This is a genomic window from Gilliamella sp. B3172, from assembly GCF_026536465.1.
In the GTDB taxonomy this organism is placed as follows: domain Bacteria; phylum Pseudomonadota; class Gammaproteobacteria; order Enterobacterales; family Orbaceae; genus Gilliamella.
Genome location: NZ_JAFNOA010000004.1, coordinates 1 through 179709, shown reverse-complemented (window position 1 = coordinate 179709; position 179709 = coordinate 1). Strand labels below are relative to the sequence as shown.

General features: G+C 37.7%; 166 protein-coding genes. 111 read left to right on the top strand and 55 right to left on the bottom strand.

The window, feature by feature from the left end:
• A partial coding sequence (locus tag J3U37_RS06910; protein WP_267373968.1) for a filamentous hemagglutinin N-terminal domain-containing protein occupies positions 1 to 4059 on the bottom strand: 4059 nt, incomplete at its 3' end.
• Between the two features lie 88 nt (positions 4060 to 4147).
• Positions 4148 to 5848: a ShlB/FhaC/HecB family hemolysin secretion/activation protein gene (locus J3U37_RS06905; protein WP_267373966.1), complete on the bottom strand. Its 1701-nt coding sequence runs from the start codon at positions 5846 to 5848 to the stop codon at positions 4148 to 4150.
• A 278-nt stretch (positions 5849 to 6126) separates the two neighbouring features.
• On the opposite strand from J3U37_RS06905, the gene suhB reads away from it, so the two are divergent.
• Positions 6127 to 6930: an inositol-1-monophosphatase gene (gene suhB / locus J3U37_RS06900; protein WP_267373964.1), complete on the top strand. Its 804-nt coding sequence runs from the start codon at positions 6127 to 6129 to the stop codon at positions 6928 to 6930.
• Positions 6931 to 7032: 102 nt separating this feature from the next.
• On the opposite strand, the gene J3U37_RS06895 is transcribed toward suhB, so the two are convergent.
• Positions 7033 to 7359 carry a winged helix-turn-helix transcriptional regulator gene (locus J3U37_RS06895; protein WP_220219606.1) on the bottom strand — a complete coding sequence of 109 codons (327 nt, stop codon included), beginning with the start codon at positions 7357 to 7359 and terminating at the stop codon, positions 7033 to 7035.
• A gap of 323 nt (positions 7360 to 7682) precedes the next feature.
• Between J3U37_RS06895 and J3U37_RS06890 the strand changes: the two genes are divergently transcribed.
• Positions 7683 to 9872, top strand: a complete 2190-nt coding sequence (locus J3U37_RS06890; RefSeq protein WP_267373962.1) for a heavy metal translocating P-type ATPase — start codon at positions 7683 to 7685, stop codon at positions 9870 to 9872.
• Between the two features lie 81 nt (positions 9873 to 9953).
• Here the strand turns inward: J3U37_RS06890 and tilS are convergent, their stop codons facing one another.
• Together tilS and metC are read right to left on the bottom strand one after the other, a co-directional pair.
• Entirely contained in the window at positions 9954 to 11243 is a 1290-nt protein-coding gene (tilS, locus tag J3U37_RS06885) for a tRNA lysidine(34) synthetase TilS (RefSeq protein WP_416379993.1), read from the bottom strand.
• A gap of 64 nt (positions 11244 to 11307) precedes the next feature.
• Positions 11308 to 12525: a cystathionine beta-lyase gene (gene metC, locus J3U37_RS06880; protein ID WP_267328960.1), complete on the bottom strand. Its 1218-nt coding sequence runs from the start codon at positions 12523 to 12525 to the stop codon at positions 11308 to 11310.
• Between the two features lie 97 nt (positions 12526 to 12622).
• Between metC and J3U37_RS06875 the strand changes: the two genes are divergently transcribed.
• Positions 12623 to 13240 (top strand): 4'-phosphopantetheinyl transferase family protein, encoded by a 618-nt coding sequence (locus J3U37_RS06875; protein ID WP_267373958.1) that lies wholly within the window; start codon positions 12623 to 12625, stop codon positions 13238 to 13240.
• A gap of 71 nt (positions 13241 to 13311) precedes the next feature.
• On the opposite strand, the gene J3U37_RS06870 is transcribed toward J3U37_RS06875, so the two are convergent.
• Entirely contained in the window at positions 13312 to 14085 is a 774-nt protein-coding gene (locus tag J3U37_RS06870; RefSeq protein ID WP_267373956.1) for a tyrosine-protein phosphatase, read from the bottom strand.
• 101 nt (positions 14086 to 14186) lie between these two features.
• Between J3U37_RS06870 and pepB the strand changes: the two genes are divergently transcribed.
• From pepB to J3U37_RS06840, 6 genes are all read left to right on the top strand, one after another.
• Positions 14187 to 15467: an aminopeptidase PepB gene (gene pepB, locus J3U37_RS06865; RefSeq protein WP_267373954.1), complete on the top strand. Its 1281-nt coding sequence runs from the start codon at positions 14187 to 14189 to the stop codon at positions 15465 to 15467.
• Positions 15468 to 15643: 176 nt separating this feature from the next.
• Positions 15644 to 17977 carry an SEL1-like repeat protein gene (locus J3U37_RS06860; RefSeq protein ID WP_267373952.1) on the top strand — a complete coding sequence of 778 codons (2334 nt, stop codon included), beginning with the start codon at positions 15644 to 15646 and terminating at the stop codon, positions 17975 to 17977.
• A gap of 333 nt (positions 17978 to 18310) precedes the next feature.
• Positions 18311 to 18916: a tetratricopeptide repeat protein gene (locus J3U37_RS06855; RefSeq protein WP_267373950.1), complete on the top strand. Its 606-nt coding sequence runs from the start codon at positions 18311 to 18313 to the stop codon at positions 18914 to 18916.
• A gap of 329 nt (positions 18917 to 19245) precedes the next feature.
• Positions 19246 to 20091, top strand: a complete 846-nt coding sequence (locus J3U37_RS06850) for a tetratricopeptide repeat protein (RefSeq protein WP_267373948.1) — start codon at positions 19246 to 19248, stop codon at positions 20089 to 20091.
• Positions 20092 to 20421: 330 nt separating this feature from the next.
• Positions 20422 to 21573 (top strand): SEL1-like repeat protein, encoded by a 1152-nt coding sequence (locus J3U37_RS06845; protein WP_267373946.1) that lies wholly within the window; start codon positions 20422 to 20424, stop codon positions 21571 to 21573.
• Positions 21574 to 21908: 335 nt separating this feature from the next.
• Positions 21909 to 24878, top strand: coding sequence for a tetratricopeptide repeat protein (locus J3U37_RS06840; protein ID WP_267373943.1), 2970 nt, complete (start codon positions 21909 to 21911; stop codon positions 24876 to 24878).
• Between the two features lie 94 nt (positions 24879 to 24972).
• Here J3U37_RS06840 and J3U37_RS06835 read toward each other — a convergent pair whose 3' ends face one another.
• A complete protein-coding gene (locus J3U37_RS06835) occupies positions 24973 to 25536 on the bottom strand; it encodes a peptidylprolyl isomerase (protein ID WP_220218623.1) in 564 nt (187 codons plus the stop codon).
• 954 nt (positions 25537 to 26490) lie between these two features.
• Here J3U37_RS06835 and J3U37_RS06830 point away from each other — a divergent pair.
• The 3 genes from J3U37_RS06830 to robA all read left to right on the top strand — a co-directional run bounded on the left by J3U37_RS06830 (position 26491) and on the right by robA (position 28848).
• Entirely contained in the window at positions 26491 to 27162 is a 672-nt protein-coding gene (locus tag J3U37_RS06830) for a phosphoribosyltransferase family protein (protein WP_267373941.1), read from the top strand.
• A 101-nt stretch (positions 27163 to 27263) separates the two neighbouring features.
• The gene (gene nfuA, locus J3U37_RS06825) at positions 27264 to 27845 is read left to right on the top strand and encodes a Fe-S biogenesis protein NfuA (protein ID WP_267329599.1); all 582 of its coding nucleotides are present in this window, start codon (positions 27264 to 27266) and stop codon (positions 27843 to 27845) included.
• Positions 27846 to 27930: 85 nt separating this feature from the next.
• Entirely contained in the window at positions 27931 to 28848 is a 918-nt protein-coding gene (robA, locus tag J3U37_RS06820) for an MDR efflux pump AcrAB transcriptional activator RobA (protein WP_220218625.1), read from the top strand.
• A 38-nt stretch (positions 28849 to 28886) separates the two neighbouring features.
• On the opposite strand, the gene trpR is transcribed toward robA, so the two are convergent.
• On the bottom strand, positions 28887 to 29177 hold the full coding sequence (gene trpR / locus J3U37_RS06815; protein ID WP_267373939.1) for a trp operon repressor: 291 nt from the start codon (positions 29175 to 29177) through the stop codon (positions 28887 to 28889).
• An 11-nt stretch (positions 29178 to 29188) separates the two neighbouring features.
• Entirely contained in the window at positions 29189 to 31129 is a 1941-nt protein-coding gene (gene sltY / locus J3U37_RS06810) for a murein transglycosylase (protein WP_267373936.1), read from the bottom strand.
• Between the two features lie 163 nt (positions 31130 to 31292).
• Here sltY and iscR point away from each other — a divergent pair, with 163 nt between their 5' ends.
• From iscR to J3U37_RS06630, 36 genes are all read left to right on the top strand, one after another.
• The gene (gene iscR, locus J3U37_RS06805; RefSeq protein WP_220218628.1) at positions 31293 to 31748 is read left to right on the top strand and encodes a Fe-S cluster assembly transcriptional regulator IscR; all 456 of its coding nucleotides are present in this window, start codon (positions 31293 to 31295) and stop codon (positions 31746 to 31748) included.
• Between the two features lie 45 nt (positions 31749 to 31793).
• The gene (locus J3U37_RS06800; RefSeq protein WP_267373933.1) at positions 31794 to 33008 is read left to right on the top strand and encodes an IscS subfamily cysteine desulfurase; all 1215 of its coding nucleotides are present in this window, start codon (positions 31794 to 31796) and stop codon (positions 33006 to 33008) included.
• Between the two features lie 15 nt (positions 33009 to 33023).
• Complete coding sequence (gene iscU / locus J3U37_RS06795) at positions 33024 to 33410, top strand: Fe-S cluster assembly scaffold IscU (protein WP_220218630.1); 387 nt, start codon at positions 33024 to 33026, stop codon at positions 33408 to 33410.
• Positions 33410 to 33733, top strand: a complete 324-nt coding sequence (gene iscA, locus J3U37_RS06790) for an iron-sulfur cluster assembly protein IscA (RefSeq protein WP_267329601.1) — start codon at positions 33410 to 33412, stop codon at positions 33731 to 33733. Before iscU ends, iscA begins: the two co-directional genes overlap by 1 nt.
• 14 nt (positions 33734 to 33747) lie before the next feature.
• Positions 33748 to 34266: a Fe-S protein assembly co-chaperone HscB gene (hscB, locus tag J3U37_RS06785; protein WP_267329602.1), complete on the top strand. Its 519-nt coding sequence runs from the start codon at positions 33748 to 33750 to the stop codon at positions 34264 to 34266.
• A gap of 37 nt (positions 34267 to 34303) precedes the next feature.
• Complete coding sequence (hscA, locus tag J3U37_RS06780; protein WP_267373931.1) at positions 34304 to 36163, top strand: Fe-S protein assembly chaperone HscA; 1860 nt, start codon at positions 34304 to 34306, stop codon at positions 36161 to 36163.
• A 14-nt stretch (positions 36164 to 36177) separates the two neighbouring features.
• Positions 36178 to 36516: an ISC system 2Fe-2S type ferredoxin gene (fdx, locus tag J3U37_RS06775; protein WP_220218634.1), complete on the top strand. Its 339-nt coding sequence runs from the start codon at positions 36178 to 36180 to the stop codon at positions 36514 to 36516.
• 652 nt (positions 36517 to 37168) lie between these two features.
• A complete protein-coding gene (gene rpsJ, locus J3U37_RS06770) occupies positions 37169 to 37480 on the top strand; it encodes a 30S ribosomal protein S10 (protein ID WP_006120582.1) in 312 nt (103 codons plus the stop codon).
• A 31-nt stretch (positions 37481 to 37511) separates the two neighbouring features.
• Positions 37512 to 38138, top strand: coding sequence for a 50S ribosomal protein L3 (rplC, locus tag J3U37_RS06765; RefSeq protein WP_065567159.1), 627 nt, complete (start codon positions 37512 to 37514; stop codon positions 38136 to 38138).
• Positions 38139 to 38154: 16 nt separating this feature from the next.
• Positions 38155 to 38757, top strand: a complete 603-nt coding sequence (rplD, locus tag J3U37_RS06760) for a 50S ribosomal protein L4 (RefSeq protein ID WP_220218635.1) — start codon at positions 38155 to 38157, stop codon at positions 38755 to 38757.
• Positions 38754 to 39056, top strand: coding sequence for a 50S ribosomal protein L23 (gene rplW, locus J3U37_RS06755; protein ID WP_034885052.1), 303 nt, complete (start codon positions 38754 to 38756; stop codon positions 39054 to 39056). Before rplD ends, rplW begins: the two co-directional genes overlap by 4 nt.
• An 18-nt stretch (positions 39057 to 39074) precedes the next feature.
• Positions 39075 to 39899 carry a 50S ribosomal protein L2 gene (rplB, locus tag J3U37_RS06750; RefSeq protein WP_065561019.1) on the top strand — a complete coding sequence of 275 codons (825 nt, stop codon included), beginning with the start codon at positions 39075 to 39077 and terminating at the stop codon, positions 39897 to 39899.
• A 19-nt stretch (positions 39900 to 39918) separates the two neighbouring features.
• Positions 39919 to 40197 carry a 30S ribosomal protein S19 gene (gene rpsS, locus J3U37_RS06745; RefSeq protein ID WP_024496505.1) on the top strand — a complete coding sequence of 93 codons (279 nt, stop codon included), beginning with the start codon at positions 39919 to 39921 and terminating at the stop codon, positions 40195 to 40197.
• 13 nt (positions 40198 to 40210) lie between these two features.
• On the top strand, positions 40211 to 40543 hold the full coding sequence (gene rplV, locus J3U37_RS06740; RefSeq protein ID WP_034884235.1) for a 50S ribosomal protein L22: 333 nt from the start codon (positions 40211 to 40213) through the stop codon (positions 40541 to 40543).
• Between the two features lie 14 nt (positions 40544 to 40557).
• Positions 40558 to 41295 carry a 30S ribosomal protein S3 gene (gene rpsC, locus J3U37_RS06735; protein WP_065562942.1) on the top strand — a complete coding sequence of 246 codons (738 nt, stop codon included), beginning with the start codon at positions 40558 to 40560 and terminating at the stop codon, positions 41293 to 41295.
• 12 nt (positions 41296 to 41307) lie between these two features.
• A complete protein-coding gene (gene rplP / locus J3U37_RS06730) occupies positions 41308 to 41718 on the top strand; it encodes a 50S ribosomal protein L16 (protein ID WP_025314389.1) in 411 nt (136 codons plus the stop codon).
• The gene (gene rpmC, locus J3U37_RS06725; protein ID WP_034902373.1) at positions 41719 to 41910 is read left to right on the top strand and encodes a 50S ribosomal protein L29; all 192 of its coding nucleotides are present in this window, start codon (positions 41719 to 41721) and stop codon (positions 41908 to 41910) included.
• Position 41911: 1 nt separating this feature from the next.
• Entirely contained in the window at positions 41912 to 42172 is a 261-nt protein-coding gene (gene rpsQ, locus J3U37_RS06720; RefSeq protein ID WP_220218636.1) for a 30S ribosomal protein S17, read from the top strand.
• A gap of 195 nt (positions 42173 to 42367) precedes the next feature.
• Positions 42368 to 42739: a 50S ribosomal protein L14 gene (rplN, locus tag J3U37_RS06715; protein ID WP_025314392.1), complete on the top strand. Its 372-nt coding sequence runs from the start codon at positions 42368 to 42370 to the stop codon at positions 42737 to 42739.
• Between the two features lie 10 nt (positions 42740 to 42749).
• Positions 42750 to 43064: a 50S ribosomal protein L24 gene (gene rplX / locus J3U37_RS06710; RefSeq protein ID WP_220218637.1), complete on the top strand. Its 315-nt coding sequence runs from the start codon at positions 42750 to 42752 to the stop codon at positions 43062 to 43064.
• A gap of 17 nt (positions 43065 to 43081) precedes the next feature.
• A complete protein-coding gene (rplE, locus tag J3U37_RS06705; protein WP_025314394.1) occupies positions 43082 to 43621 on the top strand; it encodes a 50S ribosomal protein L5 in 540 nt (179 codons plus the stop codon).
• An 11-nt stretch (positions 43622 to 43632) separates the two neighbouring features.
• On the top strand, positions 43633 to 43938 hold the full coding sequence (gene rpsN, locus J3U37_RS06700; RefSeq protein ID WP_065634459.1) for a 30S ribosomal protein S14: 306 nt from the start codon (positions 43633 to 43635) through the stop codon (positions 43936 to 43938).
• A gap of 17 nt (positions 43939 to 43955) precedes the next feature.
• A complete protein-coding gene (rpsH, locus tag J3U37_RS06695; protein ID WP_267329604.1) occupies positions 43956 to 44348 on the top strand; it encodes a 30S ribosomal protein S8 in 393 nt (130 codons plus the stop codon).
• Between the two features lie 11 nt (positions 44349 to 44359).
• Positions 44360 to 44893 (top strand): 50S ribosomal protein L6, encoded by a 534-nt coding sequence (gene rplF / locus J3U37_RS06690; protein ID WP_220218639.1) that lies wholly within the window; start codon positions 44360 to 44362, stop codon positions 44891 to 44893.
• Positions 44894 to 44902: 9 nt separating this feature from the next.
• Positions 44903 to 45256, top strand: coding sequence for a 50S ribosomal protein L18 (gene rplR / locus J3U37_RS06685; RefSeq protein WP_025314398.1), 354 nt, complete (start codon positions 44903 to 44905; stop codon positions 45254 to 45256).
• Between the two features lie 14 nt (positions 45257 to 45270).
• Positions 45271 to 45771, top strand: coding sequence for a 30S ribosomal protein S5 (gene rpsE / locus J3U37_RS06680; RefSeq protein ID WP_025314399.1), 501 nt, complete (start codon positions 45271 to 45273; stop codon positions 45769 to 45771).
• Between the two features lie 6 nt (positions 45772 to 45777).
• Positions 45778 to 45957 (top strand): 50S ribosomal protein L30, encoded by a 180-nt coding sequence (rpmD, locus tag J3U37_RS06675; protein ID WP_025314400.1) that lies wholly within the window; start codon positions 45778 to 45780, stop codon positions 45955 to 45957.
• A 5-nt stretch (positions 45958 to 45962) separates the two neighbouring features.
• Complete coding sequence (rplO, locus tag J3U37_RS06670; protein ID WP_160403070.1) at positions 45963 to 46397, top strand: 50S ribosomal protein L15; 435 nt, start codon at positions 45963 to 45965, stop codon at positions 46395 to 46397.
• An 8-nt stretch (positions 46398 to 46405) separates the two neighbouring features.
• Positions 46406 to 47746: a preprotein translocase subunit SecY gene (gene secY, locus J3U37_RS06665; protein WP_220218640.1), complete on the top strand. Its 1341-nt coding sequence runs from the start codon at positions 46406 to 46408 to the stop codon at positions 47744 to 47746.
• Positions 47747 to 47772: 26 nt separating this feature from the next.
• The gene (rpmJ, locus tag J3U37_RS06660) at positions 47773 to 47886 is read left to right on the top strand and encodes a 50S ribosomal protein L36 (protein ID WP_025314403.1); all 114 of its coding nucleotides are present in this window, start codon (positions 47773 to 47775) and stop codon (positions 47884 to 47886) included.
• A 169-nt stretch (positions 47887 to 48055) separates the two neighbouring features.
• A complete protein-coding gene (rpsM, locus tag J3U37_RS06655; protein ID WP_220218641.1) occupies positions 48056 to 48412 on the top strand; it encodes a 30S ribosomal protein S13 in 357 nt (118 codons plus the stop codon).
• Between the two features lie 15 nt (positions 48413 to 48427).
• Complete coding sequence (rpsK, locus tag J3U37_RS06650; protein ID WP_025314405.1) at positions 48428 to 48817, top strand: 30S ribosomal protein S11; 390 nt, start codon at positions 48428 to 48430, stop codon at positions 48815 to 48817.
• 43 nt (positions 48818 to 48860) lie between these two features.
• Positions 48861 to 49481, top strand: a complete 621-nt coding sequence (rpsD, locus tag J3U37_RS06645; RefSeq protein ID WP_065577881.1) for a 30S ribosomal protein S4 — start codon at positions 48861 to 48863, stop codon at positions 49479 to 49481.
• 25 nt (positions 49482 to 49506) lie between these two features.
• The gene (locus tag J3U37_RS06640; protein WP_220218642.1) at positions 49507 to 50496 is read left to right on the top strand and encodes a DNA-directed RNA polymerase subunit alpha; all 990 of its coding nucleotides are present in this window, start codon (positions 49507 to 49509) and stop codon (positions 50494 to 50496) included.
• Positions 50497 to 50525: 29 nt separating this feature from the next.
• Positions 50526 to 50912, top strand: a complete 387-nt coding sequence (gene rplQ / locus J3U37_RS06635; RefSeq protein WP_065558593.1) for a 50S ribosomal protein L17 — start codon at positions 50526 to 50528, stop codon at positions 50910 to 50912.
• Between the two features lie 221 nt (positions 50913 to 51133).
• A complete protein-coding gene (locus tag J3U37_RS06630) occupies positions 51134 to 51937 on the top strand; it encodes a DMT family transporter (protein ID WP_267373929.1) in 804 nt (267 codons plus the stop codon).
• A gap of 182 nt (positions 51938 to 52119) precedes the next feature.
• Here the strand turns inward: J3U37_RS06630 and J3U37_RS06625 are convergent, their stop codons facing one another.
• The 4 genes from J3U37_RS06625 to fabI all read right to left on the bottom strand — a co-directional run bounded on the left by J3U37_RS06625 (position 52120) and on the right by fabI (position 55078).
• Positions 52120 to 52323: a SlyX family protein gene (locus J3U37_RS06625; RefSeq protein ID WP_220218644.1), complete on the bottom strand. Its 204-nt coding sequence runs from the start codon at positions 52321 to 52323 to the stop codon at positions 52120 to 52122.
• A 57-nt stretch (positions 52324 to 52380) separates the two neighbouring features.
• Complete coding sequence (radC, locus tag J3U37_RS06620) at positions 52381 to 53049, bottom strand: RadC family protein (RefSeq protein ID WP_220218645.1); 669 nt, start codon at positions 53047 to 53049, stop codon at positions 52381 to 52383.
• 373 nt (positions 53050 to 53422) lie between these two features.
• Positions 53423 to 53989 (bottom strand): peptidylprolyl isomerase, encoded by a 567-nt coding sequence (slyD, locus tag J3U37_RS06615; RefSeq protein WP_267373926.1) that lies wholly within the window; start codon positions 53987 to 53989, stop codon positions 53423 to 53425.
• Positions 53990 to 54289: 300 nt separating this feature from the next.
• A complete protein-coding gene (gene fabI, locus J3U37_RS06610; RefSeq protein ID WP_220218647.1) occupies positions 54290 to 55078 on the bottom strand; it encodes an enoyl-ACP reductase FabI in 789 nt (262 codons plus the stop codon).
• A 195-nt stretch (positions 55079 to 55273) separates the two neighbouring features.
• Between fabI and tehB the strand changes: the two genes are divergently transcribed.
• On the top strand, positions 55274 to 56134 hold the full coding sequence (tehB, locus tag J3U37_RS06605) for an SAM-dependent methyltransferase TehB (RefSeq protein ID WP_267373923.1): 861 nt from the start codon (positions 55274 to 55276) through the stop codon (positions 56132 to 56134).
• A gap of 48 nt (positions 56135 to 56182) precedes the next feature.
• Here the strand turns inward: tehB and fmt are convergent, their stop codons facing one another.
• The gene (gene fmt, locus J3U37_RS06600; protein ID WP_267373921.1) at positions 56183 to 57139 is read right to left on the bottom strand and encodes a methionyl-tRNA formyltransferase; all 957 of its coding nucleotides are present in this window, start codon (positions 57137 to 57139) and stop codon (positions 56183 to 56185) included.
• Between the two features lie 1679 nt (positions 57140 to 58818).
• Entirely contained in the window at positions 58819 to 60660 is a 1842-nt protein-coding gene (locus tag J3U37_RS06595) for an SLC13 family permease (RefSeq protein ID WP_416379992.1), read from the bottom strand.
• A gap of 288 nt (positions 60661 to 60948) precedes the next feature.
• Between J3U37_RS06595 and J3U37_RS06590 the strand changes: the two genes are divergently transcribed.
• A complete protein-coding gene (locus J3U37_RS06590) occupies positions 60949 to 62670 on the top strand; it encodes a thiamine pyrophosphate-dependent enzyme (protein ID WP_220218651.1) in 1722 nt (573 codons plus the stop codon).
• A 111-nt stretch (positions 62671 to 62781) separates the two neighbouring features.
• On the opposite strand, the gene edd is transcribed toward J3U37_RS06590, so the two are convergent.
• Positions 62782 to 64587 carry a phosphogluconate dehydratase gene (gene edd, locus J3U37_RS06585; protein WP_267373915.1) on the bottom strand — a complete coding sequence of 602 codons (1806 nt, stop codon included), beginning with the start codon at positions 64585 to 64587 and terminating at the stop codon, positions 62782 to 62784.
• 46 nt (positions 64588 to 64633) lie between these two features.
• Positions 64634 to 65164 carry a gluconokinase gene (gene gntK, locus J3U37_RS06580; protein ID WP_220218653.1) on the bottom strand — a complete coding sequence of 177 codons (531 nt, stop codon included), beginning with the start codon at positions 65162 to 65164 and terminating at the stop codon, positions 64634 to 64636.
• A gap of 292 nt (positions 65165 to 65456) precedes the next feature.
• Between gntK and gatA the strand changes: the two genes are divergently transcribed.
• From gatA to J3U37_RS06540, 8 genes are all read left to right on the top strand, one after another.
• Positions 65457 to 65909, top strand: coding sequence for a PTS galactitol transporter subunit IIA (gene gatA, locus J3U37_RS06575; RefSeq protein WP_267373912.1), 453 nt, complete (start codon positions 65457 to 65459; stop codon positions 65907 to 65909).
• Positions 65910 to 65926: 17 nt separating this feature from the next.
• Positions 65927 to 66211, top strand: a complete 285-nt coding sequence (gatB, locus tag J3U37_RS06570; RefSeq protein WP_065734968.1) for a PTS galactitol transporter subunit IIB — start codon at positions 65927 to 65929, stop codon at positions 66209 to 66211.
• 4 nt (positions 66212 to 66215) lie between these two features.
• Complete coding sequence (locus J3U37_RS06565; RefSeq protein WP_267373910.1) at positions 66216 to 67601, top strand: PTS galactitol transporter subunit IIC; 1386 nt, start codon at positions 66216 to 66218, stop codon at positions 67599 to 67601.
• A gap of 96 nt (positions 67602 to 67697) precedes the next feature.
• The gene (locus tag J3U37_RS06560; RefSeq protein WP_267373907.1) at positions 67698 to 68741 is read left to right on the top strand and encodes an alcohol dehydrogenase catalytic domain-containing protein; all 1044 of its coding nucleotides are present in this window, start codon (positions 67698 to 67700) and stop codon (positions 68739 to 68741) included.
• Between the two features lie 93 nt (positions 68742 to 68834).
• Positions 68835 to 69608: a DeoR/GlpR family DNA-binding transcription regulator gene (locus tag J3U37_RS06555; protein WP_065734965.1), complete on the top strand. Its 774-nt coding sequence runs from the start codon at positions 68835 to 68837 to the stop codon at positions 69606 to 69608.
• A 203-nt stretch (positions 69609 to 69811) separates the two neighbouring features.
• Positions 69812 to 70750: a tagatose-6-phosphate kinase gene (lacC, locus tag J3U37_RS06550; protein ID WP_267373904.1), complete on the top strand. Its 939-nt coding sequence runs from the start codon at positions 69812 to 69814 to the stop codon at positions 70748 to 70750.
• A 26-nt stretch (positions 70751 to 70776) separates the two neighbouring features.
• Positions 70777 to 71631, top strand: coding sequence for a tagatose bisphosphate family class II aldolase (locus J3U37_RS06545; RefSeq protein ID WP_267373902.1), 855 nt, complete (start codon positions 70777 to 70779; stop codon positions 71629 to 71631).
• Between the two features lies 1 nt (position 71632).
• Positions 71633 to 72295 carry an HAD-IA family hydrolase gene (locus J3U37_RS06540; RefSeq protein ID WP_267373900.1) on the top strand — a complete coding sequence of 221 codons (663 nt, stop codon included), beginning with the start codon at positions 71633 to 71635 and terminating at the stop codon, positions 72293 to 72295.
• 141 nt (positions 72296 to 72436) lie between these two features.
• Here the strand turns inward: J3U37_RS06540 and agp are convergent, their stop codons facing one another.
• The 11 genes from agp to J3U37_RS06485 form a co-directional block, all read right to left on the bottom strand.
• On the bottom strand, positions 72437 to 73696 hold the full coding sequence (agp, locus tag J3U37_RS06535) for a bifunctional glucose-1-phosphatase/inositol phosphatase (RefSeq protein WP_267373897.1): 1260 nt from the start codon (positions 73694 to 73696) through the stop codon (positions 72437 to 72439).
• A gap of 113 nt (positions 73697 to 73809) precedes the next feature.
• The gene (nagA, locus tag J3U37_RS06530) at positions 73810 to 74967 is read right to left on the bottom strand and encodes an N-acetylglucosamine-6-phosphate deacetylase (RefSeq protein WP_267373895.1); all 1158 of its coding nucleotides are present in this window, start codon (positions 74965 to 74967) and stop codon (positions 73810 to 73812) included.
• Positions 74957 to 75394: a PTS galactosamine/N-acetylgalactosamine transporter subunit IIA gene (gene agaF / locus J3U37_RS06525; RefSeq protein ID WP_220218663.1), complete on the bottom strand. Its 438-nt coding sequence runs from the start codon at positions 75392 to 75394 to the stop codon at positions 74957 to 74959. Before agaF ends, nagA begins: the two co-directional genes overlap by 11 nt.
• Positions 75395 to 75404: 10 nt before the next feature.
• Complete coding sequence (locus J3U37_RS06520) at positions 75405 to 76301, bottom strand: PTS system mannose/fructose/sorbose family transporter subunit IID (protein WP_220218664.1); 897 nt, start codon at positions 76299 to 76301, stop codon at positions 75405 to 75407.
• On the bottom strand, positions 76291 to 77073 hold the full coding sequence (gene agaW / locus J3U37_RS06515) for a PTS N-acetylgalactosamine transporter subunit IIC (RefSeq protein ID WP_220218665.1): 783 nt from the start codon (positions 77071 to 77073) through the stop codon (positions 76291 to 76293). Before agaW ends, J3U37_RS06520 begins: the two co-directional genes overlap by 11 nt.
• Positions 77074 to 77088: 15 nt before the next feature.
• Positions 77089 to 77577: a PTS N-acetylgalactosamine transporter subunit IIB gene (gene agaV, locus J3U37_RS06510; RefSeq protein WP_267329619.1), complete on the bottom strand. Its 489-nt coding sequence runs from the start codon at positions 77575 to 77577 to the stop codon at positions 77089 to 77091.
• 45 nt (positions 77578 to 77622) lie between these two features.
• Entirely contained in the window at positions 77623 to 78789 is a 1167-nt protein-coding gene (locus J3U37_RS06505) for an SIS domain-containing protein (protein ID WP_267373893.1), read from the bottom strand.
• Between the two features lie 49 nt (positions 78790 to 78838).
• Positions 78839 to 79621 (bottom strand): transcriptional repressor AgaR, encoded by a 783-nt coding sequence (agaR, locus tag J3U37_RS06500; RefSeq protein WP_220218668.1) that lies wholly within the window; start codon positions 79619 to 79621, stop codon positions 78839 to 78841.
• A 431-nt stretch (positions 79622 to 80052) separates the two neighbouring features.
• Positions 80053 to 81222 (bottom strand): ABC transporter permease, encoded by a 1170-nt coding sequence (locus J3U37_RS06495; RefSeq protein ID WP_220218669.1) that lies wholly within the window; start codon positions 81220 to 81222, stop codon positions 80053 to 80055.
• Positions 81219 to 82331, bottom strand: coding sequence for an HlyD family secretion protein (locus J3U37_RS06490; protein ID WP_220218670.1), 1113 nt, complete (start codon positions 82329 to 82331; stop codon positions 81219 to 81221). Before J3U37_RS06490 ends, J3U37_RS06495 begins: the two co-directional genes overlap by 4 nt.
• Positions 82332 to 82407: 76 nt before the next feature.
• The gene (locus J3U37_RS06485) at positions 82408 to 82905 is read right to left on the bottom strand and encodes a MarR family winged helix-turn-helix transcriptional regulator (RefSeq protein ID WP_220218671.1); all 498 of its coding nucleotides are present in this window, start codon (positions 82903 to 82905) and stop codon (positions 82408 to 82410) included.
• A 559-nt stretch (positions 82906 to 83464) separates the two neighbouring features.
• Here J3U37_RS06485 and nirB point away from each other — a divergent pair.
• From nirB to cysG, 4 genes are read left to right on the top strand one after another with little or no spacing between them, the layout of a single operon-like run.
• Entirely contained in the window at positions 83465 to 85990 is a 2526-nt protein-coding gene (nirB, locus tag J3U37_RS06480; RefSeq protein WP_267373891.1) for a nitrite reductase large subunit NirB, read from the top strand.
• 1 nt (position 85991) lies between these two features.
• Positions 85992 to 86327 (top strand): nitrite reductase small subunit NirD, encoded by a 336-nt coding sequence (gene nirD, locus J3U37_RS06475; RefSeq protein WP_267336167.1) that lies wholly within the window; start codon positions 85992 to 85994, stop codon positions 86325 to 86327.
• A gap of 25 nt (positions 86328 to 86352) precedes the next feature.
• Entirely contained in the window at positions 86353 to 87126 is a 774-nt protein-coding gene (gene nirC, locus J3U37_RS06470) for a nitrite transporter NirC (protein WP_267329625.1), read from the top strand.
• A 10-nt stretch (positions 87127 to 87136) separates the two neighbouring features.
• Positions 87137 to 88510, top strand: coding sequence for a siroheme synthase CysG (cysG, locus tag J3U37_RS06465; RefSeq protein WP_267373889.1), 1374 nt, complete (start codon positions 87137 to 87139; stop codon positions 88508 to 88510).
• A 142-nt stretch (positions 88511 to 88652) separates the two neighbouring features.
• Here the strand turns inward: cysG and narL are convergent, their stop codons facing one another.
• Both narL and narX read right to left on the bottom strand, forming a co-directional pair.
• Positions 88653 to 89306 (bottom strand): two-component system response regulator NarL, encoded by a 654-nt coding sequence (gene narL, locus J3U37_RS06460; protein WP_220218676.1) that lies wholly within the window; start codon positions 89304 to 89306, stop codon positions 88653 to 88655.
• A 4-nt stretch (positions 89307 to 89310) separates the two neighbouring features.
• The gene (gene narX / locus J3U37_RS06455) at positions 89311 to 91134 is read right to left on the bottom strand and encodes a nitrate/nitrite two-component system sensor histidine kinase NarX (protein WP_267373886.1); all 1824 of its coding nucleotides are present in this window, start codon (positions 91132 to 91134) and stop codon (positions 89311 to 89313) included.
• A 214-nt stretch (positions 91135 to 91348) separates the two neighbouring features.
• Between narX and rplU the strand changes: the two genes are divergently transcribed.
• From rplU to cgtA, 4 genes are all read left to right on the top strand, one after another.
• The gene (gene rplU / locus J3U37_RS06450) at positions 91349 to 91657 is read left to right on the top strand and encodes a 50S ribosomal protein L21 (RefSeq protein WP_220218678.1); all 309 of its coding nucleotides are present in this window, start codon (positions 91349 to 91351) and stop codon (positions 91655 to 91657) included.
• 15 nt (positions 91658 to 91672) lie between these two features.
• The gene (rpmA, locus tag J3U37_RS06445) at positions 91673 to 91933 is read left to right on the top strand and encodes a 50S ribosomal protein L27 (RefSeq protein ID WP_025314437.1); all 261 of its coding nucleotides are present in this window, start codon (positions 91673 to 91675) and stop codon (positions 91931 to 91933) included.
• Positions 91934 to 92019: 86 nt separating this feature from the next.
• Positions 92020 to 92985, top strand: coding sequence for a DMT family transporter (locus J3U37_RS06440; protein ID WP_220218679.1), 966 nt, complete (start codon positions 92020 to 92022; stop codon positions 92983 to 92985).
• On the top strand, positions 92985 to 94154 hold the full coding sequence (cgtA, locus tag J3U37_RS06435) for an Obg family GTPase CgtA (protein WP_267329628.1): 1170 nt from the start codon (positions 92985 to 92987) through the stop codon (positions 94152 to 94154). Before J3U37_RS06440 ends, cgtA begins: the two co-directional genes overlap by 1 nt.
• Positions 94155 to 94728: 574 nt before the next feature.
• Here cgtA and smrB read toward each other — a convergent pair.
• Positions 94729 to 95259 (bottom strand): endonuclease SmrB, encoded by a 531-nt coding sequence (gene smrB / locus J3U37_RS06430; RefSeq protein ID WP_220218681.1) that lies wholly within the window; start codon positions 95257 to 95259, stop codon positions 94729 to 94731.
• Between the two features lie 6 nt (positions 95260 to 95265).
• The gene (gene nth, locus J3U37_RS06425) at positions 95266 to 95904 is read right to left on the bottom strand and encodes an endonuclease III (RefSeq protein WP_255556188.1); all 639 of its coding nucleotides are present in this window, start codon (positions 95902 to 95904) and stop codon (positions 95266 to 95268) included.
• Between the two features lie 259 nt (positions 95905 to 96163).
• On the opposite strand from nth, the gene putP reads away from it, so the two are divergent.
• The 11 genes from putP to adk all read left to right on the top strand — a co-directional run bounded on the left by putP (position 96164) and on the right by adk (position 107218).
• Positions 96164 to 97657 carry a sodium/proline symporter PutP gene (gene putP, locus J3U37_RS06420; protein WP_416379991.1) on the top strand — a complete coding sequence of 498 codons (1494 nt, stop codon included), beginning with the start codon at positions 96164 to 96166 and terminating at the stop codon, positions 97655 to 97657.
• 50 nt (positions 97658 to 97707) lie between these two features.
• The gene (gene tyrS, locus J3U37_RS06415; protein ID WP_267336164.1) at positions 97708 to 98979 is read left to right on the top strand and encodes a tyrosine--tRNA ligase; all 1272 of its coding nucleotides are present in this window, start codon (positions 97708 to 97710) and stop codon (positions 98977 to 98979) included.
• A gap of 4 nt (positions 98980 to 98983) precedes the next feature.
• Positions 98984 to 99850 carry a pyridoxal kinase PdxY gene (gene pdxY, locus J3U37_RS06410; protein ID WP_267373882.1) on the top strand — a complete coding sequence of 289 codons (867 nt, stop codon included), beginning with the start codon at positions 98984 to 98986 and terminating at the stop codon, positions 99848 to 99850.
• 59 nt (positions 99851 to 99909) lie between these two features.
• Entirely contained in the window at positions 99910 to 100350 is a 441-nt protein-coding gene (locus tag J3U37_RS06405; protein ID WP_220218685.1) for a helix-turn-helix domain-containing protein, read from the top strand.
• 86 nt (positions 100351 to 100436) lie between these two features.
• Positions 100437 to 101546, top strand: coding sequence for a flavodoxin-dependent (E)-4-hydroxy-3-methylbut-2-enyl-diphosphate synthase (ispG, locus tag J3U37_RS06400; protein WP_220218686.1), 1110 nt, complete (start codon positions 100437 to 100439; stop codon positions 101544 to 101546).
• Between the two features lie 24 nt (positions 101547 to 101570).
• On the top strand, positions 101571 to 102848 hold the full coding sequence (hisS, locus tag J3U37_RS06395) for a histidine--tRNA ligase (RefSeq protein WP_267329633.1): 1278 nt from the start codon (positions 101571 to 101573) through the stop codon (positions 102846 to 102848).
• Between the two features lie 23 nt (positions 102849 to 102871).
• Positions 102872 to 103576, top strand: a complete 705-nt coding sequence (locus tag J3U37_RS06390; protein WP_220218688.1) for a YfgM family protein — start codon at positions 102872 to 102874, stop codon at positions 103574 to 103576.
• Between the two features lie 46 nt (positions 103577 to 103622).
• Complete coding sequence (gene bamB, locus J3U37_RS06385; protein WP_267373880.1) at positions 103623 to 104795, top strand: outer membrane protein assembly factor BamB; 1173 nt, start codon at positions 103623 to 103625, stop codon at positions 104793 to 104795.
• A gap of 18 nt (positions 104796 to 104813) precedes the next feature.
• The gene (der, locus tag J3U37_RS06380; RefSeq protein ID WP_267329635.1) at positions 104814 to 106280 is read left to right on the top strand and encodes a ribosome biogenesis GTPase Der; all 1467 of its coding nucleotides are present in this window, start codon (positions 104814 to 104816) and stop codon (positions 106278 to 106280) included.
• Positions 106281 to 106283: 3 nt separating this feature from the next.
• Positions 106284 to 106535 (top strand): zinc-ribbon domain-containing protein, encoded by a 252-nt coding sequence (locus J3U37_RS06375; protein WP_220218691.1) that lies wholly within the window; start codon positions 106284 to 106286, stop codon positions 106533 to 106535.
• Between the two features lie 38 nt (positions 106536 to 106573).
• A complete protein-coding gene (gene adk, locus J3U37_RS06370; RefSeq protein WP_220218692.1) occupies positions 106574 to 107218 on the top strand; it encodes an adenylate kinase in 645 nt (214 codons plus the stop codon).
• Between the two features lie 60 nt (positions 107219 to 107278).
• Here the strand turns inward: adk and J3U37_RS06365 are convergent, their stop codons facing one another.
• Together J3U37_RS06365 and ybeD are read right to left on the bottom strand one after the other, a co-directional pair.
• The gene (locus J3U37_RS06365; RefSeq protein ID WP_220218693.1) at positions 107279 to 108556 is read right to left on the bottom strand and encodes a bifunctional O-acetylhomoserine aminocarboxypropyltransferase/cysteine synthase; all 1278 of its coding nucleotides are present in this window, start codon (positions 108554 to 108556) and stop codon (positions 107279 to 107281) included.
• A gap of 66 nt (positions 108557 to 108622) precedes the next feature.
• The gene (ybeD, locus tag J3U37_RS06360) at positions 108623 to 108892 is read right to left on the bottom strand and encodes a DUF493 family protein YbeD (protein ID WP_294954205.1); all 270 of its coding nucleotides are present in this window, start codon (positions 108890 to 108892) and stop codon (positions 108623 to 108625) included.
• Between the two features lie 198 nt (positions 108893 to 109090).
• Between ybeD and gss the strand changes: the two genes are divergently transcribed.
• The 9 genes from gss (at position 109091) to J3U37_RS06315 (ending at position 121706) form a co-directional block, all read left to right on the top strand.
• Positions 109091 to 110986 (top strand): bifunctional glutathionylspermidine amidase/synthase, encoded by a 1896-nt coding sequence (gene gss / locus J3U37_RS06355; RefSeq protein ID WP_220218695.1) that lies wholly within the window; start codon positions 109091 to 109093, stop codon positions 110984 to 110986.
• Positions 110987 to 111123: 137 nt separating this feature from the next.
• Positions 111124 to 111948, top strand: coding sequence for a virulence factor SrfC family protein (locus J3U37_RS06350; RefSeq protein ID WP_267373878.1), 825 nt, complete (start codon positions 111124 to 111126; stop codon positions 111946 to 111948).
• A gap of 111 nt (positions 111949 to 112059) precedes the next feature.
• On the top strand, positions 112060 to 115044 hold the full coding sequence (locus tag J3U37_RS06345) for a hypothetical protein (protein WP_267373876.1): 2985 nt from the start codon (positions 112060 to 112062) through the stop codon (positions 115042 to 115044).
• Between the two features lie 12 nt (positions 115045 to 115056).
• Entirely contained in the window at positions 115057 to 117012 is a 1956-nt protein-coding gene (locus J3U37_RS06340; RefSeq protein ID WP_267373873.1) for a vWA domain-containing protein, read from the top strand.
• 1 nt (position 117013) lies between these two features.
• Positions 117014 to 117730: an ABC transporter ATP-binding protein gene (locus J3U37_RS06335; protein WP_267373871.1), complete on the top strand. Its 717-nt coding sequence runs from the start codon at positions 117014 to 117016 to the stop codon at positions 117728 to 117730.
• Positions 117731 to 117732: 2 nt separating this feature from the next.
• Positions 117733 to 118956, top strand: coding sequence for an ABC transporter permease (locus J3U37_RS06330; protein WP_267373868.1), 1224 nt, complete (start codon positions 117733 to 117735; stop codon positions 118954 to 118956).
• Entirely contained in the window at positions 118913 to 120532 is a 1620-nt protein-coding gene (locus tag J3U37_RS06325) for an SUMF1/EgtB/PvdO family nonheme iron enzyme (RefSeq protein ID WP_267336156.1), read from the top strand. The genes J3U37_RS06330 and J3U37_RS06325 overlap by 44 nt, the downstream gene beginning before the upstream one ends.
• Complete coding sequence (locus J3U37_RS06320) at positions 120529 to 121218, top strand: hypothetical protein (protein WP_220218702.1); 690 nt, start codon at positions 120529 to 120531, stop codon at positions 121216 to 121218. Before J3U37_RS06325 ends, J3U37_RS06320 begins: the two co-directional genes overlap by 4 nt.
• Positions 121219 to 121220: 2 nt before the next feature.
• A complete protein-coding gene (locus J3U37_RS06315; protein ID WP_220218703.1) occupies positions 121221 to 121706 on the top strand; it encodes a hypothetical protein in 486 nt (161 codons plus the stop codon).
• A 421-nt stretch (positions 121707 to 122127) separates the two neighbouring features.
• Here J3U37_RS06315 and gyrB read toward each other — a convergent pair whose 3' ends face one another.
• From gyrB to J3U37_RS06280, 7 genes are all read right to left on the bottom strand, one after another.
• Positions 122128 to 124539 (bottom strand): DNA topoisomerase (ATP-hydrolyzing) subunit B, encoded by a 2412-nt coding sequence (gyrB, locus tag J3U37_RS06310; RefSeq protein WP_220218705.1) that lies wholly within the window; start codon positions 124537 to 124539, stop codon positions 122128 to 122130.
• Between the two features lie 42 nt (positions 124540 to 124581).
• Entirely contained in the window at positions 124582 to 125655 is a 1074-nt protein-coding gene (gene recF, locus J3U37_RS06305) for a DNA replication/repair protein RecF (RefSeq protein WP_220218706.1), read from the bottom strand.
• Positions 125656 to 125705: 50 nt separating this feature from the next.
• Positions 125706 to 126809 carry a DNA polymerase III subunit beta gene (gene dnaN, locus J3U37_RS06300; protein WP_220218707.1) on the bottom strand — a complete coding sequence of 368 codons (1104 nt, stop codon included), beginning with the start codon at positions 126807 to 126809 and terminating at the stop codon, positions 125706 to 125708.
• A gap of 14 nt (positions 126810 to 126823) precedes the next feature.
• The gene (gene dnaA, locus J3U37_RS06295) at positions 126824 to 128179 is read right to left on the bottom strand and encodes a chromosomal replication initiator protein DnaA (protein WP_220218708.1); all 1356 of its coding nucleotides are present in this window, start codon (positions 128177 to 128179) and stop codon (positions 126824 to 126826) included.
• A 160-nt stretch (positions 128180 to 128339) separates the two neighbouring features.
• Complete coding sequence (gene ompA / locus J3U37_RS06290) at positions 128340 to 129440, bottom strand: porin OmpA (protein ID WP_220218709.1); 1101 nt, start codon at positions 129438 to 129440, stop codon at positions 128340 to 128342.
• Between the two features lie 151 nt (positions 129441 to 129591).
• Positions 129592 to 130500: a recombination-associated protein RdgC gene (locus J3U37_RS06285; protein WP_267336154.1), complete on the bottom strand. Its 909-nt coding sequence runs from the start codon at positions 130498 to 130500 to the stop codon at positions 129592 to 129594.
• Between the two features lie 125 nt (positions 130501 to 130625).
• Positions 130626 to 131390 (bottom strand): MipA/OmpV family protein, encoded by a 765-nt coding sequence (locus J3U37_RS06280; protein WP_220218711.1) that lies wholly within the window; start codon positions 131388 to 131390, stop codon positions 130626 to 130628.
• A gap of 156 nt (positions 131391 to 131546) precedes the next feature.
• Between J3U37_RS06280 and J3U37_RS06275 the strand changes: the two genes are divergently transcribed.
• The 3 genes from J3U37_RS06275 (at position 131547) to J3U37_RS06265 (ending at position 134942) form a co-directional block, all read left to right on the top strand.
• Positions 131547 to 132956 carry an aspartate aminotransferase family protein gene (locus tag J3U37_RS06275; protein ID WP_220218712.1) on the top strand — a complete coding sequence of 470 codons (1410 nt, stop codon included), beginning with the start codon at positions 131547 to 131549 and terminating at the stop codon, positions 132954 to 132956.
• 70 nt (positions 132957 to 133026) lie between these two features.
• A complete protein-coding gene (locus J3U37_RS06270) occupies positions 133027 to 134076 on the top strand; it encodes a GNAT family N-acetyltransferase (RefSeq protein ID WP_267373865.1) in 1050 nt (349 codons plus the stop codon).
• Positions 134073 to 134942: an arginase family protein gene (locus J3U37_RS06265; RefSeq protein ID WP_220218714.1), complete on the top strand. Its 870-nt coding sequence runs from the start codon at positions 134073 to 134075 to the stop codon at positions 134940 to 134942. Before J3U37_RS06270 ends, J3U37_RS06265 begins: the two co-directional genes overlap by 4 nt.
• A 77-nt stretch (positions 134943 to 135019) precedes the next feature.
• Here the strand turns inward: J3U37_RS06265 and J3U37_RS06260 are convergent, their stop codons facing one another.
• The 4 genes from J3U37_RS06260 to J3U37_RS06245 are packed head-to-tail and all read right to left on the bottom strand — an operon-like array spanning position 135020 to position 137354.
• Entirely contained in the window at positions 135020 to 135421 is a 402-nt protein-coding gene (locus J3U37_RS06260; protein ID WP_267336151.1) for a DMT family transporter, read from the bottom strand.
• Between the two features lies 1 nt (position 135422).
• A complete protein-coding gene (locus J3U37_RS06255; RefSeq protein ID WP_267373862.1) occupies positions 135423 to 135779 on the bottom strand; it encodes an EamA family transporter in 357 nt (118 codons plus the stop codon).
• Entirely contained in the window at positions 135779 to 136612 is an 834-nt protein-coding gene (locus J3U37_RS06250) for an alpha/beta hydrolase (RefSeq protein ID WP_267373860.1), read from the bottom strand. The genes J3U37_RS06255 and J3U37_RS06250 overlap by 1 nt, the downstream gene beginning before the upstream one ends.
• Positions 136613 to 136625: 13 nt before the next feature.
• A complete protein-coding gene (locus J3U37_RS06245) occupies positions 136626 to 137354 on the bottom strand; it encodes an MtnX-like HAD-IB family phosphatase (protein WP_267373858.1) in 729 nt (242 codons plus the stop codon).
• Positions 137355 to 137513: 159 nt separating this feature from the next.
• On the opposite strand from J3U37_RS06245, the gene J3U37_RS06240 reads away from it, so the two are divergent.
• From J3U37_RS06240 to glnS, 3 genes are all read left to right on the top strand, one after another.
• Positions 137514 to 138242 carry a winged helix-turn-helix domain-containing protein gene (locus J3U37_RS06240; RefSeq protein ID WP_220218719.1) on the top strand — a complete coding sequence of 243 codons (729 nt, stop codon included), beginning with the start codon at positions 137514 to 137516 and terminating at the stop codon, positions 138240 to 138242.
• Positions 138239 to 139582 (top strand): ATP-binding protein, encoded by a 1344-nt coding sequence (locus J3U37_RS06235; RefSeq protein WP_267373855.1) that lies wholly within the window; start codon positions 138239 to 138241, stop codon positions 139580 to 139582. Before J3U37_RS06240 ends, J3U37_RS06235 begins: the two co-directional genes overlap by 4 nt.
• Before the next feature lie 477 nt (positions 139583 to 140059).
• Positions 140060 to 141736 carry a glutamine--tRNA ligase gene (gene glnS, locus J3U37_RS06230; RefSeq protein WP_220218721.1) on the top strand — a complete coding sequence of 559 codons (1677 nt, stop codon included), beginning with the start codon at positions 140060 to 140062 and terminating at the stop codon, positions 141734 to 141736.
• Between the two features lie 210 nt (positions 141737 to 141946).
• On the opposite strand, the gene J3U37_RS06225 is transcribed toward glnS, so the two are convergent.
• Complete coding sequence (locus J3U37_RS06225) at positions 141947 to 144664, bottom strand: DUF2339 domain-containing protein (RefSeq protein ID WP_267373853.1); 2718 nt, start codon at positions 144662 to 144664, stop codon at positions 141947 to 141949.
• 363 nt (positions 144665 to 145027) lie between these two features.
• Between J3U37_RS06225 and purL the strand changes: the two genes are divergently transcribed.
• On the top strand, positions 145028 to 148930 hold the full coding sequence (purL, locus tag J3U37_RS06220; protein WP_267373850.1) for a phosphoribosylformylglycinamidine synthase: 3903 nt from the start codon (positions 145028 to 145030) through the stop codon (positions 148928 to 148930).
• A 51-nt stretch (positions 148931 to 148981) separates the two neighbouring features.
• Here the strand turns inward: purL and J3U37_RS06215 are convergent, their stop codons facing one another.
• The gene (locus J3U37_RS06215; protein WP_220218724.1) at positions 148982 to 150067 is read right to left on the bottom strand and encodes a 3-deoxy-7-phosphoheptulonate synthase; all 1086 of its coding nucleotides are present in this window, start codon (positions 150065 to 150067) and stop codon (positions 148982 to 148984) included.
• 328 nt (positions 150068 to 150395) lie between these two features.
• On the opposite strand from J3U37_RS06215, the gene J3U37_RS06210 reads away from it, so the two are divergent.
• Positions 150396 to 151316, top strand: coding sequence for an FAD:protein FMN transferase (locus J3U37_RS06210; protein ID WP_267373847.1), 921 nt, complete (start codon positions 150396 to 150398; stop codon positions 151314 to 151316).
• Between the two features lie 16 nt (positions 151317 to 151332).
• Here the strand turns inward: J3U37_RS06210 and J3U37_RS06205 are convergent, their stop codons facing one another.
• Entirely contained in the window at positions 151333 to 152289 is a 957-nt protein-coding gene (locus tag J3U37_RS06205) for a LysR family transcriptional regulator (RefSeq protein WP_267329479.1), read from the bottom strand.
• A gap of 243 nt (positions 152290 to 152532) precedes the next feature.
• Between J3U37_RS06205 and J3U37_RS06200 the strand changes: the two genes are divergently transcribed.
• Genes J3U37_RS06200 through J3U37_RS06190 form a run of 3 tightly spaced genes read left to right on the top strand, consistent with a single transcriptional unit; the run spans position 152533 to position 156810 of the window.
• A complete protein-coding gene (locus J3U37_RS06200) occupies positions 152533 to 153159 on the top strand; it encodes an NADPH-dependent FMN reductase (RefSeq protein ID WP_220218727.1) in 627 nt (208 codons plus the stop codon).
• The gene (locus J3U37_RS06195; protein WP_324170098.1) at positions 153156 to 155612 is read left to right on the top strand and encodes a flavocytochrome c; all 2457 of its coding nucleotides are present in this window, start codon (positions 153156 to 153158) and stop codon (positions 155610 to 155612) included. The genes J3U37_RS06200 and J3U37_RS06195 overlap by 4 nt, the downstream gene beginning before the upstream one ends.
• Positions 155596 to 156810, top strand: coding sequence for an OFA family MFS transporter (locus tag J3U37_RS06190; RefSeq protein WP_220218729.1), 1215 nt, complete (start codon positions 155596 to 155598; stop codon positions 156808 to 156810). The genes J3U37_RS06195 and J3U37_RS06190 overlap by 17 nt, the downstream gene beginning before the upstream one ends.
• Before the next feature lie 93 nt (positions 156811 to 156903).
• Here the strand turns inward: J3U37_RS06190 and aroB are convergent, their stop codons facing one another.
• Positions 156904 to 157983 carry a 3-dehydroquinate synthase gene (gene aroB / locus J3U37_RS06185; RefSeq protein ID WP_267329480.1) on the bottom strand — a complete coding sequence of 360 codons (1080 nt, stop codon included), beginning with the start codon at positions 157981 to 157983 and terminating at the stop codon, positions 156904 to 156906.
• An 87-nt stretch (positions 157984 to 158070) separates the two neighbouring features.
• Here aroB and J3U37_RS06180 point away from each other — a divergent pair, with 87 nt between their 5' ends.
• Positions 158071 to 159705: an NAD+ synthase gene (locus tag J3U37_RS06180; RefSeq protein ID WP_416379990.1), complete on the top strand. Its 1635-nt coding sequence runs from the start codon at positions 158071 to 158073 to the stop codon at positions 159703 to 159705.
• A gap of 21 nt (positions 159706 to 159726) precedes the next feature.
• Positions 159727 to 160065, top strand: a complete 339-nt coding sequence (gene glnB / locus J3U37_RS06175) for a nitrogen regulatory protein P-II (RefSeq protein ID WP_065586186.1) — start codon at positions 159727 to 159729, stop codon at positions 160063 to 160065.
• Between the two features lies 1 nt (position 160066).
• Here glnB and J3U37_RS06170 read toward each other — a convergent pair whose 3' ends face one another.
• On the bottom strand, positions 160067 to 160711 hold the full coding sequence (locus tag J3U37_RS06170; protein ID WP_220218732.1) for a hypothetical protein: 645 nt from the start codon (positions 160709 to 160711) through the stop codon (positions 160067 to 160069).
• 317 nt (positions 160712 to 161028) lie between these two features.
• On the opposite strand from J3U37_RS06170, the gene J3U37_RS06165 reads away from it, so the two are divergent.
• Complete coding sequence (locus J3U37_RS06165) at positions 161029 to 161637, top strand: TfoX/Sxy family protein (RefSeq protein ID WP_220218733.1); 609 nt, start codon at positions 161029 to 161031, stop codon at positions 161635 to 161637.
• Positions 161638 to 161756: 119 nt separating this feature from the next.
• Here J3U37_RS06165 and rhlB read toward each other — a convergent pair whose 3' ends face one another.
• Positions 161757 to 162983 carry an ATP-dependent RNA helicase RhlB gene (gene rhlB, locus J3U37_RS06160; RefSeq protein WP_220218734.1) on the bottom strand — a complete coding sequence of 409 codons (1227 nt, stop codon included), beginning with the start codon at positions 162981 to 162983 and terminating at the stop codon, positions 161757 to 161759.
• A gap of 159 nt (positions 162984 to 163142) precedes the next feature.
• On the opposite strand from rhlB, the gene trxA reads away from it, so the two are divergent.
• The 5 genes from trxA (at position 163143) to nrdG (ending at position 169695) form a co-directional block, all read left to right on the top strand.
• Positions 163143 to 163469, top strand: a complete 327-nt coding sequence (gene trxA, locus J3U37_RS06155) for a thioredoxin TrxA (protein ID WP_220218735.1) — start codon at positions 163143 to 163145, stop codon at positions 163467 to 163469.
• Between the two features lie 358 nt (positions 163470 to 163827).
• The gene (gene rho, locus J3U37_RS06150; protein WP_220218736.1) at positions 163828 to 165090 is read left to right on the top strand and encodes a transcription termination factor Rho; all 1263 of its coding nucleotides are present in this window, start codon (positions 163828 to 163830) and stop codon (positions 165088 to 165090) included.
• A gap of 182 nt (positions 165091 to 165272) precedes the next feature.
• On the top strand, positions 165273 to 166688 hold the full coding sequence (gene gndA, locus J3U37_RS06145) for an NADP-dependent phosphogluconate dehydrogenase (protein WP_267329483.1): 1416 nt from the start codon (positions 165273 to 165275) through the stop codon (positions 166686 to 166688).
• Positions 166689 to 167068: 380 nt separating this feature from the next.
• Positions 167069 to 169204: an anaerobic ribonucleoside-triphosphate reductase gene (nrdD, locus tag J3U37_RS06140; protein WP_220218738.1), complete on the top strand. Its 2136-nt coding sequence runs from the start codon at positions 167069 to 167071 to the stop codon at positions 169202 to 169204.
• 17 nt (positions 169205 to 169221) lie between these two features.
• Complete coding sequence (gene nrdG, locus J3U37_RS06135; RefSeq protein ID WP_267329484.1) at positions 169222 to 169695, top strand: anaerobic ribonucleoside-triphosphate reductase-activating protein; 474 nt, start codon at positions 169222 to 169224, stop codon at positions 169693 to 169695.
• 2 nt (positions 169696 to 169697) lie between these two features.
• On the opposite strand, the gene can is transcribed toward nrdG, so the two are convergent.
• The 4 genes from can to J3U37_RS06115 all read right to left on the bottom strand — a co-directional run bounded on the left by can (position 169698) and on the right by J3U37_RS06115 (position 172922).
• Positions 169698 to 170360: a carbonate dehydratase gene (gene can / locus J3U37_RS06130; RefSeq protein ID WP_220218740.1), complete on the bottom strand. Its 663-nt coding sequence runs from the start codon at positions 170358 to 170360 to the stop codon at positions 169698 to 169700.
• A gap of 63 nt (positions 170361 to 170423) precedes the next feature.
• Positions 170424 to 171485, bottom strand: coding sequence for an FAD-binding protein (locus J3U37_RS06125; protein WP_220218741.1), 1062 nt, complete (start codon positions 171483 to 171485; stop codon positions 170424 to 170426).
• A 178-nt stretch (positions 171486 to 171663) separates the two neighbouring features.
• Positions 171664 to 172707: a CobW family GTP-binding protein gene (locus tag J3U37_RS06120; protein WP_267373841.1), complete on the bottom strand. Its 1044-nt coding sequence runs from the start codon at positions 172705 to 172707 to the stop codon at positions 171664 to 171666.
• A 17-nt stretch (positions 172708 to 172724) separates the two neighbouring features.
• A complete protein-coding gene (locus J3U37_RS06115; RefSeq protein WP_220218743.1) occupies positions 172725 to 172922 on the bottom strand; it encodes a YbdD/YjiX family protein in 198 nt (65 codons plus the stop codon).
• Between the two features lie 293 nt (positions 172923 to 173215).
• Here J3U37_RS06115 and murA point away from each other — a divergent pair, with 293 nt between their 5' ends.
• The 6 genes from murA (at position 173216) to J3U37_RS06085 (ending at position 178769) form a co-directional block, all read left to right on the top strand.
• Positions 173216 to 174469, top strand: coding sequence for a UDP-N-acetylglucosamine 1-carboxyvinyltransferase (gene murA, locus J3U37_RS06110; RefSeq protein ID WP_220218744.1), 1254 nt, complete (start codon positions 173216 to 173218; stop codon positions 174467 to 174469).
• A gap of 52 nt (positions 174470 to 174521) precedes the next feature.
• Positions 174522 to 175097, top strand: a complete 576-nt coding sequence (locus J3U37_RS06105) for a DJ-1 family glyoxalase III (RefSeq protein ID WP_267336142.1) — start codon at positions 174522 to 174524, stop codon at positions 175095 to 175097.
• A gap of 7 nt (positions 175098 to 175104) precedes the next feature.
• On the top strand, positions 175105 to 176001 hold the full coding sequence (locus tag J3U37_RS06100) for a cation diffusion facilitator family transporter (RefSeq protein WP_220218746.1): 897 nt from the start codon (positions 175105 to 175107) through the stop codon (positions 175999 to 176001).
• A gap of 92 nt (positions 176002 to 176093) precedes the next feature.
• Positions 176094 to 177056 (top strand): 6-phosphofructokinase, encoded by a 963-nt coding sequence (gene pfkA / locus J3U37_RS06095; RefSeq protein WP_220218747.1) that lies wholly within the window; start codon positions 176094 to 176096, stop codon positions 177054 to 177056.
• A gap of 238 nt (positions 177057 to 177294) precedes the next feature.
• Positions 177295 to 177546, top strand: coding sequence for a GNAT family N-acetyltransferase (locus J3U37_RS06090; protein ID WP_267329489.1), 252 nt, complete (start codon positions 177295 to 177297; stop codon positions 177544 to 177546).
• A 152-nt stretch (positions 177547 to 177698) separates the two neighbouring features.
• Entirely contained in the window at positions 177699 to 178769 is a 1071-nt protein-coding gene (locus tag J3U37_RS06085) for an acyltransferase (protein WP_267373838.1), read from the top strand.
• Positions 178770 to 179709 lie beyond the last annotated feature (940 nt).

Here is a 179709-nt window from a genome sequence, read left to right as displayed (position 1 = left end):
ATTTAATGAAGCGAGTTTAATGGCGCCACTGGCGGTCAGCTCAGCAAAACGGTTGTTGATACCATTAGCAACATCGAAAGTAATAGTGTTTTCCGACACCACATTGGCTGACTCATTATCAAGCGTTGCCGCATTAATATCGATATTGCCTTTGGCTTGTAAATCAGCTTGTTGGTTATTGATTTGATTGGTTTGAATCGATATCGCTTTATCCGCAACTAATTTGGCATTTTGGTTGGCAATGTCGTCAGCCTTAATGGTCAAATCGCCTTGCGTTAATATTTTTGCTTGTTGGTTATTGAGTGTTTGGCTTTCAATATTGGTACCGTTTTTACCGGAAAGCAGTAAGGCGGACTGATTGTCAAATTGATCGGCTTTGACCGCAATTTCTGTTTGCGATTGTAATGTTGCATTAGCATTATTCAGTGCTTTGGTGGCTATTTTTATGGCCGCATTCGCCACTAAAGTCGCATTAGCGTTGTTAAACGCCTGATTATTGATCGTTATTGCATTATCGGCTTTAAACACGGCGTCTTGATTATTGAGTTTAGTTGAATCAACGGTAATTGATTGACCGCTAAATAATTTAGCCTCGGCATTCTCGACGGTTTGTGCCTCGATCGTAATATTGTCTTTAGCACTCAACGCCGCTTGATCATTATTCAGTTGCTGGCTGTGAATAGTTATGGATTGATCTGAAACAAGTTGAGCCCCTGAGTTATCAAATTGGTTAGCGTTAATGTTGATATTCTGCTTCGCCTGCCATTTAGCCTGGTTATTAATCAGCGTTGAGGCGTCAACATCGATATTGCCTTGTGCGCCAATTTCACTTTCCGTGGTATTGATTTGCTCAGCGCGAATTTGCATATTTTTTTCAGCAACCAGTTGGGCATTTTGTAACGCTAAAACGTGCTGTGTATTAATTTGCATATTGCCTTTACTACCAAGCGAGGCTTGATTGAGTGAGGCGTTTTCACTGTTGATAGTGAAATCACCTTCAGAAACATACTGCGCAAGGTCACTGCTAAGTTGCTTGCTTTTAATCTCAATGCCTTGTTTAGCCTGAATCACACTCGATCTATTATCCATAACATCGCTGGTTAGATTAATGATGCCATGACTGGATAATTGCGCTTTTTGATTATCTAACTGGTTGGATTTTAGGGTAATAGATTGCACACCCCAAAGTCGAGCAGCGCTGTTGATGATGTTATTGGCATGAATATCGATACCTGCCGTTTGGGCAATGAATATACCGGCATTATTGTTAACGTTTCCGGTTGCATTAATACTAATTTTACTTGCCTGAATTCGCGCTTTTGTGTTGTCGAGATCCTGGGTATTTATGGCCAGATTTTTGAAAGATATTAAGGTTGCTTCACGGTTATCTAACTGCTCACTGTCAATAGTCAGGTCTTTTTCAGCCTGAATATTGGTGTATTGGTTATTAAAGTATTTGGCGAATATTGCAACATGACCGCCACTGATCCATTTGCCGTCCTGGTTATTGAGTTCGGTCGTGTTGATCGTCATGCCATTTATGGCATAAAGCGTTGAATGATGGGTGTTGGCTTGCGCCGCTGTCAGATTTAGTTGTTGGTTAGCGTACAATTGACCACGGTTGAATGATGCCAGCTTTAAAGCTTTAATGGATAGATCTTTGGCCGCTCTGATAACCGCATCGTCAGCCTCAATGGTCGTGGCGTCCAAATTGATTTGACCGTTGGATAAAAACTCACTTTTGGTTAAGTTCTGTTGCTGACCGCTAACGTTAATATCGTCCTTAGCACTGACAGAAGCATCGGTTAAATCAATTTTCTCACTGTCTAATGCAATGATGCCTTCGGAATAAAGAGTTGCCCCTTTGGCACTCAATTGCTTTTCCGCATCTAATGTTATGTTAGTATACCCATATAAATAACTGTTGTTGGTCGATAACTGCCGGGCAGAGAGTAATAAGCCATTATTGGCGATCAATTTAGCATTATCATTGTTGATTTTTTCAGAATAAACCATGATTGATTTATCTGATAAAATTGTACCAAATTGGTTGTTAAATAATTGATAAGCTGAAATGTGAATGTTGCCGGTACCTTGCAATTTACCCTTTTCATTAAACAGGCTATCACCAACCAGACTGATTTCCCGGTCGCTGACTAAGGTGGCGCCTTGATTATTTAAGCGATTAAAGTAGTAATTAATCGGCCCATTCGATCGGATAAAGCTTGAAGCGTTTTCGATGGTATTGGCTTCAACATAGATATCTTGCCCGGCTTGTATATTGGCTTCTTGCGTGGATAACGTTTGTGCGGTAATTGCTAATGATTGCTCAGTAACAGCCTGTAAATTATCCATAATGGCGTTATTTGCCGATAGTGAAATTTCCCCTTTAGCACTTAAGTTACCCGATTGCATCTGCACATCATTGGCCTGGATATCAATGGCACTGTTAGTGTTAAGGTCTGCTGCTTGCGCTTTTATTTGATCTGCTTTTAAGGTGATAGACTCTTGCGCTAACAGTTGGCTATGGTCGGCGGTGAGCTTATTGGTTTGTATTTCAATCCCTTGTTTAGCTTGCACTGTGGCGTTATCAATATCGATTTGTTGGTTATTTGATAACTGTAATTGTTGCTCTGTCTGAATTTTTGCCGAATTGAGAGAAATATTCTCTTCACCGGTCAAATGCAGCTTATTGGCATAAGTTTGACTGTTGTTCAGATTCAGATTGTTCTTTGCATTGAGCGATAGTGTCTGGCCGGCACTGTTTTTACCGTTGAAATTGATGTCATTTGCGGTGCCGGAAATATTACCTTTATTATGGATCAGTTTTCCTTGCTCATTAATGCCGGCGGCAACTCGACTTGCCTCAGTGCTGTCGATTTTTTTGGCATTTAAGGTAATATCATGTTGAGCGATGATTGCCCCTTCATTGGTGATCGCATTTTGACTATTTAATTTAATATTTTGTTTACTGTAGATCTGACGGCGATTAGTGATATCTTGTTGACTGTTTAAGGTGATATCTTTCTGCGCTTGTAATGTACCGGTATTAATAATTTTTCCGTCTGCACGAATCACGATATTATCTGAGCTTGCGCCAAGTTCGCCGGCATTGTGTACCCCAACGCCTTTTTCGGTACCAATCATGTTGATTTGACCGGCATACATGCCGCCAAATTGTGAAACATCGATCGATACTTCGGGTTTATCTTCGGTATGAGTCCCGTCTAACGCAGTAACGTTTTTGGTATCACGGCTGACTTGATTTTTACCGGTGATAACATTGGCTTCATTTGCCCATACCGCAGCATTAATCGATACTGAGCGGGCAATTAAATCGGTATAGCTTTGCGTTGAGCCATCGAGCCCTTTACCGGTGACATTAATATGTCCTTGTTCAACCCGGTAACCGGTTAATTCACCATTATCGATAGTCGGGGTACCGGTGGTTAAGGTGCCTCGATTCGCATTAATAAAGCCACAGCCATTACAGGTAATACCTGAAGGGTTAGCGATAATCACTTGCGCTTTTTGGCCGGCAACTTCAATCACGCCATTTAGTTGGCTTGGATTACGTGAATTGACTTCATTTAAGATAATTTTAGCCGGACCGGTTGTTTTTAAGTTTTCATTACCTTGAACATAACCGCCAATCTGGGTTTGATTGATTTTGCTGCTGTTGTTTAAAATTACCCCTTGCTGTGAGACATCAAATTGGGTGTATTTATTGTGTGAAAGACCTTTATTATTCGGCGTTTGTATATTAATTTGGGTGACACCATTTGCCGCCGAGATCACTTGCGGTTGCTGATTTTTATTTGCCTGATTATCAACAACAATATTATTACCATAGGCTGGTGAGATGATAGATACAAAGCCTAACGAGATAGATACGAATAAGCTTATCGGTTGCAATGCAAATAAACAGGATTTGAATAATGATTGTTTATCTTCTTTATTGGCTTTTTCATGACCATTAGGCGTTTTAGCAATATCGGCGACAACCATTTGGATACCGCGTTTTTTATTAAAAATGACTCGATATAGGTGCTTATTCATTTTTTAATTCCTTCATTCCATTCTGTTTATTACTTATTTCCATGTATAACTGGTCGGGTATACGATGTGTAATTCACGCAATACTCAGTTAATAATTCCAATTGATATTAAAGCCTAACGTCAATGGATTGGTTTTAAATCCTTTCGGTTTGCGAATTGGCTTACCGGCAAAGACGTCATAATAGAATCCATAATTATTGCCTCGTACACCAACAACGCCACCGGTTAAATGTCGGCCAAGCAGGTACTCACTTTTGGTACCGGATACTTCACCGGTATCAATACCCAGATAAGGCTCGTGATTAAGCGGTGCTTGCCAGGCAAACTCATTACGTAAATACCAGCCTCGATCGGCTTTCAAGGTAAGCTCGCCATCAAAACCGCGTACACTCCAACGCCCGCCGATTGAAAACTGTTCAGGCGAGGTTAAATCGCCGCCTCGGGTATATTGCCCCTGATAATCTAATCGGTAGCGAAACGGCTGCTCAGCCAAACTAAACGGCACATTGGCTGAAAAATTCACTAAGAAGATCTCTGACAGGGGACTGCCGCTATTTTCCGGGCTTTTCTCTTCCGGTGCTTTTTTAGCATTAAACCAACGTACACCTTTTTGATACGTTATACCCGCATCTAACGTGATATCTTTAATATAGTGTCGATGCTGTAAACCCAATTGCCAATGTGTGGTTTTGCGCTGTTGAACTTCAAGCTCCGTATTATTGATATAGTTATGCGATTGGCGCAGTGAAAGGCCATAGCTTAAGGTGGTTTTTTGTGACTCATTACGGTGAATAACGCGGCTAAGTTGGATATTGGCATTACGGCTGCGCCCACTGTACTGATAATTGACATTTTGCCCGGCTACAGTTTGATGATATTTATTACCGGATAATGATGTATTGAGCGTCCAATAGCCGAAAGGTACCGAATAGGACAATAAAAAGTTACGGGAGCCGTATTCGCCTTTTCCGTTTAAATCATGTCCTATTGATCCATAAAACGAATCACTCAATGATAATAGATTGTCCAGATATAACGTGGCACCGCCCTGATCACGACCGGTAGCTTTGGTGCCCGAGTCATCAATCGATAACCCTAATCGCCACATTTTTGTCTGCTTGCGACTAATCATAATATCGCTTTCACCCGGCTTATCACCCGGGACTAATTGCATTTGCGTGCTGACTGTTGGTATGCGCTGAAGATTTTCAAGCCCTTGCTCGATATCACGTAAATTTAAGATTTTCCCTTCTCTTGCCGGCATCGCGGTGTAAAGTTGCGCATATTTATCACTGTCATCGGTGTAACGTATATGTCTCACTTTACCTTCAACCAGGAGTAATTTTAACACCCCTTGTGTTAAATCCTGCTCCGGCACAACCACTCTTGTTGTAATATAGCCATAACTGACTAAGCGATCTTGAATGGCGCTCATTAAAATGTTCACCCCTTTAGCGCCTAAACAGCGATGCTCTGCTTGTTGGGCAAGCTTGTTTAAAGGAACAAACCAGGGTAATTTATCACGCTCAAGCAATTGAACCTGATCAATATTGAAACACAAAGACTCTTGCGGAAAATTTAACTCGTTGATACTGGTTGTCGGCGGAAGCAAATGAATATCGGGAGCAGTGGTATTTAATGATTCTTCTAAAGCCTTTTGGCGCTCTTGTTGATGAATCAGTTGCATATCACCCAACTGCTGCGTAGCAGGCAATTGAGCTAATGTTATGGGTGATGTTAATACGATTGTTACAGCCGCAATACAGCTATGTTTAAATAAAAAATCCATATAAAATCAAAATCTAATAAAAATCCTTTTTTGAAATATTAACATATGACTAATAAATAGTCTATTTAAAAACGATAAGTGTTTTTGGGTAAAAAGAGATAAGTTATCGGTTCGGTATAAATGTACTCAATGGGTTAAGCTAAGGTAAATTAAATATCAATCTCAACATAGACTGGCAAAGATAGGGCAAAAGCTTTATACTAGACATAATTTTGTGTATGGCAAAGACCATACTTATTTTTACCCCGTTCTTTAACATCATCAATTGGAAGAAAATTATGCATCCGATGCTTAATATTGCTATTCGTGCTGCGCGTAAAGCAGGTAATGTTGCCATTAAGGCTTATGAAAACCCGAGTTCAATCGAAATTAACACTAAAGGTGCTAATGATTTTGCAACTAATGCAGATCGAGCGGCTGAAGCTTTGATTATTGAAACAATTAAAAAAGCTTATCCAGATCATACTATTATTGCTGAAGAAAGCGGCCTTGCTAAAGGTAATGATGCCGATACGCAGTGGGTAATCGATCCAATTGATGGTACCACCAATTTTATTAAAAATATTCCCCATTTTGCGGTGTCTATTGCTGCTCGAGTGAAAGGTAAAACCGAAGTGGCGGTTGTCTATAATCCAATGAGTAACGAGCTATTTACTGCGGCACGTGGTAAAGGTGCGCAGCTTAATGGCTACCGAATTCGTGTTAGTAATGCTAAAGATTTAGAAGGAAGCGTACTGGTAACAGCTTTTCCATTTAAAGCAAAGCAATACAGCGATAGCTATTTTGCAGTACTACAAAAATTATTTACCAAATGTGGTGATTTTCGTCGTAGTGGGTCAGCGGCACTAGATTTGGCTTATGTGGCAGCGGGTCGTTTAGATGGCTTTTTTGAAATCGGTTTAAAACCATGGGATATTGCCGCAGGCGAGTTAATTTTACGTGAAGCTGGTGGCGTTATTACCGATTTTGCCGGCGGAAATAACTACATGGTATCGGGCAATATTGTTGCCGGTAATCCACGTGTTGTGAAAGATTTGCTGGTTTCTACCCAAAACGATTGGCCGGAAAACTTACGAGGCTAATGCTTATTAGAACAGAGTGATAATGCTCTGTTCTTTTTGGTTGCGGCTGTGTATTTTGCTTTAGCAATAATAAGAAATGCCTACATAGTACCAATCAATTATTTATCTTTTTTGTTTGGCTGGCATTGGCTCCATTGAGCAATTAACATTCAATCCTTGATTGTTTAAGCAGTGACTACCCCATTTATACATAGCTTGCAGTACCGGTTGAATACTTTCACCAAATGCGGTTAAGGAATATTCGACTTTCGGTGGCACAACCGGGAAAACTTTTCGATTAATTAGCTGATGCGATTCAAGTTCACGTAATTGCGCCGTTAGCATTTTTGGCGTGGCGCAAGGGATTTGTTTACGCAGTTGCGAAAACCTTAATGTTTTGTTTGTCATCAGTTGCCATAAAATCAAAGCTTTATATTTTCCACCAATCATATTTAAGGTTGTTTCGACCGGGCAACAGATAGTTGATTGCGAATGCGGTTCGCGTTCATCGATTTTAGCTATAGGATTGTTCACGTTAATGTCTTAACAGTATCTTTTTGGATAGTATATATCAAAAAAGTGCATTCTTGTTAATACTACAATTAGTATTAAAATGGCTATCAATACAACCTGTAAAAATAAGATCTTTTGGATAAATAAGATATATTTGGTTTTAGATAGATTATTTATATTATAACGATAGCGTCAAATAAAACGGTTTCTTAGTGAATATAATAAATCAAAACAACACTAATTATTGAAGGATGCGTCAAATGAAAACAGTTGAATATCAATTTTTTGTTGAAGATATGAGTTGCGCATCATGCGTCAGCCGAGTTGAAAAAGCATTAAAAAAAATTGATGGTGTAATCGCTGCCAGTGTCAATCTTGCCACCGAAAAAGCAAACGTGACTGCCAATGCCAATGTTAAATTAGAAACGCTAATGTCGGCGGTGGATAAAGCCGGTTATCATGCGGTGGAAATTACCGATCAACAAACACACGCCAAAGATGAAGAGAAACAAGCGTCACTTTGGCCGATTGTGTTATCGGTTATTTTGGCTATTCCATTTGTTGTGCCGATGCTACTTGAGCCGTTTAATATTCATTTGATGATGCCAGCATGGTTACAACTTGTGCTGGCTTCGATTGTTCAATTTGGTCTGGGGGCTAAATTCTATCGTAGTGCTTTTAAGGCACTAAAAGCGTTAACGGGTAATATGGATTTATTAGTGGCAATGGGTACCAGTGCAGCTTATGGTTTGTCGCTATATCAACTGATTAATGGCGATTATGATCATCTCTATTTTGAATCATCAGTTGTAATTATTACCCTGATTTTGTTTGGTAAATGGCTCGAGTCAAGAGCAAAACACCAAACCACCCAAGCGATTGAAGCGCTTTCCGCCTTAAGGCCTGAGCTAGCGTTAGTTAAACGAGGCGATCAACAAGTAAGTTTACCGATCAATCAAGTGAAGGTGGATGATATAGTTATTATCAAACCCGGTGAGCGTATTGCGGTTGACGGTATTGTTATTGAAGGTGCTTCGAGCTGTGATGAATCGATGTTGACCGGGGAAAGTTTACCGGTAAATAAAACGGTTAATAGTACAGTTACCGGCGGCACCATTAATGGTGAAGGGTTATTGTTAGTCAAAACCACAGCGGTTGAAGCCGACTCGACCCTGGCAAAAATTATTCAAATGGTTGAATCTGCGCAAGCTAAAAAAGCGCCAATTCAACGCATTGTTGATCGTATTAGTGCAATCTTTGTGCCGGTCATTTTGATTATCGCTTTAATTACCTTATTGGCATGGGGCGTGATGTATCATGATTGGCAACAAGCATTACTGCATGCTGTTGCCGTATTAGTTATTGCTTGCCCGTGTGCTTTAGGTTTAGCCACGCCAACAGCGATCATGGTTGGAACAGGCGTGGCTGCTCGACAAGGTATTTTAATTAAAGATGCTGAAGCCTTAGAAACATTGCACAATATTAATACCGTCGCATTCGATAAAACCGGCACATTAACCCTAGGTAAACCTGAACTGGTCGAAATGGATGTAATTGGCACTGAGACGCCCGATCAAATCTTATCGCTTGCGGCATCTATGCAAGCGGGCAGTGAGCACCCATTAGCTAAAGCTATCTTGTCTAAAGCAAAACAGTACGATTATGCTCAAAATATTACCTCTGTCACCGGATCGGGCGTCATGGCAACCATTGATAATACCGAATATTATTTAGGTAGTTTACGCTGGATGAAGTCATTAAATGCCTATTTTGTTGATATGGATGATAAAATCAGTGAGCTTACTGCGAAAGGTTATACCATCTCATTTTTAGCTAAGCAACAATCTGAAAATAGTGTAGCGATACTGGCTTTATTTGGTTTTGCTGATGTGATAAAACCCGAAGCCAAAAATGCTATTGATGCACTACATCAATTACATGTTAATACCGTTATGCTAACCGGTGATAATCAACAAGCTGCAAATTCGGTAGGTCAGCAGTTAGGCTTAGATAAAGTTATTGCAGAAGTGTTACCACAGGACAAAGCTAATTATATCTATCAATTACAAAAAGAGAGTCATACTAATACCAATAATCGAGTAGCAATGGTTGGCGACGGTATTAATGATGCTCCCGCTTTGGCAGCCGCTGATATTGGTATAGCAATGGGAACGGGGACCGATGTGGCAATGCATGCAGCAAGTATTACCTTAATGCGTGGTAATTTGTATCTTATTGCTGATGCGATTGATATTTCCCGCCGAACTTATAATAAGATCAAACAAAACCTATTTTGGGCGTTTTTTTATAACTTAATTGGTATTCCATTAGCCGCATTGGGCTTTTTAAATCCAATGATAGCCGGCGCTGCTATGGCATTAAGTAGTGTCAGTGTTGTCACCAATGCTTTATTACTTAAACGCTGGAAGGCAAGGGCAGAAACTAAGTAAGCGAATGGTTAGTTATAAGTTAGGGGCAATTATGCCCCTTATTGATTACGTTTCTGCTTGAGTTGCTTAAAAGCATTTTATTTATTCGGTCACACTAAAATTAATTTGCGATCCTTTGCCTTGCTCAGTGACAAACACGCCAACGGCACAAATAAGTTGTTCGTTATAGAAAATCAAAGGCGTACGTGTGCGCATCCATGGTGGGATCTGGTGTTCTTGCCATATTTTTTTGATCGCTCTTGACCCTTGCCGATTAACTATTTGCAATCGACCTTGCGCATGAAAACGTACGGTAACTGCCTCGTCGGCTTGAGGTAGGCGACAATTTAAATCGTGCTGGTAATGAGATTGTAACTGACCGATATTATCCGGTAACACTAAAGGCGAAGTGAGATCCCAATTGATGACTAAGTGTTCAGTATCATCATACAGTGGCAACAGATAAAGTTGATTTTGATAACGGCGAATTTGTTTGTTATGCAAAACAAATTTTGGATTAGCATCTTCCTTTGCTTCAACGACCGTTTGCCAAATTAATGCCAGCTGTTTTTGACTCGGCATCATTATGCCTTGTTGTCGAAACCACATGCGCAAAATCGCATTGCGTTTATATTCTGAATAATTGATTAACGGCGACAAACGTAGCTGACCTTGCGTTGTCAATAGTTGGTGAAAATCGTTATCTAACAGCTCGTTAATTAACGCTTCTTGTTGTTGGCAAAGTGAAGCACTTCGGGCAACCATTTGAGAAAACTGTGGCCAGCGCTGATTGATAAGTGGTAACACCTTTAATCGTAGAAAGTTACGGTCATAATGGTCATCTTGATTGCTTTCATCTTCTATCCAAGTTAATTGATGCCTGTTGGCGTACGCTTCGATTTGTTGGCGTGAGATCGTCAATAATGGTCTAAGATGCCTGTTGCTTTCAACCGGCATTGCCGATAAACCGGCTGGTCCGCTGCCCCGTTTTAGCGCTAACAAAAAAGTTTCGCATTGGTCATCAAGATGCTGGGCTGTGCATAGCATCTGATCGCTTTTTAGGTGACGATAAATTGCTTGATAACGAGCATTTCGAGCTTGCTGTTCAATATTACCCGCCATAGGGTCGAGCCGAACTTTTTCAATAATGAGCGGTACTTGCCATATTTGGCACTGCTGTTGGCAATGCCTTGCCCAGCTATCGGCATTTTGACTTAAGCCATGATGAATATAAATTGCGCTGAGTTGTAAGTCTGGTCGTTGCTGTTGTTTCAATTGGGTAAGCGCATGTAATAGCACCGTTGAATCCACACCACCACTGTAAGCAACCAGTAGCGATTGACGATTTTTGATATGATCAAAAATCGCCTGTTCAATGCTTTGATCAATCATCGTTTGGCTTTGATTTTTCATTGTTATTTAATCACACTAAGCTTTTAATCATACTAAATTTTGATCATATTAAGCTTTGTAGGGCATTTGCTTTATTTTTATTTAACTTAATTCGGTCTAAACCAGCGGATAGATCAGCAATTAAATCATCGGGATCTTCAAGCCCAATATGTAACCGAATGAGTGTTCCGTCAAAGCTGACTCCAGAAACCGGTCGGATTTTGGCTAGCTCTTCGGGTTGATTGGCTAAAATTAATGACTCAAACCCACCCCATGAATAAGCCATTGAAAAATGGGTTAAATTATCTAAAAAGTCGGAAAGCTGTACATCATTTAAATGGTCGTTTAGCACAAATGAAAATAAACCACTTGCACCGGTAAAGTCACGGGCAAAAAATTCATGTCCTTTGCAACTTGTTAAGGCAGGGTGATTAACGGTCGCGACTTTAGGATGAGCCGCCAGCCATTTTGCTACTTTTAAGCCACTTTCATGATGTTGTTTAAGTCTGACTGCTAAAGTGCGTAAACCTCGTGCTGCCATATAAGCGGTATCTGCATCACACATTTGTCCCATTAAATAAGAGCGTTCTCGCAATCTATCCCAGCATCGCTCATTAGCAACAGCAGTGCCGAGCATCGCATCGGAGTGACCAATTAAATATTTAGTGCCTGCTTGAATTGAGATATCAATATCATGATCTAACGCTTTAAATAGCACGCCAGCAGCCCAGGTATTATCCATTATAATGACTATTTGCGGATTAATGTTCCTGATTGCTTTCACAATAGCGGGCACATCATGAATTTCCATCGTAATTGAGCTTGGCGACTCTAAAAACACCACTTTAGTATTTGGTTTGATGTGGTTTGTGATATAACGACCAACTAAAGGTGAAAAGTAATCGGTTTCAACACCTAAATCTTTTAAAATATGATTACAAAACTCTTGAGTCGGTTCGTAACTGGCTTCAGATACCAAAATATGGTCGCCGGTTTTTACAAAAGCCAAAATCGCATTGGCAATGGCTGCTGCACCACACGGGTAAAGGTAACATCCTGCACCACCTTCAATTTCAGTCAAGGCATCTTGCAGCGAGAAATGGGTTAATGTACCTCGACGTCCATAAAAGAGTGCGCCATTAGTGCGATTTTCGGTCGCTTCTTTTTTGGCTGCAATAGAGTCAAATACTAACGATGAGGCTCGTTGGATAACCGGATTTACTGCACCTTGAGTATAGCGTTTTTTGCGACCAGCATTGACTAATTTGGTTTGTAATGACATGACGTATCCTTGCTATCTGATAAATTTTAATAACAATTAGCATAGCATGCTGTTAAAATAGTAAAAAATAATTTTTATCAATACTGGCTTTTCAATCATGCTAATTGTCCAACTTGCCAATCTCAATAGCGTGGCAATTAACTATTCGTTGTTATCTGAGCAAATTATTAATGATGCTAATAAAATGAATGAGCGACGTAAAAAACAGTTTTTAGCCTGTCGTTCCATACTAGCCAGTTTGCTCAATCAATATTGTCAGATCGCAACTTTGCCAACAATGATAATTGGCGATAATGCTCGCCCCTGTTTTTTAGATTCTAATCTGCCGGATTTTAATATTAGTCACAGTCAAGACAGCGTGGCTGTGGCGATTTCATTAACCGGTAAAGTTGGGTTAGATATCGAAGTGGCACGTCCACGAAAAAATTATCAGAAGGTAGCAAAAAATTTTTTTGCTGATACTGAATGTCAATGGATGCGCACACAACAAGATGAACTATCCGCTTTTTGGCAACTTTGGACGTTAAAAGAGTCGGCCTTAAAGCTCTATGCCAAAGGGGTGTGGCAAATGAAATCGGTAAAAATTGATCTGGCTAACAAGATGATTAGCGCACCTTTTAGCGGTCACTTTTATTATCAATATCAGCAGGTGGGTGATATTCATCTTGCGGTCAATTGCGATAAGCCGATTACTCATTTTGTGTTAAACACGTGATTAACTTGATGACTTACCGGATAAATTCTAACAAATCATCTCAATCAAATGAGTAAACAGGCTATTAAGCTTTAAACAAGATAGATATTTTGCAATATTTCTCTGTTTTTTTGGTCGAGATCATACTCTTGCGCTAACCAGTTATCGATAGTGTTATAACGCTCTTTAATAGCCGTAATTGCAGCGCTTAAATACTCTTTTTTGGTAGCAAAGATCGCTTTTTGCTTTTCAAACTCTTCCGGTGTTAATTGGCTTTTTTGTTGGTTAAGCGTCTGTTCTCGAAACGTTTGTAAGCACTGTTCAGTGAGTAAGTAATCTTGCATAACCACCTCTTCACTAACGCCTAAAGCAAATAAAACTAATGCCACACCGATGCCTGTTCTGTCTTTGCCAACTGCACAATGTTGGACTAACGGTCTACCATTGGCTTTAAATAGTGTTGAAATAAATGTCTGATAAGCAAGATTATTAAACGGTAAAAGCTGATAAAGTTTAAGCATAAACTCATGAGGGGAATATTTTTTTAACACCGTGATATCGTTTTTTAGATCACTGGTTAAACTTGCGGTAATTTCGTTATTTAATGGATTGGCCGGTACATTAATATAATGACTATCAGCCCATAAATTATCAGGGTGGCGATCGATTTCATGTTGATCACGATAATCTAAAACATAATGTAACTTTAATTCGTCAGACAAGAATTTTTTTTCATCCTCTGTGAGGCGAGAAAATTCCCCTGCCCGATATAACATGCCAGAGCGAACTTGCCGCCCATCTTTGGTTTTAATGCCGCCTAAATCACGAAAATTGATGCCATTTTTAATAGGTATAACCGATGTCATTGCTGTTCCTTATTTATGCTTAACTTCGCTTGCTATATTAACATGTTTCTGATTAGAATTAAGCCATTGTTTTTGCTTTATTACTTATCGAGGTGCTTATTATGTCTACATTATCTATTTTACTTTCTGATCAAGTTGCGCAACCACAGTGGGGTAAAGATGCGCTACTGAGCTATTGCCAAGAGTCTATTACTATTCACTATAAAACTGAACATCGCTTAGGTGCAATTCAACGGGCAGGGCGTAAACTTGATAATCAAGGCATTAACTCGATTAAACTCAGTGGAAGTGGCTGGGATTTAGAATCTTGCTGGCATTTTTGGTTAGGTTATCGTAATGCTAAAAATAATAATAAAGTGAGTTGGCCAAAACTTAGTACTGAAGATAAACAAGAACTCAAACACCGCCTAGCCATTATTGATTGGTGCCGTGATATTGTTAACCAACCAGCTGAAACATTAAGTCCACTTGAATTAGCCACCCAAAGCGCCAAATTAATTAGCACTTATTCATCTGATATTAAATACAATATTATCACAGGCGAAGCATTAAAAACGCATGATTATATGGGTATTTATACTGTGGGGAAAGGATCGGATAGGCCGGCGGCACTACTTGAACTTGACTATAACCCGAGCCAAAACCCAAAAGCGCCTATCGTTGCTTGTTTAGTTGGTAAAGGTATCACCTTTGATTCGGGGGGCTACAGCCTAAAACCGAGTAGCTTTATGGAGTCGATGCGTGCCGATATGGGTGGTGCAGCTCTGGTTACCAGCGCTTTAGCACTCGCTATTGCACGAGGTGTCAATCATCGTATTAAACTTTACTTATGTTGTGCAGATAACTTAGTCAGTGGTAACGCCTTTAAACTTGGTGATATTATCCGTTATCGCAACGGTAAAACAGTTGAAATTGATAACACCGATGCTGAAGGTCGTTTAGTTTTAGCTGACGGATTAATCAGTGCTGACAAAGATAAACCTCATTATATTATTGATTGTGCAACATTAACCGGCGCTGCAAAAATTGCTGTCGGTAATGACTATCAATCGTTACTCTCGTTTGATGATAAATTAGCTAATGCGCTATTGGTGAGTAGTGAAATCGAGCATGAAGCCTTTTGGCGTTTACCATTAGCGGAGTTTCATCGCTCCCAGTTCCCTTCCTCATTTGCCGATATAGCCAATTCCGGATTACCTAATACGGCTGGCGCCAGCACGGCAGCGGCATTTTTGTCATATTTTATTAAAAATTATAAACAAAACTGGCTGCACATCGACTGTTCAGCAACATTCCGTAAAAGCGCTAGCGCATTGTGGGCAACGGGAGCAACGGGTATTGGTGTAAGAACCATTGCTAACCTATTAAGTACTTTAAAATAAATGATTGATATTTCAAGTCAATTTATTATCAAGTTAGCTTATATTAGGAGATTATTAACTGCTTATCGAAGCATTATTGATTTGCAAAAGGCTTTTATTAATGTCTTTTGCATTTTACTCGTTTGCTAGCAAAAAAATAAGTAAATTATTATATTTCAGTGGGTTAAGGAAGAATCATGAAGAAAACACTATTTGTTGTATTAACAGCATTATTATCGACGACGGCTTACGCTAATCATTGTGCTACTTTTTTTGAACAAAAAGATTTTGAACAAGCGTTATTTGCTTGTAACACTGAGGCTGAGCAGGGAGATAGACAAGCTCAGTATAATTTAGGAACGATGTATTATCGAGGTCTCGGCGTTGAAGAAAATAACGAACAAGCGCTCTATTGGTATAAAAAAGCAGCTGAACAAGGGTTTAGTAAAGCGCAATTTGAATTAGGGGTTTGGTATGATCTAGGTGAAGTTGTCGAAGTCGATAAAGAAAAAGCGCTATATTGGTATAAAAAATCGGCTGAACAAGGGTTTAATAAGGCACAATATAATTTAGGGATTTTATATAACGAAGGTGGCGGTGTCGAAGTCGATAAAGAAAAAGCAGTATATTGGTATAAAAAAGCAGCTGAACAAGGGCTTAGTAAGGCGCAATATAATTTGGGACTTATGTATGAGCAAGGTGACGGCATCGAAGTCGATAAAGAAAAAGCATTCTATTGGTATAGCCAAGCTGCTGAACAAGGGTTAGACAAAGCGCAATATAATTTAGCGATTATATATAAAGAAGGAGACGGCGTCGAAGTCGATAAAGAAAAAGCGCTATATTGGTATAAAAAAGCGGCTGAACAAGGGTTTACTAAAGCACAATATAACCTAGGGCTTATGTATGACCAAGGTGATGTGGTCAAAGCCAATACAGAAAAAGCGCTATATTGGTATACTCAAGCCGCTGAACGAGGGTTCAGTGAGGCGCAACATAATTTAGGGGTTATGTATGACGAAGGTGAGGGCGTCAAAGTCGATAAAGAAAAAGCATTCTATTGGTATAGTCAAGCCGCTGAACAAGGGTTAGATAAGTCGCAATATAATTTAGGGCTTATGTATGACCATGGAGAGGGCGTCAAGGAAGATAGAGAAAAAGCATTCTATTGGTATAGTCAAGCCGCTGAACAAGGGTTTGCTCAAGCGCAACATTATTTAGGGATTATGTATGCTGAAGGTGAAGGTGTCAAAGTCGATAAAGAAAAAGCGCTCTATTGGTATACTCAAGCCGCAGAACAAGGCGTTGGTGACGCACAATTTAATTTAGGCGTTATGTATGACGAAGGTCAAGGTGTCGAAGTCGATAAAGAAAAAGCGTTATATTGGTATACTCAAGCCGCAGAACTAGGGGTTGTTGACGCACAATTTAATTTAGGCGTTATGTATGACGAAGGTGAAGGTGTCGAAGTTGATAAAGAAAAAGCATTCCATTGGTATAGCCAAGCTGCTGAACAAGGGTATGATAAAGCGCAATATAATTTAGGGAATATGTATAACCAAGGAAAGGGAGTCAAAGCCGATAAAGAAAAAGCATTCTATTGGTATAAAAAAGCAGCTGAACAAGGATTTAGTAGGGCGCAATATAATTTAGGGCTCATGTATGACGAAGGTGTAGGCGTCAAAGTCAATAAAGAAAAAGCGTTCTATTGGTATACTAAAGCCGCTGAACAAGGCCATATAAATGGCCAGTATAACTTAGCACTTCTGTATGACGAAGGTGAGGGCGTCAAAGTCAATAAAGAAAAAGCGCTATATTGGTTTACTAAAGCTGCTGAACAAGGGGATGGTGATGCGCAATTTAGTATTGGGATTATGTATGCCGATGGTGAAGGTGTCAAAGTTGATAAAGAAAAAGCGCTATATTGGTATACTAAAGCTGCAGAACAAGGGGTTGGTGACGCACAATTTAATTTAGGCGTTATGTATGACGATGGTGATGGTATCAAAGTTAATAAAGAAAAAGCGCTCTATTGGTATACTAAAGCCGCAGAACAAGGCATTGATGATGCGCAATATAATTTAGGATTGATGTATTACGAAGGTGACGGTGTCAAAGTCAATAAAGAAAAAGCGCTAAATTGGTTTACTAAAGCTGCAGAACAAGATGTTGATGACGCACAATATTATCTAGGGATTATGTATGCCCAAGGTGACGGCGTCGAAGAAAACAGAGAAAAAGCGCTATACTGGTTAACTAAAGCTGCGGAACAAGGTGTTGATGATGCTCAATATAATTTGGGGGTTATGTATGACGAAGGTTTTGGTGTCGAAGTTAACAAAGAAAAAGCAGTATATTGGTATACTAAAGCTGCTGAACAAGGCGTTGGTTGGGCGCAAAATAATTTAGGAGTAATGTATCAGCAAGGTGAGGGCGTTAAAAAAAATATAGCGTTAGCCAAAAAATATTTTAAACAAGCTTGTTCACTCGGTTTAAAAGAAGGTTGTGATAGTTATAATTCCATGAAGTAAATATCATTAAGCAATATAGAAGAGTCAATTTATACTTAAAGAGCTGTCTTATATATTAAGGCAGTTCTTTTTTTATACAGCCTAAAAATGTCATTTATTCTGTTAACACAATCATTTTTTTGATATAAATTGGCATAACAGTGATATTTTGACACGGCTCAATAAATTTGGTTGGCGTGTTAACCATTTATCAACGCCATAACCCAATACCGATAAGCCATTTAAAAGTACATTGTTAACGAGTAATAGAGAGTAAGCCTATTTTTGAACTTTTCTTGTCAGTAGGCAAACTTAAAAAATTATTTTTATTTTTTAGTGGTTTAAGGAAAACTTATGAAAAAAATACTATTTGTTGTATTAACTGCATTATTATCGACAACAGCTTACGCTAATAATTGCATTACTTATTTAAAACAAGCAGCTTTAGATAAAGCTTTAGTTGCTTGTAACACTGAGGCAGAGCAGGGAGATAAAGATGCTCAATATAACTTAGCACTTATGTATGACGAAGGTGAGGGTGTTAAAGAAAGTAAAGAAAAAGCGATCTATTGGTATACTAAAGCCGCAGAACAAGGTGTTGGTGACGCACAATATAATTTAGCGGTTATTTATGATGAAGGTGAGGGTGTTGAAGAAAGTAAAGAAAAAGCGATCTATTGGTATACTAAAGCCGCAGAACAAGGTGTTGGTGATGCGCAATATAATTTAGGGCTTATGTATGACGAAGGTGATGGAGTCGACGTCAATAAAGAAAAAGCGTTCTATTGGTATACTAAAGCCGCAGAACAAGGGGGGCGTGAGGCGCAAAATAATTTAGGAGTACTGTATCAGCAAGGTGAGGGTGTTAAAAAAGATATAGCGTTAGCCAAAAAATATTTTAAACAAGCTTGTTCGCTTGGTTTAAAAGAAGGTTGTAAAAATTATAATTCCATGAAGTAAACATCATTAATCAATATAGAAGAGTCAATTTATGCTAAAAGAACTGTCTTATATTAAGGCAGTTCTTTTTTTATACCGCCTCAAAATGTCATTTATTCTGTTAACACAATTACTTTTTTGTTATAAATTGGCTCAACAGTGACACTTTGATGCGACCCAATAAGTTAGGGTGGTGTGTTAACCATTTTATCAACCATATAACCCGATACCGATAAGCGATTTAAAAGTACATTGTTAACAAGTAATAGATAGTAAACGTATTTTTGTTCTTTTCTTGCTAGCAGGCAAAATAAAAAAATTATTATATTTTAGGAATTTAAGGAAAACTAATGAAAAAAGTACTATTTGTTGTATTAACAGCATTATTATCGACGACGGCTTACGCTAATGATTGCATTATTGATTTTGTTCTAGAAAAATTTGATAAAGCTTTCATTGCTTGTAACACTGAGGCTGAGCAGGGAGATAGCAGAGCTCAGTTTTACTTAGCCCTTCTGTATGGCGAAGGTAAGGGAGTCGAAGTTAATAAAGAAAAAGCGCTCTATTGGTACACTCAAGCAGCGGAACAGGGGCATGATAGTGCGCAATATCATTTAGCACGTATATATGAATCAGGAGACGGTGTCGAAGTCAATAAAGAACAAGCGCTAAATTGGTATACTCAAGCGGCAAAAGTAGGGTATGTTTTGCCGCAATTAGAGTTAGTATATATGTATGACCAGGGTAAGGGTATCGAAGTCAATAAAGAAAAAGCACGATATTGGTACTCTCAAGCTAAAGCACAGGTAAAAGATAATTTGGCTGGCGTGCAACATCATTTAGCACGTATATATGACGAAGGTAAAGATGCTGTCAAAGTCGTCAAAGTTAATAAAGAAAAAGCGTTCTATTGGTATACAAAAGCAGCAATACGAGGGAATGAGTATGCGCAATATGATTTAGCGCGTATGTATGATAAAGGTGATGGTGTCGAAGCCAATAAAGAGGAAGCGCTCTATTGGTATACAAAAGCAGCAGATTGGGAAAATACTGATGCAATGTATAGATTAGGTATTATGTATTATGAAGGTGATGGTGTTGAAAAAAATAGCAAGTTAGCTAGTAAGTATTTTGAACAAGCTTGTTATCTAAAATTTAAAGAAAGTTGTGATATCCTTTATAAAGAAATGGAATAAACATTATTCATAAATCACGCAAAAATAGAAATCTGCTAAAAGAACTGCTTTACATATTAAAGCAGTTCTTTTTTTATACAACCTCAAAATGTCATTTATTCTGTTAACACAATTACTTTTTTGATATAAATTGGCTCAACAGTGACACTTTGATGCGATCCAAAGTTAGAGTGGTGTGTTAACCCTTTTATCAACCCTATAACCCGATACCGATAAGCGATTTAAAAGTACATTGTTAACAAGTAATAGATAGTAAACGTATTTTTGTTCTTTTCTTGCCTGCAGGCAAAATAAAAAAATTATTATATTTTAGGAGTTTAAGGAAAACTAATGAAAAAAGTACTATTTGTTGTATTAACAGCATTATTATCGACGACAGCTTACGCTAAAAAGTGCGATATTCTATTTTATCAAGATGATAAAGTTGTAATTTCTTGTAAATTGGGGGCTGAAGAGCTAGATAAGAAAAATCAGCTATTTATAGAGCGTATGTATGACAGAAGCGACGGTGTCGAAGCCAATGCAGAAAACTCGCTCTATTGGTACACAAAAGCAGCGGAAGACGGATTTGTTGAGGCGCAATATGATTTAGCATCTATGTATGACAAAGGAGACGGTACCGAAATTAATAAAGAAAAAGCGTTATATTGGTACACAAAAGCAGCGGAACACGGATTAGTTGAGGCGCAATATGGTTTATCACGCATGTATGAATTAGGAGATGGTGTCGAAGCCAATAAAGAAAAAGTGCTCTATTGGCGCACAAAAGCAGCTGAAAAAGGGCATATTTCGGCGCAATTAGAATTAGCATATATGTATGACCGAGGTGATGGTGTCGAAGTCAATAAAGAAAAAGCACTCAAATGGTACACTAAAGCTCAAGCAGAGAAAGAACTGTTTGATATAGCGCTTTATCCTTTAGCAGATATGTATTCCAAAGGTAATGGTGTCAAAGTCAATAAAGATAAAGCGCTCTATTGGTACACTCAAGCAGCGGAAAAAGGGCTTGATTATGCGCAATATCATTTAGCACGTATGTATGACAAAGGTGATGGTGTCGAAGCCAGTAAAGAAAAAGCGCTCTATTGGTATACAAAAGCAGCAAAACAAGGGCATGATTATGCGCAATTAGAGTTAGCATATATGTATGACCAAGGTGATGGTGTCGAAGTCAATAAAGAAAAAGCACGCTATTGGTACACTAAAGCTCAAGCAGATAAAGAATGGTTTGTGATAAATCAATATAATTTAGCACGTATGTATGACAAAGGTGACGGTGTCGAAATTAATATAGAAAAAGCACTATATTGGTATGAAAAAGCAGCAGATAATAGTAACGCTCAAGCAATACATCAGTTAGGCATTATGTATTATGAAGGTGATGGTGTTGAAAAAAATAGCGAGTTAGCTAAAAAGTATTTTGAACAAGCTTGCGAGCTAAAATTTAAAGAAAGTTGTGAGATCCTTCATAAAGGATTGTAATAAACATTATTCATAAATCACGCAAAAATAGAAATCTGCTAAAAGAACTGCTTTACATATTAAAGCAGTTCTTTTTTTATACCGCCTCAAAATGTCATTTATTCTGTTAACACAATTACTTTTTTGTTATAAATTGGCTCAACAGTGACACTTTGATGCGACCCAATAAGTTAGGGTGGTGTGTTAACCCTTTTATCAACCCTATAACCCGATACCGATAAGCGATTTAAAAGTACATTGTTAACAAGTAATAGATAGTAAACGTATTTTTGTTCTTTTCTTGCCAGCAGACAAAATAAAAAAATTATTATTTTTAAGGAACTTAAGGAAAACTAATGAAAAAAGTACTATTTGTTGTATTAACAGCATTATTATCGACGACAGCTTACGCTAATAATTGCGCTATTTATTTTGATCTAGATAATTTTGATAAAGCTTTTGTTGCTTGTAAACAAGAGGCTGAGCAGGGAGATACCGACGCTATGATTAACTTAGCGCTTATGTATGACCAAGGCGATCCTGTCGGAATCTATCCAGAAAAATCGCTCTATTGGTATACTCAAGCAGCAAAACAAGGACTTGTTGAGGCGCAATATGATTTAGCACGTAAGTATGATAAAGGCGAGGGTGTCGAGGTCAATAAAGAAAAAGCGATATATTGGTTTACACAAGCAGCTGAACAAGGGTCTGATGAGGCGAAAAATTATTTAGGGCTTATTTATTACAAAGAAGACGGTGTCAAAGCCAATAAAGAAAAAGCGGTATATTGGTTCACTAAAGCAATGGATCAAGGGCTTGGTGAAGCGCAATATAATTTAGCACGTATGTATGACAAAGGTGACGGTGTCGAAGTCAATAAAGAAAAAGCGCTAGATTGGTATACTCAAGCAGCGAAAAAAGGAGTTCGTGTTGCGCAATATCATTTAGCACGTATATATGAAGCAGGAGACGGTGTCGAAGTCAATAAAGAACAAGCATTAGATTGGTTGATTCAAGCAGCGGAAGCAGGACTTGGTGATGCGCAATATGATTTAGCACGTATATATGACGAAGCGGACGGTGCCGAAGTCAATAAGGAAAAAGCGCTTTATTGGTACACTCAAATATTATATTCCGGGACTTATGAGCTGCAAAAAGAACTTGGGGTTATTTATGATGAAGGGTACGGTATCAAAAGCAATAAAGAAAAAGCGCTAGATTGGTTAATTAAAGCAGCGAAAGGCGGATTTCGTACAGCGCAATATGATTTAGCATATATGTATGATAGTGGGAAGGGCATTGAAGTCGATAAAGAAAAAGCACTCTATTGGTACACAAAAGCTGCAAAACAAGGGGATGTTATATCGCAATATAACATAGCCAATATGTATTACAAAGGAGACGATGTCGAAGTCAATAAAGAAAAAGCGTTATATTGGTATAGTCAATCGGCTCAACAGGGGGTTAGTGAGGCACAATATAAGTTAGGATTTATGTATGGCCAAGGTGACGGCATCGAAGTTGATAAAGAAAAAGCGTTATATTGGTATACTCAAGCAGCTGAACAAGGGTTTAGTCGGGCGAAATATGATTTAGGACTTATGTATGAGCAAGGTGACGGTATCGAAGTTGATAAAGGAAAAGCGCTATATTGGTATAGTCAAGCGGCTGAACATGGGTTTAGTGAGGCACAATATCATTTAGGATTGATGTATGACGCAGGTCACGGTGTTGAAGTCAATCAAGAAAAAGCGCTCTATTGGTACACCAAAGCAGCGGAAAAAGGGCTTGGTGAAGCGCAATATCATTTAGCACGTATGTATGACAAAGGTGATGGTGTCGAAGCCAATCAAGAAAAAGCGCACTATTGGTACACTCAAGCAGCGAAAAAAGGAAATGTTACGGCGCTCAATTTGCTCATTAAAACAGCGGAAGAAGGGAATGATACGGTACAATATGATTTAGCACGTATGTATGACGAAGGAGACGGTGTCGAAGTCAATAAACAAAAAGCGCTCTATTGGTACACAAAAGCTGCCGAACAAGGGGGTGGTGGTGCACAATATTTTTTAGCACTTATGTATGACAAAGGAGACGGAATCGAAGCCAATGAAGAAAAAGCGATATATTGGTACCTTAGAGCAGCAAAACAGGGATATAGTAGTGAAGAAGGGTATTCAGATCATTTTATAGAACAAAAGCTATCATTGGTCACCCGTTTAGCAGAACAAGGCGATAGTGATGCGCAATATTTTTTAGCATGTATGTATGGAGAAGGAGACGGTGTCAAAGTCAATAAAGAAAAAGCGCGCTATTGGTATACTAAAGCAGCGGAAGCAGGGCTTACTAGTGCGCAATATGATTTAGCTTTTATGTATAGAGCAGGAGATGATATCGAAGCCAATAAAGAAAAAGCGCTCTATTGGTATACAAAAGCAGCGGAAGCAGGATTTGTTCAAGCACAACAAGATTTAGCTTTTATGTATGAAATAGGTAGCGATGTCGAAGTTAATAAAGAAACAGCGTTTTATTGGTACACAAAAGCAGCGGAACAAGGAAATGTTTGGGCGCAATATAAATTAGGGGTTATGTATGACGAAGGTGATGGAGTTGAAGTCAATAAAGAAAAAGCACGCTATTGGTACACAAAAGCTGCAGAACAAGGGGATGGTGGTGCACAATATTTTTTAGCACTTATGTATGACAAAGGTGACGGAATTGAAGCCAATGAAGAAAAAGCGATATATTGGTACCTTAGAGCAGCAAAAAATGGGTTTAGTAATGAGGAAGAGTATTCAGATCATTTTAAAAAACAAAAGCTATTATCGATCACCCGTTTAACAGAGCAAGGGGATATTACGGCGCAATTCCATTTAGCACGTATGTATGACAAAGGTGAAGGCGTCAAAGTCAATAAAGAAAAAGCGCTATATTGGTACACAAAATCAGCAGAACAAGGGCTTGTTCAAGCACAATATCAGTTAGCATATATGTATGACAAAGGTGACGGTGCCGAAGTCAATAAAGAAAAAGCGGCATATTGGTACAATGAAGTTGCGCAAGAAGAGCATACTGTTGCGCAATATGAGTTAGCACGTATGTATGACAAAGGTGACGGTATAAAAGTCGATAAAAACAAAGCACTATTTTGGTATAAAAAATCAATAGATAATGGTAACACTGAAGCAATGTATAATTTAGGCATTATGTATTATAAAGGTGATGGTATTGAAAAAAATAGCGAGTTAGCTAAAAAGTATTTTGAACTAGCTTGTGAGCAAAAACTTAAAAAAAGTTGCGATATTCTTCACAAAGGAATCAAATAAACATTATTCATAAGTCAGGCAAACTTGAAACCTGTTTAAAGAACTGTCTTATATATTAAGGCAGTTCTTTTAATAAAGATAAATTTAAGAAGCTCTATTCTGTTATCACAATTGCTTTTTTAATATAAATTGGATCAACAGGGACATTTTGATGTGGACCAACGCGTTTGGTCGGGGTGTTAACAATTTTATCAACTACATCCATGCCTTTAGTGACCTTGCCAAATACAGCATAACCATATTTTTCCGGCGATTGATAGTTTAAAAAGTCATTGTTTTCAACATTAATAAAAAATTGGCTGGTTGCGCTATCAACGGCATTAGTTCTTGCCATTGCAATAGTACCACGATCGTTTTTCAAACCGTTTTCAGCTTCATTTTTTATCGGTGCATTACCATTTTTGAATTTTAATTGATCATCTGCACCCCCGCCTTGAATCATAAAATGAGGAATGACTCGATGAAAAGTTAAATTTTCATAAAAACCACTGTTGACATAATCAAGAAAGTTTTTAGTGGTAATCGGCGCATGTTCGCTATCTAATTCTATTTCAATGTCACCCATGCTGGTTTGTAATAAAACTTTGGTATCCGCATAACTAAAGGCAGAAAAAAAAGTTATTAGCAATGATATTAATAACACTTTGATTTTATTCATATGTTAATTCCTTAATCCAATATTGTCGGCTGATTATACCGAATATTAGATTATTTGAAATAACAAATTAGAAAAATTAGAAAAAATTTTGTATAGCATCTTCCAGTTTTATTTATTGAAATCTCTAAATTATTTTTTAACGTTATGATGAAACTGTTTTTTAGTTTTTGATATAAAAACGCTGTTTGCTCATTTTTACTAAAACGTATATATTTTCTGAAAGTTTTTGACAAGCATTTTAAGGTTGAGGGAAAACGTTTTGGCTTTAGCCAATAAGGCGATTTTAGAAAATCATAATAACCAGACATTTTTATACTGAAACATATATATTTTCTGAAAGTTTTTGACAAGCATTTTTAGGCTGAGGTAAAACGTTTTGGCTTTAGCCAATAAGGCAATTTTAGAAAATCATAATAAACAGATGTTTTTATACTGAAACGTATATGTTTTCTGAAAGTTTTTGACAAGCATTTTTAGGCTGAGGTAAAACGTTTTGGCTTTAGCCAATAAGGCGATTTTAGAAAATCATAATAACCAGATATTTTTATACTGAAACGTATATATTTTCTGAAAGTTTTTGACAAGCATTTTTAGGCTGAGGTAAAACGTTTTGGCTTTAGCCAATAAGGCGATTTTAGAAAATCATAATAACCAGATATGTTTATACTGAAACGTATATGTTTTCTGAAAGTTTTTGACAAGCATTTTTAGGTTGAGGTAAAACGTTTTGGCTTTAGCCAATAAGGCAATTTTAGAAAATCATAATAAACAGATGTTTTTATACTGAAACGTATATATTTTCTGAAAGTTTTTGACAAGTATTTTTAGGCTGAGGGAAAACGTTTTGGCTCTAGCCAATAAAGCGATTTTAGAAAATCATAATAACCAGATAGGTTTATACTAAAACGTATATATTTTCTGAAAGTTTTTGACAGACAATGACAGGTGGTTTTTATGCGTTGTGTCTTGTGTAATATGCCTTTATTTTTGCCTTTGCATGGTATTTGTAGTCAATGTTTAAAAAATTTACCTAAATTAAATAAAGTCTGCCCCCAATGCGCTTTACCCCATTCACTACCGACGGCCATATGCTATCGTTGTCGGGATAATACACCTTATTGGGATGAGCTAATTGCGGTAACGGAATATTTCGATCCGTTAAAAAAATTGATACATCGTTTAAAGTTTTATCATCAAATTGAATTAAATCAGGCGTTAGCAAGATTGATGCTGTTAGCATGGTATCAAAGACGATTAAATAGTGGTTTGGCTAAACCGGACATCGTTACCTGTGTGCCACTGCATCATATTCGGTACTGGTATCGTGGATTTAATCAAGCGCAATTATTGGCTAAACCCATAGCAAAATGGTTAAGTTGTTATTTTGATCCAGCTCTGTTATCACGTCATCAGTTTGCTCACGATCAAAAAGATTTATCGCTTAAGCAACGACAAAATAATGTGCAAACGCTTTTTACTTGCCGGTCTAGTGTGAGTAATAAATCGATTTTACTTATTGATGATATTGTTACAACAGGCAATACGATTAACGCTATTAGCCAACAATTAAAAAACAGTGGTGCAGCTAAAATTCAAGTGTTGTGTTTGTGTCGTACGATCTTGTAAAATCGAAAACAAGCCCTATAATAACCAAGAAAGTTAGTCAACTATTATGATAAATGGTGCATACGATAGTCGAACGTACAATTGCACCAAAGTGAGGGGTTATGTCAATTATCACTATTTCTGAATCAGCACAACAGCACTTTAAAAAATTGCTTGCCAATCAACCGGAAGGAACGCAAATTCGTGTATTTGTTATCAATCCTGGCACGCCTTCTGCGGAGTGTGGTGTATCATATTGTCCGGCTGATACGATTGAAGATAACGATATTGAAGAAAAGCAAACCGGTTTTTCGGTTTATATTGATGAGCTCAGTGCCCCTTTTTTAGAAGAGACCGTCATTGATTATGTGACCGATGAACTCGGCGCTCAACTCACCTTAAAAGCCCCAAATTCGAAAATGAAAAAAGTGGCAGATGACGCCCCGTTAATTGAACGGGTGAATTATGTGATTCAAGCACAAGTTAATCCTCAGCTAGCTAGTCATGGTGGGCATGTAAGTTTAGTTGAGTTAACCGAAGATAATTATGCCATATTACAATTTGGCGGTGGTTGTAACGGTTGTTCTATGGTTGATTACACCTTAAAAGAAGGGATTGAAAAACAGCTATTAGCTCAATTTCCCGAATTGGCTGGGGTAAAAGATATTACTGAACATCACGCCGGAAGTCATTCTTATTGTTAAAAAAATTTTGATTTAAACCTTGCTTATTGCTGGGATTAAGTCATAATCGGGTGATGTGTGTCAATTCATTTTATGATGGGGTTATATGAATCAAGTTAGTATTATTTCAGATCTTATCGTTTGGATTGAAAAAAATCTGGAGCAACCGTTATCAATTGATCACGTTGCGCAAAAATCAGGTTATTCAAAATGGCATTTACAACGTATGTTTAAAGAGGTAACAGGTCAAGTGCTTGGTACTTACATACGTCACCGTCGGCTTACTTACGCTGCGCTCTCTTTACGTATGACCAGTAAGCCTATTTTAGATATTGCAATGCAGTATCGCTTTGATTCACAACAAACCTTTACCCGTTCTTTTAAAAAGCAATTTAACGAAACACCGGCAAGTTATCGACGCGGTGAATATTGGGATCCAATTGGTTTAACGCCGGCAATTGAGTTAAACAAAGATCAATTAACCCTACCCGAACCGAAATTTGTTAATATGCCTAAGCAGACATTTTGGGGAATTAGCTACAAAAATAACTGTAATTTGAGTCAATTATTAGATGAAGAGAACAAGTTACGAGCGCAGTTCTTCCATAATTATTTATCTCGTTATTCTCATAAAAAAGAGAATTTACCGGATAAAATTTATGCTTTTAGTCGTATTTTAAAAAGCAAAGATAATGCTAATGAGCAAGAGCTACTTTATACCATTGCTTTAGAACATAATAATAATCTTGAGCATATCGAACAAATTGTTAGCGAAGGTGGTTTGTATCTGTGCTTTAAATATATCGGGGCGCCGGAAAACTTTAGTGATTTTATTTCACAAGTTCATTTAGCGGCAATGCCTGCTTTAAAAGTTCGCTTACGTAGTTCAAGTTGTATAATCGAAATTCACCATAATCATCATGATGATAGTGTTCACTCACTAAAGGATATTAAAAGCATGGAGTGTGATTATTGTGTGCCTGTTGTGACCGAGAACGAAGTAAATATCCAACAAAATTTATAACGCCAATTTTGCTGTAGAGCAACCGTGACCGGATGCTTTTAACTGTCTGATTTTAATAAAATATTCTCAAGCCAGGTTTTAAACTCTGGTGTTGCCTCTTTCAGGCTATTTGAGCCTCGGGTCACTGTTGCAATGCCAATTTTTAATTGTTCTTTTAATTGACGCTGATTAATTGAGCCGTCAAGTAGCGAACGAACTATTTTAACGCGTGTGATGAGCGCATCACGCTCATCAGCAGTCATTAATAATTTCAATATATCAAGTGAGTAACCGTCATTAAATGCTTGGTATAATATTTCAACTGTCTGTTTCCATTCTTTAGTTTTCATTGTGTTCACCATTAATAGTGTTTACTAAATTCATTTTCCGTTAAGATTTTACTCTTTTTCTGACCTAAAATTGTTTGGTAAATATAATCATAAACTAATATATTTTTGACATAATTCCGGGTTTCGGTAAAAGGTATACTATCGATAAAGGCGACTGCATCGAGTTTTCCGCCACTTTTACTTAACCATTTTTTAACCCGACTAGGTCCTGCATTGTAAGCAGCAGAAGCTAAAATGCGATTTCTGTCATTTTGCTCATATACTTTATTTAAAAAGTAACTACCTAATAAAACGTTGGTTTGTGGTTCAAATAATTGAGATTGCGAGTAATAAGTCACTGAACTAACTTTTGCCGCAGTCTCCTTAGCAGTGGCTGGCATCAACTGCATTAAACCACTCGCCCCGGCAGGCGATTGAATTGCTGTGTTAAAAGCGCTTTCCTGACGAGTGATCGCTAAAGCATAAGATAACGGAATGGTTTTATCTTTTAAGGCATCTTTATACAGCCCTAAGTACATTATCGGTAAGCGTTCAGTCCAATTATCCCATAGTTTACCGGAAATTGTGGCTAAAATACTTAAATCGCCCCAACCTTTCTGATGAGCATATATGGCTAGATCTAAATAGGCTTTCGCTTGAGTCTCATTTTTTAAGACCGCACGCCATTCGGCAACCGACTCGGACATCATACCTAATAATCTTAACTCTTTTATTCTTTTTACCGCAAGTTGATTGTCGTATTTGCTGTTAAGTGTATTGATTTGAGCAGATGACGGGGTTTTCGATTGATTATTAACAATATAAGGTTTTTTGAGCGTTTGAGCACTTATCATGCCGTAAAAACCACGATTAGTCTTCAATTTTTCTAAAATTTCATGGGCTTGTTTGGTCTCTTTCTTATCTAATAGCACACGCGCTTGCCAATATTGCCAGTCCTCTTTTAATTGATCTTCAGGCGTAAGTTGTGTTAACCAATAGGCTAAATCTTTATAGTTGTTGTCATCGATTGCCTTACGAATGCGTTTTTCAACTAAGGTAGTATCATGACTTTGGGCAATATAATCATCTCGCCATTTTATTTGTTCATCGGTTGCAAGATCACTGAAATAACTATTAGCCAGACTTTTTCGTAGCAGGTTTTGCTCGGTTTGAGACAGTTTTTGCTTTTCAATTAATTGTGGCAATAAAGTTGCCGCTACATTCATATCGGCTTTAGCTAACCGTGGAAAAGTTGCCATAACAATTTTTTTAGTAAACGGACTGGCGCCAATATTTTTAGAAAAGTCTTCTATTTTTCGAGGATTTTCTAATAGGGCTAATAAATGCGTTTTCGTGGTTTGATAAGTTGCATCTAATTGGTTGGCTAAATAACGTGCCAACTTAAGGTTGTTTGCTTCAAACGCAAGTTCGACACGTAATAAAATCATATTTGCGGTGCGTTTTCCACTTTTAGACCAGACATCAAGTAGCGGATCGCAGGCGGAAGGAAGCTCTTTGCCTATCTTCCATAATGATTCGACCGAATCGAGGACGTCTTGTTTATTGTTTAGTTGTAATAATGCATATTGATTTCGGCAAAAGGACGAAGTTGAATCATCTTTGGGAAACGAGATAATCGCTGACCAATCTTTTCGATTGGTTAATTCGGTTAGATATGTTTGAGTGAGCGAAGATGTTAATGGAAAGTTTGGATATTGACGGACAAAATTACTGACTAAATCAGGGCTAACCGTTTTACGATTAAGTTGAAAAAACTGTGCGGCTGCATAAGGGTATAATGGATAGTCTGTTAGTGTATTGAGCAGTTTGAATTGTTCATCATAACTCAGTGTTTGATAGGTATTTTGCCATTTTTTGAAGCTTTCTCTTAACGTGATTTGAGTATTATTTGCCCATACATTATTTGTCACTAATAAACTAACGATCAAGAAACATCGAAATACAAAACTCATTTTCTAACCCCTGCATCAAATTGGAGTGCTAGATTAGCATATTTTGTTATCAATCGTCGATGAAAGAAGCGATAGATTAATTCCCACTAAAATAGTCAACTAAATACTTGACTAAAATTAAAGGAAATATAAAATATTCACATTACACACAGGGGAATGATTAATGAAATTGACATCAAAAGGGCGATATGCGGTAACCGCAATGTTAGATGTGGCATTGCATTCACAATCAGGCCCTGTATCACTCGCTGATATTTCAGAACGTCAGGAAATATCACTATCTTATCTTGAACAACTATTTTCTCGTTTACGTAAAAATGGCTTAGTAACCAGTGTTCGTGGTCCTGGTGGCGGTTACGTTCTCAGCCGTAGCATGGATCAAATCGCCATAAGCTCAATTGTGAAAGCCGTAAATGAAACCGTTCATGCAACAAAATGTCATGGTCAAGATGGGTGTCAAGGCGGTGTAAGATGTTTAACCCACTCTTTATGGAATGACTTAAGCGAGCGCATTGAAGAGTTTTTAACCAGTATCACGCTAAGTGAATTAGTCAACAATAAAGAAGTTAAAGCAGTAGCGAATCGACAAAGTCATATCCAACACGTCACAATTAGTTAAGAACTATTATACAGATATACAGAATTTGTTTTTTGGGAGCAGTTAATGAAATTACCTATTTATATGGATTACGCAGCAACAACGCCTGTTGATCCTAGAGTTGCTGACAAAATGATGCAATATTTAACCTTAGATGGTATTTTTGGTAATCCGGCATCTCGTTCACATAAATTTGGTTGGCAAGCCGAAGAAGCGGTTGATATTGCCCGTAACCAAATTGCCGATCTTATTGGCGCTGATTCACGGGAAATTGTTTTTACCTCTGGGGCAACTGAGGCTGATAATCTGGCTATCAAAGGCGCAGCGCATTTTAATAAAGCCAAAGGTAAACACATCATAACTTGTAAAACTGAACATAAAGCCGTACTTGATACTTGCCGTCAACTTGAGCGAGAAGGGTATGAAGTGACTTATTTAGCCCCGGAATCTGACGGCATACTTGATCTTAATAAGCTTGCACAGGCGATGCGTAGCGATACGACAGTTGTCTCGGTTATGCATGTCAATAATGAAACCGGCGTGATACAAGATATCGAAAAAATCGGTGAAATGTGCCGTGAAAGAGGCATTGTTTTTCATGTTGATGCCACTCAAGCTGTGGGTAAATTACCGATTGATGTATCGAAATTAAAAGTCGATTTAATGTCATTTTCCGGTCATAAAATCTATGGACCAAAAGGCATCGGTGGGCTTTATGTACGACGTAAACCACGGGTACGCATTGAAGCACAAATGCACGGTGGTGGACATGAGCGTGGTATGCGTTCGGGTACATTACCTGTACATCAAATTGTTGGCATGGGCGAAGCCTACCGTATTGCCAAAGAGGAAATGGCAACTGAAATGCCACGATTATTAGCCCTAAAAAATCGGTTATGGAATGGTTTAAAAGATATTGAAGAAGTGTACTTAAATGGCTCTTTAGAGCACAGCGCACCAAATATCTTAAATGTTAGCTTTGCTTATATTGAGGGCGAATCATTAATGATGGCATTAAAAGATTTAGCAGTGTCTTCCGGCTCTGCCTGTACATCGGCAAGCTTAGAGCCTTCTTATGTACTGCGTGCATTAGGACTTAATGATGAGCTTGCCCATAGCTCGATTCGTTTTTCATTAGGACGATTTAGTACAGAAGAAGAAGTTGATTATGTCATTAAATTGATTAAAGACTCTATCGATAAGTTAAGGGATCTTTCCCCACTTTGGGAAATGTTTAAAGATGGTGTTGATTTAACGACAATCAAATGGTCAGCCCATTAAAATTAGGAGTAAATTATGGCATATAGCGAAAAAGTCGTTGATCATTATGAAAACCCTCGTAATGTGGGTTCATTCGATCAAAATGATCCTAATGTTGGTAGTGGTATGGTCGGTGCGCCAGCATGTGGTGATGTAATGCGATTACAAATCAAAGTTAACGATGAAGGCATTATTGAAGATGCTAAATTTAAAACCTATGGTTGTGGTAGTGCGATTGCTTCGAGCTCTTTAGTGACCGAATGGATCAAAGGTAAATCGCTCGATGAAGCGCAAGCGATTAAAAATACCGATATTGCCAAAGAGCTGGCATTGCCCCCGGTTAAAATTCACTGTTCAATTTTAGCCGAAGATGCAATTAAAGCAGCAATTGATGACTATAAAACTAAAAAAGGACAACGTTAATGGCTATTACATTAACTACTAGCGCAGCCAATCGAGTTCAAGCGTTTTTAGCTAATCGTGGAAAAGGCGTTGGGCTCAGACTTGGCATTAAAACATCAGGTTGTTCGGGTATGGCTTATGTTTTAGAGTTTGCCGATACAATTAATGATGATGATAGCGTTTTTGAAGATAAAGATGTAAAAGTCATCGTCGATAAAAAAAGTTTAGTTTACATTGACGGCACCGAACTTGATTTTGTCAAAGAAGGCTTAAACGAAGGCTTTAAATTTAATAATCCTAATGCGCATAACGAATGTGGTTGTGGCGAAAGCTTTAATGTTTAATTGGAGCGATGATTGTGGATAACTATTTTGAGCTGTTTCAATTGCCGATAAGTTTACCTGTCGATATGGCGCATTTAACTGCGCACTATCAGCAGCTACAAAGACAGTATCATCCGGATAATTTTGCTAATGCAACTGATAGCGAAAAAGTGGCAATTATTCAAAAGTCGGCAATGATTAATGATGCTTATCAAACCCTTAAAGATCCAATTAAAGCGGCGCAATATCTGCTGTCTTTACAAGGATTCGATGTGGAAACAGAGCAAAATATTATTCATGATGCTGACTTTTTAATGGAACAATTCACCTTGCGTGAACAGCTTGATGAGATCGAACAGCAGGCGAACTTTGCCCTTTTGGATGATTTTGATGCGCAAATATCAGAGCGAAAGCGAGCGGTCTACCAGCAACTATTGCAACATATAGCAAAGCAAGATTGGCAATTAGCACTGAATCAAATCTATAAAATCCGTTATCTAGCTAGATTGATTGAACACATCGAAAAGTTACAAGAAAAACAATTTCCTTTATAATTTAAGATAAGTCACACATCAATTAGAGATAGATTAAATGGTTTTATTACAGATCAGTGAACCGGGACAAACCCCAGAACCTCATCAGCGCCGCCTTGCGGTCGGCATCGATCTTGGTACAACAAATTCATTAGTGGCAACGGTGCGTAGTGGCAAATCAGAAGTACTGCCCGATCTAGAGGGTGAGGTATTACTCCCTTCGGTTGTTCATTATGGCCTTGATCATGATGATAATATGATTATTACTGTCGGTAAAAATGCCAAAACTAGTGCGACCAGTGATCCGCAAAATACCGTCAGTTCAGTAAAACGGCTAATGGGGCGAAGCGAAGCTGATATTGATGTCTCGCATTTTCCCTATTCCTTTTCATTTACTGAAAATGGCGTGCCTTTATTAAATTTACCCAATATTAAAGTCAATCCAATTCAAGTATCAGCAGAAATTTTAGTTGCGCTGGCTGAGCGAGCTAAGCAGAGCTTACAAGGTGAAATAGACGGTGCGGTCATTACCGTTCCAGCCTACTTTGATGATGCCCAACGACAAGCAACCAAAGATGCGGCTAAATTAGCCGGTTTGCATGTTCTTCGTCTGTTAAATGAGCCAACTGCCGCTGCCATTGCTTATGGTTTGGATTCGGGCAAAGAAGGCGTAATTGCGGTTTATGATTTAGGTGGCGGTACGTTTGATATCTCTATTCTTCGACTACATAAAGGGGTGTTTGAAGTACTGGCTACCGGTGGCGATTCAGCCCTCGGCGGGGATGATTTTGATCGGTTAGTGGCGAATGACATCAAAACGCAGTTAGGTATAGATTCTGCTGATGATCATCGCTTAAACCAGCAAATTCTTAATCAAGCTGTCGAAGCTAAGATAGCCTTAAGCCAGCAAGAGAGTGTGGAATGTCAGATTAATAATCAAACATTAACCATTACCCGAACGCAGTTTGAACAACTCATTGAGCCATTAGTTAAGCGAACTTTAGCCGTTTGTCGACGAGCGTTGAAAGATGCCAATATCGATGCCGATGAGGTGTCAGAAGTGGTGATGGTTGGTGGGTCAACTCGTGTGCCATTAGTCCGTCAACTCGTTGCTAACTATTTTAGGACTGAGCCATTAACCTCAATCGATCCAGATCAGGTGGTGGCAATCGGTGCTGCCATTCAAGCTGATATCTTAGTTGGCAATAAGCCAGATTCTGATATGTTATTGCTTGATGTCATTCCACTGTCTTTAGGGATCGAAACCATGGGGCAGTTGGTTGAAAAAATCATTCCTCGTAATAGCACGATACCTTGCGCACGTGCTCAAGAGTTTACCACTTTTAAAGATGGGCAAACGGCGATGATGATTCATGTGCTACAAGGAGAACGGGAAACGGTTGCCGATTGCCGTTCGCTAGCGCAGTTTACGCTACGTGGGATTCCGCCAATGCCAGCTGGGGGCGCGCATATACGTGTGACGTTTCAAGTTGATGCTGACGGTTTATTAAGCGTCAGCGCCATGGAAAAATCAACCGGGGTTGAAGCAGCCATTCAAGTCAAGCCTTCTTACGGTTTAACCGATAATGAAATTGCTAACATGATTCAAGATTCAATTAGTCATGCCCAAGAAGATAAACAAGCTAGAATGCTTGCTGAACAAAAAGTTGAAGCAGCAAGAGTGCTGGAAACACTACAAAGCGCTTTAGATAAAGATGCTGATTTATTAAGCCCAGCGGAACTGGAACAAATTTTAGCCGCTAAACATCAATTACAACTCGCCAGTGAATCTGACGATCGTTATCACATTCAAGCGCAAATTAAAATTGTTGATAGTGTTACGCAAAACTTTGCGGCTAAACGTATGGACAGATCAATCCGTCATGCATTAACCGGTCACAATGTTAATGATATTTAACTAACGAGATTATTATGCCAAAAATTACTTTTTTACCTAATGCCGATCTTTGCCCGGAGGGAAAAACCGTCGAAGCAGAGGAAGGCGAATCTATATTAGAAGTTGCTTTACGCAATGATATTGAAATTGAGCATGCTTGTGAAATGTCGTGTGCTTGCTCGACTTGTCACTGTATTGTCCGTAAAGGATTTGATTCACTGCAAGAGAGTGATGAACAAGAAGATGATATGCTTGATAAAGCGTGGGGCGTTGAGCCACATAGCCGTCTGAGTTGTCAGGCACGAGTTGCTGATGAAGATTTAGAAGTAGAAATTCCAAGATATAGTCTTAATCACGCCAAAGAAGATCATTAATTCGTCGCCATAGTGGCGACTTTTATCACGCTATATCGGCTATCTTTATTAAGTGTATTCAATCGTTTTTGTGTCGATAATGTGATTCTGGTATTTTCTATCTTGCCTTACTTTTATTTTAGCGTTAATGGCTGACATTGAATATCAGGTATTATCCAAAAAAGATAACCTACTTTACGGGTATGAAGTCAAAATAAGCAGATTGATAAATCACTAAAAGAGCAAAATTTAGCGAGTAACTATTCTATTGACGCTCTCATTAACTATCGAACTATCTAATCTCATCTTGCTAACCTCATCTCGTAAATCTTCGTCCGATGCGCTATCGCAAGTGTCGCCTTAGAAAATTGCCGGTGTTTAGTTTTTGACAACCCAGTTTATTTGCTAAAGATATCTAATTATCGATAAGTTTTGATGAATTACTCCTTGCATTAGTTGATTATTTACGTATAATTGACGCACTTTGTTTGTTGCATTTTCGATAAACAAATGCGTATGACGATATAATCGTATATAAAAATATTGAATTATATCAACAATATTCCCGATTTGGGAATTACGAAAAAGAACGGATTACACTCTCCTGTCAATCGAAACAGGGCAAGAGGAGTAGTCTTTTGTTATAACTTTTAAATAGTGGAGCTCTGGTCTCATGTCGAACCAAAGAATCCGTATCCGGTTAAAAGCGTTTGATCATCGTTTGATTGATCAATCAACTGCTGAAATTGTAGAAACTGCGAAGCGCACAGGTGCGCAAGTTCGTGGTCCTATTCCATTACCGACACGCAAAGAGCGTTTCACAGTATTGATTTCTCCGCACGTAAATAAAGATGCGCGTGATCAATATGAGATTCGTACTCACAAACGTCTAGTTGATATCGTTGAGCCAACTGAAAAAACAGTTGATGCTTTAATGCGCCTAGATCTTGCTGCCGGTGTTGATGTGCAGATCAGTTTAGGTTAATCCTAGGCTGAATGATTGAGAGGTCGAAACAATGATTGGTTTAATCGGTCGTAAAGTAGGAATGACACGAATCTTCACCGAAGAGGGTGTTTCTATTCCTGTCACCGTAGTTGAAGTTCAAAGCAACCGCATTACACAAGTTAAAACACTTGAGAATGACGGTTATCAAGCCATTCAGGTTACTACTGGCAGCAAAAAAGCAAGCCGTGTAAACAAACCTGAAGCAGGTCATTTCGCTAAGGCTGGCGTTGAAGCTGGTCGTGGTCTATGGGAATTCCGTTTTGAAGAAGGCGAATTTACTGTAGGTCAAAGTATTAACGTTGATATTTTCACAGACGTTAAAAAAGTTGATGTTACTGGTACATCTAAAGGTAAAGGTTTTGCTGGCGTAACTAAACGTTGGAATTTCCGTACTCAAGATGCAACACATGGTAACTCTTTGGCACACCGTGGTCATGGCTCTATTGGTCAAAACCAAACTCCGGGTAAAGTGTTCAAAGGTCGTAAAATGGCAGGTCACCTAGGTAATGAACGTGTAACCGTTCAAAACTTAGATATTGTACGTGTTGATGCAGAGCGTAACCTTTTATTAATTAAAGGTGCTGTTCCTGGCGCAATCAATAGTGACGTAATTGTTAAACCGGCAATCAAGGCTTAACGTCGAGGAGATAGAGATGGAATTAGTAGTAAAAGACGCGCAAGCGCTTTCTGTTTCCGAAACTACCTTCGGACGTGAGTTTAATGAAGCGTTAGTTCATCAAGTAGTTGTTGCTTATGCATCTGCTGCTCGTCAAGGCTCACGCGCACAAAAAACTCGTGCAGAAATCGCTGGTTCAGGCAAAAAACCATGGCGTCAAAAAGGCACAGGTCGTGCTCGTTCAGGTTCTATTAAGAGCCCAATTTGGCGTAGTGGTGGTGTAACATTTGCAGCAAAACCACAAGATCATAGCCAAAAAGTTAACCGTAAAATGTATCGTGGTGCATTAAAGAGTATTTTCTCTGAATTAGTGCGTCAAGAGCGTTTAGTTGTAGTTGAAAACTTTACTGTTGAAGCACCTAAGACTAAATTATTAACTCAGAAATTAAATGATATGAACTTAAATGATGTTCTTATTATCTGTTCTGAAGTTGATGAAAATCTTTTCTTAGCAGCACGTAACTTACATAAAGTTGATGTGCGTGATGTGGCAGGTATTGATCCAGTTAGTTTGATTGCATTTGACAAAGTGGTTATCACTGTTGATGCCGTTAAACAAGTAGAGGAGATGTTAGCATGATTCGTGAAGAGCGTCTGCTGAAAGTCCTGCGAGCACCACATGTTTCTGAAAAAGCATCTATTTCAATGGAAAAAACAAATACATTAGTATTGAAAGTTGCTAAAGATGCTACTAAGAGAGAGATTAAAGCCGCAGTTGAACAACTATTTGAAGTTAAAGTAGATGACGTAAATACACTTGTTGTTAAAGGCAAAGTAAAACGTCGTGGTCAACAAATTGGTCGCCGTAGCGACTGGAAAAAAGCTTACGTTACTTTAGCAGAAGGTCAGAATTTAGACCTTGCTGGCGTCGCTGAGTAATTCGGAGGAGTAAGAACAATGGCAGTTGTTAAGTGTAAACCTACATCTCCGGGTCGTCGCCACGTTGTTAAAGTGGTTAACCCAGAGTTGCATAAAGGTAAACCTTATGCACCGTTGCTTGATTCAAAAAGCAAAACTGGTGGTCGCAATAATAATGGTCGTATCACTACCCGTCATATCGGTGGTGGTCATAAACAACATTATCGTATTGTAGACTTTAAGCGTAATAAAGATGGTATTCCAGCAGTTGTTGAACGTTTGGAATATGATCCAAACCGTAGTGCAAATATTGCATTGGTTTTATATAAAGACGGTGAACGTCGTTATATTTTAGCGCCTAAAGGCTTAAAAGCAGGTGATCAGATCCAATCTGGCGTTGATGCAGCGATTAAAACAGGTAACTGTTTACCAATGCGCAACATCCCAGTCGGTTCTACCGTGCATAATATTGAAATGAAACCAGGCAAAGGCGGACAACTTGCTCGCTCTGCTGGTAGTTATGTTCAAATCGTTGCGCGTGATGGTGCATATGTAACATTACGTCTACGTTCAGGTGAAATGCGTAAAGTATTATCTGATTGCCGCGCCACTATTGGTGAAGTTGGTAACTCAGAACATATGCTTCGCGTATTAGGTAAAGCGGGTGCAACGCGTTGGCGTGGTGTTCGTCCTACTGTTCGTGGTACAGCAATGAACCCGGTAGACCATCCACATGGTGGTGGTGAAGGTCGTAACTTTGGTAAACATCCTGTGTCTCCATGGGGTCAAAAAGCCAAAGGATTGAAAACGCGTAGCAACAAACGTACTGATAAGTATATTGTTCGCCGTCGCAATAAGAAATAATTAATATAGAGGATTAGCTATGCCACGTTCTCTCAAGAAGGGTCCTTTTATTGACCTACACTTGCTGAAGAAGGTAGAGAAAGCGGTGGAAAGCGGGGACAAGAAACCAATTCGTACTTGGTCCCGTCGTTCAACGATCTTTCCTAACATGATCGGTTTGACCATCGCTGTCCATAATGGTCGTCAGCACGTTCCAGTTTATGTTTCCGACGAAATGGTTGGTCATAAATTGGGTGAATTCGCGCCGACTCGTACTTATCGCGGCCACGCGGCTGATAAGAAAGCTAAGAAGAAATAAGTAGGAGAAAGAGATGGAAACAATTGCAAAGTACCGCCACGCTCGTTCTTCTGCACAAAAAGTTCGCTTAGTTGCAGATCTTGTTCGCGGTAAGAAAGTGTCTCAGGCACTAGATATTTTAACGTACACCAATAAAAAAGCGGCTGTACTTGTTAAAAAAGTATTAGAGTCTGCTATTGCTAATGCAGAGCATAACGATGGTGCTGATATTGATGATCTGAAAGTTGCGAAAATTTTCGTAGACGAAGGCCCAACCATGAAGCGTATTATGCCTCGTGCAAAAGGTCGTGCAGATCGTATTTTGAAGCGTACGAGTCACATCACCGTGATCGTCTCAGATCGCTAGGCTGGAGAATAGCAATGGGTCAAAAAGTAAATCCAAATGGTATCCGATTAGGCATTGTCAAGCCTTGGACATCTACATGGTATTCGGGTACAAAGACATTCGCTGATAATTTAGAAAGTGATTTTAGAGTGCGAGAATTCTTAAACAAAGAATTAGCACAAGCGTCAATCTCTAAAATTGTAATCGACCGTTCAGCAGAAACTAACGTTCGTATTACTATCCATACTGCTCGTCCGGGTATTGTGATTGGTAAAAAAGGCGAGGACGTTGAAAAATTACGTAATGCCGTAGCTTCTATTGTCAATAAATACAAAGACAAAAGAGAGAAACGTGATGTTGCAGTACAAATTAATATTGCTGAAGTTCGTAAACCTGAACTTGATGCAAAATTAGTTGCTGACAGTATTACCTCTCAGTTAGAACGCCGTGTTATGTTCCGTCGTGCTATGAAACGTGCGGTACAAAACGCAATGAAAGCGGGTGCTAAAGGTATCAAAGTTGAAGTAAGTGGTCGTTTAGGCGGCGCTGAAATCGCTCGTAGTGAATGGTATCGTGAAGGTCGTGTACCTCTACATACTCTACGTGCTGATATCGACTATGGTACATCTGAAGCATTAACTACCTATGGTATTATTGGTGTTAAAGTGTGGATCTTCAAAGGTGAGATCCTTGGTGGTATGGCTGCCGTTGAACAAGCAGAAAAACAACCTGCTGCTCAACCGAAAAAGCAGCGCAAAGGCCGAAAACAATAAGGAGCGTCGCTGATGTTACAACCAAAGCGTACAAAATTCCGTAAAGTGCACAAGGGCCGCAATCGTGGTCTTGCTGTAAGTACTGACGTTAGTTTCGGTACATTCGGTCTTAAGGCTGTGGGTCGTGGTCGTTTGACTGCGCGCCAGATCGAAGCAGCACGTCGTGCAATGACTCGTGCAGTTAAGCGTCAAGGTAAAATCTGGATTCGAGTTTTCCCTGATAAACCAATTACTGAAAAACCACTTGAAGTGCGTATGGGTAAAGGTAAGGGTAACGTTGAATACTGGGTTGCACAGATTCAACCAGGTAAAGTCCTTTATGAAATGGACGGAGTACCGGAAGAAGTTGCTCGTGAAGCATTTGCGTTGGCAGCTGCAAAACTGCCAATTAAAACCACCTTTGTGATTAAGACGGTGATGTAAATGAAAGCAAAAGAGCTACGCGAAAAAAGCGTTGAAGAGTTAAATACTGAACTTCTTAATTTATTACGTGAGCAATTTAACTTACGTATGCAATTAGCTGGGGGTCAGTTAACACAGACTCATATGTTAAAACAAGTGCGTCGTAATATTGCACGTGTTAAAACATTATTAACTGAGAAGGCGGGTGCGTAATATGACTACTGAAGTAAAAATTCGTACTCAGCAAGGTCGTGTTATTAGCGACAAAATGGATAAATCTATTACTGTAGCTATTGAACGTAAAGTGAAGCATCCGTTATATGGTAAGTTCATTAAACGTACGACTAAATTGCATGTACATGATGAAAACAACGAGTGTGGTATTGGTGATACTGTTGAAATTAAAGAGTGTCGTCCATTATCAAAAACCAAATCTTGGACTCTTGTTCGAATCGTTGAAAAAGCAGTTAAATAATCTTTATTGATTAAAAACTGTACATAATATAATAAACGGCCCAACAGCCGTTTATTTTATGCTATCCATTTTATTTGAGTGGTGTTATACTATGCGCCCTCACATATGTGGGTTTTTGGTTGTCTATTCTTATCCATGGTAGTTGAGGTGGATGAAGGTAGATTAGACAATAATTTATTTATACGGAGCATTAAAATGATCCAAGAACAGACTAGGCTAGATGTTGCCGATAACTCTGGCGCACGTAGCGTAATGTGTATCAAGGTTCTCGGTGGATCGCACCGTCGTTATGCAGCGGTAGGTGATATCATCAAAGTTACCATTAAAGAAGCAATTCCACGTGGTAAAGTGAAAAAAGGTGATGTACTTAAAGCTGTTGTCGTGCGCACTAGAAAAGGTGTTCGTCGTCCTGATGGATCTGTCATTCGTTTCGATCGCAATGCTTGTGTTATTTTAAACAATAACAGTGAGCAACCGATTGGTACGCGTATTTTTGGACCGGTCACTCGTGAACTTCGTTCTGAGAAGTTTATGAAGATCATTTCATTAGCACCAGAAGTACTGTAAGGAGCGGGTAATGGCAGCGAAAATCCGTCGAGAAGATGAAGTTATCGTGTTAACCGGTAAAGATAAAGGTAAACGCGGTAAAGTAAGAAGTGTTTTGTCTACTGGTAAAGTGATTGTTGAAGGTATCAATTTGGTGAAAAAACACCAAAAACCTGTACCTGCATTAAATCAAGAAGGTGGAATTGTTGAGAAAGAAGCAGCAATTAATGTTTCTAACGTCGCAATTTTTAACCCGGCTACAGGCAAAGCGGATCGCGTAGGCTTTCGTATTGAAGACGGTAAAAAAGTCCGTTTTTATAAGTCTACTAATGAATTAATCAATTAAGTAATTTGGAGTGTACGATGGCGAAACTGCATGATTACTACAAAGCACAGGTAGTAAATAAACTGCAAGAACAGTTTGGCTACAAATCTGTCATGCAAGTCCCTCGGATCGAAAAGATCACCTTGAATATGGGTGTGGGTGAAGCAATTACTGATAAGAAATTATTAGATAATGCGGTTGCAGATTTAGCAGCAATCAGTGGTCAAAAACCACTTGTCACAAAAGCACGCAAATCAGTTGCTGGTTTTAAAATCCGTCAAGGGTATCCTATTGGTTGTAAAGTCACTTTACGTGGCGAACGTATGTGGGAATTTTTTGAACGTCTAGTTTATATTGCTCTTCCTCGTACTCGAGATTTTCGTGGTTTAAGCGCAAAATCTTTCGATGGTCGTGGTAACTATAGCATGGGTGTTCGTGAACAAATCGTTTTCCCTGAAATCGATTATGATAAAGTTGATCGTGTTCGTGGTTTAGATATTACTATCACCACTACTGCACAATCTGATGAAGAAGGCCGAGCTTTATTATCTGCCTTTAACTTCCCATTTCGTAAGTAAGGTAGGGCATAATGGCTAAACAATCAATGATTGAACGCGATAAGAAACGCGTAAAGCTAGCAGAAAGATATTTTGCAAAGCGTCAAGAATTAAAAGCGATTATCTCTGATCTTAATGCATCAGATGAAGATCGTTGGAATGCAGTGCTTAAATTGCAAACGCTTCCTCGTGATTCTAGTCCATCACGTCAACGTCGTCGTTGTCGTCAAACAGGTCGTCCTCATGGCGTCCTTCGTAAGTTTGGTTTAAGCCGTATTAAGGTCCGTGAATCAGCCATGCGTGGTGAGATTCCAGGTCTTAAAAAGGCAAGTTGGTAATCAGGGGAGTGTTATAGATGAGCATGCAAGATCCTATAGCAGATATGTTGACCCGTATTCGTAACGGTCAAGCTGCGAATAAAGTTGCAGTCACCATGCCTTCCTCTAAGCTAAAAGTGGCAATTGCCAATGTGCTAAAAGAAGAAGGTTATATTGGGGACTTTAAAGTTGTTGGTGACACTAAGCCAGAATTGGAAATCACTTTAAAATATTTCCAAGGTAAAGCTGTAGTAGAAAGTATTAAACGTGTTAGCCGTCCAGGTTTACGTATTTATAAACGTAAAGACGAATTGCCAAAAGTAATGGCTGGACTAGGTATCGCAGTTATTTCTACTTCTAAAGGTGTTATGACTGATCGTGCAGCACGCCAAGCTGGTCTTGGTGGTGAAATTATCTGCTACGTAGCGTAAGGGAGAAAAAAATGTCTCGTGTTGCAAAAGCACCTGTCGTTGTTCCTGCTGGCGTAGAGGTAAAACTCAATGGTCAGGTAATTACGATTAAAGGTAAAAATGGCGAGTTATCTCGTACAATTAATAAAGCTGTTGTAATTAATCAAGAAGAAGGTCAAATTAAATTTGCACCTCGTGAAGGTTTTGCTGATGCTTGGGCTCAAGCAGGTACAGCTCGCGCATTGATTAATGCAATGGTAGTTGGTGTTACTGAAGGTTTTACAAAAAAACTTCAGCTAGTTGGTGTCGGTTATCGTGCACAAGTTAAAGGTAATGCAATTGGTTTATCTCTTGGATATTCACATCCAATTGAACATCAATTACCTGCAGGTGTAACAGCTGAGTGTCCTTCTCAAACTGAAATCGTACTAAAAAGTGCTGATAAACAGTTAATCGGACAAGTAGCAGCAGATATCCGTGCTTATCGTCGTCCTGAACCTTATAAAGGTAAAGGTGTTCGTTACGCAGATGAAGTTGTGCGTACTAAAGAAGCTAAGAAAAAGTAAGGTAACACTATGGATAAGAAATCAGCTCGTATCCGTCGTGCAACTAAAGCGCGTCGTAAGATGCATGAACTACTTGCAACTCGCTTAGTAGTTCACCGTACTCCGCGTCATATTTATGCGCAGATTATCGCACCAAACGGATCAGAAGTACTGGCAGCCGCTTCTACATTAGAAAAAGCTATCAGTGAAAGTTTAAAATACACTGGAAACAAAGATGCAGCAGCAGCAGTTGGTAAAGCAATCGCAGAGCGTGCATTAGCGAAAGATATCAAAGAAGTTTCTTTTGATCGTTCGGGTTTCCAATATCATGGTCGAGTTCAGGCGCTAGCAGATGCTGCTCGCGAAGCTGGCCTACAGTTCTAAGGTAGGAGTTAAAGATGTCAAACATCGAAAAACAAGCTGGTGAACTGCAGGAAAAATTAATCGCAGTTAACCGAGTTTCTAAAACCGTAAAAGGTGGTCGTATTTTTAGTTTTTCTGCACTAACTGTTGTTGGTGACGGTAACGGTCGCGTAGGTTTTGGATATGGTAAAGCACGTGAAGTGCCAGCAGCAATTCAAAAAGCAATGGAAAAAGCACGTCGCAATATGATCAATGTTGCTTTAAATAACGATACTTTACAGCATCCGGTTAAAGGTGCTCACACAGGTTCTCGTGTTTATATGCAACCAGCATCAGAAGGTACCGGTATTATCGCTGGTGGTGCGATGCGTGCAGTATTAGAAGTTGCCGGAGTTCGTAACGTTCTAGCTAAAGCATATGGTTCTACTAACCCAATTAATGTGGTTCGTGCAACAATCGATGGCTTAGAAAATATGAAATCACCTGAAATGGTTGCTGCTAAGCGTGGTAAAACCGTCGAAGAAATTTTGGGGTAATTAGCCATGGCAAAAACAATTAAAATTACACAAACTCGTAGTTCAATTGGTCGCCTTCCGAAGCATAAAGCAACGTTAGTAGGTCTAGGATTACGTCGTATTGGTCATACTGTTGAGCGTGAGGACACTCCTGCTATTCGCGGTATGGTAAACCAAGTTTATTACATGGTTAAAGTTGAGGAGTAATAGTAATGCGTTTAAATACTTTATCTCCTGCTGAAGGTTCAAAGCATGCACCGAAACGTCTAGGTCGAGGAATCGGTTCTGGACTAGGTAAAACTGGTACTCGTGGTGTTAAAGGTCAAAAATCTCGTTCAGGTGGCGGCGTTCGTCGTGGCTTTGAAGGTGGTCAAATGCCTTTATATCGTCGTTTACCAAAATTTGGTTTTACCTCACGTAAAGCTCTAGTTACAGCTCAAGTTCGTCTTTCAGATTTAATGAAAGTCGAAGGTGATATTGTTGACCTAAATAGCTTAAAAGTTGCAAATGTGATCAATTCACAAATCGAATACGCTAAAATCATGTTATCTGGTGAAGTAACTAAACCAGTAACAGTTCGTGGAATTCGAGTAACTAAAGGTGCTAAAGCTGCAATTGAAGCTGCTGGCGGAAAAATTGAGGAATAATTAGAAAGATGGCAAAGCAACCAGGATTAGATTTTCAAAGTACACGAGGTGGTAGTGGTGAGCTTAAAAGACGTTTAATATTTGTGCTTTTAGCGCTTATTGTTTTTCGTCTTGGTTCTTACATTCCCGTTCCTGGTATTGATACTAAAGCGTTATCGGACTTACTGACACAAGCATCAACTAATGGTATTGTGGGTATGTTCAATATGTTCTCTGGTGGTGCTTTAAGCCGTGCTTCAATCTTTGCTTTAGGGATAATGCCTTATATTTCTGCATCAATTATTGTGCAGTTATTAACAGCAATTAGCCCTAAACTAGCAGAATTGAAGAAAGAAGGTGAATCAGGTCGTAAAAAAATTAGTCAGTATACACGTTATGGCACATTAGCTTTAGCGATTGTACAGGCAGTTGGTATTGCGACTGGTTTACCGAATATTCCAGGTTATGGTCACGTGGTGATCAACCCAGGATTTTCTTTCTATTTTATTGCATCGGTTAGCTTAGTTACTGGCACTATGTTTCTTATGTGGTTAGGTGAGCAGATCACAGAACGAGGTGTAGGTAATGGTATCTCTATCATTATCTTTGCTGGTATTGTGGCAGGTCTTCCTCATGCAATATATGAAACAATTGAACAAGCTCGTTCTGGTTCATTGCATCCGATTTTATTATTAGTGGTCGCAGCGTTAGTGGTTGGTGTGACTTATTTTGTTGTCTTTGTCGAACGTGGTCAACGACGTATCGTTGTTAACTATGCGCAACGTCAACAAGGTCGCCGTGTGTATGCCGCACAAAGTACACATTTACCATTAAAAATTAATATGGCAGGGGTTATTCCTGCAATATTTGCTTCAACAATTGTAATGTTACCATCTATGATGGCTTCTTGGTTCCAAGGAAATGGTGAAGGATGGCGATATATTTTTGTTCTTATTGGACAATATTTTTCCCATGATCAACCGTTATACATTATCTTTTTTGCGGTAGCGATTATCTTCTTCTGTTTCTTCTATACGGCATTGGTTTTCAATCCGAGAGAGACAGCAGATCAATTAAAAAAATCAGGTGCATTCATTCCAGGTATCCGTCCGGGTGAACAAACATCTAAGTATATTGACAAAGTAATGACACGTTTAACGCTAATTGGCGCTATCTACATTACTTTTGTATGTTTGGTACCAATGTTTATGACAAGTGCGATGAAAGTTCCTGTCCAATTCGGTGGAACATCTTTATTAATTGTGGTTGTTGTAATCATGGATTTTATGGCACAAGTACAGACTTTAATGATGCCAAATCGTTATGAGTCAGTGTTAAAGAAAGCGAATCTTAAAGGCTACGGCCGATAAGTTAGCCAGAAGTTACGGAGAAAAACATGAAAGTTCGTGCTTCAGTCAAGAAATTATGCAGAAATTGTAAAATCATCAAACGTAATGGCATTGTTCGTGTTATTTGCGTTGAAGGTAAACATAAACAACGTCAAGGTTAATTTATTTAGCTGTAAAGTTGAACTTTTGCATATTTTACTTGCCAAAGTATAGTAAAGCTGGCTAGAATAGCCAGCCTAAATTTATTTGTAAACCCGCTGTTTGAGTATCCTGAAAACGGGCTTTTCAGTATGGTGGGTTTGCTGAACATTAACAATAAAGGAGTGCATAGTGGCCCGTATAGCAGGCATTAACATTCCTGATCAACAACATACAGTAATTGCGTTACAAGCAATTTATGGTATCGGTAATACTCGCGCTAAGACAATTTGTGCTCAAGCGGGTATTCCTGAACATGTTAAGATCAGAGAACTATCTGAAGATCAGATTGAAAAGTTACGTGAAGAAGTCGCTAAATTCACTGTAGAAGGTGATTTACGTCGTGAAGTAACTATGAGTATCAAGCGTTTATTAGACCTTGGTTGTTATCGTGGCATGCGTCATCGTCGTGGACTTCCAGTCCGTGGTCAACGCACTAAGACTAACGCTCGTACCCGTAAGGGACCGCGTAAGCCAATCAAGAAATAATTGAGGTGATAATAAATGGCAAAGACACCTGTTCGTACACGTAAACGTGTTAAAAAGCAAGTTTCTGATGGTATAGCTCATATTCATGCATCATTTAACAATACAATCGTAACTATTACCGATCGTCAAGGTAATGCGTTGGGTTGGGCAACCGCTGGTGGTTCTGGTTTCCGTGGCTCTCGTAAGTCAACTCCGTTCGCAGCTCAAGTAGCCGCAGAGCGTTGTGCAGAAGCCGTAAAAGACTACGGAATTAAGAATCTGGAAGTTATGGTAAAAGGACCTGGTCCTGGTCGTGAGTCAACAATTCGTGCATTAAATGCTGCGGGTTATCGCATCACTAACATTACTGATGTTACTCCGATTCCTCATAACGGTTGTCGTCCACCAAAGAAACGTCGTGTTTAATTTTTATTAAACATCGAATGTTTAGGATTATTGGAGAAAAAAAATGGCAAGATATTTGGGACCAAAGCTCAAATTAAGTCGTCGTGAAGGTACAGATTTATTCCTTAAGTCTGGCGTCCGAGCGGTTGACAGTAAATGTAAGTTAGAACAAGCTCCTGGACAACATGGTGCGCGTAAACCGCGTTTATCAGATTATGGTGTTCAGTTACGTGAAAAACAAAAAGTTAGACGTATTTATGGAATTTTAGAACGTCAATTCCGTAATTACTATAAAAATGCAGCACGCATTAAAGGCAATACTGGTGAAAACCTACTTGCGCTTTTAGAGCGTCGCTTAGATAACGTTGTTTATCGTATGGGATTCGGTGCAACTCGTGCTGAAGCTCGTCAATTAGTTAGTCATAAAGCTGTTCTTGTTAATGGTCACGTTGTTAACATCGCATCTTATCAAGTTTCACCTGAAGATGTGATTAGTGTTCGTGAAAAATCTAAAAAACAAGCACGTATTAAAGCCGCTTTAGAGTTAGCTGAACAACGTGAAAAACCAACATGGTTAGAAGTTGATGCTAGCAAAATGGAAGGCGTATTCAAACGCTTACCAGAACGTTCAGATTTATCTGCTGACATCAACGAACATTTGATCGTCGAACTTTACTCTAAGTAAAGTTTAGCACTTAAGAGAGGACATAATGCAGGGTTCTGTAACAGAGTTTTTAAAACCTCACCTAGTTGATGTTGTTCAATACAGTCAAACTCACGCCAAAGTGACTTTAGAGCCGCTTGAACGTGGTTTTGGCCATACTTTAGGTAATGCACTACGCCGCATTTTATTATCATCAATGCCTGGATATGCAGTGACCGAAGTTGAAATTGACGGTGTTCTGCATGAGTACAGTACTAAAGAAGGCGTTCAAGAAGATGTACTTGATATTCTGCTTAATTTGAAAAAATTAGCAGTGCGTGTACATAATAAAGATGATGTAATGCTAACCTTAAATAAATCAGGTATTGGTGCAGTAACTGCATCGGATATCACTCATGACGGTGATGTTGAAATTGTTAATCCTGATTTAGTAATTTGTCATCTAACTGATGCAAATGCTTCAATTAGTATGCGTATTCGTGTGCAACGAGGACGTGGTTATGTCCCTGCTTCTGCTCGCGTTAAGTCAGAAGATGAAGAGCGACCAATCGGTCGTTTATTAGTCGATGCATGTTATAGTCCTGTCGAGCGCATTGCGTATTCTGTTGATGCCGCTCGTGTGGAACAACGTACCGATTTAGATAAACTGGTTATCGATATGGAAACCAATGGTACTATCGACCCAGAAGAATCTATTCGTCGCGCATCAACTATTTTGGCTGAACAACTTGAAGCTTTCGTTGATTTACGCGATGTACGTCAACCTGAAGTGAAAGAAGATAAACCGGAATTTGATCCAATCCTTCTACGACCAGTAGATGACTTGGAATTAACTGTTCGGTCTGCTAATTGCTTAAAAGCAGAAGCAGTTCATTATATTGGTGATTTAGTACAACGTACTGAAGTTGAGTTACTTAAAACCCCTAATCTTGGTAAGAAATCACTTACTGAAATTAAGGATGTGCTCGCATCTCGTGGTTTATCTTTAGGCATGCGTCTTGAGAACTGGCCACCAGCAAGTATTGTTGAAGACTAAGATAAAATTTATATAAGAAGGATAAAGTTATGCGCCATCGTAAAAGTGGTCGTCAACTGAACCGAAATAGCAGCCATCGTCAAGCAATGTTTCGTAACATGACAAGTTCACTTGTTGAACATGAAATCATCAAAACTACATTGCCTAAAGCAAAAGAGTTGCGTCGTGTTGTTGAACCGTTAATTACGCTAGCCAAAAGCGATAGCGTAGCTAATCGCCGTTTGGCTTTCGCTCGTATCCGTGATAAAGATACAGTGAAAAAATTATTTTCAGATTTAGGCCCACGTTTTGCTACCCGCCCAGGTGGTTATGTACGTATTTTAAAATGTGGTTTCCGTGACGGAGATAATGCCCCAATGGCTTATATCGAATTAGTTGATCGCCCTGCTGTTGAAGCAGAAGCTACAGCTGAATAAGATATTTAACTGTTGTGCAATAAAACCGGCTTAATTGCCGGTTTTTTATCGGATGTTATATCCACAATGGTAATTGAAGCTATTAATACTTATCCTTTTAATATAATTAATTTTGTTCTTAACTAAATTACTTATAATTCACATAACTTTACCCAAAAATATTTACTCAACCAAATAATCGATTTAACATTACAACTCTGCATGATAAACATGATATTTGTATGATAGATCTCAAACGCAATGGTGAATGGATTTTAGTTCTGGTAACCATGTTAGCGGCATTTGGTTGGGTATGCTCTAAACAAGCTATATTAGCAATGCCACCACTGGCATTTATGGCTATCCGCTTTTTATCCGCTTCCATTCTTTTAATCCCCGTATGTTTCTACACGCATCAAGGTATTGCGTTTACCAATATTCCCAAAGCAGTATTTGCCGGCGTTTTACAAGCGACTAATACTATATTTTGGATTTTAGCAATAAGCCTTGGCGGACAACTTGGTGAAGGCTCTTTTATTATGAGCTTGTCAGTATTAATGGCGCCTATTGTCGGTTGGTTGTTCTTTAAAGAAAAACCTTTATCTATCTTTTGGATTTCGTTACCTGTTGCTGTGATTGGGCTAGCTTTTCTGAGTCTATCCAATGGGTGGCAGACGAATATCAATCAACTGTGGTTTTTTACCTCGGCCTTTGCTCAAGCAATATTTTTTATTTTTAACAGCCGTTTTGTACAAAAAATTGCTATTTTGCCACTCATTACCATTCAACTATTTTGTACCGGTTTTTGCTGTCTGATACTTTCTATCTTGTTTGAAACTTGGCCGACTACCGTCAGTTATATAACTGTTGGCTGGATCATCGGTAGTATATTTGTTGCCACTATTCTACGTTGGGCGTTACAGCTTTTAGGGCAAAAATATGTACCGGTGGGTAATGCCGCAATTATTATGATTTTAGAACCTATTTTACCACCATTGCAGGGATTATCATTTATGATGAGCCAATGTCTTGGACTAAGTGGATAGGTTGCTTGCTTATTCTCATTTCATTGCTAATTTATCGTGGATATGTCTTTATCCGCACCCGTCGTTCAAGCTTATACGATGTAGAACAGCGCTCAGATACATCTAAACCTTAAATTGAACTCATTTCACGATGAGATAAATGCTATTGAGTCAGAAAGCCTATTGGTTGATATGAAGGTCATTTAGTAATGGGGTGGTTTAGTCTCTTCTGACAGACTGGCAATATTTGATGTCTGTGCGGCTTGTAGTTTTTGTGATAATAACGTTAATTGCTCTTTTAACTTACTTATATCAGCTTGAAGATGGGTAACCATTTGATTAAGTTCTTCAATGGTGATCTCTTGAAAGGCAACTTTCGTTTCGAGCAATTCTAATTGTTGATTCATAAAATTTTTCATCAATAAGTGGGAAATATCTGATGACATTGTAAGTAAAAAAGGCGATTAAATCCATCCTCGTTGTGCAAAAGAAACGTATTCACCTTTCCCAATGACAATATGATCGATTACCCGAATATCAATTAACTCACAAGCTTGCCCTACCTTTTTTGTGACAATAAGATCAGCTTGACTTGGCGTGGCTATACCAGCCGGATGATTATGCGCTAAAATGATTGCCGCCGCGTTGTGTTGTAATGCTCGTCTAGCCACTTCACGAGGATGCACTTCAACACAATTATAGGTACCGGTAAACATCTCCTCTGAGGTGATAACGTGATTTTGATTATCTAAAAATATCACCATAAAAACTTCTCGATCTTTATTTGCGAGACGACTTGCTAAATAGTGATGCGTTAATGTTGGCGAAGTCAGCGGATTTTCGTTTGTCATTTTCACTTTAAGATAGCGATGAGATAGTTCAACAACTGCTTGTAACTGTGTATAGGTTGCGGTACCTACCCCATGTTTGTGGCAAAAGTCTTTGTGGCTTGCATTCATGAGGTTATAGAACGAGCCAAATTCATTTAACAGTTTTTGTGATAACTCTAAAACTGGTAATTTACGGGTGCCGGTACGTAAAAATATTGCAAGTAGTTCTGCATCACTTAATATTTCAACACCGTATTTTAATAGCTTTTCACGAGGCATTAATGTTGGAACGGGCACTGACATAGCTAATTATTCCAATGGAAAAATTAAATTATTATTAAAAAAATTAGCTAAATAAAGATTGAATGAAAAGGATGCGATTTATTTCACAAAAAGATTAACAATTTTTCTCTTAACAGCCGTTTTTCTGAATTATTTTTCTGAGTCAATTTCTGAATCGTTCTTCTGAATCATTCTTTTGAATCATTCTTTTGAATCATTCTTCTGAATCATTCTTCTGAATCGTTCTTCTGAATCATTCTTCTGAATCATTCTTCTGAATCATTCTTCTGAATCGTTTTTCTGAGTCGTTCTGCTGAATTGTTCTTCTGAGTCGTTTCTTGAAAATAGAAAAAGCGCCAACAGGCGCTTTAAAATAAACTTTCATTAAGATAAATTAGTGACAACCACACCCGCCGTGACCGTCACAGCCGTCACTCTCTTCATCATCATGATCGTGACCGCCACAACCACAACCACCATGATGATCATGTTCGTGACCGTGAGCACCATGAATGTGACCATGGGCGATCTCTTCTTCTGTTGCTTCACGAATGGCTAACACTTCCACATTAAATTTTAAATCTTGACCGGCTAACATGTGATTACCGTCAATGGTAACGGTATCGCCATCAATTGCAGTAATTTCAACCGGAATAGAGCCATGATCGGTATCGGCAAAAAAGCGCATGCCAACTTCAAGCTCATCAACACCGACAAAGACATCACGGGGAACATTTTGCACCAATGCATCATTAAAATCACCGTAAGCGTTGATAAGCTCAACATCGAATTTATCACCCACTTGATGTCCTTCTAACGCTTTTTCAAAATCCGGTAATAAATTGCCTACGCCATGAAGATATTCTAGTGGGGCAACAGCGGTTGCTTCATCGACTAAAACACCGTCTTTAGTGCGAACTTGGTAAGCTAAACTGACTACTGTATTTTTTGCTATTTTCATTTTTTCTCCAACAAACTTGTATTGAGCAAACAGCTATAGATTTTAACGGAAAATAAAGGATAAGTATTCATAATTTTTTTATATAAAACCGATTAATTAAAATATTTAGGCTGATAAATGATAAGTTATGAATTTACCTAAGTAACCAGATGATAGCGTGTAACCACTCAATTAGTTTTTTGATTAAATTTTGTTTGATGATAACAACTATTATTCTGAATAAAAATCAGAAAATAGACCAACAAAAAAAGGCATCAAGATAATTATTGATGCCTTTTTTTATTTTTTTAATAATGCCTATTATTTAAGTTCTAACTCGTTCATTGCGGCGATGCTAAATCCACCGTCAACATGCACAACTTCACCTGTAATGCCGGATGCTAAGTTTGAACATAAAAATGCCGCTGAATTACCAACATCTTCAATTGTAACAGTTCGACGAATTGGCGTAACTGATTCACAATGAGATAGCATTTTTTTGAAATCTTTAATACCTGATGCAGCAAGGGTACGAATTGGGCCGGCAGAGATAGCATTGACACGAACTCCTTCTGGACCCATAGCGTTTGCCATATAACGTACATTTGCTTCTAAAGATGCTTTAGCAAGACCCATTACATTATAATTAGGAATCGCTCGTTCAGCACCAAGATATGAAAGAGTAACTAACGCTGAACCAGGATTCAACATTGAACGGCATGCTTTAGCCATTGCAACAAAACTATAAGAGCTGATATCGTGAGCGATAGCAAATCCTTCACGTGTTACAGCATTAACATAGTCACCGTCTAACTGATCGCCCGGCGCAAAAGCAATTGCATGCACAAAACCATCAAACTTATCCCAAGTTTTTGCCAGTTCGGTAAATAAATTTGTAATGCTTTCATCATGCGCAACATCACAAGGTAAAACGATTTTTGAACCAAAATCAGCAGCAAACTCTTCTACACGGCTTTTTAATTTATCACTTTGATAAGTAAAGGCTAATTCTGCACCTTCACGATGCATAGCTTGTGCAATACCATAAGCAATAGAACGATTACTTGCAACGCCGGTAACGAGTATGCGTTTACCTGTTAAAAATCCCATAAATTATTCCTCTAATGTTTTCACTTGTATCGTCTAGGATAAGTAACGATTATATGTTGATAAAGCCAACTTCGCTACTATAAATTTATTTTTCGTTAATGGGTTTTTAATTTATTGATTCAAACAATTTATTGTTTAATTAATAAATATCCGACTATAATAGTCAACTATTAATTTTCTATAGGCGGTATCACTTTGAATAATTTAATTTGTTATAAAACATTACCTATCTGGAATGCCGATACATTACCCGAGCTTTTTCGTCAAAAGCATAATACTCAAGTTGGTACGTGGGCGAAATTACAGATTATAAAAGGCAGTATCGAATTTGAAATGCTAACTGAACAAGGTGAGATTATCTCAACCCACTATTTTAGTGTTCAACAGCAACCACCGTTTATTTCACCCCAGCAGTGGCACCGCATTGCGAAAGTATCCGATGATTTACAATGCCAATTGGCATTTTACTGTTTACCCGAAGATTACACGCAAAAAAAATATCAAATGACCAAAACCCATTCTGAGGTCATCGCTGCAACAAAAATCATTCCGGCTGGTAAGGCTTTAGACTTAGGATGTGGCGCCGGTCGCAATTCACTTTATTTGCAGTTACTTGGATTTGATGTGACAGCGGTTGATAAATCAGAGTTGAGCATTGATAACTTACAACAGATTATCAGTCAAGATGACCTGAAACACATTAAAGCAATGGTTTATGATATCAATCAAGCCAATTTACAAGGTGAATATGATTTTATCGTTTCAACGGTTGTTATGATGTTTTTACAACCGGATAGCATTCCGGCGATTATTGAAAATATGCAAAAAATCACCAAATCGGGCGGCTATAATTTAATTGTTAGCGCTATGTCTACGGCTGATTATCCTTGCCCTGTAGGATTTTCTTTTACCTTTAAAGAAGACCAATTACGGCAATATTATCAAGATTGGGAAATATTGAAGTATAACGAAGATGTCGGGCAATTGCATAAAACCGATATTGATGGAAACCGTATTAAATTGCGATTTGCAACATTATTAGCGAAAAAACGATAACAATTACAGGATATATCATCCTGTAATTGCCATATTGATAAGTGACGTTTAGTTGAGCTTTTCGCCAACAGTAAACCACGCTTTGCGAGAGTTTAGCAGATCTTGAGCAGCCATTGGTTTTTTACCGGCTGGCTGTAACAGTGTCATATTTAATGCGCCGTCACTGGTGGCGACGCATATGCCTGTTTTATCCGCTTGTAAAATAGTGCCAGCTGGTTTGTTGTGTGAAGTGGCAATCACTAGAGCTTGCCATACTTTAACCGTCTCGCCGTTAACTTCAAAATAACTGACCGGCCATGGATTAAACGCTCGTATGCAGCGTTCGAGCTGTTGAGCTGATAAATTCCAATCCAGTTTAGCTTCTTGTTTTGATAACTTTTGCGCATAAGTGGCTTGTGATTCATCTTGTTTTTCGGGTTGAATTTTCCCTTCACGGATTAATGTCAAGGTTTCAAGCAACCCTTGCGGACCTAATTTTGCCAACTTATCATATAATGAAGCGCTGGTATCGGTTGCTTCAATCGGGCATGCCAATTTATACAACATATCACCCGTATCAAGCCCGGCATCCATTTGCATAATGGTAATACCTGTTTGGGTATCGCCTGCCCAACAAGCTCGTTGGATAGGTGCCGCGCCACGCCACCTTGGTAACAAAGATCCATGTACATTTAAGCAACCTAATTTTGGCATATTAAGCACCGCTTGTGGCAAAATAAGTCCATAAGCCACAACAATCATAATATCTGCATTAAGCTGTTGTATTAATTTCTGATTTTCTTCGGTTTTCAGTGTTGCCGGTTGATAAACAGCAAGATTATGTTCAATCGCTAATTGTTTTACCGGGCTTGCCGTTAATTTATTTCCTCGACCAGCCGGGCGATCAGGTTGAGTAAAAACCGCTATCACATTGTAGTTAGCCTCAATCAGCGCCTTTAAATGGGTGGCGGCAAATTCCGGTGTTCCGGCAAAAATGATATTAAGTGGTTTAGTGGCATTAGGCATAAGTATCATATCCATCATCGAAAAAATTACAGCGATTATACTGGAAATTTAAGTCAGAATCTTTAATTTAAAAAATAGCTTGATTAACCAGATAAGCCGTTATGGCATAAACTGACTATCATTTTAAAAAACGAAAGATTATCCGTTTTTATACTGAAACGTATACATTTTCTGAAACTTCTTGACAAGATTTTCTGGCTTTATAAAAAGCCAATTTAAATCTTATCTGTTTTAATTAAGCCGTTTAACGGGATTTTTCTTTATCGGTTTTCGTTATGAGATTTCGTCCTTATCGCTTTATAAAAATTAAAGATTATAGTTTTATACTTAAACGTATGCATTTACTGAAACTTCTTGACAAGAATTTTCTGGCTTTATAAAAAGCTAATTTAAGTCTTGTCTGTTTTAATTAAGCCGTTTAACGGGATTGATCTTTGTTGGTTTTTGGTATGAGATTGCATCCTTATCTTTCTTTAACAAAGATTATAGTTTTATACTTAACCGTATACATTTTCTGAAACTTTTTGACAAGAATTTCTGGCTTTATAAAAAGCCAATTTAAGCCTTATCTTTTAATTAAGCTGTTTAATGGGATTGATCTTTGTTGGTTTTTGGTATGAGATTGCATCCTTATCTTTCTTTAACAAAGATTATAGTTTTATACTTAACCGTATACATTTTCTGAAACTTTTTGACAAGAATTTTCTGGCTTTATAAAAAGCTAATTTAAGTCTTATCTGTTTTTATTAAGCCGTTTAACGGAATTTATCTTTGTTGGTTTTTGGTATGAGATTTCGTCCTTATCTTTCTTTAACAAAGATTATAGTTTTATACTTAAACGTATGCATTTTCTGAAACTTCTTGGCAAGAATTTTCTGGCTTTATAAAAAGCTAATTTAAGTCTTGTCTGTTTTAATTAAGCCGTTTAACGGGATTGATCTTTGTTGGTTTTTGGTATGAGATTGCATCCTTATCTTTCTTTAACAAAGATTATAGTTTTATACTTAAACGTATACATTTTCTGAAACTTCTTGACAAGAATTTCTGGCTTTATAAAAAGCTAATTTAAGTCTTACTTGTTTTAGTCAAGCCGTTGAACGGAATTTATCTTTGTTAGTTTTCGGTATGAGATTGCATCCTTATCTTTTTTAAAATTAAAGATTATATTTTTTACTTAAACGTATATATTTTCTGAAACTTCTTGACAAGAATTTCTGACTTTGTAAAAAGCCAATTTAAGTCTTATCTGTTTTAATTAAGCTGTTTAACGGGACTGATCTTTGTTAGTTTTGGTATGAGATTTCGTCCTATCGCTTTATAAAAATTAAAGATTATATTTTTTACTTAAACGTATACATTTTCTGAAACTTCTTGACAAGAATTTCTGGCTTTATAAAAAGCTAATTTAAGTTTTACTTGTTTTAATCAAGCCGTTGAACGGAATTTATCTTTGTTAGTTTTCGGTATGAGATTGCATCCTTATCTCTTTTTAAAAAAGATTATAGTTTTATACTTAAACGTATATATTTTCTGAAACTTCTTGACAAGATTTTTTTATTTTATAAAAGCCAACTGGCGCCAAAGCTTGGTTAGATTGGTTTAACTTTCAGCGCTCGTTGATGATATGTGCCTTAAGCCGTTCCCAAACAGGGGGATTTTAAGCAAAATCCCCAATGAGACTAAAACGGGAAGAATACCGGTACTAAAGCAATATTGACCGCCATGACTAAGAAAGTTAACGGTACGCCCACTTTAACAAAGTCGCCAAAACTGTATCCACCAGGGGCGACAACCATTGTTTTGATTGGCGAGGAGACCGGTGTAATAAATGATGCTGATGTTGCTATCGCAACTGTCATGGCAAATGGATAAGGCGAGTAACCAAATTTTATAGCCAGATCAATGGCGATAGGCGCAATTAAAATGGCGGTTGCTGTGTTGGAGATAAATAATCCGACTGTTGAACACAGTAAGAAGATAAATGTCAGCACCATATAAGGGCCAAACGATTTTAGGTGAATCTCTAACCATGCTGATATAAGTGATATACCACCGGTTTTATTTAACGCGACGGCAAAAGGCATCATACCGATGATTAAAATCAGTGTTGGCCAGTGTATGGATTTATAGGCATTGGCCATATCAATACAGCGAGTTGCGCCCATTAATAAACATGCAATTAGCGCAGCAACCACATTTGGCACAATGCCGGTCACCATTAATATGATCATAATCGCCAGATTGATTAAAGCCGCATAAGCTTGTGAACTGGCTGGCGCAACATCATCAATATCAGAAGGGTAATCCAATACAACAAAATCGCTGGTACGAGTTTGCAGTTTTTGAATTGATCCCCAATCACCACACACCAATAAGGTGTCGCTCATTTCTAAGCGTTCCTGAAATAAGTTGTTGGTTTCAACCGGTGCATGGTTGCGCCAAATACCGATAACGGTGAGAAAATATTTTCCTCTAAAATCAATTTCGTTAAGGGTTTTGCCGCACAGTGATGATTCAGGTAACAGTGCCACTTCAGCCATGCCGACCTCTTTAACCTGTTCGGAAAAGTATTCACCGCGTAAAACTTTAGGCTCAAGATTATTGGTGTTTAAAAATGTTCGGTAATCGGCTTCAGAGTGTGACATATCGAGTAATAAAATATCGTTTTCGCGAAATTCGGTCGATCCGTTAACCGGAATTAAGACCTTTTGAAATTTTCGCCAACGCTCAACCCCAATCACATTGACCCCATGCTCACTACGCAAATGGAGTCCGTCAATTGTGCGACCAACAAAAGGCGAGCCGGCTAATATTTGCGCCCGATGTGCCCGGCCAATTAATTTGTAATCTCGAATTAAATCGGTAATTCTTCGTCTTTGTGGTTGGGTATTAGTTGGGATCACTTGTTCTGAGGTGAGTAACCAATTTCGGGTCAATAAACAGTAAATCACTCCGACGACTAAAACACCTAAACCGATAGGGGTGATTGAGAAAAAGCCAAATTCCGTTAAATTTGCCCGGCTCAGTTCACTATTGACCACCAAATTAGGTGCAGTCGCTACCAGCGTCATCATGCCACTAATTAAGGCGGCAATACATAATGGCATCATTAATTTTTTAACATGGATGCCGGTATGATTGGCAATACTAATTGCAACCGGAATAAAAATCGCCACAACGCCTGTTGAGCTCATTATTGACCCAAGTAACGCAGCGCCCAGCATAATAAAGGTAATAATCCGAATATCATTTTTACCGGATACTTTTAAAATATATTCGCTCATTTTAAAAGATATGCCCGTTCGAACAAGGCTTTCACCAATAACAAACAGTAATGCAATTAAAATAATATTGGGGTCACTAAAGCCGGATAAGGCTTCGGCAGGCGTTAATACACCAGTTGTTGTGATAGCGGCAATAGTCAATAATGCAATTATATCCATTCTCAGTTTACTAAATGAAAACATCAAAATGGCAATAAATAGCAAAAGACAAACAGTGATTAATGGGTAATATTCGATGATATAATTAGGCAAAAATGCAGTGATAGATGTTAAAAAATTTTGCCCGGATGACAAATGTTCCACGAAAAGTAGCTCTATAATGTCGAATGGATTTTAGACATAATACCTTGATTTATTGTAATAGGGAATATACCTCAATAAAGTTTATGATGTTTTAATTAGCAAAATAATGACATTTTTAACATTTTTTGCTTTTTTTCATTTCTCCTATTTGCTTTGGTTAAAGTTGGGTATAATTTAATCAATTTGAGTCATCCCATTAATAAGTCATCTTTAGGAGACAATATGTCATCAAAAAAAACAGTAGCCCAAATTATCGTTGATGTGCTTACTGAAGCAGGGGTTAAAAATTGCTATGGTATTGTGGGTGATACATTAAACCAAATTACTAATGCGATTAAAAAAAGTGATATTCAGTGGGTACATGTTCGGCATGAAGAGGTTGGTGCTTTTGCGGCGGGGGCAGAGGCTTATTTAACCGATCAAATCACTGCCTGTGCCGGTTCATGTGGTCCGGGGAGTTTACATTTTATCAATGGCATTTACGAAGCTCAGCGTAACAAAGTGCCGGTAATTTTATTAGCCAGCCAACTGGTCACATCCCAGCAAAATAACGATTTTCCGCAGGAAGTTGACTTTGAGGCGGTTTATAAAAATTGTTCGGTATTTTGTCAGGAAATTAGTGATCCAACTCAAGCAAGACAAATCACCACTGCGGCCATTCAAGCGGCGATTAATCAACGTGGGGTGGCTGTTTTAGTTATTCCGTATAATATTAGTTTAGAAAAAGTGGAAGATAACAGCGGGCATAAGATCTACCACCCTAAACCGATTATTCGCCCGTCAGATAGAGAGCTTGCGCAAATTGCGGAAGTGTTGAACAAACATGATAAAGTTGCGATCTTCGCCGGACAAGGTGTGCATGAAGCGCATGATGAGCTTATTGGGCTGGCAGAAAAATTAAAATCGCCGATTATACATACCTCAAGAGCGAAAGATTTTGTCGAATATAACAACCCGTATAATGTCGGTATGACAGGTATGTTTGGCGTTGAGTCAGGTGCAACAGCGATTAAAGAGTGTGATGTACTTTTAATGATAGGGGTTGATTTTGCCTGGTCACAATTTTATCCCGATAATGCAATACTCATTCAAGTTGATATTGATGCAACACATCTTGGTCGCCGTCATCCGGTAAATATTGGGGTGGTTGGTAGCAGTCAACCAACGTTAGCGGCCTTAACGCCTTTAATCGATGAAAAACACGATGCGGCATTTTTAGAAAGATGCCGTGAGTTATATGTAAAATCGATGGCGAAATTAAATAAAAAATCGATTGCGTCAAAATCGACCATACATCCTCAATATTTAACTGAATTAGTTGATAAATATGCTTCTGATGATGCGGTACTATGCGCTGATGTCGGATCGCCAATGGTTTGGGCTAGCCGACATTTTAATACCAATGGTAAAAGGCGCACGGTGATTAGCTTGAAACATGGCACCATGGCCAATGCGATGCCGCAGGCTTTAGGGGTACAAAAAGCGTTTCCTAATCGTCAAGTTATCACCTTATCCGGCGACGGCGGGATTAGTATGTTAATGGGCGATCTGTTAACCACCATTCAAGAAAATCTACCGATTAAAGTTATTGTATTAAATAATGGTTCCCTTAATTTTGTTGAACTGGAACAAAAATCCGAAGGGCTGGTTGACCACTATACTGATTTGAAAAATCCCGACTTTGCTAAAGTGGCCGCTGCCATGGGCTTATTCTCGATTAGTGTTGATCGTTCTGATTTATTAGAAGCGGCGGTGCAATCATTCTTATCGCATCCAGGGCCGGCGCTATTAGATGTTAAAACCAGCGCCAATGAATTAGTTATGCCACCAGAGATCAAAGCCTCACAAGTTATGGGTATGGCGCTTTACAGTGTCAAAGCTTCATTGAGTGGTAAAATGGGGGATGTGGTGCACTTATTGGTCGATAATTTCATTAAAAAATAACGTTTAAGATTCTATTATCGCTAATTTTGATTAACCATTATTGCTGTTAGTGATGTTCAGTCGCAACCTTGAAAAAAAGACTCTGCCGCTTTATGCGGCAGAATAATTGCTTTAAAAGCTAACAGCGCCTTGTTCAGCTGAGGTTAAATTTTCACGAAGAACAGTAAATAGCTCCCGCCCATAACCTTGATGAGAATCACGCAAATCAAATGGATCAGGTTGCCGCTTAGCAAGCTCGGCTTCATCGACCAGTAGCGTAAGCTCACCGGTTAGCCCATTGACTCGAATCTTGTCGCCCGGTTGCACTTTACTTAACATTCCACCGTCATAAGCTTCCGGCGTTACATGGATTGCTGCTGGGACTTTACCGGAAGCGCCGGATAATCGACCGTCGGTGACCAGTGCCACTTTATAACCCCGATCTTGCAGTACACCAAGCGGGGTGATCAGTTTGTGCAGTTCCGGCATACCAATGGCTTTGGGTCCTTGAAAGCGCACTACAACGACACAATCTTTATTTAACTTTCCGGCTTTATACTGCGCATCTAAATCATATTGGCTGTTAAAAATAACCGCAGGTGCTTCAATAATTTGATGCTCAGCGGCAACCGCTGACGTTTTCATAATTGCTCGTCCTAGATTACCGGACAGCACTTTTAAGCCACCATGCGAGTGGAACGGTTTTTTAATGGAGGCAATCACTGATTCATCTAATGATTGCGTTAGTCCTTCACGAAATACCAGTTTGCCATTTTCTAAAATTGGCTCTTTGGTATACCGGCTAAGACCACGGCCGACTACTGTTTCAACATCTTCATGGAGTAAACCGCCAGCTAATAGCTCTCTAACTAATAATGCCGTGCCGCCCGCTGCTTGAAAATAATTGATATCGGCCGGCCCGTTTGGATAGATACGGCAAAGTAATGGAACGACCGTTGATAGATCGGAGATATCATCCCAATTAATCATAATCCCAGCCGCTTTTGCCATAGCGACAATATGCATGGTTAAATTGGTCGAGCCACCGGTGGCTAATAGCGCAACTAAGCCATTAACAATCACTTTTTCATCAACCATTTTACCAACAGGCAGATAGTGACCGGATTGGTGAGTAAGGCGAGTTATCTGTTTAGCAGCGGCGTTAGTCAGCTCCGTTCTTAATGCCATTTGAGGATGAACAAATGCCGCCCCCGGCAAATGTAATCCCATTAACTCAATAACCATTTGATTACTATTGGCTGTGCCATAAAAGGTACATGTGCCACTGGTATGATAAGAGGCTGACTCAGATTCTAACAGATCTTCACGCGATGCTTTCCCTTCCGAATAAAGCTGACGAATGCGAACTTTTTCTTTATTTGATAGTCCTGACGGCATCGGTCCGGCTGGAATAAAAATTGCCGGTAAGTGACCAAATGTTAAAGCCCCAACCAATAAACCTGGTACGATTTTATCGCAGATCCCTAAATACAATGCTCCGTCAAACATGTTATGTGACAGCCCGACAGCAACCGACATGGCAATCACATCTCGACTCATTAAAGACAGTTCCATGCCCGGTTCGCCTTGCGTTACCCCATCACACATAGCCGGCACACCCCCAGCCATTTGCCCAACTGCGCCGGCTTGGTGCAGTGCTTTACGTATTTGCTCCGGATAAAACTCATAGGGTTTATGTGCTGAGAGCATATCGTTATAGGCACTAATAATACCAATATTACTTTTTAAAATATTTTTTAAATCGTTTTTTTCATCCGCACAGCAGGCGGCAAAACCATGCGCCAGATTGCTACATGGCAATTTGGCTCTGTTTACGTTATGTTGCATCGCCTGCTCAATTTTTTGCAAATAAGCTTCACGAGAAGCTTTCGATCGTTCAATAATACGTTGTGTTACAGCTTCAACGGTAGGATTCACATTAACCTCTTGGACTATCTTTATTCTTGTTATTAATTTTTATATGTTACTGACCTTGGCAAATTGAACAAATCACTTGTTCAGTATCGTTAACCACCCCGTCTAATGATTGTTCGATATTGACTGTGTAAACATCTTTCTCATCTTGATCGGGCTCTTCGAGCGTATCAAATTGTGATTGCAACATGCCGGCTTTTTGATAATGCCCTTTACGCTCAGCAAGTCGCTTAGCAATCACATCAAAACTGCCTTTTAGATAGATAAAATGAACATTTTCATTTTCGCCACGAATAATGTCCCGATATTGTCGTTTCAAGGATGAACAGATAATTAACGACACATCATTAACATTACTCATCGCAAAGGCGGCATTACTGATTAGTTCAAGCCATGGCATACGGTCTTGATCATTTAACGGCGTACCGCTGCGCATTTTTAAGATATTGGCTTTCGGATGTAAAAAATCACCGTCTAAAAAAGCGGCGTCAAGATTATAGGCTACTTGTTTGGCAACTGCGGATTTACCACTACCCGATACCCCCATTAAAACAAAAACATGTTTATTATTTTTCGTCATTACTTGTCCTTAATTTGCCCCATGTTGTTACGGGTAACATTTTGACATTTTAATCCGTTATTGCAATTCAAAAAAGTTGATTTTGTGATCTGGATCATACTTTGTTTTGGGTAAAGGTTTTTATCCCGATTTGGGATCTTAACTTTATTTTAAAAAATAGATTTCGATCACAAAAATATAAAATCCTATTTGTTTTTTATTTCGAAAGTATTTAATCTTTCGATATTGTTTTTGTTTTCGAAAGTAATAACCTAAAACGTAATATCAAAAAGATAAAAAATGGAGAGTAAATATGAATAAATGTCAGCTTCTTTTCGAAGACAATCTTAAATTTGACAATGAGTTAGCCTTACTGACTTATTTAAGTCAACAGTTACAAGAAAAAGGGATTGTCAAACAGAGCCATTTGAAAGCTTTACTTGATCGGGAAGCATTATATCCAACCGGTATTTTGCTCGATGGCTATGCAGTGGCGATTCCACATTGTGAAGCTGAGCATGCTAACAGTCCTGCGATTTTTATTCTTCGCACCCAATCTCCGGTTTCATTTCAACGTGCAGATGACGATGGCACCGTTGATGTTTCATTGATTATTTCATTGGTAGTGACTTCACCGGCTGATCAACTATCACTGTTAAAAGCACTTTTTACCCATTTACAAGATAAAGAATTTTATCACTTTTTATTAAATCGCTCGCAAGAAGAAGTGGCTGAACGTTTTAATGAAGTGATATTTAATCAATAAGTTGTTTAGGAGGCATTATGAAAAAAAAGATTATTGTTGCATGTGGTGGCGCTGTTGCGACGTCAACTTTAGCAGCAGAAGAGATAAAAGAGCTATGTAATGAAAATAATATTGAGCTCGATTTAGTGCAGTGTCGTATTAATGAAATTAATACCTTTATTGATGATGTCGACCTGATCTGTACGACGGCAAAAATGGATCAAACATTTGGCGATATTCCGATTGTGCATGGTATGCCTTTTGTGTCTGGCGTTGGAATTGAGCAGTTAAAAGCAAAAATATTGTCTATTTTAAAAGGATGAACCTATGTTTACTGAAATTATGCAGTACATCTTAGATTTGGGACCGTCTGTAATGCTACCCATTGTGATTATTCTGTTTTCACTTTCGCTAAGAATGAAAATTGGTGATGCATTAAAAGCTGGGATTCATATTGGGATTGGCTTTGTCGGTATTGGTTTGGTGGTTGGCTTATTAACCAGCTCAGTTGGGCCGGCAGCTCAAGCTATGGCAGAAAGATTTGATATCAGTTTGAATGTTGTCGATGTTGGTTGGCCTGGTGCTGCCCCTATGACGTGGGCATCGCAAATTGCGCTAGTTGCCATTCCCATTGCCATTGCAGTAAACATTGCCATGTTACTTTTAAGATTAACCCGTGTTGTTAATGTTGATATTTGGAACATTTGGCATATGACCTTCAGCGGGGCGCTGGTTTATATTGCAACCGGCTCTTACTGGCTAGGTATTGCTGGCGTGATTGTACATGCAATTATCGCTTATAAATTGGGGGATTGGTTTGCTAAAGATACCAAAGATTTTTTTGAGCTTGACGGCATTGCTGTGCCACATGGTACGTCGGCTTATTGTGGACCGATAGCGGTATTTGTCGATACGGTGATTGAAAAAATACCCGGCATTAGAAAGATTAATTTCAATGCGGTCGATATGCAAAAAAGATTTGGCGCATTTGGTGAGCCCGTCACAGTTGGTTTATTTATGGGTATTTTATTAGGCGTATTAGCCGGTTATGGGGTGAAACAGACTTTACAACTTGCGATTCAAACCGCAGCGGTCATGCTATTAATGCCAAGAGTGATTAAACCTATTATGGACGGTTTAACCCCAATATCTAAACAAGCGCGTAAACATCTGCAATCAAAATTTGGTGGGCAAAACTTCCTTATCGGCTTAGATCCGGCACTATTATTGGGTCATTCAACCGTTGTTTCTGCCAGCTTAATTTTTATCCCATTAAGTATTTTTATTGCCATTGTGCTGCCCGGTAATGAAGTGCTTCCTTTTGGTGACTTAGCAACTATCGGCTTTTTTATCGCAATGGGTGTGGCGATTCATCAAGGCAATCTGTTTAGGATTATTATTTCCGGTTCAATCATTATTGCTATTACCTTATGGATTGCCACGCAAATGGTGCCATTAACCACTCAGCTTGCCGTCAATGCCGGTACCATTACTGCCGGTAATGGCATCTCGGTTGGCGCAATGGATCAAGGTGGTTCGCCAATTACCTATATCTTAGTTCAACTGGTTAATTTAAAACAACCGATCGGGTTTGCCTGCATTGGTCTCTTTTACCTGTTTTGCCTATTTTTGACCTGGCAACGCGCGCAAAAATACAAATTGTTATTAAAACAGCAACAGGTAGAAAGTGCTAATGGCGCGAACAAATCATAAAAATAGTAATTTTTAAAATCCAATTAGCAACGTTCACTGTCAAACCAGTGAACGTTAAAACAGCAACCTATTTAATTATTAACATAGGAAAATAATATGAAAGCAGTCGTTGTTAATGATGAGGGGACTTTATCTGTAGAAGATATTGAGATGCCCAAAATCACTTCACCAGATCAAATTCTGGTGAAAGTGGCGTATTGTGGGTTATGCGGTTCTGATATTCCACGTATTTTTCATCATGGTGCACATTTTTACCCAATCACACTTGGTCATGAATTTAGTGGCACGGTTGTCGAAATGGGCAGCGATGTGACAGAGTTTGAGATTGGTGATCTGATCTCTTGTGTACCTTTATTGCCTTGTTTTAAATGTGATGAGTGTCAAAAACATTACTATTCACTTTGTAAACACTACACCTTCGTTGGTTCAAGAATTACCGGCGGATTGGCACAGTATATCGTCATAAATAAGAAAAATGCCTTTAAGTTACCGAAAAGTGTTAGCCCTATTGAAGGGGCATTTTTTGAGCCAATGACTGTTGGGATGCATGCACTATTATTGGCTGACGGTTGTCAAAATAAAAATGTAGTGATTGTTGGCGGCGGTACCATTGGTTTGCTTGCTATGCAGTGTGCCAAAGCGATGGGCGCTAAATTTGTTGCGGTATTAGATATTAATCAAGAGCGCTTAGATCTGGCTAAAAAACTAGGTGCTGATGCGGTTTATCACTCAAAAAATATGACAGCTTCGGCGATCTATGAAGCACTGATGCCACATCGATTTGATCAGGTGGTATTAGAAACCGCCGGCACACCAGCGACAGTAAGCTTAGCCATTGAAATAGCTGGCGCTAGAGCCAAAGTCGGTTTGATTGGCACATTGCATCATGATGTGACCCTTTCAGAAAAAACGTTCGGAATGATTTTACGCAAAGAGCTTGAGATTTTAGGTAGCTGGATGAATTACTCTGCACCATGGCCTGGCAAAGAGTGGCAACTCGTTAGTCAGTTTTTTGTTGACGGTAAAATCAGGTTAGATGAGCTAATTGCAGGGGTGGGTGATTTTAATGAATTTACTCAACAAGTTAGTGCATTAAACGGTCATCCAATGAACGGTAAAATTTTATTAAATTGCATTTAATTATCTGATTTAGATCAGCTATTAAAAATGAGCGCTTATCTTTTGATTTTGTTTGTTATACACTGCTGAAGAATTTTCGAAAAAGGAAATATTATGAATGCAAGTGAAAGACGTCAACAAATAGTCGAACTTATTAATGCGAAAGGAACTGTTTTGGTTAGTGATTTATCAGGACAATATGATGTTTCGGAAGTGACAATCAGAACAGATCTTCGTTTGCTGGAAAAACAAGGTGTTTTGACTCGATTCCATGGCGGGGCAACCAAAATCATGAGTAAAGGCGATTTAAAATCATTTAAAGAATTGCAATTAGAAGAACGTTATCAGCGTTTTATAGAGGCTAAAAAACGTATTGCAATTGAAGCAGTTAAACATGTCAAAGAGGGTGATACCATTATTTTAGATAGTGGTAGTACTACAATGTTGATAGCTGAAGAGTTAGTAAAACTCAAGCATATCACTGTCATTACCAACAGCCTTACTTCTGCATTTATTTTGTCGGACAACAGTGACATTATGTTATTTATGTGTGGTGGTACGCTGAGGCATAAGACTCGTTCTTTTCATGGAAAAATTGCTGAGCAATCGTTAGACGGCATTTCTGCTGATATTTTGTTTGTTGGTGCAGATGGAATAGATGCAAAAAGAGGAATAACAACGTTTAACGAAGGCTACACTATCAGTAGTGTGATGGCTAATGCGGCAAGGCAGGTTATTGCAGTTTTAGATTCATCAAAATTTGGACGAAATGGCATTAATATCGTATTACCACTTAATAAACTAAGTACCATTATTACCGATACTGATGTCGATAACAGTTATAAACAACAATTTGAAGAAAAAGGCATTGATTTTATAGCTGTTTAAATTCTGACTGGTGATTGTGTATCTTTTTGAATAAAGCTTAAAAGATTTTTTAGCTAAATAGTTGATTTTATATAGTTAACGTAATAATGACAATGGATTGTTGTTGGCTATTTTGTTGATTAATATTATTAAACTAATTTAATTGTTTAAGCTTGTTATTTCTCCCAACGATATGATTTTGCAATCAATATGTAGGCGAGAATATGATATTAACAATTACCATGAATCCTTCTGTGGATATCTCTTATCCACTTAATACACTCCATATTAATGACATTAATCGTGTTACAAATGTTAAAAAAACCGCCGGTGGTAAAGGGCTAAATGTCACACGAGGTGTGAAGTTTTCCGGCATCGAGGTGTTAGCTTCCGGTATTGTTGGTGGTACAACAGGAGAATATATACAAAAACAGTTAGATAGTGACAATATCCACTACCATTTTTATGTTACCAAGCATGAATCACGAAATTGTATTGCAATACTACATGAAGGCAATCAAACCGAAATTCTCGAATCCGGGCCAACACTCGGACAAAAAGAGGTGGAAGCCTTTTTAGCGCACTATCAAACGTTAATGGACAAAGCCAAAGTGATGACCATTTCCGGATCGCTGCCACAAGGTTTTCCGGTTGATTTTTATGCCACATTAATTCAAATCGCCAATAAAAAGGGCATTCCTATTTTGCTAGATTCCTCCGGCAAGATGTTATTAGCTACGCTGGTGTCTGAACATAAACCTTACTTAATTAAGCCGAATAAAGATGAATTACAACAAATAATTCAAATGGATATTGATGTAAATGATACGGCTTCATTGATTAAGGCGGTTGATCATCCACTGCTAAATGCAATCCCTTACATCATTATTTCACTGGGTAAAAATGGTGCTTTTGCGCGTTGTCATCAGCAATATTATCAAGTTTCAATCCCTAAAATTAATGTTGTCAATCCGGTTGGATCTGGCGATGTAACGTTAGCGGGACTTGCGGTAAGTATCCATGAAAACGAATCGATAGAAACCATGCTCAAACGGGCGATGACAATGGGCATGTTAAATGCCATGGAATCGCAAACCGGGTTTGTGAATATGCACAATTATGATGATTATTTTCAACAAGTTATTGTTAACCAAATTTATTAAATATCAAGATTAATTCAGGAGTTATTATGTATCTTATTTCAAGTCAAGAGATGTTAAAAAAAGCGCAACGTGAAAATTATGCTGTTCCGGCATTTAATATTCATAACCTTGAAACAATTCAAGTTGTGATTGATACCGCAAAACAGTTGCAGTCGCCGGTTATATTAGCCGCCACCCCCGGCACTTATCGTTATGCCGGCACAGAGTATTTAATCAATATTTGTAAAACAGCAGCCCAAATTAAGCATTTCCCGTTTGCTTTGCATCTTGATCACCATGAAGATGTCGATGATATCCAAGCCAAAATTGCCGGCGGCATTCGCTCAATTATGATCGATGCTTCACATCATCCCTTTGAAGAAAATATTGACATTGTGCGTAAAATGGTCGAATTTAGTCATAAATTTAATGCCAGTGTTGAAGCTGAATTAGGGCGTCTGGGCGGGCAAGAAGACGATCTTATCGTGGATGATAAAGACAGTGCCTTTACCGATCCGGATGCGGCAAGGGAATATGTCGAGCGAACAGGCATCGATTCTTTAGCGGTGGCAATTGGATCGGCTCATGGTATGTATAAAGGTGAGCCTAAATTGGATTTTGATCGATTAGCCAAAATACGCGATAAAGTTGCGATTCCATTGGTGTTGCATGGCGCTTCGGGAATACCTGAAGCAATGGTGAAAAAATCGATTTCATTAGGTATCTGTAAAGTGAATGTGGCAACTGAATTAAAAATTGCTTTTTCAGATGCGTTGAAACAATACTTTCAAGCGCAACCGGATGCTAACGACCCAAGGCACTACATGCAACCAGCTAAACTGGCAATGGCGAAAATTGTGGAAGATAAAATCCGTATTTGTGGAAGTGCAGGTAAATTATAATATGAAAGCTAAAGGTATTTTGTTTGATTTAGATGGAACTTTGGTGAACTCTCTACCGGCAGTTGAACGCTGCTGGTTGAAATTTGCTCAGCGGCATCATTTAGATGCCACTCAGGTATTAACAACCATTCATGGGCGTAAAGCTATCGATAATATTAAGCTGTTTTTACCTGATCAGCCCGCTAGTTTGATTGAGCAAGAATATCATTGGATGGAGCAATTAGAGTCAAATGATGTACAAGGGATTGATGAAATACCGGGCGCAAGCGATTTTCTGCAGCTATTATCATCAATGAATATCCCTTGGGGGATTGTTACTTCCGGCACTAAAATTGTGGCTGAAGCAAGATTTAGTTTGCTACAGGTTACCAAACCGGCGGTATTTATCACCGGCGAAATGGTGGTTAACACCAAACCAGCGCCGGACGGCTATTTGCAAGGCGCAAAACTATTAGGTTTAGCTGCCAGTTCGTGTATTGTTTTTGAAGATTCCGCTGCGGGCATTGAGTCAGCAAATAAGGCTAATTGTCAGGTGATTGGTGTTAATACGTCTAATTTGATTAATCATCATGCCCAGCTAAATATCGATAACTTTAATGATCTGATTGTTGAAAAAATCATAGGTAGCGATCAATTCATTATTAATAAAAAAACGTTTTGCTAATAAGATAATCCCCGGCGGTGTTACCTGCTTTTGCTCCACACAAGCGCAATTGATTTAACCGTCTTTAGATTGAAAGTATACGAAAGATTGAAAGTATACAAAATTTAGCTAAATTTATGCATACTTTCAACTCGTTAAAGGTTATTGCGTTGCCTTACTCATCGCTTGTTTAAAGGTTGAAAAAGCACAAAAGCCCAGCGTGTTAATTGGGCAATTCTCCATTTCCAACGTCACCTTATGTGGTGGGTTTTGTCGGTTTAATTCGGTTAAATGACGAATTTGATCGGTGGATTGATAAAAATATTCAATTTTCATCATCGCTTCACCAGTTTGATTGTTACGCCATTTCTGAAAGACAACCTTGCCACCGATAGGCGTTGTTTCAAACTGATCGGCAAGCTGATAAGGTTTAATTTTTATGGTTGAAAATAGTGAGGCGACATTAGAATCATGGCCTACAAGTAAAGTGAATTTTGGTTTATTTTCATTTTCGCTAAACGACTGATTGATGTACTTCACTAACTTTGTGGCAACTTGCTTAGCGACAACCGGTGAACCAAATAGTACCGTGTTGTAATTTTCTTTTATGGCAACCAACTGTTCAAATTGTTGATTACTTTTTATTTTACCCCATGCAACATCTTGCAAAGGGGCGCCTTCATAGTATTGTAGAATAAACGCATCAGCAATCGATGTGCCTGTGCGTAATGGTCCGGTGATACCCGGCTCTTTTCCTTTTTCAATGATGAGCTTAGTGGGTAAAGTCGAAAAATCACACTGTTTATCGGTAAGGCAATTTTGCGATTGTGAATAATTTAGAATATCTGACATGTCTTGATAGGCATGAGCCAATTTGTTATTTAAACCTTTCACACCGTCACTGTCGGCAATGTTATTAATGGCATTAATCGCCGATTGTTTAAATTCAGCGCTATCATCGCTAATCACCGGGAAAAATAGCGGATCCATTGTGCCTAAGGTTTCTTTATGCACAACAGGCACGGTGCAGCCAGGAAAGGCACCAACCGCAAAATATTGTCCGGTTGCGATAGTGCGTTGTAAGCTATTGGTATAGATATATACATCGTTTTGGTCAGGGCAATCTTTTGGATCTAATAACTTATTATCGGCTAACCATTGACTAAAATAATGACCAAAATAGCTCTCTAACACCCCACCACGAGTGGTGAGGTAACTTGCCGGGGTATCCCACTGTGGCCACTGATTAGGGGTGACTTTGCCCAAAGTGCTATTGGGACTGGCTAAGGGGGCTCGTAAACCATGACGGCTAAAAACGACCACTTGTTCCAACGTGTAATGATTCAGTGTTTCTAATGCTTGAGTTGAAAAAGATAAAATACACGTTAAAGCTAACACGCCTTTTAATCGTATTTTTTTCATATGCTCTCCTTTGACTGGTATAACATGTTGTAATTGATGAGGTTCATAACTGCTGACCATTAATCAATACGTTTAATTCCTTTTATTTAAGCTTTGCTGTGCATCGGGTTTGGTCATTGATATTGGCTTTTAAATTGCTCGGTTTGATAGACAAAATTGCCATTTACCATGGTTGCAGTAACTTGATTTTGTTCATTAAGCAGGACTAAATTAGCCACTTTATTGACCGCAATAGTACCTAACTGATTATCAATGCCTAATGCTTTTGCCGGATAATGGCTACCATGGAGCCAAGCTTGCTCAAAGGTAATACGGGTAAAGTTGGCAAGATTATTCACCGCCCGATCGAGCGTTAAGGTACTGCCAGCTAAACTACCGTCTTGAGTTCGCACTACATCGTTTTCCATGTGCACGGGTAATTGACCTAAATAGTAATCGCCGTTTGGCATTCCGGTTGCTCGCATGGCGTCGGTAATTAATAGCAGATTGTGGCCGCAGCACTTATGTGCAATGCTAACCGCTGCCGGATGCACATGATGACCGTCAACAATGATTTCGGTTTGGCAATTATCAATGCTCAGTGCCGCACCGACCACACCCGGATTACGGTGATGCAAAGCGGACATGCCGTTATAGCAATGTACAACACCACTGGCACCGGCTAAAAGTGCCGCTTTAGTTGTTTCATAATCGGCATTAGTGTGACCAATCATGACTCGGATATTTTGACTACATAACCATTTAATAATCGGTAAGGCGCTTGGGTATTCCGGCGCCAGCGCAATACATTTTAGTGTGCCGTCAGCTAACTTAAGCCACTTTTCAATAAGTTCACGGTCGGGGGCTTGTAAAAGTTCTTCCGGATGTGCGCCTTTATGAACGGCATTAAAGAAAGGACCTTCTAAATAAGAACCTAGTATGGTGGCGCCAGCGACTCCCTGTTTAATACTCTCTTTGACTTGAACTAACGCCGCTTCAATCTTTTCATGGCTTTCTGTCACTGTTGTCGCCAAAAATGCACCGACGCCGTGGCTGGCTAAAAATGAGCTAATGGTATTAAGTGATTGATGAGTGGCGTCCATTGTATCGGCACCCATTACGCCATGAATATGGGTATCAATCAGTGCCGGCATAAGTTTGAATTGATTGGGACAGGGCGTGTCACTTGGCTTGATATCGATAATTTTGCCATCTTTGATGTCAACGATAGCATTATCAAGCCAACCAACAGGTGTAAACACTTGCTTAGCATGGATTTGTTTAAATTCCATCCGTACGCTCCTTATTTGTTAGCGATTTTTTTTGATGTTCATGCCATAAGCTGGTGACCGTATTTTTACCGTTTTCAATGGTATGGTGGCGGAGTGTGGGTAAATCCAGCTCATCACGCCGAAGTAATACTTCAAGTAATAGTGGCATATTAATACCACTGACAACTTCAATATTATTATATTGATAACTTATCGTTGCTGCCAGCCTAAATGGCGAGCCACCAACAATATCTGTTAAAAATATCACACCTTCGCCACTATCACAAAGTGTTAACGCGCTATTTAATTGTTGTTCTAACTGTTCGCTACTCATACCGTCGGGAAAATTGACGGCAATAAATTGTGGTTGTTCACCAATAATTTGGCAAGCCGCTTGATAAAGTCCGGTAGCAAAGCTACCGTGACCTGTTAAAATTACACCTATCATTTATCCCCCCTTATAAAAAGCCCACTAATTTACCTACCACCCCGATAATCACGGTTAAACCAATTAATTTGACGGGCGAAAAGTTACGCTTCATCAAGCTGTAAACCGCTAGCGTAAAGCCTAGTGGTAATAGATTTGGCATCAATTTATCTAACACTTCAGCTTGCAGTGCAATATGGGCTTGACCGGCGTTAATTTCTAACGGTGTGGTGAGATGTACATACGACGCCACTAATGCGCCAATTACCGTCATACCAACAATTGAAGCAGCATGTGAAATGCGTTTGGTATGGGTTTTTAATAAAGGCAATGCGCTGGTACCTGCATGATAGCCATAATGTGCAAGACCAAAACGTAAACCAAAATGGACGATATTGAACATTAATAGAAAAATGATGGGTCCAAACAAACTGCCCTCTAAGGCCAACGACGCACCAATGCCGGCACATATCGGCAGTAATGTTAACCAAAACAGAGCATCACCAATACCGCCTAATGGCCCCATTAAGGCAACTTTTACCGCTCGTATGGTTGAAATGTTTTCTTTACCTCGTTCCATTGCCAGCACTAAGCCGGATAAAAAAGTGGCATCGAAAGGGTGAACATTAATAAACTCCATATGCATGTGCATAGCGTTTTTTAAATCATCTTTATTTTTATGGATTTTGCGCAGCGCCGGTAAGATAGTATAAAGCCAGCCCCCTGCTTGCATACGTTCGTAGTTAAAAGAGGCCTGAAGTGCCAGTGATCGAAACGCCATACGGTTGATATCACCTTTAGTTAATATCACATCCTGACTTTGATCGATGTAAGTATCGGACGTGCCTTTACTTGTTGCTAATGCTTGTGCCATACGTTTTTCTGCTTTTTCGGCCATTTTTTTATCTTCATCATGGTTAAATTCCATCTTCCACCTCCATTGCATTTGTGTTTTCTGACGGGGTATTGTCATTGTTATTTCGGCTACCATTATAAAAATCAATCATGGCAATGGCTAAAGCGCCTAAGGCAATAGCCAAAATCGGTAAGTTAAGATATGTCACACCTAAAAAGCCGAGAATAAAGTAGGCAACATATGTTTTTTTCATCATTATTTTCATTAACATGGCAAAACCGATCGCAGGCATCATTCCGCCAGCAACGCTTAAGCCGTCGAGTAGCCATTTAGGGGATTTTTCAACTAATGCGGTTGCCGCATCGGCGCCGAAATAGATCGGCAAAAATGCCACAATAAAATAGAAACAAAATAGAATAATCATGCCTAAGTAGTTAACCCATTCAATTCCTTTGAAATTGAGTTTATCGACAAAGCGATCACATTTATGCATCATCGGCGAATAGATAGTAAATAAAATGGTGATACAACCTTGTACCGCAATGGCAAATGGTACGGCAATACCAATGGCAACTTTAGGATCGGCATCAGTTAAAATGGCAAAAGTGGTACCAATCACGCCACCGATTACCACATTGGGCGGTTGAGCGCCTGCTAAAGGTACCATTCCCATCCATACCAGTTCGAGTGATCCCCCAACATATAAGCCGGTTTGGATATCGCCTAATATCAGACCAACTAATGGACCAATCACGATTGGTCTGTGTAAGTGAGTGAGTCCGTCAAATAGGTCGACACCTGCAATACCGGCGAGTAATCCAATTAACAATGCATCGAATAACATAGTTTGCTCCCTGTCTTAAGTTAGATTAAGTAAATCAGTAATGTTTTCGCCTGTTTCATCAGGTACACGACGAATTTCGCAGGTGACGCCTAGTTGCGTCAGCGCTTTAAAAGCGGCGATATCATCGTCATCAACTGATACCGTTTTGTGAATTTGCTTTTTTCCCTCCGAAAAGTGCATATTGCCGACATTGACAAATTTGATAGGTACTCCACCTTGAACCAGTGTTAATACGTCTTGCGGGGTTTTACAAACAATAAATATTTTTTGCCGTTCTGCGGCTTTGCCAATAATGTCGATTGTTTTTTGTAAGGTGAAATATCGGGTTTGGATTCCTTGTGAGATAACCATATCCATTAGGCTTTGTTGAACCGGATCTTGCGCTGCGCTGTCATTGGCAACTAGTAGTAGATTAGCGCCTAGCGCATTGACCCAAGTCACACCAACTTGACCATGCACTAAACGATTATCAATACGTGTCATAAGAATATTAGGTGTGCTCATATGTTTTTATATCCTTTTGTTGATTTGTTAAACCGATTAAATTGCTTATTTTTGATTAAACGGATAAATATGTACGCCTTTTACAACCCGATTTACTTCGCCTGTTGGGCAAGGATTATCTGGGGTTAATTCAAACTTTAGTGATTTTTCAAAGGCTAACATTTGTGCAAAAAGCAGATACGGGAACATCAACCAACAATCCGCCAATGGGCAATCGATTACCTGCATCTGTTTGTCTGAACTAGGTTGACCACTGAGGGCTATCACATCCATAGCAATCTTGTCATGTACTAGCTCATTGAATAAATCGTTATCATATTGACGAATGTAAGGATCGTTAGAGAAAAAGCAGACCACTAAACTGCTCGAATCAACCATAAATTTAGGACCATGGCGTAACCCTAGTATTGAATCAAAGCGGCTGGCTATTTTGCCGGCGGTTAATTCTAAAATCTTTAAAGCTGATTCTTGTGCTACACCGGTAAAGCAACTACTGCCAACATAAATCACTCGCTCATGTGGTTGTTGTGCAAGTTGTTTGGTAATCGGTTGCCAGGTTAAAATTTTATCTTCACAGATGTTGGCAATGGTTGTAACTGTCTTACAAGCATCGTCATGGTCAATATCGCCAAGTAGTAATAACGTGGCTAACATCATGCTGCTGATACTTGACGTCATGGCAAAACCTAAATCATGTGATCCTTCAGGCATAATAAATTGCAATATACGTTTAGGGTCGTTTTTTTCATGCGCGTAATCGGTTAGTGCGCAGGTTGGATTACAGGTTAAAAATAGGTGATAGCAATCTGATACTAATTGATCGGCTAATTTTACCGTTGCGATACTTTCCGGACTGTTACCGGAGCGGGCAAAAGATACCACTAATGTTTTTTTATTCGGTGATAAATATTGCAAAGGATCAGCAACAATTTCAGTTGTGCCATATGCACGGACATTACGCTTTGTATGCTCTCTTAACCAAGGTGCCAGCGCAACGCCACCAAAAGCAGAGGAGCCGGCACCTGTTAGAATGATTTCCAGATCGGGATCGGCAAGTAATGGCTGTAAAAATGCGTTTAACTGCTCGTGTTGTTGGGTAATGATTTCTAATAAGTCCCGCCAAATTTGGGGTTGTTGGCAAATCTCTTTAGCGGTATTTTCTGCGCCATGTTTTGTGAGCCAATCTAATGAGTAATCTAAATATTTTTGCATGTTCTTTATCCTATTTATTAAGTGTTTATCTGGTTAAAAAAGAGGCTGTTTATATATCTGCAATAACAACATTAATGCCTAAAGTATGTAATTGCGTTAAGTATTCTTTGGGGATTTTTGAGTCAGTGACCAGTGTTTCAATTGGGTTAATCTTTTCAATCATACAAAAGCTTTTACGACCAAATTTGCTTGAGTCGGTGACAGCGATAATTTGCCCCGAAACCTGACACATGACACGGTTAACCGATGCTTCACCAAAATTAGGTGTGGTAATGCCGGCGCTTAAATCAAATCCGTCAACACCTAAAAAGAGTTTATTGAAGTGGTACATTTTTAATTGCTGTTCAACGGTAGGTCCCGAAATGGAGTAAGCATTTTTGCGAATATTGCCGCCGGCAATAATTACTTCAATATCGGTATTAGTTGATAAGTCGTAGGCAATATTAATGGCATTAGTAAAGACAATAAGATTTTGTTTTTGGCGTAAATAGGGCACCATCGCCGCTGTCGTTGAGCCTGAGTCGAGGATAATTCGATCGCCGTCGTGCACCATTGCTGCCGCTTTTTGAGCGATTTTGTTTTTAATGGTTGAATTAATGCGACTTTTATCCAATAAAGGGCGATCGAAAGCAAAAGTTTTGTTTAGCATTGCGCCACCGTAGGAGCGTAATACACAACCTTTTTGCTCTAAGTAACGCAGGTCATTGCGAATGGTGACAGTTGAAACGTTAAATAATTTACTGAGTTTGTTAACTGTTACTGTGTTTTTTTTACCGAGGAGGTGAATAATTTTTTCTCGTCGTTGTAGTGCGTTAATTATTTCATTATTCATATAATTCTTAATTTGTTTTCATTGTGTTATTCGATTTAAACATACGAAAAGGATCGAAAAACGATAAATAAGTCACAAAACTCATTTTGTTAAAAAAGAACAGAAAATGCTTTCGTTTGAAATGAATTGAAAGGGGGAAAGGTGCCCTTTAGCGGCAGGGAAAGGTAATATTGCTTCGATAATTCAATCAATTAAGTCAAAATTATTGACGATAAGAAAAATATTTTAGAATGATAAAAATAAGGCTAATTTCATTTTGAAGTGTGATGAACATCACAAAATGAGCAATTAATACCCAATAAACTTAAAGGCTTTGAGCTGTTTACCCAAATATTGAAGCTATTTTTAGTGTAAAAACTAAAAAGAAAACAGAGAAAAAAAAGAAAGTTATTGAAACCCTAGGGTGTTTCAATAACTTATGTTTGAATAGATTAATTTAATTGCGCTTGCTCTGCTGGTTTTTTTACCCGTTCAACCACTAACATCACCACAAAAGCAATCACAGTTAAATAGATAATGTACATACCATAAGTTGCTAGCATATCAACCAATGATCGCCCTCGCATGGCAAAATCGCGGAAGAATCGAAATAACCAGACTAAAGGAAATGCATGGCTGACATAGTAAGTCCAAATTGGCATTATGCCGACCGCCATGGTTGAACCGCCCATAATAAATCCTGGTGGTACTAGGAAAATCATCCGGCTGGCACCTTCGCCCGGGTTATTGGTTGTCCAAGATAGGAGTAAGCCTAGCCAACCGAAAGCCAGTCCGGTCATAAAGATACTCGGAACAAATGCAAAATAGTTACCGTCAAAACGCAATTGCCCAAAAATCACCAGCACTGCGGTAATTAAGGTTAATCCTGTTGTATAAAAAAGTGCGTAGGGGATCGTTCTTGCTAAGAGTGATACAAACCCTCGTTCTAATGCCATTTCCCACATGCCGGTAACTTTTAGTCGACCAACAATCATCAGTGAAGTTAATCCATAAGTCAGTGATGAGAAAAAGTACACAAAGTAGATAATAGTTGATATTGTTGATGAACTGGCTGGGTTAAACATATACCGTGTTTTAAGTTGCATTGGCGATAAGGTCGCTTCAGTAGCTTCACGTCCTAATCCTAATGCGGCAACTTTACCGACACTCAGTTCGGCACCTAATTCTGGGATATATTCATTAAGGCTTTGTAATACTTTAGCGTTTTGCGCATCATTAGTATCATCGGCAAAATAACCTAAACGAACAGTTTGATCACCTCGTTTAAGGCTTTTTTCTAAACCTTTAGGAATGTATAACACGCCTAAATTACGATCATGCGAAACTAAGGTAATTGGGTTTACCGGTGAGCGAATAACTTCGGACACTTCAATGTAAGGCGAAGTATTTACTTTACTAATTAGTTCGGTTGAATAGTTCGAACCGTCAAGATCAATAACGGCAATTTTGCCTTCAAATACAGCGCCGTGACTCAGTACTATTGAGAAAACCAGCGCAACAATTGCCGCTAAGCCAATGGCAACTTTATAGTAAGGTATAAAATGGCCTGACAACATTGCGTCAAGCTCTTCAAGAATAGATTTAATGATGTTTTGCATCATTGATCGACCTCAAGTGTCATTCCGGTTAATAGATGTGGAATAGATTCCATATAAATTCTGACTTGGTAAGAAGTTAAATCCGCTTGCCCTCGTTCCCGTGTCATACGGAGATCAGCGAAAGACGGTGCGGCAGTTGCAAAACGAACTTTACCTTTTACTTCTTTATCAAGTGCAATAACATTGGCTTTTACCATGGTGCCGGGTTGATAATCGTTGACCATTTTTTCATTAACATAAATGTCGATATATTTTCGATCGGTTTCTAACAATACCGCTGGCGCACCATTTGGTACCATTTCGCCATCTTCAAACATCAGTTTTAAAACTTTACCGTCTTCCGGAGCAGTTAAAGTAAGACGTTTATAATTGATTTGTAACTGTTCTAATTCTGTTTCAGCTTGAGCCAGTTGTGCTTTGAGTTGAGCTAACTGATTTTGGCGATTTTGCAGTTTTTGTCTGGCAATGGTGATTGATTGTAAAGTCATACCGGTTGCATCTTGTGTTTGTTCAAACTGGCTAACTTGCTCCGGTGTTGCACCAATCATCAGTGTTGATAGCTGGCTTTTAATTTGCAACACTTGCATTTTTGATGCGGTATAAGCATTGCTGACATTATCGAGTTGTGATTGCGATGTGTTACCGCCCTTACGCATTTGCATGTAACGGTTATACTCAATGCGATTTAAATTTTCTGTCGATTTTGCCGCTTCTAAATTGGCTTTAACCTCTTCAATTTTACGCCATGTTGATAACTCATTTAGGTTAGTTTCATTTTCGGTGATTTCAATGGCGGCTTGCTCTTGAGCAACCATTGCCTTTTGGCTGTCAACTTGTGCTTGAAGACGGTTAATAGCTAATTTTGTATCGACATCTTCGAGTTGCATTAAAAGATCACCCTTTTTCACTATTTGTGACTCTTGCACGTAACGTTTAATGAGTTTTCCGCCCACATTTTGAAAGGCAATGTTAATCTCATCAGCAGTTAATACGCCAGATTTGATGCTTTTGGCAACAGTTACAGCGTCGTTTCGTGAGCCTAAAAAGATTAAGAATGATGCAAAAGTTAATATTAATAAAAATATAACTGGGATTTTGATATTTTTTTTCATATATAGCTTATTTTCCATTTATTTAGTCAGCTAAGTATTTAAGTAAAGTAAGATGACTTTATGTTAATAAAGTCAGTTATTTTCGTAATAATTTACGTAACATCAATATTAAAGATTCTTGTTCTTGTGGATTTAAAACCTGAGCAAAAGCACGAATCGATTTTAGGTGATTGGGTAATGCATTTTGAATTAATGTTATGCCTGCTTGTGTTAATGTAATTAAACGTGACCGACCATCTTCATCATTTTTTGTCATGGATATAAGTGGGTTGGTTGCTGCTAGCATTCGTTTAACCATTACCGATACTGTTGCTGGTGTCACTCCTATACGTAATGCAAGATCGCTTGCACAAGTTTCACCTTCGGAAAACAGTGACATTAATAAGGCAAACTTGCCTTCAGAAACATCATAATCTTTAGCAAGTTGTGCATAAATATTAGATCGTATTAAATCAGCTGTGGTAATCAAGCTTAAAACGAGATCGACGCCTGAAACATCGACAATTTCATCATTAAATCTTTGAGCTCGTGCTAAGGTTTCACGAGACGGAAGTACTCTAGACTTGTAATTCAATTATCACTACTCAATTTATTTAGTCGGCTAATTATACTATTTTAATCTCAATTGGCAACAAAATTTGTTGTTTTTTAACTTAAAATGGTGTTAATCAATCTCCTGATAATTTATTAGCGATTGTATTGATAATTAAGGTTTTTATGACATCACTTGTAACGTGATTAAGTGCTTACTTTGCTATTTTGGTCAGCCTTATAGTTGACTATATTTAATTAATAACCGGGAACTTTCTTCATCGTTAAACCAGCAACTTTTTAATCTGATCATGCTTAAATCATAGACTGTTATCTTTCATGACAAGTAGTACTTAGTAAGTATATTAATGCTGATTTTTTGATTGGTGATTATTGATAACAAAATCGAGTGCAATATCAACCTAACCAAATTCGATAAAGTCATGAAGCCGTTATCTGTAATTCTTTGTTTTAAATATTGTTCTGTGGATTACTACTAAAGTGGTAATCCTTGAGGGTAATTATATTCTTGTCAAAGTCACATACAATAGCTATCAGTAATAAATTAAATAATTGAATTAAAATAAAATTGGAGCATTTGTATGAGTAAAACCAATCTCGTTATCATTGGTAATGGGATGGTTGGGCACCGCTTTATCGAGGAGTTAGTTGGTAAATCGTTGTCTGATCAGTTCAATATTACTATCTTTTGTGAAGAGCCTCGCCTTGCTTATGACCGTGTGCATCTTTCTTCTTATTTTTCTGACTATACCGCTGAAGCACTTTCACTTGTTCGAGCTGGACTTTATGAAGAAAACAATATCAATGTACTACTTAATGAGCGCGCTATCTTAATTAATCGTCAACGTAAAGAGGTTCACTCACAAACCGGTCGTATTGTTTCTTATGATAAGTTAATAATTGCAACGGGATCTTATCCTTGGGTTCCACCTATTGAAGGGGCAAATGGTTTTGATTGTTTTGTTTATCGAACAATAGAAGACCTTGATGCTATCGCCGAATGTGCTAAGCGTAGTAAGTCGGGCGCCGTTGTTGGTGGGGGCTTACTTGGGCTAGAGGCTGCCGGAGCGCTTAAAAATTTAGGTGTTGCAACGCATGTTGTTGAATTTGCGCCGGTATTAATGGCTGAACAACTTGATGTTATGGGAGGTGAGCAACTACGTCGTAAAATCGAGGAAATGGGTGTTGGCGTTCATACCTGTAAAAATACACAAGAAATTGTGCATACGCCGTCCGGTAAGATTATGCAATTTGCTGATGGCTCTGCACTGGAAGTCGATTTTATCGTGTTTTCAACCGGCATCAGACCAAATGATCAACTGGCTAAAGATTGTCAGCTTGAGATTGGTCAACGAGGTGGCATTGTTGTTAATGATAATTGCCAAACCTCAGATCCGGATATTTACGCTATTGGTGAGTGCGCATGCTGGCAAGGTAAGGTGTTTGGTTTAGTGGCGCCCGGCTATAAAATGGCTGGGGTCGCACTTGCCCATTTAATCGGTGAGCAAAGCCAATTTAACGGTGCTGATATGAGCGCTAAATTGAAATTAATGGGTGTTGATGTTGGTAGCATTGGTGATGCTAAAGGTAAAACACCTGACAGCCGAAGTTATGTGTACTTAGATGAAAATGCACCTGTTTATAAAAAGCTGGTGGTTAGCGGTGATAATAAAAGATTATTGGGTGCGGTGTTAGTCGGTGATACGGCAGATTACAGTAATTTATTACAGTTAATGTTAAATGAAATGGATCTTCCTGAGCATCCCGATACCTTAATTTTACCTGCTTATGCAGGGGCTAAACCTGCCATGGGGGTTGAGGCATTGCCAGATACGGCACAAATTTGCTCATGTTTTGATGTCACCAAAGCAAAAATTATCGATGCGATTCATGCTGGTTGTCATACGGTTGCAGCAATCAAGGCTGAAACCAAAGCCGGTACAGGTTGCGGTGGTTGTATTCCATTAGTGACTCAGCTATTAAACTCAGAATTAGCTAAACAAGGTATCGAAGTCAGTCATGCTTTATGTGAGCATTTCAAATATTCTCGGCAAGAGTTATACCATTTGATTCGTGTTGAAGGGTTAAAATCGTTTAATGAAGTGATTAAAAAACATGGTAGTGGTTATGGTTGCGAAGTGTGTAAGCCAACCATTGGTTCACTACTGGCTTCTTGTTGGAATGATTATATCCTCAAACAAAATTTAATCCCGTTGCAAGATAGTAATGATATCTTTTTGGGTAATATTCAAAAAAATGGAACTTACTCGGTTATTCCTCGTAGTGCCGGTGGTGAAATCACACCAGAAGGCTTGATTGCTGTTGGTCAAATTGCCAAAAAATATCATCTCTATTCAAAAATAACTGGCTCACAGCGTATTGGACTGTTTGGCGCCCAAAAAGATGATTTGCCAGCTATTTGGAAAGAGTTAATCGATGCCGGTTTTGAAAGTGGTTATGCTTATGCTAAAGCACTTAGAATGGCTAAAACGTGTGTTGGTAGCACTTGGTGTCGCTATGGTGTAGGTGATAGTGTCGGTTTGGGTGTTGAACTGGAAAATCGCTATAAAGGTATCCGTGCACCGCATAAATTTAAACTTGGTGTTTCCGGCTGTACCCGTGAATGCGCTGAAGCGCAAGGTAAAGATATTGGTGTTATCGCAACGGAGAAGGGTTGGAATCTTTATGTCTGTGGTAACGGCGGTATGAAGCCACGACATGCTGATTTGCTTGCCGCTGATTTGGATAAGCAAACTTTAATTCAATATCTTGACCGTTTTATTATATTCTATATTCGTACTGCGGATAAATTACAGCGAACATCTGTGTGGCTGGAGAATTTAGACGGCGGAATTGATTATTTACGAAGTGTCATTATTGATAATAAGCTTGGTATTAATGACGAGCTTGAAAAAGAGATGACACGATTACGCAAGTTAACGGTTTGTGAATGGAAACAGACCGTTGAGCATCAAGAGAATCAACAACGATTTAGCCATTTTATTAATAGTAATCAGCGTGATGATAACGTGCAATTTATCGCAGAACGAGAACAACATCGCCCGGCGACAGCAGCAGAACGTAAAGCAATGTTAGAGGAGCAATAATATGAGTCAATGGATAACCATTTGTAAACTTGATGACATTTTACCTGAAACAGGGGTGTGTGCACTGGTTGGCAATGAGCATGTGGCCATTTTTCGCCCTTATGATACCGCTGAACTTTATGCTATCAGTAATATCGATCCTTTTGCCGAAGCAAGTGTATTATCGCGAGGCATTATTGGACAGCATGAAAATGAGTTGTATGTTGCAAGCCCATTAAAAAAACAGCGTTTTCGTTTGAAAGATGGCTATTGCATCGATGATGCTAAATACTCAATTGCACATTATCAAGTCAAAGTGAATGCAGACGGTTTTGTTGAAGTTAAATCGTCTTGTTAAAACAGTTTTTAAGGTTTAGATAGTTATGTATACCGAAACAATTAATAAATGTGCTACTAATGCAGCACGTATTGTTCGTTTAGCCAAAACTAATCCATTTGGGTTTTGGTTAAGTTCTGCTATGGCGGGCGCTTATGTTGGTCTTGGCATTATTTTAATTTTCACATTAGGCAATTTGCTCGATCCTTCGTTAAGACCGTTAGTTATGGGTGCAACATTTGGTATCGCCTTAACTTTAGTTGTTATCGCCGGGTCAGAGTTGTTTACTGGTCACACCATGTTTTTAACTTTTGGTGTTAAATGTAACAAGATCACAAATAAGCAAATGTGGCTTGTTTTACCGCAGACGTGGTTAGCTAATTTATTGGGATCTATTTTTGTAGCCGCATTATATTTTTATGCCTCAACACCATTATTATCAGTCAATACCAGCTTAGTGCATAGCGCTGCACTGGCTAAAACAATGGCACCGGCAAGTGCGCTATTTTTTCGTGGCATTTTGTGTAACTGGTTAGTGTGTTTAGCTATTTGGATGGCAAATCGTGTCGAAGGGTCAGCCAAATTTATTGCCATTTGGTGGTGTTTACTTGCTTTTATTGCTTGTGGTTATGAACATTCCGTTGCCAATATGACGTTGTTTTCACTTTCATGGTTTGGTGATCATAGTGAAGCTTATAATTTAGTGGGTATCGGTCATAATTTACTTTGGGTCTCGCTGGGTAATATTGTTTCCGGTGCGGTCTTTATGGGATTAGGATACTGGTATTCAACGCCTAAAACAGAGCGACCAAAAGGATAACAGCGCCATTATGGATTATTTACCACTATTTTGTAAGTTAGAAAACCGTGAATGTCTGTTAGTTGGTGGTGGTGAAATTGCCGAGCGAAAAGCTCGGCTATTACTTGAAGCGGGTGCAAAGTTAACGGTTAATGCGCTTGAATTTAATGAGCAATTTTTATGCTGGCAAAAACAGAATCAGTTGGTACTTGAGCAAGGCGAATTTAATGCCCAATTGCTGGATAATAAATGGTTGGTTATAGCAGCAACAAATTGTCAGCAGACAAATCAAGCGGTCAGTTTAGCGGCGGAAAATCGCCGTATCTTTTGTAATGTAGTTGATTCGCCGAAAGATGCCAGCTTTATTATGCCTTCTATTATTGATCGTTCGCCGATTATGGTTGCCGTATCTTCTGCCGGGCATGCACCGGTTTTAGCTCGTTTATTACGAGAAAAACTTGAATCGATTTTACCCCAGCATTTAGGTAAATTAGCGCAATATGCAGGTTATTTACGTAATAAAGCCAAACAGACTTATAAAACACTGACTGAGCGTCGCCGTTTTTGGGAGAAGCTTTTTACTCATGATCGGTTAGCGCAAGCCATTGCCAATAATGATTCACAGCAGGTTGAAAAGTTAACCAATGAGCTATTTGAACTTTCGCTTGATGATCGGGGCGAAGTTGTTTTAGTCGGTGCAGGTCCGGGTGATGCAGGGTTATTGACATTAAAAGGATTACAGCAGATCCAACAAGCTGATATTATTGTTTATGACCGTTTAGTCTCCGATGAGATACTGAATCTGGCAAGGCGTGATGCTCAACGGATATTTGTGGGTAAGCGGGCAGGGTATCACTGCGTTCCTCAAGAACAGATCAATCAGATCTTATTAGAACAAGCGCAAAAAGGTTTGCGGGTGGTTCGGTTAAAAGGGGGCGATCCGTTTATCTTTGGTCGTGGTGGGGAAGAACTTGAAACCTTATTTAATGCAAATATTCCATTTTCTGTCGTGCCCGGTATTACCGCTGCTTCGGGATGCTCAGCTTATAGCGGTATTCCATTGACTCACCGTAATTATGCACATAGTGTTCGTTTAATTACCGGACATTTAAAAGATGGTAGTCATCTTGATTGGCAAAGTTTAGCGGCGGAAAAGCAGACGTTAGTCTTTTATATGGGACTTTCACAAGCGCAAAATATTAGTCAGCAATTAATTCAGCATGGCATGAATGAGCAAACGCCGGTAGCAATTGTTGAGGAAGGTACCAGCACCAAACAGAAAGTGGTAGCAGGTTTGCTTTGTGATTTAGCCTCATTGGCTTTACAAGCCCGTAGTCCAAGTTTAATCATTGTCGGGCCAGTTGTTGCGCTGCGAGAAAAACTCAATTGGTTTTCAAATCATTAATTTAAGCCGGCAAGGCTACTTTACAAAATGGTGGTCTTGCCGGTTATCTAAACGTTAGCCGTTTAATAGCATCATTCAATAGGTAACGGCCTTTAAAAGCTTCAATTGAGTTCAGTATAATCAATTATCTTCAATTAATGCATTACTCTTTGCTCTGTAAATACCATACGGTCATTTCCATGCGTGATTTGAAATTTAATTTCTTAAAAATACTTTTTACATGAACTTTTACGGTACTTTCCACTATATCCAAATCTTTTGCGATCAATTTGTTAGATAGACCTTGCACCAGTAGATTAAATATCTCATGTTCTCTTGGTGTGAGTAACTTTACATCATGAATTTGTTTGGTCTGTGGCTTTGTGCTTTGGCGCATATAATTGATAATTATGTGCGAAATGGCTTCATCCATAATAACTTTTCCCTCCGCAATATCTTTTAAAGCGTTGAGAAAGTCTTCTGGCTCCATATCTTTCAATAAATAACCGTCAGCACCATTTTTAAGGGCGGATATAATATCTTCTTTGTCATCTGATACGGTAAACATGATGATCCGGCTTGAGATGTTTTTTTCACGTAAATAACGTAAAATTTCTAAACCACTCATACCATGAATATTGATATCTAATAAAATAATTTCCGGTTCAAGTTTTTCCGCTAATTTAATCCCTTCAGTACCTAATCCTGTTTCACCTACAACTTCAAAGTGGTTAACAGTATTAATTAATTGCTTTACGCCATTTCTTAACATAGGGTGATCGTCGATTAGCAGTATTGAACTTTTTATCTGCTCCATTTGGTTACTCTTCTATTGTCTTAAATGGAATGGTGTTGTTGGCTTTAAATTTTATCATAACTTGCGTACCTTGTTGTGGTTGACTATTGATGATCAAATTGCCATTAAGTATTTCAGCTCTATCACGCATTATCACCATACCATAATGGTTGTCTTGTTTTACATTGTTTTGTATACCAATGCCGTTATCAGCAATGCTTAAGGTAATAATTTGAAGGTCATCAATTGTTAAATCAATGATGACTTGCGTCGCTTTTGCATGTTTGTAGACATTATTGAGCGCTTCACGAAGAAATTGCAATAAATGAAAAGCATGTTTACTTTGGATAATGTTGAGCGGTAATTGATATTTGAGTTGAATATTAAATTTTAGCTTTTGATTAAATTCTTCTATTAACTCCATTAAACTGGCATAAAAGCCTGTCTGGTTAAGGCGTAACCGGAAAGAGGTGATCAACTCTCTTAATTGCGAATAGGTGATATTGACCTCTTTACGCATGGTAGCCAATAGATCAATGCTATTTTGTGAAGCCAGATCCGATTGCATTTGTAAACAACTTAGGTGTATTTTTAGACAAGAAAGGGATTGAGCTATCGAGTCATGTAATTCTCTAGCCATTGCTGAGCGCTCTTTCATTAATAGATACTGTTTTTGTTGTTCTATCTGCCTATCGAGCATTATGGCTGTTGTCATCTGCTCAATTAACCCGGTAATTAGATTTTCTTGCTCGTCACTTAGGGTTACCTCTAGTGGTTGACTGGCAAATAAAACGCCGAGCTTTTCTCCATTATCTTGTAGGTACCAATAACGTTGAAAACCATTTTTTGGATAAGGTTTCGAAGGAATTAAGCAAGCATGGCAATGGGGATTTTGGCAATAAGGCAATTTTTGCTCATTATCATAACTGATCTGTTGATAGTGTTCAGGGTCTTTTGATTCATAAAAGCGAATCTGGAATTGGGTAAGTGGAACTAACTCTTCTAATTGGCGCAGTATGATTAAAAAACGTTCACATAATGGTTCTGATGTGTGGAGTTGTTTGGTTGCTTGATATTGAAACGAAATGATTTTATTGGTTTGTTGTAATTCGGCTGTTTTTTCGGCTACTCGCTCTTCGAGTAATAAGTATTGCGATTCAATTTGCTCAGACATATTGTTTAATGCCAAACCCAATAAATCAAATTCGTTTTTTCTTGATCTAATAGTAAAACGTTCACTGAAATTGTGTTTGGAAATAGCTTCGGCCATATTAATAAGTTTACGCCAAGGGTTGAGAAGATAACGGCGTAAATAGTAACATTGTGCGATAAGAAATATCGCTATAATAATGATAAACAGTTGTTGTAAGCGGAAAATATATTGAATTTGATTTTCAGTTTTCTGATCTATTTTATTTACTAACTCATTAGTTTGTAGGACAAATTGTTCAATATCCTCTCTGATTGCATCCATTTGTTGGGCTTGATGTATTTTGGGTTTTATTGAGCTTGCCCATTTGTGTTGTAACTGTTCAAATTCACTTGATAAGTGATATTGTTTAAAAAGAGTCGAGTGTTGTTTTTCGCTGGTAATATCATTAAATATATCTAAGCGATAATTATCTTGTTGGCTTAATGGGATCATCGATAATAGCTGATAGCTTTTCATGCGAATTAGCCCTAATTGATTAATTAGGTAAGCACTACCTTTGGTATCATTAGCAACTTGAATGGAGATGGATAATGCGATTAACGCAATTATCCCGAGAAAAAACATCCATAATGAGAAGCGATTAATTGTCGAGGCGTGATAATTGGTCTTTTTTTTGGGTATTTTGCCGCTTGACATCTTATAAATAAATTACCAAGTAAATAATGATTTATCATATTGTAACGCTAAAACGGTATGTCTCAGATCTTTTTTATAACTTTTTGCGATCTTTTAGTAAACAGAGCTTGCAACAAGAATAAATTTTGCGTAAAATTCACGCCCTATAAGATTAATCAATGCAGACAAATATGTACAATCAAGTAATGGTCTGTTTTTTATTGCGGAGTTGAGTATGTACGCAGTTTTCCAAAGTGGTGGCAAACAACACCGAGTCAGCGAAGGACAAGTCGTTCGCTTGGAAAAAATTGAAGTCGAAACTGGTTCTGAAATCGTTTTCGATAAAGTTTTAATGGTAGCAAATGGTGAAGACATCAAAGTTGGTGCTCCGTTTGTTGAAGGTGCAACAATTAAAGCAGAGATTGTTGAACACGGTCGTGGTGACAAAGTGAAAATCGTTAAATTTCGTCGTCGTAAACACTATCGTAAACAACAAGGTCACCGTCAGTGGTTCACTGATGTGAAGATCACTGCAATCGCTTAATAGGAGTATCGAACAATGGCACATAAGAAGGCTGGTGGTTCATCACGTAATGGTCGTGATTCCCAAAGTAAACGTTTAGGTGTTAAACGTTATGGTAGTCAAGAAGTTCTTGCTGGAAATATCTTAGTTCGTCAACGTGGAACTCAATTCCACCCAGGCACAAACGTAGGTTGTGGTCGTGACCATACACTATTTGCCTTAATCGATGGACAAGTAAAATTCGAAGTTAAAGGACCAAAAAACCGTCGTTATGTTAGTGTAATTGCTAACAGCTAATTAAAAGCGGTTCAAAAGTTTATAGAAGCCTCACAGTTATTGTGGGGCTTTTTTCATTTCTTGAATTTTATATAATATTACCCATTATGATAACACCACAAAATGTCAAATTAGGTTTTGCATTAGCAATGTTAACCGCTGTTATGTGGGGCATTGTGCCAATTGCAATGAAATATGCTTTAGTGGTTGTCGATCCGTTAACCTTAGCATGGTCGAGATTGGCTATTTCAGCTGTTGGCATCACAATATGGCTGGCATATAAAAAACAGTTCCCTAATTTAGCGATGTTTAAAAAACGTCGTCGTTTTGTCTTATTGATGATTGCCGGATTTGGTTTGCTCGGCAATTTTGCTTTATTTGCCAGTGCAGTTCAGTACCTTTCTGCGACAACGGCTCAAGTTGTGGGGCAAATGGGCATTGTGGTATTTATGATTTCAAGTGCTTTTGTTTTTAAAGAAAGATTAAGACCAACCCAGATCATTGGGATTTTGGTATTATTAATTGGGTTAGTACTATTTTTTAATAAAAATATTGCAGATCTGTTTTCAAACATGTCTACCTATGGCATTGGCGTTTGGCTAGGGTTGCTTGCTTCGGTCTCTTGGGCATGTTATGCGCTTGCGCAAAAAGTATTATTGCGAAAATTACGGGCAGAACAGTTATTATGGTTGATTTATTTGATCTGTACGGTCGGTCTATTACCGTTCACCTCTCCAACCAAATTGGCTAATGCTGATGCTACTCAGCTATTTGCTATTGTATTTTGTGGTTTAAATACCATTATTGCTTATGGTGCATTAGTGATGGCAATGGAGCGTTGGCAGGCGGCGCAAGTGAGTGCGATAACAACATTAACACCACTGTTTGCGTTAATCTTTTCGGATTTGTTTGCCTTAATTTGGCCGGAAAAGTTTGCAATGCAATATTTAAATATTTTAGGTTATATTGGCGCATTATCGGTTGTAGCTGGTGCTATGTTTGCAACTATTGGGCATTATATATGGCACCCAAGAAAAGGTTTGCTAATTAACCGCAACAAAGAGGATAAATAATGAAATTTGTTGATGAAGCATCAATCCGAGTTGAAGCCGGTGATGGCGGAAATGGTTGTGTCGGTTTTCGTCGTGAAAAGTATATTCCAAAAGGTGGACCAGATGGTGGTGACGGTGGCGACGGTGGTGATGTATTTTTTATCGCAGATGAGAATCTCAACACATTAGTTGATTTTCAGTTTGAAAAAAACTACCGTGCAGAGCGTGGTCAAAATGGGCAAGGCTCAGATTGTACTGGTAAGCGTGGTAAAGATATTACTGTTAAAGTTCCGGTTGGAACAAGGATCACTGACAAATATACTGGTGAGATCATTGGTGATTTAACGCATCACCAACAAAAGGTTTTAGTTGCTAAAGGTGGTTTCCATGGGCTTGGCAATGCACGGTTTAAATCATCGGTTAATCGAGCACCTAGACAAAAAACCGACGGAACTCCCGGTGAAAAACGTGATGTATTATTAGAACTGTTATTACTTGCTGATGTAGGAATGTTAGGATTACCAAATGCGGGTAAATCTACCTTTATTCGTTCCGTATCGGCCGCTAAGCCGAAAGTTGCCGATTATCCTTTTACCACGTTAGTGCCGAGTTTAGGTGTGGTGAGAATGGATAACGAGCAAAGTTTTGTGGTTGCTGATATTCCCGGCTTAATTGAAGGTGCATCAGACGGCGCTGGGCTTGGTATTCGTTTTTTAAAACACTTAGAACGCTGTAGGGTTTTAGTTCATCTAATTGATATTGCTCCAATTGATGAATCAGATCCAATTGAAAATGCTAAAGTTATTATTCAAGAACTTCACCAATATAGTGAAAAATTAGCCAATAAACCACGCTGGTTAGTATTTAATAAAATGGATGTATTGGGTGAAGAAGAAAGCGCCAAACGTGCAGCGGAAATTGCAAAAGCACTCGATTGGAATGATAAATATTATGTGATTTCAGCGGTTAATCATGAAGGTGTAAAAGCTTTATGTTGGGATCTCATGGATTACATGAATGCGCATCCTCGTGAAGCAGAAGAAGCAGAAACGGCAGCAGAAAAAGTGGAATTTATGTGGGATGATTATCATCAACAGGCTATGGATGATGCTTTTGATGATGACGATGATGATTTCGATGACTGGGATGAAAGCGACGAAGAAGGCGTTGAATTCATTTACCAAAAATAATAAAGCGGTATTTATCGCGGCTATCTCATTTGTAATTAAAAATAATAATTTCTACAATGCAGGGTAACTTACCCTGCACTTATTTTAATTTATTTTCATAGAATCAATTCGTTAGTATTTCCATGCCGTTTAATTAGACCGGTCTATCTTCTTTATTTGGAAAAAATCAAAAAAACTACTTGCTTTTATTAATGAGAATGATTATCATTCAATTGTACTTTGTTAGAGAGTTGAAAGACTTCTGAAAAAGTATGACATTGCTCACATTGCTTCCAATGTTTGCCAGCCTAGCCAACTATGCTGGCTTTTTTATTTTGTGTGAGGAGTCAATCCCATTTTTATTTATTGGGCTCCACTATAGAGTGATCTACTTACTTCAAGCAAAGCGCAAACAGCTTCAATCTAAACATATCTTTATTTATTCGTATGGTAGGCTTCAATATAATCTCTTACCTTCACTAAAATAGTATCGAATTCAGCACATAGATAATAAAAAGACATGAATTACACAGATAAACATGATTTGGTTCAGTAAAGCTTTATATGATAAGGTTGATACTATTCAGGTTTATTTCTACTCATTGATAACATCAAATAAAATGAGTAATGCGGCACTCCCACCAAATTCTTTCGGTGCTTGATGAAAACAGATAATGTTAGGATGTTGTGCTAACCACATCGGAGTCTGTTTTTTCAGAATATTTTTGCCATGCCCATACATAATACAAGCACATTGTGCTTTTTCGCGTAAACAGGCCGCGATGAGTGCGGCTATTTCTTTTTTCGCCTCTTTCTGAGTTAGTCCATGCAGATCTAAAAAGAATTCTGGCTCATAAAATCCCCGACGTAATTGTTTAATCTCATAAGGATCAGCATTTTCACGACTGTAGCGAATAGGATCTTGTTGTAACAGTGGCTGATAATTATCAGAAAAATAAAACTCAGCATTTATTTTTGCTAATTGCTGTTTTTGTGTTTCAATCACTTTTTGGGTGCGTTTTTGTGGTTTATGAATCACGGTGTCTTGTTTTATTTTTTTGGTATTACCAATACTACTTTTAAACAAGCTTAGATCTTCATCACTTAAATTAAATTTATCAGACATTGGTTATCACTCTGGGTAAACTTTTTGTTTAAATTCACATAAATCTTCAATAACACAAGCCCCGCAACGAGGTTTCCGGGCAATGCAGGTATAACGCCCATGCAAAATTAACCAGTGGTGACAGTTAATTTTATATTTTTCGGGGACAACTTTTAATAATTTTTCTTCAACAGCTTCAACGGTTTTTCCGGGCGCAAAACCAGTACGATTACTTACCCGAAAGATATGGGTATCAACCGCTATAGTTGGCCAACCAAAAGCTGTGTTTAAAACTACGTTGGCGGTTTTTCTGCCTACACCCGGTAGCGAAATAAGCGCATTAAAATTCTCCGGTACTTCGCTTTGATATCTTTCAATTAATATCTGACAGGTTTTAATAATGTTTTCTGCCTTGCTATTATACAGTCCAATTGTGCGTATGTACTGTTTAAGCTTCTCAACCCCAAGTGCTAAAATTTGTTCAGGTGTGTTAGCAACAGCAAATAAAGGCTTAGTCGCTTTATTAACGCTCACATCGGTTGCTTGCGCTGAAAGCACAACCGCAATAAGTAATTCAAAAGGGGTTTGATATACCAGTTCGGTTGTTGGATCTTTAATGTGTTGTTTTAACTTTTCTAAAATCTGAATGCGAGTTGATTGTTTCACGTAATAATTATATATAAGAAAGATTATTCGTTATTATATACTTTAATTTTGGTATTATCTTTAGATTAAACTGAGTTTTTATATTGATATATTCTATCAAAAATATCGTGCGTATTTATAGAAGCGCTGTGTAGTGATTTGATTAAGGTGATTTTTCCTTTTTTGTTGTTGAACATCTCTCGATTGCCTGCTTTTTAGCAAGGGGTTTTTGTGATAAGCTAGTCAACCATTTTTTAATTTCATAAATACAAGGTTTGTTATAAAAATGTCGTTACCAATGATTGTCACCTTTGCTGTGTACATTTTAGGAATGATTGCGATTGGTTTTTTTGCGTTTCGTGCAACGCGTAACTTTGGTGATTATATATTGGGCGGACGTCGTATTGGTAGTGTTGTGACAGCGCTTTCTGCAGGTGCTTCCGACATGAGTGGTTGGTTATTAATGGGACTGCCGGGTGCCGTTTTTTTATTTGGTATTTCGCAAAGTTGGATTGCAATAGGTCTAATTATTGGGGCGTACCTTAATTGGCTACTTATTGCCGGTCGGCTACGAGTTTTTACTGAGATCAATCACAACTCTTTAACTTTACCTGATTATTTTGCTCGTCGATTTGATGATAAAAGTACGTTGTTACGGATTATTTCGGCAGTCATTATTCTTATCTTTTTTACTATTTATTGCGCTTCTGGCGTGGTTGCTGGTGCAAAATTGTTCGAAAGTACCTTTGGTATGAGTTACGGCTGGGCAATGTTAGCTGGAGCCGGCGCTACCATAGCTTATACGTTTATCGGTGGTTTTTTAGCTGTTAGCTGGACAGATACCATTCAAGCTAGTTTGATGATGTTTGCACTTATTCTGACGCCGATTATGGTTATGGTCAATGCCGGTGGATTTACCGATGCAATGGCTAATATCAAATCGCTTAATCCTGATTATACTAACATATTTGCCCATATGGATTTTATTGCTATTGTTTCATTATTAGGTTGGGGGTTAGGCTATTTTGGGCAACCACATATTTTAGCTAGATTTATGGCGGCAGATTCGCATGAGGTGATGAAAAATGCTCGTCGAATCAGTATGACATGGATGATTTTATGTTTAGCTGGTGCAATAACGGTTGGATTTTTTGGTATTGCCTTTTTTGCTAATAATCCTGATCTGGCTTATTTAATTAATAATGGTAAGCATGAACGAATTTTTATTGAGTTATCTAAACTACTGTTTAACCCTTGGATTGCAGGCATCTTACTTGCTGCTATTTTAGCCGCAGTGATGAGCACCTTAAGTTGCCAACTCTTAGTTTGCTCAAGTGCTTTAACGGAAGATTTTTATCGTGCATTTTTTAGACCACAAGCTAAGCAACGTGAATTGGTTTGGGTTGGTCGCATTATGGTATTAATTGTTTCTGTTATTGCGATTTTACTTGCCATTAATCCTAACAATAGTGTACTTGATTTAGTAAGCCATGCTTGGGCTGGCTTTGGTGCGGCTTTTGGACCTATTGTGGTTTTTTCAGTATTTTGGTCTCGTATGACCCGAAATGGTGCACTAGCTGGCATGGTGGTTGGTGCGATAACCGTTTTACTATGGATCAATTTTAATTGGTTCAATCTCTATTCACTTATTCCCGGATTTTTATTTGCTTCAATCGCTATTGTGATTTTTAGTTTATGTGATAAAAAACCTAACGAAATAGTGGAAGATCATTTTAAACAAGCGTATAAACGTTATCATAACAAAACTGAGTAAATCTTACTTTAGTAGAATATCATTGTAACAAAATTTAATAGGTAAAAATCATGACAAAAAATGTGATCAAACAACTACAAGAGCGTGGACTGATTGCTCAGCTTACTGATGAAAAAGCACTAATAGAACAAGTCGAACAAAATCCTATTGCGCTTTATTGTGGTTTTGATCCAACGGCTGATAGTTTGCATCTTGGTCATTTAGTTCCATTACTTTGTTTAAAACGTTTTCAACTGGCCGGGCATAAGCCTGTGGCTCTAGTTGGTGGCGCAACTGGTTTGATTGGCGATCCTAGCTTTAAAGCTGTTGAACGAAAACTCAATACCGAACAAACAGTTGTTGAATGGAGTGAGAAAATCAAACAACAAGTATCGCCATTTTTAGATTTTAATTGTGGTGAAAATGCCGCAATTGTAGCTAACAACTATGATTGGTTTAGTGGCATGAATGTATTGACTTTTTTGCGTGATATTGGCAAATATTTTTCGGTTAATGCGATGATTAATAAAGAATCAGTTAAGCAACGTATTGACCGTGACGAAGTGGGTATTTCATTTACAGAATTTTCTTATAGCTTGCTGCAAGCTTATGATTTTGCTTGTTTAAATCAATCGCAAAATGTTGTTTTGCAAATCGGTGGTTCTGACCAGTGGGGGAATATTACCGCAGGTATTGATTTAACCCGACGATTACATCAAAAACAAGTTTATGGTTTAACTGTACCGTTGATTACTAAGTCTGACGGGACTAAATTCGGTAAAACTGAAAGTGGTGCGGTGTGGCTTGATCCTAAGAAAACCAGTCCTTATAAATTCTATCAATTTTGGATTAATACTGCTGATGCTGATGTTTATCGATTCTTGAAATTCTTTACTTTCATGCCATTGAATGAAATAGATGAATTAGAACAAGAAGATAAAAATAGTGGCGTTGCGCCAAGAGCTCAATATGTACTTGCCGAACAAGTTACCCGTTTAGTTCATGGGGAAGAAGGGCTTATTGCTGCTAAACGAATCACCGAAAGTCTATTTTCCGGTAAATTGACCGACTTGTCCGAGGCTGATTTTGAACAATTAGCGCAAGACGGTATGCCAACTTTAGCGGTGAGTGATGAAATTGATTTACAACAAGCAATTGTTAATGCTGAGTTTGCCCCTTCCAGAGGTCAAGCAAGAACAATGATTGAATCAAATGCTATTTCGATTAATGGTGAGCGTAATGCAACAACGGATTATCGATTCGCTGATAGTGATAAACTTTTTAACCGTTATACTTTACTTCGTCGTGGTAAGAAATATTACTGCTTATTAATTTGGAATTAATTTTATGAAAAATATATTATCGATTCAGTCACATGTGGTATTTGGTCATGCTGGAAATAGTGCCGCCGTCTTCCCGATGCGTCGATTGGGCGTGAATGTTTGGCCTTTAAATACAGTACAATTTTCTAATCATACTCAATATCGTCAATGGACTGGAACGGTAATGCCTGCATCTCATCTAACTGAGATTGTTGATGGAATTAATGCAATTGATGAATTAAAGCATTGTGATGCGATCCTAAGTGGTTATATGGGATCGCCTGAGCAGGGTAATGCAATTATTGAAATTGTAAAAAAAGTAAAAGCAGTTAACCCTAATGCACTTTATCTATGTGATCCTGTTATGGGGCACCCTGAAAAAGGCTGTTTTGTCGCCCCAGGGGTCGCTGAATTTTTATGTAATAGCGCTTTACCAATGGCCGATATGATGGCGCCTAATATATTAGAGCTTGAGGAGCTAAATGGTAAGCAGCAAATCAAAAATGTTGATGAAGCGGTTGTTGCCTGTCGTGAACTTTGTAAAAAAGGACCGAAAGCTATTTTAGTAAAACACTTAAGTCGAGCCGGTTATCGTAAAGATCGTTTTGAAATGCTTTTAGTGACTGAGCAAGACGTATGGCATATTGAACGCCCATTAGTTGATTTTGGTGAAAGACAACCAGTTGGTGTCGGTGATATGACAAGTGGCTTGTTTTTAGCCAATATTTTGCTTGGAAAATCACTGGTTGAAGCTTTAGAACATACTACATCAGCTGTATATGCAGTTATGCTAGAAACGTTGAAACGAGAGGCGTATGAATTACAATTAGTGGCTGCCCAAAATGAAATTGAAACACCAAATCAATGGTTCAAAGCGAAAAGAATTGATTAATTTTGTAAATATGTAAAAATATAGAAAATTTACGGATACAGTATTAAACGAGGGGATTAATGGAAGACAATATTTCATTGGGTAAGATTCTTTCCAATTCAAGAGATAATTTAGGATTAACTCAAGAAGATATTGCCAATAAACTTCATGTACGTAAGGCGGTTGTATCAGAAATTGAAAACGACCAGCTTGTTCATGCCCCTTTTGTTTTTGTTAAAGGTTATATTCGTGCTTATGCTGAAATTGTTGGTTTGCCAAATGAAGAGTATCAACCTTATCTTGAAGATTTGAAAAAACAGTATTCATCTCAGAAGATTGCTGAGCTTGTTCCGAAAGATAAAAAAACAAAAGGTAGTAGTAAAGTTCTATTTGCCTTCTTATTTATTTTCTTATGTGCGTTAGGTGCCACACTTTATTTTGTGACTAAGCAAGATAAAAGTAATCTTGTTGAAGTTAGCCATTATATTTCCCCACCAACATCAGATCGTGTTAACAGTTAGCAAATTTTCTTAATCTCATACAGACATTTGCTGTAATTCTTGTTAAGATTGCCAGCTAGTTATTTTGTAATATGATTAGGCAGGTTATGAGTCATCACGATTCACCAATTAACAGAAGAGAATCAACCCGAATTTATGTCGGCAATGTTCCTATTGGTGGCGGTGCGCCTATTGCTGTTCAGTCCATGACCAATACGCGTACAACTGATGTTGAAAAAACAGTTGCTCAAATTCAAGCGCTTGAGCGTGTTGGTGTTGATATTGTTCGTGTTTCAATACCGACAATGGATGCAGCTGAAGCATTCAAATTTATAAAACAACAAGCAAAAGTACCACTTATTGCCGATATACATTTTGATTATCGTATTGCTTTAAAAGTAGCTGAATATGGGGTTGATTGTTTAAGGATTAATCCCGGAAATATCGGTAATGAATCAAGGATTCGAACGGTTGTTGATTGTGCTAAAGATAAAAATATCCCAATACGTATTGGGGTAAATTCGGGCTCATTAGAAAAAGATATTCAAGAGAAATATGGTGAACCAACACCGCAAGCTATTGTTGAGTCAGCTATGCGCCATGTTGAGATACTGGACAAATTAAACTTTGATCAGTTTAAAGTAAGTGTTAAAGCATCAGATGTTTTTACTGCGGTTGATTCATATCGCTTGCTTGCAAAACAAATCAAGCAACCATTACATTTAGGGATAACTGAAGCTGGTGGTGTGCGCAGTGGTGCGGTAAAATCTGCAATAGGATTAGGGTTGTTGTTAGCTCAAGGCATTGGTGATACGTTGCGTGTTTCGTTAGCAGCGGATCCAACCGAAGAAGTAAAAGTTGGTTTTGATATTTTAAAATCGTTACGTATCCGCTCTCGTGGTATTAATTTTATTGCTTGTCCAACCTGTTCAAGGCAAGAGTTTGATGTCATTAATACGGTAAATATTCTAGAGCAACGTTTAGAAGATATTATTACGCCAATGGATGTATCAATTATTGGTTGTGTGGTCAATGGTCCAGGCGAAGCATTAGCTTCGACTATGGGTGTTGCTGGTGGTCATAATAAAAGTGGTTTTTATGAAGACGGCGTTCGTATTGGTCGTATCGATAACGAGCAAATGATCGATGAGTTAGAAGCCAAAATACGAGCAAAAGCATCACTATTAAAAAACAGAATTGCAGCAACTGAACTATAATTTTATTAGATAGCGAATAAATAAATGACAGAGAAAAAAATCCAATCTATACGGGGAATGAACGATTTACTCCCTAGTGATAGTGCGAGTTGGCAACAAATAGAGAAAATTGTAAAAGGTGTTTTAAACAGTTATGGTTATAACGAAATTAGAACGCCAATTGTTGAAGATACTGCACTATTTAAACGCGCTGTCGGCGAAGTGACCGATATTGTCGAAAAAGAGATGTATACTTTCAATGATCGTAATGATGAAAGTATTACTTTGCGCCCAGAGATTACTGCTGGTTGCGTACGTGCCGGTATTGAACATGGTCTATTTTATAATCAAGAGCAGCGTCTTTGGTATTTAGGTCCGGCATTTCGTTATGAAAAACCGCAAAAAGGTCGTTATCGACAGTTTCATCAATTTGGTGTGGAAGTTTTTGGACTTGAAGGACCTAATATTGATGCCGAACTTATCTTATTAACGGCACGTTTTTGGAAAGCGTTAGGTATTGAAAATCATACTTCACTTGAGCTTAATTCAATTGGTTCAGTTGAAGCAAGAGCGAATTACCGAAATGCGTTAGTTAACTTCCTTGAACAACATAAAGATAAATTGGATGAAGACTGTCTGCGTAGAATGTATACTAATCCATTACGTGTTCTCGATTCCAAAAATCCGGTTGTGCAAGAGCTTCTTAATCAAGCGCCGAAACTGTTTGATTATCTAGACGAAGAGTCTAAACAACATTTTGAAGGCTTATGCCGGTTACTGGATAATGCAGGCATAAAATACAATATTAATCAAAGATTAGTTCGTGGCTTGGACTATTATAATCGTACCGTGTTTGAATGGGTCACCAGTAGTTTAGGTGCACAAGGTACGGTTTGCGGTGGTGGTCGTTATGACGGACTTGTTAGCCAGCTCGGTGGACAGCCAACGCCCGCAGTTGGTTTTGCTATGGGGCTTGAGCGTTTGGTTCTACTGGTTCAAGCAGTTAATCCGTCATTAAATCGAGATAATTCGATTGATATTTATATGATATCGTCTGGTGATGAAAATACCATATCTGCTGCGCAGTGTGTTGCTGAGCAATTACGTGACGGATTACCGGAAAGACGCATCGTTACAAATTATGGTAGTAGTAATTTTAAGAAACAATTTGCCAAAGCAGATAAATTAGGTGCTAAAATAGCAGTCATTATTGGTGAAAATGAAATCGCTAACCAGTCAGTGACAATTAAAAATTTACAAACAGGCGAACAAGTTGAAGTAGCACAAAACGATATTGTTCCGACTTGTATGGCGATACTGTAAAGTAAGGGAAATAGGAGAAAAATGTGAGTCATCAATTATCGAGTGAAGAGCAGCTTTCAGAGATAAAAGAGTTTCTTGCTAAAACGTGGAAATTGATAGTTGCGATTATTGTTATTGGACTTTTAGCCTTTTATGGCTGGCAATACTGGCAATCTTACAATTTAGAAAAAATAACGCAATCATCTGACAAGTATGAACAATTAGTTGCTAATTTAGATAATACTAAACCTGAGTCAGTGAATGAATTAGTCGCATTTGCTAAAGATAACACCACTGTTTTTAGTGTGTTTGCTAATTTGCAGGCCGCCAAATTTTATGTTGAAGTACTTAAAGACTATTCGGGTGCCAAAGCATTATTACTTGATGCATTAAAGAAAAATGATTCTGAAACAATTGCTTCAATTATTAATATCCGTATTGCTCGATTAGAGTATCAACTTGAGCAATATCAACAAAGTTTAACAACATTAAATCAAGTCACTGAAGAGAGTTGGGCGCCAGTTGTTAATGATATTCGTGGTGATATATTGGTAAAAATGGCCGATTACACTAATGCGATTGCCGCTTATAATGTGGCATTAACTTCATCACCAATGCCAGGGCTTGAGCAAAGTATTAAAATGAAGTTAAATCAAGTTGAATTTCTAAAAACAAAACAACAAGCTGAACAAGAGGCACAGGCAGCTAAAGAGAAAGCCGAACAGGCGGCTCAGACAGAAAATAAATAACTGAACTAAACAAGAATTAATTCATCCTGGTATAAGGGTCTATACAATGAAGTTATCAAAATATCTTTTTATTAGTGTTTTTATGTTTTCACTTGCTGGATGTTCTTTGTTTGGTGGAGAAGAAGAAGTTGTACAAGTCTCACCTTCACCAGCAGTAAATAATCAATTTTCTATACCACAAGTATGGCGAAACAGTACATCTGGCAATACTCAAATCTATTCATTATTAGGTCCTATAAACTATGATAATGTTGTTTACGCTGCTAGCCGCAGTGGACAAGTTAAAGCGATTGATTTAACCAGTGGCAATACGTTATGGGATGTCAATTTATCGCAAAGTTCTTTTTTCAGTAGCAAAACAGCCTTATTTTCTGGTGGCGTGAGTGCAGATGATAAATATGTTTATGTTGGTAGTGAACGTGCCGTTGTTTATGCTCTAGATCGTAGTAATGGTAAAGTAGTATGGGAAAAAGCGGCTAAAGGTGAAGTTCTTGCTCGCCCGGTATCTACCGATGATAAATTAATCGTCCATACTGCAAATGGCATGTTACAAGCTTTCGATCGTAATACTGGTGATGAATTATGGGATGTGTTACTTGAAGTTCCATTATTAACCTTAAGAGGAAATTCAACACCGACAATTGCACATGGTGCGGCAATTTTTGGTGATGATAATGGACGTGTTAATGCCTATTATGTCAATGACGGAGAAATGATTTGGCAACAACGCATATCAAATCCAACAGGATCGACAGAAATTGCAAAATTAAATGATGTTGATTCTACCCCAGTAGTTGAAGGTAGTCTGGTCTATGCAATTGGTTATAATGGATATGTTGCTGCGCTTGATTTAAGTAATGGACAAGTTGTTTGGCGCAAACAGTTAGGATCGACGCATAGCTTTGTGGTAGACTCTCAAGAATTATTTGTTGTTGACCAAGATGATAATATTCAAGCTGTCTCTAAAGATGGTGGCTCGGTATTATGGACTCAGTCAGCACTTTCACACCGTCAATTGACTGATCCAGTTATTTACCAAGATAATATTGTTGTAGGTGATTTTGAAGGTTACCTGTATTGGTTAAATAAAGAAAATGGTGAAGTTGTCGCTAAAACACAAGTGAGTAGTAGTGGGTTAATATCCCGACCATTAGTTGTTGATAATAAAATAATTGTTCAAGCAAAAAATGGTGATATCTACGCTTTCACAAAAAATTAAGGTTATTAGAGAATAAACATGGTACCTGTAGTAGCACTAGTTGGGCGTCCGAATGTTGGAAAGTCGACTTTATTTAATCGCTTAACTCGAACTCGAGACGCATTAGTCGCTGATTTCCCAGGATTAACACGCGACCGTAAATATGGCCGTGCTGAAATCAAAGGTCATGAATATATTGTCATTGATACTGGTGGTATTGATGGCACAGAAGATGGGGTTGAAAGCTTTATGGCTGAACAATCCCTGCAAGCGATCGAAGAAGCTGATATTGTTCTTTTCTTAGTTGATGCCAGAGCTGGTGCAATGCCTGCTGATCATGCTATTGCTAAGCATCTCCGTTCACGTGAAAAAGCAACTTTTTTAGTCGCTAATAAAATTGATGGCATTGATGCCGATACCGCTATTTCAGATTTTTATGGTTTAGGATTAGGTGAAATTCATCCAATAGCAGCCAGTCATGGTCGTGGTGTAAGTGTCCTAATTGAAACCGCTTTAGATCCTATTTTCCAATTTGCAAATGAACAAGATGATGAGTTTGCAAGTCATGAGCCATTTGATGATGAATCTTTCTCTGATGATGAGCTCAACGATGAAACTCAATCGCTAATTGATCAACCAATTAAAGTGGCGATTGTTGGGCGACCAAACGTTGGTAAGTCAACACTAACCAATCGTATACTTGGTGAAGAAAGGGTTGTCGTATACGACATGCCCGGCACCACTCGAGACAGTATTTATATACCAATGACTCGGGATGAACGTGAGTACATCATGATTGATACGGCGGGTGTACGTAAGCGAGGTAAAGTGACGGAAACGGTTGAAAAGTTTTCAGTGATCAAAACTTTACAAGCTATTGAAGATGCCAATGTCGTTATTTTGGTTATAGATGCCAGAGAAGGGGTATCTGATCAAGACTTATCATTGCTTGGATTCATTATTAATAGTGGGCGCTCACTTGTTATAGCAGTGAATAAGTGGGACGGTTTGTCACAAGATATTAAAGAGCAGGTCAAAGCAACTTTAGATGATAGGTTAGATTTTATTGACTTTGCCCGAGTACACTTTATTTCTGCGCTTCATGGTTCAGGTGTTGGGAATTTATTTGATTCAATTCAAGAGGCATACGATTGTGCAACTCGTCGTGTCAATACTGCACTTTTAACTAAAATTATGCAAATGGCGCAAGACGATCATCAACCTCCTTTAGTTCGAGGTCGTCGAGTTAAGTTGAAATATGCGCATGCTGGTGGCTATAATCCGCCAATTGTTGTGATCCATGGTAATCAAGTTGAAGATTTACCGGATTCCTATAAGCGCTACTTAATGAATTATTTTAGACGTTCATTAAAAATTATGGGGTCGCCAATTCGAATTCAGTTTAAAGAAGGTGCCAACCCATTTGAAGGGCGTAAAAATAGCCTAACAGCGTCGCAACAACGCAAACGACGTCGATTAATGAAACATGTTAGAGGTCGTAAATAATTTATGCCAAAAAAAGTCACAGTTGATAGTGGAAAAGAAGGGTTTTGTCCAAAATGTCATAATAAAATGAGTGTATTATCACCTCAGCATTATGATTGTCCTAGTTGTAAGACGCACTATCTTGAACAGTATATATGTCCAATTTGCCAACAAAATCTACAAATGATTAAAGGCTGTGGCGCAATCAATTACATTTGTCCTACTGACGGTTTAATATCCAGCAGTAAGGTGATATTTCATTATTTACCAGAATAGAACAATCTATTTTTATTAGAGCCATACGAGGTTAGTTTATGCGAATTATTTTATTAGGAGCACCAGGGGCAGGGAAAGGAACCCAAGCACAATTTATTATGAAAAAATATGGCATTCCACAAATTTCAACCGGGGATATGCTACGTGCAGCAGTAAAAGCAGGAACTCCACTGGGATTACAAGCAAAAGAGCTAATGGATGCCGGTAAGCTTGTTACCGATGAACTTGTTATTGCATTAGTAAAAGAGCGCATTGCTGAAAGTGATTGTGTAAATGGCTTTTTATTAGATGGTTTCCCGCGTACTGTACCACAAGCTGACGCTATGAAAGCTGCCGGTATTAATGTTGATTATGTGCTGGAATTTGATGTACCGGATTCAGTTATCATCGATAGAATGAGCGGGCGTCGAATTCATGCGCCTTCAGGTCGTGTTTACCATGTGCGTCACAACCCACCAAAAGTTGAAGATATTGATGATATCACTGGTGAACCATTAACCACCCGAAAAGATGATGATGAAGAGATTGTACGTAAACGTTTAGTTGAATATCATGATTTAACTAAACCACTTATTAACTACTATCAACATGAAGCTAAAGAAGGGCGTACCAAATATTTCCGTGTAGATGGTACTCAACCGGTGGCAGATGTAACCAACGAATTAATTAAAATTTTAGGTTAATTAGTTTTAATTAAAAAAAGCGAGATAGGATAGATTATTTCGCTTTTTTTGTGCTTTGAATTATTTCGCGGCAGTAAGAGCTTGCGCTAGATCGGCAATAATATCATCGATGTGTTCGATGCCAATAGACAAACGAATCATCTCTTGGCTTACGCCAGCTTTATGTAGCTCTTCATCGTTAAGTTGACGATGTGTAGTAGATGCCGGATGACAGGCTAATGATCGGGTGTCGCCAATATTGACTAAGCGAATAATTAACTTCAATGCATCAATGAATTTAGCTCCGGCTTGCTTACCCCCTTTAATACCAAAAGATAAAATACCTGCTGGTAGTCCATTATCCATCTGTTTTAGTGCTAAAGCATGTTCAGCATGATCACTCAAACCGGCATAATTGACCCATTCAACTTGTGGATGAGATTGGAGATACTGTGCAACTTTGAGGCTATTTTGACAATGGCGCTCCATACGTAAAGAAAGCGTTTCAAGCCCTTGCAACAATAAAAATGTATTAAATGGTGAAAGTGCCGCCCCCATATTTCGTAATGGTATCACTCGGCATCGAGCAATATAAGCTGCATCACCAAAAGTTTCGGTATAAGCGACCCCATGATAAGATGGATCAGGTTGGTTAAGCATCGGGTATCTATCACTGTATTTTTTCCATGGAAACTTACCTGAATCCACTATCATGCCACCAAGGCTATTACCGTGCCCACCGATATATTTAGTTAATGAATGGACAACAATATCAGCACCAAATTCAAACGGACGGCAAAGCGCCGGGCTGGCGACAGTATTATCAACAATCAAAGGGATCCCATGACGGTGTGCAATATCTGCAAGAGCTGCTAAGTCAACAAGATTACCCGCTGGATTACCGATACTTTCGCAATATATGGCTTTTGTTTTATCATCAATCTGTTGTTCTAGTGCTTGAAGATCATCATGTGGTGCGAATTTTGTGGTAATACCAAAATTAGGTAAAGTGTGTGCCAGTAAATTATAGGTTCCACCGTATAATTTAGAAACCGATACAATATTTTCACCCGCAAAAGTGATCGCTTGAATGGCATAAGTAATGGCAGCCATGCCCGATGCGACAGCTAGTGCGCCAATGCCTCCTTCAAGGGCAGCTATGCGAGCTTCAAGTACAGCATTCGTGGGATTGGTAATTCGTGTATAAATATTACCCGCAACTTTTAAATCAAATAAATCAGCACCATGCTGAGTATCATCAAAAGCATAAGAGGTTGTTTGATAAATTGGTACCGCAACGGCGTGGGTTGTTGGTTCAGGCGTATAGCCTGCGTGAAGAGCGATCGTTTCTGGTTTCATGGTAGAGCCTCAAAAGTAAAACAATAAGGCTCTATTTTGTGCAAAAAATGATAAAAATGTAAAGCGTTATAAAACCATTCTCACAATATCAATTTCACCTAATTCTTTATATAAATTCTCGACTTGATCAATATGTGTTGCATTAATAGTAATAGAAACTGAATGATAATTACCTTTACTACTTGGTTTTATTGAGGGCGTATAATCACCGGGAGCATGTTTTTGAATCACACTCACTACTTTATCAACAAGTTCAGGTTTTGCTTCTCCCATGACTTTATAAGTAAAAGAGCATGGAAATTCTAATAATTCATTTAATTTGGTCTTTTGTTGCATCATTTTATTATTCTCATTTAATCTAACTGTTTTAATTGGTATTACTAATTATAATAGCTCATATATAGCCTCTTTATTATTCTTCAAGTGATGAGAAATAAACATTTCTTTTTAAAGGTTATAATTTGATCTATGATAATAAAATTCTAACACAGCTTGCTAACTGTGGCTTGCTTTCAATTAAAAAGGTCAAAAAATATGTCATCCCAGTCAACTATTAAAGAGCCTTTTGGAACATTATTAGGTTATGCGCCTGGTGGCGTTGCGATTTATTCATCTGATTATGAAACATTAGATCCTTGCCAATACCCTAATGATGCCTCATTTCGTAGTTATTCCGGTCACGAATATATGGGATACAAGTGGCAATGTGTTGAATTTGCCAGACGGTTTTTATTTCTCAATTATGGTATTGTGTTTACCGATGTAGGTATGGCTCACGAAATTTTCTCCTTGCGTTTTCTTCGCCAAGTTATTAATGAAGCCATCTTACCTTTGCAAGCATTTGCTAACGGTAGCAAAAAAATGCCAGAAGCTGGATCTTTGCTTATATGGGATGATGGTGGCGTGTTTGATAGAACAGGACATGTTGCCATTATTACTGAAGTGTTCGAAGATAAAATCCGCATTGCTGAACAAAATGTAATTCACACACGTTTACCAATTGGCCAACAATGGACACGTGAATTAAAGATGACCGTTAACGATCAAGGTTATTATATTCATGACACCTTTGACGATACCACTATTTTAGGGTGGATGATTCAAACCGAAAAAAACCAACACAGTTTACCTCAACCTAATGTTCCAGCGCCATTACTTGCTATTCATAGTGTACATATTAAAAACAAAGGTCAATTTGATAAGAAGTGGTTAAATGAGCTTGACCCGCTCGAGAGTGCATATGTGCTAGCTGCCGGGCATGCTATTAGCCATGATGACCATTATCGTTACTTCACTATTTCAGAAAGTGCTGAGCAAGAACTTATTCGCGCAACCAATGAACTGCATTTAATGTATTTACATGCTACTGATAAAGTTTTAAAAGATGATAAATTATTACTCAATTTTAATGTACCGGAAATTCTCTGGCCAAGGTTAAGACTCTCTTGGCAACAACGGCGTTATCAAATGATAACCGGTCGTTTAGATTTTTGTATGGATGAACGAGGTTTTAAAGTTTATGAATATAATGCAGACTCTGCATCGTGCCATACTGAAGCCGGGCAAATATTACAAAATTGGGCGATACAAGCTGAACTAAATGTTGGTGTGAATCCAAGTGCTGGCTTGCTCAATTCTTTAGCAAACTGTTGGAAACATAGTGATGCTCAAGCCTTTGTTCATATCATGCAAGATAATGATAGTGAAGAGAATTATCATGCATTATTTATGCAAAAAGCGCTAACGCAAGCTGGTTTTGAGAGTAAAATTTTACGTGGCCTTACTGGTTTAAAATGGGATAAACAAGGTAGATTGGTTGATGATGAAGATCGTCAAGTTACTTGCGTATGGAAAACATGGGCATGGGAAACCGTTTTAGAGCAACTGCGTCAAGAAAGTGAAGCACAAGTTGCCGGATTGCCTATTCGTACTTGGCATCCTGAAAATGCTGTGAGACTAATTGATGTTTTGTTACGTCCCGAAGTATCTGTTTTTGAACCTTTATGGACTGTGATCCCAAGTAATAAAGCGATATTACCTGTGTTATGGTCTTTATTTCCTCATCATCGTTACTTGTTAGAATCAACGTTTGAGCTCAATGATGATCTAATTAAAAAAGGTTATGCTATTAAGCCAATTGCTGGTCGCCGAGGTAGTGATATTGAATTAGTTAGCAGTAAAGAGCAAATCCTTGATAAAACGGTTGGTAAATTTGCTAAGCAAGAGAATATTTATCAAGAACTATGGTGCTTACCAAAAGTTGATGATCGCTATCTACAGGTTTGTACCTTCACTGTTGGAGGACATTATGGTGGCGCCTGCTTGCGCTCCGATCCTTCTTTAGTGATACGAGGTGAAAGTGATATGCAACCATTACGAGTATTAACCGATGAGGAATTTTTAAAACAAGTTGCCAAAAAGAATAATTAAAAATTGATGATATCGATTACATTAATAGTATTTTCTGTTAAACTTAGCTTTAATATATAAAATAATATAATAATCAATAATAATATAATTATTAAAAAATTAATAAGAAATAATACATAGGGAATAGAAAGGAACATATGGCAAGTGCATTGCTCAGAAGTAGTGATATCAAATGTTTCAAAAAGCTAGAACATGATAGAACAGCCTTCTATCTTGTTGGCGTGCAAAATTGTGAAATATTTAAACTAAAAATTGGTAAGCAATATGCCAATGATTTAGCTATTTTGCAAAAAAATGCTATAGTCAATAAGATTGATTGGTACACACCTTCTGATGCAAGTAACAACGATATTGCTTGCAGTTCGGTCAGTGAAAAACTAAAAACCGCTCTTAATATCCTCAATAAATTAAGATTAAAAGTAGATTCTAAATTCTTTTCTCAATCTAAATCATCGCTAACAGTCAAACCCTCCACCCGATTATCAACCCACTCAAAGTTTATAAAATCGCTTTCTTTTATAGTGAAACAACTCATTACTGCTATTGGTAGTCTGAAGATCCAAGCAAATTTAACCCTTGGGCTTTTCAAAAACAATTATACAAGTCGTAAACGTGACGATATGGCGTTCAGACAAGCTGGTACTGTCCATACTTTATTAGCAGATTTTATTGTTTGGTATGTTTTTGTTAAAAATCGAGCAAGTGATAAATTTATAAAAAGATTAAATAATAATAAACCGATTTTTTCTTCACCAAACGGTGAATTTAATATTCAAGTAACGCATTCATTAACCGGATTAAACAATATAACTAGAAATTATCCTCAGAATGCAATATTAAATCGGCTTATTACATTTGTGAATACAAACATAGCACATTATAGAGATTGCGAAATCAATCAAGAAAACAATCACCAATCAGGTAAAATTGTGAATTGTTTCGAGCAGTATCATATTCTTTAAAATAAATAATAAAATTGAAGTAACAACGTCTTTTGAGCGAAAGGCATTTTTCTACTTCATAAATTAAATAAATAAAGCTCATAAATTTTTGAGTATAAGGTAGAGGATATCATGGCATTACGCATTGAATTAATTGGAGATAACCCCGATAGTATTAAGTTTTTAGTACATGAATGGATTGGTAGTTCTGATGTTGAGATACTAATACAACGAGCTCAGGATAACTATTATCTATTGGAACACAATCAATGGGGCCCAGAAGAGTGTTGGCATACAATTGAAAAGATCACACTAGATAATGAACAATTAATAGGTCAAATTGATGAATGGTTGATTGATTCATTATTATCCCAAGAAGGTCAGATTCAATTTTCAATGCAAATCCGTGATAAACAAAATGTAAATTGTGTTTGTGGCGGTGTAATCAATTTTTCAGAAACAGTCAGTCCTTCAACAGCATCGAGTATGCAAGATACATTACCCGACGATGAGCAAGTAGACATGCAACAAGCGTCAGAGTCTGTAAAAGAATCGGCTAGTGAAAATGAATCAGCATTCATTGAAGAGCCGAATATTGATTCTCAAAATGAAACAGTTGCTGAACACGACGAGTCTACATCTGAAGACGAAACGGTACAAGATCCGCAAAAACCTGAAGAAAAGAAAGGACAGAACTTAAAGACTGTTAAGAAAAAAAGCCGTTTGGGAATAATTTTTATTCTATTTTTTATTCTTATGATGTTTGGTGGTGCCGCTTTTGCAACATGGTATTTTATGATCTTCAAAAATGAAACAGAGCAAACGTTGCAAACACAACAAGAGTCGGTAAAACCAGAGCCAAAAGTAGAGCAGAAAAAGCCGGCAGAGTCTGATACGAAGCCAGAGCAGGCGGCATCAGTAAAACCGGAGCCAAAAGTAGAGCAGAAAAAGCCGGTAGAGTCGGATGCCAAGCCAGAGCCGACTGCATCAGTAAAACCGGAGCCAAAAGTAGAGCAGAAAAAGCCGGTAGAGTCGGATGCCAAGCCAGAGCCGACTGCATCAGTAAAACCGGAGCCAAAAGTAGAGCAGAAAAAGCCGGTAGAGTCTGATGCGAAGCCAGAGCAGGCGGCATTAGTAAAACCGGAGCCAAAAGTAGAGCAGAAAAAGCCTGTAGAATCTGATGCGAAGCCAGAGCCTGCGGCATTAGTAAAACCGGAGCCAAAAGTAGAGCAGAAAAAGCCGGTAGAGTCTGATACGAAGCCAGAGTCGACGGTATCAATAAAGCCGGAGCCAAAAGTAGAGCAGAAAAAGCCGGTAGAATCTGATACGAAGCCAGAGCCGACTGCATCAGTAAAACCGGAGCCAAAAGTAGAGCAGAAAAAGCCGGCAGAGTCTGATGCAAAGCCAGAGCAGGCGGCATCAGTAAAACCGGAGCCAAAAGTAGAGCAGAAAAAACCGGTGGAGTCTGATGCCAAGCCAGAGCCGACGGCATCGGTAAAACCGGAGCCAAAAGTAGAGCAGAAAAAAACGGTAGAGTCTGATGCGAAGCCAGAGCCTGCGGCATTAGTAAAACCGGAGCCAAAAGTAGAGCAGAAAAAGCCGGTAGAGTCTGATGCCAAGCCAGAGCCGACGGCGTCGGTAAAACCGGAGCCAAAAGTAGAGCAGAAAAAGCCTATAGAATCTGATGCGAAGCCAGAGCAGGCGGCATTAGTAAAACCGGAGCCAAAAGTAGATCAGAAAAAGCCGGTAGAATCGGATGCGAAGCCAGAGCCGACGGCATCAGTAAAACCGGAGCCAAAAGTAGAGCAGAAGAAACCGGCAGGATCTGATGCGAAGCCAGAGCCGACGGCCTCGGTAAAACCAGAGCCAAAAGTAGAGCAGAAAAAGCCGGCAGAGTCTGATACGAAGCCAGAGCCGACGGCATCAGTAAAACCGGAGCCAAAAGTAGAGCAGAAAAAGCCGGTAGAGTCTGATACGAAGCCAGAGCCGGCGGTATCGGTAAAACCGGAGCCAAAAGTAGAGCAGAAAAAACCGGTAGAGTCTGATGCCAAGCCAGAGCCGACGGCATCGGTAAAACCAGAGCCAAAAGTAGAGCAGAAAAAACCGGTAGAGTCTGATGCCAAGCCAGAGCCGACGGCATTAGTAAAACCGGAGCCAAAAGTAGAGCAGAAAAAGCCGGTAGAGTCTGATGCGAAGCCAGAGCAGGCGGCATCAGTAAAACCGGAGCCAAAGGTAGATCAGAAGAAACCGGTAGAGTCTGATACGAAGCCAGAGCCGACGGCATCAGTAAAACCGGAGCCAAAAGTAGAGCAGAAAAAGCCGGTAGAATCTGATACGAAGCCAGAGCCGACGGCCTCGGTAAAACCAGAGCCAAAAGTAGAGCAGAAGAAACCGGTAGAGTCTGATACGAAGCCAGAGCAGGCGGCATCAGTAAAACCGGAGCCAAAAGTAGAGCAGAAAAAACCGGCAGGATCTGATACGAAGCCAGAGCCGACGGCATCAATAAAACCAGAGCCAAAAGTAGAGCAGAAGAAACCGGCAGGATCTGATACGAAGCCAGAGCCAAAAGTAGAGCAGAAGAAACCGGTAGAGTCTGATACGAAACCAGAGCCGACGAAACCAGTAGCGTCAACGCCAACGGCACCGACGAAACCGGTAGAGCCGACGAAACCAGTAGCGTCAACGTCAACGGCACCGACGAATTCGGTAGAGCCGACGAAACCAGTAGCGTCAACGCCAACAGCACCGACGAAACCGGTAGAACCGGATTCCAAAATCAGCAGTAAATGTAGTTTAAAAAATGCAACAAGTGATGATTTAACGTTTATTCAACAATGTTTACAGACTAAACCCGATATAGATGCAATTATTGAGATAATTACTGAAGCTAAAAATGCAGGAAAATGTAATATTGCGCAGCGTTTATATGCAAATAAGGCGCAAAAAAATACTAAAATTGCTCTGCTGTATGCAAAAGAGTATGACGAAAAATTTTATAAAGCGAATAAATGCTTCAAAGCCGATAAAGAAGCAGCCATTTATTGGTATGAAACATCTTTAATTAATGATCCAAATAGCGAGTTTGTTAAAGATCGTTTATCTCAATTGCAGAAATAGTAAGGAGCAAAAATGAATAAAATAGATATTTCCAAACTCTTTTTTACAATAGGTTTAACGTGTTTACCTCTATTGGGATTTGCAGCAGAGCCACTTAAACAGGCTGGTAAAACAACCTTGTATCAGCGTGTGTTAAGTACGCCAAGCTGCCAATTAAAGAGTAATTTCACCGATTCTAAAGGTAAATCTGTTCCGGCTTTTTCGCGTTACTATGTTTATGAGCGTAAATATGAAAATAATCAGAAATGGCTAAAAGTAGGTCCGGATTCATTCGGTAAAACAATCGGTTGGATTAATGATTCATGTGCTATCGATTGGAATATGCAAATGACTTTAGTATTTACTAATCCGGTTGATCGTGAACCTTTATTATTTTTTAAAGATAAAGCAGATCTAACTAAAATTGTCGATGCTGAAAATCCCGAAACGCTATTAAAACCTATTCGTGATGCACTCAAAAGTAATAAATCAGTATCACAAGTGCTTGCACAAGAGCCTAAAGAGTATGTCGATTTCAAAAGTAACTTCTATTTATTACCGATTTTACAAGGTGAGGAAGTTATGAATGGGCAAGGGTTTTATGAACGAGTATTAGAAGTTGCTTCACTGAGCAAACAAGATGAGCTAGTTAAAAAAGGATCATCAAATTCTCAATCTAATGATAAAGCTAGCAATCAAACCCCTTTTAATGCGGCAATTGTATTTGTGATAGATTCAACGATTTCAATGGATCCCTATATTTCTCGCACTAGAGAAGCGGTTAAGCGAGTTTATAAGAAAATTGAAAAAGAACATTTACAAGATCAAGTTAAATTCGGTCTGGTTTCTTTTAGATCGAGTTTAAAAACTTCCAAAAAACTTGAATTTGTTTCTAAAATTTTTGTCGATCCTAATCAAGTTAAGAGTAAAGATAGCTTTCTAAAAGCAAGCGCCTCACTTAAACAAGCTAAAGTTTCAACGGCTTATTTTGCCGAAGATGCATTTGCAGGTATAAATCAAGCTTTAAATGAGATTAATTGGGATAACTTTAGCGCCCGTTATATAATTTTAATTACTGATGCTAGCGCTATTCCAGGCGACGATAAACTATCAAGTACGAAAATGGATGCCGCTCAATTGCGACTTGAAGCGCAACATAAAGGTGTTGCTATCTATGCTTTACATCTCAAAACAGCAAATGGTATAAAAGATCATCCTATTGCTAAAGCGCAATACTCTGATTTAACTTTTAACGATTTCATCCATAAATCACTCTATTATCCGGTTAATGCTGGTAATGTACAACAATTTGGTCAGAAGGTTGATTTATTAGCCGAAGCATTATCCACACAAGTGAAACTTGCTTATAAAGGTGAGGTTTCCGTTGGAAGCGCATTGAATTCAAAAGATGAAAATGCTGATATGATCAAAGATGCTTTATTATTAAGTAAAGCCATGCAGCTTGCATATCTTGGGGATACTAAAGGCGCTAAAGCCCCAACAGTTTTCAAGGCTTGGATTGCTGATAAAGACTTTGTTAAACCAACCATTCCGACAGCAGAGCCACGCATTTTGTTAACCAAATCGCAACTAAGTGATTTAAGTGATGTTGTTAGCAAGATTGCTAATGCCGCCAATGATGGTTTGATTTCTGCCGATGATATGTTTTCCCAACTTCGTTCTGTTGCAGCGGCTATGGGGCAAGATCCAAGTAAGTTAAAATCTGATTCTGTGACTAAAATTGCTGATTTAGGTTTATTAGGTGAATATTTGGATAATATTCCTTATAAAAGTGACGTAACGGGACTTGATCAAGATGCTTGGAAAAGTATGAGTGGGCTTGAACAAGAAAAATTTATCCGGAATTTAAACAGTAAGATTCGTTATTATCAAAAATGTAATGCCGATGTCGATCGCTGGATCTCATTATCCGAAGGAAGTGATCCGCGTGAAAATGTTTATCCTATTCCATTAGAAATGTTACCGTAAAATGTTAGTCATTAATCAATTGTCCATTTCAAGAACAACCGGCAAATCCTTTTTTAGTGTTTGCCTGCCACAACTGAGAGTTAACGCGGGTCAAGTTGTGGTTATTCAGGGTGATAGTGGTGCTGGAAAAAGCACCTTACTTGAAATGGTGGGTATGATTCTAAAACCTGCCGAAGTGGGTTGCTACAACCTGCAGGTAGGGGATAACGATATTGATATTGCTAAATTAATTAAGCATGATAAATGGGAGCAATTAGCCGATATACGAGCTCACTATTTAGGTTTTATGTTGCAAACAGGTGGATTGCTGCCATTTTTGACCGTTCGTGACAATATATTAATGTCCTTTAAGTTATTACAAAAAAGCGTTGATAACCAACGCTTTGATTACTTAGTGCAGAAGCTTAATATTGCACATTTAATCAATAAGTATCCTAATCAGCTCTCTATTGGTGAAAGACAACGTGCTTCTTTTATTCGTTCTATTATTCATAAACCGGCGTTATTACTGGCAGATGAACCAACGTCAGCGTTAGATCCTTATAATGCTAATTTGCTTTTTGAATTAATTATTGAACAGGCTTTGCAAGATAATATTGCAGCAATGATTGTTACGCATGATTGGAAACGAATAGCAAATAAAGGGCTTTATACTTTATCAGCTAAGTTAACTTCTCCGCAATCATCCGTTTTTCTGCCATTACAGGATAGGGCGTAAAAATGATTAAAACGTTTTCAAAATGGCTTTTTATCGCTCGTTTATCCTTGGCAGACTTATGGTACGACAAAAAAGTTTCATTTTGTATTATTGCGTCGGTAATATCGGTCATCACACCGTTACTATTACTATTTAGTTTAAAATATGGCATTGTTTCACAACTTAGACAACAATTACTTAATGATCCGCAAAATTTAGAAGTAAAAATTGTGGGTAATTTACAACTCGATAATGAAATGTTTCAATGGATAGAGCAACAACCAGAGACCGCTTTTGTGATTCCATTGACACGTTCATTAAATACACAAGCAGACTTAATGAAAGATGCCAGTCATTTTGTTAATAATGCCGAAGTTATTCCCACTGCGAAGGGCGATCCAATAACCAAAAATTTACCGTTACTCAATCACAAAAATCAAATTTTATTGAGTTCATTATCTGCCGAAAAAATGCAGGTAGACGTTGGTAATCGTGTGAAAATGGTAATTACCCGACAGCTAGACGGGAAGCTGGAGAAAGGCATTGCAGAATTAGAAGTTATTGGTATTATTCCCGAAATTAATTACAGCCGAGCAGCCGCATTTGTTACATTAGATTTACTAATAGAAATGGAAAATTATTATGATGGTTATGTAAGTAATGTTTTTATAACATCTAAAGGAAATATTAACCCTCCCTCTCATACTTCCTTTGCTCGTGCCCGAATATATGCTAAAGCACTTGAGAATGTTGCACCATTAGCATTTAAATTACGAGAAAAGAATATTGATACTCGCACTCAAGCTAAAGCAATTGAAAATATGCAAGCAATTGATCGCGTACTTAATTTTATTTTTAGTGTGATTGCAATGACAGCCGTATTTGGATGTGTTTTATCATTTACCGGCTCGTTTTTATCCAATATTGAACGGAAGCGTAAAGATATTGCTTTTATGCGATTACTTGGTTTTCGCTCCCGAGATATTATGCTTTATCTACTCAATCAAGCTATGATGCTTAGTTGTTTAGCTTTTATTCTGTCCTGCATACTTTTTATGGCAGGAAATTATGCGTTCAATTTAGTTTTAGGTGAAAATTTGGTTTCACAATCTGTTGTGAGTCAATTACAATTTTACCATTTTATTTTTGCATTTTTATTGACTTTACTCATTTCAAGTACCGTTGTGGTTATAGGAGGGCGTCGTGCTGTTAAAATTCAACCAGCAGAAAGCTTACGTGAAGCCTAATAGTCTCAGATTTGCTAGTTGGGGTTTGGCTGCAATAAGCTTATTTCCGTCCTTCGGTTATGCTCAAGCTTGGGATGAAAAATTCTATAATCCTAAACCAGCAAAAGATGATGTTATTTTACCAATGCCTTGTGACGGTAGTTTGGTAATGAAAAAGGTATTTACACCAACAAACAAGCCGTTAGATGATGTCAAAATTATTTTGGGCAGTAATCAAAAAGAGCTTGGTTTTGCTGAGTATGCAACACCAAACTATATTGCGGGCAGTTTTTCAGATTCTGGTAAAGAGCGTTATTATTTAATAGGTAAGTATGAGATTACCGCATTACAATATCAATCGGTAATGAATGATACCTGCCCAAAACCCAAGATCAATCTTTCTTTTCCTATTACAGATATTAGCTGGTTTGATGCAGTCGCTTTTACCGATAAATATAATCGCTGGTTGATTGAAAACGCTGCTAAGTTGAATGAAAAGGGTTTACCTAACGGCTATGTCCGTTTACCTAGTAACACCGAGTGGGAATATGCAGCACGAGGAGGAGCGAAAGTGACGGAATCAGAATTTCGTGAATCACGATTCCCGATGACCAGTAATGTTGAAAGTTATGCCTGGTTTTCCGGATCTAAGTCAGCCAATGGGAAATTACAGCTTATAGGTCGGCTTGAGCCTAACCCTTTAGATCTTTATGATATCTTAGGTAATGTACACGAAATGATGTTTGATTCATTTAAAATGAATAAATTGGATCGTTATCATGGTCAGCAAGGTGGTATCATTGTTCGTGGTGGTAGCTATTTGACACCGGAATCATCAATTACCAGTTATTTTCGTATTGAGAAACCTTTTTATGATGATAAAACTGCCTATAAAAGTAAGGATGTTGGGATCCGTTTAGTCTATACCACAAATGTGATGAGTTCGAATGAAAAAATCAAAGAGCTTGAAAAAGAATGGAACGAACTAGGTAACGAAACAAATAATAACCAAAATGGCAATGTAGTTAATGAGCTTGAAAAAATCACTAAACAAGTTGAGGATGAGAAAACTAAACAAGAATTAAATCAACTCAATATACTTTTAAGGAGTGCTAATCAAGCCCGTGATGAGCAACGTGATCGCTCTATTCAATCTGCTTTGCAACTCGGAGCCTTTTTATGTGCCAATGTATCTGATTTACATAGTAAGTACGAATATAATAATAATCTCTATGAAACAATGGTCAATGAAGTTTGTGATGCAAATGAGACTAATACTTTGAATGACGATAATATGTGTTCAAAAGTGAAGTTGGAAAATTTAAAACAGGTTGTTGATGAGTCCAAAAGTGCTCGGGATTTTATCTTGAAATACTATTCCGACACCATTGTTAACACAGCCTCGAACTACGAGAAAAAAACAATCAACGATCAATCCAAATCGACTCAATTTATTCTTGAGAATAGTGGAAAAGCAAATATGAGCGACTACTTGGCGCTCTATTTCAAACACATCAACGAATATATTGAATCAGGAAAAGTTGAGCGAACAGCTTGGCTACAAACTTGTAATGAAATAAAAGGAAACAAACGATGAATAAAATTTTAGTAGTCCTTAGTTTATGTGTATCTCTTGTTTTAGCTGGATGTCAAGGTGTTGGTGGTGTAAATACTCGAAATGTTGATCCCGCATTGACTAAAAGCCATACAGCTAAATTTTTTAGTAAATCTGCATGGCAAGCTTGTGCAGTTGGTGCAGGTATAGGTGGTGTTGGTTGTTTGTTACTAGGTGGTAGAGCTGGTACTTGTGTCGCTTCTGCGGCTGTAAGTTGTGGTTTAGCGATGGGCGTAAATTATTATCTTGACTCTAAACGCGCAGACTATGCTAATACTGAAGCGCGTCTTGATATCTATATTCAAGATATTCAGAAAGATACTTACGAGGTGCAAGCTGTGACACAAGTTGCTAAAGCAGTGTTAGACAAGAATTTGATGACACTTAACGCATTAAGAAATCAAATTAAAAACGATACGGTAAATAAAAAACAGGCTGAAAATGATTTGACCCAAATTGATGCCAATATTACTTATCTAAACGATAAGTTACAACGTATGAAAAAAATCGAAAGAGATTGGGTGACAGTATCTTCTGAAGAAAAACAAGCTGGCGTCAATGTCTCTCAACTTGATAAACAAATCAATCAATTAAATAAACAAATTGCAGTACTTGAAAATCAAATAAATATTGTGTCTAAACAGCGCTCAGCAGTTAAGGTAAGTTAATTATGAAAAAAAGATATCTGTTATTACTTTGTCCGTTTATATTTTTAACTGGTTGTTCAACTACAGTTGAACAATGTGATCCAACTAATGAAGACATTAGTTTTTTCCATAAAATGGGTTGTCATAATTCGGGCAATTATCAAGCTCGAGTTGATCGAAAAGTGCAAATTCTAGAGAATGAAAAAAGAGCTAATCGTCAGTTTAGACAGATTTATGCCATTATTGAGAAACAGAAAAATGATACTTCATTAACGATAAAACAAAGACGGTCACTACAGCAAAAATTGGAAACTGAGGTATCTCAGTTAACTGATGAAGTGAAACAAAAGGCAAAAGGTCGTGATGATTTGCAAGCTCAAGTTAACGATATTGAACAGCAACTCATTAAAAAAGTGAATAGTTCATATGGCTCAGAACTTGAAAAGCAAATTGAGTTGGAAAAATTACATAAAAAACTTCAACAATTACAAAAAGCATTAAATATATAATGATTTAGTTTGATAAATTAGTGAAGTAAAAACGGGAAGTTAACTATGATCAATGAGTGAATAATAAGAAATAAAGATCATCATAATGGGAAACAAAGTGTTTTTATTCGATTAATATTTTCTTGTTGCTATTATTCAAACCATATTTAACTGAATGAGCTTTTCCTATCTTAAACATGGCGATATATTAGTTATTATCGATATATTGCCATGGTATTACCCCATAAACACCAAAATCAGCCTTGTCACGTTGTAAACTAGTTGGCATGTTTGCCAGTAGAAACTTTCAGTATATAAGAAAATTATAGGTATCTAGGATTATTGTCGAATTTTGGGCAATAAAATTATCTGAGATTTTAACAATAAAAAAACCAGACATTAAGTCTGGTTTTTTGTTGTTAAATGCTGTATTGAAATGCTTTTAGAAGTCTAAATTAGCAGCTTTTAAGGCATTTTCTTCAATAAACATTCGACGAGGTTCAACTTCATCACCCATTAAGGTGGTAAACAACTGATCCGCTTCTATCGCATCTTTTATGGTGACTTGCAACATGCGACGGCTGGTCGGATCCATTGTCGTTTCCCATAATTGTTCCGGATTCATTTCACCCAGACCTTTATAACGTTGGATAGTTAATCCTCGACGCGATTCTTTGATTAGCCAATCTACAGCTTCTTCAAAAGAGCTAACAGGTTGTTTGCGTTCGCCTCTTTGAATAAATGCACTATCTTCAAGTAAATCTTTTAGTTGCTTACCTAAATGGCAGATATTACGATATTCATTACTATGAATGAAGACTTGATCGAGCGCATAGTTAGTATCAACACCGTGTGTTCTGACTTTAATGATTGGCACATATAGTTGTGTTTTATCATTGTACTGCACTGAGTACGAATAACTACTACCGTGTTGCTCTTTATTTGTTAACTTTTCAACAATGGTTGTTACCCAATGTTCAGCTTTTTGCTGATCCTGCAAAATGTTTTCGTCTAATACATCTTGATACACCAATTCAGCAAGTAATGCTTTAGGATAACGACGTTCCATTTTGGTGATTAATTTTTCAACTTTTTGATATTCAGCAATCAGTCTTTCTAATGCTTCTCCTGCCAGTGCAGGCGCATGATCATTAACATGTAATGATGCATCTTCAAGCGCCAAAGCAATTTGGAATTGGGTCATGGCATCATCATCTTTAATATATTGTTCTTGCTTACCTTTTTTCACTTTATATAGTGGTGGTTGAGCAATATATACATACCCACGTTCGATAATTTCTGGCATTTGACGATAGAAGAATGTTAACAGTAGTGTTCGGATATGTGATCCGTCAACGTCGGCATCAGTCATGATGATGATACTGTGATAACGCATTTTATCCGGATTATATTCATCACGACCAATTCCACAGCCTAATGCCGTGATTAAGGTTGCCACTTCCTGAGAAGAGAGCATCTTATCAAAACGGGCTTTTTCTACATTTAGGATTTTTCCTTTTAACGGTAAAATCGCTTGGTTTTTGCGGTTACGCCCCTGTTTTGCCGAGCCGCCCGCAGAGTCCCCTTCCACCAGATACAGTTCAGATAAGGCAGGGTCTTTTTCTTGGCAATCAGCAAGTTTACCCGGTAAACCACCTAAATCTAATGCACCTTTACGACGTGTCATTTCACGTGCTTTTCGTGCCGCTTCACGTGCTCTTGCTGCGTCGATGATCTTACCAACAACAATTTTAGCATCAGTTGGGTTTTCCAGCAGATACTCAGACAGTTTTTCACCCATAACAGATTCAACCGCTGATTTAACTTCAGATGAAACGAGTTTATCTTTGGTTTGTGATGAAAACTTAGGATCAGGTACTTTTACCGATACTACCGCAATCAAACCTTCACGAGCATCGTCACCGGTTGCACTGATTTTAGCTTTTTTACTATACCCTTCACTTTCCATATAGTTATTTAAGGTACGTGTCATTGCACCACGAAAACCAGCTAAATGCGTACCGCCATCTCGTTGTGGAATATTATTGGTAAAGCAGTAGATATTTTCTTGATAACCATCATTCCACTGCAAGGCAATTTCAACGCCAATCCCGTCTTTTTCAGTACTAAAATAGAAAATTTTGGGATGAATCGGGTTTTTATTCTTATTCAAGTATTCAACAAAAGCTTGAATACCACCTTCATAGTGGTAATGTTCGCTTTTACCTGTGCGTTCATCAATCAGTTTAATTGAAACACCGGAATTTAAGAATGAAAGTTCACGCAGCCGTTTCGCTAAATGCTCATAGACAAATTCAATATTGGTAAATGTCTGTGGACTTGGCCAGAAACGAACGTATGTACCCGATTCAGTTGTCTCACCTATGACTTTAAGGGGCTCTTGCGGAACACCTAAATGATAGGTTTGTTTATGAATTTTTCCTTCACGGTAAATCACGAGTTCTAATTTATCTGATAGTGCATTTACCACTGAAACACCAACGCCATGCAAACCACCAGATACTTTATAGGAATTATCATCAAACTTACCGCCTGCATGTAACACGGTCATAATCACTTCGGCAGCAGAAATTCCTTCTTCTTCATGTATTCCAGTAGGAATACCACGCCCATCATCACGTACCGACACAGAGTTATCGGGATGAATGATTACTTCGATATGGTTACAATATCCTGCTAATGCTTCGTCAATGGCATTATCAACTACTTCAAAAACCATATGATGAAGGCCTGTTCCATCATCGGTGTCTCCAATATACATACCAGGACGTTTTCGGACTGCATCAAGTCCTTTAAGCACTTTAATGCTAGATGAATCATAAGAGTTAGACATGGATTTCTCGACCTATTTAATTTCTTTTATCATTTCGTATATTTATGAAATTATACCAGATTTTATGTGAAAAATCTTATCATTTTCATCAATCATGTGGCTAATTTGCTCTTCACTGACAGCCGTGATAAAAACTTGTGAATGGGCTGATTTTAAACGTTTTGCCAATAAGTTACGTTTATTTTTATCCAGTTCGGAAGCAAAGTCATCAATCAGGTAAATACATGATTGGTTTGTTTGTTTAGTGTAATACTCACCTTGTGACAAACGTAAGGCACACATTAACAATTTTAATTGGCCTCGTGATAGAAGATCTTCAACCGGTATATTATCAACACGTAATTTGATATCGGCTTTATGTGGACCTAGCGAGGTATAATTAAGCAATTTATCTCGTTCAAATTGTCTTTGTAATATCTCTGCATAATCTACACCATACTCCCAACCTTGATAGTATGAACAGTTAAGTTCATACTCAGGTAGAAAGTCTTTCGTTGTTTTTATAATTTCAGGAAAAATATTTTCAGCATAGTCAGCTCGAATTTCACTTATTTTTTCAGCGATGGGGACTAATTGTTTATCCCAAGGTAACAGTTGATTATAGTTTTGGGATTGTTTTAATAATGCATTACGTTGTTTAAACAGACGTTTCAAATTATTCCAAAGCTGGACAAACTCCGGATAATGATGAAAACACCCCCAATCAAGAAATGAACGTCGATATTTAGGGCCGCCTGTTAACAAATCAAAACCTTCCGGCGTAATGAGCTGAATGGGTAATAATTTTGCTAAATCAGTTAACCGAAAGCCTTCATCGCCATCGATTTTTATCTTGTTTTCATTGTTACGAGCTTTTGCCAATCCTATTGTACGACATTGCTGATTTAATGATTCTAATTGGCTATATAACACCAGCTCTGGTTGTTCGTGTTGTATAATTCGATTTGATTGTATATGCCTAAATGCACGTCCATGACCTAACATGTAAATCGCTTCAAGTAGGCTAGTTTTACCACTACCATTATCACCAACCACATAGTTAAAATGGCGAGATAAAGATAATTGAGCGTGGCTAATGTTACGGAAATGGTGAATATTAATTTGTGCAAGAGTCATAGGGTTAAAATACAATCTCCGGCCGAAGCCGGAAGTTGAATAGGCGTATGTTATAAGCGCATTGGCATCACAACATAAGTTGCAGATTGATTATTAATATCTTCAATTTGCACGCTTGATGTTGCATCGGTGAATAGCAGTTGTACGCTATCACATTTCAAAGTATTTAATATATCTAATAAATAGGTCACATTGAAGCCAATTTCAAGCTCTGAGGACTCATATTTTACATCAATGACTTCTTCAGCTTCCTCTTGCTCCGGATTATTAGCAGTAATTTTTATTTGATTATTGTGTACATATAATCGAATCCCACGGAATTTCTCGTTGGATAAAATTGCCACACGAGACAATGCGTTTCTCAGCTCATCACAGGAAACTTCAAGTGGTTTATCGGGGTTACGTGGCAATACACGTTTATAATCAGGAAATCTACCGTCAATCAGCTTAGAGGTAAAAGTAAAATCACCAAGATTGACACGCAGATTATTGTTACCAATTTGCATATTAATCGGATCGTCGCTATCACTTACCAATTTCGCCAGTTCAATAACCCCTTTTCGAGGTAATATCACCGAGCAAGTTTCAGTAATATTTTGCCCAACAGGTTGTGCACAAACTGCTAATCGGTGACCATCGGTGGCAACAGATTTTAATAACCCGTCTTCAATTTCAAATAGCATTCCATTTAAATAATATCGCACATCTTGATTTGCCATTGAAAATTGAACAGCATCGATGAGACGTTTTATCGTTTTTTGTGGAACAGAAATATCAACATCACTTTGCCAATTTTCTAAATTTGGAAAATCACTCGCCGGCAAAGTTGCTAAAGAAAATTTACTCCGACCAGACTGGATTATTAATCGATTATCATCAACACTGATCGAAATCTGAGCATCATTGGGAAGATTACGACAGATATCGAGAAACTTTCTTGCTGGCACTGTTGTTGCACCCGGTTCACATGCTTGTGTTAACGGTAAATGCGCTATCATCTCTATTTCAAGGTCAGTACCTGTCATTGATAATGTATTGTCACTGACTTGTAGTAATAAATTGCCCAAAATGGGTAATGTTGGTCGACTGCTTAGTGGTGCACTAACAAGTTGCAATGGCTTAATCAGTTTTTCTCGTTCTATAATAAATTTCATAGTGTTTATTCTTGTTAAGTTGATAATGTTCGAATTAAATTGGAATAATCCTCTTTAATATCATTGCTTTCTTCTTTTAAATCGGCAATTTTACGGCATGCATGTAGTACCGTGGTATGATCTCTTCCACCAAATCCATCTCCAATTTCAGGGAGGCTTTTATTGGTTAATTCTTTAGCAAGAGCCATTGCCACTTGTCTAGGTCTGGCAACTGAGCGAGAACGGCGTTTAGATAATAAATCTGAAACTTTGATTTTATAATACTCAGCCACCGTTTTTTGAATATTTTCAATAGTAATCAATTTTTCTTGCAAGGCAAGTAAATCTTTTAAAGCATCTTTTACAAAATCAATGGTAATTGATTTACCAGTAAAATTTGCATTCGCAATGACCCGGTTAAGCGCGCCTTCTAATTCACGCACGTTAGAACGTAATCGTTTAGCTATAAAAAAAGCCACTTCTTCTGGTAATTTTATTTTATTCTCTTCTGCTTTTTTCATTAAAATAGCAACGCGAGTTTCAAGTTCTGGCGGTTCAATGGCAATGGTTAATCCCCAGCCAAAGCGTGATTTTAAACGATCTTCAACGCCATTAATTTCTTTCGGGTAACGGTCAGATGTTAAAATAATTTGTTGATTACCTTCTAATAATGAATTGAAGGTATGAAAAAATTCTTCCTGAGAACGTTCTTTATTAGCAAAGAATTGAATATCATCAATGAGTAAAGCATCAACTGAACGGTAATAATTTTTAAACTCTTCAATAGCATTATTTTGCAATGCTTTTACCATATCTTGAACGAAACGTTCTGAATGCATGTAAACAACTTTGGCATTCATTTTTTCATCCATGATTTGATTACCAACTGCATGCAATAAATGGGTTTTTCCTAAACCGGTTGAACCATATAAAAATAGCGGGTTATAAGCTTTCCCCGGATTTTCAGCAACCTGTTTAGCTGCCGCAACGGCAAGTTGGTTTGATTTACCTTCTACAAAGCTACTAAAAGTATGCTTATGGTTAATACCGGAATGATAAGTGTGATTGTTCGTTTCTTTCGTTGTTTTCCATGCCGGAACAATATCGGTTTTAGGTTTGCTTTGTTGAGATTTTTTCTCTAAAGATAAAGTCGATCCAACTTCAAGATATAATTTTAGTGAATCATTATCAAAAAGTTTATTTAATAGTTGAGAAATAGCAGATAGGTATTTATTTTTTACCCAATCTAACACAAATCTATTAGGTGCATAAATATAAAGTTTGTCATCGACCATTTCCGCTTGCAACGGGCGTATCCATAAGTTGAATTCCGTTGTAGGAAGCTCTTCTTGTAATTGAGAAAGACAATCTTGCCAAATAGCGGTAGGCACAGTAACTCCTTTAACTTTATATTACTAACAACGTTGGTAATAATTATAATCTGTTTTGTGGATAAATTATAGATCAAAGGTAAGATATTATTTAGTTGCTAACAACAATAGCGGAACAAAAAACCCGGCGAAAACCGGGTTTTTGAGAAATAAACAAAAATTAATTTGTTGTATTAGTTACTTGAACTTCTTGAACGTTACGTGCTTTAACTTCGATTTCAACACGACGATCTGGTGCTAAACATGCTTTTAATTCAGCGCCACGAAGTGCATTACATTTAGTACCAGTAACTGGTTGAGATTTACCCATACCACGTGCACTGATGATTTCTGCAGGAACGCCTCTAGCAACTAAATATTTCATTACAGAGTGAGCGCGTTGTTCAGATAATTTTTGGTTGTAATGTTCTGAACCGATACGGTCAGTGTGACCAATTACAACGATAGCACTTTGAGATGGATTAATTTTCACTAAAGTAGCTAATAGATTATCTAATGCTTGACGACCTTCTGCTTTTAAGTCAGCTTTAGCGTAAGCAAATAGAACGTCTTCATTTAATACATAACGATTTACTTCAGTTTTGATTTCAACTGGTGCCGCAACAGCAGGAGAAGCTAAACGGTAAGTAATACCTAAGCTAACAGTACCAGCGTCTGGCGATGCGTCAGTTTTAGTATGAATATGTTGAACATATTGGTACTCTAAACGAGTAGAGAAGTTTTCATCAAGACGATAGTCAAGACCTAACGCATAAACTGGAGATACGTCAGTTTTTGTACCGCCACGACCATAAACATCTTTAACATCGCCGCCATTTTTCCATTTAGCGATAGTTACCATTGCACCTGCACGACCGTAGATATCAAAATCATCAGAGATGAATGATAATGGGTAGCTTAATTTACCAGTTAAAGATACGCCTTGTGCATTGATTTTGCTGTTACCAGCAGCATGGCCATTACCTGTACGGTTGTAAGATCTTTTATATTTAGCAGAACCTAACCAGTCGTAACCTAATTCAAATGCTAAGTATGGGTTAGCTTGGAAACCAAGGAATGCACCACCAGCAACATTGCTGCGGTTAGAAGTTTTGATACCAGTATCATCAAATGCACGAACTTTGTTTGCATCTAATCTGTAAAGTTCTGACCAACCTAATTTAGCACCTGTATAAAAAGTGTTATCTTCATATGCTGCATTAGCTGCAGTAGCAGTTAAACTTGCAACAGCAATTGCTAGAGCTAGAGTTGTTTTTTTCATTTTTTGCCTCAACTTATTATGTTGTAATAGACGTTGTTTAATTTGTTTTTATTTAATTATGATACACATAATCTAATATCGATTATAGCACATATAATATACAAATCCATAACAAAAGATACTAATGTGTTAAAAAGATATTATCTTATCGTTAAATTATTTGATTAATTGTAATATAAAAATCGTTAATTGTATTTGCTAACGTATTAGCCATAATGAAAAAATCAGCTTCGAGTCGTTTATCCATTTCATCAGATCCGATATCTTCATTTTCATCTAAAATAGCTGAGTCAAATTTGATTCGCTTCAAAGTTAAATCACTATTAACGATAAAATTGACGCCTCGTTCATCAATGATTTTGATTTTAGATATCCATTTTCCCGATTCAAAGTGAACAAGCATTTCATCACTGGTAATATCTTGATTTTTACAACTGATAATGCCGTTTCCTTCCAGCGGATCTTTTAATTCGGCTTGATCGCCTAATAAAAATGGAGCGAAGTTGAGTTTTTCTTTAACCCAAGTTGTCATTACTTGCTCAAGAGGGGTATCAATAGATAGTGGTGTTAGTGCCAACGCCCCTAATTGTTTACGCAAAATGGCTAGAATATCTTCTGCTTGCTTGAAACTACTACAGTCGATAATGATTCGTTTATTATGCGTATCAATCCAAAGCCAATAATGATTATATTTGCTAAATGCTCTGGGCATTAAGTCAATCATCACTTCATCTTTTAATGTTGCTTTTTCGTTTTTGGTTAATTTTCGACTTAACGCTTGTTCTTGTTTATCTATTTTTTCTAATAATGCTTGTTTGATTACCGGAGCGGGAAGAATCTTAGACTCTTTTTTAATCCGTAGTAGTAAATGCCCCTGCATATCAACAATATAATCTTCATTATTATTATCATTATAAGGAGACACCCAACCAGTTTTAGAGGTATCTAAGTTGCCACATGGCGTGAAAGGTGCGGATTTAAGCGCCTTTTCAATGACAGCTTTATCAAGCAAACTATCACTATTAAGCTGGTAAATAATGGCATTTTTAAACCAAAGCATATTTAACTATTTCCTAAATTTTGGGTGAAATTCATTTTAACATGAAGCGTTTCAAATAAAGGTTTATCAAAAATTAAGTCGTTATCATTTTATTGTTAAGGTTAAATAAAACTAAAATAAAATGATTAAAATTTATAAGATAACCCCATATAAACTGAAGTTAAGATACTATTGTCAACCATTGGGCTATCTGCTGCATCACCGGTTAATTTTTCAATATGGACGCCGCCAAAAGTGGCAATATTATCGGTTAATGTATATTGTGCTACTACTTCCAGATAAGGTGTAAAAGAGCTGTTCGCACTAAAATGATGTAAACCTGATCGGAGCGACTCTTTATTCGACACACCATAGTAATAATTATTATGTTTACTATTAGCCCAACTGACACCAATGGTAGGCGCGATAATTAAATCGCCTTGTATATAAGGTACGGTATAATCAGCATTAAACAAAATGCTATTACTTTCATTAAGTACATCAGCCCCAATACTGGTCGAAAAGCCTCCCCAATCGGTTACGATCGAGTATTCAATTTCAGCCAGTACTGTTGTATGTCGAGTATCAAGTTGTTTGAGTCGATGATTATCTGAATCATGTGGTTTAAATTCATTTGATAAATAGCGGGCACCTAGGGAAATACTTTGGTTATTCTCATTATAAAGATAAAAACCGGCAGATAAATCATCAATAAAAAATAGACCATTATCGTAATCTATATGTGGCACCGGATAAAAACTGGCACTATAACTTTTATAAGGTGAATTTGACCAACCAACACCGACACCAATTGAGGTGGGATCAGCAAAGGTAAATTGAGTGTAGCCTAGGGTAATGATGGATAATATCGCAATCACACAGCGTTTGTTAGTAAATTTATTGATCCTCATAAACTGACCTATTTATCATCAAATATTATTATGGTTTTGTTAGCTGTGATTTGTCGTCACACAATCTATACATTAAATGTACATTGTAACAATCAATTTTCTTGAATAATAATGCCACATTTTATCGTGTTTGAATATGGATTAGTGAGATAAATTATGAGTAAACCAACTTTAGAAATGATTAATCGTCGTCCTGATGATGCAACACTACTTGCCGACGAAGCAAAATATTGTTCTTTTGGTGATACTGTACACTATGTTGAACCGCCAAAGATTTTTGATGGTTGTGAAGGTAGCTACATGTATGACAAAGAAGGTAAACCTTACCTTGACTTACAAATGTGGTACTCGGCATGTAACTTTGGTTACGCTAATGAGCGTTTAAATAACGTTCTTAAAAAGCAAATTGATACCCTACCACAATGTGCTAGCCAATATTTACACCCAACTAAAATTGAATTAGCTAAAACCATTGCCCAAGGTATGGAACAGCGTTTTGGTTACCAAGGACGAGTCCATTTTAACGTTGGTGGATCACAATGTATTGAAGATTCATTAAAAGTTGTGCGTAATGCAACTGGCGGTAAATCGTTAATGTTTGCTTTCCAAGGTGGTTACCATGGACGTACTTTAGGGGCATCTTCTATTACATCAAGTTACCGTTACCGTCGTCGTTATGGTCATTTTGGCGATCGTGCAATGTTTGTACCATTCCCTTATCCGTTCCGTCGTCCTAAAGGTATGACGGCAGAAGAATATGGCGAACACTTAGTAGCTGAGTTTGCCCGCTTATTTGAAACAGAGTATCACGGTGTGTGGGATCCGAAAGTAGGACAAGCAGAATACGCAGCATTTTATGCAGAGCCTTTACAAGCAACCGGCGGTTATATTGTTCCACCACGTAACTACTTTAAAGGACTCAAAAAAGTTTTAGATCAATATGGTATCTTATTAGTTGTTGATGAGATCCAAATGGGCTTTTATCGTACAGGTAAACTTTGGTCTATTGAACATTTCGATGTTAAGCCTGATGTTGTGGTGTTTGCTAAAGCATTAACCAATGGTCTAAACCCATTAGGTGGTTTATGGGCTCGTGAAGAGTTGATTAATCCAGAAGTCTTCCCGGTTGGTTCAACGCATTCAACATTTGCCTCAAACCCACTAGGTACGGCTGTTGGTCTTGAAGTGTTAAAAATGACCTCTGAAACTGATTACGAAAAAATGGTTATGGAGAGTGGAGCTTACTTCCTTGAAGGTCTTAAAACACTTGAGAAAAAACATAAAGAAATTGGTGAAGTTGATGGCTTAGGTCTTGCGCTTCGTGCTGAAATTTGTACTGAAGATGGTTTTACAGCTAATAAGGCTTTAGTTGATAAAATGGTTGATATCGGTATGTCAGGCGATCTTGATTGGAAAGGTAACAAAATGGGCTTAGTGCTTGATATTGGTGGTTATTATAAAAACGTCATCACTTTTGCACCGTCTCTACATATTACCCGTCAAGAGATTGATCAAGGTATCGAATTACTTGATCAATTAATTACACGAGCGAAAAAAGAACTTTAATTATTAAATTCTGATCATCCCGTCAACATTCGTTGGCGGGAACACAATTTACACCAATCATTAAAAAAATATGAAATATATCAATCAGCTAGAACCTAACGAAATTGTCGAAAATTTTTTATTGCATCCGCCAAAGGATTTTTCGGCATGGATAAATCAAGATGACGTGCCGATGTTTAGTGCTAAGTTTGATTTGTTGACGACTGCTGATGATGATTTTAAACATAAAGTACAAAAATTACCTTTCTACAAAAAATGGCAGCATTGGTTACAACCTAAAACATGTTTTGTTGGAACAACAGTTTCTGAATATGGATTACTGACTAACAAAGTTACGGCAAAACAGCTGGCAGATGATTTAAAAAAAGCTTATACCAAACAATATCCGTTTGTTATTGTTAAAGATCTACCATTAGATTCTCCTTTACTTAGTGAACAAGATAATCAATATTCAACGGCGCTTATTTCTGCTTTAAAAAATTTAGGATTTATTGAAGTTGAAGGGCAGGCTTTGGCTTGGCTAGCTATTGATTTTGATAATATTGATGAAGTTTTCTCGCGTTTTTCTTACAGTCGTCGTAAAAATTTTAGACGTAAATTAAAATCACGGGAAAAACTAGAGATTAATGTTTTAAATAGCGGAGATGACTGTTTTTTTGATCAAGCCATTTTAGATAAATATTATCAACTTTATCTGAATGTCTATGAACAAAGTGAAATTCATTTTGATCAATTAACCAAACCGTTTTTTATTCAATTATTACAAAGTAAATCAGCACAAGCACGTATTTTTACTTATCATCATAATAATGAATTAATTGGATATAATATCTGTTTTGTTGTCAATAATATGCTAGTCGATAAGTATATTGGTATGGTGTATCCACAAGCTAGAGAGCTAAATCTCTATTTTGTTAGTTGGTTTGTCAACCTACAGTACGCTCTTGAACAAGGGTTTAGCCACTATATTGCCGGTTGGACTGATCCTGAAGTGAAAGCATCATTAGGCGCTAATTTTACGCTAACTAAGCATTTAGTTTATATCCGTAACCCATTATTAAGATTCATATTAAGTAAACTGATTGGTCACTTTGAAAGTGACAAGGAGAAAGTAGCATGACATGTCCTGTTATACTTGACTTCGATCAGAGTGTGGGTGAAATAACGCCTGCAACGACTATTGATGTGACAAAATGGCAAGACACTATTCGATTTGGTTGTTCAAAGAAGGCTTTTCGAAAATTTGATGCACAACTTCAACAACTTTTACCGGCACATTATGGAACAGTTTTGCTGGGAAGTGGTGATTATCATCATATTTCACTGTTACTCATTGAGCGTTTAGCTGAGCAATATTCCGCCGACAATCCGATTCAAGTCGTCATTTTTGATAATCATCCGGATAATATGCGTTATTTGTTCGGTATTCATTGTGGTTCATGGGTTAGCTATGTTGCTAGCTTACCCTTTGTTAGCCATGTTCATGTCTTAGGCATCACCTCTAATGATATCGGTCTATCTCATTTTTGGGAAAATAGATGGAAACCACTTTTTCACAAAAAACTGACTTATTGGAGTTTAGATGTCAATGTTAAATGGGCTAAAAAAATTGGTTTAGGTCATGCCTTTCGCCATTTTGATACGCCTGATGATCTGATTGCCGGTTTCTTATCTGAACAGTATCACAGTGCTGAGCCGATCTATCTATCCATTGATAAAGATGCACTAAGTGAGAAAGTCATTCATACCAATTGGGATCAAGGACAACTACAAACCTATCATTTGCTTGATACAATATCATCAATTAAGCAGCGTATTATCGGCAGTGACATTACCGGTGAACTGTCAATTTGGCAACCGGCTAATTGGTTTAAACGTTTGCTTAGTTCGTTAGATAAACAACCCGCCATCTCTCCGGATAAATTAAACGATTGGCAGCAAGAGCAGCATCAGCTTAATTTAACGCTATTAAATGCATTAGCTTAAATCGTAAGGTAACAGCGATAATAAGTTGCGGCATTGTAATGGTATGCCGCCGACATTATTATCTTTAAGATTTGAAGTTAGTGTGCATGGTTATCTTTATTTTGCTTAGCTATCTGACTTTCAGCTAGGGCTAAAAATAAAATTCCCGAAATAATCAGTATGGTGCCAATCAATTTATATAAAGTGATTTGTTCATTAAACAACCAAATCGACGCAATCATTACCGTAACGACTTCAAAATGAGAGGCGGCAAAAGCTGGTCCTACCGGCGCCTTTTTTAATAACGTCATCCAAGTGAAAAACGTTAGTACATACCCGGCAATGGATATATATATCCATGGGTTGGTAAATACTCTTACTAACCATTCAATACTCATTGCCAATGGTTGAGCGTGGATAGCTGTTAATTTAAAGCTACATTGCGCAATAGTGTCAAAAAATAGAAGGACGGTAAAACCAATCAAATAGAATCTAGCCATATTAAGACATCCCAACAAAGATCACACCGGCTGTGATTAGTAACATACCAATGATGCGATAAAACGTGAGTAATTCTTTAAACAGCACTCGACCGACTAACATTATGGTAATAATATTAAACGAGGCAAGCAGTACACCTTGTGATAATGGCACTAAGGTCAAAAATGCTAGCCACAATAAAAATTCTGCAACATACGAGACGATACCGATCCAAATCCAAAGATTTTTAGCCAAATCAATCCAATAATACCAACCATCTCGATTGTTTGGCGATATCGCTGCATATTTAAAGGCAACTTGCCCCAAAGTATCAAAACAGATATTGCTGACCCAAAGGAAGATAACTAAAGGTGTCATTATGCTGTTGTTCCTTGCGCAATTTCATTGAAAAATGAAGCACATTCTTTGATAACTTCACGGCGCTGGCTATCGATAGTAATTAAGTGATAACTATCATTGAGTACAACTAATTTTGTGGATCCCGATACCTTTTTTTCAACCAATCTGGCATTAGTATCAATATTGGCAATATCATCATTGCCTGAGTGCATAATCAAACAAGGTGATGTAACTTTAGGCAGTGCTTGACGTACATTTTTAGCTAATAATTGCATTTCTGCTAATGCCGGAAAAGGATTGCCCGCAAGTCCTGCTGATGCCGCATCACCACTTAGCATACTTTCTGAAACTACCGCACGAATTCTTTCATCTTTCAGACCGTAAGGCGGTTTTTCGATAAAAGAGACTTTTTGAAAGAGGCCGAGTTTTTTTAAATAGACCAACAAAAAGAAGAATTTTTTTGCCCAAAAAGGCATACTCCAACCGTCATAATTAAATGTTGGAGCCAACACGCCAACACCTTTAATTTGGTTTGGCCTATCAGCGGCAAGTTTAAGTGCCAGCAGTGCGCCCATGGATAATCCTGCTACAAATAGGTTATCTACGTGTTGAGCCAAATAATCTGCGCCATCTTGCACACTTTTATACCAATCTTGCCATGTTGTTTTACAAAGATCTTCTTCGGTACCACAGTGGCCAGCTAATTGAACGGCATAAACTGTGAATCCTGCTTTATGTAAACCATTAGCTAATATTCGCATCTCATTAGGTGTGCCGGTTAATCCATGAATTAAAAGCACGCCATTTTTATTGCCTGGTAAAAAATAAGATAAATCTTCAATTGTACTCATTATTGTTCCTGTATCATTTTACCATCATAACTGGGATAAGCGCTTGCTGAGACTGTTTTAACGCTTCAGTTACATCAGCAAAACTTTTAATAGCACAGTGCTCAATGTTATTGTTTTCACAATATTGAATAAGTTTGTCTTTGGCAAAAACTAAATCCACATGATGAGACACACAATAGTCAGATGTTCCGTCGCCAACATACAGAATTTGTGGAAAATATTGCTGTTTTTTGACATGATTACATTTGCAATTACCACTTTGTTTGATACAGTCCTTATTTGCATAAGGAAATTCTAAACGCCAGCTTCGCTCATTATCATGCAATAATTTATTGGCAAAAATCGGTAAATTCTCAATACCGTGGCGTTTTAACACAAATTCGATTGCATAATCTAAGCCGTCACTGACAATATGCACCGGAATGTTATTTTTTTCGGTATAATTAACAAAGGATTTAAACGCCGGATCAATTTCAATTTGCGACAAAACTTCGTTAAGCTCTTCTAAACTGGCATCCATTAGTGCGATCTGTTTACTCATACACTCTTGTGAACCAATTTTGCCACTAACCCATAGTTCTTCAAGCTCATCACAGCCATCTTGACCAAAATGGCTTAGCAAAGTATCAGTGACATCTTTAACACTGATTGTGCCATCGAAATCACACAATACAATCGGAGTTCGATGTTGTGCATAAGCTGGAGAAAAAAGATGATTTGCAATTGATGAAAAATTATTCATGTTTAAAATAAAAATAGCCTATTTAAATATATTGGCGCAAATTTTCTCATAGAGTTGCATTAAACTTTGTAGCCTCTTTGTATATATTTTGTAACGAGCAGAAAATTGCCTGTATAATAGAGTCTCTCTAAGTACAAGCTACGGTAATGAGAAAGACTAATGAGTGAACATATATTAATCATCGAAGATGACGAAAAGCTAGCCAATTTAATTCAAGTTTATCTAATTCGACAAGGGTATCTTGTTGATTGGCATAATAGTGGTAAAGGTGCTGAAGAAAAAATCCAGGAAATCAATCCCGACTTGGTCATTTTAGATGTGATGTTACCCGAAAAGTCTGGCTTTGATATCTGCCGAGATATACGAACATGGTTTACCAATTATATTCTGATCATGACAGCTAGCGAAGATAATATCGATGAAATTGTCGGTTTAGAGTTAGGTGCTGATGATTATCTGGCAAAACCGATTGAGCCAAGATTACTGCTGGCCCGTATTCGAGCATTACTGCGTCGCAAACAAATTGAATCTGATAAAGAGAACGCAAAAGATCAAGTTATCACATTAAACAATAAATCCATAATCTTTGATAATCTGATTATTGACGGTGAAAACCGCAAAGTATTACTCGATAATCAAGAGATCGATCTGACTACAGCAGAATTTGATCTACTTTGGTTATTAGCCAGCAATGCCGGCAAAATCTTGTCGCGCGATGACATTTTTTCGCAAGTCAGAGGAATCGATTTTGATGGTAGTGACCGATCGATTGATGCACGTATTTCAAGATTACGTCGCAAACTGCTTGATGATCCGGATAACCCGTCACGAATCAAAACTGTTCGGGGTAAAGGTTATTTATTTATGCGAGAGGGAGATAATCATTGAGACAACTATTAGCTAAACCGCTATTTTTCAATCGTCGTATCGTATTTTATCTTATTATCTTACTTTCATTACAATGTATCATTGCCTATGGTGCATTATTAGTTTTCGACTCATTGCCTTCATCATTAACTGATATGCCCGATGACCATGTTGTGTTTCGTGAATCACAGCGTGGTACCGTTAACTTGATTCGCAAACAAATTGATGAAAACAAAGATAAACCTCTGCAAGAAGTGGTAAACGAATTACAGCCCTATTTTGGTTATCCAATAAAAGTGTTATCGGCCAAAACGCCATTACCTCATTCGATAAAAAAAGAATTAGAGCAACTCGATTTTGCTTATGATGGCGACAAAGAGGTGGTGTATATGGATCTCAATAATGGCAATATACTCCAATTGGGGCCAATTTTAATGCGTGATATTTTAGAATCAAATACCATGTCATTAAGTGTCTTTCTTATTATTTGGGCGCTGTTTAGCGCAATTGTCTTTTTTATTTTAATCTATTTTGCTTTTAGCGCAGTATGGAAAGATTTAGTCCATATTAGACAAACCGCTGAGCAACTCGGACAAGGTAACTTAAAGGCTAGAACTCATAATGTTAAAGGCTGGTTGTTTAAACCACTCGCCAATGTTCTCAATAACATGGGAACCCATATCGAACATTTAGTGAGTACCAATCAAACCATTTCTCATGCTATGGCGCATGAGCTAAGAACACCTTTGGCACGAATGCGTTTTGAATTAAGTATGCTTGAAGAAAGTGATAATGAGCAGGAAAAGCGACAGCTTCAAAAAGGGATAAGTGATGATATTAATGAACTTGAAACGCTGATTAATGCCAGCTTAAGTTACTTTAAGATGCATCAAAATAATATCGAATTAAATTATACAACTGTCTCGTTAAAACAGTTAGGCGAAAAGATTTGCCAGTCGCTAGAATTATTTAAACCGCAAGGTTTTGAATTAGCCTGTAATTGCCAAGATGCACGGGCTAGCGTTGATATAAACCTTGTTGAAACGATTGTTAAAAATTTATTACTCAATGCGTTTAAGTATGCAGCGCATAAAGCGGTATTAAATATATCTAAACAAGAAAATAGAGTCATTTTTGAAATTGATGACGACGGTGCCGGGATCCCATTTGATGCCCGTGAAAAAATCTTTATGCCATTTGCCAGACTCGATACCAGTCGAACTCGTTCAACGGGTGGATATGGTCTTGGGTTAGCTTATGTAAAATTAATGGCAGAATTTCATGGTGGTAAAGCCTTTGTCGTCACCAGCCCGCTGGGTGGTGCCAGATTTGTTGTTTCTTTAAAATCGGGTGATGAGTAAGCTATCGTTATTGTCATGAGTCTAAAATAGCTCATCAACCAAACCGAGTCAAAATAGTGATTAGCTGATTATTTTGTAGGCTTAATGACAAATAAAAACGCAAAATTAAATAGTGTTTTTTATTATCGCCAGCTATCAACTCAGTTAGGATTGCAGCCATGCGCTTTGTCAAAAAATGTCACTCATATGCGATTGTTATCGCTTAGTAACACTCAATCGTTTTGAGTAAAAATAGTCAGTTACGCACAATTAAAAGTATGATCAACAATATTTAAAAATGATGCATTAGATATTATTCTTGACAAGAAGTTTCAGAAAATGGGGGTGTTTAAGCAAAAAACATTTGAGCGAATTTAAATACCCGGTTTTCCCATTTCAGAAAAACAAAAAATTTGTTATATTCTTTGGTCAAAATGATAAAGATGACAAAACTAAGTTTAAATTCGTCATTAGTAAACAAATAATCAGAGGTTTTTTATGAGCGGTTCACTACCGACAGAGACTGAAACTCGTCCAACTAACTTTATACGTCAAATTATTGATGCCGATCTGGCTGCTGGAAAATATAAAACCACGCATACCCGTTTTCCGCCTGAACCGAATGGTTATTTACATATCGGTCATGCTAAATCAATCTGCTTAAATTTTGGCATAGCCCAAGATTATCAGGGTAAATGTAATTTACGTTTTGATGATACCAACCCGGCTAAAGAAGATATTGAATATGTTGAATCTATCAAAGAAGATGTACGTTGGTTAGGCTTCCAGTGGGACGGTGAAATCTGTTACTCATCTGATTATTTTGATCGACTTTATGAGTATGCCATTGAGCTAATAAATAAGGGGCTTGCTTACGTAGATGAACTTTCAGCCGATGAGATTCGTCAGTATCGCGGTACGCTTACTGAGCCGGGTAAAAATAGCCCATACCGTGACCGAAGTATCGATGAAAATTTAGCGCTATTTATTCAAATGAAAGAAGGCAAATTTGCTGAAGGGAAAGCTTGCCTAAGAGCCAAAATTGATATGGCTTCGCCGTTTATTGTGATGCGTGATCCGGTGCTCTATCGAATTAAATTTGCTGAACATCATCAAACCGGTAATAAATGGTGTATCTACCCAATGTATGATTTCACTCACTGTATTTCTGATGCGATTGAAAATATCACTCACTCACTTTGTACACTTGAGTTTCAAGACAATCGTCGCTTATATGATTGGGTATTAGATAATATTACAATTGAAGCTCGACCTCATCAATATGAGTTCTCACGATTAAATTTAGAGTACGCAATTACTTCAAAACGTAAATTAACTCAATTGGTATCAGAAAAAATAGTTGATGGCTGGAATGATCCACGTATGCCTACGGTATCGGGTCTTCGTCGTCGTGGTTATACACCTGCTTCGATTCGAGAGTTTTGTCGTCGTATAGGGGTCACTAAACAAGAAAATACTGTCGAAATGAGTACATTAGAATTTTGTATACGTGAAGACCTTAACGAAAATGCACCTAGAGCAATGGCAGTCCTTGATCCGGTTAAAGTTGTTATTGAAAACTTCTCCGATACTATTGATGAAGTCCTTAGCTGCCCAAATCACCCTAATCGTCCTGAATTAGGTAACCGAGAAGTGACATTTACTCGTGAAATCTATATTGATCGTGCCGATTTTAGAGAAGAAGCAAACAAAAATTACAAACGCTTAGTGTTAGGTAAGGAAGTGCGTTTACGTAATGCCTATGTCATTCGGGCTGATCGAGTTGAAAAAGATGCGCAAGGCAATATTCAAACTATTTTTTGTAGTTATGATCCCGATACCTTAAACAAAAATCCGCAAGACGGTCGTAAAATTAAAGGGGTTATTCATTGGGTGTCAGCTAAATTTGCTAAACCGGCTGAAATCCGTCTATATGATCGCTTATTTAATACGCCAAATCCGGGAGCTGCGGAAGATTTCTTATCCACTATTAACCCAGCTTCTTTAGAAATCAAACAAGGCTTTGTTGAGCCAAACTTACAAAATGCTAAAGTTGGTCAAGCATATCAATTTGAACGTGAAGGTTACTTTTGTTTAGACAGTAAATATGCAACTGAAGATCATTTAGTCTTTAATCGAACAGTAGGTTTGAGAGATAGCTCTAACGTAGCATAATTTATAATCATTGCCGACCGATGTCGGCAATTTTTCTTTTTTCAATTTTTCTTTTTCAATTTTTTATTAAACAAATTTAAAAAAATTTTGTTTGAGATAAAAATTGCTGATCGCATAAGACCTTTGCGGTTAATCTTCCATTGACGATGTCTATTGGGCAGACACGTTAATAACGCATCTGCCCCCTGTTGATATACTTTATGATTAATTTTATTCTTTATCCTTAGCGTTGTTTTCGGAAGGTAATGGTGCACAATAACCAATAATCAACATAAACAAAGCGAGGCCAATAAAGGCTAATGCATTGGCCAATCTATCGAGTTCGTTGTAATTAACAAATATCGATTTTATGATAACTATCGCTTGAATACTTACCCCGGTATACCAAATACTCCGCTTTGAAAAATGATTGCCAATGATGACTAATATCACTGCACTTAACATCCAAAATAGTGAAATTGATACCTGTATGAGATTGTCTTGCCATAAATAAAGAGCTGGCCAAACTGTATCTGTTGCTTGGGCTAAAGCATGCAGTAAAATACTATTTACCCAGAAAAAAATAAGCAAGTTAAGTAGTATCTTTGAAGTATTCAAAGAAATATTATCCGTATCTAATTGTAAAATATGTTCCTTAACTTTTATCCAAATGCCGAGCATTATTATGCCAAAAATGGCACAGGCCTCTAATGGATTAAATATTGGGATAACATAACCGTGAATGATATCTCTACTCAAGATAAGTCCTACGGACAACTGGTATACTATCAAGATAACGACAGGCAGTAGACCGACTGTCCAATAATATTTCAAAAGTGATTGTTTTGCCGTGGTTTGGTACTTAACGAGTAGATAGAAAATTAAAATAATACAACTTTCACAAGTAATGATAATGCACCATTTCAGCGAATAACATTCTACTAATTGATTAATTAAATGCATTATTTCACGATAGAATCCAATGAAAATCATAAAAAATAAACTAAGATGCAATAAAATAAGTAATACATGAATAGTTTGATTTTCTGATTGAACATTATTATTGGTGGTCAATTTTTTAAGACTATCTAAATAATAGTAACAACTAATTAGGGCAATAACCCAAACTAAATTCCAAAAATCAAAATTTAAATAGTAGTAGTGATAGAATTTACTAAACAACAATATTGAAGGTATAACAAACCATAAAATAAAGACTGAATACCTGAGCGCTTGCCAATTAAGTATCTTGCCAAGTAAATACCATAACCAAGTTGACACTGTAAAGCCTAACAGATAAGGCATAAGTATTGATGGCATATTATAATTGGTAATTTTAGCTGCGCTAATTGCTATCATTGCAATCCATATTGCCATTGTAAAAACTAAATACCCTATTTTAATAAACATAACATAATCGATATTCTTTGCATAATAATGCCATAAACATCCGTTAGTTAATAAAGTTAAGCTAGTAATACTCAAGATTGAAATGGTTAAAATATTATTAGACTCTGTCGTTTCAATAGCCCCACATGTATAAATGAAACTTATGAAAATAATAATGATATTTAATGCAGCCATACGATAGCTTTTTTTAGATAACATTATCCAGCCCACTGCGCTTCCACCGAGTAATATAAACAAAGAAGTTAAAGACATATCGACGACGAATAGTATGATGAGTGAGCAAAAGGTAACACCAATAGCAAGCCATGATAAAAAGAGGTTTTTTTCAGATGTTAACCACAGACGAAATATAAGATAAGCGCCAATACTATAAAATAGGCCAAAAGCTAATGCTGAGACTAATGGTCCAAACTGCCATTGACAGGTAATGGAATATTGCAAAATAAAACCTATCAATGGTGTACCAAATAGTAAAATAAAATCAACCCGATCTGGATGACGTTGATGCGCCTGCGTTTTTGTCAAAGGTAATAAAGTCGCCAAAATACCGTAAATTAGCATATTAGCAATGATATATATCTGCCATTGTGTATAAATCTCAGGACGAAAGTGCTCTTTTAATATGAAAATTTGTGGAATAAAAGAGAAGAAAAAACCAATTAAAATAAGGATTCGCCAGGATTGAATAATATTAATAACCAAAATAAGACTTGATAATATTAGATAATAGCTAAATAACACAATCAAATTATCCAAGCTATTGGATAAAACCATGGGCGCCAGATAGCCACCGATAAACGCAATGAAAGTTAAAGTTTGCGCTTTTTGTAAAACAGCAAATAAAATATTGACTGCACAAATCAGTACTAACAATAGAAAAGCCAGTGTTAATGGTATAAATCCATACAATAGGTAGGCGGCAAAGGTAATAAGGTATAAAATAGCAATGGCACCACCTTGTAAAATAGCGGCATATATTTTACGTTTATGTCTTAATTTCCAACCAATTATTAATAAACCAAAACTGATAACTAACGCACCCAAAATTATTAACTCAGGGGTAATTTGTTGATGTTGAAAAATATAATTAAATAAAGAACTCAATCCTAAAAAAAGTATCGCAATACCCAGTTGAGTAATCTTATTTCCGATGATAAACCAACTAAAGAGCTTATAACTGAAACTAGTTTTAACTACTCGATGAGATTTATTGAGCTTATTTGCCGCTTTATTATTTTGATCACTATTTATAGATGAGGCGTGATGATTAATCTTTGTCTCTGTGGCTATTTGACTGGATTTGTTAGTACTATCTATTTGTGAGGTCATTGATAGTGATTGTTTATCTAAAGTTGCACAATCTAACGGCTTACAATTGTTTCTATCTGCAACGATATTCTCTAGCGTAAGCTGTGATAGCTTTTTTTGTAACTCAGCCACTTGTTCTTGTTGAACAGTAATATACTGTTTCAAAAAAGCAATAATACAAAGTAAAACAATGATGATTATAAAAACGAGTAAAGCAAAAATAAACTCCACTTTATTATTCCTTATATTTTATAATGGGTACTAATGAATGATCTTTGTTTTAATTATTAGTTAGAAAAGAGGCTAATTTTTTATCTTAATCTACAGCAAATCCTTAATTACTCAACAGAATGATTAAATTTCATACTTACCTAATAATATTAAGTCGCTTAAAGAGCGTAACTAAAAGTATTTTGACTACAAAATATTGCAAAGCAATATATACAGTATTGTATTGGATTTATCAGCATCGATTAATAAAACCAGACACTTTTTAGAAAAAATATCTGTTGTTTTAATTATAGCCAGCTCATTGACTTTCTTTTATAATATTGCTCTATTTTTACCTGTTTTGGCTTAAAAAGAGTACTTAGCATGAAAATTTTAGCTGGTTCTTCTGCTTTATCTGCATTTCGTATTAGTAAAATCCTATCCGCATGCCGTGAAAAATCGATTCCTGTTATCAATATTGAGGCGCAATATTTGCATTTTGTTGATTTAGTTGAGGAATTAAATCCAACTCAACAAGCAACGCTCGAAAGATTATTACAATATGGTCCTAAAAGCGCTCAAATTGATATTTGGGATAAATCCAACAAAACGCTATATTTAGTTACACCAAGAACAGGAACTATTTCACCATGGTCTTCTAAAGCCACCGACATTGCGCATAACTGTGGTTTAACCCAAATCCATCGCATAGAACGTGGCATTGCCTATTATGTTCAAGTTGATTCATCATTAACAGCGGCACAAAAAAGTGATTTTTTGGCACTCATTCATGACCGCATGATGGAAACGGTATTAACTTCTTTGGAACAAGCAGAATTATTATTTAAAGTTGAATCACCAGCACCTGTTACTACCATTGATCTGCTCGCGCAAGGTCGTAAGGCTTTGGAATTAGCAAATGTTAAACTAGGTTTAGCATTAGCACCTGATGAAATCGACTATTTAGTTGAAAGCTTCCAAAAACTTAATCGCAATCCAACGGATGTAGAGCTTTACATGTTTGCGCAGGCTAACTCAGAACATTGCCGACACAAAATATTCAATGCTGATTGGATTATTGATGGTCAAAAACAGTCTAAATCGTTATTTAAGATGATCAAAAATACATTTGAAAAAACGCCAGACTATGTTTCATCTGCTTATAAAGATAATGCAGCGGTTATGGACGGCTCTCAAGTCGGGCGTTTTTTTGCTGATAGTGACAATCAAACTTACCAATATCATCAAGAATATGCCGATATTTTGATGAAAGTTGAAACCCATAACCATCCAACAGCAATATCACCTTGGCCGGGAGCGGCAACCGGAAGTGGTGGTGAAATTCGCGATGAAGGCGCAACCGGGCGTGGAGCAAAACCTAAAGCCGGTTTAGTAGGCTTTTCCGTATCTAATTTGCGCATCCCCAACTTTGAGCAGCCGTGGGAACAAGATTTTGGTAAACCAGATCGCATTGTGACGGCGCTTGATATTATGATTGATGGCCCATTAGGTGGGGCGGCATTTAATAATGAGTTTGGTCGACCTGCATTGTTGGGATATTTCCGTACCTATGAAGAACACGTTAACAGTTATAACGGTTATGAACTGCGTGGTTATCATAAGCCGATTATGCTGGCTGGAGGAATGGGAAATATTCGTCGTGAACACATTCAAAAAGGCGAGTTTCCTGCTGGCTCTAAATTGATTGTTTTAGGTGGGCCAGCAATGAATATTGGGTTAGGCGGTGGTGCAGCCTCATCGATGACATCGGGTCAATCTGATGCCGATCTCGATTTTGCCTCCGTTCAACGTGATAATCCGGAAATGGAGCGCCGTTGTCAGGAGGTGATCGACCGTTGTTGGCAGCTAGGCAAAGATAACCCGATATTATTTATTCATGATGTTGGTGCTGGTGGCTTATCCAATGCTATGCCAGAGTTAGTAAGCGACGGTGGTTGTGGCGGTCAATTTGAATTGCGTAAAATTTTGAATGATGAACCCGGTATGACACCACTCGAAATTTGGTGTAATGAGTCGCAAGAACGTTATGTTCTGGCAATACATCCTGATAGTCTAGATTTGTTCGATAAGCTTTGCCAACGTGAACGAGCGCCTTATGCGGTCATTGGTGAAGCCACTTTTAACAAAACAGTTAAGTTACATGATGAATATTTTAATAATAATCCGATCGATTTACCGCTGGATGTATTATTGGGTAAAACACCTAAAATGTTAAGAGACGTCAAAACTTATCAAGCGTCTGGTGATAATTTCTCAACTACTGACATAAATCTCTACGATGCTGTAAAGCGTGTATTACATTTACCCACTGTTGCCGAAAAAACATTTTTAATCACCATTGGTGACCGCTCTGTGACTGGCATGGTTGCTCGAGATCAGATGATTGGTCCTTGGCAAGTTCCGGTAGCGGATTGTGCCGTAACAACCGCCAGTTTAGATAGTTATTATGGTGAAGCTATGTCAATGGGTGAGCGTGCACCGGTTGCATTACTAAACTTTGCCGCATCAGCAAGGTTAGCGGTAGGCGAAGCCATTACCAATCTAGCGGCAACCAATATTGGTGATATTAAACGCATCAAGCTTTCAGCAAACTGGATGGCAGCAGCGGGGCATCCCGGTGAAGATGCGGGGCTTTATCAAGCGGTTAAAGCCATTGGGGAAGAGCTGTGTCCGGCTTTAGGATTAGCGATCCCTGTTGGCAAAGATTCCATGTCAATGAAAACAACATGGCAACAAAATGGCGAACAAAAATCAGTGACATCGCCATTATCATTAGTTATCTCAGCTTTTGCGCGAGTTGAAGATGTCCGTAAAACAGTGACACCACAGCTCAGCACAAATGTTGATAATACGTTATTGCTAATCGATCTCTCTAAAGGTCATCAGGCGTTAGGTGCCACCGCACTCGCTCAAGTTTATCGAAGTTTAGGACAAAAAACGGCCGATGTGCATGATGCTAAAGAGCTTGCCGCTTTTTATCAAGCAATACAAAGCCTTGTTGCTCAAGATATGCTCTTGGCTTACCATGATCGTTCTGATGGTGGATTAATTGTGACATTAGCAGAAATGGCTTTTGCAGGCCATTGTGGCATTGATGTTGATATTACTACACTAGGCCATGACTTTATTGCTTCGTTATTTAACGAAGAGTTAGGTGCTGTTATTCAAGTTGCTAATGATCGTTTAGATGATGTCATGGCTTGTTTTAATCGCTTTGGTTTATCGCATGCAGTTCATCTTCTGGGGCAAGCAAAAGTCGGACAACAATTTATTGTACGAAATAAATCAGCGGTTATTTATAGTGAATCACGTTTAACGCTTCGTACATGGTGGGCACAAACGACGTGGCAAATGCAACGTTTACGAGATAATCCGCAATGTGCTGATCAAGAGTATCAAACAAAACAAGATGAAAGCGATCCGGGGCTAAATGTAAAATTAACCTTCGACTCACAAGATGATATTGCCGCTCCTTATATTGTTAAAGGCATAAAACCAAAAGTTGCCATTTTACGTGAACAAGGGGTTAACTCTCATGTTGAAATGGCAGCAGCGTTTGACAGAGCAGGTTTTGAAGCAATTGATGTCCATATGACGGATCTATTAAAAGGTCGAGTATCGCTAAATCAATTTAAGACGCTAGTTGCCTGTGGCGGCTTCTCTTATGGGGATGTTCTAGGTGCAGGTGAAGGCTGGGCTAAATCAATACTGTTTAATGAACAAGTGCGTAATGAATTTGCACAGTTTTTTGAGCGAAATGACACATTATCGTTAGGGGTGTGTAATGGCTGTCAAATGATGTCCAATTTAAAAGATCTTATCCCTGGCGCTCAGTTATGGCCACGTTTTGTGCGAAATGTGTCAGAGCGCTTCGAAGCACGCTTTAGTTTAGTTCAAATCCAACAAAGTCCTTCTTTACTGTTTAGCGATATGGCTGGCTCACATATGCCAATCGCTGTTTCGCATGGTGAAGGGCATGTTGAAGTGAAAGATGAAGTGCATCTGGCTAATTTAGAAGCGTCAAACTTAATTGTTTTACGTTATATCGATAACTTTGGGCAAGTTACTGAGCAGTATCCTGCTAATCCAAATGGCTCACCAAATGGTATCACAGCGGTAACGTCGCAAGATGGGCGTGCAACGATTATGATGCCTCATCCTGAGCGGGTATTTAGAACTGTGACCAATTCTTGGCATCCTGATAATTGGGGGGAAGATAGCCCTTGGATGCGCATATTCCGTAACGCGCGTAAACAACTTGGATAATAAAATCGCCGACACTTTGTCGGCGATACTATATCATTGGTCATAAAACCATTAAATTTTAGGTGGCTGTTTTTGCCTGTCAGTAAGTGGCTTAGCTAAAAGGGTATCCATTTTTCGTAATAACTGATCAGTTGTTTCCCAACTAATACAAGCATCTGTTACTGATACCCCATATTTAAAGTTTTCTTTGGGTTGCTCAGAAGACTGATTCCCTTCATTCAAATTACTTTCAATCATCACACCAATAATTGAGTTATTGCCATGTTCAATTTGCTCAATAATTGAGTTGGCCACAATTGGCTGGTTGCGATAATCTTTATTTGAATTAGCGTGGCTACAATCGATCATTAAGTTTGGTAATAGCCCGGCTTTTTGCATTTGAATTTCACACAGTGCGACATTTTCAGCATCATAATTAGGTGTTTTGCCGCCACGTAAAATGACATGACCATGTGGATTGCCTAATGTTTGTAATACAGTTACTTGACCTTGTTGATTAATACCTACAAAACGATGCCCCATTGAAGCCGATTTCATGGCATTAATTGCAACATCTAAGCTACCGTCAGTCCCATTTTTAAAACCGACAGGCATTGATAGACCCGATGCCATTTCCCGATGTGTTTGCGATTCCGTTGTTCGTGCTCCAATAGCTGCCCAACTAATCAAATCGCCAATATATTGGGGAGTATTAGGATCTAATGCTTCTGTTGCAATAGGTAAACCAATTTTTGTGATATCAAGAAGTAACTTACGTGCTTTTTTTAGACCATGTTCAATATCAAACGAACTATCCATATGGGGATCGTTTATCATCCCTTTCCAACCAACAGTCGTTCTTGGTTTTTCAAAATATACTCGCATAACGATAAATAGGTTATCTTTAACTTCATCGGCAAGCTTCTTAAGTTTATGAGCATATTCTATTGCTGCCTCAGGATCATGTATCGAGCAAGGACCACAAACAATAAGTAATCGATGATCACGACGTTCTAAAATATCGACAATCGTTTGACGAGAAGATGCAATTTGATTTTCTAATTCAACTGACAGTGGGTAAAGCTTTTTTATTTCTTCTGGTGTTACCAACATATGTTCGTCATGGATTCGGACATTATTCAGTGTATCTTTTAACATTTTTATTTTCCTTGTTAAAATCATTCAAATATTTTATATGTAAAATATTAATTACATAAACGCTCATTATGTAAACACAAAAATACATATCAGTAAACTAAATTTTTGGAATTTTACATAATTTCGAATTTCTTATAGATTAAACTATATAATTAAACTCTTTTTTATAGATGATAACCTGATAAAAAATAACTTAAAGATATTGGGTGTAATGATATGTTTACATTTTGATTGGCTAATTCTTTGTTTAGTGCATTTATTCTAATCGATCGCTTTCACAATTTTATCGCTATAATGTGTTGAAAGATTAATTCTAGGAATCAGTAAAATGAATCAAGATAAGTGTGTACTTAATTTGATGGGCACAAAAATTCAAATCTGGCTACAGCATGACAGCCCACAACAGATATTAAACGAAGCTCAAAAGCGATTAATTGACTATGAGCGCCGATTTAGTGCTAACAATTCGAGTTCAGAACTGATGCAAGTTAATCTTAATGCCGGTATCAAACCGGTAAAATTACAATCAGATCTTTTTACCCTCATCAAAATAGGTAAAACGCATAGTTTAGCTGAAAATAGTTTTTTAAATATTGCTATAGGTCCGCTAATTCAAGCTTGGCGGGTAGGATTTGCAGATGCACGTTATCCTTCAAAAGCAGAGATCGACGAACGATTACAGCTCATTGATCCTAATGACATTATCTTAGATGATACAAATCAGTCGGTATTTTTAACAAAACCAGGCATGGCAATTGATCTTGGTGCATTAGCCAAAGGCTATTTTGCTGATAAAATTATTGCGTTTTTTATACAGCAACATGCCAAATCAGCTTATATCGATTTAGGAGGCAATGTATTAACTTTTGGCGACTGTCCTTTTCATGAGGATGGATATTGGCAGGTTGGCATTCAAAATCCATTTTTAGCTAGAGGCAATGTCATTGCTGCTTTGAAAATCAAAAATCAATCGGTGGTAACTTCGGGCATTTATGAACGAACATTTTGTTATAACGGTAAAACTTATCACCATATTTTTGATAGCAAAACCGGTTATCCTGTTCAAACTGATGTAGAAAGTATAACTATTGTGAGCGAGCATGCGCTTGATGGCGAAATTTGGACAACACAACTGTATGGCAATGATGCCAGACAAGTTATTCAGCGGATAAACAAAATGGCAAATATCGAAGGAATGGTTGTGACCGTAAATCGTGAATTTGCGAGCTCAAAAGGGTTGTTGATTTAAATTTAATTAACTGGTTTTATTTAACTTTTAAATTATTGGTCTGTTCCTTTTTATCAAAAGATGATACAAAAAGTTTGATCAGCTCCTTTTCTGCAACACTAAGCGTTTTATTGGCAGAGTATGCAATAAAATAACTCAGTGAAATGAGTTCCAAAGGTAATGGAATCAAGTTGTAAGCAACATCATCCGGTTTATTATTGATGCTGACACTTTCCGGTATAAAAGTCACACCAACCCCTTTTTTGGCAAGCTCAACAATCGTAAAAATATTACTACTTTCCAATATGATGTTTGGTTGGATTTTATATTTTTGAATGAGATATTCAATTTGATGTCGAATGGTGGAACCGTGTGAAGTTAGCAGTAGCTTTTCTTGTAATAAACCTTTCATAAACTCATGATTATAAGCAATGTTTTTGGCATTTTTTTGATACAATTTTGAGCTTTCCGGTATCAGTGCATAGTAACAGTGTTTACCACATTTATGACTGATTAAATTCGGTGAAATCGTTTCAGCGTTTTGCCCGATAAAAAAATCGAGTGTTTGATTTTCGGTTTTTTCTTCACTATTTTTGGGGACATATTCGTGTAATTCGATCTTTATATTGGGAAACTTTTGCATAAAAGTCGGTAAAAATAGCGGTAATAAATAAGTACCAAGGCTGGGTAAGACTCCGATTTGAATAACAGTATAGTTGTTGTCAGTATATTTTTGGATTTTCTTTCTAAATGTTTCTTGTTTATCGACTAATGAAGCAAGATATTCATAGTAGATTTTTCCAGCTTCGGTCAATTGTAACGGTGTTGTCTGCCGGTTGATAATTTCGGTACCCAGATCACTTTCAATTTTTTTGATAGTTTGGGTTAAATATGATTGTGATATATACAGATTTTGGGCGGCTTTAGTATAATTGCCGTGCTTTAGTAAAACATCAATATATTGCAACATAATAAGTGAATTAATTTTAGCCATTCTAGTTATCTCGCTCTATCCCACTTAATTATAACAAATTACTTATAAGTCTATAATTAATCAGCTATTTCACAAATATTTTTTTCTGTTCTACACTAGCTTACATAATCATTTGCACATTAGTCAACATACTTAAAATAACAATAATTGATTCTATCATTTTGTGCCATTTGCGAAAGAATTTGTATTACAAAATATTGATATTAAAAATTTGTGCCGAAAGGTACTAAGTGAGGTTTTAAAGTGAAATTTGTTGGTATAGTTGGGACGAATTCCGATCGTTCCACTAATAGAAAATTACTCCATTTTATGAAAACGCATTTTGCCGATAAAGCAGAAATTGAAGTGTGCGAAATTAAATCATTACCGGCATTTAATGAGCCAAGTGATAAAACACCACCGGCCGCAGTTCAAGCGTTATCCGATAAAATTGAGGCGGCTGACGGAGTCATAATTGCAACGCCAGAATATGATCACTCAATAACAGCAGCATTAAAAAGTGTTATTGAATGGCTTTCTTATACAACTCGCCCTCTCATTAATAAATGTGTCATGATTGTTGGTGCCTCTCATGGCATGCTTGGTTCTTCAAGAGCACAAGCGCATTTGCGCCAAATTTTAGATGCGCCGGAATTAAAAGCACGTATTATGCCTAGCTCGGAATTTTTGCTAGGGCAATCGTTACAAGCTTTTGATGAGCAAGGTAATCTTGTTTATGCCGATAAAGTTAAAGAATTGGATGAGTGTTTCGATGAATTTTTATTATTTGTGGAATTAACAAATAAGTTACTGCAAACAGGTAAATTTAATACTGAACAAAATAAAAAATTTAGTTGGAAACAAGCGGCAGAAGAAGGAGCATCATCATGAAATTAATCGGAATTGTAGGCACGAATGCTAAAGAGTCTTATAACCGTATGTTGCTGCAATTTATGCAACGACATTTTGCCAACAAAGCTGAAATTGAACTATTAGAATTGACCGATGTGCCAATGTTTAATGAAACAGATGATCAATCTAATAGCCCTGTTATTCAAAATTTTAATGAGAAGATTATGCAAGCAGACGGTGTGATTATTGCCACGCCAGAGCATAATCACTCTATACCTTCAGCCTTGAAAAGTATTATTGAATGGTTGTCTTTCAATTTACATCCTTTTGACGGTAAGCCCGTTATGATTGTTGGTGCATCTTATGATGTGCAAGGATCATCACGAGCACAACTTCATTTGCGTCAAATTCTTGATGCGCCAGGCGTGAATGCTACGGTGATGCCGGGGTCTGAATTTTTACTCGGGCGCGCTCATCAAGCTTTTGATGAAGAGGGCAATTTGAAATCTGAACGTACCATTGATTTTCTCGATAGCTGTTTTTTACGTTTCTTACGTTTCACACAAGTTGTTAACTTACTTAATGTTCCTGAAGAAATCAGCTATGAGCCGGGAAAATATAGCGTGACAGCACCGGGACATAATGGCGATTTGCCGATGATTGTTACCCTATCGAGCGATCGCATTGAATCGATCGATATTGATACGCAAGGCGAATCAGAAGGTATTGCCGATGTCGTATTTAAACGTATTCCGTCTCAAATTCTGGAAGGTCAAACGCTCAATGTTGATCTTATATCGGGTGCTTCGGTAACCAGTAATGGGGTGATTGATGGGGTTGCCAAAGCAATTAAAATGGCTGGTGCTAATCCTGATGTGTTACGAAAAAGACCGAAAGCCCCAAGTGCAGTTGATAATAGTGATGCGCTATATACCACCGATGTGGTTGTCGTGGGTGCCGGAGGTGCCGGTTTATCAGCCGCAGCCAGTATTTTACAAGAAGGTAAAAAGGTCATCGTGGTTGAAAAATTCCCGGCTGTTGGCGGTAATACCGTTCGAACAGGGGGGCCAATGAATGCGGCAAATCCTAAATGGCAAAACACGTTTAATGCTATTGCTGGAGAAAGCCACACGCTATCAGAAATCGTCGCTATTGATGAAACGACGATTGATCCGGAGTATCTGGCAGACTTTAAAGCTTTAAAAGATCAAATTAATGCCTATTTAGCAGAAAATAAAGATAAAACCGGTTACTTGTTTGATTCGGCATTGCTTCACCGAATTCAAACTTATCTGGGTGGTAAACGAACAGACCAGCTCGGTAATGTGATTTATGGTCAATATGACCTTGTTAAAATCCTAACTGATGAAGCTCTAGAATCAGTTAAATGGCTCGAAGATATTGGCGTTGAATTTGATAAAGATGATGTGACTATGCCCGTTGGCGCGTTATGGCGTAGAGGTCATAAACCTTTAAAAAGCGAAGGTTATGCGTATGTTTCTGCGTTACAAAAATATGTCGAAGATCATGGTGGCATCATCATTACTGATACAGCCGTTAAAGAGTTAATTGTCGATAATGGACATGTTTGTGGTGTGATTGGTCAAGGTCTGAATAATAAAAAAGTTACCGTGGAAGCTAAGGCGGTTATTCTGGCTTCTGGTGGCTTTGGCGCCAATACCAAAATGCTCAAACAGTACAACACGTATTGGACTGAAATTGATGATGATATCAAGACCTCTAACTCTCCTGCGATTACCGGTGATGGAATTCTATTAGGACAAAGTGTTGGTGCTGATTTAGTTGGTATGGGATTTTCACAAATGATGCCTGTTTCTGACCCTGATACCGGTGCTTTGTTTAGTGGATTACAAGTGCCGCCGCAAAATTTTATTATGGTTAATAAACAAGGTAAGCGTTTTGTTAATGAGTATGGTAGCCGGGATAAGCTAACCCAAGCAGCTATTGATAATGGTGGATTATTTTACTTAATCGCCGATGAGGCCATTAAAAAGACAGCTTATAATACCTCGCAAGAAAAAATTGATAAACAAATTGCCGCTGGCACACTGTTTTGCGCCAATACTTTAGAGGAATTAGCCGAAAAACTGGGTATGGATGCGCAAGTCTTTAAACAGACAATTACCAATTATAACGCCTATGTCGATGCAAAATATGATCCTGAGTTTGGTAAAGATGTGTTCGATTTAAAAGTCGAAATTGCCCCATTTTATGCCACGCCAAGAAAACCGGCAGTGCACCATACCATGGGCGGACTAAAAATTGATACCCAAACACATGTGCTTGATGAAGCCGGGCATAAAATCTCTGGTTTATATGCTGCCGGAGAAGTCGCAGGCGGAATTCATGCAGGTAATAGACTCGGTGGTAATTCATTAACAGACATATTTACGTTTGGTCGAATTGCCGGAAAAACAGCATTAAAGGATTTAAGTTCAAGAATGGAGTCTAATTATGGTGACGGAAAATAAGTATACTAATCGATGGCTTATACTCATTGCATCAACCTCTATTTTACTTTGTACCGGTGCAATTTATGCTTTCAGCGTGTTTGCAGGTCCTTTAAGTATCGAAAAAGGTTGGAGTATGTCAGAGGTCATGACTGCCTTTGCAATTAATTCGGCAGTCGGTCCGATCCCAATGATTCTCGGTGGCTTTTTGACTGATAAGGGACTGGCCAAATGGTCGAGCGTTTTAGGTGGATTACTCTTTGCGCTTGGCTTTGTATTGACTGGTTTTGTTACCTCGCCTTTCATGCTTTATATTACCTATGGTTTATTAAGCGGTTTTGGGCAAGGGCTTGCTTACTCGGGATGTTTAAGTAATACCATTAAATTTTTCCCGGACAAAAGGGGGCTTGCTTCCGGTATTATTACCGCCGGTATGGGCGGTGCAGCAATTATTGCTGCACCTATCGGAAATGCTTTAATTGAACACTATGATGTGCTTAGTGCATTTAAGTTTTTAGGCTTTGCTTATATGGTTGTCATTATCATAGCAAGTTTATTCATTAAAGTTGCGCCCGCCAACTATCAACCTGCGGGTTGGACACCGGCCAATAATCAACAAGCTAAAGCTATTGTGAATAAAAATTGGCAACAGATGCTTAAAACGCCATATTTTTACCTCATATTTTTTATGTTAGGTGCCGGCGCTTTCTCCGGATTAATGATAGCCTCAAATGCATCTGGCATTGGGCAAAAAATGTTCGGATTAACGTCAGCTATTGCGGCATTTTATGTCAGTTTGTATTCATTAAGTAATTGTGCCGGGCGAGTGGTATGGGGAACGGTATCAGACAAACTAGGGCGTAACAAAACGTTAGATATCATTTTTTCAGTTATCATCCTAGCTTTTGTTTCATTCTTATTTATCCCTTCTCAAATTGGCTTTGCCATAGGTATTATTGCACTCGGTTTATGTTTTGGTGGTGTTATGGGCGTTTTTCCACCAATGGTAATGGAAAATTATGGCCCGATTAATCAAGGCGTGAATTATGGTGTTATCTTTATTGGCTACTCATCGGCTGCTTTCTTTGCGCCAAAATTAACAGCAGATATATTGGCCAATAACGGTGGAAATTATACTAACGCCTTTTATGTGGCAATTGGGGTTGCATTTATTGGCTTAGTCTTAAATATGATTTATAAATGGGTTAAAAAAAGATAAGGCAATTTTGCTTAGCAAAATATAAAATTAAAGGAGTACATCAATTGTACTCCTGTTTTTTTTATTGCAGATAAGCTAATTTCAACGTAGCGTTTAAGTACGTGCAATTGACTCTAACACGATAGTTTTATCTATGCCGTCAATCACTTCCACATGACCAATTTTAGTTGGAATAACCAATCTAAGTTTGCCAGACAAGACTTTTTTGTCACGAAGCATATGCGGAATATAGGACTCAATTGACATTTGCGCCGGTTTGGTAATCGGTAACTTCGCTTTAATCAGTAAATTTTTGATGCGATCAATATCCGTTACAGAAAGCTTACCCAATAGGGCAGCAGTCTGAGCTGCCATAACCATTCCCACACTAACTGCTTCACCATGTAACCAATTACCGTAGCCAAGTTCAGCTTCAATTGCATGACCATAAGTATGGCCAAGATTTAAAATTGCTCGCATATCTTGTTCAGTTTCATCAGCGGCGACAACTTGCGCTTTAAGTTCACAGCAACGATAAATACAGTAGCTTAATGCATTGACATCTAAATTTAATAGATCATCAATGTGCTGCTCTAACCAGCTAAAAAACGCACTATCTAAAATAATGCCATATTTGATCACTTCAGCTAAACCGGCTGACAGTTCACGCTGAGGTAAGGTTTTTAAGCAATTAAGATCAATGACAACAGATTGCGGTTGATAAAATGCCCCAATCATATTTTTTCCCAACGGATGATTAATAGCCGTTTTACCGCCAACAGAGGAGTCAACCTGTGAAAGTAACGTTGTTGGAACTTGAATAAACTTGATACCACGTTGATAAGCAGAGGCTGCAAATCCCGCTACATCGCCAATCACACCGCCACCGAGCGCAATAAGTGTGCTACTACGGGTATGATTATTAGCTAATAAGGCAGTTAGCATGGTATTCCATGTTTCCATGGTTTTATATTTTTCACCGTCAGGAACAATTACAGAATCTGTTTTAATGCCGTTTTTTTCCAACATTTCAGTTAACGTAGCTAAATACAATGGGGCGATAGTTTCATTGGTTGCAATAAGAACTCGTTGACCTGCTTTGAGTTTAAATGGTTGAAACTGGGACAGGAGGTTTTCACCGATAGTAATAGGATAACTGCGGTTTTCGAGGGCAACATTTAAGATCTTTTGCATGATGATTTCCGGACAATTCAAAGTCGATATATTGTTGCATGTTAGCGATAAAAATGTGGCAGCGCAACATAGAATCATTTAAAATTAATGCCAATTTTTAAAAGCGATGTTGAATTTTATATGTCTTTATCTATTGTTTTAGCGCAAAAAAACTGGCGTGTTGGCGATATTGAAACAAATACCCAACAAATTATTGAGCTGATGCACAACCATACCGCTGATGATCTTATTGTGTTTTCTGAGCTGGCAATTTGTGGTTACCCGCCGGAAGATTTAATTTATCGTGTTGATTTCAAAGATCGTTGTCAAAAAGCGTTAGACTCTATTTTGCAAGCAAGTAAGCAGTGCGCAGTTATTGTGGGTCATCCACATTGGCAAGACGGACATATTTATAATGCTCTTTCATTATTTTCAAATGGCAAACAATTGGCTTGTTACCATAAGCAGTGTTTACCAAATTATGATGTATTTGATGAAAAACGATACTTTACCGCAGGTAATCAAAGTTGTGTTGTCGATTTTAAAGGAAAAAAACTGGGATTATTGATCTGTGAAGATCTTTGGCAAGATGAACCGATTGATCAGCTAAGTTCAGCGCAAGTGGATATTATCATTACCGTTAACGCTTCCCCTTATGATATTGAGAAGCCAAGATATCGGCATGAACTGGTTAAGCGCCATGCAACAAGAACACAATTACCGATTGTTTATGTCAATCAAGTCGGTGGTCAAGATGAGCTGATATTTGACGGTGACTCTTTTGTTTGTAATGAGCATGGCGATATCGTTTGCCAATTAAAATCTTTTGAAGAGCAAGTCGCTCGTTTTCAATTAGGGCAAGCTTATAAAGCAATTGATAGCCAAGAAGATAATGTGCTTGCGTCTGTTTATGATGCGCTTGTACTGGCAACGCGAGATTATATCACCAAAAATGGTTTTAACGGTGCTGTCTTAGGGCTATCAGGTGGTATAGATTCAGCTTTAACACTAGCTATTGCTGTTGATGCATTAGGTAAAGATAAAGTTCAAGCGGTGATGATGCCGTTTCGTTATACCGCTGATATCAGCGTTGCTGATGCTAAAGAAGAAGCCGAAATTTTAGGCGTTGAATTTGATATTATATCGATCGAACCAATGTTTGATGCATTTATGTCATCTTTAAGCCCAATGTTTGCAGGTACCCGAAAAGATACAACAGAAGAAAATTTACAAGCACGTTGTCGGGGTGTTATTTTAATGGCGCTTTCGAATAAGCGTGGTCGATTAGTACTAACAACCGGTAATAAAAGTGAAATGTCGGTCGGATATGCAACACTTTATGGCGATATGGCTGGTGGTTTTGATGTACTTAAAGACGTGCCAAAAACAATGGTTTTTGCGTTATCAAAATATCGTAATTCTCGTTCTTATGTAATTCCACAAAGAGTGATCACCCGTCCTCCTTCAGCAGAGCTTGCACCTGATCAAAAAGATGAGGACAGCTTACCGCCATATGATATTTTAGACGGTATCTTAAAAGGTTATGTAGAGCAGGATCTTTCCGTTGAACAACTTATTGAGCAAGGTTATGATGAATCAACAATAAGACGTGTCATTAAATTGGTGGATATTAATGAGTATAAACGGCGCCAGTCAGCGGTAGGACCAAAAATTACAGCACGCAACTTTGGTAAAGGCAGACGATATCCAATTACATCTGCTTTTGGATTTAAGAACTGGTAATCTCGAATTAAGGGCAAAACTATGAAAAAAATTGAAGCTATCATCAAACCATTTAAACTCGATGACATTCGAGAAGCACTAGCCGATCAAGGTATTACCGGTATGACAGTCACAGAAGTTAAAGGTTTTGGTCGCCAAAAAGGGCATACCGAGCTTTATCGTGGTGCAGAGTATATGGTCGATTTTTTACCTAAAGTTAAAATTGAACTTATTGTGCCTGATGATATTTTAGAAATGTGCATTGAAACAATTATGAAAACGGCTCAAACAGGCAAGATCGGTGACGGTAAAATCTTTGTTTACAACGTGGAGCAAGTGATACGAATTCGTACCGGGGAAATGGATGAATCCGCTATTTAACTTAGTAGCGAATATCCGGTCTTTCCTGTTTAAGTAACTCTTGGGTTACAACCCCTTGAATAGAACAGATTAGAAGGCGCATATTATCACCTTTCTCAAGTAACAGTAGTTTTTCAGTGGTATTCGGTGCTGGAATGGTTTTAACACCAACAACGGCGCCAGTGTTTTTACGCCAAACTTGAATATCATCGTTGATGTTGCGAATCATTGGATTAGCAATATAGAGCAAATTATCTTCCATATTTTTCCAATTGAGAAAATTTAAAGCATCTTTAATCTGCTCGATATCATTATCAATAATAAATCCCCAAAAATAGTATTTACCCATTTTATCCAGATTCATTGCGCTATCATAATAACCGATAATCTTAAGATTTTTATATAAAATTGGGGTTTTAAAGTAAATATAGTTTTTGGTTGTATCGGCGCGATTTTCAACAGGAATATAAGCTTGATTTTGATTAAAAACTTCAATATTAGTATGCGCTTTCAATTCATCTTTCGATGCATAAACATCCTTAAAAAACTCAGGCGAGCAAAGCGCTAGTGACTCTATTAACGGTACTTTATCGGCTGAAGCGATAAATGAACAAAACACAAAAAATAAAGTAATAAGGTTTTTGATCATATTGATTATATCTGACAAAAAAGCACCATTAAACGAATAAGTACTGATTGTATTATTATTTAAGCAGAATAACAATGTAAAAGCAGCTTTTCTTTTTAAAGATTTATTAAGAACAGTCTACTTAATAAACAACCAAATATCATAAATGAATTTAGCCCCACAAAAATTCAATTTATCAAGCACAAATATTTTTTATATTCATTTATGGAAGGAAGATCCCATAATGATGAATTTATAAAAAAAATAGTTTGTGGATTAGAAATTTTAAGATAGTTTAAATTGAGTAGTAACTTATGTAAGTTATTTGTTTTATTAAGTTTAAATGGAAGTAAATTATGAGTTCTATATTTGCAAATGAAATCTTAAAACAATTTTCTTGTCTTGAAGATGTGTCGATTAAAACGTTTTTTGGTGGGTTTAGCATTAACAGCAAACAGATCATGTTTGGTTGGATTGATAAACAAAATTTTTATTTACGAGGGCACGCTTTTTATCGCTCAATTTTTATTGAATTGGGCATGCAACCTTTAAATTTACCTGCAGGGATTGCAACTAAGCAGCTTGACTATTATAAAGTTAGCGATGATTTGTTGAAAGATCATCAAAAATTACTTCCCATTGTAAAAATGGTAATTGAATATGCTGAACTTGATCTGCATGAAAAAAAAGAACAAAAACAGAAGCGTATTAAATCACTACCGAATATTACTTTTTCATTGGAAAAATTGTTGTACAGTGTTGGGATTACAGATTTAGAAAAATTTATCGAAATCGGATATTTAGAAGCTTTTTACCGAATAAAGAATAAAAAACCAGATATTTCAAGCAATCTGTTATTTACGTTATATGGTTCGCTAAATGGTCGGCATGTTGCATCGTTATCTGAAACATTAATCAAAGAAATTGAAAAAGATTACCAATCTTTTTTAGAAAAAAAAGAGTAGGTATTAATAGCTTATAATTAATTGTTGATTAAGATAATACCATCACAGGCATAAGCACCTTAGTGATGGTATTTAATTGTTTTTAGCTAACGTTGTAACTATTTCTGAGGTTCTTCTTTTTATGACGTTCTTCTTCGTGTTGTTCTTTTAAATGTTTTAGGTACAGGTAAATTGGTTAGCAACGCATTAGGATCATATTGGCTTACCGGAATGGCATGATCGATAGCTTTTTCAATTGCAGGTAAATTCTGTGAATAACGTTCACAAGCCAATGAAATAGAATAGCCTTCAGCACCCGCTCGGCCGGTACGGCCAATCCGATGTCGATAATCATCACAATCATCAGGCAGATCATAGTTAAATACATGTGTTACATTTGGAATGTGTAAACCACGTGCAGCAACATCAGTTGCCACTAAAATATCTAAATCACCGCGAGTGAACTGCTCAAGAATCGATAGCCGTTTTTTTTGTGCGATATCACCGGTTAGTAATCCAACACGGTGACCGTCAGCGACTAAGTGGCGCCAAATCTTTTCGCAAGCAACTTTGGTATTAGCAAATACAATACAACGATCAGGCCACTCTTCCTCAATAAGGGTCTGTAGCAAAGCCAGTTTATCTTCGTTAGAAGGGAAAAACAGCTCTTCTTTAATACGGTGACCGATTTTTTGTTCGGGCTCAACTTCTACATATTGTGGATTGTTCATATGCTCAAAAGCAAGTTCACGTACGTTATGGGTTAAGGTTGCTGAAAAGAGCATTGTTAAGCGCTTTTGTGGTGGTGTCATGTGTCTGAAAATCCAACGAACGTCACGAATGAATCCTAAATCAAACATCCGATCTGCTTCATCTAACACCACAACTTGAATCGATTCCAGATTGATGTAATTTTGCTTAGCATAATCGATTAATCGTCCGGTAGTGGCTATCAAAATATCCACACCTGCTGATAGCATTTTTAATTGTTTATCATAACCATCGCCACCATAAGCAAGACCTAATTTTAAACCGGTTTCCTCAGATAATATTTGCGCATCATTGTAAATTTGTACAACTAATTCACGGGTAGGCGCAATAATAACTGCTCGAGGTTGATTAATACTATGATCAGCAAGCGGTTGGTGATTCAATAAGTGACTAAAGGTTGAGGCTAAAAAAGCGATAGTTTTGCCTGTTCCTGTTTGCCCTTGTCCTGCAATATCAATACCTTTTGTAGTAAAAGGTAACGTTTGTTCTTGAATAGGCGTACAATAAGTAAAACCCTTTTTTTCAAGTGCTTTGATAACTAAAGGATGTAAAGGAAACTGACTAAAAGTCGTTTTTGTAAGATATGATTGAATCATTGTGGTTGTCAAAGATAATTATCAGAATTTTTCGATTATAACATATTAACAGCTAGTGCATCACTAATAATTATGTCCTATTAAAATAATTACTAGCACAGAGCGGTAAAATGTCCTAACATTAAAACCATAAAATTTATATTATTGGAGATTACGACTATGAGTCATAATATCGTTGCACTTTCAGAAAGTATTTTTGATAAAACTATCAACGAATCAACAAAACCTGTTTTAGTGGATTTTTGGGCTGAGTGGTGTGGACCATGTAAAATGATTGCCCCAATTTTGGAAGAAGTTGCATCAGAATATAGTGATAAGATTGTTATTGCCAAATTAAACGTCGAAGAAAACCCAAATATTGCGCCTAAATTTGGCATTCGTGGAATACCCACTTTATTAATTTTTAAAAACGGTAAAGTGGTCGCAACACAAGTAGGTGCTGTATCTAAAGCACAGCTAAAAAGCTTTATTGATGCCCAACTTTAGTTTCTTATTCTATCCACCATTACAATAAAATAAGCGTAATTATTGTTACGCTTATTTTGTTTTTCTACACTATTTCGCTTAAAAATGGGCAAAATCTATAATTTAATATAGACATGCCCGTTTTTTTAGTGTACATTGCTAGCTTCTTACAAGAACCCCTTTCAGCAATCCTTTGTTTTTCTTGGTAAAGTGGTGAAAATTCTATAAACCTATACACATAATTATCATCAAAAGTTTAACAATAGATTAAGTTTGTGAATTGTTAGAAAGAGAATTTTTTATAAGTAAATGAAAGAAATATACAAATTTAGCAGTAATTGCAAACATATCAATTTTATCCTCAAGAATTTTTAAAATTATGAATTTAACTGAATTAAAAAACACTTCTGTCTCTGAGCTTGTAGCGCTTGGGGAAAAAACAATGGGGCTTGAAAACCTTGCCCGCCTTAGAAAACAAGACATTATCTTTGCAATCTTAAAACAACATGCCAAAAGTGGAGAAGATATCTTTGGTGATGGTGTGCTGGAAATTTTGCAAGATGGATTTGGCTTTTTACGCTCGGCCGATAGTTCTTATTTAGCAGGTCCGGACGATATCTATGTTTCTCCTAGCCAAATTCGACGGTTTAATTTAAGAACGGGTGATACCATCGCCGGTAAAATTAGACCACCGAAAGAAGGTGAGCGTTATTTTGCTTTATTAAAAGTTAATGAAGTAAATCATGATAAACCTGAAGACGCCCGCAATAAAATTCTTTTTGAAAACTTAACTCCACTTCACCCCAACTCTCGATTACGCATGGAACGCGGAAATGGCTCAACTGAGGATATTACAGCCAGAGTTCTTGATTTAGCATCGCCTATCGGTAAAGGTCAACGTGGTTTGATTGTGGCCCCACCTAAAGCGGGTAAAACAATGTTGCTACAAAATATTGCACAAAGTTTAGCGGTCAATCATCCTGAATGTGAATTAGTTGTTTTAATGATTGATGAACGCCCGGAAGAAGTGACCGAAATGCAACGATTAGTGAAAGGTGAAGTTGTTGCATCAACATTTGATGAGCCAGCGGCTCGCCATGTTCAAGTCGCTGAAATGGTAATTGAACGAGCAAAACGTCTTGTCGAACATAAGAAAGATGTCATTATTTTATTAGATTCAATTACTCGTTTGGCACGTGCATACAACACTGTTATTCCTTCATCTGGTAAGGTATTAACGGGTGGTGTAGATGCAAATGCTTTACATCGTCCTAAACGCTTTTTTGGTGCTGCCCGTAATGTCGAAGAGGGCGGAAGCTTAACCATTATTGCTACTGCGCTGATTGATACCGGCTCTAAAATGGATGAAGTTATTTACGAAGAGTTTAAAGGTACGGGTAATATGGAAGTCCATTTATCGCGTAAAATTGCTGAGCGCCGTGTATTCCCTGCTATTGACTTTAACCGTTCCGGTACGCGTAAAGAAGATTTAATGACCTCACCTGATGAACTGCAAAAAATGTGGATCTTACGCAAAATTCTTAACCCAATGGGTGAGATTGACGCAATGGAATTTTTAATCGATAAACTTGCCATGACTAAAACCAATGACGAGTTTTTTGAAATGATGAAGCGTTCATGATTTGCGCAGTCAGTACAAAATATTATTAAAGTAATGAAAAATAGCCGTGTTATATACTGATACGGCTTTTTTTGTGGCAAAATATAGCGTAATTTATAATTTATAGAACTTTTTAAATTAAAGATGTTGTAAAAACAACCTTATTAACAGGGTTATTTGAGATTAAATTAAGGAGCCAAATCATGTCTAAACAACAAATCGGTGTTATTGGAATGGCCGTTATGGGGCGAAATCTAGCGCTGAATATTGAAAGTCGCGGATTTTCTGTCTCGATTTATAATCGTTCTAAAGATAAAACAGAACAAGTCATGGCTGAACATTCTGATAAGCACTTGGTTCCTTATTTTACCATTGAAGATTTTGTTAACTCTTTAGAAAAGCCTCGCCGAATCTTAATTATGGTACAAGCTGGTAAAGGTACTGATGCTGTTATCAATGAATTAAGACCACTATTAGATAAAGGTGATATTATTATCGATGGCGGTAATGCCTATTTTGAAGATACCATTCGCCGCAATAAGATGCTTTCTGATGAAGGGTTTAACTTTATTGGTGCAGGTGTCTCTGGTGGTGAAGAAGGTGCATTAAAAGGACCATCTATCATGCCAGGCGGTCAAAAAGAGGCATACGAATTAGTTGCCCCAATTTTAGAGAAAATTGCCGCAACGGTAAATGGTGAGCCATGTGTAACTTATATTGGTCCCGATGGTGCCGGTCATTATGTCAAAATGGCACATAATGGTATTGAATATGGTGATATGCAGCTGATTGCTGAAAGCTATTGGGTATTAAAACATGTCGTCGGTTTGACTAATGATGAACTTGCTGATGTCTTTGCGGATTGGAATAAAGGCGAATTAGATAGCTATCTGACAGAAATTACCGCTGATATCTTCAGATTTAAAGATGAAAATGGTGATTATTTAATTGATAAAATCTTAGATGCCGCTGGGAATAAAGGTACCGGTAAATGGACAAGCCAAAGCGCTTTAGATCTTGGTGAACCTTTATCATTGATAACTGAGTCGGTTTTTGCACGTTATATTTCAGCCATTAAACAGCAACGCGTTGCGGCATCGAATATTTTAAAAGGTCCAAAACAGGTTGCTTTTACGGGTGATAAACAAGCGTTAATAGAGAAAGTGCGTAAAGCGCTATATATGGGTAAAATCATCTCTTATGCGCAAGGCTTTTCACAGTTAAAAGCGGCTTCACAGCACTATAATTGGCAACTTAATTATGGCGAGATAGCTAAAATTTTTAGAGCCGGATGTATTATACGTGCTCAGTTTTTACAAAAAATTACCGATGCATATACGGCTGATAATCACATCGATAATTTACTGCTTGCCCCTTATTTTTGCCAAACAGTTGAAGCTTATCAACAATCGTTACGGGATGTTGTGTCTTTAGCTGTTCAACAAGGGATCCCGGTACCAACATTATCTTCAGCTATAGCTTATTACGATAGCTATCGTTCAGCTGTGCTACCCGCTAATTTGATTCAAGCTCAGCGGGATTATTTTGGTGCACATACTTATAAACGAATCGACAAAGAAGGTGTTTTCCATACTGATTGGTTAAACATTGAGTCATAAATAGTGTTGTTTTGTTATTGAACTTTTCAAATTGAGTGCAATGAAAATTGCACTCTAATTCAGTTATCTTTTCTTGATTAATCTGTTTTATGTCGTTTATTTTTTCGCTATGAAAAAAAATACTGGCGGCGATTAGCTTTAGCGTTGTCAAGCAAATTTATTTATTAAAAAATCTAGAAAAGCACAATATATGGTGTATAATTCATTTATATCCACTATATATAGTGTTGTTTAAGCGATGTGAAAATCCTGGTCTTTATCAAGTAAAACCAAATATTCTGACAAAAAATGAATTGTTCTCAATAATTACAATGAATATTTATGTTGATACCAAGCCTATGCCAAGCGCTAATTATTAATGAATGTTGAGGGGAGTATATATGCCTGTTGTAATCAAACGAGATGGCTGTCAAACTGCGTTTAATGAGACTCGAATTAAAGATGCTATTGTCAGAGCTGCTGTTGCAGCTAACGTTCAAGATCCTGATTATTGTGCAGCTGTCGCTCGAGTTGTTACCAATCAAATGGCAGAACGAGACAGTGTCGATATTAATGAAATTCAAAATGCTGTTGAAAATCAGTTGATGTCAGGTCCTTATAAAAAACTAGCCAGAACTTATATTGAATATCGTCATGATCGTGATCGTGCTCGTGAAGAGCGCAGTCGTTTAAATCAAGATATTCGAGGGTTGATTGAACAAAGTAACGTCGCTATTTTAAATGAAAACGCTAATAAAGACAGCAAAGTAATCCCAACTCAGCGTGATTTACTCGCTGGAATTGTTGCAAGGCACTATGCTAAACAATATTTATTACCGAAAGATATTTCTCATGCTCATGATTGCGGTGAAATTCACTATCATGATTTAGATTATGCGCCTTTTTTCCCAATGTTTAACTGTATGTTAATCGATTTAGATGGCATGTTAACAAATGGTTTTAAAATGGGGAATGCCGAAATCGAACCACCAAAATCGATTGCGACAGCCACAGCAGTAACCGCACAAATTATTGCGCAAGTTGCAAGCCATATTTATGGTGGCACAACCATTAATCGTATTGATGAGATTTTGGCAAAATTTGTCACAATCAGTTATCAAAAACATAAAAAAATTGCTGAACAATGGGATATTCCAAATCCGGAAGCTTATGCTGAAAGTCGTACCGAAAAAGAGTGTTATGATGCTTTCCAATCTTTAGAGTATGAAGTCAACACGTTACATACTGCTAATGGTCAAACGCCATTTGTGACGTTTGGTTTTGGTTTGGGAACAAGCTGGGAATCACGCTTGATTCAAGAATCTATTTTAAAAGTCCGTATTCAAGGTTTAGGTAAAAATCATAAAACCGCCGTATTCCCAAAATTGGTTTTTGCGATTAAAGATGGCATAAATCATAAACAAGGTGATGTAAATTATGACATCAAACAACTTGCCTTAGAGTGTGCAAGTAAGCGTATGTATCCGGATATTTTGAATTACGATAAAGTTGTCGAAGTCACCGGTTCATTTAAAACGCCAATGGGATGCCGAAGCTTTTTAGGCGTCTATGAACAAGACGGCGAGCAAATTCATGATGGGCGAAATAATCTGGGCGTAATTAGCTTAAATTTACCACGTATCGCTATTGAAGCTAAAGGTGATGAAACGCGTTTTTGGGAAATATTAGATAAACGTCTTGCACTTTGCAAAAAAGCACTTATGACGCGTATCGCTCGTCTTGATGGTGTTAAAGCCCGTGTTGCACCTATTTTATATATGGAAGGGGCATGTGGCGTAAGGCTAAAAGAGGATGACAGCGTTTCTGAAATCTTCAAAAATGGTCGTGCATCAATTTCGTTAGGATATATCGGGCTTCATGAAACCTTAAATGCACTTTATGGCAACCAAACACATCCGTTTGATAATGACACATTACGAGCTAAAGGTGTGGCAATTGTTGAACATCTGCGTAAAGCTGTTGAACAATGGAAAGCCGAAACCGGATATGGTTTTAGTTTATATAGTACACCGAGTGAAAATCTATGCGATCGCTTTTGTCGGTTAGATACGGCTGAATTTGGTGTCATACCGGGCGTGACGGATAAAGGTTACTATACAAATAGTTTTCATCTTGATGTTGAGAAAAAGGTTAATCCATACGAGAAGATCGAGTTTGAAAAACCTTATCCACCCGTTGCCAGCGGTGGCTTTATTTGCTACGGCGAATACCCAAATATGATCAATAATGTCAAAGCATTAGAAGATGTATGGGATTATAGTTATACTCGTGTTCCATATTATGGTACTAATACTCCGATTGATGAGTGTTATGAATGCGGTTTTACGGGTGAATTTTCATGTACCAGCAAAGGATTTGTTTGTCCTAGTTGTGGCAATCATGATTCATCAAAGGTCTCTGTGACTCGTCGTGTTTGTGGTTATTTAGGTAGTCCTGATGCTCGTCCGTTTAATGCTGGCAAGCAAGAAGAAGTGAAACGACGAGTAAAACACTTAAATAATGGTCAAATTGGCTAATTATTCATGAAAAACTTATGAATTATCATCGTTACTATCCAGTCGATGTGGTTAATGGCGAAGGGACTCGCTGTGTACTTTTTGTAGCAGGCTGTGTACATCAGTGTCCCGGCTGCTATAACAAAAGTACTTGGGGATTAAATTCTGGTTCGCCATTTACACAATCACTTGAAGATCAAATTATTAAAGATTTACAAGACACCGAAATTAAACGTCAAGGGTTATCCCTCTCCGGCGGTGATCCGTTGCATCCGCAAAATGTCCCGGCAATATTAAAATTGGTTAAACGGGTGAAATCTGAGTGTGAGAATAAAGATATCTGGTTATGGACAGGGTATAAACTTGACGAATTAACCGCTGAACAACAAGCGGTTATTCCTTATATTGATGTACTTATCGATGGCAAGTTTGTGCAAGAACTTGCCGATCCAAGGCTATTATGGCGAGGAAGTAGCAATCAAGTCATCTACCGTTTTAAAGATCCATCCTAAAATTATTGTTGTGATTTGTGTAGATTTAACAGGTAAGAAATCGCTTCACGATAATTGATTTCTAAATTTTCACTGCTGGATGAGCTGATGTGTAAATCGGTGATCTTGCCATTATCAATACCATAAACCCAGCCATGTAAGTTGATTTTCTTTCCTCGTTGCCAAGCCGATTGGATAATGGTTGAATGGCCAAGGTTATAGACTTGTTCAATAACATTTAGTTCACACAAAATATCCATACGGATATTAGCCGGAAATTCACCAATTAACGAACTGTAACGAAACCATAAATCACGAATATGCAATAACCAATTATTGATCAAGCCTAAGTCCGGATTTTCAACCGCCGCACGAATACCACCACAGCCTAAATGACCACATACAATAATGTCTTCTATTTCAAGCACATCAACCGCATATTGTACGACTGATAAACAATTTAAGTCGGTGTGAATGACTAAATTACCGACATTACGATGAACGAATAATTCGCCGGGCTTTAATTTGATCAGCTTTTCAGCAGGGACTCGGCTATCAGAACAACCAATCCATAAAAACTTAGGATTTTGAGCAATTGCAAGCTGTTTAAAAAAATCCGGATCTTCTAATTCTATTTTTTCTGACCATTCGTGATTAAAACGAATCAGATCGTTTACATCAAACATACTCATTATTTCCTTTTATTTCATTACTATTTGACAGAGTGAACTGCTAACACGTGTTACTAATTACTTTATTGTATTTATGTGTTGGATTTTGCTTGCCATGATTAATTTACGCCATAATGGTGTGGTTAAAAATTTGGCCTTAATGATTTTGCTATACAGTTTGATGCGTAGTGGCATGGTTTTTTGATAATAACGTTTATTCGGTTTGGGGTGCCGATCATTGAATATTTTGCTTAAAATTTCAGCGCTATCAAGCGCGTAGCTAATACCTTCTAACGAACTGGCACTGATAAATCCTGCGGCTTCGCCGATTAGAAATATGTTTTCATTACCGGTATAAAAATCACGGAATCGATTTGGGTAAACGACTAAACATTTTTCGGTTTTTAATGGCTCACCAAAAACAAATCCTTGCTGAGTTAATTTCTCTTTTAATAACTCAAAATGTTCATTGGCTTCTTTTTTGGCAAAGGCACCACCAAAAATAAAGTATCCGTCTTTAGAAATGCTCCAGGCATAGCAATTAGTGGTCGCATTATCAAAAATACATGAATAAAAAGGATGCGGATTTTTTTCAGCAAACCATTGTTGAATGGCAACATATTGCCTTATCGAATGATTTGGATAACGCATTCTTCGGACAACTGAATTAGCACCATCAGCCCCGACAACATATTGTGCGGTGATGTTATGTTCTACTTTATTTTCGTCTTGATAAGTAACTTGATAGCCATCAATGACTCTTCTCACTTCTTTACATAATGTATTATGTAGAACCGTGACATTTTCCGGGATGAGAGATTTCAACCAAAGATCAAATTTGTGCCTATCAAAGCTGACATAACTGCGTTGATAATTACGCACAAGTTTTGATTGTAAATCAAATGTTTTGACACTGAAGATTTGAGGATCGGTCAAAATACTTTTTGGTAAATTTAAATTTTGTCTGACAAAAGCTTTTTGTGCATCATCGGCTAATAATCCACCGCATGGCTTATGAAACCCTTCATCACCAGTTTGATGTTTTTTATCTAATGCAATAACTTTGAAAGATGAGCTAAGTAGACGCGCTAGTGTACTGCCGGCTGGTCCAAGACCAATAATTGCAATATCGTAATCCATGCTTTTATTTCGTTAGTTTTGAGCTTTTGAATGGCGCTTATATTAACACAATTTATTGCAAAATGTGTTTATTCGTACAATGATTGATGAGATTCGTTAGTTTTGTCAAGAACTTTCAGAAATACCCTACGTTTCAGTATAAAAACCAAATATTAAATGTGCTTTTTCAATCAAAGTGTTAATTGGCAACCGTTTTTAAAAATGCTTCATTTAAGGTTTCAAATGGTAATTTACGACTAATCACCACTAAGCGAGACACTTTTTGCGCTGGATCTTGCCATGGTGAGCCATAGTCAAATCCAACCACTTTATGTACACCTTGAACAATCAAACGTTGTTCATTATCTTTAATTGCCAACACCCCTTTGTAACGTAACATGTCATTTCCGTACTGCTCGACTAAACTTTCCATAAAACTGCCAATCTTTTTAAGATCAAGTTCTCCGGCTTCAAACAGATAAGAACAGATATTATCATTCCAAGCGTTAGACGGTTTGGCATAGGGGATAGATTTGAAATTAACTTCTTGATTTTTTGAAGGGTTGATGACAAAAAAGCCTTGATTAATATTAAGCTCATCGTTCAAATCAAAAGCATGAATGTCTAGCCATTGTGATTTGGGGATTTCCCCCTTAATGGCTTGAAAAATTTGTGCTTTATTATTAATTTTATTGATTCTATTTAATACTTGAGATTTTTGCACATCATCAATGCAATCTGTTTTTGTGATAATTATGCGATCGGCAAATCCGATTTGTGATTGCGCAACACGGTGCTCATCTAACTGTTGAGTAATATGTTGGGCATCAACGAGAGTAATAATTGCATCAAGTTCAATGGTTTGACGGATTAAATCATCAATAAAAAACGTTTGAATAATCGGTGCGGGATCGGCAAGGCCTGTTGTTTCAATAATAAGCCGATCAAATTGCAGCTCTCCGCTGGCTCGTTGAACATGTAATTGATGTAGCGCTTCGGTAAGTTCACCTTGCACAGTACAACAAATACAGCCATTTGTCATTTCGACAATTTGAATATCTGTGCTGGTATTTAATAATTCACTATCAAGGTTGACCGGACCAAATTCGTTTTCAATGATGATTATTTTCTCATCATGATGATGTTTCAACAGATAATTGATCAGCGTTGTTTTACCGGAACCGAGAAAACCAGTTAGTAAAGTGACGGGCAGTAAAAAAGAAGAAGGGATCTGGTCTGTCATTACTTATCTCTCAACGGTTAACAGCATTTAAAACCACCTTTACCGCCGTAACGAGCATCTTGCCGCTCTTTGAAAAACTCTTCATAAGTCATTGGGGTCTGATCGGGATGCGTCAACTTCATATGTTGCACATAGGTATCATAATCGGGAATGCCCACCATGAGTTTAGCTGCTTGACCGAGATATTTTCCTGCTTTGGCAATTGAATCAAACATAGGTTTTCTCTTACTCAGTAAAGTTTTATTGCATAATATTATGAATGATAACTTTTTAGTTTCTTATAAACTAGCAAAATTATTCAACTAAAGACATTTCACTATAAAATGTCAATTAATTAGAGTCAATCATTGATTAACAGTAACCATGGTTAAATACGTTATTTTATATCATTTATATTTGTTGTAACTTATTTAAAGCCTAAAGATAACAATATATTTAATAAAATGCATTTATCTATCTTAAAATAACTTTTATAATACCGACAATTTTTTACAATAACGAGTTAATAATGGAAAAGTTTCACGTAATCGGCCCAACATCTTTAAATGGCGAAGTTGTTATTTCTGGTGCTAAAAATGCGGCACTACCTATCTTATTTGCTGCAATTTTGGCGCAAGATCCTGTTGAGTTACAAAATGTTCCTAAATTAAAAGATATTGATACGACCTTAGCTTTATTAAGTCAATTAGGGGTGAAGTGTGAACGTAATGGCTCCATTAAACTTGATGCAAGCCAACTTAATAACTATTGCGCACCTTACGATTTAGTTAAAACAATGCGTGCATCGATATGGGCTTTAGGACCATTAGTTGCTCGTTTTGGTCAAGGACAGGTTTCATTACCCGGTGGCTGTGCGATAGGTGCAAGACCCGTTGATTTACACATTACCGGTTTACAGCAACTCGGGGCAACCATAACCCTTGATGAAGGCTATGTTAAAGCATCAGTCGATGGTCGATTAAAAGGCGCACATATTGTAATGGATAAAGTCAGTGTTGGTGCGACTGTGACAATTATGTCAGCAGCTACATTAGCAGAAGGTAAAACCATTATTGAAAATGCTGCTTGTGAACCTGAAATTGTGGATACAGCTAAATTTTTAAATACTTTAGGCGCGAAAATAACAGGTGCCGGTACTGTTCGTATTGAGATTGAAGGGGTTGAACGTTTAGGTGGCGGAGTGCATGAAATTGTTTCTGATCGTATCGAAACTGGTACTTTTTTAGTTGCAGCAGCCATATCAAAAGGTAAAATAACTTGTCGTAATACCGATCCTAGTTTACTTGACGCCGTCATATCAAAACTAAAAGAAGCCGGTGCAGATATCCAAACCGGTGATGATTGGATCTGTTTAGATATGCAAGGTAAACAACCTCAAGCGGTTAATATCCATACCGCACCACATCCGGGCTTTCCAACTGATATGCAAGCACAATTCTCTTTACTTAATATGGTTGCACAAGGTACCGGTATTATTAAAGAGACCATTTTTGAAAATCGATTTATGCATGTACCTGAACTTATTCGTATGGGTGCAAGAGCTGAAATCGAAGGTAATACCTTAATCACTCATGGCGTTGAAAAACTTAGTGGCGCTCAAGTTATGGCAACTGATTTACGTGCGTCAGCTAGTTTGGTGTTAGCCGGTTGTATTGCCGATGGCTTAACTATTGTTGATCGTATCTATCATATCGATCGTGGTTATGACAATATAGAAGACAAATTAAGAAAGTTAGGGGCCAAAATTGAAAGATGCGAATAATTTTGCGCTGTCAAATTTGTGTTAAATCATTAGGGTTAAAAGGAGTGTAATAATGACTAAAAAAGCATTAATCTTTTTATCAGAAGGCTGTGAAGAAACAGAAGCAGTGACTGTTATTGACCTTTTAACCCGTGCTGGCATTGAAGTGACCGATGCCAGTATCTCCCAAACACGTGAAGTTAAATGTTCACGAGGCGTAACAATTTTAGCGCAAAAAACATTTAACGAAGTTAAAGACCTTAATTTTGATATTGTGATTTTACCGGGCGGCTTAAAAGGCGCTGAAAATTTCAGAGATTGCCCGGCGCTGATTGAAAAATTAAAACAGACGCATCAAGCCGGTAACATTATCGCTGCGATTTGCGCATCACCAGCAATGGTGTTCCAATATCATAATTTACTTCCTGATGCATACATGACCGGTTATCCGACGACTAAAGATGCATTTAAACATTGGAAATCTGATAGAGCTTATTTTGATGTAAAACACAAAGTGATCACCAGTCAAGGCCCGGCAACGTCAATTGATTTTGCATTAAAAATCATTGATGCTTTATTAGGGGCTGAAAAAGCGGCGGAAGTTGCAAAGCAACTTGTTTTACCGCTTGGCATCGATAACTATCAATAGCCATTACATGCAATCTTCAGCATTGTATGAAAAGTTAGTTAAAAGAGCGACATTAAGTGCTGTTTTAATTTCTACTTTTCTGATAATCATTAAATTAATTACCTGTTGGCTAACCGGGTCGATGAGCTTATTTGCGTCATTGTTAGATTCCGGTATCGACCTATTAGCGTCTGGTCTTAATTTCTTTTTAGTTCGTTATGCATTAAAACCTGCTGATGACGATCATACCTTTGGTCATGGTAAAGCTGAATCGCTAGCTGCATTAGCGCAAGGTACCTTTATTATCGGCTCTGCAACGGTGTTATTGCTATCAAGTATCAAATCAATGATCTATCCAACCAGTATTCAAACGCCGTTACTAGGTATTGTGGTATCAACTATTTCTACTGTTTTTACTGCAACATTAATTTTATATCAAAGACATGTCATTAAAGTCACAAAAAGTAAAGCCATACAAGCGGATATGTTGCATTACTCTTCTGATTTGTTTATGAATATTGCTGTTGTTATTGCTTTATGTTTAAGTTGGTACGGGGTTGCTTATGCCGATGCTGGCTTTGCATTTTTTATATCGCTCTATATTTTTTATAATGCTTGTAAAATTGCTTACAATGCCATTCAAGATCTACTTGATCGTGCATTACCTGATAGTGATAACACTAGAATCGCTGAAATTGTTGCGATGTATTCAGATGTGCATGGTTTCCATGATCTCAAAACCAGACAAGCCGGCCCGGTTAAATTTATTCAGTTGCATATTGAACTGGATGATAATTTACCGTTAATTAAAGCGCATGCTATTGCTGATGCTATCGAAAAAAGCATCTCAAAAGAGTTCTCTCCGGCAAAAGTTATTATTCATCAAGATCCTCTCTCGGTTGTACCTACTGAAAAAAATCAGTAGAAAAATCATTCAAAATAGCTTTTATCTTCTATTGTTAGATATCTGTTAAGACTCTATAATAGCCAAAAGTCAATAATTTGGAGTTATTTTGTATGATAAAAAAAATAGGTATTTTAACCAGTGGTGGTGATGCACCGGGGATGAATGCAGCTATTCGTGGTGTAGTAAGAACTGCACTAACAGAAGGTCTGGATGTTTTTGGTATTTATGACGGTTATTTAGGTCTTTGTGAAAATCGAATCACACAGTTAGACCGTTCGAGTGTATCGGATATTATTACTCGAGGTGGTACTTTTTTAGGTTCTGCAAGATTTCCGGAGTTCAAAGATAAAGAAGTTAGGCAAAAAGCTATTGCTAACTTAAAACAACATCAAATCGATGCATTAGTTGTTATTGGTGGTGACGGTTCTTATATGGGAGCAATGCGATTAACGGAAGAAGGTTTTCCATGTATTGGTCTACCAGGCACAATAGATAATGATATTCGTGGGACTGATTACACAATCGGTTATTTCACTGCACTAAGCACTGCCGTTGAAGCGATTGATAGATTACGTGATACTTGTTCTTCGCATCACCGTATTTCGGTTATCGAAATTATGGGACGTGATTGTGGTGATTTAACCTTAAATGCAGCGGTTGCTGGCGGCTGTGAATTTATGATTATTCCTGAAGTTTCTTATACTAAAGAAGACTTAATTGAAGAGATCAAATTAGGATTTGCAAAAGGGAAAAAACATGCCATCGTCACTGTTACAGAACATATGTGCGATGTGAATAAGCTAGCTGCTGATATTGAAGCGGCCGTTCATCATGAAACCAGGGCAACAGTATTAGGCCATGTACAACGTGGTGGCTCACCAGTGCCTTACGATCGTATTTTAGGTTCTCGTATGGGTGCTTTTGCGGTAGAATTATTACAGCAAGGACACGCTGGGCGCTGTGTCGGTGTACAAAATGGCAAATTAGTACATCACGATATTATCGAAGCGATCAACACCATGAAACGACCATTTGATATGGATTTATATAATACAGCAAAACGCTTATTTTAATATTGATTGATTTTAAATTGCTCAAGCAATGTTAATCAAAGTAATATAACTAACAATTAGGTGAAATTTTGAAGTTTATAGCGCTAAAGTTATTATCGGCAAAAATTCACCTTTTAGATTTAAACTTCGTTTCTGCAAATTATTCGTTTATATTAAAGTAGTCTTTACCTTTCTTAATCATCTGTGAGCTTAGCAGTCGCTCGATAAATCTTAAAAACGGCCAATGAGGAAAGAACTTATGTCACTACATTATTTAGAAGATAAAAATCGGTTTTATGTTTGTGATGAAAATGATAATCAAGTTGGTGAAATGACCTTTACTCGTATTGGGCAAAATAAAGCAACGATTAATCATACTTATATAGAGCCGTCTTATCGTGGGCAAGGCATTGCTGATAAATTATTAGATCGGGTGGTTGATAAATTACAGCAAGAACAACGGGAAATTATTCCTATCTGTTCATTTGCAGCTAAAAAGTTAGCAAAATAGCGAAGCGAAAATATTTATTATAATGTAAGGATTTAAAGTCTATTTTTGTCAAGATTTATTTTGTTTTTTTATTTTTGTAAAAGCTAGTTTTCTCTGTAAGAATATGTGTTAATGTATTGCAAATTAAATCTGTTAACTATCCGTATTTGAAAATGACATCAGTAAAAGCTCAGAAAATTCATTCTATCCATGTATTACGTGGTTTAGCAATTATTATGATTGTATTTAGCCACAGCTTAGGGGTATTTAAAAATAGTGGTTTAATTGCTAATAGTTATCTGTTTTCTTTTTTGAATTTATTTGCATTTAACTTTACTACTTTTTTTGTTTTAATCGCCGGTTTTTTATTTCAACATCTCACTTATAAATTTGATACTAAAACCTACTATTTATCCAAATTTAAAACCGTTGTTTGTCCTTATATATCCGTATCGATATTCTGCTTCTTCTTTTTCCATTATCAATATTTATCCGGTTTACCATTTTATTCATCAACAGAAACAAGCATGGTTAGTGCCATAGTTAAAATGATGTTAACTGGTACTGCGCTTTTACCTTTATGGTTTATGCCGATGATAATTATTATCTATTTAATGGGGCCACTACTTTATTCTTGGTCTAAAAAAAGTTTGATTATAGCCGGTTTAATTTGCATGTTTTGGGTTGTGATGTTTACTAAACCTGACTTTACTAAGCCATTATTGAATCTCTTACATTATGGACCAGTTTATTTAACCGGTATGATGATTAAGCAGAATTATGAAAAGATCATGAAAGCGGTTAAAGATAACTTAATTTTGGTTATGTTCTTTTTCTGCCTGTGTCTGTTTATACCCTATGCTTATCGTTATGTTAGTTATTTTGGGGTAGAAAACCTTTATTATGACACGCTACAAAAAATTGTCTTATTTATCTTAGCACTCTATTTTTTAGATAGTATTAATCATAAAACAAATGAAGGGAAAGTTTATAAATTCTTCTCTTATATGGCTAACATCAGTTTTCCTGTCTACTTTATACATGAAATTGTCATATTATTGTTAGAGCAACAAGTTATCGCCTCACCATTTGGCGACATCATTAAAACTGGTAATGGTGAGCTAGCTGCCTTAGGAGCAATAAGCTTTTTAATCTCAACACTATTAATAAGTGTGCTAATTGCTAATCTAATAAAATTTATTTTCAAAGATAAAGCCAAATTTCTCATTGGTGGTAGTCGATAGGATTCATTGATCTACATTCAAATCAACTACGATTAAAGAATAATTATCAGTTGACCGAAAAAGCCAGTGCATTCAAGTCGAAGCACTGGTTTTTTGTTTCCTCACTCTTTGTTATTGATCAGCAGCAAAATAGATTGAAAGATCAAATCTTATGATAAAAATAAATTGTTACTGCGTATGATTTGATCTCAAACAGTTTACGTTATTGATATTGTAAGTAGAGGGCTTGATTTTTATACAATTGAACCTATATAGACAATCCAAGACGGTAAAATATCATCGCATAACACGGCGCTTCGCCTTGAAATGGTGTGCAGCTTGATAGATATTCTCACTGTTTTATATGGCGCCTTAGTTTTATTCTGGTCATTTAGATAAATAATTTTGCGATAATGCTTGCCGTATGAGTTTATCAACAATTTTTCTGCTAATAATCTGTTTTTTCGTAATGTTCCTATTTATATTTGTAGAAAATCAAAACTGCCAAAAGCATTGATCTGAACAAATATAAGACAAACGAAAAAAAATGCCAATTTTTTGCTTGCTAAAAAAAATGAAGTGCCTATAATGCGCATCCACTGACACGGCGTCAGCGAAAGCAGGCGGGAAAAGTGGTTAGTGAGCAAGATCAAATTTTTTAAAAAAAGATCTTGACGAATAAAAAGGTGTAGCGTAGTATACGCAGCCCTTGAGACAGCAAACTGAAGCAAGCAATTGTGGAGTTAAATTGAAGCTGTCAGCTCTTTAAAAATAAGAAACAGACAATCTGTGTGGGCACTTGCGAGACGAAAAATTAAAAGTCTACGGACTGAAAAAATTAAGTCTTGATAAGTGACACTGAAGATTCATTTGAATATGTCAGAGACAGTTATTGAGCATCAAACTTTAAATTGAAGAGTTTGATCATGGCTCAGATTGAACGCTGGCGGCAGGCTTAACA

Bases quoted from the DNA above. Each gene is read 5' to 3' on its own strand.
- J3U37_RS06905 (WP_267373966.1), bottom strand. From the start codon at position 5,848: ATGGATTTTTTATTTAAACATAGCTGTATTGCGGCTGTAACAATCGTA.
- suhB (WP_267373964.1), top strand. From the start codon at position 6,127: ATGCATCCGATGCTTAATATTGCTATTCGTGCTGCGCGTAAAGCAGGT.
- J3U37_RS06895 (WP_220219606.1), bottom strand. From the start codon at position 7,359: ATGATTGGTGGAAAATATAAAGCTTTGATTTTATGGCAACTGATGACA.
- J3U37_RS06890 (WP_267373962.1), top strand. From the start codon at position 7,683: ATGAAAACAGTTGAATATCAATTTTTTGTTGAAGATATGAGTTGCGCA.
- tilS (WP_416379993.1), bottom strand. From the start codon at position 11,243: ATGATTGATCAAAGCATTGAACAGGCGATTTTTGATCATATCAAAAAT.
- metC (WP_267328960.1), bottom strand. From the start codon at position 12,525: ATGTCATTACAAACCAAATTAGTCAATGCTGGTCGCAAAAAACGCTAT.
- J3U37_RS06875 (WP_267373958.1), top strand. From the start codon at position 12,623: ATGCTAATTGTCCAACTTGCCAATCTCAATAGCGTGGCAATTAACTAT.
- J3U37_RS06870 (WP_267373956.1), bottom strand. From the start codon at position 14,085: ATGACATCGGTTATACCTATTAAAAATGGCATCAATTTTCGTGATTTA.
- pepB (WP_267373954.1), top strand. From the start codon at position 14,187: ATGTCTACATTATCTATTTTACTTTCTGATCAAGTTGCGCAACCACAG.
- J3U37_RS06860 (WP_267373952.1), top strand. From the start codon at position 15,644: ATGAAGAAAACACTATTTGTTGTATTAACAGCATTATTATCGACGACG.
- J3U37_RS06855 (WP_267373950.1), top strand. From the start codon at position 18,311: ATGAAAAAAATACTATTTGTTGTATTAACTGCATTATTATCGACAACA.
- J3U37_RS06850 (WP_267373948.1), top strand. From the start codon at position 19,246: ATGAAAAAAGTACTATTTGTTGTATTAACAGCATTATTATCGACGACG.
- J3U37_RS06845 (WP_267373946.1), top strand. From the start codon at position 20,422: ATGAAAAAAGTACTATTTGTTGTATTAACAGCATTATTATCGACGACA.
- J3U37_RS06840 (WP_267373943.1), top strand. From the start codon at position 21,909: ATGAAAAAAGTACTATTTGTTGTATTAACAGCATTATTATCGACGACA.
- J3U37_RS06835 (WP_220218623.1), bottom strand. From the start codon at position 25,536: ATGAATAAAATCAAAGTGTTATTAATATCATTGCTAATAACTTTTTTT.
- J3U37_RS06830 (WP_267373941.1), top strand. From the start codon at position 26,491: ATGCGTTGTGTCTTGTGTAATATGCCTTTATTTTTGCCTTTGCATGGT.
- nfuA (WP_267329599.1), top strand. From the start codon at position 27,264: ATGTCAATTATCACTATTTCTGAATCAGCACAACAGCACTTTAAAAAA.
- robA (WP_220218625.1), top strand. From the start codon at position 27,931: ATGAATCAAGTTAGTATTATTTCAGATCTTATCGTTTGGATTGAAAAA.
- trpR (WP_267373939.1), bottom strand. From the start codon at position 29,177: ATGAAAACTAAAGAATGGAAACAGACAGTTGAAATATTATACCAAGCA.
- sltY (WP_267373936.1), bottom strand. From the start codon at position 31,129: ATGAGTTTTGTATTTCGATGTTTCTTGATCGTTAGTTTATTAGTGACA.
- iscR (WP_220218628.1), top strand. From the start codon at position 31,293: ATGAAATTGACATCAAAAGGGCGATATGCGGTAACCGCAATGTTAGAT.
- J3U37_RS06800 (WP_267373933.1), top strand. From the start codon at position 31,794: ATGAAATTACCTATTTATATGGATTACGCAGCAACAACGCCTGTTGAT.
- iscU (WP_220218630.1), top strand. From the start codon at position 33,024: ATGGCATATAGCGAAAAAGTCGTTGATCATTATGAAAACCCTCGTAAT.
- iscA (WP_267329601.1), top strand. From the start codon at position 33,410: ATGGCTATTACATTAACTACTAGCGCAGCCAATCGAGTTCAAGCGTTT.
- hscA (WP_267373931.1), top strand. From the start codon at position 34,304: ATGGTTTTATTACAGATCAGTGAACCGGGACAAACCCCAGAACCTCAT.
- fdx (WP_220218634.1), top strand. From the start codon at position 36,178: ATGCCAAAAATTACTTTTTTACCTAATGCCGATCTTTGCCCGGAGGGA.
- rpsJ (WP_006120582.1), top strand. From the start codon at position 37,169: ATGTCGAACCAAAGAATCCGTATCCGGTTAAAAGCGTTTGATCATCGT.
- rplC (WP_065567159.1), top strand. From the start codon at position 37,512: ATGATTGGTTTAATCGGTCGTAAAGTAGGAATGACACGAATCTTCACC.
- rplD (WP_220218635.1), top strand. From the start codon at position 38,155: ATGGAATTAGTAGTAAAAGACGCGCAAGCGCTTTCTGTTTCCGAAACT.
- rplW (WP_034885052.1), top strand. From the start codon at position 38,754: ATGATTCGTGAAGAGCGTCTGCTGAAAGTCCTGCGAGCACCACATGTT.
- rplB (WP_065561019.1), top strand. From the start codon at position 39,075: ATGGCAGTTGTTAAGTGTAAACCTACATCTCCGGGTCGTCGCCACGTT.
- rpsS (WP_024496505.1), top strand. From the start codon at position 39,919: ATGCCACGTTCTCTCAAGAAGGGTCCTTTTATTGACCTACACTTGCTG.
- rplV (WP_034884235.1), top strand. From the start codon at position 40,211: ATGGAAACAATTGCAAAGTACCGCCACGCTCGTTCTTCTGCACAAAAA.
- rpsC (WP_065562942.1), top strand. From the start codon at position 40,558: ATGGGTCAAAAAGTAAATCCAAATGGTATCCGATTAGGCATTGTCAAG.
- rplP (WP_025314389.1), top strand. From the start codon at position 41,308: ATGTTACAACCAAAGCGTACAAAATTCCGTAAAGTGCACAAGGGCCGC.
- rpmC (WP_034902373.1), top strand. From the start codon at position 41,719: ATGAAAGCAAAAGAGCTACGCGAAAAAAGCGTTGAAGAGTTAAATACT.
- rpsQ (WP_220218636.1), top strand. From the start codon at position 41,912: ATGACTACTGAAGTAAAAATTCGTACTCAGCAAGGTCGTGTTATTAGC.
- rplN (WP_025314392.1), top strand. From the start codon at position 42,368: ATGATCCAAGAACAGACTAGGCTAGATGTTGCCGATAACTCTGGCGCA.
- rplX (WP_220218637.1), top strand. From the start codon at position 42,750: ATGGCAGCGAAAATCCGTCGAGAAGATGAAGTTATCGTGTTAACCGGT.
- rplE (WP_025314394.1), top strand. From the start codon at position 43,082: ATGGCGAAACTGCATGATTACTACAAAGCACAGGTAGTAAATAAACTG.
- rpsN (WP_065634459.1), top strand. From the start codon at position 43,633: ATGGCTAAACAATCAATGATTGAACGCGATAAGAAACGCGTAAAGCTA.
- rpsH (WP_267329604.1), top strand. From the start codon at position 43,956: ATGAGCATGCAAGATCCTATAGCAGATATGTTGACCCGTATTCGTAAC.
- rplF (WP_220218639.1), top strand. From the start codon at position 44,360: ATGTCTCGTGTTGCAAAAGCACCTGTCGTTGTTCCTGCTGGCGTAGAG.
- rplR (WP_025314398.1), top strand. From the start codon at position 44,903: ATGGATAAGAAATCAGCTCGTATCCGTCGTGCAACTAAAGCGCGTCGT.
- rpsE (WP_025314399.1), top strand. From the start codon at position 45,271: ATGTCAAACATCGAAAAACAAGCTGGTGAACTGCAGGAAAAATTAATC.
- rpmD (WP_025314400.1), top strand. From the start codon at position 45,778: ATGGCAAAAACAATTAAAATTACACAAACTCGTAGTTCAATTGGTCGC.
- rplO (WP_160403070.1), top strand. From the start codon at position 45,963: ATGCGTTTAAATACTTTATCTCCTGCTGAAGGTTCAAAGCATGCACCG.
- secY (WP_220218640.1), top strand. From the start codon at position 46,406: ATGGCAAAGCAACCAGGATTAGATTTTCAAAGTACACGAGGTGGTAGT.
- rpmJ (WP_025314403.1), top strand. From the start codon at position 47,773: ATGAAAGTTCGTGCTTCAGTCAAGAAATTATGCAGAAATTGTAAAATC.
- rpsK (WP_025314405.1), top strand. From the start codon at position 48,428: ATGGCAAAGACACCTGTTCGTACACGTAAACGTGTTAAAAAGCAAGTT.
- rpsD (WP_065577881.1), top strand. From the start codon at position 48,861: ATGGCAAGATATTTGGGACCAAAGCTCAAATTAAGTCGTCGTGAAGGT.
- J3U37_RS06640 (WP_220218642.1), top strand. From the start codon at position 49,507: ATGCAGGGTTCTGTAACAGAGTTTTTAAAACCTCACCTAGTTGATGTT.
- rplQ (WP_065558593.1), top strand. From the start codon at position 50,526: ATGCGCCATCGTAAAAGTGGTCGTCAACTGAACCGAAATAGCAGCCAT.
- J3U37_RS06630 (WP_267373929.1), top strand. From the start codon at position 51,134: ATGATAGATCTCAAACGCAATGGTGAATGGATTTTAGTTCTGGTAACC.
- J3U37_RS06625 (WP_220218644.1), bottom strand. From the start codon at position 52,323: ATGAATCAACAATTAGAATTGCTCGAAACGAAAGTTGCCTTTCAAGAG.
- radC (WP_220218645.1), bottom strand. From the start codon at position 53,049: ATGTCAGTGCCCGTTCCAACATTAATGCCTCGTGAAAAGCTATTAAAA.
- slyD (WP_267373926.1), bottom strand. From the start codon at position 53,989: ATGAAAATAGCAAAAAATACAGTAGTCAGTTTAGCTTACCAAGTTCGC.
- fabI (WP_220218647.1), bottom strand. From the start codon at position 55,078: ATGGGATTTTTAACAGGTAAACGCATACTCGTTACCGGCGTTGCAAGT.
- fmt (WP_267373921.1), bottom strand. From the start codon at position 57,139: ATGCCTAATGCCACTAAACCACTTAATATCATTTTTGCCGGAACACCG.
- J3U37_RS06590 (WP_220218651.1), top strand. From the start codon at position 60,949: ATGTCATCAAAAAAAACAGTAGCCCAAATTATCGTTGATGTGCTTACT.
- gntK (WP_220218653.1), bottom strand. From the start codon at position 65,164: ATGACGAAAAATAATAAACATGTTTTTGTTTTAATGGGGGTATCGGGT.
- gatA (WP_267373912.1), top strand. From the start codon at position 65,457: ATGAATAAATGTCAGCTTCTTTTCGAAGACAATCTTAAATTTGACAAT.
- gatB (WP_065734968.1), top strand. From the start codon at position 65,927: ATGAAAAAAAAGATTATTGTTGCATGTGGTGGCGCTGTTGCGACGTCA.
- J3U37_RS06565 (WP_267373910.1), top strand. From the start codon at position 66,216: ATGTTTACTGAAATTATGCAGTACATCTTAGATTTGGGACCGTCTGTA.
- J3U37_RS06560 (WP_267373907.1), top strand. From the start codon at position 67,698: ATGAAAGCAGTCGTTGTTAATGATGAGGGGACTTTATCTGTAGAAGAT.
- J3U37_RS06555 (WP_065734965.1), top strand. From the start codon at position 68,835: ATGAATGCAAGTGAAAGACGTCAACAAATAGTCGAACTTATTAATGCG.
- lacC (WP_267373904.1), top strand. From the start codon at position 69,812: ATGATATTAACAATTACCATGAATCCTTCTGTGGATATCTCTTATCCA.
- J3U37_RS06545 (WP_267373902.1), top strand. From the start codon at position 70,777: ATGTATCTTATTTCAAGTCAAGAGATGTTAAAAAAAGCGCAACGTGAA.
- J3U37_RS06540 (WP_267373900.1), top strand. From the start codon at position 71,633: ATGAAAGCTAAAGGTATTTTGTTTGATTTAGATGGAACTTTGGTGAAC.
- agp (WP_267373897.1), bottom strand. From the start codon at position 73,696: ATGAAAAAAATACGATTAAAAGGCGTGTTAGCTTTAACGTGTATTTTA.
- nagA (WP_267373895.1), bottom strand. From the start codon at position 74,967: ATGGAATTTAAACAAATCCATGCTAAGCAAGTGTTTACACCTGTTGGT.
- agaF (WP_220218663.1), bottom strand. From the start codon at position 75,394: ATGATAGGTGTAATTTTAACAGGTCACGGTAGCTTTGCTACCGGACTT.
- J3U37_RS06520 (WP_220218664.1), bottom strand. From the start codon at position 76,301: ATGGAATTTAACCATGATGAAGATAAAAAAATGGCCGAAAAAGCAGAA.
- agaW (WP_220218665.1), bottom strand. From the start codon at position 77,073: ATGTTATTCGATGCATTGTTAATTGGATTACTCGCCGGTATTGCAGGT.
- agaV (WP_267329619.1), bottom strand. From the start codon at position 77,577: ATGAGCACACCTAATATTCTTATGACACGTATTGATAATCGTTTAGTG.
- J3U37_RS06505 (WP_267373893.1), bottom strand. From the start codon at position 78,789: ATGCAAAAATATTTAGATTACTCATTAGATTGGCTCACAAAACATGGC.
- agaR (WP_220218668.1), bottom strand. From the start codon at position 79,621: ATGAATAATGAAATAATTAACGCACTACAACGACGAGAAAAAATTATT.
- J3U37_RS06495 (WP_220218669.1), bottom strand. From the start codon at position 81,222: ATGATGCAAAACATCATTAAATCTATTCTTGAAGAGCTTGACGCAATG.
- J3U37_RS06490 (WP_220218670.1), bottom strand. From the start codon at position 82,331: ATGAAAAAAAATATCAAAATCCCAGTTATATTTTTATTAATATTAACT.
- nirB (WP_267373891.1), top strand. From the start codon at position 83,465: ATGAGTAAAACCAATCTCGTTATCATTGGTAATGGGATGGTTGGGCAC.
- nirD (WP_267336167.1), top strand. From the start codon at position 85,992: ATGAGTCAATGGATAACCATTTGTAAACTTGATGACATTTTACCTGAA.
- nirC (WP_267329625.1), top strand. From the start codon at position 86,353: ATGTATACCGAAACAATTAATAAATGTGCTACTAATGCAGCACGTATT.
- cysG (WP_267373889.1), top strand. From the start codon at position 87,137: ATGGATTATTTACCACTATTTTGTAAGTTAGAAAACCGTGAATGTCTG.
- narL (WP_220218676.1), bottom strand. From the start codon at position 89,306: ATGGAGCAGATAAAAAGTTCAATACTGCTAATCGACGATCACCCTATG.
- narX (WP_267373886.1), bottom strand. From the start codon at position 91,134: ATGTCAAGCGGCAAAATACCCAAAAAAAAGACCAATTATCACGCCTCG.
- rplU (WP_220218678.1), top strand. From the start codon at position 91,349: ATGTACGCAGTTTTCCAAAGTGGTGGCAAACAACACCGAGTCAGCGAA.
- rpmA (WP_025314437.1), top strand. From the start codon at position 91,673: ATGGCACATAAGAAGGCTGGTGGTTCATCACGTAATGGTCGTGATTCC.
- J3U37_RS06440 (WP_220218679.1), top strand. From the start codon at position 92,020: ATGATAACACCACAAAATGTCAAATTAGGTTTTGCATTAGCAATGTTA.
- cgtA (WP_267329628.1), top strand. From the start codon at position 92,985: ATGAAATTTGTTGATGAAGCATCAATCCGAGTTGAAGCCGGTGATGGC.
- smrB (WP_220218681.1), bottom strand. From the start codon at position 95,259: ATGTCTGATAAATTTAATTTAAGTGATGAAGATCTAAGCTTGTTTAAA.
- tyrS (WP_267336164.1), top strand. From the start codon at position 97,708: ATGACAAAAAATGTGATCAAACAACTACAAGAGCGTGGACTGATTGCT.
- pdxY (WP_267373882.1), top strand. From the start codon at position 98,984: ATGAAAAATATATTATCGATTCAGTCACATGTGGTATTTGGTCATGCT.
- J3U37_RS06405 (WP_220218685.1), top strand. From the start codon at position 99,910: ATGGAAGACAATATTTCATTGGGTAAGATTCTTTCCAATTCAAGAGAT.
- ispG (WP_220218686.1), top strand. From the start codon at position 100,437: ATGAGTCATCACGATTCACCAATTAACAGAAGAGAATCAACCCGAATT.
- hisS (WP_267329633.1), top strand. From the start codon at position 101,571: ATGACAGAGAAAAAAATCCAATCTATACGGGGAATGAACGATTTACTC.
- bamB (WP_267373880.1), top strand. From the start codon at position 103,623: ATGAAGTTATCAAAATATCTTTTTATTAGTGTTTTTATGTTTTCACTT.
- der (WP_267329635.1), top strand. From the start codon at position 104,814: ATGGTACCTGTAGTAGCACTAGTTGGGCGTCCGAATGTTGGAAAGTCG.
- J3U37_RS06375 (WP_220218691.1), top strand. From the start codon at position 106,284: ATGCCAAAAAAAGTCACAGTTGATAGTGGAAAAGAAGGGTTTTGTCCA.
- adk (WP_220218692.1), top strand. From the start codon at position 106,574: ATGCGAATTATTTTATTAGGAGCACCAGGGGCAGGGAAAGGAACCCAA.
- J3U37_RS06365 (WP_220218693.1), bottom strand. From the start codon at position 108,556: ATGAAACCAGAAACGATCGCTCTTCACGCAGGCTATACGCCTGAACCA.
- ybeD (WP_294954205.1), bottom strand. From the start codon at position 108,892: ATGCAACAAAAGACCAAATTAAATGAATTATTAGAATTTCCATGCTCT.
- gss (WP_220218695.1), top strand. From the start codon at position 109,091: ATGTCATCCCAGTCAACTATTAAAGAGCCTTTTGGAACATTATTAGGT.
- J3U37_RS06350 (WP_267373878.1), top strand. From the start codon at position 111,124: ATGGCAAGTGCATTGCTCAGAAGTAGTGATATCAAATGTTTCAAAAAG.
- J3U37_RS06345 (WP_267373876.1), top strand. From the start codon at position 112,060: ATGGCATTACGCATTGAATTAATTGGAGATAACCCCGATAGTATTAAG.
- J3U37_RS06340 (WP_267373873.1), top strand. From the start codon at position 115,057: ATGAATAAAATAGATATTTCCAAACTCTTTTTTACAATAGGTTTAACG.
- J3U37_RS06335 (WP_267373871.1), top strand. From the start codon at position 117,014: ATGTTAGTCATTAATCAATTGTCCATTTCAAGAACAACCGGCAAATCC.
- J3U37_RS06330 (WP_267373868.1), top strand. From the start codon at position 117,733: ATGATTAAAACGTTTTCAAAATGGCTTTTTATCGCTCGTTTATCCTTG.
- J3U37_RS06320 (WP_220218702.1), top strand. From the start codon at position 120,529: ATGAATAAAATTTTAGTAGTCCTTAGTTTATGTGTATCTCTTGTTTTA.
- J3U37_RS06315 (WP_220218703.1), top strand. From the start codon at position 121,221: ATGAAAAAAAGATATCTGTTATTACTTTGTCCGTTTATATTTTTAACT.
- gyrB (WP_220218705.1), bottom strand. From the start codon at position 124,539: ATGTCTAACTCTTATGATTCATCTAGCATTAAAGTGCTTAAAGGACTT.
- recF (WP_220218706.1), bottom strand. From the start codon at position 125,655: ATGACTCTTGCACAAATTAATATTCACCATTTCCGTAACATTAGCCAC.
- dnaN (WP_220218707.1), bottom strand. From the start codon at position 126,809: ATGAAATTTATTATAGAACGAGAAAAACTGATTAAGCCATTGCAACTT.
- ompA (WP_220218709.1), bottom strand. From the start codon at position 129,440: ATGAAAAAAACAACTCTAGCTCTAGCAATTGCTGTTGCAAGTTTAACT.
- J3U37_RS06285 (WP_267336154.1), bottom strand. From the start codon at position 130,500: ATGCTTTGGTTTAAAAATGCCATTATTTACCAGCTTAATAGTGATAGT.
- J3U37_RS06280 (WP_220218711.1), bottom strand. From the start codon at position 131,390: ATGAGGATCAATAAATTTACTAACAAACGCTGTGTGATTGCGATATTA.
- J3U37_RS06275 (WP_220218712.1), top strand. From the start codon at position 131,547: ATGAGTAAACCAACTTTAGAAATGATTAATCGTCGTCCTGATGATGCA.
- J3U37_RS06270 (WP_267373865.1), top strand. From the start codon at position 133,027: ATGAAATATATCAATCAGCTAGAACCTAACGAAATTGTCGAAAATTTT.
- J3U37_RS06265 (WP_220218714.1), top strand. From the start codon at position 134,073: ATGACATGTCCTGTTATACTTGACTTCGATCAGAGTGTGGGTGAAATA.
- J3U37_RS06260 (WP_267336151.1), bottom strand. From the start codon at position 135,421: ATGGCTAGATTCTATTTGATTGGTTTTACCGTCCTTCTATTTTTTGAC.
- J3U37_RS06255 (WP_267373862.1), bottom strand. From the start codon at position 135,779: ATGACACCTTTAGTTATCTTCCTTTGGGTCAGCAATATCTGTTTTGAT.
- J3U37_RS06250 (WP_267373860.1), bottom strand. From the start codon at position 136,612: ATGAGTACAATTGAAGATTTATCTTATTTTTTACCAGGCAATAAAAAT.
- J3U37_RS06245 (WP_267373858.1), bottom strand. From the start codon at position 137,354: ATGAATAATTTTTCATCAATTGCAAATCATCTTTTTTCTCCAGCTTAT.
- J3U37_RS06240 (WP_220218719.1), top strand. From the start codon at position 137,514: ATGAGTGAACATATATTAATCATCGAAGATGACGAAAAGCTAGCCAAT.
- glnS (WP_220218721.1), top strand. From the start codon at position 140,060: ATGAGCGGTTCACTACCGACAGAGACTGAAACTCGTCCAACTAACTTT.
- purL (WP_267373850.1), top strand. From the start codon at position 145,028: ATGAAAATTTTAGCTGGTTCTTCTGCTTTATCTGCATTTCGTATTAGT.
- J3U37_RS06215 (WP_220218724.1), bottom strand. From the start codon at position 150,067: ATGTTAAAAGATACACTGAATAATGTCCGAATCCATGACGAACATATG.
- J3U37_RS06210 (WP_267373847.1), top strand. From the start codon at position 150,396: ATGAATCAAGATAAGTGTGTACTTAATTTGATGGGCACAAAAATTCAA.
- J3U37_RS06205 (WP_267329479.1), bottom strand. From the start codon at position 152,289: ATGGCTAAAATTAATTCACTTATTATGTTGCAATATATTGATGTTTTA.
- J3U37_RS06195 (WP_324170098.1), top strand. From the start codon at position 153,156: ATGAAATTAATCGGAATTGTAGGCACGAATGCTAAAGAGTCTTATAAC.
- J3U37_RS06190 (WP_220218729.1), top strand. From the start codon at position 155,596: ATGGTGACGGAAAATAAGTATACTAATCGATGGCTTATACTCATTGCA.
- aroB (WP_267329480.1), bottom strand. From the start codon at position 157,983: ATGCAAAAGATCTTAAATGTTGCCCTCGAAAACCGCAGTTATCCTATT.
- J3U37_RS06180 (WP_416379990.1), top strand. From the start codon at position 158,071: ATGCCAATTTTTAAAAGCGATGTTGAATTTTATATGTCTTTATCTATT.
- glnB (WP_065586186.1), top strand. From the start codon at position 159,727: ATGAAAAAAATTGAAGCTATCATCAAACCATTTAAACTCGATGACATT.
- J3U37_RS06165 (WP_220218733.1), top strand. From the start codon at position 161,029: ATGAGTTCTATATTTGCAAATGAAATCTTAAAACAATTTTCTTGTCTT.
- rhlB (WP_220218734.1), bottom strand. From the start codon at position 162,983: ATGATTCAATCATATCTTACAAAAACGACTTTTAGTCAGTTTCCTTTA.
- trxA (WP_220218735.1), top strand. From the start codon at position 163,143: ATGAGTCATAATATCGTTGCACTTTCAGAAAGTATTTTTGATAAAACT.
- rho (WP_220218736.1), top strand. From the start codon at position 163,828: ATGAATTTAACTGAATTAAAAAACACTTCTGTCTCTGAGCTTGTAGCG.
- gndA (WP_267329483.1), top strand. From the start codon at position 165,273: ATGTCTAAACAACAAATCGGTGTTATTGGAATGGCCGTTATGGGGCGA.
- nrdD (WP_220218738.1), top strand. From the start codon at position 167,069: ATGCCTGTTGTAATCAAACGAGATGGCTGTCAAACTGCGTTTAATGAG.
- nrdG (WP_267329484.1), top strand. From the start codon at position 169,222: ATGAATTATCATCGTTACTATCCAGTCGATGTGGTTAATGGCGAAGGG.
- can (WP_220218740.1), bottom strand. From the start codon at position 170,360: ATGTTTGATGTAAACGATCTGATTCGTTTTAATCACGAATGGTCAGAA.
- J3U37_RS06125 (WP_220218741.1), bottom strand. From the start codon at position 171,485: ATGGATTACGATATTGCAATTATTGGTCTTGGACCAGCCGGCAGTACA.
- J3U37_RS06120 (WP_267373841.1), bottom strand. From the start codon at position 172,707: ATGACAGACCAGATCCCTTCTTCTTTTTTACTGCCCGTCACTTTACTA.
- J3U37_RS06115 (WP_220218743.1), bottom strand. From the start codon at position 172,922: ATGTTTGATTCAATTGCCAAAGCAGGAAAATATCTCGGTCAAGCAGCT.
- murA (WP_220218744.1), top strand. From the start codon at position 173,216: ATGGAAAAGTTTCACGTAATCGGCCCAACATCTTTAAATGGCGAAGTT.
- J3U37_RS06105 (WP_267336142.1), top strand. From the start codon at position 174,522: ATGACTAAAAAAGCATTAATCTTTTTATCAGAAGGCTGTGAAGAAACA.
- J3U37_RS06100 (WP_220218746.1), top strand. From the start codon at position 175,105: ATGCAATCTTCAGCATTGTATGAAAAGTTAGTTAAAAGAGCGACATTA.
- pfkA (WP_220218747.1), top strand. From the start codon at position 176,094: ATGATAAAAAAAATAGGTATTTTAACCAGTGGTGGTGATGCACCGGGG.
- J3U37_RS06090 (WP_267329489.1), top strand. From the start codon at position 177,295: ATGTCACTACATTATTTAGAAGATAAAAATCGGTTTTATGTTTGTGAT.
- J3U37_RS06085 (WP_267373838.1), top strand. From the start codon at position 177,699: ATGACATCAGTAAAAGCTCAGAAAATTCATTCTATCCATGTATTACGT.